This window comes from Deinococcus aquiradiocola (genome assembly GCF_014646915.1).
Taxonomy (GTDB): Bacteria; Deinococcota; Deinococci; order Deinococcales; family Deinococcaceae; genus Deinococcus; species Deinococcus aquiradiocola.
The window spans coordinates 555,872-777,615 of the sequence record NZ_BMOE01000001.1 but is presented as its reverse complement, the minus strand read 5'-3'; the positions used below and the strand labels follow the sequence as shown (position 1 = coordinate 777,615).

220 protein-coding genes and 1 riboswitch (1 of these 221 cut by a window edge) are annotated in these 221,744 nt (G+C 69.7%); of the genes, 67 read left to right on the top strand and 153 right to left on the bottom strand.

Annotated features, from left to right (window positions below):
- Nucleotides 1–33: 33 nt before the first annotated feature.
- Complete coding sequence (locus IEY33_RS03655) at nt 34–1,443, top strand: alpha/beta hydrolase family protein (RefSeq protein ID WP_188960827.1); 1,410 nt, start codon at nt 34–36, stop codon at nt 1,441–1,443.
- Nucleotides 1,444–1,604: 161 nt separating this feature from the next.
- Here the strand turns inward: IEY33_RS03655 and msrB are convergent, their stop codons facing one another.
- From msrB to xpt, 6 genes are all read right to left on the bottom strand, one after another.
- Nucleotides 1,605–2,063, bottom strand: a complete 459-nt coding sequence (msrB, locus tag IEY33_RS03650; RefSeq protein ID WP_188960826.1) for a peptide-methionine (R)-S-oxide reductase MsrB — start codon at nt 2,061–2,063, stop codon at nt 1,605–1,607.
- 66 nt (nt 2,064–2,129) lie between these two features.
- Nucleotides 2,130–2,498 carry an MliC family protein gene (locus IEY33_RS03645; protein ID WP_188960825.1) on the bottom strand — a complete coding sequence of 123 codons (369 nt, stop codon included), beginning with the start codon at nt 2,496–2,498 and terminating at the stop codon, nt 2,130–2,132.
- Nucleotides 2,499–2,569: 71 nt separating this feature from the next.
- Nucleotides 2,570–4,030: a hypothetical protein gene (locus tag IEY33_RS03640; protein WP_188960824.1), complete on the bottom strand. Its 1,461-nt coding sequence runs from the start codon at nt 4,028–4,030 to the stop codon at nt 2,570–2,572.
- A gap of 138 nt (nt 4,031–4,168) precedes the next feature.
- A complete protein-coding gene (locus tag IEY33_RS03635) occupies nt 4,169–5,758 on the bottom strand; it encodes an acyl-CoA carboxylase subunit beta (RefSeq protein ID WP_188960823.1) in 1,590 nt (529 codons plus the stop codon).
- Between the two features lie 105 nt (nt 5,759–5,863).
- On the bottom strand, nt 5,864–6,376 hold the full coding sequence (locus tag IEY33_RS03630; RefSeq protein WP_188960822.1) for a YflT domain-containing protein: 513 nt from the start codon (nt 6,374–6,376) through the stop codon (nt 5,864–5,866).
- An 82-nt stretch (nt 6,377–6,458) separates the two neighbouring features.
- Nucleotides 6,459–7,040 (bottom strand): xanthine phosphoribosyltransferase, encoded by a 582-nt coding sequence (gene xpt / locus IEY33_RS03625; protein ID WP_188960821.1) that lies wholly within the window; start codon nt 7,038–7,040, stop codon nt 6,459–6,461.
- 81 nt (nt 7,041–7,121) lie between these two features.
- Here xpt and IEY33_RS03620 point away from each other — a divergent pair, with 81 nt between their 5' ends.
- Both IEY33_RS03620 and IEY33_RS03615 read left to right on the top strand, forming a co-directional pair.
- Nucleotides 7,122–8,249 (top strand): DNA glycosylase AlkZ-like family protein, encoded by a 1,128-nt coding sequence (locus tag IEY33_RS03620; RefSeq protein ID WP_188960820.1) that lies wholly within the window; start codon nt 7,122–7,124, stop codon nt 8,247–8,249.
- Nucleotides 8,250–8,310: 61 nt separating this feature from the next.
- A complete protein-coding gene (locus tag IEY33_RS03615) occupies nt 8,311–9,687 on the top strand; it encodes a protein kinase family protein (RefSeq protein ID WP_188960819.1) in 1,377 nt (458 codons plus the stop codon).
- Nucleotides 9,688–9,758: 71 nt separating this feature from the next.
- On the opposite strand, the gene fni is transcribed toward IEY33_RS03615, so the two are convergent.
- The 3 genes from fni to IEY33_RS03605 form a co-directional block, all read right to left on the bottom strand.
- On the bottom strand, nt 9,759–10,820 hold the full coding sequence (gene fni / locus IEY33_RS03610) for a type 2 isopentenyl-diphosphate Delta-isomerase (RefSeq protein ID WP_229670716.1): 1,062 nt from the start codon (nt 10,818–10,820) through the stop codon (nt 9,759–9,761).
- Between the two features lie 70 nt (nt 10,821–10,890).
- The gene (locus IEY33_RS19435; protein WP_268238799.1) at nt 10,891–11,022 is read right to left on the bottom strand and encodes a hypothetical protein; all 132 of its coding nucleotides are present in this window, start codon (nt 11,020–11,022) and stop codon (nt 10,891–10,893) included.
- Between the two features lie 85 nt (nt 11,023–11,107).
- Complete coding sequence (locus tag IEY33_RS03605; RefSeq protein ID WP_188960818.1) at nt 11,108–13,051, bottom strand: amylosucrase; 1,944 nt, start codon at nt 13,049–13,051, stop codon at nt 11,108–11,110.
- 61 nt (nt 13,052–13,112) lie between these two features.
- Between IEY33_RS03605 and IEY33_RS03600 the strand changes: the two genes are divergently transcribed.
- Nucleotides 13,113–14,075: a quinone oxidoreductase family protein gene (locus IEY33_RS03600; RefSeq protein ID WP_188960817.1), complete on the top strand. Its 963-nt coding sequence runs from the start codon at nt 13,113–13,115 to the stop codon at nt 14,073–14,075.
- Nucleotides 14,076–14,131: 56 nt separating this feature from the next.
- On the opposite strand, the gene IEY33_RS03595 is transcribed toward IEY33_RS03600, so the two are convergent.
- Nucleotides 14,132–14,389 (bottom strand): DUF2171 domain-containing protein, encoded by a 258-nt coding sequence (locus IEY33_RS03595; protein WP_188960816.1) that lies wholly within the window; start codon nt 14,387–14,389, stop codon nt 14,132–14,134.
- A 218-nt stretch (nt 14,390–14,607) separates the two neighbouring features.
- On the opposite strand from IEY33_RS03595, the gene proS reads away from it, so the two are divergent.
- From proS to IEY33_RS03575, 4 genes are all read left to right on the top strand, one after another.
- Nucleotides 14,608–16,080, top strand: a complete 1,473-nt coding sequence (gene proS, locus IEY33_RS03590; RefSeq protein WP_188960815.1) for a proline--tRNA ligase — start codon at nt 14,608–14,610, stop codon at nt 16,078–16,080.
- Nucleotides 16,081–16,451: 371 nt separating this feature from the next.
- Nucleotides 16,452–17,618: an amidohydrolase family protein gene (locus tag IEY33_RS03585; protein ID WP_188960814.1), complete on the top strand. Its 1,167-nt coding sequence runs from the start codon at nt 16,452–16,454 to the stop codon at nt 17,616–17,618.
- Between the two features lie 36 nt (nt 17,619–17,654).
- A complete protein-coding gene (locus tag IEY33_RS03580) occupies nt 17,655–18,041 on the top strand; it encodes a hypothetical protein (protein WP_188960813.1) in 387 nt (128 codons plus the stop codon).
- 80 nt (nt 18,042–18,121) lie between these two features.
- Nucleotides 18,122–19,159, top strand: a complete 1,038-nt coding sequence (locus tag IEY33_RS03575) for a GNAT family N-acetyltransferase (RefSeq protein WP_188960812.1) — start codon at nt 18,122–18,124, stop codon at nt 19,157–19,159.
- Nucleotides 19,160–19,235: 76 nt separating this feature from the next.
- On the opposite strand, the gene infB is transcribed toward IEY33_RS03575, so the two are convergent.
- From infB to rimP, 4 genes are all read right to left on the bottom strand, one after another.
- On the bottom strand, nt 19,236–21,137 hold the full coding sequence (gene infB, locus IEY33_RS03570) for a translation initiation factor IF-2 (RefSeq protein WP_188960811.1): 1,902 nt from the start codon (nt 21,135–21,137) through the stop codon (nt 19,236–19,238).
- Nucleotides 21,138–21,210: 73 nt separating this feature from the next.
- Nucleotides 21,211–21,504 carry a DUF448 domain-containing protein gene (locus tag IEY33_RS03565; protein WP_229670714.1) on the bottom strand — a complete coding sequence of 98 codons (294 nt, stop codon included), beginning with the start codon at nt 21,502–21,504 and terminating at the stop codon, nt 21,211–21,213.
- A gap of 3 nt (nt 21,505–21,507) precedes the next feature.
- Nucleotides 21,508–22,707, bottom strand: a complete 1,200-nt coding sequence (gene nusA / locus IEY33_RS03560) for a transcription termination factor NusA (RefSeq protein ID WP_188960810.1) — start codon at nt 22,705–22,707, stop codon at nt 21,508–21,510.
- A gap of 42 nt (nt 22,708–22,749) precedes the next feature.
- On the bottom strand, nt 22,750–23,244 hold the full coding sequence (gene rimP / locus IEY33_RS19185) for a ribosome maturation factor RimP (RefSeq protein WP_373287964.1): 495 nt from the start codon (nt 23,242–23,244) through the stop codon (nt 22,750–22,752).
- 379 nt (nt 23,245–23,623) lie between these two features.
- Here rimP and IEY33_RS03550 point away from each other — a divergent pair, with 379 nt between their 5' ends.
- Nucleotides 23,624–24,001: a rhodanese-like domain-containing protein gene (locus tag IEY33_RS03550; protein ID WP_188960808.1), complete on the top strand. Its 378-nt coding sequence runs from the start codon at nt 23,624–23,626 to the stop codon at nt 23,999–24,001.
- A gap of 43 nt (nt 24,002–24,044) precedes the next feature.
- Here IEY33_RS03550 and IEY33_RS03545 read toward each other — a convergent pair whose 3' ends face one another.
- Complete coding sequence (locus IEY33_RS03545; RefSeq protein WP_188960807.1) at nt 24,045–24,707, bottom strand: septum site-determining protein MinC; 663 nt, start codon at nt 24,705–24,707, stop codon at nt 24,045–24,047.
- Nucleotides 24,708–24,862: 155 nt separating this feature from the next.
- On the opposite strand from IEY33_RS03545, the gene IEY33_RS03540 reads away from it, so the two are divergent.
- Nucleotides 24,863–25,285 (top strand): S1 RNA-binding domain-containing protein, encoded by a 423-nt coding sequence (locus IEY33_RS03540; RefSeq protein WP_188960806.1) that lies wholly within the window; start codon nt 24,863–24,865, stop codon nt 25,283–25,285.
- Between the two features lie 150 nt (nt 25,286–25,435).
- Here IEY33_RS03540 and hpt read toward each other — a convergent pair whose 3' ends face one another.
- Nucleotides 25,436–25,978 carry a hypoxanthine phosphoribosyltransferase gene (hpt, locus tag IEY33_RS03535; protein WP_188960805.1) on the bottom strand — a complete coding sequence of 181 codons (543 nt, stop codon included), beginning with the start codon at nt 25,976–25,978 and terminating at the stop codon, nt 25,436–25,438.
- 172 nt (nt 25,979–26,150) lie between these two features.
- Here hpt and trpC point away from each other — a divergent pair, with 172 nt between their 5' ends.
- Entirely contained in the window at nt 26,151–26,978 is an 828-nt protein-coding gene (gene trpC / locus IEY33_RS03530) for an indole-3-glycerol phosphate synthase TrpC (RefSeq protein ID WP_373287963.1), read from the top strand.
- A complete protein-coding gene (locus IEY33_RS03525; RefSeq protein ID WP_188960803.1) occupies nt 26,975–27,793 on the top strand; it encodes an MBL fold metallo-hydrolase in 819 nt (272 codons plus the stop codon). The genes trpC and IEY33_RS03525 overlap by 4 nt, the downstream gene beginning before the upstream one ends.
- On the opposite strand, the gene IEY33_RS03520 is transcribed toward IEY33_RS03525, so the two are convergent.
- From IEY33_RS03520 to truD, 8 genes are all read right to left on the bottom strand, one after another.
- Nucleotides 27,756–28,832: a hypothetical protein gene (locus IEY33_RS03520; RefSeq protein WP_229670713.1), complete on the bottom strand. Its 1,077-nt coding sequence runs from the start codon at nt 28,830–28,832 to the stop codon at nt 27,756–27,758. The two genes, IEY33_RS03525 and IEY33_RS03520, sit on opposite strands and share 38 nt — an antisense overlap.
- A 133-nt stretch (nt 28,833–28,965) precedes the next feature.
- Complete coding sequence (locus IEY33_RS03515; RefSeq protein ID WP_188960802.1) at nt 28,966–29,817, bottom strand: carbohydrate ABC transporter permease; 852 nt, start codon at nt 29,815–29,817, stop codon at nt 28,966–28,968.
- A 37-nt stretch (nt 29,818–29,854) separates the two neighbouring features.
- Nucleotides 29,855–30,790 (bottom strand): carbohydrate ABC transporter permease, encoded by a 936-nt coding sequence (locus tag IEY33_RS03510; RefSeq protein WP_188960801.1) that lies wholly within the window; start codon nt 30,788–30,790, stop codon nt 29,855–29,857.
- Between the two features lie 252 nt (nt 30,791–31,042).
- Nucleotides 31,043–32,317: an ABC transporter substrate-binding protein gene (locus IEY33_RS03505; RefSeq protein ID WP_188960800.1), complete on the bottom strand. Its 1,275-nt coding sequence runs from the start codon at nt 32,315–32,317 to the stop codon at nt 31,043–31,045.
- A 368-nt stretch (nt 32,318–32,685) separates the two neighbouring features.
- Nucleotides 32,686–34,482, bottom strand: coding sequence for an ATP-binding protein (locus IEY33_RS03500; protein ID WP_188960799.1), 1,797 nt, complete (start codon nt 34,480–34,482; stop codon nt 32,686–32,688).
- Nucleotides 34,475–34,822, bottom strand: coding sequence for a DUF3293 domain-containing protein (locus IEY33_RS03495; RefSeq protein WP_229670712.1), 348 nt, complete (start codon nt 34,820–34,822; stop codon nt 34,475–34,477). The genes IEY33_RS03500 and IEY33_RS03495 overlap by 8 nt, the downstream gene beginning before the upstream one ends.
- Before the next feature lie 226 nt (nt 34,823–35,048).
- Complete coding sequence (locus IEY33_RS03490; RefSeq protein WP_188960797.1) at nt 35,049–35,438, bottom strand: hypothetical protein; 390 nt, start codon at nt 35,436–35,438, stop codon at nt 35,049–35,051.
- Between the two features lie 66 nt (nt 35,439–35,504).
- The gene (gene truD / locus IEY33_RS03485; protein WP_188960796.1) at nt 35,505–36,641 is read right to left on the bottom strand and encodes a tRNA pseudouridine(13) synthase TruD; all 1,137 of its coding nucleotides are present in this window, start codon (nt 36,639–36,641) and stop codon (nt 35,505–35,507) included.
- Nucleotides 36,642–36,830: 189 nt separating this feature from the next.
- Between truD and IEY33_RS03480 the strand changes: the two genes are divergently transcribed.
- Entirely contained in the window at nt 36,831–37,814 is a 984-nt protein-coding gene (locus IEY33_RS03480; protein ID WP_188960795.1) for a hypothetical protein, read from the top strand.
- Nucleotides 37,815–37,891: 77 nt separating this feature from the next.
- On the opposite strand, the gene IEY33_RS03475 is transcribed toward IEY33_RS03480, so the two are convergent.
- Complete coding sequence (locus IEY33_RS03475; RefSeq protein ID WP_268238809.1) at nt 37,892–38,371, bottom strand: magnesium chelatase subunit ChlI family protein; 480 nt, start codon at nt 38,369–38,371, stop codon at nt 37,892–37,894.
- A gap of 42 nt (nt 38,372–38,413) precedes the next feature.
- On the bottom strand, nt 38,414–38,872 hold the full coding sequence (locus tag IEY33_RS03470) for a peroxiredoxin (RefSeq protein ID WP_188960794.1): 459 nt from the start codon (nt 38,870–38,872) through the stop codon (nt 38,414–38,416).
- 163 nt (nt 38,873–39,035) lie between these two features.
- On the opposite strand from IEY33_RS03470, the gene IEY33_RS03465 reads away from it, so the two are divergent.
- The 3 genes from IEY33_RS03465 to IEY33_RS03455 all read left to right on the top strand — a co-directional run bounded on the left by IEY33_RS03465 (nt 39,036) and on the right by IEY33_RS03455 (nt 41,656).
- Nucleotides 39,036–39,473 carry a hypothetical protein gene (locus IEY33_RS03465; RefSeq protein ID WP_188960793.1) on the top strand — a complete coding sequence of 146 codons (438 nt, stop codon included), beginning with the start codon at nt 39,036–39,038 and terminating at the stop codon, nt 39,471–39,473.
- A 410-nt stretch (nt 39,474–39,883) separates the two neighbouring features.
- Nucleotides 39,884–40,630 (top strand): hypothetical protein, encoded by a 747-nt coding sequence (locus IEY33_RS03460; RefSeq protein WP_188960792.1) that lies wholly within the window; start codon nt 39,884–39,886, stop codon nt 40,628–40,630.
- A 66-nt stretch (nt 40,631–40,696) separates the two neighbouring features.
- Complete coding sequence (locus tag IEY33_RS03455; RefSeq protein ID WP_188960791.1) at nt 40,697–41,656, top strand: chymotrypsin family serine protease; 960 nt, start codon at nt 40,697–40,699, stop codon at nt 41,654–41,656.
- A gap of 6 nt (nt 41,657–41,662) precedes the next feature.
- Here the strand turns inward: IEY33_RS03455 and IEY33_RS03450 are convergent, their stop codons facing one another.
- From IEY33_RS03450 to IEY33_RS03425, 6 genes are all read right to left on the bottom strand, one after another.
- Entirely contained in the window at nt 41,663–42,187 is a 525-nt protein-coding gene (locus IEY33_RS03450) for a hypothetical protein (protein ID WP_188960790.1), read from the bottom strand.
- Nucleotides 42,188–42,275: 88 nt separating this feature from the next.
- Nucleotides 42,276–44,375 (bottom strand): putative bifunctional diguanylate cyclase/phosphodiesterase, encoded by a 2,100-nt coding sequence (locus tag IEY33_RS03445; protein ID WP_188960789.1) that lies wholly within the window; start codon nt 44,373–44,375, stop codon nt 42,276–42,278.
- A 133-nt stretch (nt 44,376–44,508) separates the two neighbouring features.
- Nucleotides 44,509–44,886 (bottom strand): hypothetical protein, encoded by a 378-nt coding sequence (locus IEY33_RS03440; protein WP_188960788.1) that lies wholly within the window; start codon nt 44,884–44,886, stop codon nt 44,509–44,511.
- A gap of 3 nt (nt 44,887–44,889) precedes the next feature.
- On the bottom strand, nt 44,890–45,663 hold the full coding sequence (locus IEY33_RS03435) for a sunset domain-containing protein (RefSeq protein WP_188960787.1): 774 nt from the start codon (nt 45,661–45,663) through the stop codon (nt 44,890–44,892).
- A gap of 45 nt (nt 45,664–45,708) precedes the next feature.
- A complete protein-coding gene (locus tag IEY33_RS03430; RefSeq protein ID WP_188960786.1) occupies nt 45,709–49,209 on the bottom strand; it encodes a class I SAM-dependent DNA methyltransferase in 3,501 nt (1,166 codons plus the stop codon).
- Nucleotides 49,210–49,283: 74 nt separating this feature from the next.
- Nucleotides 49,284–49,532: a hypothetical protein gene (locus IEY33_RS03425; RefSeq protein WP_188960785.1), complete on the bottom strand. Its 249-nt coding sequence runs from the start codon at nt 49,530–49,532 to the stop codon at nt 49,284–49,286.
- A gap of 141 nt (nt 49,533–49,673) precedes the next feature.
- On the opposite strand from IEY33_RS03425, the gene IEY33_RS03420 reads away from it, so the two are divergent.
- The 6 genes from IEY33_RS03420 to IEY33_RS03395 all read left to right on the top strand — a co-directional run bounded on the left by IEY33_RS03420 (nt 49,674) and on the right by IEY33_RS03395 (nt 54,290).
- The gene (locus tag IEY33_RS03420; protein ID WP_188960784.1) at nt 49,674–50,135 is read left to right on the top strand and encodes a hypothetical protein; all 462 of its coding nucleotides are present in this window, start codon (nt 49,674–49,676) and stop codon (nt 50,133–50,135) included.
- Nucleotides 50,132–50,386 carry a hypothetical protein gene (locus IEY33_RS03415; RefSeq protein WP_188960783.1) on the top strand — a complete coding sequence of 85 codons (255 nt, stop codon included), beginning with the start codon at nt 50,132–50,134 and terminating at the stop codon, nt 50,384–50,386. The genes IEY33_RS03420 and IEY33_RS03415 overlap by 4 nt, the downstream gene beginning before the upstream one ends.
- Nucleotides 50,383–50,751 (top strand): hypothetical protein, encoded by a 369-nt coding sequence (locus IEY33_RS03410; protein ID WP_188960782.1) that lies wholly within the window; start codon nt 50,383–50,385, stop codon nt 50,749–50,751. The genes IEY33_RS03415 and IEY33_RS03410 overlap by 4 nt, the downstream gene beginning before the upstream one ends.
- On the top strand, nt 50,748–51,623 hold the full coding sequence (locus IEY33_RS03405) for a DUF3560 domain-containing protein (protein ID WP_188960781.1): 876 nt from the start codon (nt 50,748–50,750) through the stop codon (nt 51,621–51,623). Before IEY33_RS03410 ends, IEY33_RS03405 begins: the two co-directional genes overlap by 4 nt.
- Nucleotides 51,624–51,731: 108 nt before the next feature.
- Nucleotides 51,732–53,921, top strand: coding sequence for an ATP-binding domain-containing protein (locus IEY33_RS03400; protein WP_188960780.1), 2,190 nt, complete (start codon nt 51,732–51,734; stop codon nt 53,919–53,921).
- 168 nt (nt 53,922–54,089) lie between these two features.
- The gene (locus IEY33_RS03395) at nt 54,090–54,290 is read left to right on the top strand and encodes a hypothetical protein (protein ID WP_188960779.1); all 201 of its coding nucleotides are present in this window, start codon (nt 54,090–54,092) and stop codon (nt 54,288–54,290) included.
- A 1,245-nt stretch (nt 54,291–55,535) separates the two neighbouring features.
- On the opposite strand, the gene IEY33_RS03390 is transcribed toward IEY33_RS03395, so the two are convergent.
- From IEY33_RS03390 to IEY33_RS03320, 15 genes are all read right to left on the bottom strand, one after another.
- Nucleotides 55,536–56,522 carry a glycine-rich domain-containing protein gene (locus tag IEY33_RS03390; protein WP_188960778.1) on the bottom strand — a complete coding sequence of 329 codons (987 nt, stop codon included), beginning with the start codon at nt 56,520–56,522 and terminating at the stop codon, nt 55,536–55,538.
- Nucleotides 56,522–57,079: a hypothetical protein gene (locus tag IEY33_RS03385; RefSeq protein ID WP_188960777.1), complete on the bottom strand. Its 558-nt coding sequence runs from the start codon at nt 57,077–57,079 to the stop codon at nt 56,522–56,524. Before IEY33_RS03385 ends, IEY33_RS03390 begins: the two co-directional genes overlap by 1 nt.
- Before the next feature lie 9 nt (nt 57,080–57,088).
- A complete protein-coding gene (locus IEY33_RS03380) occupies nt 57,089–57,238 on the bottom strand; it encodes a hypothetical protein (protein ID WP_188960776.1) in 150 nt (49 codons plus the stop codon).
- Entirely contained in the window at nt 57,235–57,594 is a 360-nt protein-coding gene (locus IEY33_RS03375) for a hypothetical protein (protein WP_188960775.1), read from the bottom strand. The genes IEY33_RS03380 and IEY33_RS03375 overlap by 4 nt, the downstream gene beginning before the upstream one ends.
- A complete protein-coding gene (locus tag IEY33_RS03370) occupies nt 57,594–57,980 on the bottom strand; it encodes a hypothetical protein (RefSeq protein WP_188960774.1) in 387 nt (128 codons plus the stop codon). The genes IEY33_RS03375 and IEY33_RS03370 overlap by 1 nt, the downstream gene beginning before the upstream one ends.
- A gap of 88 nt (nt 57,981–58,068) precedes the next feature.
- On the bottom strand, nt 58,069–58,704 hold the full coding sequence (locus IEY33_RS03365; protein WP_188960773.1) for a glycoside hydrolase family 19 protein: 636 nt from the start codon (nt 58,702–58,704) through the stop codon (nt 58,069–58,071).
- Nucleotides 58,701–59,021, bottom strand: coding sequence for a hypothetical protein (locus tag IEY33_RS03360; RefSeq protein WP_188960772.1), 321 nt, complete (start codon nt 59,019–59,021; stop codon nt 58,701–58,703). Before IEY33_RS03360 ends, IEY33_RS03365 begins: the two co-directional genes overlap by 4 nt.
- Nucleotides 59,018–59,374, bottom strand: a complete 357-nt coding sequence (locus IEY33_RS03355; RefSeq protein WP_188960771.1) for a hypothetical protein — start codon at nt 59,372–59,374, stop codon at nt 59,018–59,020. Before IEY33_RS03355 ends, IEY33_RS03360 begins: the two co-directional genes overlap by 4 nt.
- The gene (locus tag IEY33_RS03350; RefSeq protein WP_188960770.1) at nt 59,355–59,552 is read right to left on the bottom strand and encodes a hypothetical protein; all 198 of its coding nucleotides are present in this window, start codon (nt 59,550–59,552) and stop codon (nt 59,355–59,357) included. The genes IEY33_RS03355 and IEY33_RS03350 overlap by 20 nt, the downstream gene beginning before the upstream one ends.
- A 136-nt stretch (nt 59,553–59,688) precedes the next feature.
- Nucleotides 59,689–60,615 carry an ML domain-containing protein gene (locus tag IEY33_RS03345; RefSeq protein ID WP_188960769.1) on the bottom strand — a complete coding sequence of 309 codons (927 nt, stop codon included), beginning with the start codon at nt 60,613–60,615 and terminating at the stop codon, nt 59,689–59,691.
- A 10-nt stretch (nt 60,616–60,625) separates the two neighbouring features.
- On the bottom strand, nt 60,626–62,803 hold the full coding sequence (locus IEY33_RS03340) for a hypothetical protein (protein WP_188960768.1): 2,178 nt from the start codon (nt 62,801–62,803) through the stop codon (nt 60,626–60,628).
- A gap of 12 nt (nt 62,804–62,815) precedes the next feature.
- Nucleotides 62,816–65,116, bottom strand: a complete 2,301-nt coding sequence (locus IEY33_RS03335) for a hypothetical protein (RefSeq protein WP_188960767.1) — start codon at nt 65,114–65,116, stop codon at nt 62,816–62,818.
- A 19-nt stretch (nt 65,117–65,135) separates the two neighbouring features.
- Nucleotides 65,136–65,486, bottom strand: a complete 351-nt coding sequence (locus tag IEY33_RS03330) for a hypothetical protein (RefSeq protein ID WP_188960766.1) — start codon at nt 65,484–65,486, stop codon at nt 65,136–65,138.
- Nucleotide 65,487: 1 nt separating this feature from the next.
- Entirely contained in the window at nt 65,488–65,907 is a 420-nt protein-coding gene (locus IEY33_RS03325) for a hypothetical protein (RefSeq protein WP_188960765.1), read from the bottom strand.
- The gene (locus tag IEY33_RS03320; RefSeq protein WP_188960764.1) at nt 65,901–72,053 is read right to left on the bottom strand and encodes a hypothetical protein; all 6,153 of its coding nucleotides are present in this window, start codon (nt 72,051–72,053) and stop codon (nt 65,901–65,903) included. Before IEY33_RS03320 ends, IEY33_RS03325 begins: the two co-directional genes overlap by 7 nt.
- 69 nt (nt 72,054–72,122) lie before the next feature.
- Here IEY33_RS03320 and IEY33_RS03315 point away from each other — a divergent pair, with 69 nt between their 5' ends.
- Entirely contained in the window at nt 72,123–72,734 is a 612-nt protein-coding gene (locus IEY33_RS03315; protein ID WP_188960763.1) for a hypothetical protein, read from the top strand.
- Nucleotides 72,735–72,737: 3 nt separating this feature from the next.
- On the opposite strand, the gene IEY33_RS03310 is transcribed toward IEY33_RS03315, so the two are convergent.
- The 15 genes from IEY33_RS03310 to IEY33_RS03245 all read right to left on the bottom strand — a co-directional run bounded on the left by IEY33_RS03310 (nt 72,738) and on the right by IEY33_RS03245 (nt 83,577).
- Nucleotides 72,738–73,220 (bottom strand): hypothetical protein, encoded by a 483-nt coding sequence (locus IEY33_RS03310; protein WP_188960762.1) that lies wholly within the window; start codon nt 73,218–73,220, stop codon nt 72,738–72,740.
- A gap of 8 nt (nt 73,221–73,228) precedes the next feature.
- On the bottom strand, nt 73,229–73,519 hold the full coding sequence (locus IEY33_RS03305; protein ID WP_188960761.1) for a hypothetical protein: 291 nt from the start codon (nt 73,517–73,519) through the stop codon (nt 73,229–73,231).
- Nucleotides 73,519–73,941 carry a hypothetical protein gene (locus tag IEY33_RS03300; RefSeq protein WP_188960760.1) on the bottom strand — a complete coding sequence of 141 codons (423 nt, stop codon included), beginning with the start codon at nt 73,939–73,941 and terminating at the stop codon, nt 73,519–73,521. The genes IEY33_RS03305 and IEY33_RS03300 overlap by 1 nt, the downstream gene beginning before the upstream one ends.
- Before the next feature lie 60 nt (nt 73,942–74,001).
- Nucleotides 74,002–74,826 carry a hypothetical protein gene (locus IEY33_RS03295; protein WP_188960759.1) on the bottom strand — a complete coding sequence of 275 codons (825 nt, stop codon included), beginning with the start codon at nt 74,824–74,826 and terminating at the stop codon, nt 74,002–74,004.
- Between the two features lie 8 nt (nt 74,827–74,834).
- Nucleotides 74,835–75,269, bottom strand: a complete 435-nt coding sequence (locus tag IEY33_RS03290; protein ID WP_188960758.1) for a hypothetical protein — start codon at nt 75,267–75,269, stop codon at nt 74,835–74,837.
- A gap of 5 nt (nt 75,270–75,274) precedes the next feature.
- Nucleotides 75,275–75,613, bottom strand: coding sequence for a hypothetical protein (locus tag IEY33_RS03285; protein ID WP_188960757.1), 339 nt, complete (start codon nt 75,611–75,613; stop codon nt 75,275–75,277).
- The gene (locus tag IEY33_RS03280) at nt 75,610–76,041 is read right to left on the bottom strand and encodes a hypothetical protein (RefSeq protein ID WP_188960756.1); all 432 of its coding nucleotides are present in this window, start codon (nt 76,039–76,041) and stop codon (nt 75,610–75,612) included. The genes IEY33_RS03285 and IEY33_RS03280 overlap by 4 nt, the downstream gene beginning before the upstream one ends.
- Nucleotides 76,038–76,769, bottom strand: coding sequence for a hypothetical protein (locus IEY33_RS03275; protein WP_188960755.1), 732 nt, complete (start codon nt 76,767–76,769; stop codon nt 76,038–76,040). The genes IEY33_RS03280 and IEY33_RS03275 overlap by 4 nt, the downstream gene beginning before the upstream one ends.
- Nucleotides 76,770–76,779: 10 nt before the next feature.
- Nucleotides 76,780–77,640 (bottom strand): hypothetical protein, encoded by an 861-nt coding sequence (locus tag IEY33_RS03270; protein WP_188960754.1) that lies wholly within the window; start codon nt 77,638–77,640, stop codon nt 76,780–76,782.
- Between the two features lie 96 nt (nt 77,641–77,736).
- Nucleotides 77,737–77,859, bottom strand: coding sequence for a hypothetical protein (locus IEY33_RS19430; protein WP_268238798.1), 123 nt, complete (start codon nt 77,857–77,859; stop codon nt 77,737–77,739).
- 44 nt (nt 77,860–77,903) lie between these two features.
- Nucleotides 77,904–78,293 (bottom strand): hypothetical protein, encoded by a 390-nt coding sequence (locus IEY33_RS03265; protein WP_188960753.1) that lies wholly within the window; start codon nt 78,291–78,293, stop codon nt 77,904–77,906.
- 34 nt (nt 78,294–78,327) lie between these two features.
- On the bottom strand, nt 78,328–79,926 hold the full coding sequence (locus IEY33_RS03260) for a S49 family peptidase (RefSeq protein WP_188960752.1): 1,599 nt from the start codon (nt 79,924–79,926) through the stop codon (nt 78,328–78,330).
- Nucleotides 79,923–81,374, bottom strand: a complete 1,452-nt coding sequence (locus IEY33_RS03255; protein ID WP_188960751.1) for a phage portal protein family protein — start codon at nt 81,372–81,374, stop codon at nt 79,923–79,925. The genes IEY33_RS03260 and IEY33_RS03255 overlap by 4 nt, the downstream gene beginning before the upstream one ends.
- Complete coding sequence (gene terL, locus IEY33_RS03250) at nt 81,375–83,033, bottom strand: phage terminase large subunit (RefSeq protein ID WP_188960750.1); 1,659 nt, start codon at nt 83,031–83,033, stop codon at nt 81,375–81,377.
- A complete protein-coding gene (locus IEY33_RS03245; RefSeq protein WP_188960749.1) occupies nt 83,020–83,577 on the bottom strand; it encodes a hypothetical protein in 558 nt (185 codons plus the stop codon). Before IEY33_RS03245 ends, terL begins: the two co-directional genes overlap by 14 nt.
- Nucleotides 83,578–83,650: 73 nt before the next feature.
- On the opposite strand from IEY33_RS03245, the gene IEY33_RS03240 reads away from it, so the two are divergent.
- Nucleotides 83,651–84,145 (top strand): hypothetical protein, encoded by a 495-nt coding sequence (locus IEY33_RS03240; RefSeq protein ID WP_188960748.1) that lies wholly within the window; start codon nt 83,651–83,653, stop codon nt 84,143–84,145.
- 1 nt (nt 84,146) lies between these two features.
- Here the strand turns inward: IEY33_RS03240 and IEY33_RS03235 are convergent, their stop codons facing one another.
- The 5 genes from IEY33_RS03235 to IEY33_RS03215 all read right to left on the bottom strand — a co-directional run bounded on the left by IEY33_RS03235 (nt 84,147) and on the right by IEY33_RS03215 (nt 87,382).
- Complete coding sequence (locus IEY33_RS03235) at nt 84,147–85,253, bottom strand: DNA cytosine methyltransferase (RefSeq protein ID WP_188960747.1); 1,107 nt, start codon at nt 85,251–85,253, stop codon at nt 84,147–84,149.
- The gene (locus IEY33_RS03230) at nt 85,250–85,756 is read right to left on the bottom strand and encodes a ParB N-terminal domain-containing protein (RefSeq protein WP_188960746.1); all 507 of its coding nucleotides are present in this window, start codon (nt 85,754–85,756) and stop codon (nt 85,250–85,252) included. The genes IEY33_RS03235 and IEY33_RS03230 overlap by 4 nt, the downstream gene beginning before the upstream one ends.
- Nucleotides 85,757–85,865: 109 nt before the next feature.
- Nucleotides 85,866–86,189, bottom strand: a complete 324-nt coding sequence (locus tag IEY33_RS03225) for a hypothetical protein (RefSeq protein WP_188960745.1) — start codon at nt 86,187–86,189, stop codon at nt 85,866–85,868.
- A 375-nt stretch (nt 86,190–86,564) separates the two neighbouring features.
- Nucleotides 86,565–86,813, bottom strand: a complete 249-nt coding sequence (locus tag IEY33_RS03220) for a hypothetical protein (protein WP_188960744.1) — start codon at nt 86,811–86,813, stop codon at nt 86,565–86,567.
- 119 nt (nt 86,814–86,932) lie between these two features.
- Complete coding sequence (locus IEY33_RS03215; protein WP_188960743.1) at nt 86,933–87,382, bottom strand: hypothetical protein; 450 nt, start codon at nt 87,380–87,382, stop codon at nt 86,933–86,935.
- A 227-nt stretch (nt 87,383–87,609) separates the two neighbouring features.
- Here IEY33_RS03215 and IEY33_RS03210 point away from each other — a divergent pair, with 227 nt between their 5' ends.
- Complete coding sequence (locus IEY33_RS03210; RefSeq protein WP_188960742.1) at nt 87,610–87,894, top strand: hypothetical protein; 285 nt, start codon at nt 87,610–87,612, stop codon at nt 87,892–87,894.
- 143 nt (nt 87,895–88,037) lie between these two features.
- Nucleotides 88,038–88,316, top strand: coding sequence for a hypothetical protein (locus tag IEY33_RS03205; protein ID WP_188960741.1), 279 nt, complete (start codon nt 88,038–88,040; stop codon nt 88,314–88,316).
- 3 nt (nt 88,317–88,319) lie between these two features.
- Here IEY33_RS03205 and IEY33_RS03200 read toward each other — a convergent pair whose 3' ends face one another.
- A complete protein-coding gene (locus tag IEY33_RS03200) occupies nt 88,320–88,613 on the bottom strand; it encodes a hypothetical protein (protein WP_188960740.1) in 294 nt (97 codons plus the stop codon).
- 155 nt (nt 88,614–88,768) lie between these two features.
- Between IEY33_RS03200 and IEY33_RS03195 the strand changes: the two genes are divergently transcribed.
- The gene (locus tag IEY33_RS03195; protein WP_188960739.1) at nt 88,769–89,272 is read left to right on the top strand and encodes a DUF4142 domain-containing protein; all 504 of its coding nucleotides are present in this window, start codon (nt 88,769–88,771) and stop codon (nt 89,270–89,272) included.
- A gap of 491 nt (nt 89,273–89,763) precedes the next feature.
- Here IEY33_RS03195 and IEY33_RS03190 read toward each other — a convergent pair whose 3' ends face one another.
- The 14 genes from IEY33_RS03190 to IEY33_RS03125 all read right to left on the bottom strand — a co-directional run bounded on the left by IEY33_RS03190 (nt 89,764) and on the right by IEY33_RS03125 (nt 98,393).
- Entirely contained in the window at nt 89,764–90,147 is a 384-nt protein-coding gene (locus tag IEY33_RS03190) for a hypothetical protein (protein WP_229670710.1), read from the bottom strand.
- The gene (locus IEY33_RS03185; protein WP_188960738.1) at nt 90,144–90,908 is read right to left on the bottom strand and encodes a hypothetical protein; all 765 of its coding nucleotides are present in this window, start codon (nt 90,906–90,908) and stop codon (nt 90,144–90,146) included. Before IEY33_RS03185 ends, IEY33_RS03190 begins: the two co-directional genes overlap by 4 nt.
- A 41-nt stretch (nt 90,909–90,949) precedes the next feature.
- Nucleotides 90,950–91,183: a hypothetical protein gene (locus tag IEY33_RS03180; protein WP_188960737.1), complete on the bottom strand. Its 234-nt coding sequence runs from the start codon at nt 91,181–91,183 to the stop codon at nt 90,950–90,952.
- The gene (locus IEY33_RS03175) at nt 91,183–91,614 is read right to left on the bottom strand and encodes a hypothetical protein (RefSeq protein ID WP_188960736.1); all 432 of its coding nucleotides are present in this window, start codon (nt 91,612–91,614) and stop codon (nt 91,183–91,185) included. Before IEY33_RS03175 ends, IEY33_RS03180 begins: the two co-directional genes overlap by 1 nt.
- 42 nt (nt 91,615–91,656) lie before the next feature.
- Nucleotides 91,657–93,612, bottom strand: a complete 1,956-nt coding sequence (locus IEY33_RS03170) for a ParB/RepB/Spo0J family partition protein (protein WP_188960735.1) — start codon at nt 93,610–93,612, stop codon at nt 91,657–91,659.
- Between the two features lie 26 nt (nt 93,613–93,638).
- Complete coding sequence (locus IEY33_RS03165) at nt 93,639–94,094, bottom strand: hypothetical protein (RefSeq protein WP_188960734.1); 456 nt, start codon at nt 94,092–94,094, stop codon at nt 93,639–93,641.
- Nucleotides 94,091–95,197: a helix-turn-helix domain-containing protein gene (locus IEY33_RS03160; protein ID WP_188960733.1), complete on the bottom strand. Its 1,107-nt coding sequence runs from the start codon at nt 95,195–95,197 to the stop codon at nt 94,091–94,093. Before IEY33_RS03160 ends, IEY33_RS03165 begins: the two co-directional genes overlap by 4 nt.
- Nucleotides 95,194–95,712 (bottom strand): hypothetical protein, encoded by a 519-nt coding sequence (locus tag IEY33_RS03155; protein WP_188960732.1) that lies wholly within the window; start codon nt 95,710–95,712, stop codon nt 95,194–95,196. The genes IEY33_RS03160 and IEY33_RS03155 overlap by 4 nt, the downstream gene beginning before the upstream one ends.
- On the bottom strand, nt 95,712–96,938 hold the full coding sequence (bet, locus tag IEY33_RS03150; RefSeq protein ID WP_188960731.1) for a phage recombination protein Bet: 1,227 nt from the start codon (nt 96,936–96,938) through the stop codon (nt 95,712–95,714). Before bet ends, IEY33_RS03155 begins: the two co-directional genes overlap by 1 nt.
- Nucleotides 96,935–97,132, bottom strand: coding sequence for a hypothetical protein (locus IEY33_RS03145; RefSeq protein WP_188960730.1), 198 nt, complete (start codon nt 97,130–97,132; stop codon nt 96,935–96,937). Before IEY33_RS03145 ends, bet begins: the two co-directional genes overlap by 4 nt.
- Nucleotides 97,133–97,205: 73 nt before the next feature.
- A complete protein-coding gene (locus IEY33_RS03140; protein ID WP_188960729.1) occupies nt 97,206–97,595 on the bottom strand; it encodes a hypothetical protein in 390 nt (129 codons plus the stop codon).
- The gene (locus IEY33_RS03135) at nt 97,592–97,828 is read right to left on the bottom strand and encodes a hypothetical protein (RefSeq protein ID WP_188960728.1); all 237 of its coding nucleotides are present in this window, start codon (nt 97,826–97,828) and stop codon (nt 97,592–97,594) included. The genes IEY33_RS03140 and IEY33_RS03135 overlap by 4 nt, the downstream gene beginning before the upstream one ends.
- Nucleotides 97,828–98,028, bottom strand: coding sequence for a hypothetical protein (locus IEY33_RS03130; RefSeq protein WP_188960727.1), 201 nt, complete (start codon nt 98,026–98,028; stop codon nt 97,828–97,830). The genes IEY33_RS03135 and IEY33_RS03130 overlap by 1 nt, the downstream gene beginning before the upstream one ends.
- Nucleotides 98,029–98,144: 116 nt before the next feature.
- Entirely contained in the window at nt 98,145–98,393 is a 249-nt protein-coding gene (locus tag IEY33_RS03125) for a helix-turn-helix transcriptional regulator (RefSeq protein WP_188960726.1), read from the bottom strand.
- A 118-nt stretch (nt 98,394–98,511) separates the two neighbouring features.
- On the opposite strand from IEY33_RS03125, the gene IEY33_RS03120 reads away from it, so the two are divergent.
- From IEY33_RS03120 to IEY33_RS03105, 4 genes are all read left to right on the top strand, one after another.
- On the top strand, nt 98,512–99,042 hold the full coding sequence (locus tag IEY33_RS03120; RefSeq protein WP_188960725.1) for a helix-turn-helix transcriptional regulator: 531 nt from the start codon (nt 98,512–98,514) through the stop codon (nt 99,040–99,042).
- On the top strand, nt 99,042–99,680 hold the full coding sequence (locus IEY33_RS03115) for an ImmA/IrrE family metallo-endopeptidase (RefSeq protein WP_188960724.1): 639 nt from the start codon (nt 99,042–99,044) through the stop codon (nt 99,678–99,680). The genes IEY33_RS03120 and IEY33_RS03115 overlap by 1 nt, the downstream gene beginning before the upstream one ends.
- Before the next feature lie 94 nt (nt 99,681–99,774).
- Nucleotides 99,775–100,707: a hypothetical protein gene (locus tag IEY33_RS03110; RefSeq protein WP_188960723.1), complete on the top strand. Its 933-nt coding sequence runs from the start codon at nt 99,775–99,777 to the stop codon at nt 100,705–100,707.
- Nucleotides 100,708–101,225: 518 nt separating this feature from the next.
- Nucleotides 101,226–102,725, top strand: a complete 1,500-nt coding sequence (locus IEY33_RS03105) for a recombinase family protein (RefSeq protein ID WP_188960722.1) — start codon at nt 101,226–101,228, stop codon at nt 102,723–102,725.
- Nucleotides 102,726–103,046: 321 nt separating this feature from the next.
- Here IEY33_RS03105 and IEY33_RS03100 read toward each other — a convergent pair whose 3' ends face one another.
- From IEY33_RS03100 to IEY33_RS03080, 5 genes are all read right to left on the bottom strand, one after another.
- Nucleotides 103,047–104,096: a YifB family Mg chelatase-like AAA ATPase gene (locus IEY33_RS03100; protein ID WP_188960721.1), complete on the bottom strand. Its 1,050-nt coding sequence runs from the start codon at nt 104,094–104,096 to the stop codon at nt 103,047–103,049.
- Between the two features lie 99 nt (nt 104,097–104,195).
- The gene (locus IEY33_RS03095; RefSeq protein ID WP_188960720.1) at nt 104,196–104,798 is read right to left on the bottom strand and encodes a DedA family protein; all 603 of its coding nucleotides are present in this window, start codon (nt 104,796–104,798) and stop codon (nt 104,196–104,198) included.
- A gap of 166 nt (nt 104,799–104,964) precedes the next feature.
- A complete protein-coding gene (locus IEY33_RS03090) occupies nt 104,965–105,267 on the bottom strand; it encodes a Sec-independent protein translocase subunit TatA/TatB (protein WP_188960719.1) in 303 nt (100 codons plus the stop codon).
- 165 nt (nt 105,268–105,432) lie between these two features.
- Nucleotides 105,433–107,361, bottom strand: a complete 1,929-nt coding sequence (locus IEY33_RS03085; RefSeq protein ID WP_188960718.1) for a serine/threonine-protein kinase — start codon at nt 107,359–107,361, stop codon at nt 105,433–105,435.
- Between the two features lie 150 nt (nt 107,362–107,511).
- Nucleotides 107,512–107,736 carry a transcriptional regulator gene (locus IEY33_RS03080; protein ID WP_188960717.1) on the bottom strand — a complete coding sequence of 75 codons (225 nt, stop codon included), beginning with the start codon at nt 107,734–107,736 and terminating at the stop codon, nt 107,512–107,514.
- 420 nt (nt 107,737–108,156) lie between these two features.
- Between IEY33_RS03080 and murA the strand changes: the two genes are divergently transcribed.
- Nucleotides 108,157–109,443 (top strand): UDP-N-acetylglucosamine 1-carboxyvinyltransferase, encoded by a 1,287-nt coding sequence (gene murA, locus IEY33_RS03075; RefSeq protein WP_188960716.1) that lies wholly within the window; start codon nt 108,157–108,159, stop codon nt 109,441–109,443.
- 273 nt (nt 109,444–109,716) lie between these two features.
- Nucleotides 109,717–113,076 carry a (Fe-S)-binding protein gene (locus IEY33_RS03070; RefSeq protein WP_188960715.1) on the top strand — a complete coding sequence of 1,120 codons (3,360 nt, stop codon included), beginning with the start codon at nt 109,717–109,719 and terminating at the stop codon, nt 113,074–113,076.
- Between the two features lie 109 nt (nt 113,077–113,185).
- Here IEY33_RS03070 and gnd read toward each other — a convergent pair whose 3' ends face one another.
- Nucleotides 113,186–114,679 carry a decarboxylating NADP(+)-dependent phosphogluconate dehydrogenase gene (gene gnd, locus IEY33_RS03065; RefSeq protein WP_188960714.1) on the bottom strand — a complete coding sequence of 498 codons (1,494 nt, stop codon included), beginning with the start codon at nt 114,677–114,679 and terminating at the stop codon, nt 113,186–113,188.
- A gap of 121 nt (nt 114,680–114,800) precedes the next feature.
- Here gnd and IEY33_RS03060 point away from each other — a divergent pair, with 121 nt between their 5' ends.
- Both IEY33_RS03060 and IEY33_RS03055 read left to right on the top strand, forming a co-directional pair.
- A complete protein-coding gene (locus tag IEY33_RS03060; protein WP_188960713.1) occupies nt 114,801–115,259 on the top strand; it encodes a MarR family winged helix-turn-helix transcriptional regulator in 459 nt (152 codons plus the stop codon).
- Between the two features lie 62 nt (nt 115,260–115,321).
- Nucleotides 115,322–116,962, top strand: coding sequence for a VOC family protein (locus IEY33_RS03055; protein WP_188960712.1), 1,641 nt, complete (start codon nt 115,322–115,324; stop codon nt 116,960–116,962).
- Nucleotides 116,963–117,268: 306 nt separating this feature from the next.
- Here IEY33_RS03055 and cobT read toward each other — a convergent pair whose 3' ends face one another.
- The 9 genes from cobT to IEY33_RS03010 all read right to left on the bottom strand — a co-directional run bounded on the left by cobT (nt 117,269) and on the right by IEY33_RS03010 (nt 125,717).
- Entirely contained in the window at nt 117,269–118,378 is a 1,110-nt protein-coding gene (gene cobT, locus IEY33_RS03050; RefSeq protein WP_188960711.1) for a nicotinate-nucleotide--dimethylbenzimidazole phosphoribosyltransferase, read from the bottom strand.
- A 40-nt stretch (nt 118,379–118,418) separates the two neighbouring features.
- Nucleotides 118,419–118,940: a bifunctional adenosylcobinamide kinase/adenosylcobinamide-phosphate guanylyltransferase gene (gene cobU, locus IEY33_RS03045; protein WP_188960710.1), complete on the bottom strand. Its 522-nt coding sequence runs from the start codon at nt 118,938–118,940 to the stop codon at nt 118,419–118,421.
- A complete protein-coding gene (locus IEY33_RS03040; protein WP_229670709.1) occupies nt 118,937–120,358 on the bottom strand; it encodes a cobyric acid synthase in 1,422 nt (473 codons plus the stop codon). Before IEY33_RS03040 ends, cobU begins: the two co-directional genes overlap by 4 nt.
- A 127-nt stretch (nt 120,359–120,485) precedes the next feature.
- A complete protein-coding gene (locus tag IEY33_RS03035; protein WP_188960709.1) occupies nt 120,486–121,535 on the bottom strand; it encodes a pyridoxal phosphate-dependent aminotransferase in 1,050 nt (349 codons plus the stop codon).
- Nucleotides 121,528–122,472 (bottom strand): adenosylcobinamide-phosphate synthase CbiB, encoded by a 945-nt coding sequence (cbiB, locus tag IEY33_RS03030; protein WP_188960708.1) that lies wholly within the window; start codon nt 122,470–122,472, stop codon nt 121,528–121,530. The genes IEY33_RS03035 and cbiB overlap by 8 nt, the downstream gene beginning before the upstream one ends.
- Nucleotides 122,472–123,137: a cob(I)yrinic acid a,c-diamide adenosyltransferase gene (cobO, locus tag IEY33_RS03025; RefSeq protein WP_444542428.1), complete on the bottom strand. Its 666-nt coding sequence runs from the start codon at nt 123,135–123,137 to the stop codon at nt 122,472–122,474. Before cobO ends, cbiB begins: the two co-directional genes overlap by 1 nt.
- Nucleotides 123,137–124,039 (bottom strand): ABC transporter substrate-binding protein, encoded by a 903-nt coding sequence (locus IEY33_RS03020; RefSeq protein ID WP_188960707.1) that lies wholly within the window; start codon nt 124,037–124,039, stop codon nt 123,137–123,139. Before IEY33_RS03020 ends, cobO begins: the two co-directional genes overlap by 1 nt.
- A gap of 144 nt (nt 124,040–124,183) precedes the next feature.
- Nucleotides 124,184–124,274: riboswitch (adenosylcobalamin-variant (AdoCbl-variant) riboswitch) on the bottom strand.
- A 126-nt stretch (nt 124,275–124,400) separates the two neighbouring features.
- Nucleotides 124,401–124,967 (bottom strand): histidine phosphatase family protein, encoded by a 567-nt coding sequence (locus tag IEY33_RS03015; protein ID WP_188960706.1) that lies wholly within the window; start codon nt 124,965–124,967, stop codon nt 124,401–124,403.
- A complete protein-coding gene (locus tag IEY33_RS03010; protein ID WP_188960705.1) occupies nt 124,968–125,717 on the bottom strand; it encodes an adenosylcobinamide-GDP ribazoletransferase in 750 nt (249 codons plus the stop codon).
- A 293-nt stretch (nt 125,718–126,010) separates the two neighbouring features.
- On the opposite strand from IEY33_RS03010, the gene metG reads away from it, so the two are divergent.
- Complete coding sequence (gene metG, locus IEY33_RS03005; RefSeq protein WP_188960704.1) at nt 126,011–127,993, top strand: methionine--tRNA ligase; 1,983 nt, start codon at nt 126,011–126,013, stop codon at nt 127,991–127,993.
- Nucleotides 127,994–128,070: 77 nt separating this feature from the next.
- On the opposite strand, the gene IEY33_RS03000 is transcribed toward metG, so the two are convergent.
- The 9 genes from IEY33_RS03000 to glgP form a co-directional block, all read right to left on the bottom strand.
- Nucleotides 128,071–128,646: a P-loop NTPase family protein gene (locus tag IEY33_RS03000; protein WP_188960703.1), complete on the bottom strand. Its 576-nt coding sequence runs from the start codon at nt 128,644–128,646 to the stop codon at nt 128,071–128,073.
- 63 nt (nt 128,647–128,709) lie between these two features.
- Nucleotides 128,710–130,272 (bottom strand): Rqc2 family fibronectin-binding protein, encoded by a 1,563-nt coding sequence (locus tag IEY33_RS02995; protein ID WP_188960702.1) that lies wholly within the window; start codon nt 130,270–130,272, stop codon nt 128,710–128,712.
- Between the two features lie 123 nt (nt 130,273–130,395).
- Complete coding sequence (locus tag IEY33_RS02990) at nt 130,396–131,349, bottom strand: DsbA family protein (RefSeq protein WP_188960701.1); 954 nt, start codon at nt 131,347–131,349, stop codon at nt 130,396–130,398.
- Between the two features lie 94 nt (nt 131,350–131,443).
- Nucleotides 131,444–131,926: an RrF2 family transcriptional regulator gene (locus IEY33_RS02985; protein ID WP_188960700.1), complete on the bottom strand. Its 483-nt coding sequence runs from the start codon at nt 131,924–131,926 to the stop codon at nt 131,444–131,446.
- Nucleotides 131,927–131,992: 66 nt separating this feature from the next.
- Nucleotides 131,993–132,373: a DUF1622 domain-containing protein gene (locus IEY33_RS02980; RefSeq protein ID WP_306415592.1), complete on the bottom strand. Its 381-nt coding sequence runs from the start codon at nt 132,371–132,373 to the stop codon at nt 131,993–131,995.
- Entirely contained in the window at nt 132,370–133,281 is a 912-nt protein-coding gene (locus IEY33_RS02975) for an EamA family transporter (RefSeq protein WP_229670708.1), read from the bottom strand. The genes IEY33_RS02980 and IEY33_RS02975 overlap by 4 nt, the downstream gene beginning before the upstream one ends.
- Nucleotides 133,282–133,324: 43 nt before the next feature.
- Complete coding sequence (locus IEY33_RS02970; RefSeq protein WP_188960698.1) at nt 133,325–134,422, bottom strand: hypothetical protein; 1,098 nt, start codon at nt 134,420–134,422, stop codon at nt 133,325–133,327.
- A gap of 15 nt (nt 134,423–134,437) precedes the next feature.
- Nucleotides 134,438–136,249 (bottom strand): HSP90 family protein, encoded by a 1,812-nt coding sequence (locus tag IEY33_RS02965; RefSeq protein WP_188960697.1) that lies wholly within the window; start codon nt 136,247–136,249, stop codon nt 134,438–134,440.
- Nucleotides 136,250–136,463: 214 nt separating this feature from the next.
- Entirely contained in the window at nt 136,464–138,998 is a 2,535-nt protein-coding gene (glgP, locus tag IEY33_RS02960) for an alpha-glucan family phosphorylase (RefSeq protein ID WP_188960696.1), read from the bottom strand.
- A 97-nt stretch (nt 138,999–139,095) separates the two neighbouring features.
- On the opposite strand from glgP, the gene IEY33_RS02955 reads away from it, so the two are divergent.
- On the top strand, nt 139,096–139,578 hold the full coding sequence (locus IEY33_RS02955) for a DinB family protein (RefSeq protein ID WP_188960695.1): 483 nt from the start codon (nt 139,096–139,098) through the stop codon (nt 139,576–139,578).
- Nucleotides 139,579–139,672: 94 nt separating this feature from the next.
- On the opposite strand, the gene dxs is transcribed toward IEY33_RS02955, so the two are convergent.
- The 12 genes from dxs to IEY33_RS02895 all read right to left on the bottom strand — a co-directional run bounded on the left by dxs (nt 139,673) and on the right by IEY33_RS02895 (nt 154,737).
- Nucleotides 139,673–141,601 carry a 1-deoxy-D-xylulose-5-phosphate synthase gene (gene dxs, locus IEY33_RS02950; protein WP_188960975.1) on the bottom strand — a complete coding sequence of 643 codons (1,929 nt, stop codon included), beginning with the start codon at nt 141,599–141,601 and terminating at the stop codon, nt 139,673–139,675.
- Complete coding sequence (locus IEY33_RS02945; protein ID WP_229670707.1) at nt 141,601–142,296, bottom strand: hypothetical protein; 696 nt, start codon at nt 142,294–142,296, stop codon at nt 141,601–141,603. The genes dxs and IEY33_RS02945 overlap by 1 nt, the downstream gene beginning before the upstream one ends.
- 206 nt (nt 142,297–142,502) lie before the next feature.
- On the bottom strand, nt 142,503–143,195 hold the full coding sequence (locus IEY33_RS02940) for a PspA/IM30 family protein (protein ID WP_188960694.1): 693 nt from the start codon (nt 143,193–143,195) through the stop codon (nt 142,503–142,505).
- A gap of 239 nt (nt 143,196–143,434) precedes the next feature.
- Nucleotides 143,435–144,520 carry an NADH:flavin oxidoreductase/NADH oxidase gene (locus tag IEY33_RS02935; protein ID WP_188960693.1) on the bottom strand — a complete coding sequence of 362 codons (1,086 nt, stop codon included), beginning with the start codon at nt 144,518–144,520 and terminating at the stop codon, nt 143,435–143,437.
- A gap of 148 nt (nt 144,521–144,668) precedes the next feature.
- Nucleotides 144,669–145,610: an ABC transporter permease gene (locus IEY33_RS02930; RefSeq protein WP_188960692.1), complete on the bottom strand. Its 942-nt coding sequence runs from the start codon at nt 145,608–145,610 to the stop codon at nt 144,669–144,671.
- A 91-nt stretch (nt 145,611–145,701) separates the two neighbouring features.
- On the bottom strand, nt 145,702–146,739 hold the full coding sequence (locus IEY33_RS02925; protein ID WP_188960691.1) for an ABC transporter permease: 1,038 nt from the start codon (nt 146,737–146,739) through the stop codon (nt 145,702–145,704).
- A gap of 222 nt (nt 146,740–146,961) precedes the next feature.
- Nucleotides 146,962–148,545: an ABC transporter substrate-binding protein gene (locus tag IEY33_RS02920; RefSeq protein WP_188960690.1), complete on the bottom strand. Its 1,584-nt coding sequence runs from the start codon at nt 148,543–148,545 to the stop codon at nt 146,962–146,964.
- Nucleotides 148,546–148,919: 374 nt separating this feature from the next.
- On the bottom strand, nt 148,920–149,630 hold the full coding sequence (locus tag IEY33_RS02915; RefSeq protein ID WP_188960973.1) for an ABC transporter ATP-binding protein: 711 nt from the start codon (nt 149,628–149,630) through the stop codon (nt 148,920–148,922).
- A 46-nt stretch (nt 149,631–149,676) separates the two neighbouring features.
- Nucleotides 149,677–150,510 carry an ABC transporter ATP-binding protein gene (locus tag IEY33_RS02910; RefSeq protein WP_268238797.1) on the bottom strand — a complete coding sequence of 278 codons (834 nt, stop codon included), beginning with the start codon at nt 150,508–150,510 and terminating at the stop codon, nt 149,677–149,679.
- Nucleotides 150,507–152,189, bottom strand: coding sequence for a branched-chain amino acid ABC transporter permease (locus IEY33_RS02905; protein ID WP_188960689.1), 1,683 nt, complete (start codon nt 152,187–152,189; stop codon nt 150,507–150,509). The genes IEY33_RS02910 and IEY33_RS02905 overlap by 4 nt, the downstream gene beginning before the upstream one ends.
- Complete coding sequence (locus IEY33_RS02900; RefSeq protein ID WP_188960688.1) at nt 152,186–153,160, bottom strand: branched-chain amino acid ABC transporter permease; 975 nt, start codon at nt 153,158–153,160, stop codon at nt 152,186–152,188. The genes IEY33_RS02905 and IEY33_RS02900 overlap by 4 nt, the downstream gene beginning before the upstream one ends.
- A gap of 404 nt (nt 153,161–153,564) precedes the next feature.
- Nucleotides 153,565–154,737, bottom strand: coding sequence for a branched-chain amino acid ABC transporter substrate-binding protein (locus IEY33_RS02895; protein ID WP_188960687.1), 1,173 nt, complete (start codon nt 154,735–154,737; stop codon nt 153,565–153,567).
- A gap of 373 nt (nt 154,738–155,110) precedes the next feature.
- On the opposite strand from IEY33_RS02895, the gene IEY33_RS02890 reads away from it, so the two are divergent.
- The 6 genes from IEY33_RS02890 to IEY33_RS02865 all read left to right on the top strand — a co-directional run bounded on the left by IEY33_RS02890 (nt 155,111) and on the right by IEY33_RS02865 (nt 159,846).
- Nucleotides 155,111–156,574 carry an MFS transporter gene (locus IEY33_RS02890; protein ID WP_188960686.1) on the top strand — a complete coding sequence of 488 codons (1,464 nt, stop codon included), beginning with the start codon at nt 155,111–155,113 and terminating at the stop codon, nt 156,572–156,574.
- 72 nt (nt 156,575–156,646) lie between these two features.
- Nucleotides 156,647–157,534: an Ig domain-containing protein gene (locus IEY33_RS02885; RefSeq protein WP_188960685.1), complete on the top strand. Its 888-nt coding sequence runs from the start codon at nt 156,647–156,649 to the stop codon at nt 157,532–157,534.
- Nucleotides 157,531–158,475 carry a hypothetical protein gene (locus IEY33_RS02880; protein ID WP_188960684.1) on the top strand — a complete coding sequence of 315 codons (945 nt, stop codon included), beginning with the start codon at nt 157,531–157,533 and terminating at the stop codon, nt 158,473–158,475. Before IEY33_RS02885 ends, IEY33_RS02880 begins: the two co-directional genes overlap by 4 nt.
- Nucleotides 158,472–159,014 carry a hypothetical protein gene (locus IEY33_RS02875; RefSeq protein WP_188960683.1) on the top strand — a complete coding sequence of 181 codons (543 nt, stop codon included), beginning with the start codon at nt 158,472–158,474 and terminating at the stop codon, nt 159,012–159,014. The genes IEY33_RS02880 and IEY33_RS02875 overlap by 4 nt, the downstream gene beginning before the upstream one ends.
- On the top strand, nt 159,011–159,235 hold the full coding sequence (locus IEY33_RS02870) for an RNA-binding S4 domain-containing protein (RefSeq protein WP_188960682.1): 225 nt from the start codon (nt 159,011–159,013) through the stop codon (nt 159,233–159,235). Before IEY33_RS02875 ends, IEY33_RS02870 begins: the two co-directional genes overlap by 4 nt.
- 80 nt (nt 159,236–159,315) lie before the next feature.
- Nucleotides 159,316–159,846 carry a DUF1684 domain-containing protein gene (locus IEY33_RS02865; protein ID WP_188960681.1) on the top strand — a complete coding sequence of 177 codons (531 nt, stop codon included), beginning with the start codon at nt 159,316–159,318 and terminating at the stop codon, nt 159,844–159,846.
- Nucleotides 159,847–159,934: 88 nt separating this feature from the next.
- Here the strand turns inward: IEY33_RS02865 and IEY33_RS19425 are convergent, their stop codons facing one another.
- The 6 genes from IEY33_RS19425 to IEY33_RS02840 form a co-directional block, all read right to left on the bottom strand.
- Nucleotides 159,935–160,060, bottom strand: a complete 126-nt coding sequence (locus IEY33_RS19425) for an MFS transporter small subunit (protein ID WP_268238796.1) — start codon at nt 160,058–160,060, stop codon at nt 159,935–159,937.
- Nucleotides 160,061–160,204: 144 nt separating this feature from the next.
- Complete coding sequence (locus IEY33_RS02860) at nt 160,205–161,635, bottom strand: L-lactate MFS transporter (protein WP_188960680.1); 1,431 nt, start codon at nt 161,633–161,635, stop codon at nt 160,205–160,207.
- A 263-nt stretch (nt 161,636–161,898) separates the two neighbouring features.
- Nucleotides 161,899–162,423: a helical membrane plugin domain-containing protein gene (locus tag IEY33_RS02855; protein ID WP_188960679.1), complete on the bottom strand. Its 525-nt coding sequence runs from the start codon at nt 162,421–162,423 to the stop codon at nt 161,899–161,901.
- Between the two features lie 101 nt (nt 162,424–162,524).
- Nucleotides 162,525–165,560 (bottom strand): formate dehydrogenase subunit alpha, encoded by a 3,036-nt coding sequence (fdhF, locus tag IEY33_RS02850; RefSeq protein ID WP_188960678.1) that lies wholly within the window; start codon nt 165,558–165,560, stop codon nt 162,525–162,527.
- 350 nt (nt 165,561–165,910) lie between these two features.
- Entirely contained in the window at nt 165,911–166,963 is a 1,053-nt protein-coding gene (locus IEY33_RS02845; RefSeq protein WP_188960677.1) for an HD-GYP domain-containing protein, read from the bottom strand.
- 209 nt (nt 166,964–167,172) lie between these two features.
- Complete coding sequence (locus IEY33_RS02840; RefSeq protein ID WP_188960676.1) at nt 167,173–167,334, bottom strand: hypothetical protein; 162 nt, start codon at nt 167,332–167,334, stop codon at nt 167,173–167,175.
- A 44-nt stretch (nt 167,335–167,378) separates the two neighbouring features.
- Here IEY33_RS02840 and IEY33_RS02835 point away from each other — a divergent pair, with 44 nt between their 5' ends.
- The 5 genes from IEY33_RS02835 to queA all read left to right on the top strand — a co-directional run bounded on the left by IEY33_RS02835 (nt 167,379) and on the right by queA (nt 174,774).
- On the top strand, nt 167,379–169,268 hold the full coding sequence (locus IEY33_RS02835) for an AfsR/SARP family transcriptional regulator (protein WP_188960675.1): 1,890 nt from the start codon (nt 167,379–167,381) through the stop codon (nt 169,266–169,268).
- 95 nt (nt 169,269–169,363) lie between these two features.
- Nucleotides 169,364–170,143 (top strand): TIGR00282 family metallophosphoesterase, encoded by a 780-nt coding sequence (locus IEY33_RS02830; RefSeq protein ID WP_188960674.1) that lies wholly within the window; start codon nt 169,364–169,366, stop codon nt 170,141–170,143.
- A gap of 85 nt (nt 170,144–170,228) precedes the next feature.
- Nucleotides 170,229–172,733: a phosphoenolpyruvate carboxylase gene (locus tag IEY33_RS02825; protein WP_188960673.1), complete on the top strand. Its 2,505-nt coding sequence runs from the start codon at nt 170,229–170,231 to the stop codon at nt 172,731–172,733.
- Nucleotides 172,734–173,119: 386 nt separating this feature from the next.
- Nucleotides 173,120–173,677: a LabA-like NYN domain-containing protein gene (locus tag IEY33_RS02820; RefSeq protein ID WP_188960672.1), complete on the top strand. Its 558-nt coding sequence runs from the start codon at nt 173,120–173,122 to the stop codon at nt 173,675–173,677.
- Nucleotides 173,677–174,774, top strand: a complete 1,098-nt coding sequence (queA, locus tag IEY33_RS02815) for a tRNA preQ1(34) S-adenosylmethionine ribosyltransferase-isomerase QueA (protein ID WP_188960671.1) — start codon at nt 173,677–173,679, stop codon at nt 174,772–174,774. Before IEY33_RS02820 ends, queA begins: the two co-directional genes overlap by 1 nt.
- Nucleotides 174,775–174,784: 10 nt before the next feature.
- Here queA and IEY33_RS02810 read toward each other — a convergent pair whose 3' ends face one another.
- The 8 genes from IEY33_RS02810 to IEY33_RS02775 form a co-directional block, all read right to left on the bottom strand.
- The gene (locus IEY33_RS02810; protein ID WP_188960670.1) at nt 174,785–175,774 is read right to left on the bottom strand and encodes a GNAT family N-acetyltransferase; all 990 of its coding nucleotides are present in this window, start codon (nt 175,772–175,774) and stop codon (nt 174,785–174,787) included.
- A 98-nt stretch (nt 175,775–175,872) separates the two neighbouring features.
- Entirely contained in the window at nt 175,873–176,403 is a 531-nt protein-coding gene (locus IEY33_RS02805; RefSeq protein WP_188960669.1) for a hypothetical protein, read from the bottom strand.
- 3 nt (nt 176,404–176,406) lie between these two features.
- On the bottom strand, nt 176,407–177,264 hold the full coding sequence (locus IEY33_RS02800) for an SDR family oxidoreductase (RefSeq protein WP_229670706.1): 858 nt from the start codon (nt 177,262–177,264) through the stop codon (nt 176,407–176,409).
- 50 nt (nt 177,265–177,314) lie between these two features.
- On the bottom strand, nt 177,315–178,559 hold the full coding sequence (locus IEY33_RS02795; protein WP_229670705.1) for a Gfo/Idh/MocA family protein: 1,245 nt from the start codon (nt 178,557–178,559) through the stop codon (nt 177,315–177,317).
- Between the two features lie 39 nt (nt 178,560–178,598).
- The gene (locus IEY33_RS02790; RefSeq protein WP_188960668.1) at nt 178,599–179,624 is read right to left on the bottom strand and encodes a dipeptide epimerase; all 1,026 of its coding nucleotides are present in this window, start codon (nt 179,622–179,624) and stop codon (nt 178,599–178,601) included.
- Nucleotides 179,621–180,532, bottom strand: a complete 912-nt coding sequence (locus tag IEY33_RS02785) for a C40 family peptidase (RefSeq protein ID WP_188960667.1) — start codon at nt 180,530–180,532, stop codon at nt 179,621–179,623. The genes IEY33_RS02790 and IEY33_RS02785 overlap by 4 nt, the downstream gene beginning before the upstream one ends.
- Nucleotides 180,529–181,551, bottom strand: coding sequence for a dipeptidase (locus IEY33_RS02780; protein WP_229670704.1), 1,023 nt, complete (start codon nt 181,549–181,551; stop codon nt 180,529–180,531). Before IEY33_RS02780 ends, IEY33_RS02785 begins: the two co-directional genes overlap by 4 nt.
- Nucleotides 181,548–182,252, bottom strand: a complete 705-nt coding sequence (locus IEY33_RS02775) for an HAD-IA family hydrolase (RefSeq protein WP_188960666.1) — start codon at nt 182,250–182,252, stop codon at nt 181,548–181,550. The genes IEY33_RS02780 and IEY33_RS02775 overlap by 4 nt, the downstream gene beginning before the upstream one ends.
- Before the next feature lie 74 nt (nt 182,253–182,326).
- Between IEY33_RS02775 and IEY33_RS02770 the strand changes: the two genes are divergently transcribed.
- On the top strand, nt 182,327–182,593 hold the full coding sequence (locus IEY33_RS02770; RefSeq protein ID WP_188960665.1) for a hypothetical protein: 267 nt from the start codon (nt 182,327–182,329) through the stop codon (nt 182,591–182,593).
- 9 nt (nt 182,594–182,602) lie between these two features.
- On the opposite strand, the gene IEY33_RS02765 is transcribed toward IEY33_RS02770, so the two are convergent.
- From IEY33_RS02765 to IEY33_RS02740, 6 genes are all read right to left on the bottom strand, one after another.
- Nucleotides 182,603–183,439: a zinc-dependent alcohol dehydrogenase gene (locus tag IEY33_RS02765; RefSeq protein ID WP_229670703.1), complete on the bottom strand. Its 837-nt coding sequence runs from the start codon at nt 183,437–183,439 to the stop codon at nt 182,603–182,605.
- Between the two features lie 118 nt (nt 183,440–183,557).
- Nucleotides 183,558–185,012: an alpha-amylase family glycosyl hydrolase gene (locus tag IEY33_RS02760; protein WP_188960664.1), complete on the bottom strand. Its 1,455-nt coding sequence runs from the start codon at nt 185,010–185,012 to the stop codon at nt 183,558–183,560.
- A gap of 116 nt (nt 185,013–185,128) precedes the next feature.
- Nucleotides 185,129–185,392, bottom strand: a complete 264-nt coding sequence (locus IEY33_RS02755) for a hypothetical protein (RefSeq protein WP_188960663.1) — start codon at nt 185,390–185,392, stop codon at nt 185,129–185,131.
- Entirely contained in the window at nt 185,389–185,838 is a 450-nt protein-coding gene (locus tag IEY33_RS02750; RefSeq protein WP_188960662.1) for a hypothetical protein, read from the bottom strand. The genes IEY33_RS02755 and IEY33_RS02750 overlap by 4 nt, the downstream gene beginning before the upstream one ends.
- Nucleotides 185,839–185,924: 86 nt before the next feature.
- Entirely contained in the window at nt 185,925–187,745 is a 1,821-nt protein-coding gene (locus IEY33_RS02745) for an MDR family MFS transporter (RefSeq protein WP_229670702.1), read from the bottom strand.
- Complete coding sequence (locus tag IEY33_RS02740; RefSeq protein ID WP_188960661.1) at nt 187,742–188,269, bottom strand: MarR family winged helix-turn-helix transcriptional regulator; 528 nt, start codon at nt 188,267–188,269, stop codon at nt 187,742–187,744. Before IEY33_RS02740 ends, IEY33_RS02745 begins: the two co-directional genes overlap by 4 nt.
- Nucleotides 188,270–188,369: 100 nt before the next feature.
- On the opposite strand from IEY33_RS02740, the gene gluQRS reads away from it, so the two are divergent.
- From gluQRS to trpA, 3 genes are all read left to right on the top strand, one after another.
- The gene (gene gluQRS, locus IEY33_RS02735) at nt 188,370–189,278 is read left to right on the top strand and encodes a tRNA glutamyl-Q(34) synthetase GluQRS (RefSeq protein ID WP_229670701.1); all 909 of its coding nucleotides are present in this window, start codon (nt 188,370–188,372) and stop codon (nt 189,276–189,278) included.
- A 76-nt stretch (nt 189,279–189,354) separates the two neighbouring features.
- Nucleotides 189,355–190,608 (top strand): tryptophan synthase subunit beta, encoded by a 1,254-nt coding sequence (gene trpB, locus IEY33_RS02730; protein WP_188960659.1) that lies wholly within the window; start codon nt 189,355–189,357, stop codon nt 190,606–190,608.
- Nucleotides 190,605–191,423, top strand: a complete 819-nt coding sequence (gene trpA, locus IEY33_RS02725; RefSeq protein ID WP_188960658.1) for a tryptophan synthase subunit alpha — start codon at nt 190,605–190,607, stop codon at nt 191,421–191,423. Before trpB ends, trpA begins: the two co-directional genes overlap by 4 nt.
- A 74-nt stretch (nt 191,424–191,497) precedes the next feature.
- Here the strand turns inward: trpA and IEY33_RS02720 are convergent, their stop codons facing one another.
- A complete protein-coding gene (locus IEY33_RS02720) occupies nt 191,498–193,366 on the bottom strand; it encodes an N-acetylmuramoyl-L-alanine amidase (RefSeq protein WP_188960657.1) in 1,869 nt (622 codons plus the stop codon).
- 104 nt (nt 193,367–193,470) lie between these two features.
- Here IEY33_RS02720 and map point away from each other — a divergent pair, with 104 nt between their 5' ends.
- Nucleotides 193,471–194,253 carry a type I methionyl aminopeptidase gene (gene map / locus IEY33_RS02715; protein ID WP_188960656.1) on the top strand — a complete coding sequence of 261 codons (783 nt, stop codon included), beginning with the start codon at nt 193,471–193,473 and terminating at the stop codon, nt 194,251–194,253.
- Nucleotides 194,254–194,325: 72 nt separating this feature from the next.
- Here the strand turns inward: map and IEY33_RS02710 are convergent, their stop codons facing one another.
- From IEY33_RS02710 to IEY33_RS02700, 3 genes are all read right to left on the bottom strand, one after another.
- Nucleotides 194,326–195,645, bottom strand: a complete 1,320-nt coding sequence (locus IEY33_RS02710; RefSeq protein ID WP_188960655.1) for an aminotransferase family protein — start codon at nt 195,643–195,645, stop codon at nt 194,326–194,328.
- A 61-nt stretch (nt 195,646–195,706) separates the two neighbouring features.
- Nucleotides 195,707–196,186 (bottom strand): DinB family protein, encoded by a 480-nt coding sequence (locus IEY33_RS02705; protein WP_188960654.1) that lies wholly within the window; start codon nt 196,184–196,186, stop codon nt 195,707–195,709.
- A gap of 10 nt (nt 196,187–196,196) precedes the next feature.
- Complete coding sequence (locus IEY33_RS02700) at nt 196,197–196,688, bottom strand: DinB family protein (RefSeq protein ID WP_188960653.1); 492 nt, start codon at nt 196,686–196,688, stop codon at nt 196,197–196,199.
- Between the two features lie 39 nt (nt 196,689–196,727).
- Between IEY33_RS02700 and IEY33_RS02695 the strand changes: the two genes are divergently transcribed.
- Nucleotides 196,728–197,087 carry a DUF4180 domain-containing protein gene (locus IEY33_RS02695; protein ID WP_229670700.1) on the top strand — a complete coding sequence of 120 codons (360 nt, stop codon included), beginning with the start codon at nt 196,728–196,730 and terminating at the stop codon, nt 197,085–197,087.
- 5 nt (nt 197,088–197,092) lie between these two features.
- On the opposite strand, the gene IEY33_RS02690 is transcribed toward IEY33_RS02695, so the two are convergent.
- Nucleotides 197,093–198,673 (bottom strand): L-glutamate gamma-semialdehyde dehydrogenase, encoded by a 1,581-nt coding sequence (locus IEY33_RS02690; RefSeq protein ID WP_188960652.1) that lies wholly within the window; start codon nt 198,671–198,673, stop codon nt 197,093–197,095.
- Between the two features lie 156 nt (nt 198,674–198,829).
- Nucleotides 198,830–199,414, bottom strand: a complete 585-nt coding sequence (locus IEY33_RS02685; protein WP_229670699.1) for a hypothetical protein — start codon at nt 199,412–199,414, stop codon at nt 198,830–198,832.
- A 119-nt stretch (nt 199,415–199,533) separates the two neighbouring features.
- On the opposite strand from IEY33_RS02685, the gene IEY33_RS02680 reads away from it, so the two are divergent.
- On the top strand, nt 199,534–200,103 hold the full coding sequence (locus tag IEY33_RS02680; protein ID WP_188960651.1) for an RsmD family RNA methyltransferase: 570 nt from the start codon (nt 199,534–199,536) through the stop codon (nt 200,101–200,103).
- Nucleotides 200,104–200,132: 29 nt separating this feature from the next.
- A complete protein-coding gene (coaD, locus tag IEY33_RS02675) occupies nt 200,133–200,642 on the top strand; it encodes a pantetheine-phosphate adenylyltransferase (protein WP_188960650.1) in 510 nt (169 codons plus the stop codon).
- Nucleotides 200,643–200,884: 242 nt separating this feature from the next.
- Here coaD and IEY33_RS02670 read toward each other — a convergent pair whose 3' ends face one another.
- Both IEY33_RS02670 and IEY33_RS02665 read right to left on the bottom strand, forming a co-directional pair.
- Complete coding sequence (locus IEY33_RS02670; RefSeq protein WP_188960649.1) at nt 200,885–201,511, bottom strand: superoxide dismutase; 627 nt, start codon at nt 201,509–201,511, stop codon at nt 200,885–200,887.
- 115 nt (nt 201,512–201,626) lie between these two features.
- Entirely contained in the window at nt 201,627–202,598 is a 972-nt protein-coding gene (locus IEY33_RS02665) for an RluA family pseudouridine synthase (protein WP_188960648.1), read from the bottom strand.
- A gap of 328 nt (nt 202,599–202,926) precedes the next feature.
- Here IEY33_RS02665 and IEY33_RS02660 point away from each other — a divergent pair, with 328 nt between their 5' ends.
- From IEY33_RS02660 to IEY33_RS02645, 4 genes are all read left to right on the top strand, one after another.
- Nucleotides 202,927–203,820, top strand: a complete 894-nt coding sequence (locus IEY33_RS02660) for a ferritin-like domain-containing protein (protein WP_188960647.1) — start codon at nt 202,927–202,929, stop codon at nt 203,818–203,820.
- Nucleotides 203,821–204,027: 207 nt separating this feature from the next.
- Nucleotides 204,028–204,258: a Sec-independent protein translocase subunit TatA/TatB gene (locus IEY33_RS02655; RefSeq protein WP_188960646.1), complete on the top strand. Its 231-nt coding sequence runs from the start codon at nt 204,028–204,030 to the stop codon at nt 204,256–204,258.
- A gap of 129 nt (nt 204,259–204,387) precedes the next feature.
- On the top strand, nt 204,388–204,903 hold the full coding sequence (locus IEY33_RS02650; protein ID WP_229670698.1) for a sigma-70 family RNA polymerase sigma factor: 516 nt from the start codon (nt 204,388–204,390) through the stop codon (nt 204,901–204,903).
- A gap of 2 nt (nt 204,904–204,905) precedes the next feature.
- Nucleotides 204,906–205,622, top strand: a complete 717-nt coding sequence (locus tag IEY33_RS02645) for an anti-sigma factor (protein ID WP_188960645.1) — start codon at nt 204,906–204,908, stop codon at nt 205,620–205,622.
- A 278-nt stretch (nt 205,623–205,900) separates the two neighbouring features.
- Here the strand turns inward: IEY33_RS02645 and ileS are convergent, their stop codons facing one another.
- Nucleotides 205,901–209,131, bottom strand: coding sequence for an isoleucine--tRNA ligase (gene ileS, locus IEY33_RS02640; RefSeq protein WP_188960644.1), 3,231 nt, complete (start codon nt 209,129–209,131; stop codon nt 205,901–205,903).
- A 671-nt stretch (nt 209,132–209,802) separates the two neighbouring features.
- Between ileS and IEY33_RS02635 the strand changes: the two genes are divergently transcribed.
- The 3 genes from IEY33_RS02635 (at nt 209,803) to msrA (ending at nt 211,926) form a co-directional block, all read left to right on the top strand.
- Nucleotides 209,803–210,552, top strand: coding sequence for a TSUP family transporter (locus IEY33_RS02635; protein ID WP_188960963.1), 750 nt, complete (start codon nt 209,803–209,805; stop codon nt 210,550–210,552).
- 116 nt (nt 210,553–210,668) lie between these two features.
- A complete protein-coding gene (locus IEY33_RS02630) occupies nt 210,669–211,313 on the top strand; it encodes a hypothetical protein (protein WP_188960643.1) in 645 nt (214 codons plus the stop codon).
- Between the two features lie 70 nt (nt 211,314–211,383).
- Nucleotides 211,384–211,926: a peptide-methionine (S)-S-oxide reductase MsrA gene (gene msrA, locus IEY33_RS02625; protein ID WP_188960642.1), complete on the top strand. Its 543-nt coding sequence runs from the start codon at nt 211,384–211,386 to the stop codon at nt 211,924–211,926.
- 104 nt (nt 211,927–212,030) lie between these two features.
- Here the strand turns inward: msrA and IEY33_RS02620 are convergent, their stop codons facing one another.
- The gene (locus IEY33_RS02620) at nt 212,031–212,255 is read right to left on the bottom strand and encodes a hypothetical protein (RefSeq protein ID WP_188960641.1); all 225 of its coding nucleotides are present in this window, start codon (nt 212,253–212,255) and stop codon (nt 212,031–212,033) included.
- A gap of 105 nt (nt 212,256–212,360) precedes the next feature.
- Between IEY33_RS02620 and IEY33_RS02615 the strand changes: the two genes are divergently transcribed.
- Together IEY33_RS02615 and dusA are read left to right on the top strand one after the other, a co-directional pair.
- Nucleotides 212,361–212,930 carry a GNAT family N-acetyltransferase gene (locus IEY33_RS02615; protein ID WP_188960640.1) on the top strand — a complete coding sequence of 190 codons (570 nt, stop codon included), beginning with the start codon at nt 212,361–212,363 and terminating at the stop codon, nt 212,928–212,930.
- 14 nt (nt 212,931–212,944) lie between these two features.
- The gene (gene dusA, locus IEY33_RS02610) at nt 212,945–213,976 is read left to right on the top strand and encodes a tRNA dihydrouridine(20/20a) synthase DusA (protein ID WP_188960639.1); all 1,032 of its coding nucleotides are present in this window, start codon (nt 212,945–212,947) and stop codon (nt 213,974–213,976) included.
- Between the two features lie 359 nt (nt 213,977–214,335).
- Here the strand turns inward: dusA and IEY33_RS02605 are convergent, their stop codons facing one another.
- The 5 genes from IEY33_RS02605 to IEY33_RS02585 form a co-directional block, all read right to left on the bottom strand.
- Nucleotides 214,336–215,094 (bottom strand): metallophosphoesterase family protein, encoded by a 759-nt coding sequence (locus IEY33_RS02605; protein ID WP_229670697.1) that lies wholly within the window; start codon nt 215,092–215,094, stop codon nt 214,336–214,338.
- A 134-nt stretch (nt 215,095–215,228) separates the two neighbouring features.
- Nucleotides 215,229–216,770: an ABC transporter ATP-binding protein gene (locus tag IEY33_RS02600; protein WP_188960638.1), complete on the bottom strand. Its 1,542-nt coding sequence runs from the start codon at nt 216,768–216,770 to the stop codon at nt 215,229–215,231.
- Between the two features lie 71 nt (nt 216,771–216,841).
- A complete protein-coding gene (locus tag IEY33_RS02595; RefSeq protein WP_188960637.1) occupies nt 216,842–217,498 on the bottom strand; it encodes an LrgB family protein in 657 nt (218 codons plus the stop codon).
- On the bottom strand, nt 217,495–217,941 hold the full coding sequence (locus IEY33_RS02590; protein WP_188960636.1) for a CidA/LrgA family protein: 447 nt from the start codon (nt 217,939–217,941) through the stop codon (nt 217,495–217,497). Before IEY33_RS02590 ends, IEY33_RS02595 begins: the two co-directional genes overlap by 4 nt.
- Nucleotides 217,938–218,666: a 5'-methylthioadenosine/adenosylhomocysteine nucleosidase gene (locus IEY33_RS02585; RefSeq protein WP_188960635.1), complete on the bottom strand. Its 729-nt coding sequence runs from the start codon at nt 218,664–218,666 to the stop codon at nt 217,938–217,940. Before IEY33_RS02585 ends, IEY33_RS02590 begins: the two co-directional genes overlap by 4 nt.
- A 117-nt stretch (nt 218,667–218,783) precedes the next feature.
- Between IEY33_RS02585 and IEY33_RS02580 the strand changes: the two genes are divergently transcribed.
- Entirely contained in the window at nt 218,784–219,962 is a 1,179-nt protein-coding gene (locus IEY33_RS02580; RefSeq protein WP_188960634.1) for a MalY/PatB family protein, read from the top strand.
- A 119-nt stretch (nt 219,963–220,081) separates the two neighbouring features.
- Nucleotides 220,082–221,744, top strand: partial view of a diguanylate cyclase gene (locus IEY33_RS02575; RefSeq protein WP_188960633.1) — the 5' portion only. 563 nt of this gene lie beyond the right edge of the window; the window shows 1,663 of its 2,226 coding nt (coding positions 1–1,663); the start codon lies at nt 220,082–220,084; its stop codon lies off the right edge, out of view.

Sequence of the window (221,744 nt, the reverse complement as noted above, 5' to 3'; positions counted from 1 at the left end):
CACCCACACATCCCACACCCCGGAGGAACACCCATGACGCTCACCCCCCGACTGTCCCCCCTGCGCGCCGCGCTGCTCGCCCTCAGCGCCCTCCTCACCGCCGGGAACGGCGTTACACTGGCGCAGATGGCCCCCGCGCAGACCCCGCCCGCACCGCTCGCCGCCCCCGGCGACGCCCGCCCCGACGCCCCCCAGCTCAGCGCGCGCGGCCCGCACGCCGTCGGTGTACGCACCATCAGCCTCACCCGCAAGGACGTGCCCGACATCGCCCGCGCCGCCGCCACCACCCCCGCCCCCAACCCCCTGCCGCGCTACGACCGGCCCCTCACCGTCGAAATCTGGTACCCCGCCACCCTCGCTGCCGGACAGGTTCAGAGCACCACCTACACCGACGCGCTCGGCAGCGGCCCCGGCGACGCCAAACGCCCCGTCGTGCCCTTCACCTTCCCCGGCCGCGCCACGCGCGACGCCGCCCCCGACACCAAAGGCGGCCGCTACCCGCTCGTGATCTTCTCGCACGGCTACCCCGGCAGCCGCTACCTGATGAGCTACCTCGCCGAGAACCTCGCCAGCAAGGGCTACGTCGTCGCGTCCATCGACCACACCGACAGCACCCACGCCGACAAGGCCGCCTTCGCCAGCACCCTCCTCAACCGCGCGCAGGACGACCAGGCGGTCCTCGACAGCGTCGCCGCGCTCTCCACCACCGGCAGCAGCTTCCTGAACAACCTCGTGGACGCGGGCAACACCGCCCTCCTCGGCTACAGCATGGGCGGCTACGGCGCCCTGAACTTCGCGGGCGCCGCGTACGCGCAGCAGGTCGGATTCTTCGTGCCCGGCGGCGCCCTCGCGGCACGGCAGGCAGGCGCTTTCACCGTCGACCCGCGCCTCAAGGCCGTCGTCGCCTTCGCCCCCTGGGGCGGCGACTACGCCGTGAAAGCCATCGGCGTGAACAACGCCGCGCAGTTCGGCTTCTGGGACGCCTCGGGCCTCAGCGGCATCAGGGTCCCCACCCTGTTCCTCGTCGGCGATCACGACGACGTGGCCGGCTACGTGGGCGGCGTGAAATCCCTCTTCGAGAACGCCGTCAACTCCGACCGCTACATGGTCGTGTACCAGAACGCCCGCCACAACTCCGCCCCCAACCCCGCGCCCGCCGCCAGCCTCGGCCTGCCCGACGAGTACGGCCACTACGCCGAACCCGCCTGGGACTCCGCGCGCCTCAACAACCTCAACGAGCACTTCGTGACCGCCTTCCTGAACTACCGCCTCAAGGGCGACATGGCCGCCGCCGCGTACCTGAACGTCCCCACGCCCATCGCGCAGGACGGCAGGTACAGCCGCAACCCCGACGGGACCCCCAAGGCCGACGACACCTACTGGAAGGGCTTCCCGGCCCGCACCGCTATCGGCATCGAGCTGTACCACCTGAACGCCAGGTAAACCAGCCTGAACTGAACTCCTGGCGTTCAGCCGAGCGGAGCGAGCACCGAACCGCAGCCGCCGCAGGACAGCCGCGCCCCCACCCGGAGACTCCAGGCGGGGGCGTTCACGTGTGGCGGGCGGGTCGGCGAGGCGTGCTCCCGGCCCGCCCGCGTCCGGGTTCAGCGGGCGGGGAAGAGGTCGAGATACTCGCCGTACCCCTCGTCCGCCATGCGGGCCAGCGGCACGAAACGCAGCGCAGCAGAGTTGATGCAGTACCGCAGGCCGCCCTCCGCCTGGGGACCGTCGGGGAACACGTGCCCCAGGTGCGAGTCCGCGAGCGGGGAGCGGACCTCGGTGCGCGCGTACCCGATCTTGTGGTCGGTGTTCTCGGTCAGGGACGCGCGGCGGATGGGGCGCGTGAAGCTGGGCCAGCCGCAGCCCGCGTCGTACTTGTCGGTGCTGGAGAAGAGCGCTTCGCCGCTCACCACGTCCACGTAGATGCCGTCGTCGGTGGTGTTCCAGTACTCGCCGGTGAAGGCGCGCTCGGTGCCCTCGTGCTGCGTCACCTGGTACTGGGCGGGCGTGAGGCGCTCGCGGAGTTCCGCGTCGGACGGTTTCCGGTAGGTGGTGTCGGTCATGCGGTCAGTGTAGGGCGGGACCGGCGTGCGGACCGTGCCTGCGGAACGGTGCCGCGCGCCTGGGCGTCACTGGCCGGTGGCGACGCAGTCCGTCAGGGCCAGGGTTCCGCTCCGCGCGTCCCGCATGTACGACGTGCGGCCCCGGCTGAACCACGTGAAGCGGTCGTTGCTGTACGAGACGCCGTTCGCGCCGGGCGTCAGGTCGAGCGTCTGGGAGCGGCCCGCGAAGTCCACGCGGGCGGTGCCCGGCATCTGCGTGACGTGCACGCGGATGCCGCCCCGGCAGCGGTAGTCGGACTGCGCGATCACCTGTCGGCTCTGGTCGGGCGTCATGGCGGCAGGACCGCCGCTGGCACCGACGCTGGCCGTGCCGGTCAGCGACAGTGCGGCCAGGACGGAGAGGGACAGGGGGCGGGCGGAAAGGGGGCGCAGCATGCGCCGATTGTCGCAAAGTTCACGGGCGGCTGCGGGGCCGTGGCGTTCATCGAACCGTCACCTGGGGCGCGTCAGCGGCGGGCGAGCGGGGAGGGCAGCACGTCCGCCGCGACGATGTTGAATTCCACGACCTGCCCGGCGTCGTCCAGCCCGAAGATCAGGGTCCACGGGCCGCGCGGGCCGCGCTCGAAGGTCGCGGTGCGCGTGTAGTACGTGACGTTCCCGCTGCGCCGCACGTCCTCGGCCAGCACGCTCACCTCGGCCCCGAAGGTGGCGAGGCCGCCCTGCCGGTACTCGCGGAACGCGGCGAGGCTGCCCCACTCCTCCCTCACGCCGGGCGCGAAGGTCCGCCAGAGCGCGGCGAGGCGCTGCGTGAACAGCAGGCGCGTCAGGTCGCGTCCACGGTCGAGCGGGCCGGGGGAGACCGGGAGGGCCGCGCTGCTGGGGTTCGTGCTGCCGGAATCGGTCGTGACCTGCGCCTGTGCTGTGGTGGTCGCGGTGATCCCTGGGGCCTGGGAGGGTGGTGTGGCCGTGGGCTGCGGTGGGGTGGGCTGGGGTGCCGTGGGGGGCTGGGCGATCACCTGCACGTCCGGGCGCTCCGGCGCGGGCCGCTCCGGCTCACGCGTCGCCGTATTGCTGGCGATGGCGGTCGGGCCGCCCGTCGCCGCGCGCCCGGCCGGGGCGGCGGCGGGCGTCTCCGTGGTCGCCGTTCCGGCCGGGGCACGCGCCTGCGCGGCGGCGCGGTCCGCCAGCAGGAACGCGCGGCGCACCTGTTCCGCCAGCGTGAGCGGCGGCGCGGCCACCGTCACGGTCGGCCCCGCCACCGTCACGGTCGGCACGGGCGGCGGCACCTGCCGCGCCTCCAGCCCTCCCCCCGGCCCGCCCAGCATCGCCCCGGTCAGCAGGGCCACCGCAAACGCCACCGCCGCCAGCGTCAGGGTCGCGGTGCGTCCCGGCAGCGAGTTCAGCCAGCGGCGCGCGTCCACCCACGCCCGCCGCCCGCGTGGCCCGTCCGGCCTCTCCAGCAGTGCCTGTACCCGCGCGTGCATCGTGCCTTCACGGCGCTCCTCGTCCAGCAGGCGGCCGTTGGCGAGCAGCACCTCCGCCAGCACCCGCCGCGACCTCAGGTCCGGCATCACGTCCCGCAGCGCCCCCTCCAGACCGTCCGCTGCCGGGACCGTCCCGAAGCGGTCCGCCACGAACGCGAACACCTCCGGCGTGCGCGCCGCCCCGTGCAGCCGCGCCCGGAACTCCGCGCCGTCCACGCTGCTGAGCAGCCCCACCGCTGCCCCGCTCAGGGCCACGCGGTCCCCGCCGCGCCGTTCCAGCAGCCCGTACAGCCGCAGGGCCACCGTGAGCCGCCGCAGGTGCGCCCCGACCCGGTCCCGGCCCAGCAGGGCCCGCAGGTCCGCCGACCTGAAGGTGCGTCCCGCCCTGGCCGCGTGCAGGGTCGCGGCCGCCAGCACCGCCTCCTCCAGCCCCACCTGCGGGAAGGGGAGGAGCGGGTCCGGCAGGGCTTCGGGCGTCTTCATGGCTCGGGGGGACGGCCTGCACGGGCGGGACCGTCCCTCGCCGGGCAGTGCGTCATGGCCATCATCCCACCCCGACGTATGCGGCACATGAACGCCCCGGCGCGCCGCTCCGCACCGTTCAGTGGCGCTGGGCTGCCCTCAGAGCGGTTCGTTGCCGTGCTTGCGGTACGGGCGCTGCTCCTGCTTGTGTTCCAGCATGTCGAAGGTCGCGATCAGGCGGCGGCGCGTGTCCTCCATCGGGATCACGTCGTCGATGTAGCCCTTGCCCGCAGCGACGTAAGGGTTGTCGAAGGCTTCCTTGTACTCGCGGATCTTCTCGGCGCGCGTCGCGTCGGGGTTGCCGCTGTTCTGGATGTCGCGCCGGTACACGATGTTCGCGGCGCCCTCCGCGCCCATCACGGCGACGGCGGCGGTCGGCCACGCGTATACCACGTCCGCGCCCATGTCGCGGCTGTTCATGGCGAGGTACGCGCCGCCGTAACTCTTGCGGGTGATGAGCGTGATCTTGGGGACGGTCGCCTCGGCGTACGCGTACAGCATCTTCGCGCCGTGCCGGATGATGCCCGCGTGCTCCTGCGCGACGCCCGGCAGGAAGCCCGTCACGTCCACCAGCGTCAGGATCGGGATGTTGTAGCAGTCGCACGTCCGGATGAAGCGCGCGGCCTTGTCGGACGCGTCGATGTTCAGGACGCCCGCGAGCGCCTTGGGGTTGTTGCCGACGATGCCGACCACGCGGCCCCCCAGGTGCGCGAAGCCCACCGTGATGTTCTTCGCCCAGTCCGGCTGGATCTCGAAGTACTGCCCGTCGTCCACCAGGGCCGTGATGACGTGGTGCATGTCGTAGGGGCGGCGCTGGTCGGGCGTGACCACGTCCAGCAGCTGCGGCGTCTGCCGGTCGCGCGGGTCGCTGGTGGGGCGCACGGGCGGCTTCTCGCGCGCGTTCTGCGGCAGGAACGCCAGCAGGTCACGCACGCGCGCCAGCACGGCCTCGTCCCCGTCGGCCTCCAGGTGCGCGACGCCGCTCCGGCGGGTGTGAACGTCCGCGCCGCCCAGCTGGTCGAAGGTCACGTCCTCCCGCGTGACGCTCTTGATGACTTCCGGCCCGGTGATGAACATGTAGCTGCTGCCGCGACTCATCACGATGAAGTCCGTCAGGGCGGGACTGTACACCGCGCCGCCCGCGCACGGCCCCAGAATCGCGGAGATCTGCGGAACGACGCCCGAGTACACGGCGTTGCGGTAGAAGATCTCGCCGTACCCGGACAGGCTGTCCACGCCCTCCTGAATGCGTGCGCCCGCCGAGTCGTTCAGGCCGATGACGGGGCAGCCGGTGCGGGCCGCGAGGTCCATGATCTTCGTGACCTTCGCGGCGTTCATCTTGCCGAGACTGCCGCCCAGCACCGTGAAGTCCTGACTGAACACGAACACCTGCCGTCCGCCGATGGTGCCGCTGCCCGTCACGACGCCCTCGCCGGGCGCGTCCACGCCGCCCATCAGCGCGCCGCCCTGATGCTCCGTGAAGGTCCCGTACTCCAGGAAGCTGCCGGGATCGAGGAGGGCGGCGACGCGTTCGCGGGCCGTCATCTTGCCGCCCGCCCGCTGCTTCTGCTGCCGCTCCGGGCCGCCGCCGCCCTCGACCCGTTCGCGGCGCTGCTCCATGCCGGCGATGAGTTCCTGCAGTTCCAGATTCAGGCGGGGCGCACTCTGGTCAGGCTTGTCTTGTGTCATGTGCACTCCAGCATAGCGGCCACCCGTGCTGGACGCACGGCAGCAGGCCGTTCCCGTGAAAGGAACGGCCCGGCTGGCGCGCGGAAGGGAGGGGCGCTGCGGGGGTCAGCGCTCCGGCGTGGCGGGCATCCGGGCGAGCAGAGTGCGGGCCTGCTCGGCCACCTCGGGGTCCACCATCACGTTGTAATGATCGGCGCGCATGCCGCCCACGCTCGTGAAGTCGCGCCGCCCGCCGCTCACCGCGTACGACAGCAGGCCCCACACCGCCCCGAAAATGATGCCGAGCAGCAGGCCGTCGATCATCAGGGACAGGAACCCTCGCCCGCCGCCGAAGCCCAGGAAGTTCAGGATCAGGCCGATGAAGATGCCCGTGAAGGCCCCCTGGCTCATGCCGAGACTCAGGGCGCGCGTCCAGTCGAGGCGGCCCGTGACCTGTTCCACGATCTTCAGGCCCTCCCCGACGATGCTGCTGCGCTCCACCGGGAACTTCTCGTCCGACAGGTAATCCACGGCCCGCTGCGCGTCCAGGTACTGCCTGAAGCTCGCGACGAGCACCCGGTCCGGGCGGTCGAGCATGTTACCGATGACCTGCTGCTGCGGCGAGAAGGGCTGACTCATGCCCCCAGCTTAGAAGGGCGGCCCGTACCGGCGCTGAGGGCCGCACCAAGGAAACTTCACGCACGCCGGGGCGGGCGAGGGATCAGCGGCCCGACTCGACGATCACGCCCTCCTGCTCGTTCATGCGGACGATGTTCGCGAGCGTGTGGATCGGCACGCCCAGGTGCGCGAGCTTCTCGCGGCCCCCCTCGAACTGCTTCTCGATCACGCAGCCGAGCCCCAGCAGCGTCGCGCCGCTCTGCTCGATCATGCCGTTCAGGGCCAGCAGCGTCCCGCCGCTCGCGAGGAAGTCGTCGATCACGACCACCCGGTCGCCCGGCCCGAGGTACTCGCCGGACACGAACAGGTCCACCACGCCGCCCTTGGTGCGGCTCACGCTCTGCGCGTGGAAGGCGGGGTCCTTCATGGTGATGGGGCGCTTCTTGCGGGCGTACACCATCGGGACGTTCAGTTCGATGGCCGTCACGATGGCGGGCGCGATGCCGCTCACCTCGATGGTCAGGATCTTGGTGGGGGCCAGCGGACGGAAGTACGCCGCGAACTGCTGCCCCATGTCCCGGGTGACGGCGGGCAGCAGCTGGTGGTTCACCAGGCCGTCCACCTTCAGAATGCCGCCCGGCAGGATGATGCCGTGTTCCCGGATCGCGTTGACTAAGCTCTGCACCGCCCCACTGTACCGGCTGCGCCGCCCCCGCCCGCCGGGTTCGGTCAGAGCAGCGTCCCGCGATTCATTTATGCTGGGAGCATGACGCCCGCCGCGCCCACGCCCGCCACCCTCCGCGCCTACGCGGCCGCCCGCACCCTCTGGCGCGAACAGACTCTGCAGGCCGCCCTCGACAGGCTCGGCTTCCTGCAGGCCGATCCCATCCGCGCCCCCGCCCGCGCGCAGGACCTGCAGCTCATGCAGCGCGTCCGCGCGTACCGCGCAGGCGACCTCGAACGCCGCTACGCCACCCTCGACATCGAGGAGGACAGCCTCCCCAACTACGGCTTCGTCACGCCCGAAGTGCACCGCCTGCTGCACCCGCGCGCCGCCCGCCCCGCCCGCATCGAGCACGACGCGCCCGGCCTGAGTGAACGCGTGCTCGCGCACGTCCGGGAACACGGCCCCACCCACCCCCGCCGGGTCGCCGAAGCGCTGGGCCGCACCCGCGTCGGCAACGCCTGGGGCGGCGCGTCGAGCGCCACCACCCGCGCCCTCGAAGCGCTCCACCACGCCGGGCACCTGCGCGTCACGCACCGCGAGCAGGGCGTCAAGGTCTACGGCCCCGCACGCACGCACGCCCAGCCGCCGCTGGACACGCAGGCCCGCGCCGAGGGCATCGTGCGGCTCATCGTGAACCTGTACGCGCCCCTCCCGCGCCAGAGCCTCACGTACCTGCTCGGCCTGTGCAGCTACGGCGCGCCCGGCATGGCCGCCGACCTGCGCGCCGCCCTGACGCGCCTGCAGGACGGTTGGCTCGCCAGCGCCAGCGTGAACGGCCTCACGTACCTGTGGCCCGCGCACGAGTCGCCGGACCGCGACGCGCCTGGCGGGGCCCGCCTGCTCACGCCCTTCGACCCGCTCGTGTGGGACCGCAGGCGCTTCGAGCACCTGCACGGCTGGACGTACCGCTTCGAGGCGTACACGCCGCCCGCCAGGCGCACCTTCGGGTACTACGCCCTGCCGCTCCTCGTGTCGGGCCGCGCCGTCGGCTGGGCGAACCTGACCCTCCGGGACGGCGCACTGCACAGCGACGTGCAGCTCACGCCCGGCACGCGCCGCACCGCGCTGCTGGACCGCGCCGTGAACGCCGAACTCGGCCGCTACCGCACCTTCCTCGGCCTGCCCGGCACGCCGCCCCCCGAAGCGCCACCAGCCGAAGCGTCCTGACCCGGCCCCCTCCGCCATCCGGCCGATGCCGGGCCGCCCCGCCCGCCCCTACACTGCCCGCATGACCACCCCCGCACCCGGTCAACCCAGCGCCGCACACCCCGGCCCCGGCGAACCCGCTCCGGTGAGCAGCGAGGTGCTGGCCGTCGTGACGCACCCGGACGCGCCGCTCGTCCTGACGCTGGACGGGCACCTCCCGCGCGTCATCCTGCCGCACGGCGTCCACGACGGGCAGGGTGTCGCCGCCGCGTTCACGGAGAGGCTCGGCCTGCCGCTGGAGCTGCTGCGGCGCCTGGAGCACCGCGCCCTGCCGGACCGGGACGGCGTGCGGCAGCGGCACGCCGTGTGGAACCTGCATGCCCCGCACCCCGGCGCCGGGGCGTGGACCGCGCCCGGCGACTTGCACGCCGCCGAGCAGCCTTGGGCGCAGGCCGCACTGGCGCCCGCACCGCCCGCCCGGCCCCGCTGGCAGCGCCCCGGCGGCCTCGCTGAACTGACCGCCTGGCTGGACGAGGAACTGCACGCGCAGGACCGCCCCCGCACCGGCGAACCGCAGGTGCTGCGCCACACGCAGATCAGTTTCCTCGCGCGCGTCCCCACCCGCACCGGACCGCTGTACCTGAAGGCCGTGCCGGACTTCTTCGCGCTGGAGGTGCCGGTCACGTGCCGCCTGTCGCGCCGTGTACCGGGCGCCGCGGCGGGCGTCCTCGCCGCGAACCGCGTCCTGGGGACGCTGCTCCTGCAGGACGCGGGCGACCCCCTCCCGACCGGCGCGACCGGCTGGAACACCCGGACGCCCGCCGCGCCCTGGAGCGTGCAGGACAGCGCGGCACTCATGCGGCACCTCGCCCGCGTGCAGCGGGACAGCCTCCCGCACCTGCCGGACCTGCGCGCCCTGGGCGTACCGGACCATGGCCCCGCCCACCTGCGGTCGCGCCTGCACCGCCTGCACGACGAGACGCTGTGGCGCTCAGGCCAGCCGGGCGGCCTGAGCGCCGAGGACGCCGAACGGCTGCGCGCCGCGCTGCCCCTCGTGGAGGGCGCCCTGGTCCGCCTGGAGCGCTCACCCGTCCCGCCCGCGCTGGGGCACGGCGACCTGCACGACGGCAACGTCCTCACGCGGGGCGGGGCGTTCACGGTCATCGACTGGTCCGACGCGAGCGTCACGCACCCCTTTCTGGACGTGAACCCCGCGTACCTCGTCCCGGCCGATCACGCGGACGCTGCGGGCGAAGCGTACCTGGCCGAGTGGACCGACCTCGCGCCTCCCGGCGACCTGCGCGCCCTCCTGCGGGACGCCGTCCTGGCCGGAGAGGCGTACCGGGCGCTCGGGTACCTGGACGGCATCCTGCCCGGCGTGGAGGACCCGTCCGAGTGGGTGGGCGCGCTGCAGTTCCACCTGCGCGCCCTCGCCCGGCACGGCGGCCCCGTCACGTAAGCTCCGGCACCTGAACCCCGTCACATGAGATTCGGCATCTCAGCTCCGGCGCTTTATGCCCGGCGACCCGTTCAGGCCAGCGGCAGGCCCGTCTGCACGGACCGCACGTCCCCGAACCCGCCCACGAACAGCGCGACCCGCAGCTCCCACACGAAGTTCCTCAGCCACGCCTCTGCCGCGTCCGCGCTCTCCAGCGCCGGGGCGAGCAGCGGGCGCGCCACCGCCACCACGTCCGCCCCGAGCCGCAGGGCGCGCGCGGCGTCCAGGCCCGTCCGGATGCCGCCCGACGCGACGAGCGGCACGTCCGGCAGCACGCCCCGCACTTCCCGCAGCGCCGTCGCCGTCGGCAGGCCCAGCTCGCACAGGTCGGGGCTGCTCACCACGCCCCGCTCGGCCAGCTGCTCCACCCGCGCCCAGCTCGTGCCGCCCGCGCCCGCCACGTCGATGGCCGCGAAGCCCATGCCGCGCACGGCGCGCGCCACGTCCGCGCCCAGCCCGTGCCCCACCTCCTTCAGCATCAGCGGCACGCGCGCCTGCGGCACGACCTCCTGCAGGCGCGCGAGCACCCCGCGCCAGTCCGTGTCGCCGCCCGACTGCATCGCCTCCTGCAGCGGATTCACGTGAATGGCGAGCGCGTCCGCGCCCACCAGCCGCGCCGCCTCGTCCAGCTGCGCCGCCCCGTACCCCTTGAGCAGCTGCGCCGCGCCCAGGTTGCCGATCAGCAGGATGTCCGGCGCGACGTCCCGCACCTGAAAGCTCGCGCGGGCCTCGGGGCGCTCCAGCATGACGCGCTGACTGCCGAGCATCATGCCCAGCCCCAGCCGCTGCGCCGCCACCGCGAGATTCCGGTTGATGACGGCCGCCCGCTCCGCGCCGCCCGTCATCGCGCCGATCATTACGGGCGCCGACAGGGCCCGCCCCAGGAACGACACGCGCAGGTCCACCGCGTTCAGGTCGCGTTCCGGCAGCGCCCGGTACGGCCACGGCACGCCCTCCAGGCCCGTCGTGACGCCCTGGTACTGCGACTCGGGCAGCAGGCACGCCTCGATGTGCCTCAGCTTCCGGCCCGGCAGGTCCAGCGCGGCGGTGTCGGACGGGACGGCGGTGATCGGGGCGGACGCTTCGGGAGTCACGCCACCTATTCTGCGCCGCGCTGCGACTGACGGATGGCCCGCAGCAGCCGCGCCACCGCCTGCGAGGCGTTCACCGCCTCACGCCGCACCTCCGGTCCCGCGAGAGGCGCGACAGGCGCTCCGCCACGCCGCTCGCCAGCCGCAGCAGCGCCTCGGTGTTCAGGCGGGGAGGGGAGACTCGGGACTTCCTGGGACCGGTCATGCCTTCAGTGTAGGACGCCCCGGCCCGCCAGCGTCCACCCCTCAACGCGGCGTGAAGGTGCGGCCGGACAGGACCTGCCGCGCCGTCAGTCTGCGGCTGCCACCAGCCACAGGCGACCGTACGGCGCGAGCGTCACGTCCCGCCCCAGGTCCACGGGCGCCCCGGTGATCTCGTCGCGCGCGCGCGCGAAGTGCGGGGTGAGCGCGGCGGCCGGGAAGGACTGCGCCTCGTCGCTGAAGTTGTACAGGGCGAGTAGCGTCCCGAGCGGGTGGCGGCGCGCCAGGAACAGCACGGCCGGGTTCGGGCTGCGGAACACCTCGGACTCCACGCTCGCGTGCAGGTGCGGGAGCCGCTGCCGTGCCCGGATGAGCGCCTGCAGGCCCGCGTACATGCGGCCCTCCGGCGTACCCGGATCACTGCGCCGCTCGGCGCGCGTCCAGTCCATCTGCGGGCGGTGCACCCAGCGGTTGTCGAGCGCGTGCTCGGGGTTGCCCTCGAAGCTGTAGTCGTTCAGGAGCGCGAGTTCGTCCCCCATGTACAGCAGCGGCACGCCCCCGAACGCCAGCGTGACGGCCTGCAGCGTCAGCAGGCGCTCCAGCGCCAGCGTCTCCTGCGCGTCGTCGCCCAGCGCGAGCGCGCGCTCCAGGCCCGCGAGGCTCGCGGCCGTCCCGCTGATGCGGCGGTCCCCGGTGCGCGGGTTGTGCTGAAACACCAGCCCCGACGCGAACGTGCCGGGAAACTCCCCGGCGTAGAAGTCGCTCAGGAAGCGGCGGTGCGCGTCGCCGGACACGCCCGCCTGCGCCGCGTCCGTGTCCGAGATGGCCCACCCGATGTCGTCGTGACAGCGGACGTACATGCCCCACGTGGCAGTGGTGGGTTTCGGCGGGAAGTTCAGGAGGGCCGTCTCGAAGAGGCGCACGTCGCGGCTCGCGAGGCTGCTCCACAGTTGCACCATCAGGCTGTTGTGGTACGCGAGGTCCGACAGCTTCCCGTGATGCTCGCCCCGCCCCAGGTACGAGATCAGGTCGGCGGGCGCCACGATCGCCTCGGCCTTGAAGGCCACGGCGGGCGCCGCGACGCGCAGCGCGGCCCGCAGCGCCCGCGTGATGAAGTGCACTTCCGGCTGGTTCTGACTGTCGGTCCCCAGCCGCTTCCAGATGAACGCGATGGCGTCCAGCCGGAAGATCTCCACGCCCCGGTTCGCGAGGTACGTCAGGATCTCCACGAACTCCAGGAACACGGCCGGGTTGCTCCAGTCCAGGTCCCACTGGTACGTGTTGAAGGTCGTCCAGACCCACGTGCCGGACGCGTCGTCCCACGTGAAGTTGCCGGGCGCGAATTCCGGGAACACCTCCGGCAGGGTCCGCTCGTACGCGTCCGGCAGCTCACGGTCCGGGAACATGTGGAAGTACGCCTGGTACGTGGCGTCCCCGGCCCGCGCCCGCTGCGCCCAGACGTGCTCGCGCGCCACGTGGTTCAGCACGAGGTCCAGGCACAGGCTCATGCCCGCGCCGCGCAGGTCCCGCGCGAGGTCCGACAGGTCCTGCATGCTGCCCAGGTCGGCGCGCACCGCGCGGTAGTCCTGCACGGCGTACCCACCGTCGTTCTCGCCGTCTCGCGGCTGCAGCAGCGGCATGAGGTGCAGGTACGTCACGCCGAGGTCCTGCAGGTACGGCAGGTGCGCCCGCACGCCCTTCAGGGTGCCCGCGAACCGTTCCGTGTACGCCACGTATCCCAGCGTGCGCTCCTGCTGCAGCCAGTCGGGCCGCAGGAGGCGCGCCTCGTCCAGGCGTTTCAGGTCGGCGGGCCGTTCGTGGAAGGCCAGCACGAGCGCTTCCGTCAGGCGCCTGTACAGTTCGTCCGCAGCGTCGCCGTACACGGCCTGCAGGCTGCCGAGCAGGTCGGGGCCGTAGCGTTCCAGCCGCAGCAGGAAGGTGTCGGCGTCACGGTCGTCGTCGAAGGCGGCACGCAGCCGCGCCGCTTGGGCATCTTGGGGCACGTGTTCATTGTACGGGCAGACTCCCCTCATGGGAACGGTTCCACGGCCCGCGCGGCCCGTCCCGCCCGCCGGACCGGGCTATGCTCGGCACATGCGCGCCATCATCATGAATCACAGCGGCGGCCCCGAAGTCCTGACCCTCCAGACGCACACCCTGCCCGCCCCCCGACCCGGCGAGGCGCAGGTCACCCTCCGGTACGCCGGACTCAACTACGTCGACACGTACCAGCGCCAGGGCGGCCGCCAGGCCCCCACCCTCCCCGCCATCCTCGGCAAGGAGGGCGTCGGGACCGTCACCGCCCTCGGCGACGACGTGACCGGCCTGCACGTCGGACAGCGCGTCGCCTTCGGCACTGCCCCCGGCGGCGCGTACGCCGAAGCCCTCAACCTGCCCGCCTGGATGCTCGCCCCCGTCCCCGACGGCGTCACCGACGAAGCCGCCGCCGCCGTCATGCTGCAGGGCATGACCGCCCACTACCTCGCGTACAGCGCCTTCCCGCTCACCGCCGGGGACCTCGCCGTCGTCCACGCCGCCGCCGGAGGTGTCGGCGGCCTCCTCGTGCAGCTCGCGCGCCGCACGGGCGCCACCATCCTCGCCACCGCCAGCACCGACGCCAAACTCCACACGGCCCACGACCTCGGCGCGCAACTCACCGCGCCCTACGACACCTTCGCCGCCCTCGCCCGCGAACACGGCGGCGCGAGCGTCGTGTACGACGGCGTGGGCCGCAGCACCTTCCAGGACGGCCTGAACGCCCTGCGCGTCCGCGGCCTGATGTGCCTGTACGGCGCGGCCAGCGGCAACGTCGACCCCGTCGACCCGCAGGCCCTGAACAGCGCGGGCGGCCTGTACCTCACCCGCCCGTCCCTCACGCACTACACCCAGAACGCCCAGGAACTCCGCTGGCGCGCGGGCGAACTCTTCGACCTGATCCGCTCCGGCGACCTGCAGGTCCGCGTGGACCGCGTCTATCCCCTCGAAGAGATTCAGGACGCGCACCGCTACATCGAGGGCCGCCACACGCTCGGCAAGGTCCTGCTCAGCCTGCAGTGACGACACGAAACGCGCCGGAACCCCCGTCAGGAGGTTCCGGCGCGTTCGGCTGTCCCTTACTTCAGGTCGCTGTGCGCGACGTTCAGATACACGGCCACGTCGTCCATGCTCTCCACCTGCGAGAGCGGCACGAAGTGATGCTGCCCGTCGGCGCTGTCACCCTTCGTGAGCTTGATCTGGTCGCCGTCGAGGTGGTCCACGGTCCCGACGTGCTCACCGTTCACGTCCTTCACCTGCAGGTGCTCGCCTTCCTTCTCCAGACGGGCCTTCAGGTCACTGGCGATACGGTCGCTGATCTCGTTGTTCTGGGTCATGGTGGTGCCTCCGAGCCTCACGTTAGGCCCGGCACACCCGGGGAACATGGGCAGAGCCTTCAGGAGAACTTGGGGATGAACGGCAGGGTCGGGCCAGCGGCGCTCCCGCACGCCCCGTGTCCGGTAGAGCAAGCACCCGCAGGTAGGCTGTCATGCCGTTCGGCTGACGGCCACCCGGCGTATGCCCCTTCACGCGCCCGCTTGGTAGGATGCTCCTCATGACTGGCAGCAGCGACAAGGGCAAAAGTTACGGCGTCACGCCGCAATCTCAGGATTTCAACGACTGGTACAACGAAGTGGTGGTCAAGGCCGACCTGGCCGACTACAGCCCCGTCAAGGGCGCCATGGTCGTCAAACCGTACGGGAGTGCCCTGTGGGAGCGCATCGTGCGCTGGCTGGACGACAAGTTCAAGGAGACGGGCCACGAGAGCCTGATGTTCCCCACCCTGATCCCCATGAACTTCATCGCGCGTGAAGCGGACCACGTGGAGGGCTTCGCGCCGGAACTGTTCACGGTCAGCAAGATCGGCACGGACGTCCTCGACGAGCCGTACGTCATGCGGCCCACCAGCGAGACGATCATCGGGCACATGTGGTCGGGGTGGCTGAACAGTTACCGCGACCTGCCGTTCCTGCACTACCAGTGGGGCGCGGTGTTCCGCGCGGAGCTGCGCACGAAGCTGTTCCTGCGCACCAGCGAGTTCTACTGGCACGAGGGGCACACCGCGCACGTGGACGAGCAGGAGGCGCGCGCCGAGGTGATGCAGATGCTCGGCATCTACCACGAGTTCTGCCGGGACGTGCTGGCCCTGCCGGTCGTGCGCGGCGAGAAGACCGCCAGCGAACGGTTCGCGGGCGCCGTCGCCACGTACAGCATCGAGGGCATGATGCGGGACGGCAAGGCCCTGCAGAGCGGCACCAGCCATTACCTCGGGCAGAACTTCAGCCGGGCGTTCGGCGTGAAGTTCCAGTCCCGCGACCAGAAGGAGGAGTTCGCGCACACCACGTCCTGGGCGATCTCGAGCCGCATCATCGGGGCGCTCATCATGACGCACGGGGACGACAGGGGCCTGATGATGCCGCCCAACATCGCGCCGACGCAGGTCGTGGTGATCCCGGTGGGCCGCAAGGACAACTTCGCGCAGATGGTCGAGGAGGGTGAGAAGCTCGCCGCGGAACTGCGCGCCGCTGGCGTGCGCGTCAAGGTCGACAGACGCGACGGCGTCACCAACGGCTTCAAGTACAACGACTGGGAACTGAAGGGCGTGCCCGTCCGCATCGAGCTGGGGCCGCGCGATCTGGAGCAGGGCGTGGTCGTCGTCAAGAACCGCACGTCCGAGGACAAGGAGACGCTGGCCCGCGCGGACGCCGTGAACGGCATGACGGAGCGCCTGAACGGCATTCAGGCGGCGCTGCTGAAACGCGCGACGGACTTCATGCTGGAGAACACCGTCACGGTCGACACGTACGAGGACTTCAAGGCCGCCATCGATGCCGGGAAATGGGTGCGCGCCTTCCACTGCGGCGACCCGGAGAGCGAGAAGGCCATCAAGGAAGAGACGAAGGCCACCATCCGCAACGAACCGCTCGACGGGACCGAGTTCTTCGCCGAACGCGAGGAAGGCGTGTGCGTGCACACCGGCAAACCCAGCGGGTACGGGAAACGGGTGATTTTCGGGCGGCAGTACTAAATCAGCCCAGAGACGCGCCACCGAATCTAGCCGAGGGAGGGGCCGTCCCCGACCGTGGGGCCAGATCAGCACAGAGACGCGCCCTCGAATCTAGTCGAGGGAGGGGCCGCCCCCGACCGTGGGGCCAGATCAGTCCAGGGACGCGCCCTCGAATCTGGTTGAGGGAGGGGCCGTCCCCGACCGTGGGGCCAGATCAGCCCAGGGACGCGCCCTCGAATCTGGGGGCCGTCCTGGTCCGTCATGCCAGCCAGTCCGGATGCGCTCGTGCGTTTCCGGGCTGGGCTGCTGTGGTGCCTGGGGTGGGTCGTGTGCGGGTCCGGGTGTGGTGGCCCGGGCCTGTTTCGTCGTGGGCTGGCCGGTATGATGCGCGCATGACGTTACTGCCGACGCTGTGGACTGCGGATGTTGTGTATACCGGGATGGGGAATCCCGTGCGGGACGGGGGTGTGGTGGTGTCGGGCGGGGTGGTGGCGGCGGCGGGGTCGGCGGCGGAGTTGCGCGTGAATTTCCCGCAGGCGCGGGAGGTGCGGGGGGGCCGGGTGATCGCGCCGCCGCCGGTGAACGCGCACACGCATCTGGACATGAGCCTGTACGCGTTTCAGTCGTTGCCGTACTTCAGGTGGATTCCGGAGGTGGTGATCGCGGGGCGGCACCTGCGGGGGCATGAGGGGGCGGTGGTGGGTCTGGACGCGGTGCGTGCGAGTGGCGCGTCGGGTCTGGGGGACATCGTGTGGCATCCGGACGTGATGGAGTGGCTGCTGCGGGAGTCGGACGTGCCGGGCGTGGCGTACTGGGAGGTGCTGGACCCGAACCCGGCCACGGCTCAGGCGACCTTCGAGGCGGCGCGGGCGCGGCTGGACGCCTGGAAGAAGCTGGAGCGCCCCGGCGGGATGCGGGTGGGATTGTCGCCGCACGCCAGTTACACCGTGTCGCACCGGCTGTTCCGGCTGCTCTCGGAGTACGCGGCGGGCGAGGGCCTGCCGATGCAGGTGCACGTGCTGGAGCACCCGTCGGAGGCGGAGCTGTTCGCGGGCGGGGCGGGGCCGCTGGCGGAGTCGTTCCTGGCGTCCATGCGGCGGAACGGCGTGGAGTTGAGCATCGCCGACGTGATCGGCCGTGAGCCGTCCCCCGAGCTGAGCGCCGTGTCGTACCTCGCGGACCTGGGGGTGCTGCAGGCCCGCCCGACCTTGATTCACATGGTCAACGTGACCCCGCAGGACATCACGCTGGTCGCGCAGGCGGGCTGCACGGTGGTCACGTGCCCGCGCAGCAACGCCAACCTGCACTGCGGGACCTTCCCGTGGCAGGCGTTCGCGGCGGCGGGCGTGGAGGTGGCGCTCGGGACGGACAGCGTGGCGAGCGGCGAGACGCTCGACATTCACGACGAGGTGCGGGCCGCGTGGGCGCTGCACCCGGAACTGGACCCGCGGGTGGTGGTGCGCGCGGCCGTGAAGGGCGGGACGCGCGTGGTGGGTGGCCGCGTGCCGTTCATCCGGCGGGGCGAGGCGTGGAGCGACCTCTTCCTGTGGCGGGAATGAAGGCGTGGCGCGGCGCGGTCGTGTAGCCTGCCAGCCATGAAGTTCGCGTGCCTGGTCCTGCTGCTGTCCGTCCTCACCGCGTGTTCCCGCCCGGATGCGGAGTCGGCGCGGGTGCAGGCGCTGGAGGGCCGCGTGGCGCGGCTGGAGGCGCAGGTGGCGGCCCTGCGGCAGGCGGGCGCGGCACGGCCGGACGACGCGCAGTCGGCCACGGCAGGCGCGGCCGCGCAGTACTGCGCGACGCAGCTGGCGAGCGCGATGGAGGAGTACCGGCAGTCGAACGACCGGTACCCCGGCATGAGCGGCGTGTCCCTCCCGAGCGCCTGCGAGGGCTTCCGGGTCGCGTGGCCGAGGCTGGACGGCGCGCACTACCGCTTCGAGGTGAGCGGCGAGTCCGGGAAGGTCCTGGCGAGCGAGGCGCGCTGACACGCCACGGTCCTGCGTCCCGTTGTCTATCCGCCAGGTGACGGATGCGCGCCTGACGTGTCCAGCCTCACACTGACGGCATGACGAGCGACCTGACCCGGACCGTGAACGTGAGCGTGGTGGACCCGGTGACGCTGGACCTGCCGGAACGGCTGGAGTCCGCGAGGCTCGCGGCGGACTGCTTCGCGGTGGCCGCGCCGCACGACCCGCCCGTCGTGGTCGCGGCGCGCGCCGAGGGCCTCGCGCACCGCGACGCGGACGACGGGAGCCGCCTTGTCCGCGCGCACCTGGACGGGCGACTGGTGGGGCAGGCGTCGCTGGAGTACTCGCTCACGCAGAACACCGACCAGTGCCACCTCGACGTGAGCGTCCACCCGGACGTGCGGCGGCGCGGCCTGGGTCGCCTGCTGGCGCGCGAGGCGGCCCGCGTGGCGCTGCAGGAGGGCCGCGTCACGTACAACGCCGCCACCACCTCCCGCGTCCCGGCCGGGGAGGCCTTCGCGCGCCGCCTGGGGGCCAGGGACGGCCTGCACATGCTGATCAGCGAACTGCCGCTCGCGCAGCTGGACGCGGCCCTGCTGGACCGCTGGGTGACGCGCCCGGACGCGGACCTGTACGCCCTGCGGACCTTCACGCGCGTCCCGGACGAGGAACTGGAACGGGTGGCCGCCGTGCTCGGCGTGATGAACACCGCGCCGCGCGGCGCCCTGGAGTTCGACGACTGGGTCGTGACGCCCGCCATGGTCCGGCACTGGCAGGACACCATGCACGCGACCGGCGAGCGCACCCTGATGCTGGTGGCCGAGCACCTGCCCGGCGGGACCTTCGTGGGGTACACGGAGGTGTTCTGGCACCCGCAGCGGGCCGTGCTGGTGCAGCAGGGCGCGACCGCCGTGCACCCCGCGCACCGCCGTCACGGGCTGGGCCGCTGGCTGAAGGCGGCGCTGCTGCAGGCCCTGCCGGAACACAACCCGCAGGCGCAGCGCGTCCGGACCGGGAACGCCGACAGCAACGCCGCGATGCTCGGCATCAACCGCGAACTCGGCTTCGCGCCCGCCTTCACCCGCGACGAGTGGCAGGGCGACACCCGCATGCTCCTCGGGCACGCCACGGCCTGAACCGCCCCGGCACCGGGCAGCAAGGAAGCGCGCCGCCCCCCAGTCCGGGGAGCGGCGCGCGTTGTGGGCAGCTGTGTTACTGCTGGACTTCGACCATCTCGCTGGCCTCGATGATGTCGCCTTCCATCACGTCGTTCCAGTCGAGGTTGATCCCGCACTCGTAGCCGGTCTGCACTTCGCGGACGTCGTCCTTGAAGCGCTTGAGGCCCACGATGGTGCCCTCGTACACGACCTGCTTGCCGCGCGTGACCTTGGCCTTGGCGTTGCGCTTGAAGCTGCCGTCCGTGACGTACGATCCGGCGATGGTGCCGCTCTTGGGGTGCTTGATCAGCATGCGGACCTCGGCGCGGCCCAGGTACTTCTCCTCGAAGACCGGTTCGACGTTGCCCTTGATCAGGCGGTCCACCTCGTCGATCAGTTCGTAGATGATCCGGAAGCTCTTGAGGTCCACGCCCTTCTGGTCCGCGACCTTCTTGACGGCGCCCGACGCGGTCACGCTGAAGCACAGGATGGTGGCCTCGGCGGTGCTGGCGAGCAGCACGTCGCCCTCGGTGGGCGCGCCGATGCCGGCCAGCATGACGTTCAGTTTCACGTCGTCGCTTTCCTTCTTGGCGAGGATGCCCTGAATGGCTTCCACGCTGCCCTGCGTGTCGGCGCGCAGGATCAGGTTCACCTCGCGCACCTCGACGAGGCTGCCCATCATCTCTTCCAGGCTCAGCTTGCGCTGTGCGCGGGCCTCTTCGACGGTGCGGCGCGTGTCGACGCGCACGGCGACCTTCTCGCGCGCGGCGTGCTCGTTGCTGGCGCTCGCGACCTTGTCGCCGCTGACGGGCGCTTCGCTGAAGCCGAGCACCTGCACGGGCGTGCTGGGGCCGGCGCTCTTGATGCGGCCGCCGAGGCTGTCGGTCATGGCCTTGATCTTGCCGTACGTCTCACCGACGACCAGGAAGTCCCCGACGTTGATGGTGCCTTCCTGCACCATGACGGTGGCGAGCACGCCCGCCTGACGGTCGACCTTGCTCTCGATGATCACGCCGCTGAATTCGCCGTTCGGGTCGGCGCGCAGGTCCTCGAGTTCCGCCGTGAGGCTGATGTACTCCAGCAGGTCCTCGACGCCCTCGCCGGTCTTGGCGCTGACCGGCACGACGACCGTGTCGCCGCCGAACTCTTCCGGCACGAGGTTCACCATGGTGAGGTCCGTCTTGACGCGGTCCACGTCGGCCTGCGGCAGGTCGACCTTGTTGATCGCGACGATCAGGGGGACTTTCGCGGCCTGCGCGTGCGCGATGGCCTCGCGGGTCTGCGGCATGATGCTGTCGTCCGCGGCGACCACGATGATGGCGATGTCGGCGACGTTCGCGCCGCGCGCGCGGATGGTGGTGAAGGCCTCGTGGCCGGGCGTGTCGATGAACACGATGCGGCCCTTGCTGGTCTGGGCCTCGAAGGCGCCGACGTGCTGCGTGATGCCGCCCGCTTCCTTCGCGGCGACCTTGGTCTTGCGGATGTAGTCGAGGAGGCTCGTTTTGCCGTGGTCGACGTGACCCATGATGGTCACGACGGGCGAACGGTGCGGGATCTCACGGGCGGGCGCTTCGGCGACCGCGACGGCCGCCGCGTGGCTGGCCGTGGCGGCCTGGGCGGGCGTGGGGGTGGGTGCAGCGGGGGTTGGGGTCACGTCGTCCTTGGGGGTCGGCTGCGGGGCAGCGGGGGTGGGGGCGGCCGCCGGTGCGGCGTCGGTCTCGGTGGCCGCGTCCGTGGTGTCCGTGGCGGGCGCGCCCTGGGTGGCCGTGCCGGGCTGGGCGGGCGTGCCGCCTGCCGCTTCGGCCGCGAGGATCTCCTTGATGGTTTCCACGGTGTCCTCGTCGAGCGTGCTCGACACGCTCTTGTAGACCACGCCGAGGCTGTCCAGGATTTCCAGCAGCTTCTGATTGTCCACGCCAAGATCCTTGGCCAGGGTATAGATTCGAACTTTCGACATACTCACCTCCGGTGAGGTCCGTTCCTCGTGACGAGGGACGGGTACGGTACGCAGTGCTGAGGCTCTGATTATTTCATGTGTGTTCGGGCGGAACCGTGCGTCCCGCGTCCGCGCGCACCTGCAGCGCGGCGCTGAGCGTGGCGGCCTGCGCCCCGAACGCCCGCTTCAGGCGTTTCTCGGCCCAGCAGGCGGGCGTGTCGGCGCACAGGTACGTGCCGCGCCCGGTGCGCCGCGCCTGCTGCAGCGTCCACACCCCGTCCTGCCGCGTGAAGCGCAGCAGGTCCGCCTGCGGGCGGCGGCGGCGGCACGCGGCGCAACTGCGTTCCGGCACGTGCCTGGGGGTGAGGTGGGGCAGGGCGGACGTCAAGGGTTACTCCTGAATGTCCTGCGTGCCGTCGGGCGAGGCGGTCGCGACGCTCTTGGCGTCCTTGAACAGCGCGTCGAAGGCGCTCTTGGCACTGCTGCTTGTCTCGGTGCCGCTCGCCTCGTCCTGCATGGCCTGCTGCATGGCGGCGTCCAGGTCGCTGATCGCCTGCGTTTCGCGCAGGTCGATCTTGAAGCCGGTGAGTTTCGCGGCGAGGCGCACGTTCTGCCCGCCCTTGCCGATCGCCAGCGAGAGCTGGTCGCTGGTGACGGTCACGGCGGCCTCGCCGGTGTCGGCGTTCACCTCGATGAAGCCGACCTTGGCGGGCGACAGGGCGTTACGGATGAACTCGCGGGTGTTCGCGTCCCACAGGATCACGTCGACGCGCTCGCGGCCCAGTTCGCCGGTCACGGCCTGGATGCGGTTCCCGCGGTGCCCGATGCACGCGCCGATGGGGTCGACGTTGCTGTTGTGGCTGTACACGGCGACCTTGCTGCGCTGCCCGGCCTCGCGGCTGATGGCCTTGATCTCCACGATGCCGTTGGCGACCTCGGGAATCTCCTGCTTGAGCAGGTAGTCGAGGAGGCGCTCGTCGGCGCGGCTCGCGAGGATGGTGGGGCCTTTGGGCGTCTTGCGGACTTCCTTCAGGTACACCTTGACGCGGTTGCCGTTCAGGAGTCGCTCGCCGGGAATCTGCTCGCGGGGCGGCAGGATGGCCTCGCCGCTGCCGAGTTCCACGAAGTAGTTCTGCTTGTTGTCCATCCGGACGACGGTGGCGTTGATGACCTGCCCTTCCTTGTCCTTGTACTCGTTGAACACGAGGTTGCGTTCCGTCTCGCGCATCTTCTGGGTCAGGGTCTGCTTGGCGGCCTGCAGCGCGATCCGGCTGAACTTCTCCTGATCGACGGGGAACTCCATCTCCATGCCGATCTCGACTTCCGGGTCGAGTTCCAGTGCGTCGGCCAGGGAGATCTGCACGTTCTCGTCCTCGACCTTCTCGACGACTTCACGCACGATCAGCACTTCGAGTTCGCCGCTCTCGGGGTCGAGGTGCACCTCGACGCGCTTGTCAGGCTCGACGTTACGGGTGTACGCCTGGGACAGGGACTGCTCGAACGCTTCGATCAGGGCGAGTTCGTTGATGTTGCGCAGCTGCGCCACTTCGCGCAGCGCTTCTGCAAAGTTGGGGATGTCGGACTGGGTCATATCACTTCCTCTGAGGGTGTGGGTGGAGTGGGGGAGGGGCGTTCAGCGGTGCGACGCGGGAAATTCCGCGAGGTTCGCCTGGAACTGCCCGATGCGCAGCGTGACCGGGCCGCCCGGCGTCTCGAAGGTCACCTGTTCGTCCGTCACGGCCGTGATGGGGCCGGTGAAGCTGTGCGCGTCGCTGCGGACGCGGGCCTTGAGGCCCAGCATGCGCTCGAAGTGCCGGGCGCGCAGCAGCGGGCGTTTCGCGCCGGGCGATTCGAGTTCCAGCCGGTACTCGCCCGTGATCGGGTCGAGGCGGTCGTACTCGGCGCCCACCGCGCGGCTCGCGGCGGCGAGGTCCTCGATGGACACGGGCTGCTCGTCCTGCCGGTCGATGCGGACGACCACGATGGGGCGCTTGCCGGGGTTCTGCACCTGCACTTCCAGCAGCTCGTACCCGAGCGGCGCGAGCACGCCCGCTGCGAGCGTCTGCAGGTTGCTGGCCGAGCCGCTGTGCGTCCGTCCGGGCCGTGCGGGCGCGTCGGGCCGGGCCACGTCCGCCCCGGCACTGTACGGGTCGCGGGCGAAGGCGGTGTCGTTCTCGACGCCGTCGGCACTGTCGAGCTGTGCAGGATCGAGATCCACACCGGCAGGCTCGGGAGTGCCGAGGTCGGTGGTGTGGTCGTCCGGCACCGCGCGGTCTTCCTTTCGGGTGCCCTGGGTGGAGAGGTCAGGGGTGTGTGTTGGGTTGTCGGCTGAATTGTCTGTCATAAATTGTCCCGCCTGGGGCGGGTCTTTCACCTCCTCCACGAAAAAAGGTGGGAAATGCTCCCACCTCTCGTCCGAGGATTACTGACCGCAGTATACCCCACGGGCGGCCTTTCATGCGGTTCCAGGCACGTTTGCTCCCCTCCGGCCCGGCCTACACTGCGTCATGCGCCTGCGTTCCCTGCTGCTTCCGGCCCTCGCCGTCACCCTCCTCGCCTCCCCGGCGGGCGCGGCCAGCACGCCGTTCCTGACGCCCGCGCAGCTGCGTCAGGCGATGCGGCACAAGACCTTCGTGCTCGTGAACGTGCACGTCCCGAACGAGGGCACCATTCCCGGCACGGACCTCACCCTGCCTTACGACACCGTCGCGTCCAGCGCCGCGCTGCCCGCGAACCGCGCGGCGGACATCGTCCTGTACTGCCGCAGCGGGCACATGAGCGCCATCGCGCGCCGCACCCTGCAGGGCCTGGGGTACACGCACGTCCGCGAACTGCAGGGCGGCTTCAACGCCTGGGCGGCCGCCGGGTACCCGCTGAACCGCTGACCCGGACACCGGAGGACTTCAGCACCCCCGGGCCGTCCGGGGGTCAGCCGCGCTGCGTGTGGAACGACTCGATCAGGATCGCGCCGTCCTGCAGGCGTGCCAGTTCCGCCTCGGGGCGGTCCTGCGTGCGGCGCATCGCGCCCAGGCCGCTGCTGTCGGCGCTGCGCGCCACGGCACCCGCGATGCGGATCTGCGCGCTCGCGATGGGACGCGCGTACACGATGGCGTCCGTGCGGCCTGCCGCGCCCGCGTGCACCACGCCGCGCAGGGCGCCCATCACGATCACGTCGCCCGCCGCGACGAGTTCCGCGCCGGGATTCACGTCGCCCAGCACCACCACGCTCCCCCGGTACTCGCCCCGGAATCCGGCCCGCAGGTTGTGCTGCACGATCTCCGTTCGCGCGCCCTCCGCGTCCTGGGCGGGCCGCGCCGCCGGGACGGAAGCCGCCGCCGGGGAACGCGGGGCGTCCGGGGCGTCCGTCTCGGAACGCCGCTGGCCCTTCACGCGCGCCAGTTCGCCGCCCGCCTCACGGACCGCCGCGAACGCCGCCTCCAGCGCTTCCGGGTCCGCGTCCGCCGCGAGTTCCAGCGTCACCTTCTGCGCGAGCATCTCCCGCCGCGCCGCGAGCGCGTCCAGGACCGTGGTCCGGGTGTCGGTGGCTTCGATCAGCAGGTTCAGGCCGCCCAAGGCGCCGCGCAGTTTCATATTTCGGCAGTCTACCAGTGCCCGGTCAGGTTCAGGAAGCACCTGTCATGCCGCGCCGTACAGGCCACCTTATTGCCCCCGGAGCACGTCTGGGCGCGAGTCCGTCCGGCAGGCCCATCGGCTTTTTCGTGAAAGGTGGCCGGGTTTGTAGTACGATGGAGTCATGCAGATTTTGGAGGGTAACATTCGTGCAGCTTGATTCTGGTGCGGTTGCTGAGGGCCGCATAACGCGCGTGACGGACTTCGGCGCGTTTATTCAGTTCGAGAACGGTGAGACGGGCCTGGTCCACATCTCCCAGATTGCGCACAGCTTCGTGCGGAACATCCACGACCACGTTCACGAGGGCGACACCATCGAGGTGAAGGTCCTCGGTCGTGACGAGCGTGGCCGTCTGGACCTCTCGATCAAGGAACTCCTCGAGGAACCCGAGGAGATTCCCCGCCCCCGCGCCATCGGCCGCCAGAGCCCGCAGTTCGAGGCGAAGCTCCGCAGCTTCATGCGCGACGCCAAGGAACGCGGCCCCGGCAGCATCGGCTCCGGCAAGAAGAGCAGCACCAGCACCAAGCGCAAGAAGTAACCCCCACACACGCAGGCAGGGCCGCGCACCTCACCGGTGTCGCGGCCCTGCCTTTCATTCTCCCGTGCTGTCGGCGGGCACGTGCAGATTTCCCTGTCGTTCCACCCGGACCGAACCCGCACACGGCGCGGGATTCGGTCGGAATCCGGGTTACTCCTGCGAGGTGATGAACGGCAGATTGCGGTCCAGCTGCGAGCGGTCCAGGCCGTACCCGTACACGAACGCGTCGGGAATCGTGAAGCCCAGGTAATCGACCGGCACCTCCACGCGGCGGCGCGACGGCTTGCTCAGCAGGGCCGCGACCTTCAGGGACGCCGGGCCGCGCCCCTCCAGGTACTGCAGCAGGTAGTGCATGGTGATGCCGGTGTCCACGATGTCCTCGACGAGCACCACGTGCCGTCCGGACAGCGGGAAGTTCAGGTCCTTCACGAGCTTCACCTCGCCGCTCGACTGCTTGGCGTCGCCGTAGCTGCTCGTCTGCAGGAAGTCCACGGTGAGCGGCATGTCGACGGCGCGCACGAGGTCGGCGTGGAACATGAACGCGCCGTTCAGCACGCAGATGAGGTGCGGCTGCTTGCCCTCGTAGTCGCTGCGGATCTGCGCCGCGATTTCGTGAATGCGCGCCTGGAGTTGCGTTTCGCTGATCTGAATGGGGCCCGTGCCGGGCTTGTGGGAAGCTGCCTTGCTCGTCATGCCGCCCAGCCTAACACACGCGCTGCGCCGCTCCCGGCCCCCTGGGCGGGGCTATACTTGCCGCGTGAGCAGCGCAGGAAAAGGCCCGGAAACAGCGACGCCAGCGGCAACGAGCAGTGGTCCCAGACCCGAGCGGGAGAGGAGGGCCGACTGGCGGGACGCCCTCGCGGGCCTGCCCGACCTGCCGGGCCTGACGTGCGGCGGCGTGCTGCAGCGCATCGTGCAGGAGCGCGCCGGGGACGCCCGGGCCACCTTCACCGACGAGCACGCGGAGCGGGCGCTGGGGACGATTGCCCCGCTGCCTGAACCGGGAACGGTTGCCGCGCGCTCCGTTCCTGGCCGGTTCCGGGCGGCGCTCGGCACGCCGGGGCTGTCCCTCATCGCGGAGGTGAAACGCGCGAGTCCCAGCCAGGGGCACATCGCGGCGCTCGACCCGGCCACGGCGGCCCGCAGTTACGAGGAGGGCGGCGCGGCGGCCCTGAGCGTCCTGACGGAACCCCGGCACTTCGGCGGGAACCGCGAGGCGCTGCAGGAGGTGGTGGCCGTGACGGGCCTGCCCGCCCTGCGCAAGGACTTCGTGGTGCATCCCGGCATGCTGCTGGAGGCCCGCGAGTGGGGCGCGTCGGCGGCCCTCCTCATGACGAGCGTGCTCGGCGAGCAGCTCGGCGTGTACCTGCGCCTCACCCGTGACCTGGGCCTGGACGCGCTGGTGGAAGTGCACGACGAGCACGAGCTGAGCATCGCGCTCGCGTGCGGCGCGGACCTGATCGGCGTGAACAACCGCGACCTGACCACCCTGAAGATCGACCTGCAGAACGCGCCGCGCCTCATCCGCAGCGCGCGCGCCCAGGGGTTCACGGGCCTGCTCGTCGCGGAGAGCGGGTACCGTGAGGCGGCCGACCTGTCGGACGTGCGTTCCGTCGCGGACGCGGTCCTCGTCGGGTCGAGCCTCGCGGGGAGCGGCGACCTCGCGCGCGCCGTGCGGACCCTGCTCGCTTGAACGCCACGCTTCACTTTCTCGGGACGTCCGACAGCAAGGGCGTCCCGCGCTTCTGGTGCGCCTGTCCCGTCTGTCACGAGGCCCGCACCGGTGGCCACAACCGCCGCACGCGCCCCAGTGCGCTGCTGCGCGGCTGGAACGGCGAGACGCTGCTCCTCGACTGCGGGCCGGACCTGCACGCGCAGCTCGCGCGGCTGGGCGGGCCGTTCGTGCCGGACGCGGTGCTCGTGTCACACGCGCACAACGATCACCTGCTCGGCCTGGGTGACCTGCTCGATTACGTCACGTACGCCGGGAAGCACCTGAAGATCTACGCGCCCGCCCCGGTCCTCCCCGAGATCGAGGAACGCTTCCGGTACGCGTTCCGGCACGCGCCTCCCGTCCTGCCGCTCCCGCAGGCGGGGCTGGACGTGTGCGGGTTCCGCGTGCAGGCCTTCGAGGTGCCGCACGGTGCGAACGGCACGTCGCACGCCTTCCGGTTCTCGTCGCCTCAGTACCGCTGGGCGTACATGACGGACAGCATCGGCGTGCCGCCCGCGCTGGCAGACGCGTGGCTGCAGGACCTCGACCTGCTGGTGCTCGGCACGTCCTTCCATGACGAGTCGCACGCGCCACTCACGGGACGCAGCGTGTACGACGTGCGCGAGGCCCTGAACCTCCCGTGGGCGAGATCCGCGCGGCGCGTGATCCTCAGTCACCTGTCGCACGACATCGATGTGCGTCAGCCCGTCCCGGACCCGCGCTTCACGTACGCCACGGACGGCCGGAGCGTGAGCCTCAGCTCCGCAGCAGCGCCCCGTACAGGCAGGCCTTGAAGAACCCGTTCCAGGCGTAGGGCCACGTCTGCCCGCCCGACAGCAGCGCTGGGTTGTTGTGCCAGCCGGGCCCCGTGAAGTACGTGCGGGCCGACGTGTGCGGGCGTGCCTCTCGGCCCTCCTGCTCGTCGAGGTACCCCACCAGTCGCGACGCGGTCAGCAGCAGGTTGCTGCGGTCGTCCTGCAGCGCGAGGCGCGCGCTGGCCTCCCCGGTCGGGAAGAGGCGGCCCAGCGTCATGCCCAGCTCGTGAAAGCGGGGCCGCTGCCCGAGCGCGTCCTGCCACGACATCTGCGCGAGCCCCACCGTCTGACTCAGGTCGCCGCTCAGGCCGCTCTCGCCGTACGCTTCGGCGGTCCGCAGCGCGACCGTGTCGCTCAGGTCGCGCAGCACGCCCGCCAGCCCGTACAGGCGACCCTGCCCGCTCTGCTCGTTGTCCACGATGGCGGCCAGCATGCCCGGCGCGAGGTGCGCGGCGTTCGCGGCCGTCAGCAGGTCCGCCGCATGCCCCAGCACCACGCCCGGCACGAGCGGCACGGGCGCGGCCGCCTGCAGTTCGTTCGTGCCGCGCGGCGCGGACGTCGCCCACGACAGGTACCGCAGCCACACGCGCGCGTCGTCGAGCGCGGCCTCCGGGCTGGAGAACACGCTGCGCCGCGCCCGGCCGGGGTTCTGGTTGCGGATCTCGGTGCTCACCAGCTCCATCAGGGCCGCCGTGCGGTTCGCGCCGAGCAGCGGCGCGGCGTGCAGGTACAGCGCGTAGTGCGTCTCGCTGAGCGTCACGCGCCGCCGTTCGCCCACCTGCAGTTCGGTCAGCGCCTGCTGGAACGGCTGCACGAACGCCGCGTACCGCTGCACGTCCGGCAGGGTGGACGGCACGTCCCGCAGGTCCGGCAGGGGAGGGGCCGTCACGACCGGATGCGCGAGGCGCGACAGCAGCGGCGTCACGGTCGGACTGGCGGCCAGCGCGACCGCGACGACCAGCAGCGTCACCCAGCGACCGCGCCGCAGTCGTTGAGGGTCTACCGGACGCACGGCCATGACCTTCAGCGTAGGCGCTCCACACACGCTTCTCAAGAGGGGAAAGGTTCACCGGCCCGCGCGGCCTGCACCAAGGAGCGGGGCGTCACACCCGCGAAGGTGGACGCCCCGGCCCCGGCCCGCGACCTGCGGATCAGCCCTTGACGGCCCCGGCGGTCAGGCCCGACACGATGTTGCGCTGGAAGATCAGCACGAGCGCGATGAGCGGAATGGTGACCACGATGCTGGCCGCCATGATCGGCCCCCACGGCTGGTCGAACTGCGTCGCGCCCGAGAAGTTCGCGATCACGACCGGCACGGTGCGGTTCGTGCTGGTGAAGGTCAGCGCGAACAGGTACTCGTTCCAGCAGTTGATGAAGGCCAGCAGGCCCGTCGTGACGAGGGCCGGCATCATGACCGGGAACAGCACGCGGAACAGCGTCACGAGGGGCGTCGCGCCGTCCACCAGCGCCGCTTCCTCCAGCTCGCCGGGAATGTCGCGCACGAAGCTCGTCAGCACCCACACCGTGAACGGAATCGTGAAGATCAGGTAACTGAAGATCAGACCGATCGGCGTGTTGAAAAGCCCCAGGTTCCGGATCACCAGGAACAGGCCGCCCAGCACCGCGATCTGCGGGAAGACACTCACGCCCAGGATCACGTACAGCACGGCGGCCTTGCCGGGAAAGCGGAAGCGGCCGAGCGCGTACGCCGCGAAGGACCCGATGAGCAGGCTGAGCGCGACCGACCCGACCGCCGCGATGACGCTGAAGCCCAGACCGCGAATGAAACTGTCGTTCGTGAAGACCGTGACGTAATTGCTGAACGTCGTCTGCGCGTGGAAGATGAAATCGAAGGGCGAGAGGCCCAGGTCGCCGCTCTTGCGGAAGCTCGTCAGGACAGCCCACGCGAAGGGGAACAGCAGGTACACGGCGATCACCAGCACCAGCAGGTAGAACAGGCCGCGCTGCACGGCGTACAGGAAGGGATTACGTTTGGCGAGCATACTCAGACCTCCGGGGCGGGAGTGGGCGAGGGGCGCATCAGTCGAACTTGACGCGGAACGCGGTCACGTACATCACCACGATCACCATGATCAGCAGGAAGATCGCGACAGAGACGGCGCTGCCCAGCCCGAGCTGCGAGTTGTCGATCATCGCCTGGCGCGCGTAGCCGGTCATGGAGGTCTCGGCGGCCGTGTTCGGCCCGAGCATGACGTACATCACGTCGAACACGCGCAGCGCGTCCAGCGACCGGAAGATGAGCGCCACGAGCAGCGCGGGGCGCAGCAGCGGCAGCGTCATGCGCCAGAACTGCGTCCACTTGCTCGCGCCGTCCATGTCGGCCGCCTCGTACATGTCGCTCGGGAGGCTCTGCAGGCCCGCCAGGATCAGCAGCGCCATGAAGGACGTGGTCTTCCAGACGTCCACCGCGATGAGTGCCCAGATGGCCGTCCCGGTGTCCGCGAGCGGCGACTGTCCGCCCAGCAGACCGCGCCCGATCAGGCCGAAGTTGTCGTTGTACATGTACGCCCACATCTGCGCGGACACCACGGTCGGGATGGCCCACGGAATGAGCATGGCGGTCCGCATGAGCGAGCGGCCCTTGAAGGCGCTGTTCACGACGAGCGCGATGACCATGCCGAGTACGGTTTCCAGTGCCACGCTGACCACCGTGAACAGCAGCGTGTTCTTGACGGCCGACCACCACTTGGGGTCCGTCAGGAAACCGAACTTCACGCCTTCGTCGCCCGTGCCGTAGAAGTTCGTGAAGCCCACGTACTTGGCCTGCTCGGGACTGGTGAGGTTCGCTTCGTGCATGCTGAAGTAGATGGTGCGCAGCAGCGGGTACCCGGCCACGACCGCGATGGCGATCAGCGCGGGCAGCAGGAACCAGATGGCCTGCCGGGCGCGGGTGGCCTCGATGCCCTTGCGGCGGGTGGTGGGCGGAGCGGTGGGCGCCTTGCTGAGATTGGTCATGTTTCCCCCCATGAATAGAGTCGAGTGGCGTGTGCCGTGCCGCGCGTACCGCTGTTCGCGCCCTGCCGGGGCCTGTGCTGGGATGGGCGTGCCGAACGGTGGGCAAAGCATACTCCCGGGAGCGGCACGGTCGCGGTCCTGCCTGTCAGTCGGGCGCGTGGCGAAACGGCAAAGGCAGAAGTGGGCGGGAGTTCCGCGCCCACTTCTGCCTGACTCCGACGGTTCAGCGGTGAAGCTCGGGCTGAAGCGGGATTACCAGCCGGTGCCCTTGATGCGCGCCAGGGTGGTGGCGAGCCCGGCGACGGCCTTGGTGCCGTTGGTCTTGCCGGTCAGCACGTCGTGCACGGCGCCGGAGAAGGCCTGGGAGACCTGGTTGTACTTCACGCCGGTGGGGCCGGAGGGGCGGGCGGCCGCGCCGGTGAAGACGCTGTACAGGCTGCCGAAGAAGGGGTTCGCCTTCAGGATGTCGGCGTCCTTGTAGAGGGCCGGGAGGGTGGGGTTGTAGGTGCCCTCGATGGCGCGGATCTTCTGCTCGGCGGGACCGGCGAGGTACGTCACGAGCGAGATGGCCGCTTCCTGGTTCTTGCTGTACTGGCTCACGCCGAGCTGCCAGCCGCCGAGCGCGGCGGCGTTGCGGGCGCCCGCACCGGTGCCCTTGGGGAGGGGCGCGACGCCGATCTTGCCTTTCACCTTGCTGTCGGCACCCTGGCCGAGCGCCCAGGCGTAGGGCCAGTTGCGCATGAAGGCGGAGTTGCCCGCCTGGAAGATGCCGCGCGCTTCCTCCTCACCGTAGGTGGTGACGCCGGAGGGGCTGATGGTCTTGACCCAGCTCGCGGCGGTGTCGAGCGCCTTGGCGGCGTTGGGGTTGTTGATGGTGATCTTGCCGCTGGCGTCCACGATGGTACCGCCGCCGTTGCTGACGACCCACTCGACGGCGTCGCAGGTGAGGCCTTCGTAGTCCTTGCCCTGGAAGACGTAGCCGACGAACTGCTTGTTGGTCTTCTGCTCACCGGCCTGGATCTTGGCGGCCATGGTGGCGAGCTCGGCCCAGGTGGTGGGGGCCTTGGTGTAGCCGTACTTCTTGAGCATGTCGGTGCGGTAGTACAGCAGGCCGGCGTCCGTGAACCAGGGGAGCGCGACGAGCTTGCTGCCGACGGTGTCGGCGGCGATCATGCCGGGGAAGTAGCTCTTGATGGTCGCGGCGGGCACCTTGCCGTTCAGGTCGATGAAGTGCTGGGCGAGCTGGCCGGGCCAGACCACGTCGAGCTGGTACACGTCGATGTCGCTGCTCTTGGCCGCGAGCTGCTGCTGGTACAGGCCGAGGCGGTCGTTGGTGAGGTTGGGGGACTGGAAGACCTTGACGGTGTTGCCGGTGGCCTTGGCCCAGCGGGCGCCGCCGTCCTGGCACATCTTGAGCTCGATACCCACGGTTCCGCAGGCGATGGTCACGGTCACGCCGGCGGCGTTCGCGTTGGCGGCGGCAGCCATGGCGGCGGTCAGGGTGATCAGGGTCAGGGCTTTTTTCATGTGGTCCTCCGTGGACAGTGTGGGCCGTGCCTCGCGGCGTGGCCTGTGGGATCAGAGCGGCATACAGCGTGCTGGAGAGGCCTCCCGCCTGTGGCGGAAGCGTTTCCAGGGTTTGGTTTAACGACGTGTAAAGCCTACACCCGGCCCTATACCCTGTCAATACGGAAGCGGTTCCATTGGGGCGTACAGGCACATGGAATCGCCGTCTGAAACGATTCACCGGCCACTTTCGGCCCTCGGCCGCGTCGGCCCGGAATCGCGTCTGTAACAGCGCGATTGCAAACAGCGTGAATCATCTGACTCTCAGGATTGAACCGCGTTCAGATCGCAGCCCGCCGCGTCACCTTTGCCCTCCCGGGCGGCCCTGCTCAGGCCGGGAAGTACCGCGTGAGCTTCGGACTGCTCCCCTCACGTCGCAGCCGTCCCAGCAGCGTCATCTGCCGCAGCACCCGCCACGCGCCCTGCATGCTCAGCCCGCTCACCTCGCGCAGCTCCGCGTTGCTCACCCCGCCCGGCCGTGCCGCCAGCGCCAGCGTCACCTCGTGCCAGCGCGGCTGCGCAGACCGCCCCGCCCCACTGACCGGCCGCCCGGGACGAGGTGGGCGGCCCTCACGGCTCCCCGAAACGGCCACCGGGACAGCCTGCACGGGCGGGGGAACGGCCCCCGGCCGCTCCGGAATGCTCCGGGCGTCCCGGTCACCCGCCGGGTCCGGCTGCACCGCCGGAGCCACGTCCACCTCCGCGAACGCCTCCAGCAGCGGCGCACCCTGCATCTGGCCGCCCTGCCCCCGGCCGCGCCCCATCGCGGCGCGTACCTCGCCACTCAGCATGTACTCGCGCTCCCGGCCGCGCCCCGTCATGGTCAGCAGCCCCCGCTCCTGCATCATCTGCAGCAGCCTCGGCGTGCGGTCCTCCGGGAGCTGCAGCGCCCGGCTCAGCTCCAGCCGCGTCGCCACGCCCTCCCGGCCCAGGCGCGACAGCACCATCAGCATGTCCAGCGACAGCGTCTGCATCTGTTCCTGCTTCCTCGCCACGAAGCGCACGAAATCCGCATCGAAGCCCGGATTGTGCAGCGACAGCGTCACCGCGTCCGGGTAGCTCGTGTACTCCGGCAGTTCCTTGCCGTGCCGCAGCATCAGCTGGTACATCTTGTCGACGCCCACCCCGGCCCGCTCCACCAGCCCCAGCTTCGCGAGCGCCTCGGCCAGCAGCGGATTGCGGCGCTTCGGCTGGTGCCGCAGGATGTTCTGCGGCGTGATCCCGCCCGGAAAGCCGCCCGGATTGCTGATCTCCAGCCGGTCCGGGTACTGGTGCACGTGCACCACGTCCCTCAGCTGGTAATCGCGGTGCGTGAGCGCGTTCAGCAGCGCCTCGCGGTACACCGCCTCGTCGTAATCCCACACCTCGATCCGGAAGAGACCCACCTGCACCGGCGTGAACGCGTTCCGCGCCTGCACCAGTTCCGCCGTGCGCGTCAGCGTCGCCAGGAGCGGCCGCAGCATGTCCTCCCGGAAACTGAAGTCCGGGTCGCTCGCCTTGTGATGGTAGTAACACACTTCCGCCTGCGGCACGTGCGCCTTCAGGGCCCGGCCCGTCCCCAGCAGCAGCAGGCCCGCCACGTTCGGCCGCTCCTGCCCGCCCACCTCCACGATCAGGCCCAGCTCGCGCAGCAGGTCCAGGTCCGGCAGCTGCGTCAGGTTGCCGCGCGCCACGCCGCGCAGGCGCGACACCTCCACCGGGTCCAGGTCCGCCAGGGACGCCGTGGGCGGCACCGTCGCCGTGAAGTCCGCCTCCGCCTGCGGGGCCGCGTGCGCGGGCGTGACCGGCACGGCCCGCGTCCCGTCCCAGCCGAGCACCGACCCGTCCGGCCCGGCCAGCAGGTAGTGCGCCTGCGGCACGAACACCGTCAGCTGCTGTCCACCGCCCGGGAGCGGCTGATGCACGACGTTCACGGTGAGCCGCCCGCCCGACAGCGCGAAGATCGCGTGCGTGAGCTGCAGCGGGTGCAGGTCCGAGGCGTCCGTGCCCGGCCCGCCCACCACGATCAGGCCGCCGCGCGTGTTCGCGAGCGCCATCGCGTGCCGCGCCAGTTCGTCCGGCGTGACCTCCACGGGCAGCCGGACCAGGGGTGAATCGGCAGGAACGCCGGGAGGAAACTCAGTCATCGGGGGGGAGTATAGGCCAGCCGGCTCCTCCGGTCGGCACGCTGGCCAGCCACGCGCGCTCCACCCGCATGCCGCTTCCGCCCGGCACGCCGCACCACACCAGCGCCGCGCGCCGCCCCACGCCGTACAGCACCGCCAGCTGCCCGAAACGCGCGCCGAGGTCCGCCGCGTCCCGCAGCGTGATCCCGTCCACGATCACGCTCTCCTCCCGCCATCGCCCCTCGCCGTTCACGCCCGGCACGACTGGACGCCCGTGCAGCGCGGCGATCAGCCGTGCCTGCGCCGCCGCGTTGCGTTCGGCGTCCTGCAGCTGCCCGCCCGGATTCCACGCGGTCAGCACCGCCCACCGCCTGCCCGCCCCGCACGGCCCACCCCACCGCTCCCCGGGCCCGGCAGGGCCTATTGACGGAAGGTCCGTCACCAGCCGGAAACGGTCGGTCCGCGAACCGTACGTCGTCCCGAGGAACGCGTCCCGCACCCCGGCATCGGGCAGGGGAGGGCGCGTCACACGCCACCGCCCGGACATCCATCCAGCCGGATGGTTGGCGCCCGGTCACCCACCCCGGTCAGTCGAGGACCGGGACGTTCACCGTCACGAGCTGCATGTTCGAGAAGCGCAGCACCATCTTCAGCCGCTGCCCGCTCCGGAACTTCCCGGCCAGCACCACCCGGTACAGGCTGTCCTGCCCCACCATCACGGCCGAGTCGAGCGGCACCTCGTTCACGACCACGCAGTGCGGCTCGCAGCGCATCAGCTTGGCGCGGCCACCCTCGTACCACACGCCGTTCAGCTCGTCCCGGCCGCGCGGCCGGAAACTCGCGGACAGCAGCACGCCGCCGAAGGTCGGGGTGAGGGCCTGCGCCTCCACGGCGGGCGGCGCGCCCGCCGAGCCGAGCAGCGGAACCAGGACCAGGGCATTGAGCAGGAGCGCGAACGGGCGGTTGAGGCGAGGCATGGTCTCCTCCAGACGAGCGAGTAGAGCGGGAACGAGGGGGGGCGGAACGTGAACCGGGGAGAGGGATCAGCTGTCGGCGAAGTCCGGGAACAGCTCCGGCGCGCCGGTGCTTCCCTGGTCGTCACCGGAAGGGTCGGGGCCGGGCAGGGGGCCGTCCACGTCCGTGCCGGTCAGTTCACGCAGCAGGCTCGTCGCGAAACTCCCGCGCGGCAGGGCGAACGACACCGTGTACCCGTCCTCGCTCGGCGTGACGGACGCGTCCTGCGCGAACATCCGGATGACGCGCCGGTCGCCCTTGCGGCTGCTGAACGCCGCTGGCGTGAGGCCCCACGCGGCGAGCGCCTCGTCCTCCAGCGCGCCCGCGTCGCCCGTCAACGGTTTGACCTTGCGGCCGAACAGCGTCCCGGTGGCGCTCACCTCCCCGCGCGCCGCGCGCAGCGACTCGGTGTCGGCGTCCTGCACCTCGAACACGCCGCCCGTGTCGTGCTTCTTGGCCATGTCGCCCACCAGCAGCGCGTCGAACAGGCCACGTTCCAGCCGCAGGGCCAGGAAGCGGTTGAAGATCAGGCTCTGCACGCTGCTCACCAGAAATCTCCGCACGGCCGGGTCACGCAGCCGCGACTCGCCGCGCAGGACCCGCAGGCCCTCCTCGGCATTCAGGCCGCCGAGCCCGAAGCGCTGCGGCCCGAAATAGTTCGGGATGCCGAGCCGCGACAGTTCGTCCAGCGTCGCCTGCGCCAGGTCCGCCGTGCCGTGCGCGCCACGCACCCGCACCGTGAACCGGTTTCCTTTCAGGTGACCCATCCCCAGCCGGTTCGTGTGCCGCGACACCGCCAGCACCTCCACGCCGTCCAGCGCAAACCGCTCCAGGCGGCGCTCGGCCTTGCCGGGCAGGCTCAGCCACTGCGTCGTGACCGCGTGCCGGTCCTTCAGGCCCGCCACCCCGATGTCCTGCGGACGCAGGCCCAGCTGCGACCCGAGTTCGCGCAGCACGTGCGCCGTCGTGTGCCCCGTCTTGCGGACGTGCAGGTACACGTGCTCACCCTCACCTGACGGCAGGTACAGCGGCACCTCGTCCACCCGGAAGTCCTCGGGGGCGTGCCGCAGCGTGCCGCCCGTCCGGGGCGTGCGGGTCAGGGGCGGCAGGTCCGCCCACGTGAAGGACAGGCTGGACGGGACGGGCGGTTCGGTAGGGGTCGTCATAATGGGGCGGGCCGCACGTTGGCCCTGTCGGGCGAACAGCACGTGACGGAACGCTTTACATTAAGCCTCACGTATGAATGTTCATGTGAACTTTCCGCCATGCGTGCCCGTCCACCTTCACGCACACCCCCAGGCCCGCTCCGCCAGATGGCCGATGCCGCGCCGCACCGGCCCCGCTACCGTGAACGCGTGAAGGAACCCCACCCCGCACCTGGCAACGCCGCGCCCGCACCGGACCCCGCCCTGCTCGCCCACACCGACCTGCAGTCCGGCCATGCCCGCCTGCGCGACTGGGCGACCGAGGAGGACCGTCACCGCCGCCTCACCGCCTGGCACGCGGACAACCTCGAACTGCTCACCAGCATGGACATCGCCCACGTACGCGCCGACCACTTCGCGCTGCCCGGCCTGCACGCCGAACACTACCTCGACCGCTGGGAGCCCGCCGCGCAAGGGCTGCACGCCCTCCTCAGCATCCGCTTCGAGAACCTCGACGTGCAGCGCCCCTTCGTGAACGTCAGCGGCCTGTCCAGACCCTGGACGCCCGCCGACCTGCCCGCCCTGCGAGACGCCGCCAACCGCGCCTACCACCCCTTCCGGCCTGCCACGCTGCGCCTCACGACCGCCCTCCCCGTGGACGCCCTGCCGGGCCTGACGCCCGAGTTCCGCTTCCTGACCGCGCCCCTGCAGGACCTCGCCCGGCCCGACCTCACCCTCCCACCCGAACTCACCCTGCGCCCCACCACGGACGACACCCACCTGCAGGACGCCCGCGACGCCTACGCCGCCCTGGACGCCCAGCACCCCGCGCACGCCCGGCAGGCCCACGTCATCGACGCCGAACAGCTCGCCGACACCGTGCAGGCCGGCCTGATGTACGACGTGCTCGTGCGAGGCGAATGGGCCGGGTACGTCGGCGCTCAACCGGCCGAAGAGATCGGCCTGGACGTCCTGCAGGTACAGGAACTCCTCCTCACGCCCCACCACCGCGGGCACGGGTACGGCCCCCACCTCGGCACGCTGTTCGCCCGCACCGTCCTGCGCGACCACCCCGACCACGCCCACCGCCACCTGTTCGGCACCATCCACGCCCACAACCACGGCGCGTACCCGGCCGCCCTCCGCGCCGGACGGCACGACGTGGGCGGCTACACCCTCCTGCCGCTCCGCTGACGCCCCACACCGGGACCCACCCGTACGGACTTCCCTTCAGGCCGTGATCGACGGACGCCGTACCCCGCGAACCCGCATCAGAACAGCGTGCGCGGCCGGTACGTGACCGCCTCCGCCAGATGCGACTCCTGAATGTCCGTGCTGCCCGCCAGGTCCGCCACCGTGCGCGCCACCCGCAGTACCCGGTCGTACCCGCGCCCCGTCAGGCCCAGCGTCCGCGCCGCCGCCTTCACGAACGCCTCCGGACCCGCCGCCAGCGCCGTCACCTCCCGCAGCCGCTGCCCCACCAGCAACCCGTTCCGTTCCCCCTGCCGCTCCAGCATCGTGCCGCGCGCCCGCTCCAGCCGCTCCCGCACCACCACGCTCCCATCCCCGCCCGAAGCGCGGCCCAGCTCGTCCACCGTCAGGCGCGGTACCCGCACCACCAGATCGATCCGGTCCAGCAGCGGCCCCGAAATCCGCGACGCGTACCGTGTCCGCTGCGCAGGCGTGCACGTACACGCCCGCTCCGCGTCCCCCAGGTACCCGCAGGGGCACCCGTGCGGTTCGCAATCCAGCGCTGTTTTTGTGCGTGCTGGTGGGATTTGCTTCGGTTCAGTTTAGGCTTGAAGGTCTTTGATGTGTTGGAGGACTTCGGCGGCGTTGGTGTTGGGGTCGACGTTCGTCCAGTGGTGTTGGATGTGGCCGTGGGGGTTGATGAGGAATGTTTCGCGGCGGGCGTACGTGACGGCTTGCCCTTCGTACTCTTGGGTTTCGAGGACGCCGTAGGCGCGGCTGATGTGGTGGCCGGCGTCGGAGGTGATGGGGAAGTCGAGGGCGCAGAGGCTGCGGAAGCTCTTCTGGTCTTCTTCGGTGTCGATGCTGACGGCGTGGAGGTGGACGCTGAGGCGGTCGAATTCGGGTTTGAGGGCCTGGTAGCGGCGGGACTGCATGACGCAGTGGGGGTTGTTACCTTGGGGGTAGAAGTACAGGACGGTCCAGTGCCTGTTTTCGTGCGGGTGGGCGCGGGTGAGGAAGTGGTTGGTGTTGGGGGCGGTGTCGCCGGCCGTGATGGTCATGTGTGCCATGGTATTCGGGTGGGTGGCGGCGGGGATGAGGGAGCGACGCGGCTGGTAGATTGGTGGGGTGATCCTCTTCATCGTGTTGGGTGCGGCGTGTTTGCGTCGTCTCGTGCTGTGATCTTGCTGGGGGAGTGACGTGGCGTCTCATACGGAGATGTGGGTGGAAGCGCGGGCCCGGGTGCTGGCGCTGTTGCGTGCGCGGGAGACGTGGCCGGAGGGGGCATTGCGGGAGGCCTCTGTCTTGCGGCCTGGCCTCTTTAAGGAAGTGATGGCGGGCCTGTTGCACGAGGGCTTGGCTGAGGCGCGCTGGGACATACGCGGCCGCACGCAGTACCTTCCGGCCGTTCCGGCACTGCCCTCGGGCATGGTGCTTGCCGGGCCGGTCACGCCGGTCGCGCAGCGGGTGCTGGCGTGGCTGGTGGAGTCGGGGCGGCCAGAGGGGAGCCGCCGGATCGCGCAGGCCTTGGCGCTGCCAGTGGGGGAGGTGGACGTCGCGTTGTTGGAGCTGGTGGGTTTGGGGCGCGTGTTGGCTAAGCGTGTTGGGAATCTGGTGATCTACCGCGTGCCGGAACCCGGGCAGGCTTCCCGCACGTCATAGCGCCTGCGGGTGGGCTGGTGGGGGAGATGTCCACCACCGGTAGACGCGCACGGCGAGTTCAGAGGGGCGGGCGCGGGTGAACATGCGGCCCCATCCCGGGTATTCCTCCCAAGCGGGCGGGAGAGATCACATACAGCCCCGGGGCGTCTGAGGTGATCCTTAGACGCCTTTTCTCTCTACATCATATCGTCGTAAAAAGATCAATACGATCATTGAAGTTTCGACAGTGAAAATTGAAAGCAGAGGCATGCGACGTGGAGTAGTGAAGATCGATTGTCATTACGCCCAGATTACGCCCCATGAAACACACTGAATCAACTCGCAGGAACCACTTCAGTGATTCCTGCTGGGGATCTCTTGCTGCACCGCCGCCCCTCTACACTTCGCCCTTCTCTCAACCTGGAGGCATCATGTCACTGACCGACGATCAACTGCACGCGTACGTGGATTCCCTGGAACTCGCCACCCTCCCCCACGGTCTCGTCGACCGCAAACTGCTCCTCACGGACGACAAAGCGCAGGGCTTCGTGGACGCCGGGAGCCTCGTGTCCTTCGTGGACGGCCTCAGCACCGGCACCAAAGCGGACGTGCTGAACAGCACCCTCCTCGCCCAGCTCGCCGCGAACAAAGCCGCTGACCGCGAAAAAGACACGGTCGGCTGGTACAAGAAGTACCGCGAAGTGCTCGAAAACGTCGGCTGGGTCATCTCGAACTTCAACTTCCAGAAGTACAGCAGCAGCGGCTCCAGCTTCCAGGTGAAGACGGCCGTGCTGACCCTGCTGGCCGCGATCATGTCCGAGAACCCCCTCCTGATCGCGAAGGCGACCATCGCTGCCGTCGAGAGCCTCGGTGAAGGCGACGACCGCGTCGCCCTGTTCAGCAGCTCCGCCTCGACGCCCACCTCCGGGAACTTCCAGATCGGCACGGTCACGGAGAGCGGAACGACGCCCACCATGCACATCGGGTCCTTCTACTTCAAATCCCACGACGTCAAGGTCAACTTCCTCTGGGCGCACTTCAAGTACTCCGACATGGAGCTCTACCAGGGCGGCCAGACCATCACCCTGAACGAGGACACCTACGCGCGCGTGCGGCAGCAGATCATCGACAAGCTCGGGAACCGTGCCGAGCAGTACGTCGCAGACCTCGACATCTGACCCCCCGGGGTCAGGCCGTCCCCCTAACGGCCTGACCCTCCACCTTCACGAAGGACAGGAGTGACCATGACGGACTTCACGCTCGATCAACTCATCGATGTCAAAGAACGCCACGCGGACGACCTGCTCGCCCTTCCCGGAGTGACCGGCGTCGGTGTCGGCCACCCGGACGGGGACGACCTGGCCCTGGTCGTGTTCGCGGAGCACGAGGCCGCCCTGCAGGCCACCACCGCCGCGCCCGTCCTGCAGTCACTGCAGGAACAGGGCGTCCCGGTGCGCGTCGTGCAGGCCACGTTCGGCCCCCTCGGACCGCTGAAGGACGCCCAACTCACCCAGCAGGTGGAACTGGGCAACCCCCGCCTGAAGAAGATGGAACCCATGCAGGGCGGCATCAGCTGCGGTCCTGACAAGAACAGCCTGCAGGCCGACTGGCACGGCACCATGGGCCTGATCGTGACGCTGAACGGCACGGGACAGACCGCCATGCTGAGCAACGCGCACGTCATGGCTTACGGTAACCCGCCGTCCAACACGCAGGTCTGCCAACCGGCGCGCGTGGACACCTGGGTCAGCGTCGACGTGGCGGGCGATCACCTCAATGTCGTGAAGGGGAACATCGCCTTCGGGGGCATGCAGGTGGGCGTGGACGCGGCCGTGGCGACCGTGTCGAACGGCCGTACGGGCACCGTGCGCGCCATCTCCGGCTCTGGCATCGTGACGGGGGCCGGAACGGTCGCCCTGAATGACCGCGTGAACAAGACGGGCATCACCACCAACGTCACCACTGGCGTGGTCAGGTACGTCCGGGTGGACGTGCCGAGCGGGGGAACCACGTACCGGAACCAGATCGGGATCACGGGCGACCCGACGCAGTTCGCGGACGCTGGAGACAGTGGAAGCGTCGTGGTGAAAGGAGGAGGAGCAGTGGTCGGCCTGCTGTGGGGCGGAACGGTCGAGGCCGGGGTTCACGTCACGTTGGCCTCACCGATTCAGGCTGTCATGCACGCGTTGAACTTCTCGATCTGAGCGTCGTCAGTCGCCGCGGTCGCCAAGAGAGCGTTCAAAGTTCACGCCCCATGCCAGCAGGTCATGAACTCGTCGCGCATCATCCTCGCTGGTGTGTGCCCGTCCGATCAACGGTTCGTCCGGCGCGGCCTGCCGCAACGCAACCGGGTGATCATCCTGCCCGTGGAGGGCGTCGCGTTCTCCCGCCTGCCGGACCGTGGGGAGCTTCCACCGATTCCGGGGTTCGTACGGCCCCTGGAGGCGCCAGCTTCCAGGGGCTGGCGTGATGACTTCAGGCGTGATAATGATCTGCAGGCGCTCGCCGAGCAACTCACAGGTGACCGTGGCGTCAAGTTGCCCGGGCAGACTGGTCAGTGCGGGGCCCCCGACCGTGAAGATGCACCGGCGTTCCATGCCTGTTCCAACGGGATGCGGGAAGCCAGGGATGGTCTGACGGTTGTAACTGAGGATCAGGATCCCTTCGAGGAACTCCCCGGTTTTGAGGTGGCCCGCGCACGTGAAGCCAGCTGCGCTGATCAACCGTTCGTTCATGCCGTTAGCCTACCGTCCTGAAACGTGCATCCCGCGCAGGCATTGCGAACTCGGCTACATTCCTGTTGGGGTGTCGGGCGCCCGCAGGTCACGACGGGTTGGGTTCATCGGGGCTGCCGGCCGACAACAGGCTGAAGACCGACGCTGGGTGCTGTGGTCTGCCCGTCAGGTACCCCTGCACAGTGCCGCACCCCATGGCACGCATGGCATTCAGTTGTGCGCTTGTCTCCACCCCTTCAACCACCACGGGAAGATCCAGGCTCTGCGCGAGAGACAGGAGGGCCTCCATCATCCCCCACGATGAGGGATCTTCCGTGATGTTCGCCAGCAGCATCCGGTCGAGTTTCAGTTCATGCAGCGGTAACCGCATGAGCGACGCGATGACGGATTGCCCCGCACCGAAATCGTCCAGGGACAGCCGAACGCCCAGGTCGCGCAGGCGACCGAGCTGCCGGGCTGCCAGGACCGGATCGCGGATCGTGAGGCGCTCCGTGAGCTCCAGCTTCAGCAGGCGGGGGGGGAGGCCGTACCTGGCGAGCGTGTCTCTGACGACGTCCGGGAACTCTTCGCGAATCAATTGCGCCGGGGAGACATTCACGGCGATCGGGACTTTCACCTCCCACTCGGCCGCCTGACGGCACGCCTCATCCAGAGCCCATACACCAAGCGCGACGATCAGGCCCGTATCTTCCGCCACGGGAATGAACTGGTCGGGTGGCACGGTCCCCAACTCCTGGTCCGTCCAGCGCGCGAGCGCTTCGAGGCCCACGAGGTTGCCCGTCAGGACATCCACCTGAGGCTGGTAGTGCAGGGTGAGGTCCCCCCCGGCGATCGCGGTGCGTAACCGCGACTCAAGCCGCAACCGGTCCTGCGCGGCCTCATTCATGGACGGCGTGAAGAACTGGACGGCATTCTTCCCGGACTTCTTGATCTCGTACATGGCGATATCCGCCTGTCGGAGGAGGTCACCAGCCTCCTGGCCGTCCTGTGGGCACAAGGTGATCCCGATGCTGCAGCCGACCGTGACGGTCATCCCGGCCAGGAAGATGGGGGTCATCACGGCTTCCTGCACGCGACGCGCGATGCGTCCCGCGTGATGCAGGCTGCTCAGTTCAGGCACGAGGATCACGAACTCGTCCCCACCGACGCGTGCCACAGTGTCACTCGGCCGGAGCGTGGTTTTCACGCGTTCCGTCACTTCACGCAGGAGCGCGTCCCCGGCTGCGTGTCCGAGGCTGTCGTTCACGCGCTTGAAATCGTCCAGGTCGACGAACATCACAGCGAGCTGCGTGTCATTCCGTTTCCTCCGCGCGAGTTCCTGCGTGAGGCAGTCGGTGAGCAGAATCCGGTTCGGCAGACCGGTGAGGGCGTCGTGGTGCGCGTCGAACGTCAGGCGTTCATTCAGGGCTTTCAGTTGCGTTTCCGTGCGTTTCCGTGCCGTGATGTCCCGGTCAATGCCGAGCACGAGTTCCTTCCCGCCCAGAACGACGAGTCGTGACGCACTTTCGACTGGGAACACGTGGCCGTCGCGGTGAACGTGCGTTCCTTCGCCTTTGGCGTCGTCACCGCATTCGCGAATGAATTCGAGCAGTGCAGGGCCTTCGCGTGCCATGAGGTCATCTTCATGCAGGAGGTCGATGGACTGACCAATCAGCTCATGGTGCGCGTAACCGTTCATGGTGGCGAACGTGGCGTTGCATTCGACGATACGCCAGGGGACGACCGGGTCGTGCGGGTCGATGAGGACGCCGCCTTCCCCGGACTGGTCGAACAACACCCGGAAGCGATGTTCACTATCTTTCAGGGCGAGTTGAACGGCCCGTTCTTCGGTGACGTCGATGCCAGTCGCGACGAGCAGGTCAATCTCGCCGTCCTCGGCGAACAGGTGGGTGGTCTGCCAGTTGATGTACCGGCGTTCACCGTGTGGCGTCATCCAGTAATTCTGGTAAGGGCCGATCGGTGAGTGGGGGGACATGGCTTTGTAGGTTTCCCGTGCCCTTTGCGCTTCGGATTCGTCGAGGACGAGCGGCCAGAGCAACTGTCCGATCACGTCCGCCTCGCGGTGTCCGGTCAGTCGTTCGCAGGCCGCGTTGAATCGCACGATGTGGCCTGTGCGGTTGAGGACGACGATGAGTGCGGCCGTGATGTTGAATGCCGCTTCAGTGACGTCCTGGTGAGGGAAGTGCATTGGGGAAGGTTGTGGGTCCGTACTTCCTGCCCCTCCCTGTGTTGTTGGCATGGCTCAGCGTAAGGACGGGCTTCTGACAGCGCCGTCACAGGTCATCTTCATGTCTGACGCGCCTGTACATGGCGGAAGGGCGTCATTCTTCATGGACGCTGACCTGTCCGCTCTTCCAGCTGACCTTGTCGTTCTTGCCCCAGTGCGGCCAGAACTCCTGCGGCGTCTGACCCGGCACCTCGTAGCGCAGGTACAGGCATCCCGACTCGCTGCACGGCACGCCCCGGTTCACCTCGACGCGTGACAGTGTCGGGGACGGCAGCGCCTGGAAGTGCGGGTCGGCCTGCAGCAGGGCCCGCGCCTTCGTGACGATCTCGTGCTCCTCGTCCGTCGGGGTCCCACCGGGCGTGCCGTCCGCCTGCGTCACCATCCAGGGAACGTCTGCGTGCACTTCGGGACTGGAGGGGGTGGTCGGAGTGGTCTGATCATGCACGGTGGCCTTCGTCTGGTCATCAGTCATGGATTACCTCGCGGCCCGGAAGCCCGCACTCTGTGCGGCGGCGGGCGTGGTGAAGCACGCTTCAGCGTGCGTGCGGCGGTAGTTCGGGTCGCCCTGCGGCAGGTGGTAGATTTTCCCGTTGCTGCCGATGTTGCCCTTGATGGGCGCGCTGGCCGGGCACGCACCACCGCTGGGCGCCACGTTGGCCGCCGTGGGGGCCGGGACCGGGGTGGTCGCGGCGACAGGAGGGCTGGGCGGTGTGGTGGTGGGCAGGACCGGGACGGTCGCGGCCCCGGACGTCTGACCGGGCTTCGGGGCGGGGGGCGGCGTCACGCCGCCCGGGAGGGGGCCGACGTACTGGACGTACGCAGCCTGCCAGTTGCTGGCGATGGCCTGCTGCGCCTGCTGCAGGGTGATCTTCCCGCTGCACGCCAGGGCGTGCAGTTTGTTCTCGAGGGTGTCCTTGACGTGGGCGTTGAGGGGGGTGGTCTTGTAGCTCTCGGGCCAGAGGTTCCGCACGGAGTTGCTGCCGCCGAGTTCAAGGCTGATCAGGTGATCGATCTCGTACTCGCCGGACTGACGACTGGTGATGCCGTAACTGCGGTACACCTGTTCCTTGAGGGCCTGGGGGACGTTGCGGACGGTCCTGGTGTAGCCGCTGACGCAGACGACCCTGGGGTCGCTGGTGAGGACGTCGCCGGGTGTCCTGACGGGGTCAGGGTTGAGGGGCGCGTTGAGGTTGATGGCGAGGGCGGCGGGGGAGAGCGCCAGCAGCAGCAGTGCACTCAGGGATCGCATGCCCGCAGTGTGACAGACGACGGTAAAGGCCAGGTGGGGAAGAGGTTACGCCGTGTACGCCCCGTACGTGGGCACCTGGCGTGCCTGCCCGAGCGCGACGAGCGTCTCCAGCAGTTCCTCCGCCCGGCCCTCCCCGACGCCCTTGAAGCTCTTCGCGACCTGCTGCGCCGTGAGGGGACGCGCCGTGGTGCGCAGGAGTTGCCGGACGACCCTCGACTGTTCCGCCAGCCGAGCCGGAAAGGTGGGAACCTGCTCGGCGGCCGCGGCGACCGGCACGTCGAGCCCCAGTCCTTCCTGCACCTGGTTGATGCTGGCGGGGTTCTGGTACTCGGGCCGCAGCCACTGCACCACGTCGCGCCGCTCCTCAGCGGCCCGCTGCTCGTTGAGCGCCATGAGGTTCCCGAGCAGCTGCTGTTCAGGCAGGGCGGGTGCCCACCCGTAGGCGTCCGCGACGCGCGCGTCGAGTTCGTCGTGCAGGGCGCGGAGCGTGCTGACGAGGCCGCGGTCGTGAATATCCTGCTCTTTCGCGCTGAGGGTTTCGCCCTTCCGGAGCTTCTCCAGCACGTTGTACAGGTCCGTCATGCCGATGTCCGGGTGCAGGGTGAGGCGCGTCTGGCGGTGATCGTCGAGCAGTTGCGCTTGGGCCCGGATGGTGGCCTTCTGGCTTGCGGTCGCGGCCGGGAAGGGGAAGGTCTCAAAGCACCGGGTTTTCACATACACGGGATCGTTTCCCACACCGAGATTGCTTCCCTGGGCAACGGCCCAGCGGGTGTGGACGTTGCTGCTGAGCACACCAAGGACGAAAGCGTCGTCATGGGCAATAGCGATCAGTTTGTTGTCCGGCAAGACACTGCTGTCGAGGAAGCGGAAAAAGCGGTGTTTGCTGGTTTCGACTGTCGCGATGTAACGATTGAGGCCGAGCAGGGCGGGACGGAAGGCGCTCCGGGGCTCGCCGAAGACCCACCAGTTTTCGCGGTAACTTGCCCGTTTGTTCTGATCGCGTTCTGGTTTCACGTTGAGCAGCAGGTGCTGGTACACCTCCGGGAACCTGTCGCGCACCTCGGTCTCGGTCAGGCCGAACAGGTCGATCACCAGCACGTCCCGCGCGTGTGAGGTGAGGTCGCGGCCGTTGCGGTACTCGCGGATGTGGTTCTCCAGGCCGTCAATCCGCCCGAGACCGAGCTGGGCCGCCTGTTCCCGCGTTACGATGAAGCCGTTGCCGATTAGCTGGACGCCGCGGTTACTGAGGTCTTCGTTGGCTTTGAGCTCCACCGCTCTCGTGATGTCCGTTCCGGTGGTCAGGTCGGCGTTGATGCGCCCGGCTTCCTCCACCACCTGCACCACGTACTCCCCGTTCTCCCCGACGGATTCCTCGACCACGCGCTCCAGCACGCCGTCATGCTGACCGCGCTCCACGACGGTCATCGCGATCCGCACGGCCGCCCCGTCCGCCTCGTCCACCCACGGGTGGTCCGGCACGGCGTACACGAGGCTCAGGTCCATGTCCCTCAGGCGGTCCTCGACCACCCGGCGGTTGAAGGTCTGCTTGATGCTGTTCGTCGTCACGAACCCGAAGCGGCGCGTCCCGGCCTTCTGGCTGCGCCCGAGCTCCAGCGCGGCCGCTGCCTTGTGCCACCAGTACATGACGAAGTCACTGCTGTCCGGCACGCCCGGCACGCCCCGGCTCGGTTTGTACGTGGACCGCAGCGCGTCCACGTACCCGTCCCCCAGCGTCTCCCGCATCGGGCCAGCCCCGATGAACGGCGGGTTCCCCACAATGAACGTCGCTTCCGGCCACAGGGCCCGTGACGGCTGCACGTACTCCCGGTCCGGCACCTGCGCCCGGAGGTCCGGCACGGACCGGCCGCTTGCCGGGTCCGGCACGCGCGTCACGCCGTCCCAGTGCATGACTTTCTTCCCGTCCTTGTCCTTCCGCAGGCGCGACTGGCGGTAACTGAGGACGGCGTCCGTCTGCCGGATGTTCTTCAGGGCCTTCAGGATCGGTTCGGGCGGCGCGTGCCGCTGGTGCGTCCGCGCGTAGATCTGCAGGTACCCGATCCACAGCACCAGGCTCGCCACGCTGGCGGCCCGGGCGTTCATCTCCAGGCCCAGGAAGTTCTCGGGGCTCACGTCGATCAGTTGCGGCTGCCCGCCCAGTGAGACGAGGGCCTCCTGCGCTTCCGATTCTAGGCGCTTGATCAGCTCCATGCTCACGTACAGGAAGTTCCCCGTCCCGCACGCGGGGTCCAGCACCCGCACCTGCTGCAGGCGCGCGAGGAAGGCCTCCACCCGCCCCACCGCGTTCAGGCGCCCCTTCCGCTGCGTGTCCGCGGTCTCCCCGGCGTCCTCCAGGTCGCGCTGCACTTCGACGAGCACGCCGCGCCAGTCCTCACGTAGCGGGTCCATCACGACGCGGTTCACGAGGCGTTCCACGTACGCGCGCGGCGTGTAGTGCGCGCCGAGCCGGTGCCGTTCGCGGGCGTCGAGGGCGCGTTCGACCAGCGTGCCGAAGATGCTGGGCTCCACTTCGCTCCAGTCCGACTCGGCCGCGTGAATGAGCAGGTCGAGCTGCTCCGCCGTGACGGGCAGCACTTCCGTCTTCTCGAAGAGCCCGCCGTTGAAGTGCAGGATCTTGGCGCGCAGGAACGCGCTGAAGCCGCCCTTCGCCATGTGGCCCCACAGTTCCTCCATGAGCGGCACGAAGGCCTCCGGGTTCCCGCGCAGGCTCGTGAGGGCCTTCGTGAATTCCCCCTTCGGAATGAGGTCCATGTCCTCGGCGAACATCGTGAAGATCATCCGCATCAGGAAGGTGCTCACCTGTTCGGCCGTGAAGCGCGCCTCGCCGTCCTCGGTCCGGGACGCTTCCAGGCTCCGGCCGATCTCGGCGAGCCAGGCGGTCACGGCGCGCGTCACGCGGGCCGCGTGGCGTGACGGGTCGAGACTCATCGGGTCGAGCCAGACGGCGCGGAGCCGTTCGCGTACGTCGTCCCGCGCGAGGTCTTCGAGCGGGATGCGGTGCGTGAGGGCGTTCGGGAACGGCAGATACGTGCCGCCCGAGCGGGAGAACTCGCTGTACACCTCGATCACGTGCCCGACATCCACCACGAGCACGAAGGGCGGCCTGCCTTCGTCCGCGGGCAGGAACCGCACGTACGCTTCCGCCTGTTCTTTCGCGCGGACCATGTTGGTGTCCCAGGACTTCGTGCCGCGCACGCCGTGCCCCCGTTTACGGCGCGGGGCCTTGCCGGTCAGGGCCTGCGCTTCGTTCTGCTGGGCGGTCTCGGCCTCGACGCCTTGCTTGGTTTCCAGCACGAACGAGCCCTTGCGGTACAGGTCGAGGAAGCGGGTCGTGTGGCTGCCGTCCGTGAAGACCTCGCGCACCTCGCGTTCGAACACGTACTCGTTCGCGCCGGTCGCGGTGGCGGGCGCGGGCCGGGGCACGTCGAGCAGTTCGCACAGCTCGATCAGGAAGGAGGCGTAGTTCGCGCGTTCACTCCCGCCGGAGGCCTTCCAGCGGGCGATGAAGGTGTGTGGGTCGGTCGGCACAGTGCGGACAGGCTAGCGCACGGCCTCCCGCGTGGGGCACGCAGGTGCGGCACGGCGACAAAGGTCCTGGCGGCTTATCTACTGGTGAACTCGGTTGATTCCGCAGCTGGCACTGCTTCTGTCTGTCTTTTGGGACGGATGACGATTTCGAGGTCGAGGAGTTCCAGAATCCTGGGCCAATCGCTGCGCTGATCGAGAGGTGAACGGCTGAGTGTACGGCTGATGCTCGCGCGCTCTTTGCCAAGCTGGACTGCGAGCTGGGACTGGTTCAACCCCTTTGCCTTGAGTGCCTCAGAAATGATCCGTTTCATGGCTGCGTCCATGTCCGGATAGTAGCACGGTGTATACCGGAAGCGTTGACAAATGTTGGCCGCAAGTGTTAACATTGGTGCATCAAAGAAGGCGCGTTCCCCGCTAAGAGTTGCGCCTCCTCTGAAATCCCAAGCACTGAACCGGAGATCGACATGCAGACTACCACCGCCTACCGCACCTGGAACCTCATCATCCCCGTCTACCTCGAAGGCGCCTGGCAGATGAACCTCACCTGCACCGTCCAGGCCTTCCACGACCAGGGCATCATCACCGCCGCCATCATCGACGGCGAGGAAGCCACCGCCGACCGCGCCGCGCACCTCCTCGGCTGGGCCCGCGCCGAAGGCACCCTCGACCTCCTCGACACCAGCGAAGACACCCGCCCCGCCACCCTCACTCGCCGCGCCGCCAGCGCCCTCCACGCTGACCTCGGCCGCCTCGGCTACACGCACGACGCCCACTACGAGATCGCCAGCGCCGCCACCGGCCGCGACCTCGCCAGCCTCACCGAACTGACCGACGAGGAAGCCACCACCGTCTGGGCGCACGCCTGCCTCGTTCGCGGGTACAGCACCCCCGTCACCCGCTACTACGGCCGCGCGGTCGCCGCATGACCCTCACCCTCCGCGCCTGCATCGAACAGCTCCTCGAACTCGAAGAGGAACTCGACACCGACCACGTCACCCTCACCACCATCACCCAACCGAACTACCCCATGATCGCCCACCCGCGCGGCCTCGCCTGGACCCGCCACGATGACGGCACCGTCACCGTCTACCTCCAGCTCGCCGGGAACAGCGACTACGCCCCCCACACCTTCGACGACGAACGCCACCTCACCCTCACCGACGGGCGGCCCGCGTGACGCCCGCCCAACTCGAAGCCGCACGGCAGGCCGCCATCACCGCCCTCGGCCGCACCGCGCACCACACCCTCGCCCGCCTCACCGCCGCCGGACTCACCGTCGTCCGCACCGCCGACCTCCCCCCCCACACCCCCACCCTGAAAGGCGTGCGCCTCACCCTCCGCGAACCCTGGGACGGCCACGCCCCCATCTGGGCCGAACGCCCCGGCCACCCGGACGGCGACATCCTCGTGCTCACCGTCCACCCGGACGCCGTCCCCGCCATCCGCGAAGCGGCCCTCCTGCAGCACATCACCCGCACCGGCGTCACCCTCACCCTCAACGCCGAAGGGCACGTCACGGCCGCCTGGACGGACGAAGCATGACCCGCCCCGAACCGCTCGGCACCGCCACCTACCACCTCGACGACAACACCCTCCGCTGGACGCCCGGCGCGCGCCTCGACCCAACCGAGTACACGCACGTCACCACCGCAGGCTTCAGGTACTGGCGCAGCCTGGACGCCTTCGTCGCCACGTGGACTCCCGAACGCGAAGACACCCTCCTCACGTACGTCGACGTCATCGAGCACGACACCGACCTGGACGACCCCACGGGCCGCACCGAACGCTTCACCAGCCGCGCCGCCGCCGCCGAACGCAGAGCCGACAACCGGCGGGAAACCGCCACCGCGATCACCGGGCAGATCCCGCCTGGACAACCCATCCTCGTCGGACATTCCAGCGAAGGCCGCCACCGCCGGGCCCTCGCACGCAGCGACCAGCACATGCGCAAAGCCCTCGAAGAGCACCGCAAAGCCGAGTACTGGCAGAACCGCGCACGCGGCAGCGAACGCCGCGCCCGGCAGAAGACCGACCCCGGCGTCACCCAGCGCCGCATCAGGACGCTGGAGACCGACCTGCGGCGGATCGAACGCAACCTGACCCAGTACCAGGACCTCGACCACCTGAACGAAGCGCAGCAGGCCGGACGCACCCGCGCAGAACGCTGGGCTGCGCACCTCACCCTCCGCCTCACCTACGAACACGCCCGCCTCGACACCCTCACCGGCGGCACCCCCACCCTCACCGCGCAGGACTTCACGGCAGGGGAGACCGTCCTCTGCCGCGGCACCCGCTCAGAAGTCATCCGCGTCGGTACCAAGAAGGTCCGCGTCAAGATCCTCGACGGCGGCGCCGCAGGCATGACCCTCCTCGAACCTCCCGAACGCCTCCAGAAGCTCCCCGCCCCCACCTGAACCCAACCCACCCGCGCCGCCTCTCCCAAAGGCGGCGCTTCAATCAACCCCCCATAACCGTCAATTGCCAGCATCCTGTGACAATCACGCCCCCATACTGACCGTCACATGGCCGTGTTCATACAAACCGAAGAATTCAAGTTCGCAGGCGAGCAGGGAGAACAACGCGTCTTCGAAGCCGTCAAAACCGCCTTCCAGAACCGTGACGCCGTCGCCTGGTGGCGCTACCCCCTCGTCAGCGACACCACCGTCCGCGAACCCGACATCCTCATCCTCGACGCCGAACTCGGCGTCATCGTCATCGAAGTCAAAAGCCTCCCCCTCACCGACTTCGCCGGCGTCAGCGGCTACGCCTGGCACCTCAACCGCCCGTACTACGGCAAACTCCAGATCAACCCCTACGAGCAGGCCAAAGCGCAACTCCAGGTCATCATGCGCAACCTCCGCGGCCGCACCGGCCTCGACCGCGTGCCCGGCCGCGTCCTCGTCGCCACCCCCCTCATCCAGCGCGACGAGTGGGACGACGCACCCTTCAACACCCTGATCGGCGCCACGCCCATCCTCCACGGCGACCAGCTCACGCCCGCCCGCCTCCTCAGAGCCATCGAACGCACCCCGCTCATCGCGCAGGGCCAGTCGCTCGACGACCCGCAATGGCAGGCCCTCCAGAACGCCTTCGGCACCAGCGGCAACATCCCCAGACCCACGGAAACCACGCCGCCCGCCGTCACGCCCCGCACCCGCGCGGAACTCATGCAGGCCGTCCGGATCGCCGAACGGCCCTTCGACCTGCAACAGGAACGCATCGCGAAAACCGTCCCGCCCGGCCCGCAACGCATCCGCGGCCTCGCCGGGAGCGGCAAGACCGTCCTCCTCGCGCAGAAGGCCGCGAACATGCACCTCAAGCACCCCGACTGGGACATCGCGCTCGTGTTCTTCTCCCGCGCCCTCTACGAACAGATCACCCTGCAGGTCGACCACTGGCTGAAACTCCACTCCGGCGGCGACACCCGCCTGCGCGACGCCAGCCACAAGCTCCGCATCCTGCACGCCTGGGGCGCACGCGACCAGCCCGGCTTCTACAGCGTGCTCGCCGAACACATCGACATCCGCCCCCTCGGCGTCAACGAGACGCCCTACGGGTACCAGGCCGCGAAGAACCTGATCTACTGCGCGCACGACCTGCTGCAGAAGGCCGAGGAACGGCAGGCGAACCTGGAGTTCTTCGACGCCGTCCTCATCGACGAAGGCCAGGACCTCGTGAACGAGGCGCCTGAACTGCAGTACGCGGAACGGCAGGCGTTCTACTGGCTCGCGCACCGCGCCCTGAGGCCCGTCCCGCGCGAACAGCCGCTCTTCGACGTCACGCCGCCCCCACCGCCACTGAAGCGCCTGATCTGGGCGTACGACGAAGCGCAGAGCCTCGACAGCATGATGATCCCCGACACCCGCACCGTGTTCGGGACCTCCTGGGCGGACGTGTTCGGCGCGGGCGCCGCGTACAAGGGCGGCATCGGGAAGTCCGAGGTGATGCGCGTCTCGTACCGCACGCCGGGCCCGATCCTCGTCGCCGCGCACGCCCTCGGCATGGGCCTGCTGCGCGAGGGTGGAAGGTTGTCCGGACCGACCCGCCAGGATGACTGGGACCGGCTCGGCTACGAGGTGACGGGGGACTTCCGGACCCGTGGACCCCTCACCCTTCACCGCCCGCCCGCGAACAGCCCCCACCCGCTGCCCGACCTCACCACCGAAGACCTCGTCAAGTACGCCTCGTACACCACCCGGGACGCGGAGATGGCCGCCCTGGTCGAACACGTGCAGCGCGACCTGCGTGAAGGCCTCACGGCCTCCAGGGGCATCCTCGTGATCGCCGTCGGAAATTTCGCCACGGACGTCCAAGGCGCTGCGGCCGGAGCCCTGCGCCGCGCCGGGATCTCGTACTACGTGCCAGGCGCCAGCAAACCGGACATCAAGAGTGACCGCGCACGCCCGAACGACTTCTGGCACGACGGCGCGGTGACCGTCACGACCATCCACCAGGCGAAAGGCAACGAGGCGGACTCCGTGTACGTGGTCGGCCTCGACCTCATCGCGAAGGACGAGCAGAACCTCGCGCTGCGCAACCAGCTGTTCACCGCCATGAGCCGCAGCCGCGGATGGCTCCGACTGACCGGGACGGGACTGGCAGGGACGGCGTTCGAGCGGGAGGTGCAGGCCGTCCGCTCGGCGGGCATGAGTCTGACGTTCCTGCCTGGAATGCCGAAACGAAGGACCGATGACCAGGACGACGAGAGCTGAACCTGTGACGTCAGCTTTCGGCGCAGTGTTTTCTGAGCGTACTGATCCATCAGACGCTGACCTCGACCTGTCCCGCACCACCCGGCTGTGGGTGACTCACCAGACTGCCATTGTGGGGATCAGGGACTTTATCTTGCTGGCATGCGATACCGCGCCGATGTGCTGCTCTTGAACTCCGACCAGGTCGACGTCCCGCTGGGCGAGTTCGACTCCGCGACTGAGGCCCGCACGGCGTGCAGCCGCCACAGCAACAGCAAGGACACCCTGGTGTGGCACCGGCTGTGGGACGGCGCGTGGACGGCACACCAAGAGCCCCGCTGGTACCGGGTCCAGCAGATCGAGGACAACTCTACTTCTCCCGACAAATAAAAAAACCCGCCGAAATCGGCGGGGGGCAGGGGCTGCAGTTAGCGAGCTTTTGCAGTCTGAGAACTGACATATGCACTTGCTACGATCTCCGCAGCCTTTCTAATCGTAGTTCGCATCGGATCGGCGGCGCGAACTTCCTCGCGCGTTGCTTCGCCTTTTGCGAAGCGCACGAGGACTTCCCTGTACAAGGTCTCTTTCTCACTCATGCTGTCACCTCCGGGTACCTCACTCTATTCCGATCGCGTTCTACCTGCCAAGAGGCAGATCGCGATCCCTTGTAACACAGGATGACACATCCACTCGACCTGGTCACGCCGACTTTCTTCAGAATCCTTGTCGAACCCGTTCACGTGTTGCGAGTCCACACTCACAATAGCCAACACAGTTTTACTGTCCCCTGACAAGACGGGCCACGACATAAATGACTTATACGGACGACCGCTGAATTGGGCCCTGTGTCGCCGGTCTTGGGTGTTGGCGATGTATTGAGCCTGCCGCTTCCGGAATGCAGCGGCTGCGCCCGCATCAGTGGCTTTTAGTGGAATAACTCGACCTGGGGTACGTCCAGGCGTTTCCGACTGAAATAGCTCAGTCCTGAGCGTCTCGCCGTCTGCAGCGGGCAATGCCAAACTGACTGACAGTGCTCGTCCACAAGTCTCTTCCCCGAAAACCTCACGGATGATCAGCGCGATGACGTGCAGATGCTGAGTAACAGCACTCTGCCAAGTTGTCGGTGTTCCCTCAGCTGAGGGGATGTCCAAGTGGCGATACGTCTGGGCTAGTGCACCCTGAAACAAACCTGCAGAATCTCTCCACTGCCCATACGCGAGTTGAACGCCAGCACCATAGTCCTTCTTCTGCTGAGCGTCTAACGACTCCTTCTTCTTCTTGCCCAGAATCGTAGCTATGGCGAAAAGACTGAGAAAGGGGGCAACCAATATACCTACAAGCAGGGCTGGGGTAGTCGTGTGGCTACGGTACGCGACGAAATAGAGGTAGTCCGGGATGGCATTCGGTAACAATGCACCGAAGTACGCGAGAACGTCGAACCGCTTGAGTCCAGTAGGGGTTTCTGTGTACCACCTATGCCAGACAGAGGAAGGCCAGCGCCTTGTGTGTGAAGTGGCCATTGAGTGAAATCAGTGTATAGCATTCAACACAATCGTCAGCTAACAAAAATCGCCCCCGCCCAGACGCTTCTCAGCGCGGGCGGAGGCTTCAGTTGGGCGCGAATTGTCCGAAGGTTCAGGGTTGAGTGATGACGATGCACAGGCCGTTCCCACCGCGCCCACCGGCGGCCGCGTCAGCCGAGCCGTCCGTTCCGGCCCCGCCCCCACCGCCACCACCGCCGGGGAAGCCGCCCGCGCCGCCCGCACCGGCGGTCGCTCCGGACGCGGCTCCACCACCGCCACCTCCGGGCGCGCCGATGCCGATCCCGGTCGCCTGGGCCGCGCCGTCCCCGCCGGCCGTTCCGGCGGCGCCTGCCGTGCCGTTCCCGCCGCCGCCTTGGTTCGCGCTCGGCACACCGCCGCCCATCGCGCCCGCGTAGGCCGCGTTCGCGGTGCTGAGACTGCCCGCACCGCCCCCTCCGGCCCCACCGAGCGTGACGCTCTGCCCGCCGCCACTGCCCGCACCTGCGATGCTCGAACCGCCACCCACACCGCCCACGTACATGCCAGTGCCGCCTGCAGCTGTCCCCGCATTCGCGGGGGTGCCTGCCGCCCCGCCGACTCCACCCCAGCCGCGCAGGTACGCCCCGAACGTCGTGGCGGTCCCGGTACCGCCGGCGTTGCCGTTCGTGCTGGCCGCCGTGACGGCTGCCCCGCCCGCCCCGCCTGCGCCGACGGTGACGGTGACCGTGTCTGGCAGGGCGGCCGCCTGGAAGGTCAGGGTGGCGGTACTCCCACCACCACCGCCTCCCCCTCCTGCCCGCGCAGTCCCGGCCGCACCCTTGCGGCCTGACCCGCCGCCCCCGCCGCCCGCGATGACCGTGACGGTCACGACGCGTGCCCAGCCCGGCTTGGTCCACGTGAAGACCCCAGCGGTAGAGGCCGTGCCGTACACGTCCACCTGCGACGCCTGCGGGACGTTGAGCGTGTACGCGACGATGGTCCCGCTGTGGTTCGTGACGTACACGCTGAACCCGGTCCCGGACCGCACGAAGTACACGGTGTCGGCCGTCAGGGTGCCCGGCAGGGCGGACACGACCTTCTGCATGAGGAAGCTCGCCATCACCAGTCCGTGCTGCCCCAGTCGGGCGTGTTGACGGGCTGCCCGCCGTACTGGAGTCGCCCGCCAGAGTCCGTCAGGGCATCCAGCACGCCCTTGTTCCCGTGCGTGTGGCTCGCGCCGACCGCGGCATCAATGGCGGCAGGGGTACTGTTCGGGCGGCCCTGGATGTTCGCCCACTGCAGGACCACGTCCATGCTCTCGTACTCCGCGACCTTCGTGTGCTTGTTCGCGGCCTTCTCGTAGAAGTACAGGGCCGCACCGCTGGTCACGGTCGGGTCGCCCGTGGCGTCCGTGACGAGGTACAGGGCGTTCGCCGTGGTAGCCGCGGCGGCGGAGTTGCGGGCCGCAATGGTCGGCACACTCTGCAGGGTGCTGGCGGCCGCGAGCTTCGCGTCGATCAGGGCGTTGATCATCGCGCTGTTCCCGATCGCCTTCGCGACGCCGGTGCTGTTCGTGAGGTACGACTCGCTGTAACTGCCGTTCAGGACGTAGTAGAACGCGTTCGGCTGCAGGGTGCCCGGCAGGGTCACCACCTGGAAGAATTTCAGTTGCGGCATGTCACTCCTTCACCACTGGACCGTGTCCCAGCGGTTCCCTTCATCGGCAGGATCGTGCTCCAGCACGCCCGGCCTGAGTTCCTCCTCCTGAGCGAGCGCGCCCGCCCGGAGTTCCGTTTCCAGCATGCCCGCCGCGAGGGGCGTCTCATCCGGCGTCACAGGCCGCCCCGGATCTCCGGGCGTACGGTGACGGCCCCCTCGTGAATGCGGGTGGGGTGGTCGCTCGGCGAGATGACGACCATCTGCCACACGCCCGTCCGGAGGGCGCGGCTCCCGGCGGGCGTGATGGCCCAGCGGAAGTACGGGCCGTCGCGCAGGATCCCACCGTTCTCGGTCGTGAGTTCCAGCAGGGCGCGGCCGTACACGCCGTTCGCGGGTGGTCCCGCAAACCGGATGACCGCCCGGTAGTCGCTCACGTCCGGGATCTCCACCCCGAGGGGGCCCTGGATGGTCGCCCGGAACGCGCTGTACTCTCCCACCTCGATGGTCAGGGGAGTGTTGAGCGCCAGACCCATCAGCGCACCGACGTCCCGGCCATGGAAGTCTGGACGAGCTTGCTGTAGTCGCCGTAGCCCTTGACCAGCGCCACCAGCAGCGCCGCGCCAGCGGACAGCCAACCGTGCAGGCCCGCGCCGAATGCGCCGGTCAGCGCGCCGAAGACCGCCACGAACAGCAGACTCAGCACGGCGTACAGCAGCCGGGCCACGTCGCCCGTCCAGCCCCACCGGACCTTGAGCAGCTGCGTGAGTGGACTGGCGACGGCCTTGACGATCAGGCCGATGAGGGTGGCCGCGAGGTACCAGACCTGGTCCGGCACGGTCACGCCAGCGATGACGGGGGCAGTGTCCTGGGCGAGCGCGAAGCCCAGCAGCAGGGCGATCAGGGTCAGCAGTCGATTCATGGGTGCCTCCAGTGCATGAGAGTGGCCCGCCTGTGGAAGCGCGGGCCTGAGCGGATTGTCAGCGCCACAGAGGCGCGGCGGACCCGTATCAGGTCAGCAGGGGCAGCAGGCGCCGGTACACGGCGAGCATCTCGTCCAGGTGCAGCATGGCCGGGCCGTTCACCGCGCGGCGCGTCCCCGCGATGTCTCCCCGTCTCGCGCAGGCGTCGCCGCTGCTGAGCGTCACCCAGTACGCGCACGCGGCCTGCACCGACACCCCGATCTCCTCGATCAGATCGGGCTTCCGCTCCAGGTCCTGCCCGATCAGGCGGCCCGTCTGCGCGTACCCGTTCCGGAACGTCGTCTGGATGATCCCGCCCCCCCGGTACCGGAACCCGTCCCCGCTCGCCACGTCGCCGTTCCCTCGCTTCCCGGCGTACACGAGGTTGAACAGCCCCTCCGGGTTCTGCAGGTAGTTCGCCGCGTTGTACCGTCCCCCGCGCCGGGGGTCGAAGAAGGACGGGAAGACCAACTGCAGCCGGTCCGCCGTGCGGTAGGAGCCCCCCTCACGCTGCGGGACAAGGCTTGACTCGACCATGCCGTTCGCGAGCAGGGCCGCCACCGAGCGGGGGTCCGTGATGCTGTACTGGACGCGCGCCGCCTCGAACTTCGTGGCCGTCACGTCGGCCGAAGAGTGCCTGCTATTGGCGGTCAGGATGAGTTTGGGGGTGATCATGGGGTTCATCGGTCCTCCAGCTGCCTGCGGAGGGCAGCGTTGGTGCGCAGGGTGCGGTGCAGGCGGGTGGACAGCTCGACGATGGCGAGGACCAGGGCGAGACCCAGCAGGATCAGACGGACGCTGTCCCCTGCCGGGTAGGGGTGCCCGGTCCGTACGGCGAGGACGGCCGCGTGCGGCCAGAACCACATGGCGACGTAGTACGCGGCGGCCAGCAGGCCCGGCCCGCAGCGGGCCGCGGGGTGCGCCATGAAGCGCCAGCACGCCACGCTCGCGATGCCGAGGGCCACGCCGATCAGGAGCAGGCCGAGCACGCCGCCGTTCACGGCCGCCTCCGGAGGACCGGGCGCGGGCCGAGCTGCCCGCGGGCCAGCATCAGCAGGATGGTGTTCAGCGTCCACAACCACCCCGCGAAGACCGCCGTGCGCGCGACGCTCTCGAGGGTGGCGGCACTCTGCCCGCCGCGCAGCGAGGCCAGGACGCCCGGCACGTCCAGCGCCAGCAGCGTCAGGTACCCGAGGAGTAGGATCACCAGCAGGGCGCCGCGCTCGACCCAGCGCGGCTTCGGGGCGACGAGCTGTACGAGGAGCAGGACGGCGCGGTACGTGACGCCGCCCATACCGGACACCAGGCCGAGCAGCGCGAGGGCCGCAGTGAGATCAAGAGGGGTTACTACCATCGTTGTCACCGTCCTTCTTCGCGCCGCGCGTGGCGAGCGCGGTGATGAGACCGCCCAGGATGGTGCCCAGACCGGCCAGGATCTTGTCGTCGAGCTGTCCCGTCACGGCGTACCGGCCGAACACGAGCAGCAGGGCGGCACCGATGATCCAGGTGAGGATGACGAGCGGGTCACGCATGGTGCTCCCGCCTGTAGAGCCGTAAACGCGGCGGCGTGAGAGCGGCGCGCATGGTGTGGGCGCGCCGCCTGTGGGTGATCTGCATGGTGTGCCTCCGCAGTGAAGAAAGGAAGGTGCGTGGGTAGGGGAGAGGCCGTCAGCTCGCTTCGCCTCCACCTGGCGGCGGCGCGTCGAGCACGAGGTCCAGCCGGTAGTTTTGCCCTTCGTGCAGGGTCCGGAGGTAGGGCGCGCTGCCTGCGGGGTACACGATCTCCACCGCGCGCGCAAACCACTGCGCGGGGTCGGTGCTGGGCGTGCTGACGGTGTTCATGCCGCCTGGGTCGAGGCGGCCCACGATGGTCTGCGGGCCGGTCAGGAGGCTCACGCCCGCGCCGACCGTGCGGGTCGTCCCGGCACCCGTCGCGTAACTGATGAGCCCGGTCATGCCGTTGTACAGGCGCACCGTGGGGTACACCTGCAGCACCGCGTCCGCGGTAAACGTCCACTGCACGACGTACGTGCCCGGTGGGACGTTTCGGGGCCGCGCGAACGTGGCGGTCATGAGTTGCGGCGTGCCGGACTGGGTGCTGATCGTGACCGCGCCCAGGTCGAGGCCCACCCCGCCGCTCGTGACGGTGACGCCCTGCAGGGTGCCGCCCGTGATGCCGACCACGTTGAGCGTGACGCCCTCCAGCGGCGTCGAGTTCGTGACGTCGAATGTCGCTTCGAGGATGACGCCGTACGGCTGGTTCGCGACGGTGATCGGGCTGCCGCTGAACGGCGGGAGGGCCAGCGGGAGGAGTTGCCCGGCGGTGCTGGCGAGGCGGGCCACGCCGCCCGCGCTGCTGCCAGCGGTCTGCCCGTCGTCGGGCGTCTGCAGGCGCAGGTTGCTGAGGGAGGTCCCGGCGGTGTGCGTGACGGCCAGCACCTCGCCCGCTGTGAGGGTGTGCGGCAGGGTCACGCTCGCCCCGCCGATCTGGATGGTGCAGCCGGTGACGCTCAGGATGGTGTACCCGGCGAGGAGGTTGGCGCCCACGGTCGCCGCGTAACTGGTGGCGCTGGGGTAGTCGATGGTCTGTCTCATGGTCCTCCGGTCAGGTCTCGGTCCGGCCCTCGGGGCCGGTCAGGGTGAGGAGCAGGCGCGAGAGGCGCGCGCCGTGCGTGTCGAGTTCGAGGGTGGCGGGCGCGGTGGGGTCGTGGCTGCGGGAAAGGGTCAGCGTGATGGGGTGCCAGCCGCGCGGGGGGCGCAGCAGGCCGTCCCGCAGGTACACCGGCTCCCTCCCGAGGACGTACGGGGTGACGGTCTGCCCGGCGATGGTGAGGGCCCGGACTGGGGTGCGGGTGCGGGCGGTGAGGACCGTGCGGGGTTGCGGGGCGGCCCAGGGCGCGGCGGGGTACGTGACGCGCAGGCGCCCGCTGACGCCCGTCCGGTCATCGATGACTCCTGCGATGTTCAAGAACGCGAGGGGCTTCGCGAGGGCCGCCAGGGCCGCCGGGCTCTCCTCCCACGCCTGCCGCGCCTCGCTCCACACCTCCACCCGCGTCGGCAGCAGGTGCGGCGTGCTCCCGGCGGGCACGGCGTCCCACTGCACGGTCACGCCCGCGTCCGCCAGGGTCAGGCCGAGCGGCGGGGCGGGCGGCAGGGGCGTGTCGGGCTTCAGGAGGTCGCGCCGCTTCGGGCGGGCCTTGCGGTCCGCCTGCCACTCGGCGCGCATCCCGTCCCGCCACGCATCCCACACCGCGAGGTGCAGGGTCGGGCCGGAGGTGAGCAGCGCGGCCCGGTCATGCGGCCACGCGTGATGCAGCGCCCCCACCGCGAGGCGCACGGGCGTCAGGTCCGGACGGCGGCACACGAGGGTCATGAGGTCCGTGACGGTGCAGGTGCCGGGCGGGTCCGGCACGCCCACCACCTCGCGCGTGAGCGTGCTGCCGGACAGGTGCAGCACCCAGACCCGCGTGCCCGCGCGCAGGGCCGTCCAGCTGCCCCCCACGTACACCCGCCCGTTGACCCGCAACTCCGCGCCGCCGGTCAGGTCGTGCACGTCGCCACGGCGCAGGCCGCTGCACGTGACGGCGGACCCCCACACCTCGACGCCGGGGGCTGCGAAGTGCCTGCGGAACGTCTCCGTGTCCATCCCGGTCAGCCCAGGGTTGCGGACGAGCACCCACAGCTCCCGGAAGGTGGCGCTGACCCGGATGCGCGTCGGGTCGCTCTCATCCCGGCCCGGCGGCACCACGAGCGAGTACCCGCCGCCGGACGCCTGCACGCTGGCCGCCGCGAGCGGACCGGCCGCCACCCACGCGCCCGCCACGTTGTCGTACCGGTACCCGCGCAGCGTCTGCCCGCCCGCCACCAGGGACGCCACCGCGACCGGCTGCCACACGCCGTCCCCGTCCAGATACCCGGTCTGCTCCGTGTGCCAGCCCTCGGTGTGGCTGACCGTGGTGTCCACGTACGGGCGGGTGGGGCCATTCGGGTACGTGCGGAGCGTGTACGTGACGCCCACGCGCGCCGCGAGGCGGGAGTCCGGGCCGATGATCTCCCGCGAGCCGAGCGGGGCCGCCGCCGCGCCGCCGAACGTCAGCCCGGGCGGGTAGTCCCGGGCGGCGATCAGGTCGCGCGTGTCCAGCAGGTCGTACCGCACCTCGATCCCGTTCGGCAGGCCCGCCGACGTGTCGTTCAGCGGGACCTCTGAGCTGCCCAGTTCCGGGAATCCCTCGACCGGCTGCCGGTCCGTCACGCCGATCATGGCCTGGTTGTTCCGGACGGGCACGCTGAGCATCTGGCCCGCCACGTACAGCGGTTCCGGCAGGCCCAGCAGCAGCGGCTCCTCCGGGTCGCTGATCACGCGCACCGGGCCGGGGTGGATGGTGCGCGCCGTCTGATCGATCACCAGCGCCCCGCTTGGCACGCTCCGCACCTCGCCGGTCGTGAGCGCCATGCCCTCCAGTGGGAGGCCCAGCGTCGGCAGGTTGACCTCATCAAAGCGGCCCTCGTGCGGGTCCGTGCCGGGCATCGCGTCCAGCAGCAGCGGCACGTGCGGCACGCCCAGCGCCGCGGCCCTCTGGGGGGAGTCGAAGCTGGGGTAGGGCGGGATGAGCGCCGGGTCGTCCTGCACGGGCACGTCCAGCGGCGGCATGCGTTTGCCGAGCATCTGGGGAGTTCGCGGGCGGGCCGCGTCCGCCGGGGTCTGTTGGGGGTGTTCGCACTCGCACTCGCAGCAGCACTCCCCCAGGAGCGCCAGCAGGATCTCCGCGTCCGTTTTCCGCATGTCTCACCTCCTTCAGTTGCCGTAGTTGCCGGTGGATGTCGGTCCGAACCGGGTGTCGTTGCGCCACTCGACCTCGTCGCCGGGGCTGGGCGTGTTCGCGCCGGTCGCGCGCACGAAGATCCGCCGGAACTGTGGGATGCCGTCCTTGATGCCGGTCAGGTGGTTGACGACCACCCCGCCCGGCCTGCGCCACACGACCATGTCGCGCCACGGCCCCTCCCCATCCACGTCGGGGTCCGCCGTGCTGGAGGTCAGGACGTACTCGCGCACCTGCACGCGCGCCGATGCCCGCCCGGCGGCCGCCTCCAGGCTGTAGCCCTCGACGACCCCGGTGATGACGCCGTCCAGGCGCGTGCCGGGCCGCCAGTCGCGCACCGTGCTCAGGGTGGCGTCCGTGGCCGTGGTGGGCGCGAGCGACTGCACGATGACGTCCGCGTACCCGCCCAGCAGAGAGGCACTCTCGACGAATGGGAGCGAGCGCGTGACCTCCTGGCCCTCGCGCCCGTCCGAGAGCACGCGCTTCACGGTCTGGGGGTAGGCCACTTTGGGCACATCGCACGGGTCCGGGCAGCGCACCTGCGCGGGCACCTGATCGAGCGTCTCTTCCCCGTTCGCCTGCGTGCCACCCCGACTGGCGAGCCGCACCGCGTCCCCAGATTCTGTGTCGTACAGGGGCAGCTGCTGCGCGCCGGACAGGCTCCACAGCCGGAGGAACTTCCCACCCCCAATGGCGCTGTAGGCCTCGCTGAGCGTCGTGGTGACGTACTCGCGCGCCGTGAGCGGGCCACGGTCGGCGAGCGGCCCGTCCGCGCCCTGCTGCTGCAGCGACACGAGCTTCCGGGTGACGGTCGTCCTGTAGGAGAGATACCCCTCGGGGCTGAACGTCTGCGTGACCGTCTGCGACTCGTCGGCGAGCGTGTCCCCGACCTCGTACCCGCCCGCCCAGCCGGGGCCGCTGAAGATCGCGCCGTGCGTCTCCGTGTTGATCCCGTACCCGTACGAGCGTTTGACGGTCGTCTGCTGCAGCAGGGCGTCCGGGCAGGTCGGATCGTACGTGCTGGCCGTGCTGGTGTAGCCGGTCACGACGCGCCCGAAGGTGCGGGTGCGCTGGATGCCGTCCACCGTCTCCGTCACCTCGACGTCCGAGCGGGTCAGCTCGTTCGTGTACGTGATGACTCCGGCGGACTTCCGGAAGCCCTTGATGGTCTCCCCGGACGTGGTGGGCGTGGTGACGTACCACTCGATGTCCGGGTACAGCTCGCGTTGCAGGCTCGCGGCGTCCGGGGCCTCCGCGAGCAGATCGATGATGTTGGGCCGGTCCATGAGCAGGTCGGCGGCCGTCACGGTGAGGTGACTGGGGGTGTTGCCCGCCTCGCGGCGCACCGTGAGGTCCGTGGCGAGATCGTCCTCGCGCACGCCGGTGCTCTGGTACGGGAGGCTGCCGCCCGCCGGGAGGGCCAGCGCGAGGCGGCCGTGCACGGTGTACGTGTACCCCAGCTGCCCGTACGTGTCGCCCCAGACCTGATCCGGGGTTTTGCCGGAGGTCGAGTACTCGCGCACGCCTTCCTTCCAGGCCTGCCCGGCGAGCGGGTCCGAGAGCGGGAAGTTCAGCGTCATGCCCGCCGCCTGGAAGGCGCTGCTGACGATGCCGCGCACGTCCGCCGTCTGCGGTTTGGGGCGCTGCCCGCACGGCACGCGCCGGTCCGGGAGGGGCGTGGGGGAGAGCCGCCAGGGGATCAGCTCGGAGAGTCGCACGCTGCCGAGCCGGGAGGCGGCCCGGTTGTACCCGCGCAACACCGTGACATACCCGGTGGCGGTGCGGCGCTGCTCGGTCTGCGTCAGGTCCCCGTCGAGGACGACCTGCAGGCTGCTCGTCTGCGTGGCCCCCTCGTACTCCTGCACCTGCAGGTCCAGGGTCGGGACGGGGCCGAACTGCCCGGCCAGCGTGACGGTCAGCGTCTCCCGCGTGCCCGTGTGCTCGTACTGCGCGCTGATGACCAGGCCGAGCGTGCTGGTGAGGCGCGTGCTGCGCGGGCGTCTGCCGGGGCGGTACTCGATGGTCGCCGTGACCGGCACGCCCCACGCGACCGTGCGCGATCCGCGCGCCGTGACCGGTCCAGCCCAGCCGACGATGCGCTCACCACGCGCCACGGTCCGCGCGCTCGTCCACGTCGCCAGCCGCGCGCCCTGCACGGCCCGCGCCGTCGTCCAGCTGATGGCCCGCGTGCCGCGCGCGGCGGGGACGGGAGCATGCGTCCAGTCGGCGGTGCGCGTGCCACGCACGACCCCGCCCCTGCTGATGATGATCGGCATGGCTACTCACCTCCCAGGGTCAGGCGTCGTACTCCCAGACGAGCGTGCCCGTGTCCGGGCCGGTCGTGGTCAGTCCTGCGGGCGTGCTGACGTACTCCGTGACGCTGACGCTCGCGCCGGGCGCCAGGGGGGCGCTCAGGACCTCCTGCGCGGTCCCGGTGAGGGTGACGCTGCCTGCCGTGGCGTGGTACTCGCCGTCCGAGGTGGTCGTCTGCTCGATGTGCATGCGGATGCTCGGCAGCGCCTCGTCTCCCGTGTTTTTCAGAATCATGGCGCGGCTGGTGGTGGTCGTGCCGGGCGGCACGCTGCCGTAACTGGCGGCCGGGGGCGCGCTGCCATCCGGGCTGAGCAGAGTCAGTTGTTTGGTCATGTCAGGCTCCGATGTGGATGAATTCGAGCTGGTAGCTGTAGTACTCGGTGCCGGTCGCCACGTCCGTCCCGGCGCGCGTCACGACCGGCGCCGCCCACACGAGCGCGTTCGTCCAGACGCGCACCCGGTCGCGGGCGGTGAGGTTTTCGGTGATGCTGACGGGCGTGCCGATGGTCAGGCCCTTCAGGAGCGCGGCCCGGTCGCCGGGCAGGTAGATCCCGTCCGGACTCGCGAGCCGCAGCCGCGTCAGGTTGCTGCCCTGCGCGACCCGGGGGAGGCTCTGCCCACCGAGGAGGGTCAGCACCTCGGTCTGCGGCTCCTCGGTGGCCTGCAGGGCCTCGGGGGGCACCTCGAACCCCACCCACGACACGAGGCCGCCGGGAGTCGAGATGGACAGGGCGTGCGGGTAGAGGTTCAGCATGTGGACCCGTTCCACTCTTTGGAGCGCCGGGCGTCCTGAATGGCCCCTGCGATCTCGCCCCGCGCGATCTGGCGGAACTCCTCGGGGGTGGGGACAGGCTGGCCGTCCAGCGTGATCGGGATGCTGATGTTGATGGTGTCGCCTCCTCGGTAGGTGTTGCCGCCGACGTTCGTGCTGGGCAGTGTGGGCGCGCCGGAAGTGAGCGGCGTCACGGCAGGCACGGGGATCGGTTTGCTGAGGGCTGCGGCGAGCCGGTCGGCCGGACCAGCGAAGACGCTCATGGCGTCCGCGAGGGTCTGCGCGCTTCTCGCTTCCTTGTCGAGGCCGTCCGCGCGGGCCTGGAGTTCAGGGCTGAGTTGGTCGTACGTGACGCCCAGCTGCTCGAGCTGGCGCAGGATGTCGCTCACCTGCCCCTCGCCCTGCAGCGTCACCTGCAGGCCCGCGCCCTTCGTGAGGCGTTCGGCCTGCTTCCGGTAGCGTTCCTCCTGCGTGGTGAGGTCGTTCTCCGATTGCTGGATGCGCTTCGCGTCGCCGCTCTGGATGGCCTGCTGCAGGCTGCCCAATGCCTGGTCACGCCGTCCCTGGATGGCCTTCAGCTTCTCGATCTCGCCGACCACGTCGCCCTGTGCGATCTTCCCGGTGTCGGGTCCCCGCACGAGGGTGGCGAGCCGTTCGGTGGCGCTGCGGACGCCGTCCATGTCGCCCACCTGCTGGCGGTAGGCATCAGCGAGGCCCTGCACGGCCTGCCGCTGGGCCTGGAGTTTGCTGGTGAGGTCGTCCGTGGCGCTCTTGTAGGCGTTGAGGGTGCGTTCGTTCTGCACCTCCTGCACCTCGCGTGCCGCCTGCGCGTAGCGGCGTTCGGACGCACCGAGGTCCTCGCGGGCGTTGGCGAGGGCGCGCGTGGCGCTGGCCGTGCCGGTGAGCTGCTGCGCGGCCTGATCGCCGAGCGTGCGCTGACTGGCGGTGATGCTGTCGAGGAGGGTCTGCCGGTCACGGACGGCCTGCGTGAGCGTCCGCTGCTGCTGCGCCTGCGTGCCGAGCAGGTTGGCCTCCTCAGCCTGGAGGCGCAGCAGGTCGTCCTGCCCGTCCACGCGGCTGCGCGCAGCGGCCTGCTGCTCGCGGTTGCGGGTGAGGGTCTGTGCGGTGAGGTCCAGTTCGAGGCGCGCGGCGGCGACCGCGTCCTCGCTCTGCCCGGTGATCTGCGCGTTTGCCCGCTGCCGGGCCTGGGAGAGGTCCAGTTCGAGCTGCGCCGTGGCGACCCGCCTGCTCACCTCGTCCGTGACGGCCTTCTCCAGGGCCTCCCGTTTGGTGAGGGCGTCCGTCTGGGCGTTCGTGACGGCGAGTTCCTGCGCGGCGAGCGCGTCACGGCCCGCGCCACTCTGCTGCAGTCGGGTGAGGGCACGTTCGGCAGCCGTGAGGGCCGCCTCGCTCGCCTGCACGTCCAGCTGAGCGGTGAGCAGGGCGCGCTGGGCGATGGGGGCGCGGGCCTCCAGCAGCTTGTTCCGCGCATCCTGCAGCCCGAGATTCCGGGCCTCCTGGGTTGTCTCCAGTTCGACTTTGCCCTGCACGGCGTCGTACAGCGCGCCCCGCTTCCCGACGAGGTCGTTCTGCAGGGTGAGCTGCCGTTCGGCGTATTGGGCGGCGACCCGTGCGCGTTCCTCGGTCTGCTGTGCGGGTACGGCCGCGAGGGCCGCAGCACGCTCAGCGGGGAGGCGCGCGAGGGCGTCCTCGCTGGCGCGCACGGCCTTCGCGTCGAGGTCGATGAGGTTCTGCCGGGCGGCGAGCTGCGCGGCGTCCGTGCCGGCCGTTTTCTCGCTGAGCTGTCGGCGGGATTCGGCGAGCGTGAGTTCACCCTGGCGGAGGGTTCCGGCGGTAGCGTTGGCCTCCGCGATGCGTTTGGCGTTGTACGTGAGGTCGGCGCGCAGGCTGGCGGCGTTCCCGTCCGCGCGGGCCTGTGCGATCTGGCCTTCGAGGGTCTGCGTGTCCTGCAGGTACCGCTGCAGGCGCGCGCCGGTCTGGTCGGCCGGGTTGAGCTTCCCGAAGTCCTCGCGCAGCTTCCTCAGAGTGTCCTGCCCGCTCTGAACGATGTCGTCGAACGGCTGGCGGGCCGTGCGGCGTCCCGTCACCTGCTCGCTGGCGGGCTGCGCGTCCCGGAGCTTCTTGCTGAGGTCGCGGATGCTCTTCTCGACCTCGGCGGACGCCGTGCGGAATCCGTTGATGGCGTCCTGCTGGAGCGTGCGCAGTTGCTTCAGGGCGTCCCGGTACGCGGCGACGACGGGCGCGTTGCCTGCCGCTGCGGCCTGCGCGGCGCCCGCCTGGTACTGTGCGGCCAGTTCAGCCCGTGCACGGCCGGTCAGGGCGCCCGTGTCCGCCAGCTGACGGGCCACACCTTCCTTGACCACAGCAGCCTCCCGGTCCTGCAGGTCCTTCACGCTCGCGAGCCGCGCCGTCTCGTACTCCTGCTGAGCGGCGGTGTTCGCGTTCCGGATGCGCTGCAGGTACGTCTGCCGGGCCGCGAGCTCCAGTTCCCCGCGGCGGTTCCCGGCCGTCTCGGCGTCCCGGAGGCTGGCCGTCAGGTCGATCTGCGCCTGCTGGCGTTCGATCTGGTTGGCGGCCAGAAGTTCGTTGCGTTTCGCGGCGAGGACGAGGGGCGCGTAGCGGCGGGCGGCATCCACCTGGGCCTGGGCGCTGTCCCCGGCGTTCGTGATAGCGGCCTGCTGCTCCTGCTGCAGGAGGGCCGTACGGGCCTGCAGGCCCTTCTGCTGCTCGGTGAGGAGCTTCTGCTGCGCCTCGATGACCTTCGCGCCCCGGTCCCGGTCGAGGGCTTCGAGGTCGACGTTGGCCTTGCGCTGGGCGATCACGATCTCCTGCGCCTGCTGCTGCTGCAGCTGCCCGGCCTCCTTCAAAAAATCCCCGCGCTGCCCGGCGGGGGCGCTCTTCGCGTTCTGCAGGGCCGCTTTGATGGCGGGCGCGTACTTGTCCTGCAGGTCCTTGACCTCCTGGTCGAGCGTGGCGCGGCGTTTCGCTCCGGCGTCCGTGATGAGGCCCGCCAGCCCGTTCTGAATGTCCCGCTCGTGCCCTCGCAGGGCAGCCGCGTCGTCGTCGAGCTGCCGTCTGGTCAGCTCGCTCACGGCACGGTTCGCGAGCGCTCCGGCCTGACCCATCAGGCCCTTGCCCTGCGCCTCCGTCAGCTGGCCCTTGTCGATGGCGGCCTGGATGGCGGCCGTCAGGGACTCGACTTCCTTGCGGGCGGCGGCCACGCCCGTCTGGAAGGGTGTGAGCTTGTCCTGCCCGTACTTCTCGCTGACGGCGACGAGTTTGTCCTCCAGACCCTGGTACACCACGATCTGCGCCTCGGTCGCCTTCACGACCTCACCGCCGGTGTCGGCGTTCTTCTTGTTGGCCTTGTCGAGCGCCTCCTGCGCCGCGATCTGCACCTTGAGGCCCGCGAGCTTCTTGGAGAGTTCCGCGTCCCGTTCGGGACTGTTCTGGTAGTTGTACCGGAGGTCGATGGTGAGCTGCTGCTCAGCTTTGAGCTTCCCGAGCGGCCCCTCGGCGCGCAGGTGCTTGACCCGTTCGAGGAGGCTGGACACGTGCTGATCGGCGCTCTCGTCGATCTCGCGGTACGTGCGTTTCACGTCTGCTGCGAGCTTCAGGTCGTACGCGATGACGGCCGTGGTGGCGAGCGTGACGGCTGCGAGACCCGCAGCGATCACGGCGGGCAGACTGGCGATCAGGGCGCCGATCTCCAGCAGGGACGCGCCAGCCGTGGCCGCGCGGAATGTTACGAAGGCCCGCGTGAGGTTGCCCACGCCGCCCGTCAGGCCCGCGAGGGCCGTCACGACGCCCTGGCTGCGCACGAGGGTGAAGAAGCCCCCGATGGCGTCCTGGGCGAGCATGGCTTTCGCGGCGAGCCGGTTGATGTTGAACGCCAGGGTGAGGCCCGTGATGGCGGCGATGATGGACGGCATGTAGTCGACGATGTCCTTGCCGCCCTGCAGGAGGCCCGCGAATCCCTTGATGAGGGCCGTGGCGGCCGGGAGGAGCTCTGAGCCGATCTCCACGCCCAGCTTGTACAGGGTGTTCTTGAGGATCTGGACCTGGTCGCTGAAGTTCTGCGTGGCCTCCCTGGCACGGCGCTGCAGGGCGTCCGTGTCGCGCGCGCCCTCGTTTGCGACGTCGTACGCCTCGCCGAGCCGGTCGTGCGCGAGCGCGAGTTCGTTCACGGTGCGGACGTACTGCTGCCCCTTGATGCCGAGCGTGGCGTAGATGCTGCTGAGCGGGATGCCCTTCGCGGCGGCTTCCGCGAGGCGTTCGCTGAGGAGCTTGATGACCTCGGCGGGGCTTTCCTTCCCGAGGCGCTTGAATTCATCCGTGCTGAGCTGCAGCGCGGCCGCCCAGGCTTTCGCGCTCTTCTCGTTGCCGTTCACGGCGCCCTGGATGTTCACGAACAGGCGCGCGAGGCTCGACCCGGCCGACTGGGGGCGCGCACCGACGCTGACGAGCGCGGCGCTGAGCGCGAGGATCTGCTCGTTCGTGGCCCCGGCCGCCTTCGCGCCGGAGCTGAAGTACGTGGCGAGACCCACGACGTTCGGGATGGCCGCGCCGAACTTCGTTTTTAGATCGACGAGCGTGTTGGCCGTGACCTTCAGGTCCCCGTTGATGTCCTTGCTGTCCACGGACCGCAGGAACTTCACCATCTCCTGGCCCGTGTGCTCCAGTCCGGCTGCGCCGCCCGTCACGTCCCGGATGATGAGCTTGAGGTTGCTCATCACGTCGACGTAGTTCTGCAGGCCGTCCGCGCCGTGAATGCCGAGCGTTTCGGCCTGACGGCTGAACTCGCTCAGGTCGCGCGCTGTGACGGGCACCTGCGTGGACAGCTCCAGGAACGACTTCCCGAGCCGGTCCACTTCGGGCGCGGTGAGGCTGCCGATGGCGCCGACCTGCGTCATGGCACGTTCGAACTCGGCCGCGTCGTGCAGACCGAACCCGAGGGCGGCGGCGAGACCGACGAGCGCCACGCCCAGCGCCGCAGCGGGGGCCGCAGCGGCCAGTTCCGCGACGCCCATGCCGCGCAGGGCGGACGCGGCCGTCTGTGCGTACGCGGCGACGAGGCCCAGCGGGCCGGGCAGGAATCCCAGGCTGTTCGCGAACCCGGACAGCAGCTGATTGGTTTTCCCGAGGCCGAGCCCCACCTGTGACGCGAGGCCCAGGCGCGACATTTTGCCTTCGAGCGCGTCGATGGCGGACGTGGCGGGCCGCAGGGCGACCTGCAGGTTCCGGAACGCGGCGGCGTTGCCGTCCAGCGTGACGTTCAGGGCTTTGCCTTCAGCGATGAGGGTGCGGGCGCCAGCGATGAACTGCTGCTCGCCGATGGTGCCATTCTGGTACGCGGCGCGCAGGGCAGACACCTTCACGCGGATCAGTTCGATGGACTCCGCGAGCGGGCTGACCTTGGCGGCCGTCTCGCCGAGCGCGGCGCTGGCCGTGCGGTACGCCTGGCCGAGGATGATGGCGTCCCGGCTGCCGAGCGTGGTGGTCTGGCTGAGCTGCGTGACCTGTGCGCGGAGGGCCGTCATGCTGGCCGTGAGTTCCGCCGCGCCGATCTGCCCGTTCTTCTGCTCCTGCGCGAGCTGCTTGATGGTCCGCGCGAGGTTCGCGACGGTGCTGCTCGCGCCCTGCGCCTGCTGCCCGTACGTGCCCGTGAGTTTGCCTGCGCTCGCGAGGGCCGCCGTGAGTGCCTCGATGGCCTGCACGGTGCGGTTCACGGTGGCGATCAGGGACGCGAACGGGTCGCCGCCCTCCATGCGGAGCTTCACGGTGAGGGTCAGGCGCGCAAGGAGTCGCTCGGCGAGGGCCGTGACCTGCGCCTCGATGGCGCGCAGGGCGTCCGGGTTGAGTTTCGGCGCGAGGGTCGAGAGGACCGCCGCACCCGCCCCCTGAAGGTTCACGGGGATGACGCGGCCGCGCAGGCCCGTGAGGCGCGCCTCGATGTCCCGCAGCTTCACCTCGGCCTGGGAGGTGTCGAGCTGCAGGCGGACGGACGAGCCGAGACGTGCGCCGGTCGCCTTGTAGGTGGCCTCCAGTTTGGAGAGGTTGGTGAGCACGTTGGAGATGTCCAGCACGGCAACGTCACGTATTTCCATTGGTACACCTCCTCGGTGCGGTGGTCATGTTCGGCAGCGCAGCGCGGCGCGCGTGCGTATGCTCGGGGGATGAAACGATGGGTGCTTCTGGCGGCGCTGCTGGCGTCCGGTTGGGGTGGGGCCGTGAGTACGTGCGTGTACTCGGGCGGGCAGTCGCTGTGCTTCGATCTGAGCAACCCGGTGGACCTGCGTCTGTACCGGGAGTACGTGCAGCGCCGGGTGGAGGCCGCCACTCCGAAGGCCGGGATCTTTGACGGGCCGATGGCGACCCCGCAGACCGTCACTGCGCCAGACCTGCCGTACCCGGACCCGTCGAATCTCACGGCGTTCCGGGTGGATCGGGCACTGGACGGCGTGACGCTGCTCGGCAACATGAGCTTCGTGCCGACCCGCGTGCGGCTGGCCGGGATCGAGATCCTGCCGGGCGCGGAGGCGGAGGCAGCGAAGGTGATGAAGGCCTTCGCGTCCCCCGGCACGGGCGTCTCGCTGGAGTTGACCGGGCGGTACGAGAATGGCGTGCGGACCGCGTACGTGTGGCAGCTGGGCACGCTGATGAACCTCCTCCTGGTGGAGCGCGGTCTGGCGAAACCTTCCGAGAGCGGCACGCAGTACGTGGGCGAGCTGGACGTCGCGGCGGCGTTCAGCTCGCAGGCAGGCACGGGGATGAACAAGCCGAAGTGACGCTCAGCGGTGTGCCTGCGCGAGTGCGCGGGCGTGCGCCCTGACGAGCAGGTGCCCGGCGACCACGGAGGCGCGCGTGATGGCCGGGTTCGGTTTCCGCCACTCGGCACCGCTGCGGCCCAGGTACAGCACGCCGACGCCCGGCAGGGCCTCCGAGAGCGCACGCAGCTCCTCGGGGCTCTGCTGCTCTCCCATGCTGCCCCACTCGACGTTCGTGGCGTGAGCCGCGCGGTTCCCGACCTCGATGCCGAACGTGCCGCCCGCGCGGATCGGCCGAGCGTACACGCCACCGAGCAGGGCGTCCGTCCGGATGTACCTGCCGGGGGGCGTGTCGTAGACGCCTGCGCGGGTGCCCGCGATGGCGATGTGTTCGACCTCGTCGCGTACGGTGGCGAGTTCCGCCGTCATGAGCGCCTGGTACTGCTGCCGGGCCTGCGCGACGCGGGCGGCGGCGGCACTGAACCCGGACGTGATCTGTACGGCCATGCTGCCTCCTAGTCCGCGAAGATGCTGCTGAGGAGCGTGCGGTGCGTCTCCTCGCGTTCCGCCCGGGTGGGGGGCGGGGCGTCGAGGCTCTGCTGGTACAGCTGCTGCAGGTGCGCCCGCGCGGGCTTGTCGACCGTGCGGTACGTGCTGTTGGAGGGCGGGACCTGTCCCTCGATGGCGGTGCCCCACTCCACGCCGGACGACATGAGCGTGTCGAGCATCCCGTCGTACCGTTCGCGTGCGCGGCGGCGGTGCACGGCGAGCTGCGTGGCGTGGATGAGGGAGAGGGGCATCTGCATCAGGGCCGGGTAGGCGGCGGGGCCGAACTCGGCGAGGAGTTCGGCGGTGTTGCGTTCCCGCTGGGCGCGTTCGGCTCGGATTCTTCGGGCTCGGGCTCTTGCGCTTTCTGGAGGGCCGTCAATGCCCGGACCAGCAGCGCCAACGGTTTTCCCAGCAGGTCCTCCACGTCGTTCAATTCGTGAATCACTTCGAGGAGGGGGCCGAGGTCTGAGGCGTGCAGCTGCTCGGTCTGCACGCCCGCGTCGGCCGCGACGATGTCCGTGAGTGCCTGCGCCTCCTGGGCCATGCTGGCGTCCTGCTGCAGGGCGCGGAGGGCCTGCAGCAGGCTGAGGTAGTTGCTCATGGCGCTCGCGGCGTTCGCGTAACTCCATGCGTGGACGGTGAGTGTGGTGCCGTTCCGGAGTTTCAGGGCAGTGTGCATCTGTTGTTACGTCCTCTCAAATGACCCCCCGGCGTGCAGGCCGGGGGGCGGGTGCTGCGGTTACTGGCGCGTGAAGGTGGCGGTGCCGCTGGTGACGGTGCTGTTCGCAGCGGTGGGCCACGTCGGCTCGGTGCTGGCCGAGGTGCCGGCCGTGGTGGCCTTGTACGTGAAGCCGTTCGCGGTGGTGGGGCGCACGATGTCGTTCAGGGCGTACGCGTGGCTGGTCTGGAAGGCGGGCGCGGCGCTGGTGCCCTGGATGGCGGTGAGGACCGCGTCCAGCTGCGCCTGCGGCACGAGGAACACGACCTTCACGGCGCTGCTGCTGGTGACGTACGGCGCGAGCTTCGAATCGATGACCGTGCTGAAGTTCGACGCCCACGCGAGGTTCGTCACGTCGAACTGCGGGTAGCGGAGGATGTCCTCGGTGGCCTCGCCGCTGCCGCTCAGCTGCGCGTACGGGAACCACGCGACCTGCACGAGGGCGCTGGCGTCGGGGCTCTGGCCGACGAGCACGAAGTCGCCGTTGGCGGGCGCGGCGGTGTCGGTGAAGCCGGTCACGCCGGTGATGCCGGTGCCGCTGCTGCCGACGACGGCGCTCGTGCCGCTGTGCAGCGCGAGGATGTCGCTGTCGGAGTTGTTTTTCGAGTAGAACGTGATGGTCTCGCTGCTGGACTTCACGATGCGCTTCAGGAGCACTTCGGTGCCGGTGCGGTTGCCGTTCACGTCGAACGTCGTCTGGTTCTTGTTGCGGTTGCTGACGACGATGTACCCGAGGTCGGTCATGGCGTCGCCGGGCTGCGGGTTGGTGCGCCAGTACGCGATGGCGCCGCTGGGCTGGATGGTGCTGCTGGTGGTGACGCCGGGGTTCTTGGGAGTGAAGACCATGGTGGCTCCTATGCCTGTCCGAAGGCGGTGTAGAGGGTATAGGCCTGTTGGATGCGCCAGATGCCCGTCTCGATGGGGCCGCTGGTCTGGTCGCGGATGAATCTGAGGCGGGTGGGGTGGCGGGGCGTGTACCCGCACGCCTGCCGGACGTTCATGGCGAGCGCCTGTGCATTGGCGCGTGCTACCTCGTTGTCCATGTCGCCGGGCGCGATGATGTCGAGCAGTTGCAGGCCCTGATCAGTCACGCCATCACCGAGGAGGCCGGTGGGCGTTGTGGTCTGCACGTACCCGCGCGGCGCGAGGTCCGCGAGGTACGAGCGGAGGCCCTGCACGTTCGGCGCGCCCAACTTCTTGTGCTGCTGCGGGACCGTGAATTCGCCCGGCAGGAGCACGGGCACGTTCAGGGGCAGCAGCAGGCCCTGCAGGTACAGCACGGGGTCCATGCCGCTCACCGTTCGAGCCTCCCCGTGAGGACGCGCGTGCCAGTGAAATCCGACGGGTCGCTCATGGCGACCACAATGAGCGGGTACCCGAGCCAGTCGATGCTGGCCCCCACGCCGGGCAGGGTGTCGTCCGGGTAGACCCTGATGATGCGAAGGGCGAGTGCGTCCGGCTGCTGGCGGAGGGTCGCCGAGAACGCGCCCTGCACCTTGGCGGGGTCCTGCACGCTGAAGCGGCAGGTGGTGCCGTCACTCCACGTCCCGGCGTGCCGGAAACGGACCTCGTTCAGGTCCGGGTTCTCCTGAACGCTCGTGACGGCCGCCCGGATCTTGCCGAGCAGGCTCACGGCGCCTCCCGGTCTGGCAGTCCGCCGGCCTGCTGGCTGTCGGACAGCCGGAACGCCTGCGGGACGTCGCTGCGGCCCGCGAGGATTCCGGCGAGCGGCGGGCCGAACTTCCGCCCGGCCGCCGCGCTGGTCGCCACCTGAGCGCGCAGGCGGGCGGCCTTGTCGGCGTACGTGGCGGGGCTGAACTCCACGTCGAGTTCCCCCTCGACCTTCAGGCGCCGGATCGTCTCGGCCCCGTCGATCACCCCGTCGAGCAGGTCGGCCGCCGCGAGGCGCAGGTCGTGCCCGTTCCGGGAGAGCAGCGCCCCGAGCTCCGCGGTCTCGCCCGCGGGGTCGTCCGCGTACAGGGAGAGCCACAGCGTGTATGCCTGCACGCCCGCCAGTTGCCGCAGCTCGCGCTTCTCGGCTTCGAGGGCCGCGCCGGTCACGCGTCCCCCCCGGCGGGCGCTGTCAGGCCCGCGAGGATGCGGTCGGCGGTCTTCGTGCCGATCCCTTCGAGCCGCGTCAGGTTCTGCCGCGCGTGCTCCCCGCCCGCCAGCACGAGGAGGCCTTCCCGGCTGGTGATGCCGACCGCCGCGAGGTCCCGCCCGCCCGGCTGGTCGGCGGGGAGCGGTTCGCCTGGCGTGCGGACGGCCCGCAGCAGCAGCTGAAGGTACGTCACCTGTTCACGCAGGTCGTCCGTGACGTTCTGCCCGGCGGCGCGGTCGGCCTCGGCGGCGTCCGTGACCTCCTGCAGCCGCGCGTCATGGGCCCGGGTGAGGCGGTCGGTGGGGTGTTCCGGGAGGAGGCTGGCGGGGGAGACGAGGACGGGGTCCGGGTCGTCCGGGAACGCGACGCGCGCGGCCGCCTGCCCATCCGTGAGGTGCAGCGCGGCGCGCGCCCTGTCGTCCGGGACTTGCGGGCCGAGGTGCGTTCCCCAGGTCAGGGTGCCGTCCTCGTCCACGAACGCCACGCGCGCCCCCACCGGCAGCGTCGGGGGCGCCTCCACCGCCGGGGCGGGTGCGGCGGCCCTGCCGATCTGACCGAGGCTCAGCATCTGGTGGTAACTGCGCCCCCGCTCCCGCGGGACAGGCTCACCCTTCTTCAGGGTCACGTCCCCGAAGCGCAGGTCCTGCAACGCCACGTACCCGGGCGCGGTGCTGGTGTCTTCACGCATCACGCCCCCCTCACTCGGCGAGCAGGTCTTCGCCCACCACGTCACTGAAGAACATGCCGAGGTCCGGCGCCGTCGCCTTCATGTCGTACGCCGTGTGAATCTGAATCCAGTCGGCGGGCGCGCGGTCGTCGTACCCGCGCCGGATCACGGCCAGCCCGGCCGCGTTCGCCGCGTCGCTCTGCGGGCCCTTCATCGCGCCCAGGAAGCCCCGCCAGTTGAAGATGTACCCGGCCGACGGGATGTCCTTGCTCGGGCGGGGCGCGACGAACCCGAGCCACATGGAGTTCGCGTCGATGATGAACTCGAAGTCGTCCGGGAGGCCCTCCTCGGCCGTGTTGATCACGCCGCCCGCCACGAGCACGCGGTCCACGTCGAAGAAGCCCGCCATCATGTCGAGGTCCACCACGCCCTTCTGCGTGTACTTGATGCGGTCCACGAAGTCCGGGCTGAACGCCAGGAAGTTGTAGACGTTCTCGCCGATCACGAGGGTGTTCGGGCGGCGGCCCGTGAGGAGCTTCATGCGGGTGGCGCGCGTCCGGATGAACTGCGCGGGCATCGCGCCCGCCTGGTCCCACTGCAGGAAGTCGCCGGTGTCGGCCGTCCCGCTGGGGTTCGCGGCGACGCCGTGGTACTCGAACGCCCACACGCCGGGCCGGAAGAACGTCTCGGCCCACTCCTTGTCCATGCTGAGCTTGGCGTTCAGGGTCAGGTAGTTCACGGCGCCCTCGAAGGGCGCCATGGGGTCCGGGGAGTTCGCGATGTCGGCCGGGTCGATGACCTTCTCGAGGGCGTTGTTCTCGCACCAGAAGCTGTCGTTCCTGGTCTTGTAGCTGCCCTGGACGGGACGGTCACCGTACGCTTTGCGGCGCATCTCGGGCCGCAGGAGGCTCCCGCGGTCCCAGACGCTGTAGCGTCCGCCCTGCTGCGTGACGGGGAGGACGGGGAAGGTGGTGGGCGCGAGGAAGTCCTAGTCGGCCTGCAGGTCCGCGATGGCGATGGTGGTGAGGTACGGGTCGACGCGGCCGCCGCCGTACGTGGCGGGGAGGGGGCCGCTGGTCTGGGTGTACGAGGTGTTCGTGGGTGCAGTCATGGGGGGCACGTCCTTTGAGTGGGGGCGGGGGTGCGGTGGTCGGGTCAGGCGATAGAAATGGCGCGCAGGCCGCTGACGAGGTCGCAGGCGACGATGGCGCCCGCGGGGCCCGCCTCGGCGAAGCGGCAGAAGTACGCTTCGCCGGGCGCGGCCGGGACGGCGACGCCGGGCGTGGCGCCGACCCGGCCGAAGTCCCCGGCCTGCACGGCCGTGCCGACCTTGACCTTGCTGCGGCCGACGGTGTGGTACGTGCTGGACACGCCGGCCGCGTGGCCGGGCAGTTCGAGGATCCCCGCCACCGATTCGGTGGTGTCGGCCACGTCGATGCCGGGCACCTGGTTGCTGGTGGTGCGTTTGCAGGCGTGCCACTGGTGGGTGGTGAGGTCGCGGGTGGCGGGACCGACGTCTTTCTGGAGGGGTTTGACGGTGCTCATGGGTGCTCCTTGCGGTGAGGGGAGGGGTGGGCGGTCAGTGACGCAGGGCGGCGTGGTACCGGTGCGCGAAGGCCGGGTCGGTGGCCATGACCTGCTTCTGCGCGTCGGCGAGCGTGAGGCGCGCGTCGGCGGCCATGAGGGTCTTGGCGCGCGTGCCCAGTTCGGCGTACACGTCGCCGCTCGCCTGCGCGGTCGCCGTGCCGCGCTCCTGCAGGAGGCCGGACACGGCCTGCGCGCCGACCTTCAGGGCGTTCTCGTACGCGTCGTACTCGTCCGGGCTGAGCTTGTCGTGCGCGGCGCGGAGCGTGGCGGCGAACGCGACCGGCTGGCCGAGCGTCACGGCGCGCGCCTCGAAGTGCCCCTTGAGGCGGATGTCGCGCTCGGCCGCGGCGGCCTGCTCGGCGGCCGTGGCGCGGTTCTCGGTGGCGTTGAGGCGGGCGTTCATGCTCTCGAAGGCGGCGCGGGCCTCGGCGGGCCAGGCGCTGGTGTCCTGCGCTGCGGGTGCGGGGGTGGTGTCGGTGGCCTGCGGTTCGGCCTGACCGAGGTGCGCGGCGAGGAAGGTGCCTTCCTCGGCGGTGAGCGGTTCGCCCTGCTGGAGTTTGACGGTGATGGCGTGGATGTTCATGCGGGGTGCCTCCTGGGCTGAGTGGGGCGGGGGGTCTGCGGGCGGCACGGAACCGCCCGCGCTGCTGGTGCGGGCGCGGGCGGTGGGGTCTTCTTCGCTGTCGTCTTCCGGGTCGTCCGGGTCCGGCCCGGTGGGGTCGGGCGGCGGGGCGGCGTTGCCGGTCAGTTCGGCCAGCACAGTGCTGAGGCTCGCCACGCGGTCCGCCAGTCCGGCCGTCACGGCCTCCCCACCCACCCAGACCTGACCGGTCGCCCACCGGCTGGTGACGGTCCCGGCGGGTTTCCCGCGGCCCGCGGCGACGGCGGCCACGAACTGCGCGTGGATGCTGTCCACGAGCGCCTGACGTTCCGCGAGGGCCGTCTCGGTGAGCTTCTCGGTCGGTTGCCCGAGGGCCTTGCGAACGGCGCTGCGGATGTACGTCACCACGACGCCCAGCTGGCTGTAGTACCCGCTGACGTCGGTGTGGCTGGTGATCACGCCGATGCTGCCGACGATCGCGGTGGGCGTCACGACGATCCGGGTGGCCTGTGAGCAGATCCAGTACGCGGCGCTGCACATCGTGTCGCTGGCGACCGCCACGACCGGTTTGCGGGTGCGGGCGTACGCGACCGCTTCGGCCGCCTCGACCGTGCCGGACACGGTGCCTCCAGGTGAATCGCAGGAGAGCACGATGGTGGTGACCGACGGGTCGTCCGCGGCCGTGATGACGCTCCGCGCGAACGCCTGCGGGCTCACGTACCCGTACGTTTCGGCCCATTCCGGCGCGCGAGAGATGACCGTGCCGTGCAGGGTCACCACCGCGACCCGCTGTCCCACGACGTCCAGCCGGGGCAGGAAGGTGGTGGCGGCACTCAGCTCACCGGGCCTGCTGGCGTCGCCTGTGGGCGCCTGCCCGGCGTCGAGGGTGTGCCGGAGGCCGTCGAGTGCGTCCGGCGTGATGCCCCACGCCTCGTGCGTCAGGGCGCGCGCGAGGAAGTTCAGGGGGGTGGGGGAACGGGTGGGGGTCATGCGTCCTCCTGGAACGAGTGGTCGAAGACGAGCGCCTGCCGCTCGCCGGGCGGTTGCCCGTCCTGGGGTGGGGTGCCGTCCCCGCTGCCTGACCCGGTCTGCACGGCGGGAGCTGGGTTGGCGGTCTCGGCTTTCTTCGGCACGCCGAGCTTCTCGCGGAGTTCCGTTTCGAGGTTCACGTCGGGCGTGATGCCGCCACTGGCGAGCAGGCCGTTCAGGGAGGTGATCAGGCCCTTGAGGGCCGCGTCGCTCAGGCCGCCGTGCTCCAGCGTCGGCCACAGCTCCGGCGGCACCCCGTTGAGCTGCATCAGTTGCGCCACCGCGAACCTGTTAAAGGTCGCGGCTACCCCGTCGAGAATGCCGGTGCCGGCCAACTCGAACAGGTCCGTGAGGTCCGTGCTGAGCGCCAGGGACCCCTTGCCGTCAATGCCGAGCATCAGGAAGCTGCTCAGCAGACTGAGGGCCACGTCGCGCTTGTACCGGGTGATGATCGGGTTCACGTCCACCGGCGTGACGCCGGGCGCGCCCAGCAGACTGAACTTGAACCCGGTGCCGAGCTCGACCGGTCTGCTCGTGTCGGTCTTCGGGTCGTACACTGACTCGATGTAGGTGCTGCTCGGCACCACGACCACCGCCTGCTCGTCCCGGCGCAGCGCTTTGGCCTGTTCGACGATCATCGCGACGGCCTTCCGTTCGGCCTCGGTCGCGTCCGCGCTGAGCATGGCGGCAGGCACCTCGACCATCGGGATGCCGCTCAGGTTGCGTTCCACGCCGACCGCTTCGAACTCCTCGAGGCGCTTGGCGAAGTAGTACGCGCGCCGGGCGTTGCGGAGCATGCTGCGGCCCTCGGGGTTGTTGCCGGCCTCCGTCGTGCGGAAGTGCAGGGCCCGCCCGATGGGGATCAGGACCTCGCCGGTGCTCGTCGTCTGGTACATGCCCTGGATGCCGCCGTCCCCGTCGAACACCCAGCGTGAGAGGGTGCTCTGCGGGCGGAGGCTGATCTTGCGCCAGCCGATCAGGTTGTCCGCGTGGCGGCTGCGGTACCGGGCGTCCCGCTGGTCGGGGCCACGGCGGTACTTCCAGACCACCTCGAAGTAACTCCAGCCGAAGGGGAGCATGCTGAGCACCTCGGCGATGAAGCCCGGCCACGTGTGGGACATGTCCTCGCGGCACTGGGTCAGGAACTGCGCCCAGTACCTGGCGCGCGCTTCCGTCCAGGCGCCTTTCGGTCCGTCCGGTCTGGGTGCCGGTGCCTCGGTCCACTTCACGCGCCGGAACAGGCTCTCGAAGGCGAGGAAGGTGCCGCCGATAACGCTGCTCTGGTCGCGCATCTCGCTGTACTGGTCGATGGCGGTGCGGCCGAACTCGGGTTGCTCGCGGGTCCACCAGCTCTCCCCGCCGCCAGTGCTGCCGAGGATTCTCAGGTCGATCTGCTTGGTCGTGGTCACTCACCTCCTGGTGCGGAAACTGCTGGCCTGGCCGAGACCCATGGTGTGGGTGGGGGCCGGGATGGGCGGGCCGGGCTTCTTCCGCTCCTGTTCGGCCCGGCGGCGTTTGAGCCGGAAGCGTTGCAGGGCCTGCGTGGTCGGGTCGATCTGGTCGTCGTGCGCTCCGTTGGGGAACTGAATCCATTCGGGCCGGTACTCGCTGTTCACCCACGGCGCGAGCTGCGGGTGCGGGAGGTAGACGTTCCCCGCGTGGATGGTGCTGCTCTCCGCGTTGACCCTGGACTCCTTGCTGCCCTCGGGTTCCCAGCCGATCAATCCGCTCACTGTGGGGCGCAGGTCGTCGAGGATGGCCGGGCCGTTCGCCTTGTCCTCGATGACGTGCTCGGTGATGTCCGGGTGCCGTTCGGCGAACTCGGTCACTTTGGCTTTCGTCTGCACGTACCCCCAGCGGCCGCGCGTCTGGTCGAGCAGGAAGTGGTCGGCGCCCCGCGCGCCCCACGCCTGACCCGTCACGAAGTCGCTGGTCTTGTTCCCCTTGAAGGACAGGTCCCAGCTGGTGAGGCGGAAATCAAACGTGGTGGGCGTCGGGACGACCACGGCCTCCTGCTCGGTGACGGTGCCGTCCTCGGCGACCACCTGCACCAGCACCGGCTTCAGGTGGGGGAGCAGCTCGGCCGGCGCGTGGTACCGCCACCAGCTGTCCTTGACGACCCCGCCGCCGACAGGGGAGGGCCGCTGCTGCAACTGCCCGGCCTCGCCGAACGGCCCGAGGTCATGCGCGGCCTGAGCGTAGTCAGCAGCGTCCCGGAACTCCGGGAACAGCAGTTCGCCCCGCTCGGTGCGCGGGTCCTCCCAGATGCTGGTGACGGTCCGGTGCTCCGGCTCGTACTTCTCCGGGAGGCGCAGGATCTCCCAGCCGCCCTTCTCTTCGAGGTGCCCGGTCAGGTCCTCCTGGTGCAGGCGCTGCATGATGCAGATCTGCACGTACTGCTTCGGGTCCGCGCCGCGCCGGCTGAGGCTGGTGTCGTACGCGTGGTTGATGGTGCGCCGGTGCGCGGGGCTGTGAATTTCCGCCGCGTTGTTCGGGTCGTCGATCAGGAGGATGCCCGCGCGCACGCCGGTGGCCGCCGTGAGGGGACGCACGGCGCGACGCCCGCGGGCCGTGGTGTCGTACTCCCCCTTGGCGTTGTTGTCCCGCGTGAGCTGTACGCGGTCCCCGTACCGCAGGGCGTACTCGGGGCTGAGGATCAGGCGGCGCATGGCCATGCTGTCGCGCAACGCCAGGGACTCCGTGAACGCCACCGCCAGGAACCGCTCCGACGCGTTCAGTTCCGCCCACACCCACGCAGGGAAGAACACGTTCGTCAGTGAACTCTTCATGGTGCCGGGCGGCACGTTGATGATCAGGCGCTTGATCAGGCGGCGCGCGGCCGCCTCCAGGTGCAGGCACATCGCGTCCAGCGCCCACCCCCACGCCAGCGGCGTACCCGGCTCCAGCACCTCCCAGAACACGTGCACGAACTCCTTCAACGTCAACGGCCGTGCCGCCTGCGCCTGCTCCTCGACCAGCAACCCCCGGGCACGCAACTCCTGTTCAGCGAGCTCCGCGTCAATCACGTCCAGGTTCAGCCAGTCCGGCAGCGCCTCACGCCTGCCCACGGCCCTTCACCCTGGCCCGCAACTCCAGCAGCTGCTCCGGCGTCAAGTTCTTCAAGTCCGCCGGACTGCGCAGGTCCTCGACCCGCACCGTGAACTCCTCCATGCCCCGCGCCTTCCGCTCCAGGTCCGACCCCACCTGCGCCAAGCGCGCCACCTCGAACGCACTCAACTCCTGCGGGTTCAGGTGCGCCATGCCTTTCACGGCCGTGGTCTGCAGGGCCTTCCCGATCCGGGCCTGCCGGTTCCGGACTTCCTCCAGCGTTTCAAGGTCCAGGTTCTGCGCGGCGGCGGCGACTTTGTGTTGAAACTGCGCCCGCAGATCGGTCCAGTCCTCGCGTGCTGCACGGGATTTGATGACGTCATGGCTTGGATAACCGGTTTTGGTACTCAGGCTCAGATACGTCACGCGTTCGTCGCCCCGAATGTACTCGCGCCGGATGCTGGACCAGTCGTACTTGGGGGGTCTGCCCCCGGCGGACTTCGGGGCGCTGGTCTTCAGCTGAGCAGGTTTGGGGTTGGCGGCGGTCTCGGTCGTTCGGGGCATGGCTTCACCTCCTGGTCTAGGACGTAGGCATCTGCGGTCACATGGCATGTATGGGTGGGCTACGGTGGTGTCCATGACAGGACAAGCTGAGTCGGTGGTCATCGGCAGCAGTGGTCAAATCGTTGTTCGCGCAGATGTCAAGCGGTCACGAATGAGCGCTTGGGTAGTAGACGTCGACGTGCTAAACCTGGGTCCCTCTTATGTTTTGGTAAAAAGTTGGTTCTTTCTGCCAGAGGAGATGACTACGGAGCAAGTGGCGCAACTTGGCCTTCAAATACATGTGCCGCTGGACAAGGAAGTTCTCATTTCTCCTGGAGAGTCCCAGCTAATTCCTGTTGGCAGTGCCGCAGGCAAGTGGGCTATGAGAATCGCACACTCGGATAGGCATATTCGCGACCAGTTTAGCTTTATAGCTGGAAGTAACTCCCCTAAACTTGTGATGAGGTGTTTTGACGTCACGGGCGAAAGATTGATTGAAGTTAAGCTGGATGCAGTTCGCTCCGTTGACCCTAACGTTGACCCTAAGGACCTGGAATACCTGATGTATGTCCATCCTTCTGTTCAGTAACTCAGGAATCTGATGCAGTATCAGTCGATAGGTCGATTGAATACGCGTATCGGTTTCGAGTCCGAAGTAGTGTGCTCTGGATGTGCAGGCCAATGGCTCTGGCCATGAGTGGGGGAACGGCGTTGCCGATCCCCGCCCAGGCCTGCATGTGGTCTTTCTGGTCGTTGGTGGGGTCGCCGGGCCAGCGGTAGGTGTCGGGGAAGCTGCCGAGGCGGGTGAGTTCGTCGATGTTCAGGAGGCGCGGGTACTTCCAGTGGTAGATGCCGGGGCCGCCGTTGCCGGTGGTGATGGTTTTGGTGATGGTGCCGACGGGGCGGTCGGGGCTGAGCTTCAGGTAGTTGAAGAGGTTCCCTCTGGGGTGGATGCTGGCGAAGTCCTGTCCTGGCGTCACTCTGGCCCAGACATTGATCCATTTCCGGGTAGTCATCAGGCCGGGGCCGGTGGGGCGGTCGGGGAGGTCCGCGAGGGCCTGGGCAGCCGCGATGAAGCGGGTCTGTGGGGTGGGGAGGGTGGGGGTGAGGCCGAGGTCTTCGCGGCAGCCGATGAAGATCACGCGTTCGCGGGCCTGGGGCACGCCGAGGTAGGCGGCGTTCACGACGCCCGCGGTGACCTGGTAACCGCAGGCTTTGAGTTCCTGGAGGATCTCGGCGAAGACGGTTTTCATCTTGCCTTTGGCGAGGCCGGTGACGTTCTCCATGACGAACGTTCTGGGCATGAGGCCGCGCAGGAGGCGGGTGTACTCGCGGAAGAGCTGGTTGCGGGGGTCGTCCATGGCGCGGCGTCCGGCGGTGCTGAAGCCCTGGCAGGGGGGGGAGCCGTCGAACAGGTCGAGTTCGCCGACCTGCAGGCCTGTCCGGGTGAGCACGTCGGGCACGGTGAGCTGCGCGATGTCGCCCTGCCAGACGTCGAGGTGGGGGTAGTTGAGGCGGAGGGTGGCGACGGCGTGGTCGTCCCATTCGACGGCGAGCAGTTCGCGGTACCCGGCCATGTGGTAGCCGGTGCTGGACCCGCCGCGTCCGGCGAAGGTGCTGATGACGGTGGGGGCGTCCGGGCGGCGCGGTGCCTGGGCGTCGAGGGCGGCCCGCGCGAGCGTGTCGGCGTAGGTCATGCGGGGAACTCGTGGCTGCAGGACGGGCAGGTCACGGTCCTGACCGTCCGGGCGATGCTCTCGTCGAGGGCCTTGAAGCTGTCGGGCAGGTCGTCGCTCGTCCGGGCGAGCAGCAGGTCGAGGTCGCTGGTGTCGTACCCGGTGCCGTGCAGGCCGGCGTCCCCTTCGGCGAGCTCCCGGAGGACCTGGGCGAGGAGGTCGTCGTCCCGGGTGGCGAGTTCGGCGGTCTTGTTGTCGGCGAGGAGGATTTTGAGGGCGCGGGTGTCGTCGACGTCGATCCAGAAGACGGGGACCTTGTCGGCGCCGGCCTGCACGGCGGCCTGGTAGCGGTGGTGCCCGACGAGGATGTGCCCGGTGCTTTTCTGGGCGATGATGGCGCCGTACCAGCCGTTCTCGTCGATGCTGGCCTGGATGGCTTCGACGTTGCCGACGTTGGGGTTGCGGGGGTGGGGCGTGAGGCGGTGAACGGGGACCTGTTCGTGCTTCTGGTTGAGGATGTGCATCGGGTCTCCTGCGCGTGTCTACCCGGGTGGACACGTGGATTCGCGTGAGGCAGCGTGTCCGGGCATGAAAAAAGCCCGCCGGAGCGGGCCAATATCTGGGGAGTGAATGTCAAGCAAAGTACGTTTCATAAGCTGCGCCTGGTGCTTTTGTGGGCAGCGGCTGTTTGAACAGTTCGATAAAGACTTCTCCGGCCAGCTGTCCTACCAGCTGCAATGATTTAGTGGCGATATCAGCAATGTCCATCCAAACATCAACCCCTTTGAAGGGTGCACTTGAACGATCTGCGAAGCGGAACGTAATCGTCTCGGTGTTGATGTCGCTGTACACCTCCCAAGTTCCCTGAGGCACCTCAGGCAGTGCCGCAAGAACGTATGTCTTGACTGCTTCTAAGTAGGTCCGCGGTTCGGCCGGGTAGTCTGGGTGTTGAGTCATGCCTAAATGTATAGTGCAGTGCCGTGTTGAGTTGTCGAATGCCAACAGCATAGCTTTGGGTGGATTTCTTAATGGTAGAACGACCGAGCCGATTTCTGACTGGTCTTGTCAAGCTCTTATTCGACAATGGCCTCACTGGCGATGCATGAATTGACCCCCACGTGGGGAGCGTGGGGGTCGGTGGGTCCAGATCGACGGTTTTCGCCTGGGGGGAGCGGCAAGGGTGTTGCGGCTTGGGAGGCAGGCGATAGGTCAGTGTCCGTGCCCCGCTCTTCGACTCGTCCTGGGGGACACGTGTGAAGAGCGTTACTTTCAGGCTAGACCGTGCGCCTTTCGAAGTTCAACCGGGGAAAGTTTCATGAAGCTGCTGTGCCCTCAGTTCTCCACGGACCCGTAAAACCTGTGAATGTACTGCACGATCTCCCACATGTCTTGCAGGGTGGATGCGGTGCTGCCCCACTCGAACCGTGTGGCGTACGTGATGCCTCCCTCCTCCCGCGTTCCGAACTTTCGTTTGAACTCGTCGAGCGACATCCCCCAGGCTTGGTGGCTTTCGATGACCGTGCGGAGTTCAGCGAGGCTGTGGAACACCTGCGTACTCATCACGATGTTGCTGAGGGGCATACTTCAAGTTTATCTCCACCGCTCTGACTGATCTTTGACACGCGCGTGTACGGAAAAGCGCCCCCGTTGCCGGTGGGCGCTTGAAGTTTTGACTCGTGTGGAACTCTAGTGAAATCATCTCACGATCTGACAAATGCTGCAAGTTCCTTTCGAAGTTCAGCAAGCGGTTTCTCGGCCTCCGGATCATCCAGTTGCACGGCCAGCGTCAGGCAGGCAAGGCCGTAACGGATGGCTGACTCACGGTTCTGATGCCAGGAGCTGCCCGACCGGAGAAGGCTCGCCACGCTTATCCCAGTGATGACGCGGCCCAGCAGTTTGCCGTACAGCACATCGTCCGGCCGCTTGGACTGGAGCATGTCGTACACGGCCCGCCCGATGGCACGTTCATCCCGGAACCCTGCAGGCGTCCGGACGTAGGTCTGGCCGCCGCCGGACCGCCAGTTGCCCACGTCCAGGTCGGCCACGAAGGTGCCGTGGCCTGTTCCTGTGCTGATGATGACAGGTTGCACGTGGGTTTCCGGTTCGCGCAGACACTGGTACCAGGCCTCGGCGTACTCGCGGGCAGTCATGGGCTGGCTGGCTGCTGGTTTTGGAGCGGACAGCTGGGGGCGCGAGGTGTCGCGGTGACGTGGCATGGGTCGGGCCTCCGGGATGAAACTGGCAGTCAAGGTCAGCTCCTGGGAATAGTGGTTAAGGATTCTTAGCGTCTGCGAGTGCCGGCCTTGTAAAGGAACGACCCTGGAACGGTGGGTGTCGAGTGAATGTGCTTCCTGGCGGGTGACGCGTACGCTGACGCATGGATCCCTGGACTTCGGTTCTCTCCAAATCGGCGCAGCGCACCCTGAATGTCTTGGAAAGGCAGGGCTACCGGTTCGTCTGGCATGAGCGTGGTCGGGACGTGCACTCCTTCACGCCGTTGGCGGACGGGACGGCGTGGTTGACGATCCAGAGGACTGAGGACGGCAGGGTGTTGTCGTTCACCGGGCCGATTGCATGTCCAGTGCCGGAAGAGACGCTTGATCGGGTGGGGAGTCTGCTGGTCTTACAGGCCGGGGGGATTCTGCAGATCCCTGCACACTGAGGGGTGATCACAAACCTCCAGTGGTGAAGTGAGACGACCGGATGAATGGCCTGGCAGTGGTGTGAAGAGTTGCTCGGTGGATTATGAAGTTGGGATGTTTATGTACTGATACAAGAATGTGAGAGCTTCTATACTCTGACGACATGCAAGATTGGCTTTCTATATTCGACCCTGAGTTTCAGGCACGGATTGACGCTCTCCAGGAGCACGGGTGTCAGTTCGTGTGGCGTGTTCCGGACAACCATGCGTCCAGTCCGGAGCCGTTGGAGTCAGGGATGGCGTGGCTGGAGATCTGGCGGCATGGGCGACTGCTGGATTTCGTGGGTCCTTTACCGCAACCACTGAATTTCGAGGCGTTGACGGTCGTTCAGGCCGTGATCGAGAAGCAGGCCATTCAGCAGCATGTTTTGCGGCGGGATTGAGGGTCACGGCTTCCTCCTGGTGCTGAGGACGGGCGGAAGTGGCAGACTCGGCTGCCGTGCGGTGCTGCCTCGCGTGACGTCTTCGAGCCCGATGTGGCGCAGGTAGAAGGGCGGGCTGAGTGGCAGCTGGCCATACACGCTGATCGTGATGCGGGCCAGTTCTCGGTCCCGTTCGAACATGTCTTCCGTGCGGATCTCGGCCTCTCTGGCCTCCCGTTCCCTGGCGAGCCGCTGCCGCGTGACGCGCTCCTCCACCGCCTTCCGGTGCGTGCGGCGTTCCCTGGGGGTGGCGCTCACCGCTGCTGCTCCGTTTGCTGGCTCTTGACTGGGATGGCCACATCAGGGAGGGAACTGTGAGTTGTGCCGTGAAGTGTTGGGTGCCTGAAGGCTTCCGGTACACGGGTTGGCATTCTGCTCACGGCGAAGAAAGGTGCAGGCGGGAGACTCACGGCATGAAAAACGCACTTGTTCTGACCGCACTCGTGATCGGCACCACTGCCTCCGCCGCCATGATGCTCACCACCACCGACGAGGCCTTCGTCCCCAAGGCCGCGATGGGCAACCAGTTCGAACTGGAGGCCGCCAAGATGGCAGAGACCATGAGCATGGACGCCAAGGTGAAGAGTTATGCCGCCAAGATGATCACCGACCACACCAAGCTGGGCGCGCAGGTGAAGGCGGCCGTGATGAAGGCGGACCCGAAGATGATGGTGCCCGCGAAGGTGTCGCCGGCGCAGCAGAAGATGCTGGACGCGCTGAAGGCATCGGGCAAGAACTTCGATACGCTGTACAAGAAGGACATGGTGGCGAGCCACGCCGAGACGTACGCGCTGTTCCAGAAGTACGCGATGGCGGCGGACGCGAACGCGGGCCTGAAGATGGTCATCAAGGCGGCCCTGCCGACGGTGAAGATGCACCTCGACATGGCGAAGGGCCTGCCGACCATGAGCATGTAACGTCGGTGAAGCGCGGAGAGGGCGGGGGCGGCAAGCCTCCGCTTTTCTTTTTTCCCGTCGTTCCACATCTTTTCGGAAGATGCCGTGCACCCCGAGGGATCCTTCGTCGTTGTCTTGACGGGCCGCTGGAAGTCGCCGCTTATACTTCGGGAGATGCCATGGACAGACGCTCTGCCGAAACAGGATCAGGAGCTGTGGCACGTCCTTGCACGTTGCGGGTGTGTGATGAGGTGGCGAGACCGTGTGACGGGGAAGGTGCACCCCGAACCGTTTGAGGGGGAGCAGCACGTGATCGAAATCTGGAAGAACGATGCGCTGCTCTCGTTTCTGGGTCCAGTGTGTTGGCCGGCGTCGCCAGAACAGTTGGGCCTCCTTGGGGTGTTCACGATCCGTCAGGCGGCAGACGTGCTTTACCTGCGTTGATCGTTCAGGACGCCTCCACGGTTCGCAGGGGGTGAGGGTGTAGGTCGGGGTGTTCAGGCGTTCGCGTTTCATCTTTGTCCCTTGAGGAGGCGCCGCAGGCGGAGGCCTTCGTGGATCAGGTGCTCGGCTTGCCTGGCGTCCCGGACGATCTGCGGCTTCAGGCCGTACCGGTCGCGCAGTTCGGCGTGCCGGGCGACCTGGCTGGCGCGGACGCGGCCCGTCGCGGTCTTCAGTTCCACGAGCGCTGCGAGGCACAGGGGGGAGCCCGGGAGGGACAGCAGGAACACCCGGTCGGGGAAGCCGACGTCGATGGTGCCGCGCGCGGGGCGGGCGTGCCGGGCGCCGCGCGTGACCTGGGCGGCGTCGGTCTTCAGGGCGTACCAGCCCGCGCGGGTGAAGAGGTCGCAGACGGCCGCCTCGATCATGGCCTCGCTGGCGTGGGGGAGCGTCACGCGTCCCCCGGGCGGTCGAGTTCGCTTTCGTGACGGCGGCGCCAGGCGCGCGGCGCGTCCCACACCGTGGCTGCCGGGGGGCCTTCGAGGAGTTCGCCGGTGCTGGCGTCCATCACTTCGAGCCAGTACCCGGGCGGGCCGAAGCGGAGGGCGCCCGTCACGCCCATCTGCTGCAGGCCGCTGAGGTACTCCATGGGCTTCACGTCGTCGGTCCCCTGGAAGTCCCGGCGGTCGCGGCTGCCTGCCTGCACGGCGCGCGTGACGGCCTCGGCCTTCCGTTCGGGCGGCAGGTCGGCGAACGGCATGGGTTCGCGCGTGTCGGGGTGTTCGACCATTCCGGCCGCCATGTCGCGCACGACCTCGCCGACCGCCTGGAGGTCCGCGTTGCTGGGGCGGTCCTTGCCGGTCGCGGCCTGGGTGACGGCCACGACGAGCCCGTAGTGTTCGGGGGAGATGACGCCGAGCGCGCGGGCCATGCGTTCGTTGCTGACCTCGATGCCCTGGTCGGCGGCGGCCTCGTGCACGTCCGCGAACTCGATCAGCTGGTAGACGCGGGCGCGGCTGAGGCGGCACGCGTCGTGCGCCCAGGCTTCGAGGTTCGTGTGCGTCTCGCGGTACAGGCGGCGGTCGCGCACCTCGCGCAGCGCCTTCCCGGACCGCAGGCTGGCCACCTCGCCCACCACGATGATCTCGACGAGTTCCTCGCGGCGGCCGCGTTCCTCCGGGGTGAGGTCCTCGAACACCAGGGCGTGGGTGGTCACGCGCTCCGGCCCGGCGGGGCGGGCCCCCGTGTCCTCGCGGGTCACCGTGTCCCCGTGGCGTAGTCGCCGCGGCCGGGGGTTTCTTCCTGCCACATCCGGTTGCAGATGCAGCGCCAGGTGGTCATGTCGTGGGAGGGGTGGAAGCCGACCCGGACGTCACGCCAGACGGTGGACTTCCAGACGTACACGGCGGTGCCGTTCTCGCACCAGGAGAAGGTGTAGAGGCGGCCGCAGGGGCACTCCCAGCGGTGGAATCCTCCCTTGAAGATCTGCATCAGGCCTGCACTCCGTTGCCGTCGCGGTCGTCGTCGGCGTCCGGTGGGGCGAGCAGTGGCCCCTGCGGGCCCTCGATGATGACGTCGAGTTCCAGCGTGGCCTGGTCGAGGGCCCAGGCGCCGAGGTGCTGCTCGAAGCGGTGGTTGGCGTTGAAGTCCAGTTCGCAGACGGCGACCACCTTGTAGTCCTTTGTCTTGCTGCCCCTGCTCGTGAGGTTCCAGGTGCGTTTGCCGCTCCTGTCCAGGATCCGCAGGGTGAAGCGGGCCACCTCGCTTCCGGCTTCCCTGCGCCGGGCGACGCGGTGCGCGCGCTGGACGTGTTTCAGGTCGGTGCCGCTCGGCAGTTCGAGGTGCAGGGTGGTCATCAGGTCGCCTTCCCGGTTGAGTTCGTGCTTGATCGCGTCGATCTGGACGTTCAGGGTCTTCTTCATGGGGTCTCCAGCGGGACGGCACGGCGGCCGCCCCGAACGTGATCAGTCCTCGGTCCCGGTGTCGTCTTCGCCCGGGTCCTCGTCGCCCTCGCCGTCTTCGTCTGAGGCGATGACTGGAGCGGCCTCGGCGGCCAGGAGGGGCGGCAGGGCCTCGGGGAAGCGGGCGATCGCCGGGACGTAGCCCTGCTCGAACAGTGCGTCCGCGTGCGCGAGGATCGCTTCACGGATGAGCTTCGACGTGCCGAGCTTCGCCATGCCTTCGTGGTCGAGTCCGGCGTCCCCCGCGAGTTCGATCAGGCGGTCGCGGGTGTACGCCTTCAGGTGCGCGTCGGTGAGCCGCAGCGCGGGGCGGGCCTGGACGTCGTGCCCGAGCCGGGTGACGAATTCCGCCACGGGTCCTTCCGGCTGGTAGATGTTCCAGTTGGCGAGCGTGCAGGCGGTCAGGATGCCCTGCAGGTCGAGCAGTTCGCCCAGCTCCAGGGTCATCAGGGCCGTGTAGAACGCGAACTCCCTGCTGTCGCGGTCCCGCCAGTTCCCGCTGAACCGGTCGCCCTGAACGGGGCAGCGGGCGTACCTGTCGCCGGGCTGCTTCACGCCGAGCAGGCCGCCGAGCCGTTCGTCCAGGGCCTGGAGTCGCTCGCGCACGGCGGGGACGTCCAGCACCTCGACGCTGCTCCAGTCGACACGGAGTTTGCTGGCGCTCCCGCCGAGCATGCCGAGCAGCGTGAGGGCCACGCCGCGTTTGTGGTCGCCGACCAGGGCGGTGCGGAGGCTGGCCGCGCGGGCGGCGTGCCCGTCGATCCAGCCGGACTTGCGGATGGCGCCGCCGCTGCTGCCGGTCGCCTCGCTGGCCGTGGCGGCCTTCCTCGCCGCGCTCTCCGCGCGTTCACGGGCCGCCTCGTCGGCCTTCCGGACCACGCCGCTGTTCTCCCGCACCTCTCCGGTCACGGTGCTGACCTTGAACACGGTGCCCTGCAGGTCCCTGTAACCGGAGTGGGCGGTGTAGTCCGGCCAGCCTGCGGACAGGGCAGAGCCGTGCGCCGACTGGCTGGTCTCGACCTCCACGAAGTGGTGCTTCCCTCTGGCGCGCAGTTTGTCGGCCCGGGCGTTGACCCAGTCGAGCTGAAGGGCCAGCGCCGCACCCGGGTCGGCGAAGCGGGGCGGCACCTCACCGAACAGGTCCTCAACGACTTCCAGGCCGGAGGAGGGCACGTCGAATCTGGCGTGCGCGACGAGGAAGCTGCCTTCCCTGATCAGGGTCCGCAGGCCTTCCGGCTTCGCTCCCCGGAGTGCCGCGCCGATCAGGTGCCTGCGCATCGGGCCTTTCGTGTGGGCGATGATCTGGGCGTTGCCGAGGGAGATCTCCCCGGCGTCCAGCAGCCCGCGCGCTTCCTCGCCCAGGTCGCGGGCCAGCAGCAGGCGCTGCTCGACGGTCTTCTGCCCGAAGCCGAACTTCAGGGCGATGTCTTCGGGCGTGGCGCCGAGCGTCACCATGCCCAGGAAGGCGTCGGCCTCCTCCAGCGGGCTCATGCTGCGGCGCTCGACGTTCTCGGCCGTGGCGAGCTGCAGGGCTTCGAGGTCGGTCAGGGCGGCGAGGCGGACGGGCACGTCGAACAGCGGGGGGATGCGTCCGGCGTCGGCCAGCAGCGTGAGGGCCTTCAGGCGGCGGCCGCCGGCGATGACCTCGTACGTGTTCGGCTGGTCGCCCCGGCGGACCACGAGGTTCTGCATCAGGCCCTTGTGGAGGATGCTTTCGGCCAGTTCGGCGATGCTGCCGGGCTCGAAGGCCTTGCGGGGGTTGAGGGGGCTGGCGCGGAGGCTGACCAGGGGCGCGGAGGTGACCTTGCTGCCCTCCAGGATGGGGGTGGCGTGTGCGGAATCAGCCGAGTTAATCGGTGCCAGGTCGGTGGTCGGGGAAGGCGTGACGTTCGCCGGGGCTTCCTTGCGGGCGGGCTTGCGTCTGGTGTCTCTGGTGGTGGTCTTGGCGGTCGCGGTCATCGGAATCTCCCTGGCTGTCGGGCCGGTCAGTTGAGTGGGGTCTTGTGTTCGATGCCGCGCCGGACGGGCAGGATGCGTTCGTCGCTGGTGGCGAGCAGGTGTTCGTGCGTTTCGAGTTCGCGCCGCAGGGCGGGGTGCGTGAGGGCGCCCTTGAGGGCGGCGTAGCGGTCGGCGGCTTCGAGGCGGGAGTCGGCGGGGCTGTTGGGGTTCATGGCGCTGTGGAGGGCGGCCTCGGCGGCGTCCCGGAGGGCGGGCTGGCAGCAGTCGGCGCGGCGGTGGCGGAACTGTCCGGTGGGGAGGGTGAGGTACACGACGCCTTCGGTGTGGCAGTGCGGGCAGCGGGCGTCGATGACGCGGCGCTGCGTGTCGCGCTGCTGCTGCTGGCGTTCGATGCTGCGCTGGAGGGTGCGGGCGGCGGCGGGGCTGGCGGTGAGGAGGCGGGCGAGGCTGAGGACGTCCTTGGGGGCGGGGTCGTGCGTCATTCGGTCCTCCGGGTGGCGGCGATCCGGGCTTTGACCTGGTCGGCGATGCTGGCGGCGGCGGGCGTGGGGGCGGGGTCCGGGTGGGTGGGGCGTTCGGTGCGGCGGAGTTGCGCGGCCTGCGCGTCGAGGAGGCCGATGAGGGGCGTTTTCCAGCGTTTGCCGTTCGCTTCGGTGACGGCGTCGTCCTTGCAGGCCTGGACGGTGGGGGTGGGGAGGCGGAACCAGTCGTGCCGGGTGGGGTCTTCTTCGAGGAGGGTCTGGAGGAAGTCCGGGCCGAAGTACCCGAGGAGGTAGCGGCGGACGGGCGTGTCGGGGAGCGGCGCGGCGTCCGGCGCGGCCGCGGCCCGCGGAACGTGTTCTGTGCCTTTGGCGTGGGGCGGTGTGCCGTCCGGGGTGGGGTGGGGGGGAGCCTGGTCAGGGGGCGTGCCTGGGGTGGCCGCGTGAGCGGCCGGGGGGGTCCGCTCGTGGTGTGGAGCCGAGACCGCCGCCGACCGCCGGGCTTCCGGGGGGGTGCCTCCTGTCTCTGGATCTCCTTCTCTGGGATTTCCTTTGGTGGATATACTTACGCCTCCCTGTTTTTCGGAGGGGTGGGGGGGGTGTTTTTCGGAGGGGTACCCCTCCCTGTTTTTCCCAGGGGTGGGAGAAACCACCCCCCCTTGTTTTTCGGAGGGGTCCGAAATGTCGGGAGGGGTCCCCGCACCCCGCGGGGCGGCCCCGGGGTTCTCCTGGCCTGTCCTGGCCTTGCGGGCCTGCCGTTTCGCGCGGCTCTTCTCGGTCTGTTCGGCGTGAATGGCGCGCACGGCGTCCGTGGAGAGCCAGGTGCTGGGCCTGGTCAGGCGGTAGTGGGGGCGCAGGCCGGGCCGTTCCTGGCGGCTGAGCAGGCCGAAGGTGGTGAGGTTCTGCAGCGCCTGACGGGCGGTGTCTTCGCTCATCAGGCATTCCGCGGCGACCTGTTCGACGCTGGGCCAGCCGATGCCCTGCCCGGCGCGGCGGGCGATCTTGCCGTACACGCGGAACTCGTACGGGGTGAGGGGGTAGTCGTCGACGCTGGAGTGAACGAAGATCACGTTCATCTCGCCGGTGTCGTGCGTGATGTCGTTCATGGTCGGGCCGTCCAGCCGGGGCGGTTCCCGCCGATCACGGCCGTGCAGCGGTGCGCGGGGTGGAGGACGGGGAGGGGGAGGCCGCCGTGCCCCTGCGGGACGGGCACCCAGGCGGGCGTGCCGGTCAGGGTGGGGCGGAGGGTGCCGTCGTGCCGGTCCCAGCCGAGCGTGCACTCGACCTCGTTCGGGTACGGGGTGGGCGTGGCGTGCGCGCAGGTGCCGCACGTCCGGCCGGGTGTGGGTGCGACTGGTGCGGGCGGGGCAGCGTGCCCGAGGTCCGTGATGAGCTGCCAGCGCGGGCCGCCCGTGACCTCGTACGTCGTGAAGTCCCCGTGCTGCGCGCAGGTGCGGACCTCCGCGTCACTGGGGCGGGCGTCCCTGCGGCTGAGCAGCAGTTGCCGCTGCCCGTCCACGACGCGCGCCCGGAGGTGCAGGCCGCGCGTGACGGTCGCGTCCGCCGGTGCGGTCGCCGCCCGGCCGAACAGCGCGGCGATGGTGTCGCGGAGCGCGGGCATCAGCGCGCCCCCCGCGCGCCCTGCCACGTGCGGAACTCCGTGAGGGTCTGCCTGACGGCGTCGTCGTCCCACCCGCCGATGGCGTCCATCAGGAACGCCGCCTGTTCCTCGGTAAGGTGCCTGGTGCTGGCGGGGGGTGCGGGGAGGTTCAGGAGCCACTGCGCGAACGCGTGCCGGTCCGCGGGCCCGCTCAGCTTCAGGCGCGTCCCGTACGCCGTCTGCAGGGCTTTGAGGCGCTCGGGGCTGATCAGCACTTCGCCCTGCACGGGTTGCTGCTGCACGGCCTCCTGACTGAGCCCCAGGTCGTCCGGGGTGAGGTGGCCCGCGTCCACCGGTGCGGGGTGGGCGGCGGTCTGCGCGGCGTGCCGTTCCCCGACCTGCCGCAGGGCCGCGTACACGGCGGCCGCGGCGGCCGTGTCGGTCCTCCAGGCGGGGTGGGCGGCCAGCACGGCGCGCGCCTCGTCCCGCAGGCCCAGCTCGGTGAGGCGCGTCCCGACCCGGCCGATCTTCTCCTCCCACGCCAGCAGGGCCTCCCCGCGCGCCGGGGCACCCTCCCGCAGCGCGGCGCCGCTCGCGTGCGCGACCTCGCGCGTCACATCGACCGTCCTGGCCTGCGGGACGGGCGGGGCGGGCTCACTGTCCGCCTGGGCGAGTTCCTCGCCGGTGTACAGGCCGCTCATGTGCTGCGGGAACGCCTTGCGCAGCGCGAGCGCCTCAGCGACCTTGGCGAGCATCAGGTCCGGCATCTTCTTCCACATCGGGCCCGGCACGCCGTCCCGGTTCGTCTGCACGTAACTGTCCCAGCGGGCCGTCGCCCACAAGGGTTCGCGGAAGTCCGAGCGGAGCACGCCGACCTTCGCGGCGGCAGGCGGGTCGGCGTCCAGCCACACCTCGCGCCACTGCCCGTCCCGGCCGCACCACACGGGACCCATCTGCCCGGCGTACTTGCCGCTCCGTTCGGCGATCAGGCGCAGGCCGTCGATGCTGACCTGCACGCCCATCACCTCACGGCGTTCCTTGGCGTCCCAGCGTTTGATGGCGTAGATCTGGCGGGCGAACGGGTCGAGGCCGGTGCGGTTGCACTGCGCGGTGAAGAGCTGCAGTTCGTCGTCGGTCGCGCCGCGCGCGATGGTGCGCTTGATGAGTTCGACCTGTTCCCGGTCGAGCTGCGGCGCCTGGTGCAGGGTGAGCGGCAGGGTCTGGGAGCGTTCGGCGAGCGGCGTCATTCGCTCCCCCCGGCGCGGTCCACGGTGGGCAGCAGGGCGGTGAGCGCGAGGGCCGCGAGCATCCACAGGATGACCGGCAGGACGTGGGCGTGCGCGGGGTCCACGGCGGCCCACCACGACGCCCGGAACGCCAGGAAGGCGCACGTGATGACGGCGGCGCGCAGGGGCACGCCAGGGGGCAGGGGCGCGCGCATCACTCGGCCCGCCCGGTGTGCGACATCGCCCAGAAGCCGAGGGTCAAGAGGACCGCGATCAGGAGGGCCGTCATCAGCGCCTCCCGTTCAGGGCATCGTCCAGCCCCTGGAAGGACGCCAGCTCGTCCGCGGTGTGCGTGCGGCCGATCAGGGGTTCGGCGATCTCGCAGATGCACGGGGCGGGCGTGGGGTCGCAGTCGGGGCAAGGGCCGTCCCGGTGCGCGTCCCGCCAGCGGGCGAGAGACGCGACCCGTTCCGCGTGCGGGTCCGGGGCGGGCTGCCGGTCGAGGTGCGCCTGCAGGTGAACGAGCAGCGCGCGCTGCTGTGCGGGCGTCAGGACGGCCGTGACGACCGCGCCGGTGTCCGGACAGGCGAGGCGCACCCCGATCAGCGCGCGGTCCGCGTCCAGGGGGTGCAGCGTGACGGGGCTCTGCACGTCACCCGGGGCGTCGATGCGGCTCACCACGCACCGCCCAGCCGGAAGCCGTGCCGCCGCTCCAGCGCGGCCAGGAAGGCGGGGAGCTCGTCCGCGGCGCAGCCGGTCTGGCTGAGGCGCGCGGGCGTGCCGTGCTCGGTGGTGATCTCCGGGCAGGGCGCGTGGAAGGTGACGATCACCATGCCGGGCAGGCACGCGGCCGGGGAGACCGTCACGTGATGCAGCGGCCCGGCCTGCAGGGGGAGGGGAAGGGCGGGCATCAGTCGGCTCCCTGCGTCGTGGGGCGGGGGGAGCGGAAGACCAGGTCGAGCGCTCGCCTCTTGGCGTCGAGGTCCGGGACGTCCGGGTGAATGTCGCGCACGACGAGCGGCGCGATCTGCCGGCCGCGCCGGGCGGGTTTGGCGTCGGGGGTGGGGGAGGGGTCGGCGTGGTCGCTGCGGGTGGAACGTGTCATACTCATGGTGTCTCCTGAACTTCTGTGAGTGCCCCCGGCTCCTACCCCGGGGGTTTTTTGTTTCGTGACCTGGGCCGCCAGTTGCTACACGAGGGTCGAGATCCTGAATGGCCGGGTATGGTTCAAGTGGACGGGACCTCCTGTAGTGCCTTCTGGCCTTTTAGCCGTGTACGGCTAGAAGTTCTCACGAAAAGCCGCTCGACGGGTTCGCCGAGTGCCTCCGCAATTCCCAGAGCGTTGTCGAGCGTAGGCGAGTGTCGCTTCTGCTCGATCTTCTGAAGTGTGCTGAGCGGAATATCCGCCGCCACATGCAGTTCAGGCTGTGTCAGTCCGCGCGTTTCGCGGGCCTCCTTTACACGGTTGTCAGCCATGCCGGAATTATAGCCGTGTACTTCTGTAGCCGTCAATGGCTAGTCATGGGGGAATTGAGCCTTAATCGTCCCCGCTGTAGCCTTGTGTTACTAGCCGTAAGCGGCTATTTTGGGAGGTATGTACGCGATGGCTTTGCCAAAAGCAACGACACCAATCAGATTCAACGCACTTCGCCAACGACGTGAAGAGCTGAGTCGTCTCGAAGGTCGTCGGCTTACGCAAGAAGACATCGCTGATCGTACTGGTGACGCCGTCTCCCAGCGCACCGTGAGTCACCTCGAAGCAGGAACGATTGAGCTCGGTTCCATCGCCGCATCCCGCCTGGTCGCCCTGGCACGCGCCCTCAAATGGACGCTGCTTGAATTACAAGAAGCGACAGGGATCGATCTGGCCATCGAAAGCACCGAGAGCACCACCCCCACAGAAGTGTCCCCCAGCACCGAAAGGGCAAGGGTCCAGATCGAGATTCCTGAAGGCCTCCTCGAAGCCGCGGAGAAATACGGCCGGACCTTCCCCGCGCTCCGCAAACGGCGCGTCCAGGAACAACTCTCCAGCGCCCGCTTCTTCGACGGCGTCGGCCCCCAGACGGCAGAGGAGTGGAGAGACTACTACACGTCCGTGTCACGCTGGATCAGCGACAAGGACTGATGCACGACCTCGCCGCCGCCTTCGTCACCTACGTCCACCACACGCACGCGGGACTCGGACACGTCACGGACTGGAGGGAACTCGCGGCACGCCTCGACGTCCTCGTCCGCCCAGGCATCTACAACAGCTGCCTCCCCGGCACCCCCACCGTCATCACCCTCCAGCCCGACACGTACACCGGCCGCTGGAGCTACAAACCCATGCACGAACTCGCGCACGTCCTCCTCGAACGCAGCGGCATCGAAACCGAAATCCTCCGGCAAGCCGCCAGCAGAGAAGAGGCCGTCACACACATCGAACGCATGTGCCACCACGCAGCCGGACTGCTGCAGATGCCCGCCCCTCTCCTCACCGACGCCACCCGCCGGTACGGTGACACCGCCGCCACCATCCTGCACCTCCGGAAGCACAGCCGCGCCAGCCTGCCCGCCGCACTGCGCCGCTGGGTGTACGACCAGCCCGACGCGCAACGCGCCGCCTTCACCACCAGCGGCGCGTACATCGCGGACGTCGCCACCTGCAACATCTACCTGCCGTTCTGGAAGTACGACCGCGTCGCAGAAGTCACCCTCAAGCACCCGGACATCCACGCGCAGAGCATCGGCACGCGCCAACTGCTCGGTGTGATCGCCTGGTGACCGACAACTGAAGCCCCGCTGACCCGCAATTCGGGGTAGACAAAGACTCAGATTTTGACAACAGCTGTGATCAAGATGCTAGGAGAAAAAGTAAATGGCTAAAGTACAGAGGAAGATAAGGGTCTACTCGTTGAAATTCTACAAGTTTAATACGGCAGCCCAGGCCATACCTTTGTCTCTACAAGAGAAATTGAACGTATTTCAACATATAGTCTCACTCCCTTTTGATAGAAATGTCAATCCGAACGCTTATAAATTTGAAGGACAAAACGCAATAACCGTCAAGTTAGACGATGATGGAAATCAGTCTGGTATTGTAAAAGGTCAGTTCGCTAGTATCAGGCACGACGCTTTGCCACTTGTGGAAACAAACGGTCAATTATCACCCGCCAACATCCCCATTGGTAGTGGAATATATGACCCGGCACATTTTATGTACTTTGTCGACCAGGATCGCCTAGTTCTTGAGGTAAATCAACACGCTCCCCATTACCCAAAACTAGCTGCTCTAATTGTTGACAAAGCGAATACATCGGCTTCTATTGAATTGGACGAAGTAAGTATCGCACCATTAATAGACGCTGCTTCGTTTTATAAATTGCAGATAGATGGTGCTATCGCTGAAGTTGAGATAGAAGTTGTACGTGGATTCGGAAGAGTAGTTGGTAACTCTATAAATGGGCTTGGAACTATAATGGCAGCTTATGACAGTGTCCCGTTGGGGCCTGCATCTTTTAAGATTGGATTTAAAGGCAGTGGGGGTAAAACTAGCAGTATCGGTATGGGTATTCAACAAGAGTTGATCAGCCTGCTCAACCAATTCCCCACAGTAGTGAAGCGGGCCCAGGCGAGGATTAGAGCCAATAGCTCAGGGGCACGTCGAACTGACTGGGTAAACCTGCTCGAAGAAGAGATGCTATTTTATGTGAGCTCCGTCACAGTTGGCTCCAGGATCCTGGATACCACGGATATGTACGTCCAGATCGAAAAGGGGTATTATGAATTTCTGCGACAGCAGAATCCCTAATTGCACTAAATCGGGGACTGGAGGAGGCGGTACGCAATGGAACATCTTCTAAACAACCGGTCGTTAGCTGGTTGGATAGCCCTTGTTGTATCTGCTCTATGTGCCTGGTTTATACCTGACAGTACCAATAGTCTGTATAAAGGCATACAAGCTACATTAAGCAGTACTGCTTTCACAATGCTAGGATTTCTTTTGGCTGCAGTGACTCTTCTGTTAACTATTCAAGACAGACCGTTCGTTATGGAAATAAAAAGACTTAGGCCGGCGATCTGGTTGAATGTAATTTCTGAGTTTTTTTCGACAACATATCTTTTTGGAATCATAGGTTTGATAACCATACTTTTAACGGGTCAGAATACTTATGAGTGCTATCGCTGGTCGTTAATAACATTTATAGCTTCCATGGTTTTTCTCGTAGTATTGTCAATAATACAAGTCTCGAAAATAATATATTTGCTGCGTGTATTGTCAAAAAACTAACGGTCTTAATTATGAAGGCATCGATAGGAGAAAGCCACTTGACCCTTCGTGTCGCCACCTACACCCGCGTCAGTACCGTCGAGCAGGCGGACACCAACCACTCCCTGGACGCCCAGGCCAGCGTCCTCGAAGCGCACGCCGCCGCCCACGGATGGACCGTCACGCACCGCTTCACCGACCCCGGCTGGAGCGGCACCACCCCAGACCGCCCCGGCCTCACCGCCCTCCTCCACACCATCCAGAACAAAGACATCGACGTCGTCCTCGTCTACCGCCTCGACCGCCTCGCCCGCAAACCCGGCCTCGCGTACAAACTCATCGAGGACTTCACCCAGTCCGGCGTCGCCTTCAAAAGCGTCACCGAACAGATGATCGACAACACCACCCCCATGGGCAAAGTCGCCTTCGGCGTCATCACCGCCTTCGCCGAATGGGAACGCGACACCTTCATCGCCCGCAGCCAATCCGGCACGCACAAAGCCATCGAGAAAGGACAATGGCCCGGCGGCATCACCCCCTACGGGTACCGCGTCCACGACAAACGCCTCACCGTCGACGAACAGGCCGCCGAAGCCGTCCGCCTCATCTACCACCTCTGCGCCACCGAAGGCCACAGCACCGTCACCATCAGCGACCGCCTCACCGCCCTCGGCATCCCGCCCCACTACCAGCTCGACGGGCGCGGCGTGCGCGGCAAGAGCACCGTCACGCACTGGCGACCCGGCGGCGTGCTGCGCATCCTCAAGAACCCCGTCTACAAGGGCCTCCCCGAGTACGGGAAACGCAACGCCCGCGCCGGCACGGCAGGCACCGGCATCGTCGTCGGCACCGCCCCCGTCATCGTGACGCCCGAAATCTGGGAGCGCGCACAACTCATGCTGTCCCGCAACCGCCTCACCGCCCTCCGGAACGCCAGGAACATCTACATGCTCAAAAGCCTGATCAAGTGCGGGTCGTGCGGCCGCACCTACGTCGGCAGCAAAGCCGCCAAACCCCGGAACGAGTACTACTACGGCTGCACCGGCCGCACCGTCCGCGGCGGCCGCCCCGAAAGCGAACGCTGCGCCAGCCCCTACGTCCGCGGGCACGACCTCGACGACCACATCCGCCAGGGCATCCGCCGCATCCTCAGCAACCCCGACGAGGCCCTCAAAGCCCACGAAGGCCAGCGGCCCGACCTGCTGGACAACCAGATCACCCAGGCCGAACGCGCCACCCAGGACACCACCCACCAACGCGCGCGCCTCCTCGACCTCTACCTCAGCGGCGACCTCGACAAGGGCGTGTACCTCGAACGGCAGGCCGCCATCGAAACGCGCCTCCAGGGCCTCACCCTGGAACTCACCACCCTTCGCGACGCCGCCCGTCAGCAGGCCAGCGCCGAACACCGCGCCCGGGACGTCCTCGCGCTCAGCGCCCAGCTCGCCGACCGCCTCGACACCCTCACCGACCAGGAATGGCAGACGCTGGCGCACGAGCTCGTCGCCCGCGTTACCGTCCGCCCTGACGGCAGCACCGACGTCACCTGGGCCTTGTAGAGATCAGGGGAAAGTCCCATTCAACAGGTCAGGGAGAAGCCCATGGCAGGCACGCTGCCCCTCCCCCCCGACATCACCGGATCCCACTCCCCCCAAACCTATCTGCCCAACGTCAACACCGCAGACTTCACAGGTCGGGGGCGCTCAGGACCTCGAAGCCGCCCCACACCAGCTGCCCTCCAACACCTCAACCCCGCCGAACACCGCCAGCTCAGACCTGGCGCCCCCAACGGATCGGCGACCACATCGACAACCACTGGGACTGAAGCCCCAACCCACGCTGTCCCACACGCCCCAAACGACTCACTCTGATTGCAGACCTCATGGGCACGGGTTCATGGCGGCCACCAGCTGGAACTGCGCGGGGTAGCGGACGCTGCCGCGCGCGCGGCTGATGAGGACCTCGCCGTCCTCCAGCGGTTGCCGCAGCGTCTCCAGGGCGCGGCGGTTGAATTCCGGGAATTCGTCGAGGAACAGCACGCCCCGGTGCGCGAGCGACACCTCGCCGGGCCTGGGGACGCTGCCGCCCCCGATCAGGCCCGCGTCGGACACCGTGTGGTGCGGCGCGCGGTAGGGCGGCGTCTGCACGAGTCCGCCGTGGCCCGTCAGCATGCCCGCGGCGCTGTGGATGCGCGTCACTTCGAGCGCCTCTGCGCGCGTGAGGCGCGGCAGGAGGCTGGGCGCACGCCGCGCGAGCATGGTCTTGCCGCTGCCGGGCGACCCGATCATCAGCAGGTTGTGGCCGCCCGCCAGGGCGACTTCCAGCGCGCGTTTCGCCTGCGTCTGCCCGCGAATGTCGAGCAGGTCCAGCAGCGCTTCCGCGTCCGGTTCCGGCGTCGGTGCGGGTGCCGGGAAGAGGAGGCGCGTGCCGTTCAGGTGCTCCACGGCCGCGCGGAGGTTCGTGGCGCCGTACACGGTCACCCCGTCGATCAGGGCGGCCTCGTCCGCACTGGGCGCGGGCAGCAGGACCGCGTGGCCGCTTGCGGCCGCGAGCAGCGACAGGTTCACGGCCCCGCCGATGGCGCGCAGGGACCCGTCGAGCGCCAGTTCGCCCGCTGCGATCACGCCGCTCAGCGCGTGCGCGGGCAGCAGGTCCTGCGCGGCGAGCAGGCCGAGCGCGATCGGCAGGTCGTAGATCGGACCTTCCTTGCGGAGGTCGGCGGGCGCGAGGTTCACGGTGATGCGCGCCGCCGGGAACGGGTACCCGCTGTTGCGGACGGCGGCCCGCACGCGTTCGCGCGCCTCGCTGACCGCCTGGTCCGGCAGGCCCACCAGCATGAAGGACGGCAGGCCGGGCGAGACGTCCACTTCCACCTCGACGGGCACGGCGTCCACGCCGATCAGGGCGACACTGCGGGCGGTGGCGAGCATCAGCGGCGGGCCGGGGCGGGGGAGACGGGGGCGGGGTGGGCGCGGCGGGTCACGCCGTCACTGTACCAGCCGGGTCCTGACGCACTTCTGGCAGGTGCGTCAGGCGCGGCGGCGCCTGAGGACTTCCAGGATGACCGGCACAAACGACGCGACGAGCACCACCGCGATGATCAGCAGGATGTACTTGTCGAGCACGTCCTTGGGGATGACCTTGCCGAGCAGGTACCCGGCGAGCGTGACGCCGCCGCCCCACAGGACCGCGCCCGCCGCGTTGTACAGGCTGAACAGCCGGAAGTCGAGGTTGACCGTCCCGGCGAGTGTCGGCACGATGGTCCGGATGACGGGCACGAAGCGCGACAGGACCAGCGTCTGGTTTCCATGCTGCGCGAAGTACTCGCGGGCCTGCTCGACGTACTCGGGTTTCAGGAAGCGCACGCGGCTGAACACGAGCGGCCCGAAACGCCGCCCGATCAGGTACCCGCAGGTGTTGCCCACGAAGGCGGCGAGCGTGCCGAGCAGCATCAGCAGTCCGAGGTTCAGGTCGCCGCGCGCCGCGAAGATGCCTGCCGTGATGAGCAGGCTGTCGCCCGGCAGGAAGAAGCCGAGCAGCAGGCCGGTCTCCGCGAAGAGGATGCCGGTCAGGCCCACATACGAGAAGGTCTTGAGCAGGTACTCGGGGTCGATGTAGCTGGAGAGAGGCATCTGCGGTCATTGTAGGGGTCGCGGTAAAGCGGGCGTATACGTGCCGCGTCCGTGCCCCGCCCCGGCCTCCGTTCCCGCCGTGCCGGTGGGGCCGGGATGCGGCAGCGGAACGCCCCGGCTGGAGGGCCGGGGCGCGGGTGACTGCAGGTGACGGCTGCGTGCAGGTTCAGGCGTCGCGCTGTTCGCTCTTGCCGAGTTCCACGACGCGCGTGACGGGCGCGGACGGCATGACGGCCGCCTGGGACGCCATCACGGTGGGGGCGGCAATGGTGGGGGTGGGCGCGGCGGGCTGGGCGGGCGTGTCCTTGAGGCTGCCTTCGAGTTCGTCCTTGAGGCCCTGGGTGCCCTTGCGGAACTCGCGGATGCCGTTGCCGAGGCTGCGGCCCAGGTCCGGCAGTTTCTTCGGTCCGAAGACCAGCAGCGCCACCACCAGAATGATCATGATTTCGGGAAAGCCGAGGTTGGGCATGGTGTTTCCTCCTGTGTGCGTCCTTCGGTGACTTCGTGCTGCGGGGTCACTTCGGTACGCGGGTAACGTCACTGTACGCCTCCGGTGCATGGTGTTGCTGAGGGTTCGGTAACTTGCGGGCGTACGTTCAGGTTGCCTCAAGATCCGGGGGCGTGCGTGCGGGGCTCAGCGTTCGTCGAGCGAGCGGTACGCCTTGAGGGTGCCGTCCATGAACGCCACGTACAGCGCGCCCCCACTGACGAGCGGCGTCGCCTGAATGCCGACCGGGACGCGCGTCTCCCAGATGACGCGGCCCGACTTGAGCGACAGCACGCACAGTTCGCCGTCCTCCGTCGCGAGGTACACCTGCCCGCCCGCGATGACGGGACTGGCGGTGATGCGCCCGCCCAGCTGCCGTTCCCACAGGTCGTCGCCGCCGCGCAGGCTCAGGGCGCGCACGCGGCCGCCCCACCCGGCCACGACGACGGTGCTGCCGGACACGGCGGGCGCGGCCCACAGTTCGTCTTCCATGTCGTACGTCCACAGCAGCGGTTCCGGCAGGGTGCGCGCGTGCCCGTTCTGGATGCCGAGGTGCAGGGCGTGCACCTCGCCGGGCCAGCACGCGACGAGCAGTGCCGCCTCACGTGGGCCGAGCGGCGCGAGGGCGGGCGTGGCGTGCACCGTCTGCAGCTGCACGCGCCACAGCTGCACGCCGGTGCTCGCGTCGAGGGCGTGCACCCAGCCTTCCTCGTCCGCGACGATGGCCGCGCCGCCCCACACGAGCGGGCTCGCCGCGACCGGCCCGGCCGCGCGGTACGCCCACTGCAGTTCGCCCGTTTCGAGGTGCACGGCGTGCAGGTGCCCGTCGCGGGACGAGGTGAGCACGAGGTTGCCCCACACGGTGGGCGCGCCCGTGATCTCGGCGCGCGTGCGGTGCGACCACAGCGGCCGCCCGTCGAGGCGCGCGCGGCGCAGCAGGCCGTCCCACGCGCCGTACAGCACGCTCTCGCGGTGGAAGGTGGGTGGGGCCGTCACCTCGTCTCCTGCCTGAAGCTGGTGCTGCAGGGTGCCGCTGCCCGACACGAGGCACAGCTGGCCGCTGCGCGTGCCGACCGCGAGGTGCGTGCTCTGCCCGAGCACCGCGGACGGCCACGTCACCTCGCCGGGCAGGCGGGTGCTCCACACCTCCTGCAGGCGCGTCGCGTCGAGCGGCCCGTCGAGCTGCTCGCCGCTGCGGCCGCGCCCGCCCCGGTACTGGCTGCGTCCGGCGACCGTCCACGCGTCGCGCCGCGCGAGGCCCAGCCGGGCGGCGAGCGCCTCGCCGTTCAGGGGGCGGTCCTCGGGTTTCTTGGCGAGCAGGCCCAGCAGCACCTGCGCGAGTCCGTCCGGCACGGCCGGGTTCAGGTCGCGCGGGTCGGGCGGCAGGTCGTACACGTGCTGGTACAGGATGCTCTGGTCGCTGTCGCCCACGAAGGGGGGAGAGCCGCACGCGACGCGGTACAGCACCGCGCCGAGCGCGTACAGGTCGCTGGCCGGGCCGACGCCGCTGCCGCGCGCCTGTTCGGGCGCCATGTACTGCGGCGTGCCGAGCGTGACGCCGCTGCGCGTGAGGTGCCGCGAGAAGTCGCTGAGCGCCACGAGGCCGAAGTCCATGATGCGCGGGTTGCCGCTCTGATCGAGCAGGATGTTGCCGGGCGTCAGGTCCCGGTGAATCAGGCCGGAGGCGTGCACGTGGTGCAGGGCGCGCGCCACGAACGCGGCGGCCGTGAGGTAGCGGCCGAGCTGGGCGGGGTCGTCCTCCAGCGGGCCGAGGACCGTCAGGGGGCCGCCCTGCAGGAGCGGCATCGTGAAGTACGGCTGGCCGTCCTGCTCGCCGAGGTCGTACACGGTGACGATGCCGGGGTGGTTGAGGCGCGCGAGCGTGCGGATCTCGCGCAGGAACCGCTGCCGGTCCTGCGGCGAGAGGTGTTCGTGCACGACCTTGACGGCCACGTCGCGGTCGAGGTACCGGTCGTGGGCGCGGTACACGCGGGCGCTGCCGCCCTCGCCGAGCACCTCGCCGACCTCGTACCGCGCGGCCAGCAGTGACCCGACCAAGCCCGTCTCGCCGTTCATCGCGTTCCAGTCTACCGGCTCGTGCCGTGTCATGCGGGGCGTGGGGTGTGCGGCGGGGTGAGCGTCATGGCTTCTCCGGGCGGGCAGGCAAGGCGAACGGGTGGACCGTCTGAGGGTCCACCCGTGGCCGGGGGGGCGTGCAGCGAGGGGTCAGGCGTCTTCGCTGACGTTCTCGTCGTCGAGCAGCGAGCGGAGTTCGTCGAGGTGGATGTCCTCGCCCATCTCGCGGGCGATCTTCTCGATGGCGAGGCGTACGACCTCGCTCTTGGAGATGAGGCGTTCGGGGCTGGACAGTTCGTAGGCAGTGCGGGTCAGCAGCGCGTCCTGCTCCTCGCTGATGACCACCTGCAGGCGTTTACGTTCCTTCTTGGGCATTCCTGACCTCTTGGACTGAAGGGACCAGCACTCCGGGTCCAGGCCCGGCTCCTGGCGGTCCGGCACCCTGGGGGTGGCGGCGTGGCTGGACGGAGCGGGGGCGAATGGGTGGGCATGGTGGTTTAATGACTTCTCATCAGGCTATCACGCGCAAACGGTGCCCTCAAGCGGGCCGGACGGGCGGATTCGGGCGGTCCCGCTTTACCCGCTCCGGCCCGCCGGGCGTCTGCGGCGCAGCTGGCTCAAGCGTAGCATGCGCACCCCACCGCTCACTAGACGCACCTGAGTATAGTGTGTAAGATGCGGGAGGAAAAAATGCCTGCGGCCACACGCGACCCAGCCTTGCCCCCCTCTTCATCTTCTCTTATGATCATTCCGGCCAGTTTCAGAGAAAACCTGCCGTCAAAAGGAACCCCTCCCATGCTCCAGCTCACCCCCATGCAGATCGTCGGCGGCCGCACCCTGAAAGGCGAATACGCTGTCCAACCCAGCAAAAACGCCGCGCTCCCCATCATCGTGGCCAGCCTGCTGAGCCGCGAACCCGTCCGCCTGCACGGCATTCCGCGCCTGTCGGACATCTACACGATCCTGGACATCGTGACGCACCTCGGCACGCGCCACACCTGGGAGGGACCCAACACCCTCACCCTGCACACCCCCGACATCCTGAACACCGAGACGCCCTACTCGCTCGTGTCCAAGATGCGCGCCAGCTTCATCGTGATGGGCGCCCTGCTGTCCCGCGCGGGCGAAGCGACCGTCAGCATGCCCGGCGGCTGCGCCTTCGGTCACCGCCCCGTCGACCAGCACGTCAAGGCCTTCCGCGCACTCGGCGTGGACCTCGACGAGGAAGGCGGGAACTTCGAGGCGCGCCGCGTCGCGCCCCTCGGCGGCCGCTACGTCTTCGAGATGCTGACCGTCGGCGCCACCCAGAACGCCATCCTGGCCGCCGTGCTCGGCACCGGACAGGTCGTGCTCGAGAACGCCAGCATCGACACCGACGTCGTCGACATGATCGGCTTCCTCAACAGCCTCGGCGCGAACATCGAAGGTGCGGGCACCCACACCCTCGTCGTGACCGGCGTGGCCTCCCTGCGCGGCGGCGAGTACACCGTCATCCCCGACCGCATCGAGGCGGGCACCCTGATGATCGCGGCGGCCGCCACCCGCAGCCACCTCACCCTGACCGGCGTGCGCCCCGACCACATGCGCGCCCTCAGCATGAAACTCACCGAGATGGGCGTCAGCATCCTCGAAACGGACGACACCCTGTCCGTCAACGCCACCAGCGGCGTGCTGCTCCCCACCGACATCACCACCGGCTCCTTCCCCGGCTTCCCGACCGACATCCAGCCGCAGATGAGCGCGCTGCTCGCCACGGTGCCCGGCACCAGCGTCGTCACGGACGGCGTGTACACCGACCGCCTCACGCACGTCGTGGAACTGCACCGCATGGGCGCGAACATCAAGGTGAGCGGCCACACCCAGACCATCCAGGGCGCCCCCCTGCACGGCGCGCCCGTCAAGGCCGCCGACATCCGCGCGGGTGCGGCGCTCGTGGTGGCCGCCCTGGCCGCCGAGGGCGAGACGACCATCGACGGCATGGTGTACATCAACCGTGGCTACGAGCGCTTCGCGGAGCGCCTGCGGGCCATCGGTGCGAGCGCCGTGCAGCCCGAACCGGTCCTCGCCACTGCCATGGACTGAGCTGTTCCTGCCGAGGGACGCGCGCCCATCTGCCTTCCCGGCAGGTGGGCGTTTCCTGCTGGACTGCGGGGGTCCGGGTGCACGTGCGGGCATGGAGTAGCATGCAGCTGACCCGTCGTCCCGCCGCTCCGGCCCGCCACTGCACTTCCGTCCGGGCTGTCCGCTGCGCCTCGTTCCGCCCTGCACGTCCGGTGGCCAGGGCCGTTATACTTGGACCAAGTTCAATATTCCCGCTTTCCTGGCCGGACCGCACCCGGCCACCCGGAGGACACCTTGTTGCCGCTCGCATCCAAACTCCTGTTCTTCCTGTTCGCCCTGATCTTCGGCGGACTGGGCCTGTGGGGCTTCTACCGCCTCTACCTGCGCGTGCGCCGCGGCGGCCGCGCCACCGAAGTCCGCGCCGACCAGCTCGGCGCCCGCCTGCTGTACGCCCTGCGCGTCACCCTCACCCAGGAACGCACCTTCCGCCGCCGCAGCACCATCAGCGTCCTGCACAGCTTCATCTTCTACGGCTTCGTGTACTACCTGCTCGTGAACGTCGTCGACGGCCTCGAAGGGTACATCGAGTTCAGCATCCGCAGCAGCAACCCCGTCGGCGCCCTTTACAACCTCCTCGCGGACCTCCTCAGCTTCGGCGTGCTGCTCGGCGTGATCAGCCTCGTGTTCCGCCGCTACGTCAGCCCGCAGAAACGCGACTTCCAGTTCAACCAGAAGACCCTGCTGCACGAGAACATCAAACAGCGCTACATCGTGCGCGACAGCGCCATCGTCAGCAGCTTCATCACCTTCCACGTCGGCAGCCGCATCGTCGGACAGGCCGCGAAACTCGCCACCGAACACCGCATCGACGGGCACTGGGACGCGTGGCAGCCGCTCACCGGCGCCGTCGCCCGCCTGCTCTTCAGTGGCGCGAGCGAACAGGCCCTGTACGGCTGGCGCGTCTTCGGGTACTGGGGCGCGCTCGGCAGCGTCCTCGCGTTCCTCGCGTACTTCCCGTACACCAAACACATCCACATCTTCATGGCGCCCGTCAACTACTTCCTGAAGCGCCCCGTCGGCAGCGGCGTCCTGCCGCCCATGCCGAACCTCGCGGCCGCCATGGAGTCCGACGAGCCCCGCCTCGGCGCGGAGAAGCTCGAAGACCTCGAATGGCCCCGCATGCTCGACGCGTACGCCTGCATCCAGTGCAACCGCTGCCAGGACGTCTGCCCCGCCAACGCCACCGGCAAGGCCCTCAGCCCCGCCGCGCTCGAAATCAACAAACGCATGGAGCTGAACGTCATCTCCGCGCACGCCAGCCCCTTCACGCTCCGCACCTCCAGCTTCGAGCAGGGTGACGCCACCGCCCGCCCCCTGCTGGAATTCGCGATCAGCCCCGAGGCCGTGTGGGGCTGCACCACCTGCGGCGCGTGCATGCAGGTCTGCCCGGTGCAGGACGAACAGATGCTCGACATCATCGACATCCGCCGCAACCTCGTGATGGTGCAGGGCGAGTTCCCGCCGCAGCTGCAGACCGCGTTCCGCGGCATGGAGCGCGCCAGCAACCCATGGGGCATCAGCCGCGACAAGCGCCTCGAATGGGCGGAGGGCCTGCGCGTCCCCACCATCGACGAGAACCCCACCCCGGACGTCATCTACTGGGTCGGCTGCGCCGCCGCGTACGACCCCGGCGCGCAGAAGGTCGCGCGCAGCTTCGTGCAGCTGCTCGACCGGGCAGGCGTGAACTACGCCGTGCTCGGCAAGAAGGAAGCCTGCACCGGCGACAGCGCCCGCCGCGCCGGCAACGAATTCCTGTACCAGAGCCTCGCCGAGGAGAACGTCGCCACCCTCAACAGCGTCAACCCGAAACTGATCGTCGCGACCTGCCCACACTGCATGAACGCCATCGGACACGAGTACCGGCAGCTCGGCGGGAACTACGAAACCATCCACCACACCGAGTACCTCGAACGCCTCATCGCCACCGGCAAGCTGGAGACGGCCCCGCTGGACGCCGACGTCACGTACCACGACCCCTGCTACCTCGGGCGGCACAACGGCGTGTACGACGCGCCGCGCCACGTCATCGAGTCGCTCGGCGTGGAGATCCTCGAACTGGAACGCAGCCGCGAGAACAGCTTCTGCTGCGGCGCGGGCGGCGCGCAGTTCTGGAAGGAGGAGGAGGAAGGCGACGGCCGCATCTCCGACAACCGCTTCAACGAGATCCAGGCCCGCCTGGACGCCGCCAGCCACAACGCGCAGGCGCACGCCGAGGGCCGCGCGCAGGTCGTCGCGGTCGGCTGCCCCTTCTGCAAGGCCATGATCAACAGCTCGCCCGCCAAGCAGAGCCGCGACGACATCGTGGTGAAGGACGTGGCGGAACTGCTGCTCGAAGGCGTCACCAGGCGCAGCGGCGGCGACGTGAGCGTCCAGCCGACCGGCCCGCTCCCTGGCGCGACCCCGCTGCAGCAGCCGGAAGTGGTGAGCGCCCCCACCGCCACCCTGCCCACCGCCGACGGTCACGGCGTTCTGAACGCCCCCGAACCCCTCGTGGTGGGCGAAACGGCCGCTGAGGTCATCAACGCCCAGCCCGCCACGCCGCCCACCGCCCAGGCCGCCCCGGCGGACGTTGCGGCCCGCAGGGCCTGGAAGCCGAAAGCGGGCGCGGACGACGTGACCCCCGCTCCCGCGCAGGACGCGGCAGCCCCGGCCCCCACCCCAGCCGAGGGACCAGCGCGCAAGGCGTGGAAGCCGAAGGGCGGTGACGACGTGAGCGCCGCACCCGTGACGCCCGCCGACCTGCCCGCCAGCCCGGCCCCTGCGGCCCCGACGGCCCAGAACGTGGCAGCCCAGGATGCAGCTGCACAGCCCGCAGCGCCAGCGCGGCCCAAGTGGGGCGCGGCGAAAGCCACGCCTTCCACCACCGCTCCCGCCACGCCTGCTGCCCCGGCGGCCGGCCCCGCTCCTGCCAGCGCGGCCGTCACCGGCACACCGGACGCCGCGCCCGCCCGCCCGAAGTGGGGCGCGAAGGCCGCTTCCGCTGCCCCCGCCCCTCAGGCCGAGGCCGCACCGGCCGCAGCGGGAGCCGCCCAGGCGGACGTGGTGCCTGCGCCTGCCGCTGAGCCGGCAGCAGCAGCCCGTCCCAAGTGGGGCGGAGCGAAGGCGGCCGCGCCTGCCGCCGATGCCCAGCCGGTCAGTGCCGCCCCGGCCCCGGTCGCCACCCCGGACGTGGCCCCGGTGACGCCGCCCGAGGTGGTCGCCAGCACCGCCGGTCCGTCCGAAGTCCCGGCCGGAGAGCGCCGCAAGTGGACCCCCAGGACCGCTGCGCCCGCCACGCCGGACGCCCCCGTGACGCCCGCACCCGTCCCGGCGATGCAGGCCGAGACGGCTCAGCCTCAGGCGGGAGCGGCCGAGGCGCAGGCCGGGCTGCCCCCCCAACCCGCCGCCACCGGAGCGACCGGGCGGCCCAGGTGGGCAGGGAAGACCACGCTTCCCACCGCGCCCGCCGAACCCCAGGTCACGTCCAGCAGCGCGCCGCCCGAGGCCCAGGCCGCGCCGCAGGAGGTGATCCCGGCGGTCCCCACGGCCCCGCAGCCCCCGGAAGGGACTGACGCCACCGGCAGCGGCCGGAAGAAGTGGCAGCCGAAGAAGTGAACAGACCAGGGGCCGTGCAGGACAGTCAGGCCCGGCAGTGAACAGGCGAGCGCCCCCGGATTCAGGTCCGGGGGCGCTCGCTCTGGATGGTGTTACGGCAACGTGGCGATCAGGCGTTGTAGGTGCTGCTGGCGGTGGTGCCGCCGCGCCCGGTCCAGTTGGTGTGGAAGAACTCGCCGCGCGGGCGGTCGGTGCGTTCGTAGGTGTGCGCGCCGAAGTAGTCGCGCTGCGCCTGCAGGATGTTGGCGGGCAGGCGCTCGCTGCGGTACCCGTCGTAGTACGCGAGGGCGCTGCTGAAGGCGGGCACCCACACGCCGCCCAGGACGGCGGTCGCGACGACCTGACGCCACGCGGCCTGGTGGCTGTCCATGATGCCCGCGAAATACGGGGCGAGGAGCAGGTTGCCCAGGTCAGCCTGCGCGTCGTACGCGGCCTTGATGTCGTCGAGGAACGCGGCGCGGATGATGCAGCCGCCGCGCCACATCATGGCGATGCTGCCGAAGTCGAGCGTCCAGCCGTTCTCGGCCGCGGCGAGCTTCATGAGCTGGAAGCCCTGGGCGTACGCGGCGATCTTGGAGGCGTACAGGGCCTTGCGGACCTGTTCGACGAATTCCTCTTTATTCGGGGTGGGCTGCGTGGCGGGTCCGTTCAGGACCTTGCTGGCGGCCACGCGTTCTTCCTTGAGGGCGCTGATGGCGCGGGCGTACACGGCTTCGGTGATGGTGGCGGCGGGAGAGCCGACGTCGAGCGCGGTGGTGGAGGTCCACTTGCCGGTGCCTTTCTGCCCGGCGGTGTCGAGGATGAGGTCCACGAGCGGCTGGCCGGTCTCGTCGTCCTGTTTGCTGAGGATGTCGGCGGTGATCTCGATGAGGTAGCTGTTCAGCTCGCCCTTGTTCCAGTCCTCGAAGATGTGCCCGATCTCGGGGGGCGTGAGGCCGAGCGTGCCGTGCAGGAGGCTGTAGCTCTCGGCGATCATCTGCATGTCGGCGTACTCGATGCCGTTGTGGACCATCTTGACGAAGTGGCCCGCGCCGCCCTCGCCGACCCAGTCGCAGCAGGGGGTGCCGTCCGCGACCTTGGCGGCGATGCCCTGGAAGATGGGTTTCACGGCCGGCCACGCTTCGGCACTGCCGCCGGGCATGATGCTGGGGCCGGTGAGGGCGCCTTCCTCGCCGCCGGACACGCCGGTTCCGATGAACAGCAGGCCCTTCTCGCGCAGGGCGGCCTCACGGCGCACGGTGTCGGGGAAGTGGGTGTTGCCGCCGTCGATGATGATGTCGCCGGGTTCGAGGAGCGGGACGAGCGCCTCGATGAAGCTGTCGACGGCGGGTCCGGCCTTGACCATCAGCATGACCTTGCGGGGCTTCTTGAGCTGCGAGACGAGTTCGGGGAGGTCGTAGGCGCCGACGATGCTCTGGCCTCTGGCGCGGCCTTCCACGAAGTCCGTGACCTTGCTGACGGTGCGGTTGAAGGCGGAGACGGTGAAGCCCTTGCTGGCCATGTTCAGGATGAGGTTCTCGCCCATCACGGCGAGGCCGACCACGCCGATGTCGGACTGAGCTTCGTGCTGGCCTGCCGTCTGGGGTTCGGGAGTTTGCGTCATGGGGACACTTTACGCCCGTGAGGTGCGGCGGAACGTCAGCAGGGTTGGACAGGCGCGGCTGGTGGGGAGGCAGGCGTCTTCATCTTGTCTTTCACAATGAAGTCTTTAAGATGAACAGCATATGTCGACACGGTACAGCGGCTCTGCCGAGGAACGGGCGGCGCTGGACGCCTACATCAAGGTCTGGCGTGCGGCGCACGCGATGGAAAACAGGGCCAACAGGCATCTGGCGGCCCACAGTCTCACGATCAGTCAGTTCGGGGTGCTGGAGGCCCTGCATCATCTGGGGCCGCTCAGTCAGCGGCAGCTGGCCGACAAGATCCTGCGGTCGAGCGGGAACCTGACGATGGTGATCGACAATCTGGAGCGGGACGGGCTGGTGGGCCGCGAGCGCGACCTGCGGGACCGGCGCGTGATGACGGTGTCGCTCACCGAGAAGGGCAAGGAATTGATCGGGATGCTGATGCCGCGTCACGTGCAGAACGTGCTGGGCGTGTTCTCGGCCCTGACGCAGGAGGAGCTGACGCAGCTGGCGGCGCTGAGCAAGAAGCTGGGGCTGTCGCTGCAGGCGGAAGGATGAAGAGGCTTCACAAGGTGTCTCGGTCTACAATATAGTTTAACATCAAGAGGTTTACTGTGCGTATGAAGAACCCCGTTCAAGGCCTGCACCACGTGACCGTGATGGCCGCCGACGCCCAGCGCAACGTCGACTTCTACAGCGTCCTGCTCGGCCAGCGCATGGTCAAGGTCACCGTCAACTTCGACGACCCCGGCACCTACCACCTCTACTACGGCGACCACGTCGGCAGCCCCGGCACCGTCATGACCCACTTCCCCTGGCAGGGCGCCAAACGCGGCGTGCGCGGCAACGGCGAAGCCGTCGCCACCGCCTACAGCGCCCCCAGCCACAGCCTCCCGTACTGGCAGGACCGCCTCACCCAGGACGGCTTCAAGGTCACGCAGACCACCCGCTTCGGCCAGACCGTCCTCAACCTCGAAGACCCCGACGGCACCTGGATCGAACTCGTCGGCGACGACGGCATGCAGGTCCCCCACCCCTGGCCGGACGCCACCGTCCCACATGAACACGCCCTGCACGGCTTCCACAGCGTGACCCTCTGGGTGAACGACCACCAGCCGATCCACGACCTGCTCGTCGGCCAGCTCGGCTTCCGCGCCGTCGGCAGCGAGAACGACGAACTCACCGCCGACGTGGGCGGCGTCCGCCACCGCTACCAGGGCGCCGGGGACGGCGTGGGCCTCTACGTGGACGCCGTCGAACGCAAAGGCCAGCCGCGCGGCAGCTTCGGCGCGGGCAGCATCCACCACGTCGCCCTGCGTACCGTCGACGACACCGAACAGGCCGAATACCTCACGCAGCTGCGCGCTGCCGGGTACGGCGCCACGCCCGTCCAGGACCGCCAGTACTTCCACAGCATCTACTTCCGCGAACCGAACGGCGTCCTCTTCGAGATCGCCACCGACGCCCCCGGCTTCCCCGACGACGAACCCGTCGAACGCCTCGGCAGCAGCCTCAAACTCCCCGCATGGTTCGAGAACCGGCGCGCCGACATCGAACGCCGCGTGCCGCGCATCGTGAACCGCGAGTACGGCGTCGAGATCGGCGGCGGCACCAGCGGCCAGGCCACCACTGCCGCCGCCACCCGCAACGACAACACCCTCCACGCCGGACGCGCCCTCACGGACGCCCGCGTCGCCATGATCCTCGTGCACGGACGCGGCGGGACCGCCGCCGACATCCTCACCCTCAGCGAACAGTGGAACCAGTCCGCGTACGCCTACCTCGCCCCGCAGGCGACCGGCAACACCTGGTACCCGCAGAGCTTCCTCGCGCCCGTCCAGCAGAACCAGCCGTACCTCGACCAGGCCCTCGCCCGCCTCGACGGCCTGATGCACGAACTCGCCGAGACCGGCATCAGCGCCGACCGCGTCATCCTCGGCGGCTTCTCGCAGGGCGCGTGCCTCGTCAGCGAGTACGTCGCCCGCCACCCGAAACGCTACGGCGGCGTCGCCCTCCTCAGCGGCGGCCTCATCACCCTCCAGCACCAGGGCGACCTGGACGGCACCCCCATCTTCATGGGCAACAGCGACCGCGACGCGCACATCCCCCACGCCCGCTTCGAGGAAAGCGCTGCCCTCCTCGCCGACCTCGGCGCCAGGGTGGACGCCCGCGTGTACCCCGGCATGCCGCACACCATCGTGCAGGACGAACTGGACGCCGTGGGCCGCATGATGCAGGACCTCACCCTCAGAAGCGTCTGAGACCAGACCAGGCTGAACGCCTGGAGTTCAGCCGAGCGGAACGCGAAGCCGCCGCCCGGCTGCGAGCACCAACACCTCCGCTCTGGAGGAGATGGAAGCGGGCAGGCGTCCTCTCCTGCGGAACTGCGCCGGTCACGGTCAACACCGTCTGAACCGCACGCCGGTCGGTCCCTGACTTGATCGGCCGCACCCCGCACGTTCCCGTCCAGAACACAGCAGCGCCGCCCCGAAGCCTGGGCGGCGCTGCCTGCTGTCCTGGGCCTCGCGGGGTCATGATGGACCGGACGGAAGCCGTATTTCCGGCGCTTAACTCCTGTCTTGCGTCTCGCTGCCCGGCACGCCCGCCTCCGCGAAGGTCTGCATGTCGCGCAGGGTCGCAGCGGCACTCAGGAGCAGCGGGACGGCCAGCACCCCGCCTGTCCCCTCACCGAGCCGCAGGCCCAGGTCGAACATCGGCGTGAGCTGCAGGTGCGCGAGCTGTGCGGCGTGCCCGCGTTCGGCGCACACGCCTGCCGGGAACAGGTAGTCCGCGAGGTTCGGGGCGAGTGCCACGCCCACCAGGGCCGCGCTGCCCTCCACGAAGCCGTCCAGCACCACGGCACGCCGCAGGGCGGCCGCCTGCAGCATCACGCCCAGCATGAACGCCAGCTCCAGCCCGCCGAGGTCCGCCATGACGCCCAGCGGGTCCTGCGCGCTGCTCGCGCCGCGTGCGAGGGCGTCCGTCACGACCCCTGCCTTGTGCGTGAGTGTCGCGTCGTCCACGCCCGTGCCGCGCCCTGTCACGTCCCGCGCGTCCAGGCCCAGCATGCGCGCCGTGACGGCCGCGGCGGGCGTGGTGTTCCCGATGCCCATCTCGCCCGGCACGATCAGGTCCGCGCCGTCCTGCACCGCGACCCGCGCGAGGTCCGCGCCCGCCAGCACGGCCCGCGTCACCTCGTCCCGCGTCAGGGCGCTCTCGGCGCGCAGGTTGCGCGTGCCGCGCCGCACCTTGGCCTGCACGAGCGCCGGGTGGTCCGGCAGGTCGGCGTTCACGCCCACGTCCGCCACGTACACGCGCGTGCCCACTGTGCGCGCGATGGCGTTCACGGCCGCGCCGCCCGGCCCGGCCGGGGTGACCGCCAGGAAGTTCGCCACCATGGCGGGCGTCACTTCCGGCGGGAAGGCGCTCACGCCCTCCGCGACGACGCCGTGGTCGCCCGCCGCGACGATCACGGCCGACCCCGCCGGGTGAGGCCGGGGCGTGCCGAACACGCCTGCCAGCCGGACGCTCAGGTCTTCCAGCAGGCCGAGCGCGCCGGGCGGTTTGGTGAGCTGGCCCTGACGTTCGCGCGCCGCGCTCATCGCGGCCCGGTCGGCGGGCAGGACGGAGCGGATCAGGGTGTCGAGACGGTCGGACGGCTGTTCATGGTGCGTCATGGGAACCTCAGCAAGGGAAGGATGGGGGAGGGGGAGGGGATCACTTGAGGCGGAGCGGCAGGCCGCTGATGACGGCCCACGCCTCGCGGCTGTCCTGCGCGAAGCGCTGGTTCACCCAGCCGAGCGTGTCGCGGTACCGGCGAGCGAGGGCGTTGTCCGGCACGATGCCCGCCCCGACCTCGTTGCTGACGGCGACGAGGGCCGCGCCGCGCGCGCGCTGCACCTCCAGTACGGCGTCTGCCGCGCGCAGGATGGCCGCGTCGTCGTCGCCGCGCAGGATGAGGTTGCTGACCCACAGGCTCAGGCAGTCGAGCAGCACCACGCCCCTCACGCCGCGCAGGGCGTCCGCGACGTTCAGCGGTTCCTCCAGCGTGACCCACGCGGCGGGCCGGTCGGCGCGGTGCCGCCCGATGCGGTCTTCCATCTCGGTGTCGAAGGCCTGCGCCGTCGCGAGGTACGTCACGGCGTCGCCGCCCAGCGCGGCGGCCAGCCCTTCCGCGTGACGGCTCTTGCCGCTGCGCGCGCCGCCCGTCACGTACAGCAGCGGTGAGGGGCCGCTCACGCCGTCACCCCCGCCAGCTCCCGGATGAGGGGCCAGTCGAGGTTCGCGCGCACGGCCTGCGCGATGGCGTCCAGCCGCGCGTCCAGGGCGGGCACCGCGTCCGGGACGGGCAGGCCCGCAGTGGTCAGGAAGGCGTGCAGGAAGCCGGGGTTCTCCAGCAGGCCGTGCAGGTACGTGCCGCGCACGTTCCCCTGCCGCCACAGCAGGTCCGGCACGAGCGTCCGCACGCCCGCGCCCGCCACGGTCACCCCGTGGTGAATCTCGTACCCGTGCAGCGTCCCGCCGCTCTCCGGGTCGTGCAGCGACGTGAGGCGCGTCGTCTTGCCGGGCGCCATGACCGTCTCCAGGTCCAGCAGGCCCAGGCCCGGCGCGCTCCCGCCCCCCTCGATCCCCTCCGGGTCCGAGACGGTGCGCCCCAGCATCTGCAGGCCGCCGCAGATGCCGAGCACCGGCACGCCTTCCCGCGCGGCGCGCGACACGCCCGCCGCGAGACCGGTGGCGCGCAGCCACTCCAGGTCGGTCACGGTCGCCTTGCTGCCCGGCAGGATCACGGCCCGCGCGCCCTCCAGTTCGGCGGGCCCGCTCACCCAGCGGGCCAGATGCGCGAGCGGCGCGAACTCGTCGAGGTTGCTCACGCGCGGCAGACGCGGAATCGCCACGAAGCCCCCCGCGCCGTCCCCGCCGTCCCCGCTCCAGAAGCCGTCCTCTTCCGGCAGCGTGAACGGCAGCCACGGGATCACGCCCACGGTCGGCACGCCCGTCCGTTCCTGCAGCCACTCCGGCGCGGGCGACAGCAGGGCCGCGTCCCCCCGGAACCGGTTGAGCAGGAAGCCGCGCAGCAGCGAGCGCTCGGCGTCCTCCAGGCAGTGCCACGTGCCGAGCAGGTGCGCGAACGCCCCGCCCCGGTCGATGTCGCAGGCGAGCAGGACCGCTGCCTGCACCTCCAGCGCCACCCGCATGTTCACGATGTCCGAGCCGCGCAGGTTCACCTCCGCCGGACTGCCCGCCCCCTCGATCACGACCACGTCGTACTCGTCCATCAGGGCGTGCAGCGCGTCACGCACGTGCGGCCACAGCCTCGGCTTGCGTTCCCGCCACGGCAGCGCCGTCAGTTCCGGACTGGCCCGGCCGAGCAGCACCACCTGACTGCGCGTGTCGGCCTCCGGCTTCAGCAGGACCGGGTTCATGCGGACGTCCGCCGGGACGCGCGCTGCGGCCGCCTGCACGATCTGCGCGCGGCCCATCTCCAGGCCGGTGGTCGTCACGCCCGCATTGTTGCTCATGTTCTGCGCCTTGAAGGGCGCCACCCGCAGGCCCTCGTTGCTGAGCGCGCGGCACAGCGCCGCCACGAGGTAACTCTTGCCCGCGTTGCTCGTGCAGCCCTGCACCATGATGGCCTTCGCCCTGTGCTTCGTCATGCGTCTCCCTTTGCGCCCGTGTGCCCAGCCTTCCGCCGGGCGCGTTCCGAGGACGGAACCGCGCCCCGGCGCCTCGCCTGGAACCCGGTCGTGCTTCGTCCATCCTGCCGACTCCCGCACGGCGCCGTCACGGCTGACCGGACGTGGCGCCCGCCAGCACGACCGCGAGCGCCGACACGAGCGCGGCATTCTCGTCCGCGCCACGTGCCGAGACGCGCACGTGGTGCGGCGCGCCGTAACTCGTGCAGTCCCGCACCTTCAGGCCCCGGTCCAGCAGGGCCGCCGTGACGCCCGCCGCGTCCGGCACGCGCAGCGTCATGTACGGCGTCCCGTGGTGCTCCACCTCGCCCAGCCGCGCGAGGTCCCGTGCGAGGACCCGCGCGAGGGCCGCCACCCGCGGCAGCGTCGCGTGCAGGTGCGCCTGCGCGTCCGGCAGGGCCTGCAGCAGCGCGGCCGTCCCGGCAGGCAGTGCCCACGCGGGCGCGAGGTTCTGCAGGGCGGCCGCCACGCCTGTCCCCGCCACGGCGTACGCGGGCCGCGCGCCCACCAGGCCGTGCGCCTTGCCGGGCGAGTGCAGCAGCAGCGTGTGGTCGTCCGGGGCGGGCAGCGGCAGGTCCACGAACGGCGCGTACGCCGCGTCCACGATCAGCAGCGCGTCCGCCCGCCGGCACGCCGCCTGCAGGGCCGCCACCTCGCCTGGCGGCAGGGCACGCCCGGTCGGGTTGTGCGGGTGCCCCAGGTACACGAGCCGCGTGCCGGGCGTCACCGCGCCCGCCGCCTGCCCTGTCCCCACTTCCTGCGCCGCGTCCGTCACGGTGACGTGCGCCGCGCACAGGGCCGCCGCCCGCCCGAACTCCCCGAACGGCGACAGGACGCTCAGCACCCGGTCGCCGGGCCGCAGGTACGCGCGCGCCACCCGGTGCAGCAGTTCCGACGCGCCCACCGACGGCACCACGCCCGCCGCCGTCAAGCCGTGCCACGCGGCCAGTCGTGCCCGCAGGGCCGCGTAGGAGGGGTCCGGGTAATGCGCATGGTCCGCGTCCCGCACGGCCCGCAGCAGCTCGGGGTTCGGGCCGAAGGGGTTCGTGTTCACGCTGAAGTCCGTGCCCGTGAACGGTCCCCGGCCCGGCCCGCCGTGAGGGACGCCGGCCAGCAGCGGCTGCAGCGCCTCAGGCACGCCCGGCCCCCTGCCTTTGCCCAGCACCCGGCCAGCGGGGCAGAGGGACCAGCAGCAGCGGTACGGCGAACGCCAGCGTCCAGCGTGCCAGACGCAGGGCGCGCCGCACATCGTCCACCGTCGCCTCCCGGCCCGCCGCGTTCAGCGCGTACACGCCGCGCTTTTCCAGCCGCACGCCGAGCGCCCCCGCGAACACGCCCATCGGGTGCCCCGCGTTCGGGCTGCTCGTGAGGCGCGCGTCCCGCCGCCACGCCCGCCACGCGCCCGCACCGTCCAGCCGCGCGGGCACGCACGCGAGCACCGCGCACCCGGCCGTGACGCGCGCGGGCAGCAGGTTCAGCAGGTCGTCGGCGCGCGCCGCGACCTTGCCCGCGAACTCCAGCGGCGGCGTGCGGTAGCCCCACATGGCGTCCGCCGTGTTCGTGAGCCTGTACGCTGCGGCGAGCGGCAGGCCGCCCAGCCGGTACGCGACCGTCGGCGCGACCACGCTGTCCGACAGGTTCTCCGACACGCTCTCGATGACGGCCGCCGCCACCTCGCCCGCCGTCAGGTCCGACGTGTCCCGGCTCACGAGATGCCACGACAGGAGCCGCCGCGCCCCCGGCAGGTTCCCGGCCTCCAGTGCGGCGCACACCTCGCCTGCCGCCGCGAACAGCGCACGGCGACTCAGGAGCGTCTTGAGGACCGCCGCCTGCAGCGGCCACGGCAGCCGCCCGGCCAGCGTGCCCGCGCCCGCCGCGAGGGCCGCACCGGCCGCCCAGCCCGCCCCGCCCTCCAGCAGTTGCGCGCCCGGCGTGACGGCCCGCCACGCCCGCCGCGCCCGCCCGAGAAACGACCCCATCCACGCGACCGGGTGGACGGCCGTGGGCGGCTCGCCCAGCGCGTCGAGCGCCAGTGCCAGCAGCAGCACGCGCCGGGAGGAGCGCGGGAGGCGCATCAGTGCTCGATGCCCGCCTGCGCGCCGATGCCTGCCTCGTAGGCGTGCTTCACCGGCTGCATCTCGGTCACGGTGTCCGCGTACGACACCAGTTCCGGCAGCGCCCCGCGCCCCGTCACGACGACGTGCACGCCCTCGTCACGCGCGTCCAGGGCCGCCTGCACGTCGCTCCACGCGACCCAGCCGTACTTCAGAGCGTACGTGAACTCGTCCAGCACCACCATGTCGTGCTCGCCGCTCAGGATCGCGTCCCGCGCGAGCGCCCACCCGGCCGCCGCCATCGCCGCGCTGTTCTCCAGGTCCTGCGAGCGCCACGTGAACCCGTCGCCCAGCCCCGCGAACGGCACGCCGAGCGCCTCCAGCGAGCGGTGCTCCCCGAACTTCGCGTTTTCGTGCTTGATGAACTGGAACAGCTTGACGCGCAGCCCGCGCCCGTGCGCTCGCAGCATCAGACCAAGCGCGGCGGTCGTCTTGCCCTTGCCGTTCCCGGTGTTCACGATCACGAGGCCCCGCCGTCCGCGCGTCAGGCCGTCCCGCTTGCGGTGCGCGTCGCGCTGCGCGGTGAGCTGCGCCATGGCCTCCTCGCGCCGCTGCGCGGTGTCCCCGTCGGGCGTTGGGGCGTTGCCTTCGTCGGGCATCAGAGGAGCGGTGCCTTCGTCGGGCATCAGAAGCGCTCCGGGTGCAGCAGGCGCGCCAGGACCCTCAGGGCCACCGGGAGGCGCGGACCGGGACGCGACAGGGCGTCGATCTCCTCCGGCGTCGGCTGGTACACCCGGCCCGCGTTCACGGCCTGCAGCGACGCCCAGCCGGGACGGTTCCGCGCGTCCTGCACGGTCAGACCGATCATCACGGACGGGTTCGCCTTGACGACCAGTTCCGGCGAGATCTTCGGGAAGTCGCCCAGGCCGCCCGGCACGACGTTCATGCCGCCCGCCTTCTGCAGCAGCACCCCGATGAAACTGTCCGGCCCCACCGAGTACGGCGCGGGCGACACCTCGTAGTACGCGCTGACCTTCGGCACGCCGCGCAGCGCCGCCGTCGTCGCGTTCAGGTCGGTGCGCATGGACGTGATGAGCCGCGTCGCGCCCGCCTCGTGGTTCGTGAGCTGACCCAGCACCGCGATCTTCTGGAAGACCTCGGTGTACGACTGCGCCGTCCCGCCGTACACGTTCAGGCCCGCCGCCGCGAGCTTCTCGGTGAGGCGCGACCCGCCCGACTCGTCCGCCAGCACCAGGTCCGGCTTCAGCGCGATGATCGCTTCCAGGCTGGGCGCGTACGCGCTCCCCACCTTCGGGAGGGCGGCCGTCTCGGCCTTCGGGTAGTTGCTGAACCTGTCCACCCCGACGAGCTGCGCGCCCGCCCCGATCGCGAAGAGCGTCTCGGTGTGGCTGGGCAGCATCGCCACGATGCGTTTCGGGGCGTGCGTGAGCGTGACCTTGCGGCCCAGGTCGTCCGTGACGGTCAGCGGGTAGTGCGTGGCGTGCGCCGCGCCGAGCAGCAGCGTGGCCGCGAGCGCGGCCGTGCGTACGGGCAGCGGGCGGGGGTTAAGGATGGTGCGGGTGGACATGATGGACTCCGGCGTGCGTGGATGCTCGCCCGGACGGCGCACGAAAAACCGCCCGGGCGTGGGCCAGGGCGGACGCGGCATGACAGGTCCAGTTCCCCCGAATCCCCCTGTGTACGAGAGGTGGCCGTCCTGGGTGGACGGCCCGGCCTGACTGGCATTCGGGCTGAGGCGCGAGGCGCCAATACCGCTGCGGAACAGCGCCGGAATCTCACCGGACTTCCCCAACTGGCGGGCCTTCGGGCCGCGTTCCAGTCCCGCGAGGCGGGCTTCAGGTACACGGAGGGTAGCACGCGTCCGCGCCCGGCACCTTCCGCGTCACGCTTCCGGCGCAGAGCGCGTCATGCTTCCGGCGCGGAGCGCGTCACGTGCCCGGCGCGAGCGACACCAGCCACCACGCGGTCCCGGCCCTCCGCAGGTGCGCGGCCGTGCCGGTCGGCGCTTCGGCCGCGAGCAGGCCCACCGTGAGCCGCAGCACGGCGAGCAGCGGCCCCAGGTGCGTGAAGGCCACGGCCGTCCCGGTGGGCGGCAGGGTGTCCAGCCAGCCCTGCACGCGGGCGTGGAAGGCCGCGCCGCTCTCCCCGCCGGGCGGGCCGTCCGTGCCGCGCGGGTCCCCGAGGGCCGTCGTCCAGCGGGCCGGGGCCGCGCCGTACCGCGCCTCCAGTTCCGCCCAGGTGTGGCCCGCCATCACCCCGAACTCCGCCTCGCGCAGCTCTCCCGTCACCCGCACGTCCCCGCAGCCCGCCAGGGCCGCCGTCTGCAGGCAGCGCCGCGCGGGCGACACGTACACCGTTCCTGCGCGCGGCAGGCGCAGCGCGGCCGCCTGCCGCTCACCGTCCCTGCTGAGCGGCGCGTCCTCGCCGGGGCGCGGGTAGCGGCGCTCGGCGTTCGGGACGGTCGCCGCGTGCCGCACCACGTACAGGTCCAGCACCTACCGCCCCCACGCGAACGACAGCAGCACCGCCACCTCCGCCGCCACCACGCACGCGCCGTACACGTCGCCATTGATGCCGCCGCCCAGCCGCGACGCGCAGAACCGAGCGACGAGCAGCGCCGCCACCAGCGCCGACGCGGCCGCCACCAGCACCCGCACCGGCCCGAGCGGCAGCAGCAGCAGCGGGGCCGCCAGCAGCAGCGCGACCGGCCAGTGCCCCTCGCGGGACCGTGCGCCCAGCGAATCCACGCGCGCCGCCGGGAAGAGGTTCATCGGGGCGAGCAGCACCGTGCGCGCCAGCACCGCCGCCGCCAGCACCTCCAGCGGCCGCACCGCGCCCAGCGCACTCCACCACGCGAGCAGCACGAGCGCGCCCGTCGCCAGCCCGAACGCGCCCACATGCACGTCCCGCAGGATCTCCAGGCGCCGCTCCGGGGACTTCATGGCGAACACCGCGTCCGACGTGTCCACCAGCCCGTCGAAGTGCAGCAGGCCCGTCGCGGCCAGCCAGCCCGCCAGCACCAGCGCCGCACGCACGCCCTCCGGCAGCGGCAGCGGCAGCCACAGCAGGGCCGCCGCCAGCGCCCCCACCGCCCAGCCCGCCAGCGGGTAGAACCCGCTCGCCCGCGCGAACTCCCCGTCCCGCACCTCCAGCACGTGCGGGAGCGGGAAGGTCGTCAGGAACGTGAGCGCCAGGTGCGCGGGACGCACGACGTGCGTGAGCAGGGGAGACTCGGGGGCCTTCATTCGCGCCGATGATAGCGGCCCGCCCCCACCCGCACAGCCCTGGACCGTACAGCCCTGGACCATACAGCCCCGTACAGCCCCCGGCACCGTGCCCCGCCTGCCTGCACGGCTGGCGCGCGCCCGCAGGCCCGCATGTTAAAGTGAAGGGATGAAGCGCCAAGCGGCCAGCAGGCGAATGATGACGCGAATGCCCCCAGGCGCGTGACCCCACAGGTTCCGCCCAGGGCGCTCCGACATGCGCCCGTTTTTTATGCCGCACCGCCCAGGCCACCCCGCACGGAGGACCACCCCCGATGACCCACACGAACGAACCCTTCTACATCACGACCGCCATCGATTACGCGAACGGCGTGCCGCACATCGGGCACGTCTTCGAGAAGATCCTGACCGACACGCTCGCCCGCTACCACCGCCTCGCCGGGTACGCCACGTACTTCCAGACCGGCACCGACGAGCACGGCGAGAAGATCGCCAAGGCCGCCGCCAAGGCCGGACAGACCCCGCAACGCTTCGTGGACGACCTCAGCCAGACGGCCTTCAAGGGCCTCTGGGACCGCCTGGAGATCAGCTACGACGACTTCGTGCGCACCACCGAGGTCCGCCACAAGAAGTACGTGCAGGACGTCCTGAGCCGCGTGCACGAGAGCGGCGACATCTACTACGCCGAGTACGAGGGCCTGTACAGCGTCGGCGCGGAACGCTACGTCACCGAGAAGGAACTCGTGAACGGCATCTACCCCGGCGACAACGCCCCGCCCGAACTGCGGCGCGAAGCGAACTACTTCTTCCGCATGGAGAAGTACCAGGCGTGGCTGCTGGAGCACCTGCAGGCCAACCCGGACTTCATCCAGCCGAGCGGGTACCGCAACGAGGTGCTGGAAATGCTGCGCGAACCCATCGGGGACCTCAGCATCAGCCGCCCCAAGAGCCGCGTCCCGTGGGGCATCGAACTGCCGTGGGACAGTGACCACGTCACGTACGTGTGGTTCGACGCGCTCCTGAACTACCTGTCCGGCCCGGCCAGCAAGGGCCAGCCGGACCTGTTCCGGCACGCGTGGCACGTCATCGGCAAGGACATCCTCAAGCCGCACGCGATCTTCTGGCCCACCATGCTGAAAGCGGCGGGCCTCCCGCTGTACGAGCGGCTCGTGGTGCACGCGCACATCATGGCCGAGGACGGCCGCAAGATGGGCAAGAGCCTCGGGAACGCCATCGACCCGGTCGAACTGCTGAACACCTACGGCGCGGACGCCGTCCGCTACACCCTGCTGCGCGAAACGAACCTCGGCGCGGACAGCCCCTACGGTGAAGGCATCCTCGTCGCGCGCCTGAACGCCGACCTCGCCAACGACCTCGGCAACCTGCTGTCCCGCACGCTCAGCATGGTCCAGAAGTACCGCGCGGGCGTCCTGCCCGCCCCCGGCCCGCTCGGTGAACGCGAGCGCGGCATCGAGGCGGCCGCGCGTGCCCTGCCGGACCGCGTGCTGGACCTCGCCCGCAGCCTCAAGGTCAACATGGCGCTCGAAGCGGCAATGGAGTTCGTGCGCGACCTCAACCGCTACATCGCCGAGAGCCGCCCCTGGGACCTCGCCAAGTCCTCCGACACCGCCGCGCAGCTCGACACCGTGCTGTACACGGCCGTCGAGGGCCTGCGCGTCGCGAGCGTCCTGCTGGAAGCCGCGATCCCCTCCAAAGCCGCCGCCCTGCGTGAACAGCTCGGCCTGAACGGCCAGAATTACCGCCTGGAAGCCGCGTGGGGCCTGATTCCCGCCGGGACCGTCGTGAAGCCCGGCCCCGTCCTGTTCCCGAAACCCGAACCGAAAGAGACCCCCACCATGACCCCCAACACCACCGACACCGCCAGCCCCGCCAGACCCGCCGCCGCGCCTGCCGCCGAGGCGAGCGCCCCCGCCGCGCCCGACGCGACGCCCGCCCCCGCCCCCACCACGCCCGAGATCAGCATCGACGACTTCGCGCGCATCGACCTGCGCGTCGCCCTCGTCCTCGCCGCCGAAGCGGTCGAGAAGGCCGACAAGCTCCTGAAACTCACCGTGCAGCTCGGCGACGAGGAACGCACCGTCGTCAGCGGTATCCGCAAGTGGTTCGCACCCGAGGACCTCGTGGGCCGCCGCGTCGTGCTCGTCGCGAACCTCAAGCCCGTCAAGCTGCGCGGCATCATGAGCCACGGCATGATCCTCGCCGCCGAGGACGAGCACGGCAACCTCGACCTGATCGGCCCGAACCTCGACCTGCCGTCCGGCACCAAGGTCCGCTGACCCGGCAGGCGAACACCAGACCCGCACCACACGGCGCGGCCCCCGATGGAGTGGGGGGCCGCGCCGGTTCGTCATGTTCACTCCGGCCGGACGGGCAGGGACGCCAGCCAGCGCCGCGCGTCACGCGGGTTCCGGAAGCGCAGGACGTGCAGGTGCGGGAACGCGGCCAGCTTCGCGGGCGTCTCGCGCCGGCGCTTCCAGAAGGTCCGGAAGAACCACGCCAGAATCCCGTCGCGCGACACGAGGTTCACGCCCAGCCGTTCCCGGTTCCCGTTCCAAAGTTCCTCGCGTGTCACGCCGCGCCGCACCGTGCGCCGCAGCAGCCGCCAGAACACCAGCGGGGCCGGGTAGTCCAGCCACACCAGCGTGTCCGCGCGGCCCCACCCGAGGTCCTGCGCCTTGCTGTAGTTGCCGTCCATCACCCACGCGGGCGCGGACGTGAAGCGGTCCACCTGCGCCCGGAACTCCGCGAGCGGCGCTTCACGCCAGTCCGGCAGGTGATTCCAGGCGTCCTGCTCTGCGTGCGGCACGCCGAGCCGCGCGGCCGCCGCGCGCGCCAGGGTGGTCTTGCCGCTGCCGGTCGTGCCTGTCACCACGATCCGGCGCGGCAGCTCGCTTGCGGTGGGGGGTGTGGAAGGGTCCGCGTGAGGCATCCGGCCAGTACAGCACGCGCGGGTGGGGCCGGGCATCCGCCGCCTGGCCTACCCGCCCGCGCTTCAGGTGTCCGGCAGTTCCGGGTCCACGTACACGGTCTTCTGCCCGGTGTAGTGCACCTGTCCGCCCGTGCCGCCCTTGGGCCGCCACACCTGCTTGATGCGCGTGTAGTCCACGGCGACGTTCCCGGACTGCCGGGCCTTGCTGTGGTACGCGGCGAGCTGTGCGGCGAACAGGATGTCCGGCAGCTGCAGGTCCCGACCGCCGCTCCGCACGAGGACGTGCGAGCCGGGGAAGCCCTGCACGTGGAACCAGTGGTCCGTGCTGCGCCCCACCCGGTGCGTGAGCGTGGTGTTCTCCTTGTTGTTGCGGCCCACCAGCACCTCGAAGCCGCCCGGCGACGTGTACTTCGCGCCGAAGGGACTGCGGTCCGTGCGGCCCACCTCCAGGCCCTTCGCGAGCGCTTCCAGGCGTTCGAGCGGCGCGTCCTCCAGGGCCGAGCGGTCACGCTGCACCTCGGCGTACTCGGCGCGCAGGACGGGTTCGCGCTCCGCGAGGCGTTCGTACACGTCCTCGCGGCGGCGGGCGCGCGTGTAGCGCTTCTCGGCGTTCTGCACGGCGCTCAGCTGTGGCTCCAGGCTCACGGGCACGTCGCCGGACCCGTCGAAGGCGGGCAGCTGCACGCTGCTCGCGCCCGCCGGAACCTGATGCTGGTACGCCATCAGCAGGTCCGCCTCCGTGCGTTCCTGCGCGGCCGTCCCGATGCCTTCCACGGCGCGGTCCACGTCCGCGATCTGGTTGCGCAGCAGCGACAGGCGTTTCTCGAGCGGTTCGCGCAGCGTCTTGCGCAGCTGCGCCGCCTTCTCCTGACGGCTCGCCTCGCGCGCCCCCTCGTGCAGCGTGCCTTCCTGCACGCTCGGGTCGCTCACCAGGGACTGCAGGGCCGTCCACACCTGCTCCCACGCGCCCTCCGGCGCGGTCCCGGCGGGCAGCCCGGCACGTGCCACGAGTTCCGCGCCGAGCGTCAGGCCCAGCCCGTCGATCCGTTCGCGCCACTTCCCGACCGGGAGGTGCTGCAGGGCGGCCGCGTCGGCGGGCGTCATGCGGCGCGGGTCGAGCTTGTCGTACGGCGGGGGCGGCGTGTACTGCCCGCCGCTCCGCACCGTCCGGAAGCGGTTGCGGCTCCCGGTGATCTCCCGTCCGGCCGCCACGATGCGCCCCTCCCAGCTCAGCTCACCTTCCGGCAGGCCCTCCAGCACCAGCAGGTTCCCGTTGCGGCCCGTCAGTTCGAACAGCAGCCGCGCGGGCGGCACGTCCACGAAGCCCCGCTCGCCCGAGAACGCGAACTGCGCCACCCGGTCGAGTTTCAGCTGCTCCGCGAGCAGCAGGTCGCCCCGCACGCGCGCCACCAGCAGCCGCTGGAACGGGTTGTGCGCGTCCCCCCGGATGCGTTCCCGGCTGAGGTAGATGACCGGCTGCGGCGGCCGGTAATTGAACACGAGGTTCCCCGCGCCCTCCAGCAGCAGCGCTGCCGTCGTCTCGTCCGGGAACGCCCAGCCCAGCGTCCGGACCGGCAGCAGCGCCTGGACCTCCGCGAGCGTGTGGGCCAGCATCAAACCTTCCATACCTCACCTGCTTCATTGACGCGGCCCGCCGCCCGTGAGGGAGCGGGCCGGTGAGAATCCTGCCTGCCTGACCTGCAGTGCGCCCGCGTCAGACGGGACGCGCCGCGCGGCCCTGAACGCCGGTCACTTCGCGCGCACGAAGTCCAGCAGCGCGCGGTAACTGCTGGCGTCGTAGGGGTTCGGCACGCGGTACGCGCCGATGAACACGGTCGGCGTGCCGTTCACGCCCAGCCGGGTCGCCTCGGCGATGCCGTCGTCCACGGCCGCCTGCCCCAGCCGGTCCGCGACGCAGCTGCGGTATGTGGCGACGTTCACGCCGCTCGCCTGCGCCACCTGCTGAAACACGGCGGACGGGTTCGCGGTCCGCTGCCAGTCGTTGCGGCGGAACAGGGCGTCCTTGAACGCGAAGAACTTCCCCTGCCGTTCCGCGCAGACGCTCGCCTCGGCGGCCGCGCGGGCGTTCGGGTGCAGGCTCACGAGCGGCAGGTGATGAAACTCGAAACGCACGTCCCGGCCGAGCATCTTCACGACGTCCGGCACGGCCTCCAGTTCCGCCTGCTGGCAGTACGGGCACTGGAAGTCCGAGTACATGCGGATCACGTACGGCGCGGCCGGGTCGCCCAGCACGCGGCCCGCCGGGACCGGCGCGAAGCCCGACACCTGCTGCAGCGTGACCTTCATGACGAGCGCCTTCCCGCTCAGCGAGAATGCCACGTCGAACGGATCGGCGTTCGCGGTGACGCCCCGCATCAGCTGCGCCTGCACGCCCGGCTGCGCGAGGTACTGCACGACGGGCGCGGTCAGGTCCTCGCCGGTCAGGGCGCTCAGCAGCTCGCCCGCACGGGTGGTGCTGCCGGACGGGACGGTCACGGCGGCACTCTCCACGTACACGGTGCCGGGCGCCGAGCCGCGCGTGCCGAGCGTGACGGTCGTGCCGTCCTTCGCGGTCAGGGTGCTGCCCTTCGCCGCAAAATCACTCAGGGCCGGGAGGCGCAGGGTGCTGGAGAGCGGCTGCACGATCTGCGCGGAAGCGGCAGTCGCGAGCAGGCAGGCGGTCAGGACGGAGGCACGGAACATTCGGGCAGTCTAGAGCATCCGTCCGGACCTGCCGTGACGGAAAACACCCGCCCGGAAAACAGGCGGGTGCAGACCGGGTGAACCGGCGTGCGCCTCAGCTGGGCGCGACGATGCCGCCGTGCAGCGGGCTGGGCGGCGCGTCCTCCAGCTGCACGAGGCGCGGGCCGTGCAGCGCCTCCTCCTCGCGGATCAGGTCCGCCAGGGTGGACGCGCCCAGCACCTGCCGCAGCGCGCTGTCCACGCGCCGCCAGAGGCCCTCGGTAGAGCACAGGCCGCTGCGGTCGCAGCTGTGGTCGTGCTCCACGCACTCCACCGGCGCGATGCTGCCCTCCAGCGCCACCACCACGTCGTAGGCGTTGATGTCTTCCGGAATGCGGGCGAGGCGGTACCCGCCGCTCGCGCCGCGCACGCTCCTGATGAACCCGCTGCGGCGCAGGTTGCTGGCGATCTGCTCCAGGTACGCCTGAGAGATGCCCTGACGCGCCGAGACGTCCTTGAGCGGCACGACCTCGCCGGGTTGCCGGGCGATGTCCACCAGCGCGCGCAGACCGTACTGGGCCTTGGTCGAAATCCACATGCGGGCAGTATACCCCGGTGAAGTGTAGGGAATTGAGCAGAAAGATGGAAATGATTCTCAATACCTTCAGGATGGCGGGCTGCCGCCATGGTCCCGGCGGGCCTCACTGTCGATCTCGCGCTGCAGGAAGTAGTTCAGCAGCGTCCGCAGGGCCGCGATGGCCGCCAGCTTCCCGATCTCGTCCCAGCTGGGCGCGACGGCCGTCCGCAGGATGTCGGCCGCCAGCGCGAACTCCAGCGCCACTGCCAGCCAGCGCGCGAGGCGCAGGCGCACGCCCTCGCTCGCGTTGTCGGACACGCCGTCCGGCCGTAGCAGCAGCGTTCCCGCGCCCCACAGGGCCCGCAGGACCGCCAGCGCGATCACGATGGCCGCCGCCGCCTCCACGCCCGTCGCGAGCCAGCCGGTCGCCGTCTTGACCACGTCGAGCGCCGCGCCGCTCACGTTCACACGTCCACCGGGGGCGGCGCGCGACGGCCCGCGTTCAGGGTCACGCCGACCGACGCGGCGATCACGCACGCGATGGCGAGCCACTGCAGGACCTTGAGGTGCTCACCCAGGAACACCATGCCGATCAACCCCGCCACGGCAGGCTCCAGGCTCATCAGGACGCCGAACACGCGGGCGGGCAGCGCGCGCAGCGCCCCCATCTCCAGCGAGTACGGCAGGGCGCTGCTGAGGACGGCCACGCCCAGCGCCGTGACGAGCGCGGCGGGCGTCAGGTGCGACCACGCGCCGTGCTGCGCGCCCATCACCGCCGCGAACGGCAGGGTCGTCAGGGCCGCGATGCCCATGCCGAGCGCCACGCCCTGCGGCCCGGCGAACACCTGCGCGACCCGCTGTCCCGCCCAGATGTACACGCCCCAGCACGCGCCCGCCACGAGCGCCAGCACGATCCCGACGGGATCGAGCGCGCTCACCTGCCCCGGCCACGGCACGATGAGCAGCAGGCCCAGCGCGGCGAGCGCCACCCACGCGAAATCCGACGCGCGGCGCGACGACAGCACCGCCACCGCGAGCGGCCCCACGAACTCCAGCGTGACCGTCAGGCCCAGCGGAATGCGTTCCAGCGCCAGGTAGTACGAGAGGTTCATCAGGCCGAGCGACACCCCGTACGGCAGCAGCGTCCGCCACGCGTGCCCGGTCACGCGCCGCAGGTCCACCCGCCAGATCAGGCCGAGAATCACTGCCGCGAACGTCACGCGCAGCCCCGTCACGGCGGGCGGGCCGAGCAGCGGAAAGATGCTCTTGGCGAGCGCCGCGCCGCCCTGAATGCTCACGGCGGCGAGCAGCAGCGCCGGGATGGGCGGCAGGGCAGCAGGGCGGGCGCGGGGGGCGGCAGCAGGCGGACTCGGCACGCCCCCCACTCTACCCCCCACGCCACGCCCTTCCGCCCGGCATTCAGGGACGGGCCGCGCCCACACCCCGCGCGGGCCCCTCCGCGAGCGCCGCCTCCAGCTTCCGCAGGTGGTGCGGCGTGCCGTTGCGCGCATCGAAGCGCCGCGCCACCGCCACCGCCTCCTCGCGGAAGTGCCCTGCGAGCACGCCCGGCCGGTACGTGCGGTCCGGCCGGTACAGCGCGAAGCTGCGCGGCAGCGTCACTGTCACGTCACTGTTCGGCATGGCTGTCCACAGCGCCGCGCTGACCGTCAGGAACTCGAACAGGTCACTGCGGTTCCGGACCCCCAACGCCAGATCCAGGTGTTCCGCCCACACGTCCAGCGCCCCCTGCCGCGCCCCCGTCCGCAGCAGGTACGCGACGTGCTCCGCGATCGTCTCGATGAAGTTCCGGTCCAGCCGCGCGAGCCGCAACCCCTCCGTGTGCGCCTGCCGCGCCTCCTCGGCCCGCCCGAGCGTGAGCAGAGGGCGTAGCAGGTTCGCGTGCGTCACGGTCGGCACGTTGTGGCAGCTCAGGCCGCGCCGCAGGATGTCCTGCCCGAGCGTCACGGCCGCCGCGTGATTCCCGCGCGTCACGTAGTACCCCATCACCTTGTTCTGCTCGCACGCCTCACAGTCGCTGATCCCGTCGCGCGGCAGGGCCCGCCACGCCAGGAACGCCCGCTGCGCGCGGTCCACGTCGCCCATCTGCGTGTACAGCATCAGCCGGTGGTACGCGAGGTAGTGCGCGCCGAACCCGAACTCCCGCGTGCGCCGCTCGAAATCCAGCGCGAGCTTCTCCAGCCGGGCGAGCGGGAATTCCGGGTTCTCGATCGCGCCGCTCAGAATCCACTTGTACATCCACATCAGCTGATAACTGTGCCCGCCGAACTCCGCCCGGTGCCGGTCGAAGGTGCCGAGCAGCCACACGAAGTGAATCATGGCGCGGTCCGGGAAGCCGCTGAACGTCGCTGCGCGCACCAGTTCCGCACGCGCGCGGAAGGCGAGTGCGCGGTCCTGCTGCGTGTCCGCGAGACGCACGGCGCGCTCCAGGAAGGGAATCGCGCCTTCCGGCGGCTCCTGCTGCGCGGCGAGAGAGAGAAGTTCCTGTACGGTCTGCATGATCTTCACTCCCCTTCAGTTGAGGTGCCCGAGGTGCGTGGCGCGCAGGCCCCAGCGCATCATGTCGCCCAGGCCCTCCGAGAGCAGCGCGAGTTCCTGACCGCGCATCGGGTGGTGCCCCAGCAGGTGCGCCTGCACGTACAGCATCTGGATCAGGCGCGCGAACACCGCGTCGTCCTGCAGGTGCAGCAGGTCCTGCACGAGCGCGTGGTTCAGGTTCAGGTGCAGCCGCGCCACGCGGGCGGACGCGTATTCCGCCTCGTAGTCGTCGAGGAACTCCGCGAACAGGTCGTCTGCCACCTCGCGGGCCGCCCCGATGTCCTCCAGCTGCCGCTGCTCCTCCGTCACGATCAGCAGGGCGGGCAGGTCGGCCGGCTCGAAGCGTTTCACGCTCACGCGGCACTCCAGGCCCGCGAGGGCCGCGTCCGCCCGCTCCACGAAGCTGTCCAGGCCGCCCGTCGTCACGTCCTCCAGCGCGAGCGCGTACGACTGCGCGTCCACCTCCTCCAGTTCACGGCCCGTCAGGGCGCTGTACTTGCGCAGCAGCGGCGCGTCGTAGGTGTACACGGCGTTCACGACGCTGTGCCCGTACGCGCTCGCCACCTGCGCGATCTGCCGGAACTGGTCGAGGTTCGTGACCATCCGGATGGGGCCCGGCTGCGCGAGGTACGCGCCGAGCTTCAGTCGGCCGGTGGACGTCTCGAACTCGAAGGCGTGCGCGATCAGCCGGAAGAACGGGTCGTTCTCCAGCGCGAGCGCCTTGATCGGCAGGTGATGCAGCGCGATCAGGGCGTCCAGCCGGGCCGGGTCGCGCGTGGCGAGCCCCTCGACGTACTCGCGCAGCTGCGTGTCGATGGCCGCGCGGGCCGCCGTGAGCGCGTCGTCCTCGTAGAAGGACTCGCGGGACGCGGTGGGGTGCAGCGCGTCCACGTTCAGCAGGCACCGCACGAAGAACGCCCAGTCGGGCAGCAGGTTCCGGACGTCGTTGCCGAGCAGCATGCGCTTCAGGTACACCTGATGCCACTGGTGCCCGCTCGCCTGCGTGCTGTACGGCAGGATGAGCGCCACGCCGCGCACGCCGCCCGCCTCGCTGTGGATGGGGACCACGTCGAGCGCCTCCAGCCGCATCTCGCTGCGCACGTAGCTGAGCACCTCGTCCCGCTCGGCGGGCGACTGCGAACCGGTCGCGTACGCCAGCCACGGCGGCAGGACGGCGTTGACGTGCGCGTACTGCGTGCCGTCGAGGACGTGCACGGGGTACGGCAGCAGCGCCCCGTACCCGGCCAGCGCGTCCCGCAGCTGGTCGTACTCGAAGTAGAAGTCGGTGTCCTCGCGCGCGCGCAGCCGTACGGTCGTGCCCACGCCGGTGTCCGGCGTGTCCGGCAGGACCTCCAGCGTGTACGTGCCGTCCGCCTGCGCGAGCCAGCGGACCGGGGGGCCCCCGGCGGCGCTGCGCGTCACGAGTTCGATCTCGCCGCTCACCATGAAGCACGACAGCAGCCCGATCCCGAACTGCCCCAGGAAGGTGTCGCGCGCCTCGCTGATGCGCTTGGATGACCGCCCGATGGTCGCCAGGAACTCGTGCACCTCGGCCTCGCTCAGCCCGACGCCGTTGTCGTGGAATTCCAGGCCCGGCAGCTCACCCTCCTGCAGGTGCAGGCGGGCCGTGATGGCAGGCTCGAAGTCCTCCCCGAGTGCGCGGCGGGCCGTGATGGCGTCTACGCCGTTCTGCAGGAGTTCGCGGACGAACACGCTCGGGTCGGAGTACAGGTGGTTGGAGAGCAGATCGATGATTCCCCGTAGGTCGACCTTGAAGGCGTGTTCCATGAGAACAGCATAAATGGACTGGGGCGGCCCGTGATGCTCATTCTGGCGCAGCGAACGCCGTCCGAATGGCGTAGCGAAACGCGGCCCCCACCGACGAAGGTGGAGGCCGCACGAGGAAGGAACGGTGGGGGAGAGGCCCGGTCAGCGGGCTGGCGTGCTCAGGCCCATTTCAGCAGGCTGGGTTGGTCAGGCCCACTTCAGCAGGCTGGGTTGGTCAGGCCCACTTCAGCAGGCCGAGTTCGAACTCGTTGCTGAGGTCCGCGTGGGTGGGCAGCATACGGACGCCGATGCTGTACAGGCCGCTGGCGTCGAGTGGGATGCTCGTCTCGTACCGGCCCTGACCGAGGCTCTGCAGCGGCACGCGCGTCAGGTGCTCCCCGCGCTTCAGAACGGCTTCGACGCGCAGGTCGCTGTCCGCGATGCCCGCGCCGTTCACCTGCGCGCTCACGGTGACGTGCTCGCCCGGTTCGACGCTGGCGGGCAGCTGCGCGCTCGCCTGCAGGCCCACGAAGGGCCACTGCTGACGGATCCAGGCCTTCCAGCCGCCCAGCGTCCGCGCGACCGCCTCCTGCTCGGCGTTCACGTGCGCGCTGCGCGCGTCGAGCGGCAGGTAGTACTTCTGGATGTAGTCGATCACCTGGCGCTGCATGCTGAATTCCGGGTTGACGGTCACGACGCTCTGCCGCACCGTCTCCAGCCAGCCGTGGTTCTGCCCCTCGGCGTCCTGCGCGTAGTACAGCGGCGCGATGCTGTCCTCCAGCGTGCGGTACAGGCTGAAGGCGTCCGCGTCGTCCTGCAGGTTCAGGTCGGCGTACTCGCGCTCGTCGCCGATCGGCCAGCCGTTCTTGCCGTCGTACCCTTCGCGCCACCAGCCGTCCAGGACGCTGAAGTTCGGGGAGCCGTTGAAGCTGGCCTTCATGCCGGACGTGCCGGACGCCTCCAGCGGGCGGCGGGGGTTGTTCATCCAGACGTCCACGCCCTGCACGAGGTGCCGCGCGACGTTCATGTCGTAGTTCTCCAGGATGACGATCTTGCCCTTGAATTCCGGTTCCTGGCTGGTGCGGTAGATCTCCTGAATGAAGGCCTTGCCGGGGTTGTCGGCCGGGTGGGCCTTGCCCGCGAACACGAACTGCACGGGCCGGTCGGGGTTGTTCAGGATGGCGCTCAGGCGGGCCTTGTCGCGGAACAGCAGCGTGGCGCGCTTGTACGTCGCGAAGCGGCGCGCGAAGCCGATGGTGAGCACGTCGGGGCTGAGCAGGCCGTCCACGTCGGCGACGTCTGCGGCGCTGGCCCCGTTGCGTTCCAGCTGCTGCCGGACGCTGGCGCGCACGAAGTCGATCATCTCGACCTTCTGCTCGCGTTTCGCGGCGGCGAGGTCCGCGTCGGGAATGTCGCGCACGGCGTCCCACATGGCGCGGTCCTCGAGGCGTTCCGTCCAGTCGGCGGGCAGCACGCGGTCGAACAGTTCACGGTACTGCTGCGCGAGGAAGGTGAGGTTGTGCGCGCCGTTCGTGACGTGCCCGATCGGCACTTCTTCCGGCTCGGCACCCTGGTACAGGAAGTTCCACAGGCCGCGCGACACCTCGCCGTGCAGTTCGGACACGCCGTTCGCGGCGCGGCTCATGCGGAGCGCGAAGACGCTCATCGAGAAGCTCGGCACCCACTGGTTGTCCCAGTTCTGCTCCTGGCGGGCCAGTTCGTACAGTTCGTTGCGGCTGGTGCCGAGCTGCGTGGGCCAGTCGCCGAGGTAGCGGTCGGTGAGGTCGTAGGCGTACGCGTCGTTGCCGGCGGGGACGGGCGTGTGCGTCGTGAAGAGGGTGGCGCTCGCGACGGCCTCGGTGGCGGTCCGGAAGTCCATGCCGGCCGCGACCTGCTCGCGGATGCGTTCGAGCGCCATGAAGGCGGCGTGTCCCTCGTTCATGTGGTACACGCTGGCGTCGACCTTCATGGCGCGCAGCGCGCGGACTCCTCCGATGCCGAGCAGCAGGTACTGCTGGATGCGGAGTTCCTGGTTGCCGCCGTACAGTCGGGCCGTCATCTTGCGGTCGTCCTCGCTGTTCTCGGGGACGTTGCTGTCGAGGAGCAGCACGCGGATGCGTCCGACCTGCAGCGTCCAGATGCGCAGGATGATCTCGCGGCCCATGATGCGGACGCTGACGCGGGCGTCGTCGCCGCTGTCGAGCTTCGCGGGCCGGACGGGGAGGGTGGTGAGGTCGAGTTCGTCGTAGCGTTCCTGCTGCCAGCCGTCCTTGTTGAACAGCTGCGTGAAGTACCCCTGGCGGAACAGCATGCCGACGGCCGTGAAGGGCAGGCCGAGGTCGGAGGCGCTCTTGCAGTGGTCGCCCGCGAGGACGCCCAGACCGCCGGAGTAGATGGGGAGGCACTCGTGGTACGCGTACTCCATGCTGAAGTAAGCGACGCCCTTGCCGGGACCGCCGAGCGCGCCTGCGTTGCGGGCGGCCCAGGTGTCCTTCTTGTTCATGTACGCGTCGAAGTCCGCGAGGACGGCTTCGTAGCGCGCGAGGTACTCGGGGTCGGCGGCGACCTCGGCGAGGCGGTCGGCGCTCACTTCGAGCAGGGTGCGCACCGGATTGTGCTGGAAGCGGTTCCAAATACCGGCGTCAAGCGAGGCATACAGGTCCTGCGCCTTCGGCGTCCACGACCAGTACAGGTTGTACGCGAGTTCTTCGAGCCGACGGATGGCCGCAGGGAGCCTGGGCAGCACGGTCACTTTCCCGATGACGTTCATAAAATCCAGCTTACACTAAGACTTCCTCAAGAGCGCCCACCCACCCGCCAGCCGCAAACCCCGCCACCGCTCCACCGGCCGCGCGGCACACTGGAGCATGCCCGGCACCCTGCCCTTCCTGATCGACCAGACGCGCCGGATGCGCGCCGACCTCCTCGCGTCCCTGCAGACCCTCCCGGAACGCGTCCTGCACGCCGCTCCGCCCGAGTACGGCCAGGGCAGCGTCCTGAGCACCCTCACGCACGTCGCCGACTGCTACGGCGGCTGGGTGGGCCGCACCCTGCTGGAAGACGACTGGGACTTCGCTCCGTACCCCGAACCCTTGCCCGAACTCACCGCCCGCTTCGAACGCGTGGACGCCCTGCTGCACCGCGCACTCACCTGCACGCGTATGCAGACCGGCGAGCCCTTCACCGTCACCGGGATGGCTGGAACCACGCGGCAGGTGACGGCACGCTGGCTCGTCCTGCACCCCGTCACCCACGAATTCCACCACAAGGGGCAGGTCGTCACGCTGCTGCGTCAGCAGGGATACCCGGTCACCGTGGACCTCGACCTGCCCCCGCCCGGCGGCTGGTGACCGGAGGCCAGGCAACGTCACCGTGCGCAGACAGGGAACAGGGAAGTGGCCGCCAGCAACTCTCGCGGCGGCCTCCCGAAGGTGTGAAGCGGTGTTATACGCCGAGCGGCACGTCCACGCCCAGCTCGGCCAGCACGGTACGGATCGCCTGCGCGTCGATGCCGCTGCGGGCGTGCACGCGCTCCACCGTCGCGTGCTCCTGGAACTCGTCTGGGATGCCCAGCACCCGCACCGGCACCTGCACGCCCCACGACGCGAGCGCCTCCAGCACCGCCGCGCCGAAGCCGCCGACCACGGTGTTGTCCTCGACTGTCACGATGGCGCGCGCACGCGACGCGATGTCCCGCAGCATGGCCGTGTCGAGCGGCTTCACGAAACGGGCGTTCACGAGCCCCACGCCCGGCAGGTCGTGCAGGGCCGCCTCGGCGTACTCCAGCGCCTTGCCGCCCGCCAGGACCACCACGTCGTCCCCGGCCTGCAGGCGCTCCCACGTGCCCCACTGCAGGTCCGGCCACGCGTTCGCGGGGGCCTTGAGGGTGTCGCCGCGCGGGTAACGGATCGCGACCGGCCCGCCCACCCGCATCGCTTCCTTCAGCATGCCGCGCAACTCCAGCGCCGTGCGCGGCAGACCGATCCGGACGTTCGGGATGCTGCGCATGAAGCTCAGGTCGAAGACGCCGTTGTGCGTCGCGCCGTCCGCGCCGACCACGCCGCCCCGGTCGATGGCGAACACCACGTCCAGGTCCTCGATCGCCACGTCGTGCAGCACCTGATCGTACGCGCGCTGCAGGAACGTGCTGTAGATCGCCACGACCGGCTTCAGGCCCTGCAGGGCCATCCCGGCGGCGGCCGTCACGGCGACCTCCTCCGCGATGCCCACGTCCAGATAGCGGTTCGGGTGCGCCTGACTGTACCCGACGAGGCCCGATCCCTCGCGCATGGCGGGCGTGATCACGTACGCGCGCGGGTCCTGACGGCTGAGTTCCGTCATGGCCTCCCCGAACGCCGCGCTCCAGCTCTGCCGCACGGGCGCGCCTGCCGGGGCGGCCGCGCCGGGCACGCTCTGACCGGTCGCCGGGTCGAAGCGGCTGGGGCCGTGCCACTTGATGGGGTCCTCCTCGGCGTACGCGAGGCCTTTGCCCTTGCGCGTCACGACGTGCAGGATGGTCGGCCCGTCCAGCTCCACGAGGCGCTCCATCAGGTACACGAGTTCCTGAATGTTGTGCCCGTCCACCGGCCCGACGTACCGCACGCCCATCGCCGCGAAGGGATTGATGCTGGCCGGGTCGAAGAAGTGCCGCGTGCTGGACTTGGCGCGGCTCATGAAGTCCGACAGCGGGCGGCTCACGGCATTCAGGGCCTTCTTGCTGGCCCCCTCGCCCTCCTGGAACCACTTCTGGACCTGCAGGGTCCGCATGAACTTGCTCATGGCGCCCACGTTCTCCGAGATGCTCATCTCGTTGTGGTTCAGCACGATCAGCATGCGCCGCCCCGTGTCCCCGATGGTGTTCAGCGCGGCGAGCGCCATGCCGCCCGTCAGGGCGCCGTCCCCGATCACGGCGGCCACCTTGTAGTCCTGCCCGAGCGCGTCGCGGGCGGTCGCCATGCCGAGCGCGTTGGCGAGACTGGTGCTGGCGTGCCCGACCGTGATCGCGTCGTGCGGAGACTCCGTCACCTTTGTGAAGCCGCTCAGGCCGCCTTCCTTCTTGATGGTCGGCATCTGCGCGCGGCGGCCCGTCAGGAGCTTGTGCGCGTACGCCTGGTGCCCCACGTCGAACAGGATGCGGTCACGGGGGCTGTTGAGCACGTAGTGCAGCGCCACGATCAGGTCCGTGGCGCCCAGGCTGCTCGCGAGGTGCAGGCCGCCCGGCGCGGCGAGCTGCACGATCTCCTGCCGCAGTTCGGCCGCCAGGGCGGGGAGCTGGTCGCGCCGCAGCTTCTTCAGGTCGTCGGGCGAGTCGATGGTGTCGAGCAGCGGGGTGCTGCTGCCCGGCAGCTGGGGTTTTTTCGCGTCTGCGGTCATCATTGCCCTCCCGTGAAGTTGCGGTCGGTGAGCAGCAGGCCCTCGGGCGTGCGCACGTCCCCGACGTACGGCGTGAACCACTCCTCCTGCGAGCGCGGGAACAGCCCGCCGACCGTGTCCGTGATCTGACGGTTCACGACCCACACGCGGTACGACCGCCCGCGGATCGTGACGTCCCGCTGGTCGAGGACGCGGTAACTGTAGTTGACCTTGCCGGACGTGTTCGTCAGGCCGTCGTCGGACTGCACGGCGATGTTGCTCTCCCCGGACCACGCGAGGCCCACCCGCCACGCGTCGACGGGCGGGAGCTCCTGCCACGGCGGGTCGAGCCGCACGCTCAGGCCCGGCTTGCGGAACCCGAGCAGCTGCGAGCCCTGCGCGGACATCAGGTGGTAACTCGTCTGCTGCGCGCCGCGCCCCGTGAGCGTGAACGTCTGCGCCTGCACGTTCCCGAACAGGGACGGGCCGGTGGCGCGCAGCACGTACGGCACGCCGCCCGCGTCCTCGCCGTCCGGGAGGTACGTCCAGGCGAGGCCCGCCTCGGACGGGTAGAACGACACCCGGCTCACGCTGGTGCTGGCGGTCACGGGCGCCTCCTGCTTCTGCTGTGTGGGGGCGCAGGCGGCGAGCAGGAGCGGCAGCAGCAGCGCGGGCAGCCGCCCGGACAGGACGGCGGTAGGACGACGGGCTCTCATGCGCAAGAGCATAGCGGGAAACGCGCCGACGGAATGTCAAAACGCATGAAGTTCCCTCCATTTCTCACGCGCGAATCGGCCCACGTCGCCACAGCCATGCGAATCACTCCACGCCCCCCGGACGCTCCCGGCACCCGTCCCGCGCCGCGTCCAGACAAACACCGGGGGGGTGCACGCAGGCACCCCCCCGGTTCATGTGCGGCGCGTCAGGAAGTGCTGCCGTTCCCGCCGGGCGTGCCGCCCTGCACCTTGGCCTTCAGGGCCGCCAGTTCGTCGTCGAGGGTCTTGTCGCGGCCCAGGTTCTTGAGCTGCGCGTCGATGTCGCCCTCCTCGCGCAGCTGCGCGGAGGCGTTGTTGCGGTCCTCCATGGCGGCCACCTTGCGCTCCATGTCGTCGAAGGCGCCCATCGCGCCGCCCGCCTTGTCGAAGCCGCTGGCCTTCTCGAGCGTGCCGGACGCCTGCGCGGTCTGCGCGCGCGCCGCGAGCAGCTGACGGCGAGACTCCATCTCGTCGATCTTCGCTTCGAGCGCCCGCAGCTGCGTCTTCAGGCTGTCCACCGTGACGGACGTCGTCTTGAGCTGCGCGGCGAAGCCCTCCGCGAGATCCGTGTGGTTCTGCTTGCGGCGCAGCGCCTCACGGGCGAGGTCCTCGCTGCCCGCACGGAGGGCCTGTTCGGCCTTCTCGCCGTACTCGGCGGCCAGCTGCCGGTTGGTGTTCGACTCGCGTTCCAGCTTCGCGGCCTGCGCCATGGCGCCCGCCACCTCGCTGCGAGCCTCGCTGTACGCCTCGCGCATGTCGAGCAGCGTCTGGTCGATGATCTTGGTGGGGTCCTCCGCCTTGCCGATCAGGTCGTTGACGTTGGCGCGAATCAGGCGGGACAGACGGTCGAGAATGGTCATGGAAAACCTCCGGGAACAGTGGATGGACGGGTCAGGTGGGCGGACGGCACGGCGAAAACGGCACGGTAAACTTCGGAACTGCGCGCTGAGGACTGTACCGCCATCGTACCCGCTTCCGCTCCTCCACGGCAGGATAATGCGGCGCGCGCCGCCCCACGTCATTGTGTGAACCGCATTCGGGGAACGTCAGGGCTCCATGAAGGCGGGCGCCCTCCCCGTTCTCCCTGCCGGAGTGCGACCTACCAGCGGACGGCGCGCGCGTACTGGTCCGGCACGGGAATGCGCGTCCCCAGCTCGTGCGCGGCCCGCTGCGGCCACCTCGGGTCGCGCAGGAATTCCCGCGCGAGCGCCACGAGGTCCGCGTGGCCCGCCGCCAGCACCTCCTCCGCCTGCAGGGGCTCGGTGATCATGCCGACCGCCATGGTCGTCATGCCCGTCTGAGCCCGGACCGCCTGCGCGAACGGCACCTGATACCCTGGCCCCACCTGAATCTGCTGCGCGGACGTCAGACCGCCGCTCGACACGTCCAGCACGTCCACGCCCACCTCCATCAGCAGCCGCGCGAGCTGCACCGTCTCGTCCAGTGTCCACCCGCCCTCCGCCCAGTCGGTGGCGCTCACGCGCACGAACACCGGCAGGTGCGACGGGAACGCCTCACGCACGGCGCGGCTCACGTCCACCACCAGCCGCACCCGGTTCTCGAAACTCCCCCCGTACTCGTCCGTGCGGGAGTTCGAGAGCGGCGACATGAACTGGTGCAGCAGGTACCCGTGCGCGGCATGCACCTCCACCACGTCGAAGCCCGCCATGAGGGCGCGTCGCGTCGCCGCCACGAAATCCGTCACGACCTTCGCGATGTCCTCGCGCGTCATTGCGGTCGGCACCGGGTACGCGCTGCTGTACGGCTGGGCGTCCGGCCCCAGCACCGTCCACGCGCCCTGCTCGTCCGGCACGGCGCCCGACCCGCGCCACGGGGACCACGTGCTCGCCTTGCGGCCCGCGTGTGCCAGCTGCACCCCGATCAACGCGCCCTGCGTGTGCGCGAAATCCACGACGTGTCCCAGCCCCGCGATGTGATCGTCACTCCAGATGCCCAGGTCGTCCGGCGTGATGCGTCCTTCCGGACTCACGGCCGCCGCTTCCGTCAGGATCAGGCCCGCGCCGCCCAGCGCGAAGCCGCCCAGGTGCGCGAGATGAAAGTCGTTCGCGAAGCCGTTCTTGGCGCTGTACATGCACATCGGCGACACCACGATCCGGTTCGGGACGGTCAGGCCGTGCAGTTTCAGGGGCTTGAACAGGTGCGGCGTGCTCGTGGCATCGGTCATGACGGCACTGTATGGACGCGGCCGCCCGGCAACTGTGCCGCGCGCCGCACCCCCACCGCACCTCAAGAAAAGGTTCAGGGCACCCCGTCATGGAGTGCCCCGAACCGGTCTGCTTTTCGCTGCGCGCTGCGCTTACTGGGTGCTGCGTTTACTGGGTGCTGCGCGGGTCGAGCACGTCACGCAGGCCGTCGCCGAGCAGGTTGAAGCCCAGCACCGTGAACAGGATCGCGAGGCCCGGGAAGATCATGGTCCACGCGGCGGACGTGTAGTACTCGCGGCTGTCGGACAGCATGGTGCCCCACTCGGGGTTCGGCGGCGGCACGCCCAGCCCCAGGAAGCCCAGCGCGGCCGCCTCGATGGTCGCCGTGGCGATGCTGAGCGCGCCCTGCACGATCAGCGGCGAGAGGCTGTTCGGCAGGACGTGCCGGTACAGCATGCGGCCGTTCCCGGCACCGAGCGCCCCGGCCGCCTGCACGAACTCCCGCTCGCGGACACTGAGGACCACGCTGCGCGTGAGGCGCAGGTACAGCGGCACCTGTGGGATGCTGACGGCCAGCATGACCGTGTACAGTCCCGGCAGGTTGCTGATGCTGGCGATGCCGATGGCGATCAGGATGCTCGGGAAGGCCAGCAGCACGTCCGTGACGTACCCGAGCGTGCTGTCGAGCAGCCCGCCGAAGTACCCGGCGAGCAGGCCGAGCACGCTCCCGATCACGAGCGCGATGGCGGTCGCCACGATCCCGATGATCAGGCTGACGCGCGCGCCGTGCCAGACGCGCACGGCCACGTCACGCCCGAGGTTGTCGGTCCCGAAGATGTGCCGCCCGTAATCCACCTTGCCGCTCACGGGGTCCGTGTACTTGGCGGCGGCGTCCTTGTCCCACACTGCGGACACGCTGGGCGGCGCGAGCCGGTAGCGGTAATCGAGGTCGCGGCTCGCGTCGTAGGGGTGCAGGATCGGGGCGAGGACCGCGGCGATCACGAACACCAGCACCATCACCGCGCCGATCTTGCCGGGCGTGCTGCGCCGAAAGCGTTTCCAGAAGACGTTCTGCTGGGCGCGGCGGGCGGGCTGGACGGTGGCCGTCATGCCTCACCTCCCGCGCGCGAATGGTGGTGCATGGGGACTCCCTGTGCGGCCGGGGCGCGGCGCGCGTGCCCGGCGGGCTTGGCGTGCGCGTTCATCGGTACTGGATCCTCGGGTCGAGGAGGGCGTAGCTGAGGTCCACGAGCAGGTTCACGACGCTCACCACGAGCGCCGCGAAGATCACGCCGCCCTGGATGACGGGGTAGTCGCGGCCCGAGATCGCGTCGTACAGCCACGAGCCGAGGCCCGGCCAGCTGAAGATCGTCTCGGTGAGGACCGCGCCGCCCAGCAGCAGGCCCGTCTGCAGGCCGATCACGGTCACGACCGGCAGCAGCGCGTTACGCAGCGCGTGCTTCAGCGTCACGATGCGCGGCGCGAGGCCCTTCGCCTTCGCGGTCCGCACGTAATCCTGCCCGAGCACCTCCAGCAGCGAGCTGCGCGTGATGCGGGCCGTGATCGCCATGGGGATGCTGCCGAGCGTGATGGCGGGCAGCACGAGGTGCTGCAGGGCGTTCAGGCTCACGTCGAGCCGCCCGCGCAGCAGGCCGTCCAGCACGTACATGCCCGTGACGGGCTGGATGTCCAGGCCGGTTGAGAGGCGCGCGCTGGGCGGGAACCAGCCGAGCACCACCGCGAAGAAGTAACTGAGCAGCAGGCCCAGCCAGAAGACCGGCATGCTCACGCCGAGCAGGCTGATGGTCGTCGCGAGGCTGTCCCAGGCACTGTTGCGGCGCAGGGCCGCCAGGATGCCCGCCGGGAGGCCCACGATCAGCGCGAAGAACATCGCCGCGAGCGACAGTTCGATGGTGGCCGGGAAGCGGTTACGCAGTTCGTCGGAGACGGGAATCTGCGATTTCTGACCCTTGTCGAGGTCGCCGTGCAGGACCTTGTTCAGGTACCGGGGGTACTGCGCGTCGAAGAGGTGCGCGGGGTCCTGCACGTTCAGGAACCAGGGTTTGTCCAGGCCGAGCTGCTTGGTGAGGCGCGCGACGGACTCGGGGTTGGCGCGCTCACCGAGGATCGCGGTGGCCGGATCGCCGGGCAGTGCGCGCACGAACGCGAACACCACCACGCTGATGCCGAGCAGCACCAGCAGGGTTCGCCAGAGGCGGCGAAGTACGAAAACGCCCAAGAGAGGCTCCTTTGATACGGATTCCGATTGAATCCTATGGGGTGTGCGGGTTCAGTCCGAGTGGAACGAGAAGGAAAGAGACGCGTTCCGGGGGAAGAACGGACAGGCGGTGCAGTCCAGACGGTCCGGGAACGGCCGGGAGGGGAGGGGGCAGGCGACAGCCCCCATCATGTCGAATGACGGGGGCTGCGCGTGACCGGGGTCAGGAACCCGTGACCGGGGTTACTTCTTGCCGACGAGGATGATGCGGTTGAACGCCTCGCTGCCCAGCGGGCTGGGCACCCAGTTCTTGACGTAGCTGCGCGACGCGGCGAGCGGCTGGCTGTGCACCATCGGGATGCGGAACGCGGCCTTGTAGGTCAGCTCGTGCAGCTGGCTGTACACCTTGGCCTTGTCGGCCTGGGTGAGGGCGGCGCGGCCCTGCTCCAGCAGGTTCTGCAGCGAGGCGGGGTTGTAGTTGATGTCGTCGCTGGCGTTCGCGCCGTAGTACGCGCCGTAGAAGTTGTCCGGATCACCGTAGTCGCCCGTCCAGCCGATCATGTACATGTCGAAGCCGGGCTCCTTGTTGCGGTCCTGCAGGTACTTGGCCCAGTCCTCGGTCTTCAGGTTGACCTTCACGCCGATGGCGGACAGGTCGGCCGCGATCGCTTCCGCGATGGGCTTGGGGGTGGGGAAGTACGGGCGGCTGACGGGCATGTACCACAGGTCCACGCTGAAGCCGTTGGCGTACCCGGCGTCGGCGAGCATCTTCTTCGCGGCGGCAGGGTCGTACTTGTAGTCGCTGGGCACGTCCTTGCTGTTCGCCCAGCTCATGACGGGCGGCAGGAAGCTGGAGTTGCTGACCGCGAGGCCGTTCCAGAAGGCCGCCGCGATCTCCTTCTTGTTGATCGCCATGCTGAGCGCCGTGCGGACCGCCTGCTTCGCCAGGATGGGGTTCTTGTTGTTCATGCTCACGAAGCCGACGTTGAAGCTGGGCTTCAGGACGGCCGTCAGGTTCCGGTCGCTCTTCACGGCGTTCAGGGAGTCGGGCGTCAGGTCGGACGTGAAGTCGATGGTGCCGGCCTTCAGTTCGTTCAGGCGCTGCGAGGCGTCCTTGATGCTGCGGATCACGAGCGTGTCCACGCGGGGCTTCGGACCCCAGTACGCGGTGTTCGCCTTCAGCGTCACGGCGTCACCGGTCTTCCAGCTCACGAAGCTGAAGGGACCCGTGCCGACCGGGGTGCTGGCGGGCGTGCCGTACTTCGCGCCCTGCGCCTTGATGGCGGTGGGGCTGGCGATGCCGAAGTACCCGCTGCCGATCACGACGGGGAACACGCTGTTGCCGCTGTTCAGGTCGAAGCGCACGGTGCTGTCGTCCACCTTCACGATGCTCTTGATGACGGCCGTCTTGTCGCCCTTGAAGCCGCCGAGCAGGTCGCCCATGATCTCGAAGGTGCGGCCCTGGTCACGGAAGCCGTTCGGGTCCTTGGCGTCCCAGAACCTGTTCCAGTTGAAGACCACGGCGTCCGCGTTGAAGGGCGTCCCGTCCTGGAACTTCACGCCCTGACGCAGCTTGAAGGTCCAGCTGGTCGCGTCGGCGTTGCTCTTCCAGCTCACGGCGAGGCCGGGCACGGGATCGGTCGTGCCGTCCTTGAAGTCCACGAGGGTGTCGTAGATCTGGCGCTGCACGGTGATGCTGATGCCGTCCGTGATGTTGCCGGGCTCCAGGCTGACGGGCTCGCCGTTGCCGCCGTACACGAGCGTGGCGGCCGAGGCGCTGCCCAGCATGGACGCTCCCAGAAGTGCGGTCAGAACGTATTTCTTCATGTCTTCCTCCAATCCTTGAAGTGATGATGCGGGACAGCGGCGGACCTCATGATCCGCGAACGTCCGCCTGGGCTGACCCGGACGGAGAAGATCGTTCCCGCTGTTGACCGCGACGTGAGCATGAGCCGAAGGACACCGGACCGACATAAGTCTGAGATGAAAGGACATCTACAGCACAGTTAACGCTGGGAACTAGAGTAGGGCGCTCCCCATGACGTGTCAACCGAAAGGTTGCAGCACGTTTTCAGGACCGGTCGCACCCGCGCACCCGTCACAGACGGAACGCCCGGAATCCCGCCCCGCCGCCCCCAAGTAGAGGGCAGGAACAGGATTCCGGGCCGGAACTGTCGGACGCCTGGCGTGCGCGGTGAGGCTCAGTCCTCGCCGAGGTACGCCTTGCGGACGCTCTCGTTGCTGGCGATCTCCGCCGCCGGGCCCTGCAGGCGGATCTCGCCCGTCTGCAGCACGTACGCGCGCTTCGCGATGCCGAGCGCCATGCTGGCGTTCTGCTCCACCAGCAGGATCGTGGTGCCGCGCTCGCGGTTCAGGCGCTCCACGATGTCGAAGATCGTCTCCACGAACAGCGGCGACAGCCCCATGCTCGGCTCGTCCAGAAGCAGCAGTTTCGGCGCGACCATCAGGGCGCGCGCGATGGCGAGCATCTGCTGCTCGCCGCCGGACAGCGTCCCGCCGAGCTGCTTCTCGCGTTCCCGCAGGCGCGGGAAGAACTCGAAGCCCTCCTCGATGCGGCTCTGGATCACGGCGCGGTCCGTGACGGTGTACGCGCCGATCTCCAGGTTCTCGCGCACCGTCAGCTGCCCGAAGATGCGGCGGCCTTCCGGCACGTGACTCATGCCCTGCAGCATGATCTGGTCGGGCCGCACGCCCGCGATGTCCTTGCCCAGGTAGCGGAGCGTGCCGCTCTTGGGGCGCTGCATGCCGGAAATGGTGCGCAGCGTAGTCGTCTTGCCCGCGCCGTTGCCGCCGATCAGCGCGATGATCTCGCCCTGCATGACGTCCAGCGTGATGCCTTTGAGCGCGTGGATGTGACCGTAGTACGTGTGGATGTCCCGCAGCTCCAGCATCGGCGTGCCGGTGCCGCTCACGGGGCTGCTCTGCGTTCCGGGGGTGTCAAGCACTGGCCCCTCCTTCCTGTTTGCCGTACTCGCCGGCGGCGGCGCCGCGGCCGAGGTACGCTTCCATGACCTTGGGGTTGTTGCGGATGACGTGCGGGAGGCCCTCGGCGATCTTGGTGCCGTAATCCAGCACCGTGATGTGCTCCGACAGGGTCATCACGAGGCGCATGTCGTGCTCGATCAGCACGACCGTCACGCCCAGGTCGTCACGCACCGCGCGGATCAGTGCCTTGAGGTTCTCCGTCTCGCGCGGGTTCATGCCGGCGGCCGGTTCGTCCAGCAGGATCACCTTGGGGTTCGTGGCGAGCGCGCGCGCGATCTCCAGGCGGCGCTGGTCGCCGTACGGGAGGCTGGTGGACAGCTCCTGCGACTGGCGTTTCAGGCCCACGAAGTCCAGCAGCACCTGCGCGGCCTCGCGGGCGCTGTCCTCGTCCTCCCGGAAGCGGCGCGTGCGGAACAGCGCGTCCACGTACCCGGCCTTGAGGCGCGGGTGGCGGCCCACCAGGATGTTTTCCTCGGCGGTCATGGACGCGAACAGGCGGATGTTCTGGAAGGTGCGCGCGATGCCGGCCCCCGTCACCTGATCGGGGCGCAGGCCCACGAGGTCCGTGCCGTCCAGTTCGATGACGCCGCTGTCCGGTTCGTAGATGCCGGTGATCATGTTGAAGAAGGTCGTCTTGCCCGCACCGTTCGGTCCGATCACGGACACGATGCTGGCGCGCGGCACCTCGAGGTCCACGCTGTTCACGGCGAGCAGGCCGCCGAAGGTCTTGGTCAGGCCCCGGACGCTCAGGACGCTGCCTTTGGGGTTGGGGGTCAGGGCGCTCACTGTTTGCCTCCGGTGCGCTTGTCTTCGCTGCGTGGGGACAGGCCGGGCGAGCGCACGTCCGGCATGCCGGTCGCGCCTGTGCCGAGCGCGCCGCCCTGCGCGCCGTCCACGTTCAGGCTGTCGTCTGCGGGGTCGGTGTCGTCGTTCTCGTGCATCATCAGGCGCTGGCGCGTGCTGGGCAGCAGGCCTTCCGGGCGGAACAGCATCATCAGCACGAGCACCAGACCGAACAGAAGGCGGTTGTACTTGGCGGGGTCGAGGTTGCTGTTCAGGCCGGGGAAGCTCGACTGGATGGTTTCGGACAGGCCCGGCAGGACCGACAGGTTGATCCACGTGACGACGACCGCGCCCAGGATCACGCCCGCGATGTTGCCCATGCCGCCCAGGATCACCATGGTCAGCACCCCGATGCTCTGGAAGTAACTGAAGCTCTCCGGCGAGATGAACTGCTGCTTGGCGGCGAACACGACGCCCATCACGCCCGCGAAGCTCGCGCCGGTCGCGAAGGCCAGGATCTTGGTGCGGACGAGCGGCACGCCCATGGCCTGCGCGGCGAGCTCGTCCTCACGGATCGCGACCCACGCGCGCCCGATGTTGCTGTTGCCGAGTCGGACGTTGACGGTGATGACGACCGCGATCACGGCCAGCACCAGGAAGTACAGGAAGAACAGCTTGAACTGCTCCGGCTGGAACTTCAGGCTGCCCGCGATGCTGTCGAGCCACGGTGCGGGCGCTGTCGTGATGCTCGTGATGCCCTGCGGTCCGTTCGTGTACTTGGTCATGTTGTTCGCGAAGACGCGGATCACTTCACCGAGACCCAGCGTCACGATCGCGAGGTAGTCGCCCTTCAGCTTCAGGACCGGCAGGCCGATCAAGACGCCCACGATGGCGGCCGCCGCGACGGCCAGCACGATGAACAGCCAGAAGAGGTTCGGGTTCACGCCGTTCGCGAGCGACACGAGGGCCGCCGCGTGCCCGCTGTAGTAGCTGGTGATGGCCGCGTTGACGAGCGTCGCGACGAACACCAGGGCCGACACCACCCCGATCACCACGAGCGTCACGGCCACGGCACGCGCGAGTCGCTGCGGGCCCTTGGGCTTCATGGCGCCGGGGTGCGCCCGGTCGATGCCTTTCATCCAGGCGTACCCGGCTGCGCCGACCACGGCGAGCAGCAGCGGCGCCAGCCACGCCGTGACGGTGAGCGGCGTGTACGGCAGGTCGGACTTCACGATCTGCTGGAACTGCCCGCTGCCGAACACGCCCCACAGGTACGCGCCCACCGCGAAGAACGCCACGTACCCCAGGTCGAGCAGGCCCGCTTGGCCCACCACGATGTTCAGGCCCAGCGCGAGCGCCGCGAAGATGCACATCTGGATGGCGAGGTCGAAGTACGAGCCGTTCAGGCGGCCGATGTCCGGAATGATCACGAGCAGGGCCGCCACCGCGATCACGAGCTTCACGACCGTGTTCGCGCGCCACTGGAAGGCGAGCAGCAGACTGCCGAGGAACAGCAGGAACAGCGAGGACGTGATCACGGCCGGGAACTTCACGCCCGGCACGAGGTCACCGAGCGCCAGGAACAGCAGGAGCGCCGTGACGACCGTGTAGATCACGAGCGGCACGGTCCGGTCCGGCGCGCCGGGACGGGCTTTCTTGGGGAGCAGGGGAGACGCGGTCATACTTTCTCCGTGGTGTTCCGGCCGAGCAGACCGGACGGTTTGAAGATCAGGATCACGATCAGGGCGATGAACGCGCCGACGTCCTTGTACTCAGCCTTGATGGCGCCCAGGAACGCCAGTTTCGGGAAGACGCTCCCGAAGATCGAGATGACGCCCAGGAAGTTCTCGATGAGGCCCAGCACCAGCCCGCCCAGCACCGCGCCGGGAATGCTGCCGATGCCGCCCAGCACGGCCGCGCTGAAGGCCTTGATGCCGGGAATGGTGCCGCTGTACGCGTTGAGGTTCGGGAACTTCATGGCGAACAGCACGCCGCCCACTCCGCCGAGCGCCCCGCCGATGGCGAAGGTCAGCGCGATCATGCGGTTGCTGTCGATGCCCATCAGGCCCGCCGTGACGCGGTCCTGCGCGACGGCGCGAATGGCGCGGCCCACGCGGCTGTGGTTCACGAGGCGGTTCAGGCCGAACAGCATCACGGCGCCCACCACCAGCAGGATCAGGTCCTTGACCTGGATGCTCACGCCGAGCGGCTGGAAGGGGAGCGGCTGGTTGAAGGCGGTGGGGACGTTCACGGCCAGGTCGAAGCGGCCCTGCAGGCCCTCGAAGAGGCGCAGCAGGTCCTGCAGGATGAACGACACGCCGATGGCGGAGATGAGCGGCACGAGTTTCGGCGCGCTGCGCAGCGGCCGGTACGCGAGGCGCTCGATGAGCACGTTCAGCAGGCCCGACACGATCATGGCGACCACGAGGGCGATCACGAGGATCAGGTACGGGTTGAGGCTGGTGGGCGTGAGGACGCGGAACACCTCGTAGCCGACGATGGCGCCGGTCACGAACACTTCCGAGTGCGCGAAGTTGATGAGCTGCAGGATGCCGTACACCATGGTGTACCCGAGCGCGATGATGGCGTACAGGATGCCCAGCAGCAGCCCGTTGACCAGCACGCTCGACAAGACGGGAAGAACAATATCCATAGCTGACCTCTGGGACGGTGGGGTGCGGGCGGGGGGCCGGACGTGGCTGGCGTCCCCACGGGACCGGACGGGTGAGTCGGGCGACGAGCCGCAAATCCCTGTTCTGATGAATGGAGGAACCCGGCTTCGGGGGCGGGTCGGTCTGAAAACGGGCCAGGTGCCTCACGACGGGCGATGTGTCCGTCAGGCCGGTGGTCACGGGGGGCCAGCGAACCGGAAGGGGAATCCGGTGGACGGAAGGCCGACGAAACGGCGGGGTCCGGAAACAGGCGGGGTCGTGCGAAAAGGGTGACGCTGAACGGGGGGCGCCTCAGCATACGCAGTGGGCGCGGGACCTGCAAAGGTCGGGGGCGGGCCGGGTGCTTTACGCCTCCGGCCCGCCCCCGTGTGAAGAGTTTGGGCGATTACTGCTTGTTGACTTTCACCGTGACGGTGCCGGCGGTGCTGAAGTCCAGCTTGTTGCTGGCGTCGTTCTTGACCTGGATGATGTACATCTTGGCGCTGGTGCGGTCACCGATGCTGTTGAAGTCGATGGCGCCAGTCAGCAGGCCGGTCGTGATGTTGGTCTTGCGGATGGCCGTCTCGACCTGCGTGCGGGTGGGGAGCTTGTTGCCGTTGGCCTTGATGGCGTTCAGGACGCCGGTGATGACGACCTTGGCGCTGTCGTAGCCCATGATGCCGAAGCCCGCGAGTTCCTTCTTGTACGCGGCCTTGTAGCGGCTGGCGAGGACGCGCGCGGTCGGCACGGCGTTCAGGGGCGGCGCGACGGTGGTGAAGTAGATGTCCTTGGCGCCCGCGCCCGCGAGGGTCAGCAGGTCGGGGCTGTCGTAGCCGTCGCCGCCCATGACTGGAATGGTGATGCCCTTCTCGCGCAGCTGCTTGGCGAAGGGGCCGACCTGGCCGTACAGGCCGCCGAAGTAGATCGCGTCGGGGCGCAGCGCCTGGATCTTGGTGATGATGCTGGAGAAGTCGCTCTTCTCCTCGGTACCTTCCGAGGCCACGATGGTCGTGCCCTTGGTCTTCATGAAGGCTTCGGCGGCGTCCGCGAGGCCCTGGCCGTAGGGGGTCTTGTCGTTCAGGACGTAGACCTTCTTGGCCTTGAGGGTGTTGACGAGGAAGTCCGCGCCGGCGGGGCCCTGCGAGTCGTCGCGGGCGCAGATGCGGTTCATGTTGGCGAGGCCGCGGTCCGTGACCTTGGGGTTGGTGTTGGCGGGCGACACGATGGCGACGTGGCTGGGGGCCAGCACTTCGCTGCTGGGGATGACGACGCCCGAGTTCAGGGTGCCGACCATCGCGAGGATGCTGTTGTCGGCCGCGATGCGGCGGGCGTTGGCAGTGCCGGTGGTGGGGTCGCCCTGGTCGTCGTACGCGACGAACTGCAGGTCGAAGCCCAGCGCCTTGAAGGCCGCCTTGTTGTCCTTGATGGCCAGTTCGGTGGCGTTGCGGATCTGGAGGCCCAGGTCGCTGCTGCCGCCGGAGAGAGGGGACATGCTGGCGATCTTGATGACGGTGGCGGCATGGGCGCCGCCCATGCTCAGAGCGCCGAGGGTCAGGATGGAAAGACCGAGTTTCTTCATGAAGCCTCCGAAAGGTCCTGCACTGCCAAAACTCCTGCGTCACCGCTGTCTGCGGTGATTCGCCTTAGAGATGCCGCATTGTAAGGAGGTCTTGAGGAGAAGTCAATGTACTTTTCATGTCTAGTCCGGCAACAATCAGGAGTAAAAAGTTGTTTATACGGCGTTACATTGCCATGAAAACGTTTCAGAGGGCAATTCGTTGCAAGTGGCCTGTTCTTGGGCGCCCCACACGTGCCCTCCCCCCCAGAAATGAAGACCACTCCCACCAAAACGTCATGGCCGTGTCAGCCACGCCGCTGTTCCCGCCACACGGACACCCGCCGCACCACACCTCACCACCATTCCACACGCGCCACGCCGCTATCCTGACCGCATGAACGGGGCAAGAAGCGACGCCGGACCCCACAGCGCGGCCCGGCCCACACCAGACACGCCACCGGACCCGGAGCCGGACGCCCGGCCCACCCACCAGGGCGCGCTCGGCGCCGCCCGAGCGTGGAAGGAACGCACCTTCCACGCCCTGCGCTGGCCGCACTTCCGCCGGTACTGGCAGTCGCAGATGCTCAGCCTCGTCGGCAGCTGGATGCAGACCACCGCCCAGTCCTACCTCGTGCTGGAACTCACGAACAACAACAGCGCCGCCCTCGGCTGGGTGACCGTCGCGCAGTTCACGCCCAGCCTCCTGCTGTCCCTCTTCGCCGGGGCCGTCATCGACCGCGCCCCGCGCCGCCGCATCCTGCTCGCCACCCAGAGCGTCCTGATGGTCACGGCCCTCGTGCTCGCCGTCACCACCCACCTCGGCGTCGTCACGCTGCCGCTCGTCATGGTCCTCGCCTTCGTGAGCGGCATGGCGAACGCCTTCGACATGCCCGCCCGCCAGACCCTCGCCTCGGACTTCGTGCCGCGCGAGGACTTCGCGAACGCCGTCGCGCTCAACAGCCTGTCCTTCAACGTGTCTCGCACGCTCGGGCAGGCGGTGTTCGGCGTGGTCGCCGCGCTCGGCGTCACTCTGCTCGGCGGCGGCAACGCCGACAACCTCGCCCGGCTCGCCGTGCCCTTCTACCTCAACGTCGCGTCCTTCGTGGTGGTGCTGTGGGTCATCGCGACCCTCCCGTTCCCGCCCCGCGAGACGGGTGGCCGCCCCGCCGTCCTCACCGACATCGCCGAGGGCCTGCGCTACGTGCGCCGCACGCCCAGCATCCGCAACACCCTCATTCTGCTCGGGCTGCTCAGCCTCACCATCATCAACTTCAACGTCATCATCCCGTACTTCGCCCGCGCCGTGTACGGCCTGCGCGAGGCGGGCTTCGGCTTCCTGAACGCGTCGTTCGGGGTGGGCGCCATGATCGGCGCGCTGTGGCAGGCCAGCAGACCCAACCCCCTGCGGAACCTGCGGCTCGGTGCAGTCCTGCTCCTCGCGTCCGGTCTCGCGCTCGCCGTCGCGCCGGGAGGCGTGATCGCGGCCGCCGTCCTCGCCTGCTGCGGCTTTGCCATGCTGACGTTCCTCATCTCTGCCAACAGCAGCGTGCAGCTCACCGTCCCGAACGCCCTGCGCGGCCGCGTCATGAGCCTGTACTCGCTGGTGCTCGTCGGGTCCGCCCCGCTCGGCGCGATCATCTCCAGCAGCATGATCGCGCAGGGCGGCCCGCTCGGCCCGAAATGGGGTCTCGCCGCGCTCGCCGGCGTGGCGGGCGTGTGCGTGCTCGCCCTGTGGCGGCACCTGCCGCGCACCCTGCCCCCCCAAACCCTGCCCCCACAGGCCCAGCCCCCTGCCTCCCAGCTGCCCGCTCAGGCCACGCCCGGCAGCCGCACCCTCCCCGCACAGCCGGGCGACTGACCCGGCAGGCCAGGGCCGGGCCACGCCGCCCTCCCCTCATACCTCCCCACGCAACGCTGCGTACACTGAGGCATGTCACCTGTACGCCTCGTCCTGCCGGCGGCCGCGCTGGGCCTGCTCCTGAGCAGCTGCGGGTCCACCACCACCTCCACCAGCAGCACCAGCACGAAGGACGCCCTGTACTTCTCCAGCACGAACGCGCCCGTCGCGTACGTCGGCGAGCCCTTCACCACCCAGGTCGCCGTGTCGGGCGGCGTCGGCCCGTACTCGCTGCGCGTCGTGAACGGCAAACTGCCGGACGGCCTCACGCTCAGCAGCACCACCCTCAGCGGCAAGCCCACCCGGGAGGGCCTGTACACCTTCACGGTCGAGGTGTCCGACGCGGCCCTGTCGACCAAGACGCAGTCCATGACCCTCAACGTCACGGCCCTCCCGCCGCTCAGCCTCGCGTTCACGCTCCCCACCAGCGAGATCAGGGGCGAGACGCGCCTCCCGCTCACCGTGACCGCGCCCCGAGCGATGCGCGCCTTCCGCCTGCAGTGGACGCTGCCGGACGGCGTGACCGTCACCCGCGTCACGCCCGCCGACAACCGCGCCGTCGCGTACTGGAAGGTCACGGGCCGCACCCTCACGCTCGATATGGGCTTCCGGACGCCCGTCGCGACCGGGGATCGTGTGGCGCTCGTCAGCGTGTCGCCCGCCCGGCCCCTCACGCTCGCCGCGCCCGTCCTCGGGTACACCGCCATCGGCGGGGACGGCCAGAGCCTCGCCCGCGTGGCACTCCCCACCCCCACGCCCGCCACTCCTGCGCCCGTGACGACGCCCGCCGGGACGGGGCAGGGGACAGGCACGGCCGCTCCGGGCAGCACGCCCGCCACCACGCCGACCACCACACCCGCAGGCACCACACCGGCAGGCCCTCAGCCCGTCACCCCACCCGCCAGCGGGAGCGGCAAATGAACCGCCCTCTCAGGCTCGCCCTGTCCCTCACGCTGCTGCTGAGCGCGACGCCCGCCCGCGCCACGACCTTCACGTCCCTCACGCTCGCCCAGCAGGCCCGCAAGGCCGACGTGATCGTGCAGGCCACCATCGGCACGCCCACCAGCGTCACCGAGGCGGGCAACACCTACGCCGTGTACCCGCTCAAGGTCAGCGAGACGCTCGCCGGGGACGCCGCCATGCTCCCCCAGACGGTCGGTGCGCAGAACGGCGACAGCCCCGCCCTGTTCGTCCTGAGCGGCGTGGACCGCGCGCCCGTCTTCCAGTTGGGGCAGGAAGTCGTGCTGCTGCTCTACAAGGGCCGCCTCGACAGTCCGCTCGTCGGGTACAACCAGGGCGCGTACCTCGTGGACAACGGGACCGTCAGCGTCCTGTTCCCGCCCCTCCAGCCCGGCGCGGCCCAGCCGGTGCCATTCCAGTCGGGGCCGGTCCAGTCGGGGCCCGTCTCACCTGCGAACACCACCGTGCCTGCTCCGAACAGCCCGGCCGCGACCACACCAGTCACGACCACGCCCGTCACCTCGGCCACGACCGTCCCGGCGAACACCCCTCCGGCCACGGTCGGCACGGCGGCCCCGACCACGCTGCCCGCCTCCAGCCCGGACGTGCCGGGCGGCGTGACGGTCCCGCCCACCACGGTCCCGCAGCCGTCCACCGCCACCCAGCCATCTACCACCCTGCCGCCCGTCACTCCTCCGGGCACGACACCGGCAGACTCCATCCCGGTCCCGGCCCCCGCGGTCACCGCCGCGCCGACGCTCTCCCCGCCCGCCGGTACGAACACGCCCGGCGCGACAGGCGGCACCGTCACCGCCAGCCCGGTGGCCGCCGGCGTCCTGGGCAGCATCCGCACGCCCGCCGAACTCAAAGCCGCGATCGTGGCCGCCCGGAGCGCCAGATGAACCGCCACCTCCGCACCCTGCTCCTCACGCTGCCGCTGCTCTCCACGTCCGCCGCGAACGCCATCAACGTCAAACTGCGCCCGCAGTCCACGCAGATCGAAGCGGTCGTCCTCGACACCCTCAAACGCCTCTCCAGCAGCACCCTCACCCTCACCCTCGACAAGACGGGCGGCCCCATCCTCGTGCTCGCCGCGCCCGGCAGCGTCCCCTTCAACCCGGACGTGTCGGCCCGCACCCTGACCGTCAACGGCGAGAGCCGCACCGAATTCAACCCGCAGGGCCCCGTCCCCCTGAAGGACGCAGTGGAGGCAGAACTGCAGCGCCAGCTGGGCCTCGTCGCCCTGACGCCCGAAGCGGCGCAGCTGCGGTACTCCGGCGCGGACCTGAACGCGGACGGCACCATCGACACCGCCGACCTCGCCCTCCTGATGGGAAACTTCGGGCAGAGCGGCGCGAACATCCGGGGCGACCTCAACAGCGACGGCCACGTCGACGACCTTGATCTGCGCCTGTTCAGCGCCCAATATAAGCTGCCATGACCCAAGACCAGACCCCCGCCCGACCCGCCCCCGCGGACGTCATCGACCTGCAGGACTACCTCAAGCTCGCCGGACTGGTGGACACGGGCGGCGAAGCGAAGTACCTCATCCAGAGCGGCGAGGTCCGCCTGAACGGCGAGGTCGAAACGCGCAGGCGCAAGAAGATCCAGCGTGGCGACCGCGTCAAGCTGGACGGCCAGGAACACGTCGTCGACTTCTGACCCGGGGGCTGTACCCACCGCGTCCTCGCTTTGAGACGCGCGTGCCGGACGCCCGGGGCCGGGTGTGCCACACTCGGGGCATGACCGACGCGCAGCATGCCCTCACCGACTACCGGCGCCGCAAGGACGCCTTCTTCGCCAGCGGTCGCGGCCCCATCCGCCCGCCGCACCTGGAGACCTTCACGGGCCTCTCGTACTACCCGGCCGCGCCTGAACTCGCGTTCCAGCTGCCCGTCACGCGCACCGAGGGCGTGAGCGTGACCCTGCAGACGACGACCGAGGAGGAACGCGAACTGCAGGCCTTCGGGACGGTGGACGTGCCCTTCCCGGACGGCGTGCACACCCTCACGCTGTACGCACAGCCGGGCGAGGAGACGCCCGCCGGACTGTTCCTGCCGTTCCGCGACGCGACGAGCGCGCACGAGACGTACGGCGCGGGCCGGTACATGGACGTGCCGACCTTCGCGCGGGACGGGGACGTGTGGGTGAGCCTGGACTTCAACCTCGCGTACCACCCGTACTGCGCGTACGGGGACGGCTGGGCGTGCCCGCTGCCCCCGGCAGGGAACTGGCTGCCCCTGCCGGTCCGGGCCGGCGAACGCCTCCCCTGAAGGCGGACTGGCCGCGCCCCGGCCGGAACAGCAGCGAGGGCCGCCCGGATCGTGGGCGGCCCTCGCTGCATCGGGGGGGCGGGCGTGGTCAGCCGAACAGCTGCACGACCTTGAGGAGCGTCTGCCACAGCGCCCACAGGATCGGGAGGATCACCACGATCCAGGCGAGGGCCACGACGGAGGCCGGGGTACGGGTCGGGGAGGCTTGCGTCATCGGAACTCCTGGGGGGCCACCCGGGGGCGGCCGTGAGGGGGGAGAGTCATGCGCGTCCCGGGTGTTGAACGGAACGCGCCCCTGTCCTGCTCGGTTGGGCCGGATGAACCCCGCACACACGGCGGCAACTCATCCGCGCCTGAATCAGTCGTGCGCGGCGCCGGGCGTGGCGCGTGCCCGGTCGATCTGGTCGGGCGTCGCCCAGTGGCGTTCCGCGACGGGCCGCACGAGCAGGTTCGCGACGAAGCCCAGCACCAGCAGGCCCGCCAGGATGTAGAACACGCTGTCGTACGCCAGTTCCGGCTTCACGCCCGCGTCCTTCTGCGCCTGGCTGATGCCGGTCAGCACCTGCGGGCCGACGATCGCGGCAGCACTCCACGCGAGCAGCAGCCGTCCGTGAATGGCGCCCACGTTGAGCGTGCCGAACATGTCGCGCAGGTACGCGGGAATGGTGGCAAAACCGCCGCCGTACATGCTGATCACGACGCAGAACGCCGCGACGAACAGCGGCAGGCTCCCGGAACGCCCGAAGGTGGGGATGAGGACGAACAGCACGGCGCCCAGCGCGAAGAAGATCATGTACGTGGCCTTGCGGCCGATGCGGTCACTGGTGCTGCTCCAGAAGAAGCGGCCCGCCATGTTGAAGATGCTGAGCAGGCCCACGAAGCCCGCCGCCGCGGCAGCCGTGACGCCTGCACCCGCGCCCCGTACCGCGTCGCCGAACACGTCCTGAATCATGGGGCTCGCCTGGCCGAGCACGCCGATCCCGGCGGACACGTTCAGGAACAGCACCGCGAACAGCAGCCAGAACTGCGGGGTGCGCATGGCGCCGTCCACCGTCACGGCGTGCGAGGTGATCATGGCGTTCCCGCCGCGCGCGGCGGTGGGCGTCCAGCCGTCGGGCTTCCAGTCGTCGGCGGGCACGCGGACGAGGAAGGTGCCGAACATCATCAGGATGAAGTACAGGACGGCCATCGTGACGAACGTCGGGACGATGCCGAAGTTGCCGTACCCCTGGCCGGTGTAGTGCGTCATGAGGGTCGTGCCGAGCGGACTGCCGAGCAGCGCGCCGCCGCCGAAGCCCATGATGGCCATGCCGGTCGCGAGGCCCGGCCGGTCCGGGAACCACTTGATGAGGGTGCTGACAGGGGAGATGTACCCCAGGCCCAGGCCGATGCCGCCCAGCACGCCGTTGCCGAGAATCACGAGCCACAGCTGGTGGCCGGACACGCCGAGCGCCGCGACGAGGAAGCCCGCGCAGAACAGCAGGGCGCTGGTGAACATGGTGCGGCGCGGCCCGACGCGCTCCACCCACTTGCCGAACAGGGCGCTGCTGCACCCCAGGAAGAACAGCGCGACGCTGAAGATCAGGCCCACCTGGAAGACCGTCCAGTCGCCGGGGGCGGGGTCGGCCTTGACGTTGCCGCTCAGCAGGTGTGCGAGCGGTTTGTTGAACACGCTGTACCCGTAGATCTGGCCGATGGAGAGGTGCACGGCGAGAGCGGCGGGCGGGACGAGCCAGCGTGAGTAGCCGGGCGGGGCGATGGTGTTCTGCCGGTCGAGAAACGAAGCCATGAAACCTCCTGCAGATCCGGGCGGGCCTGCTGTACAGCACGCAATTTTATTGTTCGACGTTAAGTTAGCATTCCGTGCGGACGCCCCGAGTGAGAAGATGAGCGCAGCTCACAATCCCTGAAGAAAGCCTCAAGGTCCACGCCCCACCGGCAACCGCTGCCCGCCCACCAGCCCCGATCTGCGCGCCGCGACAGAGCAGGGGCCGCCGGGCGTCACGCTGCGTCAGCGTCTCCCGGCGGCCCTCCCCGCATCCCGTCAGGGGATCAGCTGCGGTTCTTGTTGCGCTCCTCGTTCGGTTTGCGCTGCGCTTCCGTCTCCTGCGTCTCGCCGCGCGAGTCACGCAGCGCCCGCCCGAAGCCCTTCAGCGTGCCGAACAGGGCGCCCAGCGCCACCTGCACGTCCCGGTCGCGCAGCAGGCCCATCAGTTCACCCAGGCCCACGCCCTCGCCCTTCTGGACGCGGCGCGCACCCTCGCTCACGCCCTGCGTGGCGGCCCGGCCGAGCGCGCCGATGGCGTCCGGGTCGAGTTCCGACACGGTGCGGCCCACCTCCAGCAGGTTGCGCAGCAGGCGCGTGCTGCTGTCGCCTTCCAGCACGTGCAGGCTCTTGCCGACGAGGCCCTCGCTGCCCCGCACCAGTTTCACGAGCGTCTCGAGGACGTGATGTTCATGCAGTTCCTGCAGCAGCGCGAGCGCCTCGATGAGGGCGTCGCTGCTCTCGTGCTGCGCTTCCGCGAGCCGCTCGGCGGGGGTCGGGACGCGCGGCGTGTACGTCAGTCGTTCGGCCATGGGGTTCCTCCAGGTGGGCGGGGGCACGGTGCGGCCCCGCCCGGTTCAGCATGTGATGGGACGGTCGGCGTCCGGCGGTGACGGGTCCGTGGTCGGGTCGTTCAGTCGTCCGCGCCGGTCCCGAAGGCGTCCACGCGGCCGTTCAGGCTCGCGCCTTCCAGCAGGCCCAGGCCCGCGCCGGGGTACACGTAGTCGGGGCGCGCCCACTTGCGCTCCACCTCCACGCCCGTCTGCGGGGTGCGCGTCGCGTAGCGGTGATCGGTGCGCGGCAGCGGCGTTTCGCCCACGTCGCCCAGCACTTCCATGCGGACGCTGGTGTCCTTGTAGGCGGGCGTGTTCGTGTTGATGTCGCGGTTCTGGCCCGTCAGGTGGTTCACGGCGTCCTCGTGGCGCGCGGCGTTCATGGGGACGTACACCTCGTTCCCGAACACGCGCGGCGTGACGAGCGCCCGCAGCTTCACCGCGCCGTGCGGCGACACGAGCCGCACCCAGCTGCCGTCCGACACGCCGCGCTCAGCCGCGAGTTCCGGGCTGACCTCCACGAAGGTGTCCGGCACCCTGGCGGCGATGCCCGGCACGCGGAACGTCATGTTGCCCTCGTGCAGGTGCTCCAGCATCCGGCCGGAGTTCAGGTGCAGGTCGTACTCGCTGGTGGGCGCCTGCGTGCGCGGCGCGTACTTCGCGGCGTACAGGCGCGCCTTTCCGTCCGGGAAGTGGAAGCCCTTGGTGTACAGCAGCGGGGTGTCCGTGCCGTCCGCCTCGACCGGCCAGCACAGGCTCTTGAAGCCTTCCAGCCGCTCGTACGTGACGCCCGCGATCAGGGGCGTCAGCGCGGCCGCCTCGGCCATCACCTGCGAGGGGTGCGTGTAGTTCCAGTCGGCCCCCAGCGCCTGGGCGACCAGCTGGTAGATGCGCCAGTCCGGCAGGCTGCCCTTCAGGGGGGCCATCACCTCGTACAGGCGCTGGATGCGCCGCTCGGTGCTCGTGAAGGTCCCCTCCTTCTCCAGGGCGGGGCTGGCGGGCAGCACCACGTCCGCGTAGTGCGCCGTGTTGCTGAAGAACGCGTCCTGCACGATGAAGAAGTCCAGCTTGCCGTACCCGGCCGCGACGTGGTTGCTGTCGGCGTCCGTGAGGCTCATCTCTTCGCCCGTCAGGTACAGCAGCTTCAGGGTGCCCTTGTTGGCCGCGTCGATCATCTGGGTGTTGTCCAGGCCGCGTTCCGGGCGGATGGTGCACTTCCAGGCCGCGCCGAACTTCGCGGCGACCTCGGGGTCCGCCACCTTCTGGTAGCCGGGCAGCATGTCGGGCATCGCGCCGAAGTCGCTGACGCCCTGCACGTTGTTGTGGCCGCGCAGCGGGTACGAGCCCGTGCCGGGACGCATGTAGTTGCCGGTCACGAGCAGCATGTTGCTGATCGCGGTGCTCGTCTCGCTGCCGCCCATCTGCTGCGTGACACCCATCGCCCACAGGACCGCCACGCCGCCCTCCCTGGAGTGGTCGCTGGCGCGCACCACGCGGTCCGCGAGATCGCGCAGCTGCGCCTGAGTGAGGCCCGTCTCGCGCTCGGCGTACTCCAGCGTGAAGTCCTTGATGCTGTCACGGAATTCCGTGAGGCCGTTCACCCACTCGTCCAGGAACGCCTGATCGGCGCGGCCCTCGTCCAGGATGAGTTTCGTGACGGCGTTCAGCCACACGAAGTCCGTGCCCGCACGCGGGCGGAGGAACACGTCGGCGCGCGTCGCCATCTCGTGCTCGCGCAGGTCCACCACCACGAGCTCCTGGCCGTGCAGCTTGTGGGCGCGCTTCACGCGCGTCGCGAGGACCGGGTGGCTCTCGGCGGTGTTCGTGCCGACCCCGATCACGAGGCGCGCGAGTTCGATGTCCTTGATGGTGCCGCTGTCCCCGCCGTACCCGACGGTGCGCCACAGGCCGACCGTGGCGGGCGACTGGCAGTACCGCGAGCAGTTGTCGACGTTGTTCGTGCCGATCACCTGCCGTGCCAGCTTCTGCTTCAGGTAGCTCTCCTCGTTGGTGCCCTTGCTGGAGATCACGAAGGCGAGCGCGTCCGGGCCGTGCCGCTCGACCGTCTCGCGCATCTTGCTCGCCACGAGGCGGATCGCTTCGTCCCACGTCGCTTCACGGAAGCGGTCGCCCTCACGGATGAGGGGAGACGTGAGCCGGTCGGGCGCGTTCGTGTACTCCCACCCGAACTTGCCTTTCACGCAGGTGCTCACGCCGTTCGCGGGCCCCTCGGTCGGCTCGACCTTCAGGATGTGCCGGTCCTTCGTCCACACCTCGAAGCTGCAGCCCACCCCGCAGTACGTGCAGACCGTCTTCGTCTTCTCGATGTACCCCTCGCGGCCCGCCGACTCGATCTCGGAAATGTTCAGGATCGGCGTGTACCCGATGCTCGGCTCGACGTTCTTCACGACCGCGACCGCGCTGTTGAACATCGGCAGGGGAATGCCGGTGAACATGCCCGCCTCGTGCAGCATGCTCTTCTCCTGCAGGGCATTGCACGGGCAGACCGTCACGCAGTGCCCGCACGACACGCAGCTGCTCTCCCCGATGTCCTTGCCGCCGTCCCACAGCACGCGCGGGTTCGCGCTCTCCCAGTTGATGGTGAGCGTCTCGTTCACCTGCAGGTTCTGGCAGGCTTCCACGCAGCGGCCGCACAGGATGCACTGGTCCGGGTCGTAACGGTAGAAGGGGTTGGTGTTGTCGATCTCGTACGGTTTCGGCTGGAAGGGACGGTTCTGGTGCTCCACCCCGATCAGCGACACGGTGTTGTGCACCGTGCAGTTCCCGTTGTTGTTGTCGCACACCGTGCAGTACAGCTGGTGGTTCCCGAGGATGCGGTCGTACGCTTCTTCACGCGCGCGCTTCGCGGCGCTCACCTCGGTCCGCACGACCTGACCTGCACGGACGGGCGTCGCGCAGGCCCGTTCGAGCTTCCCGTCGATCTCCACGATGCACGTGTCGCACGTCTGGATCGGGCCGAGCTGATGGTGGTAACACACCTGCGGCAGTTCCGTCCGCGAGCGGTTCAGGGCGTCCACGACGTACTCGCCGGGCCTGGCGTCCATGTGGACGCCGTTGACGATGATCATTCCTTCCTGAAGTGGAGCCTGGGTCATGAATGTGCCCTCCTGGGGAACGCAGGCTGAATGCTCGGCCTGGAAACGAAACTGGCCTGTACACACGCGGCAGGCAATCCTGCCCCTGCCGTCCAGCCACCCTGGAATTCGTGCAGGGGCCGCCCGAATCGTGATCGTTCCTGGCCTCGACCAACTATAGGGAGCCGTGGCGTAGCGGGAGGCTGTGTGGACATTAAGCGAAATTCATCCCCGTGTCACGCCTCTCTTCCTGCTGTCCGGCGACGTGCCGACATGATGCCGGGCCGCTCCCCCGCCGAAGTGCGTTCCCGGACACAGGTGAACGCCCGCACGGCATGGCCGGTACGGGCGCAGGAGTGGCGTCACTCGGTTCAGGTCAGATGAATCGCGTCCAGGCGCGCCTGCAGGTGCCGGAAGCCCAGCACGTCCAGCACGAACACCCGCACCAGCCACGGGTCGAACTGCGTGCCCGCCCCCGCGATCAGGTGCTCCGTCGCCGCCTGATACGACCACGCGGGCTTGTACGACCTCACGCTCGTCAGCGCATCGAACACGTCCGCGATCGCGACGATGCGCGCCGTCAGCGGAATGTGCCCGCCCGCCAGTCCCGCCGGATACCCCGTGCCGTCGTACCGCTCGTGGTGATGCAGCACCGCCGCCCGCACTTCCGGGGGCAGGAACGCCAGGCGCTCCACGATCTCCACGCCCCACACCGGGTGCTGCAGCATCACCTCGTACTCCTCGTTCGACAGCGCCCCGTTCTTCCAGAGGATCTCGTCCGGCACGCGCGACTTGCCCACGTCGTGCAGGGCCGCGCCCCAGCGCACCGCGCGGATCAGTTCGGGACTCAGCGACAGTGCCTCGGCGAGCCGTGTGGACAGGCCCACCATGCGTTCCACGTGCTGGCTCTGCCACGAGTCGAGCGACACGCCCAGGCACGACACGGCGTCGTCCAGGTCGCGCATGAGCTGCTGCTCGCGCATGTTCGCGTCGTACTCGGCGCGGGCCGTCAGCTCCAGCCGGTCCAGGTTCCCGACGATGTACCGGCCCCGGCGGTTCCACGTGATCCGCACGCGCCTCGACCCGGCCTGCGCGCGCAGCACGGCGTCGTCGCAGCTGCCCTCGTGCGTCAGCAGTCCTTCCGGGTAGCGCGTGTTCGGCAGGCGAACGAGGGCTGAGAGCGGCAGACCCACCGCGTCGTCCGGGTGCAGGTCCGTCACGTCTTCCCAGGCGCCGGAGACCCGCAGCACCCGGCCCGAATCGTCCAGCAGGAAGAGGGCCGACGGCTGTGCAATGAGCAGCAGGTCCTCTTCCGGGACCTCGGGCGCGAGCTCTTCCTGGTGGGGCAGCGCGAGGCTGATCTTCTGGAAGCTCGGCGTCTGCAGGGACAGGAGATGCAGGTTGAAGTCGTCGGACTGAGGCAACTGGACACGCTCCTTAGGGGATGACGCTCAGGATAGCTTAAGGAAACGTTTATTCAAGTCCGTGTGTCACGGAAGGGCGGGCGGTGATCGCCCCGAACATCAGTCGGTCCAGTTTCTGCTCCAGCGAACGGTTCGGCTGAACCGCGCGAGCGTCACTGTTCACAACCGCTTCACGCGGCGGACGGGCCACAGGGGAAGAAGCAGTCACTTCAGTTGCCGCCGTGGATGCCGCCACCGATGCTGGCAGTGGTGAAGACGCCACCGCTCGTGCTGGTGCTCGTCGTGCCGGTGGTGGGCGCAGCGAGAGAGCTGGTGGCGAGAGCGGCGTTCAGCAGGGCGATGACGGTGATCAGGTAGCGGAAGCTCTTCATGCCCACTAGCCTAATTAGCGTGTTGTGATGATACGGTGAAGGACGTGGCAGCCGACTTCGAGCAACTTTATCGCGAAGGCAGATACCAGGAAGCGATCACCGCCGCCTCAGCGCTCTCACAACCCACAACTCGTTCGTTGACGGTCATCGGTGTCTCGTACCTGCGGTTGGGGGACGCCACCCAGGCTGACACGCCACTGCTCAGCGCAAAGGACCTGCGGGAGCCGGAAGCGATGGTGGAATACGGGAATCTGCTTCGTTTCACCGGCCGCCTCCAAGATGCTGAATCATATCTGACAGATCTCTTACCTGGGATGGAAGGAGAATGGAAAACCAAATGCCAACGTTGGCTTGGTGTAACCCAGCATCAACTCGGTAAAATTAAAGAATCACTTGATAGTCTGGAGAAAGTCAGGAAAGACTATGATTCCAGGGGAGATTCTGTAAACGCTGCCAGGGTTCGACAGAATCTATTCGTCGTATATAGCGATATCGGGGAAACTAAAAAGTCTCACCGAATGATAGAAGAGGCGGTTGTCGTATTTAGAAAATGTTCTGACTCATCTTTATTGATAACAGGTCTCAGAAATTTAGTAATCTCCCTTTTAGCCTTGAATAGACTGGAAGAAATTCCATCGCTGCTTATTGAGATCGAGACACTACTTGGAAATGAGGTTACTCCTTCCCATCTGAGTTATTGGAGCTCAAAGGCCGTTTTATTTGAGCGAAACTTAATTAGTAGAAGCGAGTATATCAAAATCCTTGATAATATTATTGATCTTTCGGAGAAATATGAGAGTTACGAGTATCTTGTCTGGGCGCTGGTCAAGAAGGTTGAGTACCTGATTCAGTCGGATCGGAACAGTGAGGCGATGCGGTTGGTGTATCAGGCGCCGCAGGATGAGTTCGGGCAGTTTCCGACCTCCATCCGGATCGTGCGGGCGATGATCAATCGTCGGATGGGGAACCTGGTGGAGGCGGTGGAGGAGTTGGGGGCGGTCGCGGCGGATCTGGAGGCGGCGGGGAACATCGCGGAGCTGGCGCGGGTGCGGTTGCAGCTGGCGTACGCGCTGCATCTGGATGGGCAGCCGGACGCGTCGGCGGACGTGTTGCGTGCGGCGCTGCAGGGGTTGCTGCGGACGAACATTCATCCGAGCATGCGGCCGGAGCTGGAGGAGCTGGCGGAGTTGCTGCATTTCGCGGCGCTGGAGCCGAGCCTGGCGCCATATCTGGAGCCGGTGATGGACAGTCTGGCGGGCGTGCTGGGGGGCGTGTCGGGGGATGAGGGTGGGGAGCGGGTGCGGTTGCAGGTGCACACGCTTGGCCGCGTGAGTATTTTGCGGGGTGGGGATCCGGTGACGTTCCAGTTGAAGGGGACGGTGCCGCTGCTGGTGTATCTGGCGTTGACGCCGAACCGGACGCGTCTGGAGATTCAGCAGGACCTGTACCCGGACAAGGATCCGGATGCGGCGAGCAGTTACGTGCGCAAGGGCATTCAGGAGTTGCGGGAGTTGCTGGGGCATGGGGCGGTGTTGACGGAGGGGCCGAGGAACCATTCGCGGTACCGGTTGGGGCCTGGGTTGCAGCTGGATCTGGATCTGACGCGGTTTCTGGATGCGATCGGGCGGGCGGAGACGGCGCGGGCGCTGGCGTTGTACCGGGGGGAGTTCCTGCCGGGGTCGGACGAGAGCGAGTGGGTGCTGCAGAAGCGTGATGAGGCGCGGCTGGCGTTGACTTTCGAGCTGCAGAATCAGATGGTGGCGTTCCAGGAGAATCACGAGTGGCGGCGCGTGATTCTGCTGGCGAACCAGTACCTGCGGGTGGATCCGTATGAGGTGTCGGTGCATGCGTTGCGGGTGGAGGCGGCGCGGCGGGTGGGGACGGCGGCGGAGCTGGGGCGGTACGTGGCGGCCATGAATTCCGCGTCGAACTGAACAGGGGCGGGGGGCGGCATGTCTGGGGCGTTCGTCCTGCGGGTCATCTGTTCAGGTGCGCGTGTTTGTGTGCTTGTTACGTTAAGCTGGGCGCAATGTTGCGTGTCTTGTTTGTGGGCGATGTGTACGGGAAGCCGGGGCGGCGGGTGCTGGCCTCGCATCTGCCCACCATTCGCAGTCAGTTTCATTTCGTGATCGTGAACGGCGAGAATGCCGCGGGCGGGTTCGGGCTGAACCGGGAGAGTTTCGACGCGATCACCCGGGCGGGCGCGGACTGCGTCACGCTCGGGAATCACGCGTGGCATCACAAGGAGGTGTTCTCGCTGCTGGACGACCGGCGCGTGGTGCGTCCCGTGAACCTGCCGATCGGCACGCCGGGCAGCGGCTTCCAGACCTTCGACGTGAAGGGCGATTCGGGCGCGCTGGAGCGCATCACGGTCGTGAACGCGCTGGGGCGGGTGTTCATGGAGGCGACGCACAACCCGTTCCTGACGATGGACGAGCTGCTGTCGCGGGACGATCTGGGGTCGGTGTTCCTGGACTTCCATGCGGAGGCGACGAGCGAGAAGGCCGCGATGGGGCAGTACCTGGCGGGCCGCGTGGCGGGCGTCGTGGGGACGCACACGCACGTGGCGACGGCGGACACGCGCCTGCTGCGGGGCGGGACGGCCTTCCAGACGGACGCGGGCTTCACCGGCCCGATGGACAGCGTGATCGGCGCGGACCCGGAGGGACCGATCCTGCGGTTCACGACGGAGATGCACAGCCGCTTCACCGTGAAGGACGGCCCGGCGGAGCTGAACGGCGTGATCATGCACATCGAGGACGGTCGCGCGGAGTTCGTGGAGCGGTACCACCACGAGGAGCGCGCCTGACGGCCGCGTGACGGCGGTCGTGAACGCTGTCCGTGACGGTTTTCCCGCCGCCCGCTTTCCCTGAAGTCTTGACTGGAGGTCATCCATGAGTCTGAACGAAGATGTCAATCTGCTGGGGCGGACCCTCGGCACGGTCCTGAGCGAGCAGGAAGGCCCGGAGTTCCTGGAGCTGGTGGAGCGCGTGCGGGCGCTGGTGCGTCAGGCGCGTGCGGGCGGGGACGACACGCCGCTGCGTGAACTGCTGTCCGGCGCGGACGCGCACACGGCCGAGAACCTCGTGCGGGCCTTCACGCTGTACTTCCAGCTCGTGAACCTCGCCGAGGAGCACGAGCGCGTGCGCGTCCTGAGCGCCAGCCCGGGGCCGCGCCCGCAGAGCCTCGCGCAGGCCCTCATCGAGCTGAAGGACATGGGGCTCACGGCGGAGCAGACGGAGGCGCTGATCGCGCGGGTGGACCTGGGCCTGACGTTCACGGCGCACCCGACCGAGATGCGGCGCCGCACGGTACGCGGGCACCTCGTGGACGTCGCGCAGGACATCCAGTCGCTGACGGGACCGGCGGTGGAACGCATCGCGGCGCACATCGAGGCGCTGTGGAGCACGCCGGAACTGCGCCGCCTGAAGCCGACGGTGCTGGACGAGGTGAAGGGCGGCCTGAGTTACGTGTCCGTGATCGCGCAGGCCCTCCCGGCCCTGCAGCAGGGACTGAGGCGCGCGTTCCACGACGTGTACGGCCGCGACACGGGCGCGCAGCTCCCCATCAGCTTCAGCTCGTGGATGGGCGGCGACCGGGACGGGAATCCCTTCGTGACGCCCGACGCGACCCGCGAGGCGCTCGCCCTGCACCGCGAGCGGGCCCGCGACCTGCTGCTGGAGAGCATCATCCAGGCGTACGCGGACCTCAGCCAGGAGGGCCTGGAGGACGATCAGGACGCGTACCGCCGCGAACTGCGCGCCCTGCACAACGCCGTGCGCGACGGCGAGACGGTGGACCTCGTGGCCCGGCTGGAGGCACTGGACGCGCGACTGCGGCACGACGGGCAGACGCGCAGCGCCGACCTGCTCCTCACACCGCTCCTCACGCGCGCCCGCGTGTTCGGGCAGCACCTCGTGAGCCTCGACGTGCGCGAGCACAGCGCCCTGACGGGCGGCGCGGTCGCCACGCTGCTGCGCGAGGCGGGCGTGGAGGCCGACTACCTGAACCTGCCGGAGCACGCCCGACTGGAACTCCTGTCCCGTGAGCTCCGCTCGCGCCGCCCGCTGTGGCCCGCCGGTGCGGTCCTCCCCGAGGACCTGGAGCGCGCCATCGGCCCGGTTCGCGAGGTGGCCCGCGCGGCCGGCGTGGTCGGCCCGCGCGCCTTCGGGCGGTACGTGGTGAGCATGGCCGAGAGCGTCAGCGACGTGCTGGAACCGCTGATCTTGGCGCGCGAGGTGGGCTTCGCGGTGCTGCCCGTCCCGCTGTTCGAGACGCTCGACGACCTGGAGCGCGCCCCGAGCGTCATGTGGGAACTGCTGGCCCTGCCGGAGTACCGCGCAGTGCTGGGCGACCACGTGCAGGAAATCATGCTCGGGTACTCCGACAGCAACAAGGACGCGGGCTTCCTCGCCGCGAACTGGGCGCTGCACGAGGCGCAGCGCAACATCAGCAGCGTGTGTCGCCGCGCGGGCGTCCCGTGGCGCTTCTTCCACGGGCGCGGCACCAGCATCGGGCGCGGTGGCGGTCCCGCCGGGCGCGCCATTCTCGGCCAGCCCGCAGGCACCATCGACGCGGGGCTGCGCATCACGGAGCAGGGCGAGGCGCTCGCCGACAAGTACAGCCACCCGGTCCTCGCGCAGCGCAACCTCGAACAGGCGCTGTACGGCCTGCTGCTCGCCGCCGCGCGTCCCGCCGACGACCTGCCCGCCGCGTGGGTGGACGCGCTCGGCCGCGCCAGCCGCGCCAGTGCCGCCGCGTACCGCGCGCTGGTGGAGGACGACCGCTTCCTGCCGCTCTTCGAGGAGGTGACGCCCATCCACGAGATCGCGCGCCTCAACATCGCGTCGCGCCCCGTGCGCCGCCCCGGCCCGCCCACCCTCGGATCGCTGCGCGCCATTCCGTGGGTGATGAGCTGGACGCAGAACCGCGCGAACCTGCCCGGCTGGTACGGGCTGCGCGAGGGCCTCGCAGAGATCGGCACGGACCTCGCCCGCGAGATGTACCACGGCTGGGCTTTCTTCCGCAGTGTCCTCGACAACGCGCAGATGAGCCTCGCGAAGTCCGACCTCCTGATCTTCGAGGAGTACGCGCGCCTCGTCCCGGCCACCGAGACGGAACACGCCGCCCTCGTGCGTCAGCTGGAGGACGCGTACCGCAGCACCGTCATGCAGGTGCAGGACGTGGTGGGCGCTGAACTGCTCAGCGCCGAACCGCGCCTGAAGCGCAGCATCGAACTCCGCAACCCGTACATCGATCCCATCCACCGCCTGCAGGTGGAACTCCTGCGCCGCTCCCGCGCCGGGGACGGCGGGTCCGCCAACATGTCCGCCGAACTGGAACGCCCGCTGCTGCTGAGCGTGCAGGGCATCTCCGCGGGCGTGCGCAACACCGGCTGATCCGGTTTTGAGCTGAACTTTTAGAGTTCAGCCGAGCGAAGCGAGCGCCAAAAAGTACGGTTTTGAGGAGGTGGAAGGGATGTCGGTGCTTTTTCCGGCATCCCTGGAATCGGATCAAAACCGTATGACCCGCCCGTACCCTGCCCCATCCGGGCGACCCGTGCTGAATGCGCGGGTCGCCCGGACGCCGTTCACCCCCTGGCCCGCTGACACGCGGCGCCTGACCCGCTACACTCATGTTCCCGTTACACTGGGTCCATTCCCGCTTGGGAATGCGGTCTCAGGATCGTGCCGCCTCCCACCCCGCTCCAGGTGGGGGAGGCGGCCGCGGCGTCCGCCCTTTTGAACTCTCACCCTTTCAGCACGACCCTAACGGAGAACCCCCAATGCACTACGTGGTCCACAAACCCAGAATCGGCCTGTTTATCGACACCCAGAACCTCTACCACTCCGCCCGCGACCTGATGGAACGCACCGTCAACTTCGAGACGCTCCTCAACGTCGCCCGCGCCGACCGCGAACTCGTGCACGCCATCGCGTATACCGTCGAGAAGGAAAACGAGGGCACGGCCCGCCCCTTCATCTACAAACTCTCCGCGCTCGGGTACAAGGTGCGCCGCATGAACCTCACGCTGCACCACGTCGCCGAGGGTGGACGCCCCATCTACGAAGGCAACTGGGACATGGGCATGGTGGCCGACATGTTCCGCCTCATCGACCACCTCGACGTGATCGTGCTCGGCAGTGGCGACGGCGACTTCACCGACATCGTCGAGGTGCTGCAGGAGCGCGGCAAGCGCGTCGAAGTCATCGCGTTCCGCGAACACACCGCGCAGAAGCTCGTGGACGCCGCCGACCGCTTCACGCACCTGCCCGACATCGACGGGGCCCTCATGCCCGCCCGCCTGCGCCCCACGCGCAGCGAAGACGAAGCAGGCAAGTAATGACCGGCGGGACCGACCCGGACGCCGTCCTCCAGCGTCTGCACTTCGACCTGCCCGAACACCTCATCGCGCAGACGGGCGCCGAACCGCGCGACGCCAGCCGACTCATGCTCGTCCGGCCGGACGGCATTCAGGAACGCGTGTTCCGCGACCTGCCGGACCTGCTGCGCGCCGGTGACGTCCTCGTGTTCAACGAGAGCCGCGTCATCCCGGCGCGCGTCATGGCGCACAAACCCGCGGTGGGCGGCATGGGCGGCGGCCGCGTCGAAGTGATGCTGCTGCGCGAGGAACACGGCCACCCGCTCACGCAGGGCGGACAGGTGTGGAGCGCCTACCTGAAACCCGCCCGCCGCGCCGGAAACGAACTGTGGCTCGGGCAGAGCGGCGACCACCCCGTCCGTGCCGAAGTGATCGACACGCTCCCCGACGGCGCGCGCCTCCTGCGATTCGCGGAGGACCTCTGGCCGCACCTGGACCGCATCGGAACGCTGCCGCTCCCCCCGTACATCAGTGCCGACCCCGCCGACTTCGCGGACCGCTACCAGACCGTGTACGCGGGCACGCCCGGCAGCGTCGCCGCGCCCACCGCCGGACTGCACTTCACGCCCGACCTGCTCGCCCGCCTCGACGCGCTCGGCGTGCAGCGCGCCAGCGTCACCCTGCACGTCGGGGCGGGCACCTTCAAACCCATCACGGGCCGCGTCGCGGACCACGTCATGCACGCCGAACAGTACACCATCACGCCCCAGACGGCCGACACCGTGAACCGCGCGCGGCAGGAGGGACGCCGCGTCATCGCGGTCGGCACCACCACCGTCCGCGCCCTGCAGAGCGCCTGGGACGGCCACACCCTGCACGCCGGGCCGGGCGACACCCGCATCTTCATCACGCCCGGCTACCGGGACTTCCTGCCGGACGTGCTCATCACGAACCTGCACCTGCCCGGCAGTACCCTGCTGCTCCTCGTGGCGGCCTTCGCGGGCGAGGACCGCATCCGCGCCGCCTACGACACCGCCCTCCGGGACGGCTACCGCTTCTACAGCCTCGGGGACGCCATGTGGCTCGACCGGGCCACCCCGAACCCCACTCCCCCCTGAACCTGCGCCTTCAGGGGTTGGCGGGCCAGGGGAGGGTGAGGACGACGCTCGCCGGTTCGCGCACGAAGCCCATCGCGTCGTTGATGCCGAGCATTTCGCGGTTGGTGACGTGATTCCCGGTGCGGACGTGCGTCCATCCCTGCGCTCTGGCGCGTTCGGCGCCCGAGAGTTTCAGGGCCCACGCGGCTCCCCTGCCGCGCCACTCGCGGCGCACGCCGGTCAGGCCCTGGTGCAGGGTGCCGGGAATGCCGGGGCGAGGGACGTACAGTTCCGTCATGCCGATCCAGTCCTCGCCGTGCGTGGCGATGAGTGGCCCGCCTGGGCGGAAGTCCGGGGACTGCACGATGCGGGCGCGCCACACCTCGAAAGGCCACGGGTCGATGGGGTCGGTGGTGGGCACGTCCGCCAGCAGCCCGATCACGAGGGCGTAGTAGCGGCGCTGCAGGAGTTCGGAGTCGTCCCACCCGAGGTCCGCGAGGGTCTGCATGCGGACACCTTCGCGGTCCGCGCGGGCACGGCGTTCCGTGAACGCGTCCGGCGTGAAGGTCCGCAGGTCGAGGGTGCTGATCCACATGCGTTCATGTTCCTGCCAGCCGAGGCGCTGCAGCCACGAGGCTTCCGGCCAGTGCTCGCGGACGGTGGTGTGCAGGGTGACGGGCACCTGTGAGTTGGGCGGGTCGAGGTGGCCGAGCGTGTGCAGGCCGTGCCGGTACAGCCGGTCTCGCAGCGCGTCGTCCGTGGCGTGCACGTGCAGGCCGTACCAGCCGGGCCGCGTGAACCGGCGCGCGCGTTCCGTCTCGACCATCCCGACGAGCGCGCCCTCCTGCCATGCGAGCGTGACGGCGTGATGCTCGCCCGGCAGTCGCCCCACGTCCGTGCGGCGCAGGCTTTCGGCGCTGTGCGGCGTGTCCGGGTGCAGCGCCGTCAGGAAGGCGGCGAGCGCGCCTGTGTCCTCGGGGCGGGCGGGCTGCAGGGTCACGGGCGGGGGAGGGGTCGCCATGCGCTAGTGTGCCACGCGCCCGCGCGGCCGTCCTGCGCCGGATGGCCTAGGGAATCACGCCTGACCGGCCTCCGGGCCGCACGGCTCCCCCGCCCGCCCTACAGGGTGATTCCGCACGCCCGGTCCAGCAGGACGCGCAACTCGTCCCGCGCGAACCTGCGCGGCACGAGCGGCACGCCGTCCGGCAGCGGTTCGGCGGGCGGCACGAACTCCGACACGCGGTACCGGAAGTCCGGGCGGACGATCAGGTCACGGGCCGCCGTGAACGCCAGCACGAACTCCAGGTGCAGGTCGTACCCCTCGTTCAGGACGGTCCTCAGCGGGCCCACTTCGCCGCCCAGCAGTGCGAGGAGCGCCGGGTGGGGCGTCAGGCCGTCCTCCAGCGCGGCCAGCACCCGCCCCTGGTCCACCAGCCCGCCCGCGTTCGGGATGCAGTACCCCGAGATGCGGCGACGGCAGCTGTCGAGCGAGTCGCCGCGCACGAGCGTCAGCCGCCGCCCGGCGAGCGCCGCGCCGTTCAGGTAACTCCAGAACTTCCGGAGGCTGCTGTAACTCTCCAGCTGCAGGTACCCGGCGGGCCGCCCGCCGACCGGGACGCTGGGACGAACGGGGGAGGGGGGCGGCGTCACGCTTCAGCCCGCGTGCTGCGAGACGTACGCCTCGCTGACCGCCCACAGGCGGGCGGCGGCCGCGTCGTCCAGGCCCTGCGGGGCGGGCTTCTTCTCGTGCATGTTCTCGAAGTACCGGCCCGTGACGCCCTCCACCTCCGCGCTCGACGCGAGGTAGATGCTCGTCTGCGCGCCCTGCTCCTCCGACACCGCGAAGGGCCGCGCGAGACCCAGCAGGCGGTTCATGAAGGTGCTGCCGGACTGCCCGAACCCGGACGCCACGAAGCCCGGGTGCAGCGCGTTCGCGGTCACGCCGCTCCCCTGCAGGCGGTGCGCGAGTTCCCGCGTGAACAGCAGGTTCGCGAGCTTGCTCTGCGAGTACGCCGCCCACGACGAGTACCCGTGCCGGAATTCCAGGTCGTCCCAGCGCATGCGGCCCATGGTGTGCGCGCCGCTGCTGACGCTCACGACGCGCGCGCCGGGCGTGGCGCGCAGCAGGCCGTCCAGTTCCTGCGTGAGCAGGAAGTAGTTCAGGTGGTTGAGCGCGAACGTCATCTCGATGCCGTCCGTCGTCTCCTGCCGCGCCGTGAAGACCGCGCCCGCGTTGTTCAGCAGCACGTCCAGCTGCCCCTCGCGTTCACGGAACTGCGCGGCGGCGCGCCGCACCTCGCTCAGCACGCTCAGGTCCGCCAGGATGAACGACGCCGCGCCGATCTCGCCGGCCACGGCCTCCGTCTTGGCGGGGTTGCGGCCCACGATCACCACGCGCGCCCCCAGGCGGGCCAGGGACGCCGCCGCCACCTTCCCGATGCCGTTCGTGGCCCCGGTGACCAGCACCGTCCTGCCGTTCATGTCCCGCCCGCCTGAGTGTGTCGCCGTCATGCGGGCATTCTAGACGCTGCACCCGCCCGGAAGGCGTCCCGCGTGGGCGGTCATGCGAGGCGCTGCACCTGACCGCTCAGGCGCGCGCGTTCGGCCGCGAACGCCATGCGGTGCGAGTCGAGCGACTCGTGCAGCGGCGTCGGCACGCCCGCCTCGCCGCGCAGGAACGCGAGCCAGCCCGTCACGAGGCCTGCGTCGCCGCCGCCGTGCGTGCCGCCCGTCTCGACGCGCTCCCGCCTCACCTCGCCCGTCCCGAAGTGATGCACTTCCAGCTCCCCGAGCTCCATGTGCGCGCGCACCTCGCCGTCCGTGAAGTGCAGCCGCAGCGTGCGCGTGTTGTTGTGCGTGAAGGCGCTCACCGTCAGGGTGGCGCGCACGCCGCCCACGAACGCCACCTGCAGCGAGCAGTGGTCCGGCTGGTTCGACTGCCCCAGGAACGCGCACGCCCCGTACGGCCCGTTCCGCAGCGCCCGCAGCAGGCCCTCCCGCGTGCCGTCCGGCGCCACGACCGAGTTCGGCCACACGTCCGGCTCGCGCGGCAGGTACGTGCGCCGCGCGTCCGCCCGGCAGTCCCGGACCTCGCAGTCCAGGCAGCGGTCCGCCGCACCGGCAGGCCGGTCCTCCCGCCGGTGCGCGAAGGTGTCGCCCGTCGCCATCACCCACGCGGGCGGCGAGCCCGCCAGCCAGCGCAGGATGTCGAGATCGTGGCTGCTCTTGGCGAGCACGAACGGCGCGGACGGCGGACTCAGCCGCCAGTTGCCGCGCACGTACGAGTGCACGTAATGCCAGTACGCGACGTTCTCGGCATGCACCACGCCCACCAGCCGCCCGAGCGTACCGCCCGCCACCACGTCCCGCAGCGCGCGGAAGAACGGCGTGGTCCGCAGCACGTGCGCGACCGTCACCGACCCGCGCGAGGCGTGCTCCGCCGCGAGCAGCACGTCCAGTTCCGCCTCCGTCAGGCACACGGGTTTCTCCAGCAGCACGTGATATCCGGCCTGCAGGGCCAGCAGGCACGGCTGCACGTGCAGGTCGTCCGGCGTGGCGATCACGACGGCGTCCGCCACGCGCCCCTGCGCGAAGAACGCGTCCCAGTGCGTGAACTGCCGCTCCGGCGGGACCGCGTGCCGCGCCGCGACCTGCCCCAGCCGCGCCCGGTGCGCGTCCACCAGATGCGTGACCCGCGCGCCCAGCCGCGTTAGGTGCCGCGCGTACACGTCCGCCCCGCGGTTGCCGCAGCCGATGACGGCCACCGTGACCGCGCGCCGCGGGTCAGGCCCGGGCAGGTGAGGCACAGGCAGGTCAGGATCGTGCAGGTCAGGCCCGGGCACGCGTCACGCCCCGCGTTCCACGCCCCAGCCGGGCGCGGCCGGGCGCTCCAGTCGTCCCGCCGACCACTGCAGCCCCACGAAGGGATCGTCCGAGAGCAGCAGCGCCCCGTCGAGGTCCGCCCAGTCGCATGCGCCCGAGAGATGCGCGGCCGCCGCGATGCCCAGACTGCTCTCGATCATGCAGCCCATCATCACGCTCATGCCGAGCGCCCGCGCCGTCCGCAGGGCCCGCAGGGCCTGCAACGGCCCGCCGAGCTTCGCGAGCTTCAGGTTCACCGCGTCGAAGGCCTCGCTGAGCGCCGGAACGTCCGACACGTGATGCAGGCTCTCGTCCGCCATGATCGGCACGCGCGCCACGCGCCGGAGTGAGCGGTGCCCCTCCAGATCCCCGGCCGCGAGCGGCTGTTCCACGAACTCCACGTCCGCCGCATCCAGCACCTCCAGCATCCGGCGCGCCTCGTGCCGCGACCACGCCGCGTTCGCGTCCACGCGCAGCGCCACGCCCGGCGCCTCCTCGCGCAGCGCCTCCACGATGCGCGCGTCCCGGTCCGTGCCGAGCTTCACCTTCAGTACCCCGTACCCGTCCCGCACCGCTGCCCGCGCCTGCTCCCGCATGACCGGCAGTTCCGCGAGCGACACCGTGAAACTGCTCTCCGGCACCGCCGCGTCCGCCGACAGGCCCAGCAGACGCCACACCGGCACGCCCGCACTCCGCGCGCACCACTCCACGGCCGCCATCTCCAGCGCGCACTTCACGCTCGGGTGATGGTGCGGGAACACCGCGCCCAGCCGCGCGCTCAGCCCGTCCCAGTCCCAGGGGTCCGTGAGGGCCTCCAGCATGGACGGCAGCACCGCCTGCACCGTCGTGCCCGTCTCGCCGTAGAAGGCGTTCGGCGCGGCCTCGCCCCGGCCCGAAACGCCGTCCCGCGTGAACGTCACGAAGGTCCGGGGGTACGTGCTGTGCGTCCAGCGCGCGATCCCGAACGGCTGCCGGGTGTGCAGGTCCAGCGTCTCGTGCGTGACGCTCACGGCGTCCCCGCGCGGTCCGGGAGTCGCCCGAAGCCCAGCAGGCCGTCCGCGAGCCTGCGGCCGTACGCGCCCTCGCCGAGCGTCTCGACCGTCACGCGCAGGTGCGTGGCGTTGGCGTGCAGCATCTGCCGGTCGTTCAGCATGATGCCCACGTGCCCCTCGAAGAACGCGAGGTCACCGGGCCGGGGGAGCGTCACGGGCCGCGTCGCCGCGCGCTGCAGGTCCGCGTCGCGCGGCAGCACGCTGCGCCCCGGCGGTCCTGCGGCGTCCGGCGCGTCCCGGCCCGCCCACAGCTGCGCGAGGCCCGAACAGTCCAGCCCCCACGCACTGCGCCCGCCCCACACGTACGGCGTGTTCAGGTACGCCTCCCGGAACGCCGCGAGCCGGTCCCCGCTCACCTCCCAGCTGGAGGGCAGGGTCGCCGCCTCGTGCAGGAACGCTTCCTGACCCCGCACCTCCACCCGCCACCAGCGGTACTCGCCGTGCAGGACCGGTTCCGCGTCCAGCGCGGGCAGCGATGCGCCCGCCGCGACCCGCTCCAGCGTGAGGGCCCTGATGGACGGCCCCGCGTACACGTGCGACCTCGGCACGCGCACCGTCACGGCCTGCTCCGGCACCCGGTCCGTCAGGGCCGCGCCCGGCTGCACGTACCCCAGGTACCCGTCATGCACGGTCCGCACCCACGACCACCCGCCGTCCAGCACCTCCAGCACCTCCAATGCTTCCCCGTGCAGCGCCTCCGTCACCTGCGCCGCCGAGAACGCCGGACGCGCCCGGACGCTCACCGTGCCCGCCGCCCACGCGGCCCGCGCCTCCAGCACGCGCAGGTCCGGGAACCGGTCCGCGAGCGCCGACTCGACCACGCCGCGCTCCACGCTCACCGCCTGCACCCGCGTGTCGGGCGTCACAGGTGCTCCCCCGCCCAGCGCGCCCAGTTGCCGCCCCGCACGCCGTCCCACGCCTCCGGCGGCAGGAACGACGCCAGCCGCTCCACGTCCAGGTACCGGTCCACGCCCGCCGGGGCCTTCTCCACCCCGAAGCCCCCGTCGAGGTCCGTGCCGAGCCCCACGTGCGCCCACCCGAACGTCTCCCCGTAGTGCCGCGCGTGCGCCGCCCACTCGCGCAGCTCCACCCGCGCGTCCCCCTCGTCCCAGCCCGCCCGGATGAAGGTGCTGAGCGCCACCAGCCCGATCACGCCGCCCCGCTCCACCACCGCGCCCGCCATCCCGTCCGACAGGTGCCGGTTGCCCGGCACGAACGCACGACTGTTCGCGTGCGTCGCCACCACCTTCGGCTGCAGGCGCAGCGCCTCCTCCCATGCCGCGTCGTCCAGGTGCGACACGTCCAGCGTCACGCCCGACTCGCGCATCGCGGTCAGCAGCTCCACGCCCCGCTCCGTGAGCGGCCCCGGCGCGTCCGTCCCGCCCGCGTACCGCGTCCGCCCCCACGCCGGACCCACCAGCCGCACGCCCGCCCGCACCCAGAAGTCCAGGTCGTCCGCGCTCCGCATGGGGTCCGCGCCCTCCATCAGCAGCACCACGCCCAGCGGCCCCGGCGCTCCCGCATCCCAGTCCCGCAGGTGCGCGCTCACCTCGCCCGCCGTCGTCAGGAGACGCACCAGCCCGTCATCCTGCCAGCGGCGGTACTGGTCCAGCTGCCAGAGCGCCTGCCGCCGCGCGCCCTTCCAGTCGTCCCGGCCGTCCTGCTCGTACCCCTGCGGGTAATCGTCGCTCGCCGGGCACGCGAACAGCGTCCCGAAACACGCCGCCACGCCCGCCCGCCGCAACTCCGGGAACGACACGCCCGCCGTCTGACCCGCCACCGGATCCTGCGCCCGCAACGCCACGAGGTCCAGCGTCAGGTCCCGGCCCAGCTGCGCGTTCCACGCGAGGTCCAGATGCCCGTCGAACAGCACCCCGCCCGTCACACCAGCTCCAGCACGTCACGCAGGTCATGCAGGGCGCCCGGCGTTCCGTGCCGCAGGTCGATCAGTGCCGCGCGCATGCCCGCCTCCCGCGCCGCCGTCACGTTCTCCGGCTTGTCGTCCACGAACAGGATCTCCTGCACCGGCAGCTCCATCAGGTCCGCCGAACGCAGGTACGCGTCCCGCTCCGGCTTGTGGACGCCCAGCGAGCACGACGCGATCGCGACATCCACCACGTCACCCAGCCCGATCGCGTCCAGCGTCACCCCGATGCTCGGCAGGGTGTTGCTCAGCACGCCCACCTTCACGCCCCGCGCCCGCAGCGCCTCCAGCACCCCGCGCGCCGCCGGGTACGCCTTCATGTACCGCTCGTACGGCCACTCCTGCAGCAGCAGCCCCAGCCGCTCGGCGGGCAGGTCCAGCCGCGCCGCGAGCTCCTGCGCGTACCGCTCCCAGTACGCCGCCTCGTCCGCCTCGGACCTCAGGCCCCACCAGCCGCCCACCTGCGCCGGGTCCTCCTGCGCCGCCCACTGCGCCTGCAGCGCCTGACCGACCACGCGCGGGTCCAGCCCGTACTCGCGGGCCGCCCACACGGCCACCTCGCGGTACACGCCGGTATCCGTGTACGCAATCGTCTCGTCGCGATCGAACAACACACCCCGCACGCGCGTCGCGGGGCGGGAAACGGCCTGCACATCAGTCATGCAGGAGAGGATAGCCCACCGCCACGCGCGCACCGTGAACGCACGGCCAAGCCCGCGCGGGCTAGCCTGAGCGCATGACCCTCGCCGGACTCACCCAGGCCCTCGCCAGTCACCTCGCCGTCGTCAACCTGCGCCTCGCCCTCCTCGAAGGCAGCGAACCGCAGGCCGCCGCGGCCGCCGCCATCGACCTCGTCCGCCGCCTCCTGCTGGAAAGCGGCCTCGGCGAGACCGAGAGTGACATCGTGCTCAGGGACGCGCAGGACCTCGTGAACCTCGTGACCAGCCAGCTCCCCGATCCGAACGACACCGATCCGAACGACACCGACCCGGACGACGCCTGATCACCTCCGTCACTCTCCGAGCCGGAAGACCGCCGCGTCCTGTGGGGGGAGGCCGCGCGTCCAGTCGACCACCACGCTGACCGGCCTCGGCCAATCCTCCAGACGCCGGTAGGTGCCGGGCAGCGCGGCAGGCGTCACGACCTCAGCAAACAGTCCCTCCAGCCAGGGGTCCGCGTGGAGCCACAGCCAGCGGGCGTACCCGGCGTAGTCCTCACCGTCACTGGACCCCACCACCCACAGCTCCCGTTCGTGGAATGTTGGCGATAATGTCAACGCTCCCCAGTTGCCGTCGCTCAGCACGCACGCCCGGCCGCCGGGCGTCAAGGCCTCCAGCAGGCCCGTGAACCCGTCCGGGCTGGCACTGCACTCGAACCCCACCTGTGCGAAGGCCCCCAGGTCCGACAGGTCGGAGGGATGCAGCGCCCTCACGCCGAGCGCTGAGGCCAGCGCGCGTCGCCCGGCATCGGGGTCCACGACCGTCACCCTCTGATGTCCGCGCCGCACCAGATTGAATGTCGTGAGCAGACCGATCAGCCCCGCCCCCGATACCAGGGCGTGCTCGTGCGGCTTCGGCGCAATCTTCCGGACGCCCTTGTGCGTCTCCTCGCCCAGCACGGCAGCCAGTGCCACGAGGTCCGGCACATGATTCGGGACCGGCAGGCAGCGCGCGGCACTCATCACGGCTGCACTCGCGTGCCCGTACATCGCCACGACCCGCTGACCGCGTCGCAGGGTCACACCCTCGCCGACCTCCCGCACCACCGCGAGCGTCTGATACCCCAATCGGACCGGGAAGGGAACGGACGAACGCCCGACCACCACGCCGAGCTCGGACGCGACACTCACTGCGCTGCATGTGGTCTGCACATGCACCTGACCCGGACCGGGCGGCGCGAGCGGTACGTGCAGCCAACTCAACTCCCGCACACCAGAGACATGCAGTGCCAGAGCCCCGGGTCCCACGTCACTCTCCGAGCCGGAAGACCGCCGCGTCCTGCGGGGGGAGGCTGAGGTGCAGGTAGCCGCCGCTGACGCTGAGGGCGGCGCGCTGCGCCTTCCCGCCGGGGTCCGTGAAGCTGCTGGCCGTCAGGGTGCGGGCCGCGAGGGTGGTCCGCAGGGAGTACGTGCGGCGTTCGCGGGCGTTGTTCCACGCGACGAGGACCTTCTCCCCGTCCGCGTGGCGCGTGAAGACGAGCAGGTCGTCCGCGCTGGCGTCCGGGACGGGCAGGAGCGTCTGGTCGCCGCGTGACAGGGCGGCGCTGGCCCGGCGGACGTGGACGGCGTCGCGGGCGGTGGCGTACACGTCCTGCTGGGCGGGCGTCCACGCGTTCCGGGCGGGCAGGTCGCGGCGGTTGTCGGGGTCCGCGCCGCCCCGCTGGGCGATCTCGGTGCCCTGCCACAGGACGGGAATGCCTTTCAGGGTCATCAGGGCGCGCAGGGCGTAGCGGGTGCGGGCCTGTCCCTGGTCCTCGAAGAGCGTGCCGTTCGCGAAGCGGGGCAGGTCGTGGTTGTCGAGGAAGTTCGCGGTCAGTCCGGGGTGCGGGATGCGGGCGTCCTGTACGAGGACGCTGCGGACGCCGTTCAGGCTGCCGCCGCCCATGATGCCCTGGCGCAGCGCCGCCTGAAGCGAGAACTCGAAGAGGCTCGACAGCCCAAGCTCCTGCCCCTGCCTGACGGTGTCGGCGTCCGCGCCGAAGGACTCGCCGAGCGTGAAGGTCCCGGCGGCCCGGTCGCGCGTCACGAGTGCCTTCAGGAACGCCTGATCGACGTGCTTCACGGCGTCGTAGCGGTACGCGTCCACGCCCTGCGTCCGCCAGAAGTCCGCGTTCCCGAACAGCAGGTCGCGCACGGCGGGCACCGTCTGGTTCAGGTCCGGCAGGCCGGAGAGCGGGCAGTCGGTGTCCTTCTGCGTGCCCGCCGCGCGCTGGCAGTCGGCGGGCGTATGGAACCAGTCCGGGTGGGCACTCACGGCGTCCGCGCCGTACCCGGAATGGTTGATGACCTGATCGAGCATGACGTTCAGGCCCAGCCGGTGCGCGTGCGCGGTCAGGTTCCGGAAGTCCTGCAGGGTGCCCAGGTGCGGGTCGACGCTGCGGAAGTCCTGCGGCCAGTACCCGTGATAGGGGGCCATACCGTTCACGTCCGGCACCTGCCGGGAGACGGGCGTGATCCACACGGTGGTCGCGCCGAGGTCCTGCACGTCCTGCAGGTGGGCGTCCAGGCCGCGCAGGTCCCCGCCGTGCCGGGCCTGCGGGTCCCCGGGGTTCGCACCACCGTCGTTGCCGGGGTCGCCGTTCACGTAGCGGTCCGGCATGACCTGGTAGATGATCTGGCCTTCCCAGTCGGCAGGGGCGGGCGCGGCGTGCTGCGCGAGGCTGAGGCCGCCCAGGAGGAGCGCCACGGCGAGGGTTCGGTGCATGCGGTCAGTATGCGGCAAACGCCCCCGGGGGACGCCGTGCGCGGGGCTTGCCGCGGGCATAAGGGAACGCCCGGACGGCAGTGGTCCGGGCGTTCCTGGGTGCGGGTTGTGGGGGTTCAGACGGTCAGGTCGGCGTCCCCGTCACTGCGGGTGCGGGCAGCACGTTCCAGCCCGCCGAGGTGCGCGGCGCCGCTCACGAGGACGCTCGCGGCACTCAGCAGGAGCAGGACCGCGCCGGTCCACACGTCGCTGCGGGTGGCGGCCGTCCACGCGAGCGCGGCGTCCTGATGAGCGGTCATGAAGGGCGAGAAGAGCGTCCAGGCGCCCAGCAGGGCCAGGACGACGCTGAGGGCGATGCCGGTCAGTCCTTTGGGATTCACAGGTTCCTCCGGTCGGTGTGGGGGGCGGCGCCCGCGGCGGGCGTCAGGGGGCGGGCCTGCATCTGCGGCTGAGTCTGCGCGGGCTGCCGGGAGGCGTCGTCCTGCGGGTGCAGGTCGCGCTGCAGGGCGGTGATGAGCGGCGCGAGCAGGTCCTCCAGGCGCGGTTCGGGGTCCGGGGCGGGCATGGGGGCCGCCTCGGCGGGGGCGGCCGCGCGGGGCTGCACGAGGCCACGGTCACGCAGGTCCTGTGCGAGCCCCATGCCGTACGCGATCTGCGCGGCGACCGCGACGAGCAGCACGGCGAGGCCCGTCCAGAACTCGACCTGCGTCTGGCCGCTCCAGTCGCCGCCCGACTGACCGCCGACGGAGAAGGGGGACGCCATGAGCCACGCGCCGAGCAGCATGGACAGGAAAGCGGTGGTGAGGCCGGAAAGGTACTTCGTCATGAAGGTGAACTCCTGGGGTGAGGGCCGCGGGGTGGCCGGTGAGAGGGCGGGGTGCCGGAAAGCGGTGGCTGCTGCGTCCGGCCGGGTCAGTCCGTGGCGGGCGCGGCGTCCTGTTCGCTCAGGATGCGGCGCGCGACGGGCAGCAGCAGGTCGCGCGCGGCGCTGGCCGCGTCGTGGTCGGGGGACAGGTCCGCCACGGCGCGGCTGAGGTGCGGGAAGCGTTCCGGTTCGCGCGTCACGCGGCGGGCGATGTCGAGCAGCAGGACGCCCGCCAGCTGCCGTTCGGTGCTGGGGCTGCGCTTGGTGTGGACGGCGGGCGCGACCTTGCGGGCCGCGTCGCGGATGTTCAGGTTCGGGAGCATCACGGTCACGAGCAGCGCCACCAGGGACAGCACGGACGCGAGCAGGAACACCTCGGCGACGGCGCCCGACAGGGCCGACTTCAGGACGTTCACGATGGCCTGGAAGCCGGACTCGCCGATCACGCCCGACACGAGCGGGTGGACCCTGGCGAGCGCTTCGGGGTTGCTGAGCACGTTGGGGTTCGCGGCGGCCTGCGCGAGCGGGCGGGGGAGGGTGCGGGCCACGGCGGGCAGCTGTGCGGGAATCTGCGCGAGGTGCGCGGTCTGGATGGCGCCGAACACGGCCGCGCCGATGGTGCTGCCCATGTTGCGGAAGAACTGGTTGGCGCTGGTCGCCATGCCGAGCTTGCTGCGTTCGGTGCTGCTCTGCACGGCCAGGGTGAAGAGGCTGCTGGTCGGTCCGAGGCCCATGCCGAGCACCACCATCAGCCACACGACGGTGCTGGTGGACGTGGCGGGCGTCAGGCGGCTCCCGAAGAACAGCGAGACGGTCATCAGGACGAGGCCGCCCAGGATGAACCCCTTGTACCGACCGGTGCGCGACACGATCTGTCCGGCCAGGGTGCTCGTCACGACGAGGCCCAGCATGAGCGGCGCGAGGACGATGCCGGAGTTCGAGGCGCTGACGCCCTTGACGCTCTGCATGAAGAGCGGCAGGTACAGGATCGCGCCGTACATGCCCGCCATGCTCAGGAACCCGGCGATGTTGGACACCGTGAACGTCGCGTTGCGGAACAGCGCGAGTTCCAGGATGGGGCTGCGCGTGCGCGCCTGCCACCACACGAACGCGGCGAGCATCACGGCGGAGCCCGCCAGGAGCGACACGACGACGGCGCTGCCCCAGGCGTACGTGCTGCCGCCCCACGTGAGGGCCAGCAGGAGCGGCACGGCGAACGCGACGAGCAGGACCGCGCCGAGGTAATCGACGCTGCTCTTGACGCGGATGGTCTGGAGTTTCAGGAAGCGCACGATGAACAGGAACGCGACCACGGCGAGCGGCACGTTCACGAAGAACACCCAGCGCCAGCTGAGGTGGTCGGTGAGGAACCCGCCGATGAGCGGCCCGACGACGCTCGACACGCCGAACACGCCGCCCGTGAGGCCCTGGTACTTGCCGCGCTCGATGGGCGTGAAGATGTCGCCGATGGCGGCGAAGGCCATGCTCATGAGGGCGCCGCCGCCGATGCCCTGAACGGCGCGGAACACGATGAGTTCCATCATGCTCTGGCTGAACCCGCCGAGCACCGAGCCGATCATGAACATCACGATGCCGAACAGCAGGATGACCTTGCGGCCGTAGATGTCGCTCAGCTTGCCGTAGATGGGGATGGTGACGGTCTGCGACAGGATGTACGCCGTGAACGCCCAGGTGTAGAGGTTCAGGCCGCCGAGTTCCGCGATGATGCGCGGGAGGGCCGTGCCGACGACCGTGCCGTTCAGCGAGGCGAGGAACAGCACGAGCAGCACTCCGCTGAAGGCGAGCATCTTCTCGCGGTGCGTCATGGTGGGCGCGGCGCCGGGGGCCGGGATGGCGGGGGCGCTCACGCGTACTCCTTGATGCCGAGGGCGACTTCCAGCTGCCGGAGTTCTTCGAGGGTGCCGTGCAGGCGTTCCTGCGGGATGCGGGCGCGGACGAGTTCCTGCGCGACGGTGTCCCCGAGAACGGCGAGGGCCTTCTGGCGGGTCTGCTGGCCGTGCTCGGTGAGGTTCATCTGGCATTTGCGCAGGTCGCCGGGGACGCCGCTGCGCTCCAGGTATCCGGCCTCGGTGAGGTGTTCGAGGAGGCGGCTGGTGGTGGGGGGCGGCGTGCCGAGCATGGCGCTGATCTGGCCGGGCTGGGTGTGGCCGCGCGCGACGGCGCCGAACACCATGATGTCCTTGGTGCTCAGGCCGAGTTCGCGTTCGAGGACCGGGCTGATGGCGGCCGTGAAGAGGCGGTTCAGGCGGCTGATGCGGCCGAGCAGCATCAGGGCCTCGCTGCCCAGGTCGGCGGTGCCGGTGTCCGCGTGATCCGGCCCGGTGTGTGCGGGGTCCGGTGTGGGCGGTGGGGTGGGAGGGGAAGCGTCCATGCCCCGACTGTATTCTCCAGATGGAACTATTTCAAGTGGAAGTATTTCAATCGGAACTTCATGCCGCCCTCCCCACCCCCGCCGCTCTACACTGCGGAACGTGAAGGTCGTCGGCCGATTCGCCCCCAGCCCCACCGGACCCATGCACCTGGGCAACCTCCGCACCGCGCTCCTCGCCTGGCTGCAGGCCAGAAGCGTGGGCGGCGACTTCCACCTGCGCTTCGAGGACCTCGACACCGGCCGCGTCCGCCCCGCCGCCTACGACATCACCCGCCGCGACCTCGCCTGGCTGGGCCTCGACTGGGACAGCGAAACGCGGCAGTCCGACCGCCAGCACCATTACGCGCACGCCCTCTCGCGCCTGCCCACCTACCCCTGCACCTGCACGCGCCGCGAGGTGCTGGCCGCCATGCAGGACGCCGCCGGCGCGCCGCACGGCCCGGAACCCGTGTACCCCGGCACCTGCCTGCACGGCCACGACCCGGCCCGGCCCGCCGCGCGGCGCTGGCACACCCCGGACGCGCGGGTGTGCGTGCCGGACCACTGGACGGGCGAACAGGTGTGCCAGACCCTGAAGACGGACGCGGGAGACTTCGTGCTGCGGCGAAACGACGGCGTGTACGCCTACCACCTCGCGGTGGTGGTGGACGACGCCCTGACCGGCGTGACGGACGTGCTGCGCGGCCAGGACCTGCAGGCGGCCATGCCGAGGCAGGCGGCGCTCGCCGGGGCGCTCGGGTACGCCGCGCCCCGCTACTGGCAGGTGCCGCTCCTCACGGACTACCGCGGCGAACGCCTCGCCAAGCGCGGCGGCGCGCCCAGCGTGCAGGCACTGCGCGAGGGAGGGCAGGACCCGGCACGCCTGCGGGCCGAACTGCTCGCCTCGCTGGGGTGGCCGGTGGGAGAGAGCGTCGGCGTGCCGGAAGCGCTGGGCGCGTACCGTGCGCAGGTGGTGGACCGGGCCGCAACTCCGGATGCCGTGCCGACCCCACCCCCACCCAACTTGTAAGCCAGATCACTGGATCTATACCAGTTGTCTAAGTTTGTCCTGGCGTCTCCACAGGTGGCAGGCGTACCCTCAGGGCATGACCCACACCCCTCACCTGATCCCGGAGTACCCCCTCCCGGACGCACGCGGCCGCTACGGCCGCTTCGGCGGACGCTACGTCCCCGAAACCCTCATCCCCGCCCTCGACGAACTCGAAGCCGCGTACACCGCCGCCCGCCAGGACCCCGCCTTCCTGCAGGAACTCGACACCCTCCTGCGGGAATTCGTCGGCCGACCCAGCGGCCTGTACCTCGCCGAGAACCTCACCCGCAAAGCGGGCGGCGCCAAAATCTACCTGAAGCGCGAAGACCTCAACCACACCGGCGCCCACAAGATCAACAACTGCCTCGGACAGGCGCTCCTCGCCAAACGCATGGGCAAGAAACGCATCATCGCCGAGACCGGCGCCGGACAGCACGGCGTCGCCACCGCCACCGCCTGCGCCCTGCTCGGCCTGGACTGCGTGGTGTACATGGGCGCCGAAGACATCCGCCGCCAGAACCTCAACGTCTTCCGCATGCGGCTCCTCGGCGCCGAGATCCACGAAGTCACCAGCGGCACCAGCACCCTCAAGGACGCCACCAACGAAGCCATCCGCGACTGGGTCACCAACGTCCGCGACACCTTCTACATCCTCGGCAGCGTCGTCGGCCCGCACCCGTACCCCGCCATGGTCCGCGACTTCCAGAGCGTCATCGGCGAGGAAGTCAAATGGCAGCACCAGGCCCTCGAAGGCCGCGAAGTGCCCGACGCGATCATCGCCTGCGTCGGCGGCGGCAGCAACGCCATCGGCATCTTCGCGCCCTTCGCGTACCTCCCCGAAGACCAGCGCCCCCGCCTCATCGGCACCGAAGCCGCCGGTGAAGGCGTCGACACCGGACGGCACGCCGCCAGCGTCGCCGGAGGCCGCGTCGGCGTGCTGCACGGCAGCATGATGTACCTCCTGAACGACCCCGAAGGGCAGATCATCGCCGCGCACAGCATCAGCGCGGGCCTCGACTACCCCGGCATCGGACCGGAACACTGCTACTACAGCGTGAACGGCATGGCCGAATACGTCCCCGTCACGGACGACGAGGCCCTCGAAGCCCTCCAACTGCTCGCCCGCGAGGAAGGCATCATCCCCGCCCTGGAAACCGCGCACGCCATACACCACGCCATGAAGGTCGCCGCCGAACTCGGCGAGGGCAAAACCATCGTCGTGAACCTCTCCGGACGCGGCGACAAGGACGTCGCCGAAGTCGCCCGCCTCCTGCGCGGCGTGCAGGGCCTCGAAGGAGCACAGGCATGACCGCCACCACCGACATCCCCACCCGCGTGCAGCGCATCCACGCCGCCTTCCAGCGCGCGCAGCAGGAAGGCCGCGCCGCCCTCATCCCGTACATGACGGCCGGCTACCCCGACCAGGACCGCTTCCCGGCCATCGCGCAGGAACTCCTGAAACGCGCCGACCTGCTCGAAATCGGCCTCCCGTACTCCGATCCGCTCGGTGACGGCCCCGTCATCCAGAAGGCCGGTGAGCAGGCCATCGCCGCCGGGACCAGCACGCGCCGCACCCTGCAGTTCGTGAAGGAACTCCGCCCCACCACCGACGTGCCGCTGCTCGTCATGACGTACATCAACCCCGTGTACGCCGTCGGCCCGGAGGAATTCATGCGTCTCGCCAGCGAAGCGGGCGTCGACGGTCTGATCCTCCCCGACCTGCCGCCCGACCAGGACGACGAGATCAGGGAACTCGCCACCCGCCACGGCCTGGGCCTCACCTTCCTGATCGCGCCCACCAGCACGCCCGCCCGCGTGCAGATCGTCACGGAAGCCTGCACGGCCTTCGTGTACGCCGTCAGCGTCACCGGCGTGACCGGCGCCCGCGACGGCGGCGCCCTAAACGAGGTGCCCGCCCTCGTCGCTCTCGCCCGCCAGCACACCCGCCTGCCCGTCGCCGTCGGCTTCGGCGTGAAGGACGCCGCCACCGCCCGCAAGGTCGCCGTCGACGCGGACGCGGACGGCGTCGTCGTGGGCAGCGCCTTCATCGCCGCCGTCCAGCACGGTCAGGACCTCGGCGCCCTCGCCGACGACATCCGCAGCGGCTGCCGCAAGGACCGCTGAGCCGCCTGACGGACGGAAACAGAACCCGCTCGGGGGCGGCCAGGACTCAGGTCCGGCCGCCCCCGACGCTGGCGTTACGGGGCGGCCTGCCAGGACGCGCGGTAGAAGTCCAGCACGCCCTGCACGATGCCGTCCGCGTACCCCTGGCGGCCCGCGGTGCTCATCAGGGAGCGGAGGTTGCCGGGGTCCGTCATGTACGCCGTCTCGACGAGCACGGACACCTGCGCGCTGGGCCGCGTGAGGGCGAGGTCGGCGAGGTGCGTGCCGTCGTCGCCCGGCTGTCCCAGCGCGGCGAGGGCGGCGTTGCCGGTCATGGCCCGCAGGATCGACTGCGCGAGCGGGAGGGCCTGCGGGTTCGTCCAGTACACGCCCGCGCCGCGCCGCCCGCGCGGGTCGCTGCCGTCCGGGAGGGCGTTGGCGTGCACGCTGAGCAGCAGGTCGGCGTCCACCGTTTCCGCCAGGACGGGCCGGTCGTACAGGGGCACGGTCACGTCGGTGTCGCGCGTCGTGACGACGTCTGCACCGGCCGCGCGCAGGCCCGCCGCGACCCGGGCGGCGATGTCGAGCACGAGGTCCTCCTCGTTGACGCGCAGCGCGCCGCCCGCGCCGGTCTCGGTGCCGCCGTGGCCGGGGTCCACCACGATCACGCGTCCCGCAAGCGGCAGGGACGCGTCCTGCGGGGGCGGGGGCGGTCGGCGCAGGCGCACGACGAGGTCCGTGCCGTCGTACACGGCGTCGTACCCCCACTGCTGGCGGGCCGTGAGGTCCAGCGTCGCCGTGAGTGGCGTGCCGCCCGTCCCGCCGGTCCATATGGCGCGGCGCACGAGCGGGTCCGTGAGCGGGACGGCGTTCAGGGCGCCCGCGTCGCCTGCCGCGCCGTACACGGTGACGGTCAGCCCGCCCGGCGTCTGCGTGAGCAGGTACGGCACGCGCGCCCCGAGCGGCAGGCGCAGCGCCGCGTGCGACCCTTCGTCCGTGAGGGACGGCGTGCCCGTGGTGGCGCGCACGTCCGGCGTGCCGGGCGGCAGGAGGGCCGCCGTGCCGCGCGTCACCTCCAGCAGCGGCAGGCCCGGCAGGCGCGTCAGGTAGTACCCGCCCTGCTCGCCCAGCACCGGGAAGCGCACGCCCTGACGCGGGTACACGAGGTTCATGCCGCCCACCGGCGACCAGCCCGCCAGGGACGGGTTCACGCCCCGGCCCGGGTCGGGCGCCGTGACCTCCGCGAACCTCGGTCCCGGCTGCACGCTCAGGGTGCCCTGCGCGGTCGCCTGCGCCCGCGACCCGTCCGGCGCGATCAGCAGGAACCGCACCCGGACGCCCGTGCCGTCCGCCGTTCCGGGCGTGAAGCCGCCCTCGTACCGTCCCGCGCCCGACTCCCGCATCAGGAAGGGGCCGCGTTTCCCCGCCCAGAACATCGCCCGTCCGCCCGGCGACCCCCGGAACGCCACCGTCACCCGCCGGTCCTCCGGCAGCATGGCCGCGCCCGCGTACCGCACCCACGCGCCGTCCGGGGTGGCGCTGCCCGGCACGATCCTTGCGGGCACGCTGCCGAGCCGTGCGGGCACCCTGGACGTCACCGTGAAGCGCAGGGTCGTGCCCGCGCCGTTCAGCACGCTGACGAGCGTGAGCGCGTTCACGCCCGGCGCGAGCGGCAGCCACTCGCTGAACAGCCCGTCCGGCCCCACCGGGACGGGGCGGCCGTTCACACTCAGGGTCGCGCCGGGCCGCACGCTTCCCTCGAAGATGACGTGGTCGAAGGCCACCACCGCGCCGTTCTTCGGGTACGCCACGAACAACGCGCCGTTCACGTCCGCCGCCGGGGCCGGGGCAGCCGGGGCGGTCACTGGTGCGGGCGAGACCGGCACGCCCTGAGCGAGCGCGCCCCGTGAGGCAGCGGACGTGAACGCCAGGGCGAGCAGCAGGCAGAGGGAGGCGCGTCTCACCCCCAGACGCTAGAGCATTCCCGCCCGCCCTGCCACGCACGCCGGGCCAAATCCGTCCCAGCTCCTTCTGCCCGCCCGAGCGAGCGTGGTAGCGTGACGGCATTATGGCCAGAACAACCCTCAAAACCCCCCGTGAGATCGAAGCGATGCGCCGCGCCGGTGCCCTCGTCGCCGAGACCTTCCAGGTGCTCGAACCGTACGTGAAGCCCGGCGTCAGCGTGCAGGAACTCGACCAGATCGCCGAGGCGTTCATCCGTTCGCGCGGCGCCATTCCCGCGTACATCGGGTACGGGCCGCGCAACAACCCCTTCCCGGCCACCATCTGCGCCAGCATCAACGAGGTCATCTGCCACGGCATTCCCAGTCCCCGCAAGCTGCGGGAGGGAGACATCATCGGCGTGGACATCGGCGTGAAGATGGGCGGCGTGTACGGCGACGCCTGCTACACGTACACGGTCGGCAACGTCACGCCGGAGGTCCGCAAGCTGGTGGACACGGCCCGCGACTGCCTGGACGCGGGCCTCGAACAGGTCCGGCCCGGCGCGCGCCTCGGCGACGTGGGCGCCGCCATCCAGAAGATCGCGGAGGACCGCGGCTTCGGCGTGGTGCGCGAGTACACCGGGCACGGCATCGGCAAGAACCTGCACGAGGAACCGACCGTGTACCACCACGGCAAGGCCGGGACGGGCCTCGTGCTGCAGGCGGGCATGGTGTTCACCATCGAACCGATGATCAACCTCGGCCGCAAGGAAACGAAACTCCTCCCGGACGGGTGGACGGTCGTGACGGCAGACGGCAAGCCCAGCGCGCAGTTCGAGCACACGCTGGTGGTGACGCCCACCGGGTACGACATCCTGACGCTGCCCCTGAAATCCGCGCTCGCCTGACGGCACGCAGCAGGGCAGCCCGGCGTGACACCATGCCGGGCTGCCCTGTCTGCCCTGATCCCACTGCCAGCTTCAGCCCTTTCCGGCAGGCAGGGCCGTGGCGGCCAGGGCGTCGTCCAGCATGCCGAGCAGATCGGCTGCCTGCGCGTCCGTCAGGCTGAGCGGCGGGCCGAGCAGCAGGTGATCGCCGCGCACGCCGTCCACCGCGCCACTGCCGGGGTACGTGATCAGGCCCCGCTCCAGCGCGGCGCGGCCCACCCGGGCCGCCAGTCCCGGCACGGCATAACTGCGGCCCGTGTCGGGATCGCCCAGCACCACGCCCAGCATCAGGCCGCGCCCCCGCACCTCCAGCACCGCCGGGTGCCGCGCCTGCAGGTCGCGCAGGCCGTCCAGCAGGCGAGCACCCAACGTCCGGCTGCGGTCCAGCAGCGCCTCACGTTCCAGCACGTCCAGCACCGCCGCGCCCGCCGCGACACTCACCGGGTGCCCGGCGTACGTGAAGCCGTGCTTGAAGGCCCCGCTGCCGCGCATCACCGTGCCGTACACCTCCGCGGACGCCGCGATGCCCGCGAGCGGCGCGTACCCGGCGGCGAGGCCCTTGCCGAGCACCACGATGTCCGGCGTGACGCCCCCCCACTGCCGCACGGCGAGCGGCGTGCCGCAGCGCCCCATGCCGGACATCACCTCGTCCGCGATGAACAGCACGCCCGCCTCACGGCAGATCTCCCGCACGCGCTCGTAGTACCCGGCGGCCGGGGCGAGCGCCGCGTCGGACGCGCCCACCACCGGCTCCGCCATGAACGCCGCGACGCTGCCCGCCCCCAGCCGCGCGATCAGTGCACGCAGCGCCTCGGCGTCCTGCGCGCCGTCCACGGCCGGGTCCGGTTTCGGCAGTTTCGGCCACGCGTCCTCGTTCATCAGCGGGGTGTACAGTTCACGCCGCGCGCCCATCCCGGACGCCGCGAGGCTCCCCAGGCTCGCCCCGTGATAACTGGGGCGGCGCGTGACGACGCGGTACCGGCCCCTCTCGCCGCGCTCCGCGTGGTACTGCCGCGCGAGCTTGATGGCGCTCTCCGTCGCCTCCGACCCGCCCGACACCGCCCAGAACCGGTAGCCCGGCAGGTCCAGGAACGCCATCAGCCGCGCCGCGTACCCCTCCAGCGCCGGACTGGTGAACTGCGACCCGTGCACGAACGCCAGCGTGCGCGCCGCCGCCGCCATCGCCTCCGCGACGTCCTCCCGGCCCTGCCCGACGTTCGCGACGAGCGCCCCGGAACTCCCGTCCAGGTACCGCCGCCCGCCCGCGTCCCACAGGTACGGCCCGTCCGCCCGCACGGCAAGAGGCACGGGAACGCTGGAACGGTAGAAGACGCTGGACGTGGACTGACTCATGCGGAACTCCTGAAGGGCGGCACGGACGACACACGCGTCCGGAAGAAGGAAAGAGGAAGGACTACCAGGTGTCGCCGCCGCCCGGCGGGGGCCACGCACCGATCAGCTGCCGGACCGTCACCACCTGACCCAGGTGGTACAGGCCGTGCCCGGCGAAACTCGTGAGCGGCACGATCCGGAAGCGGCCCTGCGGGTCGTGCATCGCCATGAACGCCTCGTCCTGCGCGTACCGCGACAGGGCGTCCATGTCCGCGAAGAACCGCTCGCGCAGCGCGTCCCACCCCTCCGGCGCAGCGTCGGGCCAGCCCTCCGCGGCACGCTCCACCCACTGCGGCTCCTCGCCGCGGAACACGCCCAGCAGGTACGCCTGCCAGAACGCCACGTGCGCCACGAGGTCCGCCACCGAGTGCGGGAGGCCTGGAGGCCGAACGTGCGCCTGCTCGGCCGTCAGGCCGTCCAGCGCCTGCTCCCACGGCACGTTCGCCGACCCGCCGTAGAACAGGTTCGAGAGTGCGTCCTGCACGCTGACCGTGAAGTTCACGCCGCGCGCCTCACCACGTGTCCCCGCCACTCGCGGGCGGCCACGCCCCGATCAGCTGCCGGACCGTGATGATCTGCCCGAAGTGATGCGCGGTGTGCAGCGCGAAATCCGCGAGCAGTTCACCGAGCGTCTCGTCGTGATTGACGGGATTCTGCAGGTCGGGCCGTGACGTGTGCGTATCCACCCGCCCGAGCAGCATGTAGAAGTCGCCCTTCAGGCGCTCCCAGTCGGCGGCAGTCGTTTCGGGCCACGTGATGCTGGCGTGCGCCGGGTACGGGGCGGCCTCGCCCGCCTCGATCACCTCCAGCATCCAGCCGAGCCACCAGTTGACGTGCGCGAGCAGGTCCGCCACCGAGTGAGGCAGACCGTCCGGCCGCCGTGCCGCCTGGTCCGGCGTGAGGTCCGACAGGCTCGCCTCGACGCCCACGAACGCCTGACCCCCACGGTACAGGCGGGGCAGGAGACGGGCGAACGCGAGTTGAGAGGAGTTGGAAGTCGTCATGGATTCAGTGTCGCAGAATGACCCGGGAGGTGAAACGCTGTGGCCCATCCGGAGACCTTCACGATAAACACGCTCGGCTTCCTCGGGGTGCGGGCCGAGTCGGTGCTGGACCTGCCCGGCCTGATTGGCGCCGTGTACGGACTGGACGGCCTGATCGTGCACGCTACGGACGTCGGACCGGACTTCTACCGGCTGGAGAGTGGCCTCGCCGGAGAACTGTTCCAGCGTCTCGTGCACCTCCGCCTGCCGACCGCCTGCGTGCTGCCGGACTGGAACGCCCACGGGGAGCGCTTCGCGCAGCTCGCGTCGGAGCATGCCCGGCATCCACAGGTGCGTTTCGTGCATACGGACGAGGACGCGCTGCTCTGGCTGGCCGGGCAACTCGGGCCGGACAGTTAGACCGTTCAGTACCGCTGGGCGGTCGTCTTGGTCTGCAGGAACCAGAACAGGTAGTCGGGGCCGCCCACCTTGGCGTTCGTGCCGCTCATGCCGTACCCGCCGAAGGCGTGCGTGCCGCTGAGCGCGCCGGTGCACTTGCGGTTCACGTACAGGTTCCCGACGTGGAAGTCGCGGCGCGCGGCGGTGATCTTGTGCGGGTCGCGGCTGTAGAAGCTGCCGGTCAGGCCGTACTCGCTGTCGTTGGCGAGGTCCAGCGCGTGCTGCCAGTCGCGGGCGCGCGTGAACGTCAGGACCGGCCCGAAGATCTCCTCCTGGAACAGCGGGTCTTTCGGGTCCACGTCCGCGAGGATGGTGGGCTGCAGGTACGCGCCGTGCAGGCCGTCCACGCGGTCACCGCCCGTCACGAGGCGCGCCGTGCGGCGGCCCGCATCCACGTACCCCTGAATGCGTTTCAGGCTGCCCTCGTGGATGACGGGGCCGATTGCGCCGTTCTCCTCGGGGAGGCCCGCACGAACCGCTTCGGCGTGCGCGACCACCCTGGCGAGCACCTCGTCGTACACGCTGTCCTCCACGATCGCGCGGCTGCACGCGCTGCACTTCTGGCCCGCGTACCCGAAGGCGGCCTGCGCGATGCCGAGCGCGGCCGCGTCGAGGTCCGCGTCGGCGCACACGACGGTGGCGTCCTTGCCGCCCATCTCGGCCATGACGCGTTTCAGCCATCTCTGGCCCGGCTGGACCTTCGCGGCACGCTCGTAGATGCGGCACCCAATCTCGCGGCTCCCCGTGAAGGCGATCATGCGGACCTGCGGGTGATCCACGAGCGGGTCGCCCAGCACGTCGTCGCTGCCCGTCAGGAACTGGATGACGCCCGCCGGGAGGCCCGCCTCGTGCAGCAGTTCGATCATCAGCAGGCTGGAGAGCGGCGTTTCGCTGGCGGGCTTCCAGATCACGGTGTTCCCGGCGGCGATGGCGCCCAGGCTCATGCCGAGAGGAATGGCGGCCGGGAAGTTCCAGGGGCTGATGACGGCCACCACGCCGAGCGCCTCGTACTGCGTGGTGACGTGCTCGTCCGGCATGGGGTACACGGGTTTGCCCTGCGCCCACCGGAGGGTCTCGCGGGCGAACACCTCGAAGTGGTCGACGCATTCGGCGATCTCGCCGTCCGCCTCGCTCCAGTTCTTGCCGTTCTCCAGCGTCATGACGGCGTTGAACTCCATGCGGCGAGAGCGCAGCAGGTCTGCCGCGCGCTTGAAGATGCTCACGCGCTGCAGGGGATCGCTGTGCCGCCACGTGCGGAACGTGTCGGCGGCGGCCGTCACGGCCCGGTCCAGCTGGTCCGGCGTGGCGTTCTGGAAGTGCCAGACGGTCTCGCGCGTATCGCCGGGGTTCGTGACGCCGAAGGTGCCGCTGCCGTCCTCGTGCTGCCCGCCGATCAGGAGCGGAAAGGTGCGTCCCACGTGGCGTTCGCGCACCTGCCGGAACGCGTCCCGCTGGGCCTGGGCGGTGTCGGGGCGGCTGAAGTCGAAGTACGGGGCGTGCTCGAAGGGCAGGAGCCCGCCGAGGAGCGTGCTGGTGTCTGAAGCCATGATGAACCTCCTGGTGTGCAGTGAGGCTGACCTTAACATGGGTGCTGTGGGGGCGTAAAGTGCGTTCTCAGGCGTAAATTTCTGCCGTGTCCGGCCAGCGTTCCGCCCCGGAAGCCACCCGCGAACCTGTCATCCGTAAAGTCATCTGCGGGCGCTTCACCTTGCTCGGAGCTTGACCACGTTGCCCGCCGCGTCCCGCACCGACACGTCCGCGTACACCCCGTTCGTCTCCGCGTAGAACTCCACCCGCGCGCCCGGCGTGATGTTCAGGCGCGTGCCGTCCACCATCACCTCCACCACCTTCTGATCGTCCGTCGCCACGCCGCTCAGACGGATCGTCTGCCCGGAACGCTCCAGGCGCGTCACCTTCACGCCCGGCTTCACGGTATCCACCCGCACCTGGAACGGCAGCGTCGACGTGTTCCCCGACACGTCCGTCGCCTCGATGGTGTACGTCGCGTTCGCGCCCCGGATGAGCGTCCGGAAACTGAACGGCTGGATCTTCTCGCCCGCCGCCTCCAGCGGCACGTTCACGCCCTGCACCTTCAGGGAACGCACGCCCTGATCGTCCAGCACGTACCCCGACACCACGAAACTCCCCGTGTTGCTGGCCGCGCCCCCGTCCGGCGACGTCACCACGATGCGCGGCTTGAACGCATCGGACCGCGCCGCGCACGACGCCAGCAGCGCGGGAGTCAGCAGGGCGGGAAGGACCAGGCGGGGCAGGGGAGGGCGGCGCACCAGCGGAGTATAGAGCGCCGCCCACACCCCGCCGCACCCCCCACCCGGATACTCTAGGCTGACCGCATGACGCCGCGCTTCTCTGCCACACCCACCCCCGTCCCCGCCGGACGCGTCCCGTGAGCCTCCGCATCCTGGGCGGCACCGCCAGGGGCCGCGCGTTCAGCGTGCCGGACAGCGCCCGCCCCAGCGGCGTCCGCCTCCGCAAGAGCCTCTTCGACCTGCTCGCCGTGCGCCACCCGGACGGCCGCTTCGTGGACCTGCACGGCGGCAGCGGCGCCATCGCGCTCGAAGCGGCCAGCCGCGGGTACACCGTCACGGTCGTCGAACGCGACCCGGCCGCCGCCCGCACCCTCACCGCGAACGCGAAGGCCCTCGCCCTGCGCGCCAACATCGTGCAGGGCGACTCCGGCGCGCTCCTCACGCGGCTCGGCCAGCACGACCTCGTGTTCAGCGACCCGCCCTACACGCAGGACATCCCGGCCTTCACGGCGCGCGTCCTCGCGTCCGGCATCGTCGCGCCCGGCGGCCTGCTCATGGCGCAGCACCCCATCCAGACGCACCTGCCCGAAACGGACGGCTACGACCTGGAACGCAAGGTGTACGGCAGCAACGCCCTCAGCCTCTACACCCGCCACGACGCGCCCGACCCCCAGAACCCGGAGGAGGACACCCCGCCCCCCGCCTGACCCGCCCGGAGCCGCTACACTCAGGCCACATGAACGCCGTGTTCCCTGGAAGCTTCGACCCCATCACCAACGGTCACATGGACGTGCTGACGCGCGCCGCCAAGATCTTCGACCACGTGACCGTCACCGTGATGCACAACGCCCGCAAGCAGGGAAAGCACCTGTTCACCCTGGAGGAACGTCTCGCGATCCTGCGCGCCGACACCGCCCACCTCCCGAACGTCAGCGTGGACAGCTTCGGCGGCCTGCTCGTCAACTACATGCAGCAGCAGGGCAAGGGCATCATCGTGCGCGGCCTGCGCGCCGTGAGCGACTACGAGTACGAACTGCAGATCGCGCACCTCAACCGCCAGCTGGGCGAGGTGGAGACGGTGTTCATCATGGCCGCCACCCGCTGGAGCTACGTGTCGAGCAGCATGGCGCGCGAGATCGCCAGTTACCAGGGCGACATCGGCAGCATGGTCCCGCCCGCCAGCGCGGCCGCCCTGCGCCTCAAGTTCGCGGACGGACAGCAGGGCCAGATCGAACGCGGCGGCTGAAGCGAAGCGCCACGGCAGGACGAAAGCAGGCCGGGCCGGGAATCGATTCCCGGCCCGGCCTGCTGTGCCCGAGGTCATACGGTTTTGATCCGATTCCAGGAATGCCGGAAACAGCACCGGCATTCCTTCTTGGGCAGAACGGACGCCCTACAGGACGCCTGCCCGCTTCCATCTCCTCCCAACCGTACGTGTTGGTGCTCGCTTCGCTCGGCTGAACTGAAAGAGTTCAGCTCAAAACCGTATTACTTCGCGGCGGCGTAGCGCCGGGCGACCTCGTCCCAGTTCACGACGTTCCAGAACGCCTTGAGGTAATCGGGGCGACGGTTCTGGTAGTTCAGGTAGTACGCGTGCTCCCACACGTCCACACCGAGGATCGGGGTGCCGCTCACGCCCGCGATCTCGGCGCCCATCAGGGGGCTGTCCTGGTTGGCGGTGCTGACCACGGCCAGCTTGCCGTCCTGCACCACGAGCCACGCCCAGCCGGACCCGAAGCGGGTCTTGCCGGCGTCTTCGAGCTTCTCCTTGAAGGCCTCGAAGGACCCGAAGGTCTCGTCGATGGCGCTGGCGAGCTCACCGCTGGGCTTGCCGGTGCCGTCCGGTCCCATGACCTGCCAGAACATGCTGTGGTTGACGTGGCCGCCGACGTTGTTGCGCAGCGCGCCTTTCTTGTCGGCGGGGGCGCTGGCGAGGTTCTTGACGATCTCGTCGGCGCTCATGTGTTCCATCTCGGTGCCTTCGAGCGCCTTGTTGGCGTTGTCGATGTACGCTTGGTGGTGCTTGGTGTGGTGGATGGTCATGGTCTGCGCGTCGATGTGGGGTTCCAGCGCGTCGTAGGCGTAGGGGAGTGCGGGAAGTTCGAGCTTGGTCATGATGCTCCTTGTGGGCAGGCTCTGGAATGAAACAACTGGCCTGTCAGCCCCTGTATCCTACCCCCGGAGCGTCAGGAACATGAGAACGCGGCGGGTGACGGTCTGAAGAAATCGTTCAGGTTTGCGCCGCGCCTCCCGTCAGGACGGGCGGGAGTTCCCCGCCGAGCGCCAGCCACGCGCTGAGCAGGTCGTCGGGCGGCGCGGCCTCCAGCTGCAGCGGTTCGCCCGTCCGGGGGTGCGGTACCTCCAGCTTCCAGGCGTGCAGCGCGTGGCGCGGCATGGCTTCGCTGGCGCGGCCGTACACGGTGTCGCCCAGGATGGGGCTGCCCAGGTGCGCGAGGTGCACGCGGATCTGGTGCGTGCGGCCGGTGCGCGGCTCGGCCTGCACCAGCGTCAGCACCTGACCGTGCGGGTTCGTGAGTCGCGCGAGTGGCGTGAACCGCGTCTGCGCCTCCTTGAAGCTCGTCCCGCCGACCGCCATGCGCTGCCGCGCGACCGGGTGCCGACCGATGGGTGCGTCCACGTCGATGGGCCGGTCCGCCTTCCAGTGCCCGATGGCGATGGCGAGATACGTCTTGCGGGTCGCGCGGTCCCGGAAGGCCTCGCTGAGCCGCGCGTGGTCGGGGGTGGTCTTGGCGACCACGATCACGCCGCTCGTGTCCTTGTCGAGGCGGTGCACGATGCCGGGCCGGAAGCTGCCGTCCTCGTTGTGGCCCTCCTGCGCGGGCAGCGTCATGCGGCCCAGCAGGGCGTTCACGAGCGTGCCGCTGATCACGCCCGGCGCGGGGTGCGTCGTCATGCCGGGCGGTTTGTTCACGGCGACGAGCGCGTCGTCTTCGAAAAGGATGTCGAGTGGCACGTCTTCCGGCTCCACGTGAGAGGGCGGCGGTTCCGGGACGTCCGCTTCGATGGTCTCGCCGCCCCGGAGCTTGTGGCTGGCGCGCGTGACGGGCGTCCCGTCGACCCGGACGCGGCCCTGGCCGATCCAGCCGCCGATCTGCGAGCGGCTGACGCCGGACAGTTCGCTGAGCACGCTGTCCAGGCGTCCGGGTGTGGCCTGCAGGTGCAGGGAGGTGGGGGCATTCATGCGGCCCAGTGTACGGCAGGGTGCAGTTCGCGCGTCCCTTCAGGTTTGATGGGCAGCACATGACCCTCACCTGAACCCTGGGCTCATGAGCGCGGCGACAGGCGGGATAACATTCCCTGGACAGCCGCTAAACGTGAAACGAGATCCAGTGCCGTTGTCAGTCGCGCAGCTTCCGACCTTGAGCTGCACTTCATGAAGTTCAGGTGAACAATCCAGGTCGGAGCGAGCCGGATATAGCAGGGTGTAAGCCACAGGAACGCGGCGCCGAGCGGCAGCCGTACAGCTCTCTTCGTCCCTGAACCCCAGGGTCAATTCTTCGGAGGATCACATGAGCGCCAACAACACCAAACCGAGCCGTCGTCAGTTTCTCGGAACCGCTGGTCTGATCGGAGCGGGCGCCGTCCTCGCCTCCTGCGCCCCTGCCACCGCCGCCACGCCCGCCAAGGCCAACCTCGACGTCGCCATCGCGAACTTCGCGCTGAACCTCGAGTACCTGGAGGCCGCGTTCTACCTGGCCGCCGTGGGCCGCATCGCCGAACTGCCCGGCGGCAGCGCTCAGGTCATCCTGCCCGACGGCTTCGACGGCAAGACCGCCGTGCCCTTCAAGGACGCCGCCGTCGCCGCCTACGCCCAGGAGATCGCTCAGGACGAGCTGAACCACGTCCTCTTCCTGCGCAAGGTCCTCGGCACGGCCGCCGTTGACCGCCCCGTCCTCGACATCGGCCCGGCCTTCGCTGCCGCCGCCAACGCCGCCGCGGGCGCCACCCTGACCCCCGCCTTCAACCCCTACCTGAACGACCTGTTCTTCCTGCACGGCGCGTTCATCTTCGAGGACGTGGGCGTCACCGCCTACAAGGGCGCCGCCCGCCTCGTCACCGACGACAGCGCGAACGGCATCCTCGAGTCGGCCGCCGGGATCCTCGCGGTCGAGGCGTACCACGCCGGTGAGATCCGCACCCTCCTGTACGCCCAGAAGGACGTCGTCACGCCCTACGGCGTCACGGTCGAGCAGCTCATCCAGAAGATCAGCGACCTGCGCGGCAAGGTCGGCGGCGGCAAGGACCAGGGCCTCACCGTCGGCGGCAAGGCGAACATCGTCGTCGCGGACGAGAACAGCGTCGCGTACAGCCGCAGCACCGCCGAAGTCCTCGCCATCGTCTACCTGGGTGGCGCCGGCAAGGGCGGCTTCTTCCCCAACGGCCTGAACGGCGCGCTGAAGTAACCTCACCCACTCACAGGCGGCGGGACGACTCCATACGGGGTCGTCCCGTCGCCCTTGTGTCGCCCGGAGCGGCTGCCCGCAGCGGCCGGGACGCGCTCCTGCACAGGCAATCCAAACGCGCGCGGAGTGCATATAACAGTTCAGAAGCGGGAGGGAGGCACGGCACCGGGCCGCCCCTTTACCCCCGACCTTTCAGGAGGAAACACCATGCCCAACCTCGGCTTTCCCGAAATCATGATCATTCTGGTGGTGGCGCTGCTGGTCTTCGGACCGAAGAAACTGCCGGACCTGGGCCGCAGCCTCGGCAACGGCATCCGCGAGTTCCGCAAGGGCACCCAGGGCCTCAAGGACGAACTGCAGGGCAGCCTCAAGGACAGTGACGTGCCCGCCCCCACCGTCGAGCCTGTCACCGTGACCGTGCGCGACGCGCAGGCCTGAACGCCGCACCGGCCGCTCTGCACCTTACCGGGTGCTGGCCCACTGAACCCTCAGGAAACGTCGGGACGTCCCGCCCGGGAGCACCCCCGCCACGGGTGCTAGGCTGACAGCGGAACCACCCCCCTGCCCATGACCCTAACCGACGAAGACCTGATCGCTCAGATGGCCCAGGGACAGCAAGACGCCCTGCGCGAACTGCATCAACGCTACGCCCCCTACCTGTTCAGTCTGGGTCGCCGGATGCTCCAGGACCCGACCGAGACGGAAAACTGCGTGCAGGACGCCTTCCTGAACGCCTGGAAGGCCGCCCTGAGGTTTGATCGGAACCTCGCGAGCGCCAAGACGTGGCTCGTGACCATCGCGCACCGCCGCTTCCTGCAGGCCCTGCGCGACCGGCCCGACACCGGCTACGCCATCGAGGACTGGGACTCACCCACCCGCAGCCCCGACCAGACCGACAAGATCATGGCCGAACGCGCCGTGTCCATCCTCACGCCCGACGAACGCCGCCTCGTGGAACTCGCGTACTACCAGGGGCACAGCCATGCCGAGGTCGCCGAGGTGACCGGCATCCCGCTCGGCACCGTCAAGACCCGCCTGCGCGCCGCCCTGGCCCGCATGAAAACCCACCTGGGAGGTGAATAGCAATGCTCGACCGACACCAACTCACCAGCGACCTGCTGGCGGACTACGCGCTGGGCTTCCTGAGCCCCGAGGAGGCCGCTGAGGTCGAGGCAGCGCTCGACCTTCACCCTCAGGCGCGCGAGGAACTCAACGCCTACCTGAACGGCCTGACGGACCTCGTCATGGACCTCGGGCCGTCCCCCGTCCCGGACGGCGCGGAAGACCGCCTCATGGCCCGCCTGAACGCCGACCTCGCCGCGCCCACCCACACCCGGGCGACCGCCGCACCCGCACCCCAGGCGGCCGCGCCAGCCCCCACGCCGCTGCAGGTCCCCGCGCGCCGCCCCTGGCTGTACCCGGTCCTCGCCGTCGCCGCCGCAGCCGCCCTGGCCGTCGTCCTGCTCCCCACCCTGCGCGGCACCCCGCACGACCTCGCGTACTACCAGCGCCAGCCGGGTTCCGTCACCACCCCTATCCGTACGCCTGCCGGACAGACCGTCGCGCAGGTCGTCCGCCTCACCGACGGGCACGCCTACGTCCGCATGCAGGCCAGCGTCCCCAGTGGCCGCGCGTACCAGGCGTGGAAGATCGAGAACGGCAAACCCGTCTCGCTCGGCCTGTTCAAAGGTCAGAACTACGTGGCCGCCCTGCCCGCCGGAACGGTCTTCGCCGTCACCGTCGAACCCGAAACCGGCAGCGACCAGCCGACCACCACACCGCTCTTCGCCAACGCCATCTGACCGCAAGGCACGACAGGGGCCGCCGATCACGCGATCGGCGGCCCCTTGATGTACCCGGACCCGGACGACAGGAGGGCCGCGCCTCGGCATGGCGCGGCCCTCCTGTTCACGGTCCGGACGGCATCCGGGTCATCCGGCTTTGATCCGGTTCCAGGGATGCCGGGAACAGCACCGGTGTCCCTTTCATCTCCTCAAAACCGTACTCGTCGGTGCTCGCGGCCGGGCGGCGGCTTCGCGTTCCGCTCAGCTGAATTTCAGGAGTTCAGCTCGAACCCGGATCAGTTGTGGCTGACGGTTTCCAGGCGCTCCAGGTACGCTTTCCCGCCTTCCAGTTCCGCCTCGAACCCGGCGGCCGGGCCGAACGCGAGCGTCTCGGCGAGCGTCTCGCTCATCAGGTATTCCTGCCACGCTTCGGCCGCCTCGCGCGCGTCGCCCTGCAGGTCCAGGTGCAGGCTGATGCGGTCCTGCACCTCGAAGCCCGCCTTCTTGCGGGCGTCCTGCACGCCGCGCACGAGGTCGCGGGCCAGGCCCTCCAGTTCCAGTTCGCGCGTCAGGGTGGTGTCGAACGCCACGAGGTACCCGGCCTCCTCCATGGCCGCGAAGCCCTCAGGTGATCTGGCGTCCACGAGCACCTCGTCCGGCCCCAGCTCGAAGCGCTCACCGGTGGGCGAGGTCACCTCGAACTGCCTGCCGTCGCGCACGAAGCGGGCGATCTCGCTGGCGTCGGCGGCCTGCAGCGCGGCACGCACCTGCGGGACGGCCTTGCCGAACTTCTTGCCGAGCAGCGGCAGGTTCGGACGCAGCACGTAACTGACGAGTTCCGTGAACTGGTCGATCAGTTCGACCTCCTTGACGTTCAGTTCCTCCTTGATCTGCTCCGCGAAGCGCCCCAGGGCCTGCGTCTGCTCGGCGCTGCGGGCGCGCAGCATGACCTTCGGGAGCGGCTGACGCTGGCGCATGCCGGTCTGTCCGCGCACGGCGCGGCCCAGGCTCACGACGCGCAGCACGGCGTCCATCTCGCCCACCAGCACGGGCGCGGCCAGCGCCTCGTCCACCACGGGCCACGCGGCGAGGTGCACACTCTCGGGCGCGCCGACGTCCACGGTCCGCACGAGATTCTGGTACAGCGTCTCCGCCAGGAACGGCGTGAACGGCGCGGTCAGGAGCGTCACGGTCTTCAGCGCGTGGTGCAGCGTGGCGTACGCGGCGGTGTCCACCTCGCCGCCCCTCATGCTCGCTCCGCTCGGGGCGTCGGGGGCGGCCCCGGCACCCGGAGCAGACCAGAACCGCCTGCGGTTGCGGCGCACGTACCAGTTGCTCAGGTCCTCCACCACGAAGTCCTGCAGGGCGCGGCTCGCGCCGGTCGGGTCGTAGTTCTCCAGCGCGGCCGTGACCGTGCCGGTCAGCGCCTGCACCTTCGCCAGCAGCCAGCGGTCCACTTCGGGCCGGTCCGCGGGGGCGGGCGCGGCGCTCAGGTCGGGCCGGTCGAGGTTCGCGTACAGCACGAAGAACGAGTACGTGTTCCACAGCGTCAGGAAGTGACTGCGGAACGCGTCGCCCACGAGGTTCATGCCGAAGCGGCGGCTCAGTTCGGGCGGCGCCGAGACGTACATGTACCAGCGGGCGGCGTCCGCGCCGAACTGCTCGAACACCTCCCAGGGGTTCACGATGTTCCCCTTGCTCTTGCTCATCTTCGCGCCCTTCTCGTCGAGGATGTGCCCGGAGCAGATGACGCTCTTGTACGCCACGCTGTCGAACACCATCGTGCCGATCTGGTGCAGGCTGTTGAACCACCCGCGCGTCTGGTCGATGGCCTCCGCGATGAAGTCGGCAGGGAAGCCGCCCTGCTCGAATTTTTCCCTGTTCTCGAAGGGGTAGTGGTGCTGCGCGAAGGGCATGCTGCCGCTGTCGTACCAGACGTCCATCACGTACGGCACGCGCCGGAACGTCTTGCCGCCGTCCTCGAAGGTGATGTCGTCCACGAAGGGCCGGTGTGGGTCGAAGTCGGGTCCCGTCAGTTCGGGACGGCCGCTCAGTTCGGCCAGTTCGGCGTAACTGCCGACCACGCGGTACTCGCCGTCCTCGCTTTCCCACACGGGCATCGGCGTGCCCCAGTAGCGGTTGCGGGACAGGTTCCAGTCGATCAGGTTCTCCAGCCACCCGCCGTAGCGGCCGTTGCGGATGTGCGCGGGGTGCCAGTCGATCGTCCCGTTCAGTTCGATCAGGCGCTCCTTCAGGCGGGTGTTGTTCAGGTACCAGCTCTCGGTCGCGTAGTACATCAGGGGCGTGCCGCAGCGCCAGCAGTGCGGGTAGGCGTGCAGGAAGTTCTTCTCGCGCCACATCAGGCCGCGCGCGCGCAGGTCGCGCACGATCTCGGTGTTCGCGTCGCGGAAGAACACGCCCGCCCACGGCCCGAAACGGTGCTTGCCCTCGCCGTCCACGCCCACGATCACCGGGAAGCCGTAGTTCCGCGCGAGGCGCATGTCGTCCTCACCGAAGGCGGGCGCCGTGTGCACGATGCCGGTCCCGTCACTGTCGGACACGTAGGTGTCCAGGCCCGCCATCCACACGGGTTTGCCTTCGCCCTCGGCTTCGTACGCCTCGGTGAAGAGGGGCTGGTACGCCACGCGCTCCAGCTCACTCCCCTTGAAGGTCTTCACGACCTCGGCGTCCTCGCCCAGCACCTCGTCCTTCAGGCTGGCGGCCAGGATCAGCACCCGGCCTTCCTTGTCGCGGGCGGCCACGTACTCGAAGTCCGGGTGGATGGCGACGCCCACGTTGTACGGCAGGGTCCACGGGGTGGTCGTCCACACCAGGAACGCCGCGCCGTCCGGCAGGCCCAGCGCGCCGGGGTCCGTCAGGGCGAACGGCACGTACACGCTCGGGTCCTGGATGTCCTTGTAGCCCTCGCTGACCTCGGCGTTCGACAGGGTCGTGCCGTCCTTCGGGCAGTACGGCGCCACGCGGAAGCCCTTGTACAGCAGGCCCTTCTCGTCGAGGTTCTTGACGCTCCACCAGATGCTCTCGATGTAGTCCCTGTGCAGCGTCATGTACGCGTCGTCCAGGTCCACCCAGTAGCCCATGCGTTCCGTGAACCTGCGCCACTCGGCCTCGTACTCGAACACGCTGGCGCGGCACTCGGCGTTGAATTTATCGATGCCGTACGCTTCAACCTCGCGTTTGCTGTTCAGGCCGAGTTTCTTCTCGACGCCCAGCTCGACCGGCAGGCCGTGCGTGTCCCACCCGGCCTTGCGCGGCACGTGGAAGCCCTGCATGGTCCGGAAGCGGGGAAAGAGGTCCTTGAAGCTGCGGGCCTGCACGTGGTGCACGCCGGGCTGCCCGTTCGCGGTGGGCGGCCCCTCGTAGAAGGTGAAGACGGGGCCGCCCCTCGTCTGCTCCAGCGAGCGCTCGAAGATGCGGCGGTCCTGCCACCACGCGAGGGTGTCCTGCTCCAGCGCAGGGAAGTTCGGGTTGCCCTGGACGGGCCGGAAGGGGGTGTGGGTGGTCATCGGAACTCCAGTGAGGTGGGGGAGGGGGCGGGTCGGGGTGCGGACGGAACGCGGCGGGGAGCGGGGGTCACCCGCGCCGGAATGCCTGCCCCGAGGAGTGACGCCAGCGGCCACAGGGGCGTGCGGCGCGGGCTGGTGCGGCTGGACCTGCTGAGCATGACTTCACCTCCGGGGCGGGACGCTCTGAGGAGCGGTGGGCTGCTGCGGGCGGGGCGGCGTGCCAACGGGAACGGCGCGCCCCAGCGTGTGTGCTGGGACGCGCCGCAGGTCTGCGTGAGCGTGGTACCACCCAACTTCGCCGCGCTGCCCGGCATACCGGGCGAGGCTGGCCTCGTCGTGACCCTCTGCCGGGGGGCGTCCGGACGGGTCTACTGCGCTCCCCGTGGGGGGCGGTTCTTCCGTCGGCGCGGGAGGTGATCTTCGGTGCTCGCGGCTGGCGTCAGGCTCTCACCGTCCCTGACTCGCTCGTGCTGCCCTGCGTGCCCTACTGTCCTCACGTTCGCCTGCATTGCCGCCCGGACAGACCGGGCTGCCCTCATGGTAGGCCGCCCGCCGAGCGCAATGCAAGCACGCCCGGCCCGTCCACCGACCCGCCCCGCCCTGCCTGCCGGAGCGGCCCACCGTGCCCCGCGAAATGCTCTAGGGTGTGGGCCGTGCTCGCGCCAGACCACCTGCCCTCCCCGGACGTGCTGCTGTACGGCCTGCCGCTCGCGTTCCTGGCGGGCTTCATCGACGCGGTCGCGGGCGGGGGCGGCACCATCACGCTCCCCACCCTGTTCCTGATGGGCCTGTCGCCTGCGCACGCCGTGGCCACCAACAAACTCCTCGCGATCTTCGGGTCCGGCAGCGCCACCCTGCAGTACGGCCGGGCCGGGCACATCGAGTGGCGACTCGTGCGGCCCCTCGTGCCGCTCGCCCTGGCAGGCTCCGCGCTCGGCGCGTACCTCGTGCACTTCGTCAACCCGGACGCGTTCCGGACGCTGGTGGCCGCCGTGATCCTCGCGGTCGGCGCGCTCGTCCTCGCCAACAAACGCTTCGGACTGGAGGACCGCTACCCGGGCCTGACGGCGCGCGTGCTCGCCACGACCCTGCCGGGCGCCCTGCTGATCGGCGTGTACGACGGGCTGCTCGGGCCGGGCACCGGCACCTTCCTGATGTTCCTGTTCACGCTCGCGGGCTTCAACCTCGTGCGGGCCAGCGGGAACGCGCGCGCCATCAACTTCGCCACGAACCTCGGCGCCTTCGTGTACTTCCTGCTGGGCGGACAGATGGTCTTCTGGATCGGCCTGCCGATGGGGGCCGCGAACGCGGCGGGCGCCTTCGTGGGGGCCAGGATGGCGATGCTGCGCGGGAGCGCCTTCGTGAAATGGATGTACGGCGTGATCGTGCTGCTCGTCGCCGCGCGCCTGCTGATCCACTGAAACGGCCCGGACAGCACGGCATTCATAATTTCTTCATTCTAGGCGTTCTGGCCGCGCCAGCACAGCGATTACTTCACATCACCTCGCCCTGACACACGGGTGCTTCAGTGGCCCGCGTGACGCACCTCACCCGCACCCTCCTCCTCCCGCTCACCCTGATGGCGCTCACCCCATCCGCCCTCGCCACCGGCATTCGCGGCACGCTCGGCAACCCCGGCGACGTCGCCCGACTCATGGGCCGCACCGACAGCGTCTTCGTGCTGTTCGGCAGCTTCACGCAGAGTTCCGTCGTCGGACGCGGCGAACTCAAGGACGGCCAGTTCTTCCTCGACATCCCCGACCGGCAGGCGCTCAAGCTGCAGCCCTTCGAAGCCTGCGACGGCGTGAGCCCCAGCCAGCCGATCCGCGTGTACCAGACGGAAACCATCCTGCTGTACAACCAGCAGCTCAACCGCGCCATCGGGCCGCTCATCCAGGCGGACAGCGCCAAGGACCCCACCCTCGTCGTCCGCTGGATGTACAGCGACCGTCCCGCCACCGTCTCCGGCCGCTGCACCGGCCTCAACACCCGCTACGACCTGACCCTCAAGGCCGGCTGGAACGCCGTGCTCGCCGCGACCAGCGCCAGCGGCATCGGGCAGACGTACACCAACGTCCACCAGGCCCTCCCGTACTGGCTGAACGGCGACTTCCGCTTCGACAGGGCCCGCAGCACCCTGCCCGCCGCGTTCTTCGACGCGCCGCGCACCCTGACCCGCTGACACCGTACGTCCCCCTCCAAACGTGCCCGTCACCGCCTTGAGGGCCGCCAGGACACGGCAGAATGACCGCATGAGCGAACTCAGGACAGCCATCGTGGCCGGCGGATGCTTCTGGTGCACCGAAGCGGTCTTCCTCGACGTGAAGGGCGTGCAGCGCGTCGAGAGCGGGTACATCGGCGGGCAGGTTCCCGACCCCACCTACAAGCAGGTGTGCGGCGGCGCGACCGGGCACGCCGAAGCGATCCGCGTCACGTACGACCCGGCCGTCCTCAGCTACCGGGACCTGCTCGGCATCTTCTTCGCCACGCACGACCCCACCCAGCTGAACCGTCAGGGGTACGACACCGGCACCCAGTACCGCAGCGCCGTCTTCTACGCGACCCCGGAGGAGAAGGCCGAAGCGCAGGCCGTCATGGACGACATCACCCGGCAGGGCGTGTTCGACGCGCCCGTCGTGACGACCCTGGAGCCCGCCACGACCTTCTACGTCGCCGAAGATTACCACCAGAACTACTACGCGCAGAACAAACTGCAGCCGTACTGCATGGCCGTCATCACGCCCAAGGTCTCCAAGTTCCGCAAGCAGTTCACGGACCGCCTCAGGAGCGCCTGAGCCTCGATTGAGCTGAACTTCGGGAGTTCAACCGGACAGACAGAGAGCGGCCCCGCCATTCATCTGGCGGGGCCGCTCTGTTCTGTGGGTCGTGCCGGGTCCGGTCAGCCGCGCGTGACGGTGCGTTCCAGTTCGGCGATCGCTTCCTCGTACAGCACCTGCGACAGCTGCGGGAGCAGCGCGAGGTACAGGGCCGCCCGTTCGAGGGTGGCGTGGGTGGACTGGTGGTTCCAGCCCTGGCCTTCCGCCAGCAGCAGCACGCGCCCGCCCTCGATCAGAAAGCGGACCCGGCCCTCGGCGTTTCTGGTGTCGCTGAGGTGACGCGTCATGGGTGAAGTGTACGCCCGCCGCACATGAGGATGCACGGGAAAACCTTACGGTTCACCCATGCAGCGCCCCCACCCCGGGGTTTGCACGCAGTCTAGAATGCTCTCATGTGTGCTCGTTCCGGCCCCTCACACGTGCACCCAGGCACGGTGCGTGTCGTGCCCGTCCACGCGGGGGTGCGGGACGCCGTGCTGGCCCTCCGGGCGCACCCGGAGCAGGAGCAGTTCTCGGGCCGCATGCCGGACCTGCTGCTCATGGCCGAAGACGCGCCGCAGTCCGAGGCGATGGCCGTCCTCGTGCGGGACGCGGACGGGGACGAAGTCGTCATCGGGTACTACCGGCTGGACTTCGTGCTGGGCGCCGTCGCCTTCCGCGACTTCGGGCGGCCCACCGTGGGCCTGCGCGGGTACTTCATCGGCGCGCCCTGGCAGGGGAGGGGCCTCGGGACGGCCGCGACGCGCGCCATGATCCGCGATCTGCAGGAACGCCACCCCGGCATTCACCTGCTCGCCCTGAGCGTCAACGTCCGCAACCCCGCCGCGCGGGCCGTGTACGCCCGCGCGGGCTTCGTGACCGACCCGGAACTCTACCTGGGCGGCGCGGCCGGACCGCAGCACGTGATGCTGCTCGACCTGACCACTGCGAATCAGGTCACGCAGGCCCCCCGCCCGGACTGATACACTGCCCCGTCATGAGTGCCGCCCCGCCCGCCCACACGCTCTCGGTCGCCCCGATGATGGACTGGACCGACCGGCACTGCCGCGCCTTCCACCGCCTGCTGTCACGGCACACGATGCTGTACACCGAGATGGTCACGACCGGCGCCCTCCTGCACGGCAACGTCGCCCGGCACCTGGACTACAGCGCCGAGGAGCATCCCGTCGCCCTGCAGCTCGGCGGGTCCGATCCGGCCGCCCTGGCAAGCGCGGCCCGCCTGGGCGCCGAGTGGGGCTACGACGAGATCAACCTCAACGTCGGCTGCCCCAGTGACCGCGTGCAGAACGGCTCGTTCGGCGCGTGCCTCATGGCGACGCCGCACGTCGTCGCGGACGCCGTCGCCGCCATGCGCGCCGCAGTGGACGTGCCCGTGACCGTCAAGCACCGCATCGGCATCGACGACCTCGACAGCTACGAGCACCTGCACCACTTCCTGACGACCGTCAGCGCCGCCGGGTGCGACACCTTCATCGTGCACGCCCGCAAGGCGATCCTGAAGGGCCTCAGTCCCAAACAGAACCGCGAGATCCCCCCCCTGCGCTACGAGGTCGTGCAGCGCGTCAAGCAGGACTTCCCGCACCTGACGGTCGTCCTGAACGGCGGCGTCAAGACCCTGGACGACACGCGGGCGCACCTGACGTGGGCGGACGGCGTGATGATCGGCCGCGAAGCGTACCAGCACCCCTACCTGCTCGCCAGCGTCGACCGCGAAGTCTTCGGGCAGGACACGCCGTCCCCCACGCGCCGCGAGGTGATCGAAGCGTACCTGCCGTACGTCGAACGGATGCTCGCGCAGGACGTGTACCTCAGTCACCTGACGCGCCACATCCTCGGCCTGTTCGCCGGTCAGTCCGGCGCGCGCCACTGGAAACGCACGCTCAGCGAACGCTCCCACCTGCCGGGCGCGGGCGTGGAAGTCATCCTGGACGCCATGGCCGGCATCCCGGACGGCGCGCTCGACGCCCGCCCCGGCGAAACGAAACTGCAGGAACCCGCCGCCGTCTGAGCGACCTCAGCTGCCCCGCCGCACCGAGAGGACTGCGGCGTGGCTGAAGTCCCGGACGTTCACGCGCACGAACCATCCCAGGCGTGCAGACCGGCGCGGATGCGGAGGACTGACGGCACACGGTCCGCGCTGCGTCACGATTCTCTCCTCTGCGTCAAGGCGGGGAGTCGGGTCAGGCACGACACCCGGAGCGTACAACCGGAACTGCACCTCTGCCACCGGATCTGCGGGTCATACGGTTTTGAGGAGGTGGAAGGGATGTCGGTGCTTTTCCCGGCATCCCTGGAATCGGATCAAACCCGTACCTGTTGGTCCCCTTGTCGCTCGGCTGAACTTCAACAGTTCAGCTCAAAACCGGGTCAGTCCTGCACCCACTCGCGCGCCAGCCATTCCGCGTGCGGCATGCCGGAACGCCGGATGCCGTCCTGCACGGCACGCACGTCGTACGTGACCCGCCGGAACTGCACGGTGCCCGGACGGTCCCCGGGGCGGTCGAGCAGCAGGTACTCGGCGCGGCTCACGTTCACGTACCCGTTCCCGCGCCGCTCGAACGGCAGGCCGACCGAGCCGGGGTTCAGGAGTCGCCAGCCGTCCAGCGTGCGGAGGGTGGCGGTGTGCGTGTGCCCGCCCACCCAGTCCGGTACGGAAGGGTACGCCTCGCGCAGCTGTGCCAGCCGTTCGGGCGGCGTGTCCGGCCCGAGCGCCTCGCGGCATGACGCGGGCGATCCGTGGTACGCGAGCAGGCCCGGCAGCGTCACCGTCCCCTGAAAGGTCCCGAGCACGCGCAGGTCCTCCGAGTTCAGCTGGGCGCGGTTCCACTCCCCGATCTCCCAGATGGCCCGCTCGTCCGGGAAGCCGCGCGGCACGAAGGTACTCCCGTGCAGCAGGTCCTCGTCGGCGTTGCCGAGCACCACGGGGCACCCGAGTTGCGCCACGGCCTGCAGGCACTCGCGCGTCCACGGACCGCCTGTCGCCACGTCGCCCAGGCACAGCAGCGCGTCCGGCGCGTGACGCCGCATGTCGGCCAGGGCGGCCTCCAGAGCGGGCAGGTTGCCGTGCACGTCCCCGAACACCGCGAGCCGCACCTCCGCGTGCCCGGCGGGCCGGGGGGCGCTCACCGCTCGCCCTGCACACACGGCCCGCCCGGCCCGTCAGCACCTTCCGCCATGGTCCTCCCCCCGTCCTGAGATATCCGCACTCCGGTTCAGTGCGCCTGGGCTTGGGTGCGTCTGGGCCTCAGTGCGTCTGGGCCTCAGTGGGTCTGGGTGCTGCCGCTGCCGGTCATCATCAGGCCCAGCTGCGTTTCGGTCGCGTCTCGGGCGGCCACCTCGCCCGCGATCTGCCCCTCGTACATCACGAGGATGCGGTCGGCGAGGTTCATGACCTCACCCAGGTCGGCGCTCACGAGCAGCACCGCGAGGCCCTGATCGCGCGCCTTCACGATCTGCCCGTGAATGAACTCGATCGCGCCGATGTCCACGCCGCGCGTCGGCTGGCTCGCCACGAGGATCTTCGGGTCCTTGCGCATCTCGCGCGCCACGATGATCTTCTGCGCGTTGCCGCCCGAGTACCGGCCCGCCTGCAGCGACGCGCTGCGGGGCCGCACGTCGAAGGTCTCGGACAGTTCACGCGCGTTCGCCTGAATGCGCTCCAGGTCGAGGAAGCCGAGCGTGCCTGCGAACGGCGCGCGGTCCTGCTCGCCCAGGATGAAGTTCTCGGCGGTGGTCATGTCGAGCACCAGGCCGCGCTCGTTGCGGTCCTCGGGCACGTGGCTGAGGCCCGCGAGGCTCACGTTGCGCGCGCCGCGCACCTCGCGCCCCAGGTACGTGATGCGGCCCTGGTACGGGTGCAGGCCCGTGATGGCCTCCACCAGTTCGCTCTGCCCGTTGCCTTCCACGCCCGCGATCCCCACGATCTCCCCGGCGCGCACCTGGAAGCTCACGCTGTTCACGGCGGGCTTGCCGTGCGTGCCGGGGATGGTGACGCCCTGCACGTCGAGCGCCACGTCGCCGGGCCGCGCCTCCTGCTTCTGGACGCGCAGCACGACCTCGCGGCCCACCATCATGCGGGCGAGCGTCTCGGTGGTGGCGCCCTCGGTGGGGATGGTGCCGATCATCCTGCCGTCCCGGATGACGCTGATCTCGTCGCTGATCTGCAGCACCTCGTGCAGCTTGTGCGAGATGAAGATCACGCTGTTGCCGCTCCTGGCGTAGTTGTTCTTCAGGAAGTCGAACAGTTCGTCCGTCTCGCTGGGCGTGAGCACGGCGGTCGGCTCGTCGAGAATCAGGATGCGCGCGCCACGGTACAGGGTCTTGAGGATCTCGACCTTCTGCTGCAGGCCGAGCGGGAGGTCCTCGATGCGCGCGTCGGGGTTCAGGTCGAAGCCGAACTGCTCGATGAGTTCCGCCACGCGGCGGCGCGCGCCCGCGAAGTCGATGCTGGTCCCGTTGGTGGGTTCGGACCCCAGGATGACGTTCTCGGTCACGGTGAGCGGTTCGACGAGCATGAAGTGCTGGTGCACCATGCCGATCCCGAGCGCGATGGCGTCCTTCGGGTCGCTGAGCGTGACGGTCTGTCCGTCCACGAGGATCTCGCCGCTGGTGGGCGGCTGCATGCCGTACAGGATCTTCATGAGGGTGGATTTGCCCGCGCCGTTCTCGCCGCACAGGGCGTGCACGCTGCCCCACTTGACGGTCATGCTGATGTTGTCGTTCGCCAGCACCAGCGGGAAGCGCTTGGTGATGCCGCGCAGCTCAATCGCGTCGGCCGAACGGTGGTTGGAAACCTGAGTCATGAGGGCCAGTCTACCCAATCCCTGCCGCGTCGGCACGCGGCCCACGGCCCCCAGGCGGGACGCGTGCCGCTTCAGTGCAGGAAGGCGCTCACGAACGTCACGACGAGCGCCCCCAGGCACATGCCGACACTGGCGGCCGCGCCGCTCAGGTCGCCGTCCTCGCGCGCGCGTGCCGTACCTATCCCGTGCGACACTGCCCCGAGCGCGATGCCGCGCGCCACGTGCGACCGCACGCCGAGCCGCTGCAGCAGGCCCGGCAGCAGCACCGCGCCGATCAGTCCCACGATGATCACGAACGCGGCCGCCAGGGACGGCGCGCCGTGCAGCCGCTCGCTGATGGCGTACGCGACGGGACTCGTGACGGCGTCCGTGCCGAGCGCGAGCCGCACGTCGCGCGGGGCGTGCAGCAGCGCCCCGCCCGCCAGGCCCACCATGCTCGACACGAAGGTGCCGACCACGCCGCCCAGGAACACGGCCCGCCACGCGCGCCGGATCAGGACGCGCTGCCGGTACAGCGGCACGGCGAGCGCCACCACGGCAGGCGTGAGCAGCGCCGAGACGGGCCGCGTGTCCGCGCTGTACGACGCGTACGTGGTGCCGCTCAGCAGCAGCAGCGGCACCACGATCACGCACGCGATCAGGGTGGGGTTCGCGGCGGGCCGCCGCACCCTGAGCTGCACCAGCGTCCCCAGCGTGAACGCGAGGAGCGTCACGGCCAGCCACGTCACGGGACGCTTCTCCCGATCTGAACGTCCGGCTGTCCGGCGTTCAGGTGCTCGGCCTCCAGGGCGTGCAGCTCGTCGCCGCCCAGCCGGGACGCGAGCAGGCCCGCCACCGCCCCGCCGATCAGCACGCCGGCCGCCATCACGAGCAGCCAGCCGGGCCACGCGCGCCACGCGCCCAGGTACTCGACCACGCCCACCGCCGCAGGGACGAACAGCAGGCTCAGCAGGCCCAGCAGGCCGTCCGCCGCCAGTTCCACCCACTCCAGCCGCACCCACCGCAGCGACAGGGCCAGCAGCAGCAGGATCAGGCCCAGCACCGATCCCGGCAGCGGCAGGTGCAGCACGGTCGCCGCGCCCTGCCCCAGCGCCGCGAAGCCGCACAGCAGCCCCAGCCCCAGCACGGCCCGCTGTACGGGCGATGCCGGTGGCGCGGGCCGTGCCGTCACGCCTCCCGGTCCTCCGCCTGCGCGGCCCCGATGCGGCGCGTCATGCCGCGCACGACCTGCTTGGCGTGCCTCGCGACGCGCGGCATGAACTCCCGGTAGTCCACGTTCGCGCCGCCGTCCGCCGTGTCCGACACGCTGCGGATCACCACGAACGGCACGCCGTGACGGGCGCACACCTGCGCGACCGCCGCGCCCTCCATCTCCGCGCACGCCGCGCCGAACGTCTCCCACAGCCACCGCACCTTGTCCGGCGACGCCACGAACACGTCGCCGCTCACCACGCGGCCGCCCGTCACGTTCACGTCCGGCACCTCGTGCGCCGCCTCCAGCGCCAGGGCCTGCAGCGTCCCGTCGGCGGGCCATGCGAGCGTCTCGCCGGGAATCTCCCCGAGCGGGTACCCGAGCGGCGTGACGTCCACGTCGTGCTGCACGCAGTCGGTGGACACCACGATGTCCCCCACCCGCAGCTGCGGGTGCACGCCGCCCGCCACGCCCGTGAACACCACGCGCGACGCGCCCGACACGAGCAGGTACGTGGTCGTCATGGCGGCGTTCACCTTGCCGATCCCGCCGACCGTCACGAGCACGTCCACGCCGTCCAGGCGGCCACGGTGCAGCGTCACGCCCGGAAACGACAGCTGGGCGGGGCCGTCGAGTCCCCGGGTGTCGAGGTCCGCGAGCAGCAGCTCGACTTCTTCGTTCATTGCGCCAATGATGCCTAACATGCGCCGAGTCTACAGGCGGGCAGGCGCACACACCTGACACCGTGCGGGGAACCGTGTGGGCGCGGCCCGTCCAGACGCCGCCCGGGTGGCAGGGGAGACGCGCGGTATGCTGCGCGCATGAGTGCCCCCAGCTTCCTCCTGACGCCCGACGAGCTGCGTCACCGCGACAGCAGCAAATGGCAGAAGTACCCGGCGGACGTGCTGCCGCTCTGGGTGGCCGACATGGACTACGCGGTGTCGCCGTTCATCACCGCGGCCCTGCAGGATCGCCTCACGCGCGGCCTGGGGTACTTCCAGCTGCAGGACGAACCGCAGATGGCGGCCCTCCTGCGCGCCAGGTTGGCGGGACAGGGCGTCACGGACCTGCCGGACGGCGGCGTGCGTTCCCTGCCGGGCGTCGTGCCGGGCCTGTACGCGGCCGTGCTGGGCCTCACCGCGCCCGGCGACGACGTGATCAGCATGACGCCCATCTACCCGCCGTTCATGTCCGCCGTCCGTGACCACGGCCGGAACCTGCGCGCCGCGCCGCTCGCGCAGACGACCGCCGGATGGACGATCGACTGGGGCGCACTGGAGGCCGCCGTGACGCCTCAGACGCGTCTCTTCATGCTGTGCCATCCGCACAACCCGACCGGGCGCGTCTGGACGCGCGCCGAACTGGAACGCCTCGCGGACTTCGTGCTGCGCCACGACCTGCTCGTCGTGACGGACGAACTGCACGCCGACCTCACGTACCCCGTGGACGGCGTGCAGGTGCCGCACACGGCCTTCGTGAGCGTGAACGCCGCGCTGCGCGAACGGACCGTGACGCTCACCGGCCCGTGCAAAGCCTACAACACGGCGGGCCTAGGGATCGGTGCGGCCGTCAGCCACGCCACTCCGCTGCTGGACCGCATGGGGCGCGCCACGGCCGGCGTGCTGGGGCACGCGTCGGCGCTCAGCATGACGATGTGGGAGGCGGCGCTGGAGGGCGGCCGCCCCTGGCTGGACGCGGTGCTCGCGCAGCTCCTGCAGAACCGCGACCTGCTCACGGCGCGGCTCGCGGCGGAACTCCCGTGGGTGGGGTACCACGCGCCTGAAGCGACGTATCTCGCGTGGCTGGACTTCCGCGCGCACCCGCGCCACGCGGACATTCACGCGTTCCTGCTGTCGGAGGCCCGCGTGGCCCTGAACGACGGCCCGACCTTCGCGCCGGACGCGCAGGGCTTCGTGCGCCTGAATTTCGCGACGAGCCCCGCCATCCTGAACGACGCCATCGACCGGATCGTGGCCGCCTGTCGCCTGCCGGACGCCTGAGCGTCCCTTCCCCCAGTCGGGGGGGGTACGGCTGGAGGCCGTGCAGCACGCCTGTTTTGTCCGTGCGTTCAGGTGCCCGCACACGACCGGGGCAGGCATGATAATCATGTGATGACTCCATGAGCATCCTCCCGTCGCTGCTCCTCAACTTCACCCTCCTGATCACGCTCGCGCACGTCTGCGCGACGGCGTTCACGGTGGAGCGCGGTGCGTCCCTGCCGCTGCGACACTCGCTGCTCGGCCTGCTCTCCGCCCTGATGCTCATCGGCTTTCCCGGCCACTCGGCCGAAGGGTACCCGCTCGACCTGCGCCTCATCCCGCCCGCCTTCGTGATGATGGGCTTCGGGCCGCGCTACGCCGTGCCCGTGTACCTCGTGCTGCTCGTGTCCGGCCTGCTCTGCGAACGCAGCGTCCTGTCCGTCCCCGTCGTCGGTGCGGCCCTTACGCTCGGCCTGGCGTGGCTCTTCTGGCACCGGGAACAGAGCCTGCGCTGGAAGGTCCCGCAGATGCTCGCGTACGCCGTTGCCTGCACCGTCCCCGTGCTGCTGCGCCCCGGCGAGCCGCTCACCCTCGCCGGGGACGCCCTCCCGCTGCTCGGCGTGAACGTCCTGAGCTTCGTGGCGGTCAGCTGGGTCCTCACGTCCAGGCTGCGCCTCATTCAGCTCACCTGGAAGCTCCGCGACCTCGCCAACACCGACCTCCTCACCGGCCTCAGCAACCGTCGCCTGTACGAACGTGACCTGCGCCGCATGAGCGTCGGCAGCCACCTGATCCTCCTCGACCTCGATCACTTCAAACGCGTGAACGACACGTACGGGCACGCCACCGGCGACGAGGCCCTCAAGGTCGTCGGCGCCCTCCTCGGCTCCATGCAGACCGAGCACCTGCGCGCCTACCGCATCGGCGGCGAAGAATTCGCCGTGATCCTCGAAGGCAGCACCGAACGCGTCATGGAGGACCTCGCCCACACCCTCCTCGACCGCATCCGCGTGGCCCGCGTCACCCTGCCCGCCGCCGCGTACGCGTCCGGCGACCGACGCCGAACCCTGCGCCTCACGTCGTCCATCGGCGTGGCGAGCCTGGGTGACCCGCGCGACCACATCCAGATGTTCCGCCGCGCCGACGAGGCCCTCCACCAGTCCAAGGAGGAAGGCCGCGACCGCGTCACGCTCGCCCGCGCCGCCAGCAGCACCTCCCCGCCCGTCGCCACGCCCGCCGCTCCCCTCAGCGCCTCCACCACCACCATCGAGGTCCGGCCCGGTCAGGGCGGCCGCCATGCCCTCATGTCCGCCCTCCTCGACACGCTCACCGAACTGAACGAGGACCGTGATCTCACCCCCGACGACTACCAGCGCCTGCTGGAGTCCGGCATTCTCGCCGTGCCCGGCGCCGAAGCGGGCACCGTCACCGTCCTCGACCACGGCGGTTTCCGCATCGTCGCGCAGCTCGGCTTCCGCGACGAGATTCTCGGCAACGCCTTCGGCCCTGTCGGGCAGCGCGACTGGTACGGTGGCCGCGACGAGGACTACCTCACGGGCCGCCCCCGCATCCTCACGGACGTCCCCTCCCGCCAGCCGCACGACCACCGGCTCGTGGTGTGCAACATCAACGGCATCCGCGCCAACATCTGCGTGCCCGTCGTGGTGGGCGGCCAGGTGATCGCGCAGCTCAACCTCGACAACCTCGAACGCACCGACGCCTTCGGCGCGGAATCCCTGGACGTCGCCCGCCTGTTCGGACGGCAGATGTCGGCCCTGCTCTCCACCCAGCAGCTGCGGCACG

What these genes read in the sequence shown, in the direction of transcription:
- IEY33_RS03655 (WP_188960827.1), top strand. Translation starts at nt 34, where the DNA reads ATGACGCTCACCCCCCGACTGTCCCCCCTGCGCGCCGCGCTGCTCGCC.
- msrB (WP_188960826.1), bottom strand. Translation starts at nt 2,063, where the DNA reads ATGACCGACACCACCTACCGGAAACCGTCCGACGCGGAACTCCGCGAG.
- IEY33_RS03645 (WP_188960825.1), bottom strand. Translation starts at nt 2,498, where the DNA reads ATGCTGCGCCCCCTTTCCGCCCGCCCCCTGTCCCTCTCCGTCCTGGCC.
- IEY33_RS03640 (WP_188960824.1), bottom strand. Translation starts at nt 4,030, where the DNA reads ATGAAGACGCCCGAAGCCCTGCCGGACCCGCTCCTCCCCTTCCCGCAG.
- IEY33_RS03635 (WP_188960823.1), bottom strand. Translation starts at nt 5,758, where the DNA reads ATGACACAAGACAAGCCTGACCAGAGTGCGCCCCGCCTGAATCTGGAA.
- IEY33_RS03630 (WP_188960822.1), bottom strand. Translation starts at nt 6,376, where the DNA reads ATGAGTCAGCCCTTCTCGCCGCAGCAGCAGGTCATCGGTAACATGCTC.
- IEY33_RS03620 (WP_188960820.1), top strand. Translation starts at nt 7,122, where the DNA reads ATGACGCCCGCCGCGCCCACGCCCGCCACCCTCCGCGCCTACGCGGCC.
- IEY33_RS03615 (WP_188960819.1), top strand. Translation starts at nt 8,311, where the DNA reads ATGACCACCCCCGCACCCGGTCAACCCAGCGCCGCACACCCCGGCCCC.
- IEY33_RS19435 (WP_268238799.1), bottom strand. Translation starts at nt 11,022, where the DNA reads ATGACCGGTCCCAGGAAGTCCCGAGTCTCCCCTCCCCGCCTGAACACC.
- IEY33_RS03605 (WP_188960818.1), bottom strand. Translation starts at nt 13,051, where the DNA reads ATGAGGGGAGTCTGCCCGTACAATGAACACGTGCCCCAAGATGCCCAA.
- IEY33_RS03600 (WP_188960817.1), top strand. Translation starts at nt 13,113, where the DNA reads ATGCGCGCCATCATCATGAATCACAGCGGCGGCCCCGAAGTCCTGACC.
- IEY33_RS03595 (WP_188960816.1), bottom strand. Translation starts at nt 14,389, where the DNA reads ATGACCCAGAACAACGAGATCAGCGACCGTATCGCCAGTGACCTGAAG.
- proS (WP_188960815.1), top strand. Translation starts at nt 14,608, where the DNA reads ATGACTGGCAGCAGCGACAAGGGCAAAAGTTACGGCGTCACGCCGCAA.
- IEY33_RS03585 (WP_188960814.1), top strand. Translation starts at nt 16,452, where the DNA reads ATGACGTTACTGCCGACGCTGTGGACTGCGGATGTTGTGTATACCGGG.
- IEY33_RS03580 (WP_188960813.1), top strand. Translation starts at nt 17,655, where the DNA reads ATGAAGTTCGCGTGCCTGGTCCTGCTGCTGTCCGTCCTCACCGCGTGT.
- IEY33_RS03575 (WP_188960812.1), top strand. Translation starts at nt 18,122, where the DNA reads ATGACGAGCGACCTGACCCGGACCGTGAACGTGAGCGTGGTGGACCCG.
- infB (WP_188960811.1), bottom strand. Translation starts at nt 21,137, where the DNA reads ATGTCGAAAGTTCGAATCTATACCCTGGCCAAGGATCTTGGCGTGGAC.
- nusA (WP_188960810.1), bottom strand. Translation starts at nt 22,707, where the DNA reads ATGACCCAGTCCGACATCCCCAACTTTGCAGAAGCGCTGCGCGAAGTG.
- IEY33_RS03550 (WP_188960808.1), top strand. Translation starts at nt 23,624, where the DNA reads ATGCGCCTGCGTTCCCTGCTGCTTCCGGCCCTCGCCGTCACCCTCCTC.
- IEY33_RS03545 (WP_188960807.1), bottom strand. Translation starts at nt 24,707, where the DNA reads ATGAAACTGCGCGGCGCCTTGGGCGGCCTGAACCTGCTGATCGAAGCC.
- IEY33_RS03540 (WP_188960806.1), top strand. Translation starts at nt 24,863, where the DNA reads ATGGAGTCATGCAGATTTTGGAGGGTAACATTCGTGCAGCTTGATTCT.
- hpt (WP_188960805.1), bottom strand. Translation starts at nt 25,978, where the DNA reads ATGACGAGCAAGGCAGCTTCCCACAAGCCCGGCACGGGCCCCATTCAG.
- IEY33_RS03520 (WP_229670713.1), bottom strand. Translation starts at nt 28,832, where the DNA reads ATGGCCGTGCGTCCGGTAGACCCTCAACGACTGCGGCGCGGTCGCTGG.
- IEY33_RS03515 (WP_188960802.1), bottom strand. Translation starts at nt 29,817, where the DNA reads ATGCTCGCCAAACGTAATCCCTTCCTGTACGCCGTGCAGCGCGGCCTG.
- IEY33_RS03510 (WP_188960801.1), bottom strand. Translation starts at nt 30,790, where the DNA reads ATGACCAATCTCAGCAAGGCGCCCACCGCTCCGCCCACCACCCGCCGC.
- IEY33_RS03505 (WP_188960800.1), bottom strand. Translation starts at nt 32,317, where the DNA reads ATGAAAAAAGCCCTGACCCTGATCACCCTGACCGCCGCCATGGCTGCC.
- IEY33_RS03500 (WP_188960799.1), bottom strand. Translation starts at nt 34,482, where the DNA reads ATGACTGAGTTTCCTCCCGGCGTTCCTGCCGATTCACCCCTGGTCCGG.
- IEY33_RS03490 (WP_188960797.1), bottom strand. Translation starts at nt 35,438, where the DNA reads ATGCCTCGCCTCAACCGCCCGTTCGCGCTCCTGCTCAATGCCCTGGTC.
- truD (WP_188960796.1), bottom strand. Translation starts at nt 36,641, where the DNA reads ATGACGACCCCTACCGAACCGCCCGTCCCGTCCAGCCTGTCCTTCACG.
- IEY33_RS03470 (WP_188960794.1), bottom strand. Translation starts at nt 38,872, where the DNA reads ATGACCATCACGGCCGGCGACACCGCCCCCAACACCAACCACTTCCTC.
- IEY33_RS03460 (WP_188960792.1), top strand. Translation starts at nt 39,884, where the DNA reads ATGTCACTGACCGACGATCAACTGCACGCGTACGTGGATTCCCTGGAA.
- IEY33_RS03455 (WP_188960791.1), top strand. Translation starts at nt 40,697, where the DNA reads ATGACGGACTTCACGCTCGATCAACTCATCGATGTCAAAGAACGCCAC.
- IEY33_RS03450 (WP_188960790.1), bottom strand. Translation starts at nt 42,187, where the DNA reads ATGAACGAACGGTTGATCAGCGCAGCTGGCTTCACGTGCGCGGGCCAC.
- IEY33_RS03445 (WP_188960789.1), bottom strand. Translation starts at nt 44,375, where the DNA reads ATGCACTTCCCTCACCAGGACGTCACTGAAGCGGCATTCAACATCACG.
- IEY33_RS03440 (WP_188960788.1), bottom strand. Translation starts at nt 44,886, where the DNA reads ATGACTGATGACCAGACGAAGGCCACCGTGCATGATCAGACCACTCCG.
- IEY33_RS03435 (WP_188960787.1), bottom strand. Translation starts at nt 45,663, where the DNA reads ATGCGATCCCTGAGTGCACTGCTGCTGCTGGCGCTCTCCCCCGCCGCC.
- IEY33_RS03425 (WP_188960785.1), bottom strand. Translation starts at nt 49,532, where the DNA reads ATGGACGCAGCCATGAAACGGATCATTTCTGAGGCACTCAAGGCAAAG.
- IEY33_RS03420 (WP_188960784.1), top strand. Translation starts at nt 49,674, where the DNA reads ATGCAGACTACCACCGCCTACCGCACCTGGAACCTCATCATCCCCGTC.
- IEY33_RS03415 (WP_188960783.1), top strand. Translation starts at nt 50,132, where the DNA reads ATGACCCTCACCCTCCGCGCCTGCATCGAACAGCTCCTCGAACTCGAA.
- IEY33_RS03405 (WP_188960781.1), top strand. Translation starts at nt 50,748, where the DNA reads ATGACCCGCCCCGAACCGCTCGGCACCGCCACCTACCACCTCGACGAC.
- IEY33_RS03400 (WP_188960780.1), top strand. Translation starts at nt 51,732, where the DNA reads ATGGCCGTGTTCATACAAACCGAAGAATTCAAGTTCGCAGGCGAGCAG.
- IEY33_RS03390 (WP_188960778.1), bottom strand. Translation starts at nt 56,522, where the DNA reads ATGGCGAGCTTCCTCATGCAGAAGGTCGTGTCCGCCCTGCCGGGCACC.
- IEY33_RS03385 (WP_188960777.1), bottom strand. Translation starts at nt 57,079, where the DNA reads ATGCCGCAACTGAAATTCTTCCAGGTGGTGACCCTGCCGGGCACCCTG.
- IEY33_RS03375 (WP_188960775.1), bottom strand. Translation starts at nt 57,594, where the DNA reads ATGGGTCTGGCGCTCAACACTCCCCTGACCATCGAGGTGGGAGAGTAC.
- IEY33_RS03370 (WP_188960774.1), bottom strand. Translation starts at nt 57,980, where the DNA reads ATGAATCGACTGCTGACCCTGATCGCCCTGCTGCTGGGCTTCGCGCTC.
- IEY33_RS03365 (WP_188960773.1), bottom strand. Translation starts at nt 58,704, where the DNA reads ATGAACCCCATGATCACCCCCAAACTCATCCTGACCGCCAATAGCAGG.
- IEY33_RS03355 (WP_188960771.1), bottom strand. Translation starts at nt 59,374, where the DNA reads ATGGTAGTAACCCCTCTTGATCTCACTGCGGCCCTCGCGCTGCTCGGC.
- IEY33_RS03350 (WP_188960770.1), bottom strand. Translation starts at nt 59,552, where the DNA reads ATGCGTGACCCGCTCGTCATCCTCACCTGGATCATCGGTGCCGCCCTG.
- IEY33_RS03345 (WP_188960769.1), bottom strand. Translation starts at nt 60,615, where the DNA reads ATGAGACAGACCATCGACTACCCCAGCGCCACCAGTTACGCGGCGACC.
- IEY33_RS03340 (WP_188960768.1), bottom strand. Translation starts at nt 62,803, where the DNA reads ATGCGGAAAACGGACGCGGAGATCCTGCTGGCGCTCCTGGGGGAGTGC.
- IEY33_RS03335 (WP_188960767.1), bottom strand. Translation starts at nt 65,116, where the DNA reads ATGCCGATCATCATCAGCAGGGGCGGGGTCGTGCGTGGCACGCGCACC.
- IEY33_RS03330 (WP_188960766.1), bottom strand. Translation starts at nt 65,486, where the DNA reads ATGACCAAACAACTGACTCTGCTCAGCCCGGATGGCAGCGCGCCCCCG.
- IEY33_RS03325 (WP_188960765.1), bottom strand. Translation starts at nt 65,907, where the DNA reads ATGCTGAACCTCTACCCGCACGCCCTGTCCATCTCGACTCCCGGCGGC.
- IEY33_RS03320 (WP_188960764.1), bottom strand. Translation starts at nt 72,053, where the DNA reads ATGGAAATACGTGACGTTGCCGTGCTGGACATCTCCAACGTGCTCACC.
- IEY33_RS03315 (WP_188960763.1), top strand. Translation starts at nt 72,123, where the DNA reads ATGAAACGATGGGTGCTTCTGGCGGCGCTGCTGGCGTCCGGTTGGGGT.
- IEY33_RS03310 (WP_188960762.1), bottom strand. Translation starts at nt 73,220, where the DNA reads ATGGCCGTACAGATCACGTCCGGGTTCAGTGCCGCCGCCGCCCGCGTC.
- IEY33_RS03305 (WP_188960761.1), bottom strand. Translation starts at nt 73,519, where the DNA reads ATGCAGATGCCCCTCTCCCTCATCCACGCCACGCAGCTCGCCGTGCAC.
- IEY33_RS03300 (WP_188960760.1), bottom strand. Translation starts at nt 73,941, where the DNA reads ATGCACACTGCCCTGAAACTCCGGAACGGCACCACACTCACCGTCCAC.
- IEY33_RS03295 (WP_188960759.1), bottom strand. Translation starts at nt 74,826, where the DNA reads ATGGTCTTCACTCCCAAGAACCCCGGCGTCACCACCAGCAGCACCATC.
- IEY33_RS03290 (WP_188960758.1), bottom strand. Translation starts at nt 75,269, where the DNA reads ATGGACCCCGTGCTGTACCTGCAGGGCCTGCTGCTGCCCCTGAACGTG.
- IEY33_RS03275 (WP_188960755.1), bottom strand. Translation starts at nt 76,769, where the DNA reads ATGCGTGAAGACACCAGCACCGCGCCCGGGTACGTGGCGTTGCAGGAC.
- IEY33_RS03270 (WP_188960754.1), bottom strand. Translation starts at nt 77,640, where the DNA reads ATGCGCCGCAAAGCGTACGGTGACCGTCCCGTCCAGGGCAGCTACAAG.
- IEY33_RS19430 (WP_268238798.1), bottom strand. Translation starts at nt 77,859, where the DNA reads ATGACTGCACCCACGAACACCTCGTACACCCAGACCAGCGGCCCCCTC.
- IEY33_RS03265 (WP_188960753.1), bottom strand. Translation starts at nt 78,293, where the DNA reads ATGAGCACCGTCAAACCCCTCCAGAAAGACGTCGGTCCCGCCACCCGC.
- IEY33_RS03260 (WP_188960752.1), bottom strand. Translation starts at nt 79,926, where the DNA reads ATGACCCCCACCCGTTCCCCCACCCCCCTGAACTTCCTCGCGCGCGCC.
- IEY33_RS03245 (WP_188960749.1), bottom strand. Translation starts at nt 83,577, where the DNA reads ATGCCCCGAACGACCGAGACCGCCGCCAACCCCAAACCTGCTCAGCTG.
- IEY33_RS03240 (WP_188960748.1), top strand. Translation starts at nt 83,651, where the DNA reads ATGACAGGACAAGCTGAGTCGGTGGTCATCGGCAGCAGTGGTCAAATC.
- IEY33_RS03235 (WP_188960747.1), bottom strand. Translation starts at nt 85,253, where the DNA reads ATGACCTACGCCGACACGCTCGCGCGGGCCGCCCTCGACGCCCAGGCA.
- IEY33_RS03230 (WP_188960746.1), bottom strand. Translation starts at nt 85,756, where the DNA reads ATGCACATCCTCAACCAGAAGCACGAACAGGTCCCCGTTCACCGCCTC.
- IEY33_RS03225 (WP_188960745.1), bottom strand. Translation starts at nt 86,189, where the DNA reads ATGACTCAACACCCAGACTACCCGGCCGAACCGCGGACCTACTTAGAA.
- IEY33_RS03220 (WP_188960744.1), bottom strand. Translation starts at nt 86,813, where the DNA reads ATGCCCCTCAGCAACATCGTGATGAGTACGCAGGTGTTCCACAGCCTC.
- IEY33_RS03215 (WP_188960743.1), bottom strand. Translation starts at nt 87,382, where the DNA reads ATGACTGCCCGCGAGTACGCCGAGGCCTGGTACCAGTGTCTGCGCGAA.
- IEY33_RS03210 (WP_188960742.1), top strand. Translation starts at nt 87,610, where the DNA reads ATGGATCCCTGGACTTCGGTTCTCTCCAAATCGGCGCAGCGCACCCTG.
- IEY33_RS03205 (WP_188960741.1), top strand. Translation starts at nt 88,038, where the DNA reads ATGCAAGATTGGCTTTCTATATTCGACCCTGAGTTTCAGGCACGGATT.
- IEY33_RS03195 (WP_188960739.1), top strand. Translation starts at nt 88,769, where the DNA reads ATGAAAAACGCACTTGTTCTGACCGCACTCGTGATCGGCACCACTGCC.
- IEY33_RS03180 (WP_188960737.1), bottom strand. Translation starts at nt 91,183, where the DNA reads ATGCAGATCTTCAAGGGAGGATTCCACCGCTGGGAGTGCCCCTGCGGC.
- IEY33_RS03175 (WP_188960736.1), bottom strand. Translation starts at nt 91,614, where the DNA reads ATGAAGAAGACCCTGAACGTCCAGATCGACGCGATCAAGCACGAACTC.
- IEY33_RS03170 (WP_188960735.1), bottom strand. Translation starts at nt 93,612, where the DNA reads ATGACCGCGACCGCCAAGACCACCACCAGAGACACCAGACGCAAGCCC.
- IEY33_RS03165 (WP_188960734.1), bottom strand. Translation starts at nt 94,094, where the DNA reads ATGACGCACGACCCCGCCCCCAAGGACGTCCTCAGCCTCGCCCGCCTC.
- IEY33_RS03160 (WP_188960733.1), bottom strand. Translation starts at nt 95,197, where the DNA reads ATGAACGACATCACGCACGACACCGGCGAGATGAACGTGATCTTCGTT.
- IEY33_RS03155 (WP_188960732.1), bottom strand. Translation starts at nt 95,712, where the DNA reads ATGCCCGCGCTCCGCGACACCATCGCCGCGCTGTTCGGCCGGGCGGCG.
- bet (WP_188960731.1), bottom strand. Translation starts at nt 96,938, where the DNA reads ATGACGCCGCTCGCCGAACGCTCCCAGACCCTGCCGCTCACCCTGCAC.
- IEY33_RS03145 (WP_188960730.1), bottom strand. Translation starts at nt 97,132, where the DNA reads ATGCGCGCGCCCCTGCCCCCTGGCGTGCCCCTGCGCGCCGCCGTCATC.
- IEY33_RS03135 (WP_188960728.1), bottom strand. Translation starts at nt 97,828, where the DNA reads ATGCCCGCCCTTCCCCTCCCCCTGCAGGCCGGGCCGCTGCATCACGTG.
- IEY33_RS03130 (WP_188960727.1), bottom strand. Translation starts at nt 98,028, where the DNA reads ATGAGTATGACACGTTCCACCCGCAGCGACCACGCCGACCCCTCCCCC.
- IEY33_RS03125 (WP_188960726.1), bottom strand. Translation starts at nt 98,393, where the DNA reads ATGGCTGACAACCGTGTAAAGGAGGCCCGCGAAACGCGCGGACTGACA.
- IEY33_RS03120 (WP_188960725.1), top strand. Translation starts at nt 98,512, where the DNA reads ATGTACGCGATGGCTTTGCCAAAAGCAACGACACCAATCAGATTCAAC.
- IEY33_RS03115 (WP_188960724.1), top strand. Translation starts at nt 99,042, where the DNA reads ATGCACGACCTCGCCGCCGCCTTCGTCACCTACGTCCACCACACGCAC.
- IEY33_RS03110 (WP_188960723.1), top strand. Translation starts at nt 99,775, where the DNA reads ATGGCTAAAGTACAGAGGAAGATAAGGGTCTACTCGTTGAAATTCTAC.
- IEY33_RS03100 (WP_188960721.1), bottom strand. Translation starts at nt 104,096, where the DNA reads ATGCTCGCCACCGCCCGCAGTGTCGCCCTGATCGGCGTGGACGCCGTG.
- IEY33_RS03095 (WP_188960720.1), bottom strand. Translation starts at nt 104,798, where the DNA reads ATGCCTCTCTCCAGCTACATCGACCCCGAGTACCTGCTCAAGACCTTC.
- IEY33_RS03090 (WP_188960719.1), bottom strand. Translation starts at nt 105,267, where the DNA reads ATGCCCAACCTCGGCTTTCCCGAAATCATGATCATTCTGGTGGTGGCG.
- IEY33_RS03085 (WP_188960718.1), bottom strand. Translation starts at nt 107,361, where the DNA reads ATGAACGGCGAGACGGGCTTGGTCGGGTCACTGCTGGCCGCGCGGTAC.
- IEY33_RS03080 (WP_188960717.1), bottom strand. Translation starts at nt 107,736, where the DNA reads ATGCCCAAGAAGGAACGTAAACGCCTGCAGGTGGTCATCAGCGAGGAG.
- murA (WP_188960716.1), top strand. Translation starts at nt 108,157, where the DNA reads ATGCTCCAGCTCACCCCCATGCAGATCGTCGGCGGCCGCACCCTGAAA.
- gnd (WP_188960714.1), bottom strand. Translation starts at nt 114,679, where the DNA reads ATGACGCAAACTCCCGAACCCCAGACGGCAGGCCAGCACGAAGCTCAG.
- IEY33_RS03060 (WP_188960713.1), top strand. Translation starts at nt 114,801, where the DNA reads ATGTCGACACGGTACAGCGGCTCTGCCGAGGAACGGGCGGCGCTGGAC.
- IEY33_RS03055 (WP_188960712.1), top strand. Translation starts at nt 115,322, where the DNA reads ATGAAGAACCCCGTTCAAGGCCTGCACCACGTGACCGTGATGGCCGCC.
- cobT (WP_188960711.1), bottom strand. Translation starts at nt 118,378, where the DNA reads ATGACGCACCATGAACAGCCGTCCGACCGTCTCGACACCCTGATCCGC.
- IEY33_RS03040 (WP_229670709.1), bottom strand. Translation starts at nt 120,358, where the DNA reads ATGACGAAGCACAGGGCGAAGGCCATCATGGTGCAGGGCTGCACGAGC.
- cbiB (WP_188960708.1), bottom strand. Translation starts at nt 122,472, where the DNA reads ATGCGCCTCCCGCGCTCCTCCCGGCGCGTGCTGCTGCTGGCACTGGCG.
- cobO (WP_444542428.1), bottom strand. Translation starts at nt 123,137, where the DNA reads ATGCCCGACGAAGGCACCGCTCCTCTGATGCCCGACGAAGGCAACGCC.
- IEY33_RS03020 (WP_188960707.1), bottom strand. Translation starts at nt 124,039, where the DNA reads ATGTCCACCCGCACCATCCTTAACCCCCGCCCGCTGCCCGTACGCACG.
- IEY33_RS03010 (WP_188960705.1), bottom strand. Translation starts at nt 125,717, where the DNA reads ATGAAGGCCCCCGAGTCTCCCCTGCTCACGCACGTCGTGCGTCCCGCG.
- metG (WP_188960704.1), top strand. Translation starts at nt 126,011, where the DNA reads ATGACCCACACGAACGAACCCTTCTACATCACGACCGCCATCGATTAC.
- IEY33_RS03000 (WP_188960703.1), bottom strand. Translation starts at nt 128,646, where the DNA reads ATGCCTCACGCGGACCCTTCCACACCCCCCACCGCAAGCGAGCTGCCG.
- IEY33_RS02995 (WP_188960702.1), bottom strand. Translation starts at nt 130,272, where the DNA reads ATGGAAGGTTTGATGCTGGCCCACACGCTCGCGGAGGTCCAGGCGCTG.
- IEY33_RS02990 (WP_188960701.1), bottom strand. Translation starts at nt 131,349, where the DNA reads ATGTTCCGTGCCTCCGTCCTGACCGCCTGCCTGCTCGCGACTGCCGCT.
- IEY33_RS02985 (WP_188960700.1), bottom strand. Translation starts at nt 131,926, where the DNA reads ATGTGGATTTCGACCAAGGCCCAGTACGGTCTGCGCGCGCTGGTGGAC.
- IEY33_RS02970 (WP_188960698.1), bottom strand. Translation starts at nt 134,422, where the DNA reads ATGCAGACCGTACAGGAACTTCTCTCTCTCGCCGCGCAGCAGGAGCCG.
- IEY33_RS02965 (WP_188960697.1), bottom strand. Translation starts at nt 136,249, where the DNA reads ATGGAACACGCCTTCAAGGTCGACCTACGGGGAATCATCGATCTGCTC.
- glgP (WP_188960696.1), bottom strand. Translation starts at nt 138,998, where the DNA reads ATGAACGTCATCGGGAAAGTGACCGTGCTGCCCAGGCTCCCTGCGGCC.
- IEY33_RS02955 (WP_188960695.1), top strand. Translation starts at nt 139,096, where the DNA reads ATGCCCGGCACCCTGCCCTTCCTGATCGACCAGACGCGCCGGATGCGC.
- dxs (WP_188960975.1), bottom strand. Translation starts at nt 141,601, where the DNA reads ATGACCGCAGACGCGAAAAAACCCCAGCTGCCGGGCAGCAGCACCCCG.
- IEY33_RS02945 (WP_229670707.1), bottom strand. Translation starts at nt 142,296, where the DNA reads ATGAGAGCCCGTCGTCCTACCGCCGTCCTGTCCGGGCGGCTGCCCGCG.
- IEY33_RS02940 (WP_188960694.1), bottom strand. Translation starts at nt 143,195, where the DNA reads ATGACCATTCTCGACCGTCTGTCCCGCCTGATTCGCGCCAACGTCAAC.
- IEY33_RS02935 (WP_188960693.1), bottom strand. Translation starts at nt 144,520, where the DNA reads ATGACCGATGCCACGAGCACGCCGCACCTGTTCAAGCCCCTGAAACTG.
- IEY33_RS02930 (WP_188960692.1), bottom strand. Translation starts at nt 145,610, where the DNA reads ATGACGGCCACCGTCCAGCCCGCCCGCCGCGCCCAGCAGAACGTCTTC.
- IEY33_RS02920 (WP_188960690.1), bottom strand. Translation starts at nt 148,545, where the DNA reads ATGAAGAAATACGTTCTGACCGCACTTCTGGGAGCGTCCATGCTGGGC.
- IEY33_RS02915 (WP_188960973.1), bottom strand. Translation starts at nt 149,630, where the DNA reads ATGCTGGAGCTGCGGGACATCCACACGTACTACGGTCACATCCACGCG.
- IEY33_RS02905 (WP_188960689.1), bottom strand. Translation starts at nt 152,189, where the DNA reads ATGACCGCGTCTCCCCTGCTCCCCAAGAAAGCCCGTCCCGGCGCGCCG.
- IEY33_RS02900 (WP_188960688.1), bottom strand. Translation starts at nt 153,160, where the DNA reads ATGGATATTGTTCTTCCCGTCTTGTCGAGCGTGCTGGTCAACGGGCTG.
- IEY33_RS02895 (WP_188960687.1), bottom strand. Translation starts at nt 154,737, where the DNA reads ATGAAGAAACTCGGTCTTTCCATCCTGACCCTCGGCGCTCTGAGCATG.
- IEY33_RS02890 (WP_188960686.1), top strand. Translation starts at nt 155,111, where the DNA reads ATGAACGGGGCAAGAAGCGACGCCGGACCCCACAGCGCGGCCCGGCCC.
- IEY33_RS02885 (WP_188960685.1), top strand. Translation starts at nt 156,647, where the DNA reads ATGTCACCTGTACGCCTCGTCCTGCCGGCGGCCGCGCTGGGCCTGCTC.
- IEY33_RS02880 (WP_188960684.1), top strand. Translation starts at nt 157,531, where the DNA reads ATGAACCGCCCTCTCAGGCTCGCCCTGTCCCTCACGCTGCTGCTGAGC.
- IEY33_RS02875 (WP_188960683.1), top strand. Translation starts at nt 158,472, where the DNA reads ATGAACCGCCACCTCCGCACCCTGCTCCTCACGCTGCCGCTGCTCTCC.
- IEY33_RS02870 (WP_188960682.1), top strand. Translation starts at nt 159,011, where the DNA reads ATGACCCAAGACCAGACCCCCGCCCGACCCGCCCCCGCGGACGTCATC.
- IEY33_RS02865 (WP_188960681.1), top strand. Translation starts at nt 159,316, where the DNA reads ATGACCGACGCGCAGCATGCCCTCACCGACTACCGGCGCCGCAAGGAC.
- IEY33_RS19425 (WP_268238796.1), bottom strand. Translation starts at nt 160,060, where the DNA reads ATGACGCAAGCCTCCCCGACCCGTACCCCGGCCTCCGTCGTGGCCCTC.
- IEY33_RS02860 (WP_188960680.1), bottom strand. Translation starts at nt 161,635, where the DNA reads ATGGCTTCGTTTCTCGACCGGCAGAACACCATCGCCCCGCCCGGCTAC.
- IEY33_RS02855 (WP_188960679.1), bottom strand. Translation starts at nt 162,423, where the DNA reads ATGGCCGAACGACTGACGTACACGCCGCGCGTCCCGACCCCCGCCGAG.
- fdhF (WP_188960678.1), bottom strand. Translation starts at nt 165,560, where the DNA reads ATGACCCAGGCTCCACTTCAGGAAGGAATGATCATCGTCAACGGCGTC.
- IEY33_RS02840 (WP_188960676.1), bottom strand. Translation starts at nt 167,334, where the DNA reads ATGAAGAGCTTCCGCTACCTGATCACCGTCATCGCCCTGCTGAACGCC.
- IEY33_RS02830 (WP_188960674.1), top strand. Translation starts at nt 169,364, where the DNA reads ATGTTGCGTGTCTTGTTTGTGGGCGATGTGTACGGGAAGCCGGGGCGG.
- IEY33_RS02825 (WP_188960673.1), top strand. Translation starts at nt 170,229, where the DNA reads ATGAGTCTGAACGAAGATGTCAATCTGCTGGGGCGGACCCTCGGCACG.
- IEY33_RS02820 (WP_188960672.1), top strand. Translation starts at nt 173,120, where the DNA reads ATGCACTACGTGGTCCACAAACCCAGAATCGGCCTGTTTATCGACACC.
- queA (WP_188960671.1), top strand. Translation starts at nt 173,677, where the DNA reads ATGACCGGCGGGACCGACCCGGACGCCGTCCTCCAGCGTCTGCACTTC.
- IEY33_RS02810 (WP_188960670.1), bottom strand. Translation starts at nt 175,774, where the DNA reads ATGGCGACCCCTCCCCCGCCCGTGACCCTGCAGCCCGCCCGCCCCGAG.
- IEY33_RS02800 (WP_229670706.1), bottom strand. Translation starts at nt 177,264, where the DNA reads ATGACGGCGACACACTCAGGCGGGCGGGACATGAACGGCAGGACGGTG.
- IEY33_RS02775 (WP_188960666.1), bottom strand. Translation starts at nt 182,252, where the DNA reads ATGACTGATGTGCAGGCCGTTTCCCGCCCCGCGACGCGCGTGCGGGGT.
- IEY33_RS02770 (WP_188960665.1), top strand. Translation starts at nt 182,327, where the DNA reads ATGACCCTCGCCGGACTCACCCAGGCCCTCGCCAGTCACCTCGCCGTC.
- IEY33_RS02760 (WP_188960664.1), bottom strand. Translation starts at nt 185,012, where the DNA reads ATGCACCGAACCCTCGCCGTGGCGCTCCTCCTGGGCGGCCTCAGCCTC.
- IEY33_RS02750 (WP_188960662.1), bottom strand. Translation starts at nt 185,838, where the DNA reads ATGACGAAGTACCTTTCCGGCCTCACCACCGCTTTCCTGTCCATGCTG.
- IEY33_RS02740 (WP_188960661.1), bottom strand. Translation starts at nt 188,269, where the DNA reads ATGGACGCTTCCCCTCCCACCCCACCGCCCACACCGGACCCCGCACAC.
- trpB (WP_188960659.1), top strand. Translation starts at nt 189,355, where the DNA reads ATGACCCACACCCCTCACCTGATCCCGGAGTACCCCCTCCCGGACGCA.
- trpA (WP_188960658.1), top strand. Translation starts at nt 190,605, where the DNA reads ATGACCGCCACCACCGACATCCCCACCCGCGTGCAGCGCATCCACGCC.
- map (WP_188960656.1), top strand. Translation starts at nt 193,471, where the DNA reads ATGGCCAGAACAACCCTCAAAACCCCCCGTGAGATCGAAGCGATGCGC.
- IEY33_RS02710 (WP_188960655.1), bottom strand. Translation starts at nt 195,645, where the DNA reads ATGAGTCAGTCCACGTCCAGCGTCTTCTACCGTTCCAGCGTTCCCGTG.
- IEY33_RS02700 (WP_188960653.1), bottom strand. Translation starts at nt 196,688, where the DNA reads ATGACGACTTCCAACTCCTCTCAACTCGCGTTCGCCCGTCTCCTGCCC.
- IEY33_RS02690 (WP_188960652.1), bottom strand. Translation starts at nt 198,673, where the DNA reads ATGGCTTCAGACACCAGCACGCTCCTCGGCGGGCTCCTGCCCTTCGAG.
- coaD (WP_188960650.1), top strand. Translation starts at nt 200,133, where the DNA reads ATGAACGCCGTGTTCCCTGGAAGCTTCGACCCCATCACCAACGGTCAC.
- IEY33_RS02670 (WP_188960649.1), bottom strand. Translation starts at nt 201,511, where the DNA reads ATGACCAAGCTCGAACTTCCCGCACTCCCCTACGCCTACGACGCGCTG.
- IEY33_RS02665 (WP_188960648.1), bottom strand. Translation starts at nt 202,598, where the DNA reads ATGAATGCCCCCACCTCCCTGCACCTGCAGGCCACACCCGGACGCCTG.
- IEY33_RS02660 (WP_188960647.1), top strand. Translation starts at nt 202,927, where the DNA reads ATGAGCGCCAACAACACCAAACCGAGCCGTCGTCAGTTTCTCGGAACC.
- IEY33_RS02655 (WP_188960646.1), top strand. Translation starts at nt 204,028, where the DNA reads ATGCCCAACCTCGGCTTTCCCGAAATCATGATCATTCTGGTGGTGGCG.
- IEY33_RS02650 (WP_229670698.1), top strand. Translation starts at nt 204,388, where the DNA reads ATGACCCTAACCGACGAAGACCTGATCGCTCAGATGGCCCAGGGACAG.
- IEY33_RS02645 (WP_188960645.1), top strand. Translation starts at nt 204,906, where the DNA reads ATGCTCGACCGACACCAACTCACCAGCGACCTGCTGGCGGACTACGCG.
- ileS (WP_188960644.1), bottom strand. Translation starts at nt 209,131, where the DNA reads ATGACCACCCACACCCCCTTCCGGCCCGTCCAGGGCAACCCGAACTTC.
- msrA (WP_188960642.1), top strand. Translation starts at nt 211,384, where the DNA reads ATGAGCGAACTCAGGACAGCCATCGTGGCCGGCGGATGCTTCTGGTGC.
- IEY33_RS02620 (WP_188960641.1), bottom strand. Translation starts at nt 212,255, where the DNA reads ATGACGCGTCACCTCAGCGACACCAGAAACGCCGAGGGCCGGGTCCGC.
- IEY33_RS02615 (WP_188960640.1), top strand. Translation starts at nt 212,361, where the DNA reads ATGTGTGCTCGTTCCGGCCCCTCACACGTGCACCCAGGCACGGTGCGT.
- dusA (WP_188960639.1), top strand. Translation starts at nt 212,945, where the DNA reads ATGAGTGCCGCCCCGCCCGCCCACACGCTCTCGGTCGCCCCGATGATG.
- IEY33_RS02600 (WP_188960638.1), bottom strand. Translation starts at nt 216,770, where the DNA reads ATGACTCAGGTTTCCAACCACCGTTCGGCCGACGCGATTGAGCTGCGC.
- IEY33_RS02585 (WP_188960635.1), bottom strand. Translation starts at nt 218,666, where the DNA reads ATGTTAGGCATCATTGGCGCAATGAACGAAGAAGTCGAGCTGCTGCTC.
- IEY33_RS02580 (WP_188960634.1), top strand. Translation starts at nt 218,784, where the DNA reads ATGAGTGCCCCCAGCTTCCTCCTGACGCCCGACGAGCTGCGTCACCGC.